This is a genomic window from Marinomonas pollencensis (assembly GCF_003387375.1).
Taxonomy (GTDB): Bacteria; Pseudomonadota; Gammaproteobacteria; order Pseudomonadales; family Marinomonadaceae; genus Marinomonas; species Marinomonas pollencensis.
Genome location: NZ_QUNG01000006.1, coordinates 23,345 through 219,628 on the forward strand (window position 1 = coordinate 23,345; position 196,284 = coordinate 219,628).

Genomic DNA, 196,284 nt, shown 5'->3' on the forward strand with positions numbered 1-196,284 from the left:
AGTGTGGGTGGCGACGCAAGCGAAGGCGACACCGTGACCTTGTCAGTGACCTTGAACGACGGCACGACCGCGAGCTACAGCGGCTTGGTGAGCGACGCGGGCACTTACAGCATCGGCATCCCAAGTGCGGTCTTGTCTGTCTTGAACGACACCACCATCAGCGCAAGTGTCAGTGGTACTGACGCTGCCGGCAACACCTTCACAGCGGTCAGCGACGCGGCGGACGGTGGCTTCACCGTGGACACGTCGGTTAGCGGCTTGACGTCGGACATCACGGATGCGACCAACAGTGGTTCGAACGACGACACGATTACCAACGATGCGACGCCAGACATTAGTGGTGTGACAGAAGCGGGTGCGACCGTGACGATCACGTACATGGATGCGACAAACACAGAGCGCATGGCGACAGGCACGGCGGATGAAGATGGTAATTACACCATCGCGATCACGAATGCGCTGGCCGAAGGTTCAACTAGCTTGAGCATCACAGCGGTCGATGTCGCGGGCAACGAAAGCACGACCACGCAAAACGTGACCGTGGATACATTAATTGATGCTCCTGTTATCACGAACATCACTGATGACTCAGCCAATTCTGATTACTCAACCGTGACTTTACATGGTACTGGAGAGCCTGGTACGTCGATCACTTTACATGTTATCTCTGGATCATCTGTAAATGGTAATAACACTCAAACGGGTGAGTATGTCGAAGTTGAAGGCCTTTCAATTATTGTTGATGAAAATGGTAATTGGACTGCTGATGTGTCGAACTTGACTGATGTTCAGGTCAATGACAATGAGTTCTTTAAAGCAACTCAAACGGATGCAGCTGGAAATGTAAGTGCGGATTCCAATACGGCACATTATTGGCATGGATCGGCTACTTCTATATCTACGGAAGTGGGTGACGACTTTGTATTAACAGGTGCAGGTAATGATCAAGTCACGGTGAGCACCGATGATGCCAATGATGGTCTGACTATTGATGGTGGGGCTGGTGTTGATACGGTTATTTTCCAGAGCTTTGATGCGAGTCAGGCGACGTTTGTTGTGGATGATAATGGAAATCTTCAAATTACTCGTGGTGATACGGGTGACGTGGTTCTGTTGATCGATGTAGAGAATGTAAAAATCGATGGTGATACTTATACGATTTCTGATCTATTTACACCAACCGTCGCTATTACTAACGATACTAATAATGATGGGTTGTTAAATTCTGATGAGGCTAATGGCAGTGTGACAGTCTCTATCGACTTACCAATAGGTGCGAAGGTTGGTGATACGATCAATGTGACTAGCAATAATGGTGAGCCTGATCGAGTAATTACGCTTAACTCAAATAATATTAGCAATGGATCTGTGTCTGTATCTGGCATTGCCGTTACGGAAGGCGAAACATTAGAAGTGAGCGCATCGCTTTCTACTGGAGGTGGTGTAGGGTCAGACAGTGCTCTAGTCGATACCTCAGTGAGTGGCTTAACTGCCGACATCACGGACGCGACTAACAGTGGTTCGAACGATGACACTATTACCAATAACGTGACACCAACAATAGCGGGTCAAACAGAGCCGGGTGCGAGCGTTACGATCACGTACACAGATGTATCAGGTACAGAGCAGACAACCGATGCGGTGACGGCGGATACGGATGGCAATTACAGCATCACGATTCCAGCGGCATTGGACGAAGGTTCGAGCGATCTGACAGTTAAAGCGATTGATGCGGCGGGTAACGAAACGACGACAACTCAAAACGTAACTGTCGATACCTCAGTGAGCGGCTTAACTGCTGATATTACGAATGCGACTAATAGTGGTTCGAACGATGACTCGATTACCAATAACGCGACACCAACAATAGCGGGTCAAACAGAGCCGGGTGCGAGCGTTGCTATCTTGTACACAGATGCGACCGGCACGCAGCAAACAGCAACCGGCACAGCGGATGAGAGTGGAACTTACAGTATTACGCTTGATAATGGGTTGCCTGAGGGCACAAACAGCCTAAACATCAAAGCGATTGATGCGGCAGGTAATGAAACTAAAATTATGCACGATGTGACAATAGACACATCTGTTGGATCTCCAACTATCTCGATCGCAGGTGACGCCAACGAAGACGGTGTTTACAACGCGGAAGAGCTTGGTGCTGATGGCACCGTGACGGCAACGATCAGCGTGCCAGATGATTTCGATGCAGACACAGATACCTTGATTATTAATGGTGAGGCGGTATCTGCAGATGTGATTATTGATGGCCAAGTGACTCTTGAGATTGATCCAAACGAAACAATCACAGCCCAGATCACAGACGTTGCTGGTAATGAATCTGTTATAGCCAGCGAGACGGCGTTAAGTGCAGACACGACAGCGGCAGCGAGAATTAGCCTTGATAAGGTCACCGAAGATAATTTGGTTACTCATGATGAAGCGGCGAGTAAAGTAACACTGTCCGGCCGTGTTGGTGGTGATGCTGCGGTAGGGGATATCGTGACCCTAACCATAGCAACCGCCGCGGGTGTGATGGCTACCTATTCAGCCAATGTCGTAGCAGATGACGAAGATAATCTTGGTTATAGTTATGAAGTAGATGGTGATGTGTTGTATGCCTACCCTGACGCGACTATCACCGCTTCTGTGACAGGAACTGATAGCGCTGGAAACAGTTTCAATGCCTCTACATCAACGACTTATGATCTTGGTATCGGTGCTCTTTCAGATGCTGATTCAGATGCTAATGTGATTAGTGAAGGTGCGGCGAATGGAACCGAAGTTCAAGTAACAGGGCTTGCGGTTGATCCTGATGGTGATGCCGTGAAATACAGTTTGTCTGATGATCATAATGGTGCCTTTGCTATCGACGCAACGACTGGTGTGGTTACTGTCGCAGACAATACTAAGCTTGATTATGGTAGCGATTCCGCGCCGACTATCGACATTACAGCCACATCGGAAGATGGCACAACGGATACTGCTACATTCACCATTAACCTAACGGCTGACACTGTCGTGGCGGCTGACATGGGAATAGGCACAGAAGATACGACTCTGACTGTTTCGGCAGAAGAAGGGGTGTTATCTAATGATTCTGATGCCGATGACAGACTGTTGGTTGCGACATTTACGGTCGACAATGATGACACGATTTATTCTGCTGGAGACTCTGTCACAATTGATGGTGCAGGAACGTTAACCTTAAACGGGGATGGCTCTTATAGTTTTGAACCGATTGCCAACTGGTCAGGAGATGTACCAACAGTAAGTTACGTTACTAATACTGGTGCTGAATCTACTCTTTCTATTTCTATTGAAGGCGTTAATGACGCGGCCGAAATCTCGTTGAATAATGAATCGGTGACCGTGTCTGAAAAAGGTTTAGAAGACTCAACAGCAGGTACAACCAGTGCAACAGGCACCTTTACAGTCAGTGATATAGACGGAGACGATTTGTCTGTATCCTTGGTTGCGCCTACAGAGACGTATACCTCAGGTAACGTCCCGTTAACCTGGGATCTAAACGGTGAAGGTGATTTGATTGGCTCTGCGAATGGTGAAGCAATTGTCACGGTTACGCTTGGTGATGTGAATAGCAGTGGCGAAGGCTCATACACGGTTACATTGAATGGACCTGTAGATCAGTCTAATACGACAGCAGATGATTCACTTTCTATTCAGTTTGGTGTTGCAGTTAATGATGGCACGTCAACCACGACTAGCGCAGTAACCGCGGTTATAGAAGATGATGAACCAAGTGCGGTAACGACTGAAGCAGAGCTGCAACTTACCTCCAGTACTTTTTCTATCTCCAGTATTGAATCAGGATTTTCAGGTGAGTTGTTTGAGCAAAGTGGCTATAAGCTTGGAACTCATTCCAAAACTGATGATGATAATGATGATTTTAACGAGACGCTCTCATGGGGGAATTACGCTCATAAACATAATATCTCTGCTGGAGAAAGCTCAGTTACTGCTAGCGAAGTAGAAGATAATTCTTCAGGTATTGGTTTTGGCGATAGCATTGTCGTTGCCAAAATCACGCATGAAAATGGTTTGACGAATGCTGCATATGCTGATGATTTAGAAAGTGCTACGTTTAATGTCGATGTGAGTTTGATAATTGATGGCAAGGAAGAGGTTGTATCTCTTGCTTCTAAATTTACTGAAGTTGCGACAAGTAATAGTTTGGTAAATTCGGGAGACTCCTTAACCTTAGAAGCTTCAAGTGCAACTGTTGAGGTTAACGGTACAAGTTACACTGTTTATCTAGATGGCTTCTTGGTAAATGGTGAAATAGTTAACACTGTGACAACTGACGAATTAGCAAAAGTTACCTATTCAGTAGCTGCCCATGTTGAACTGACAGACTCAAGTCCAGCGGATGAGTATGTGTTAACAGGTACTCTAAACACAGATGCTGGTGCGGATGGGTTGGATTCTGTCGTTGAAGCAACAACCATCGATGATAACGGTACTTTGGTAGTTAATGAAGATGGCACTTATAGCTTCACTCCTAGTGATGCTCTTGTGAGCGCTTTGGGAGATACCAGTTCACAGGTTGTTGAATACAGCTATAGCGTAGTAGATGGGGATGGTGATTCAGTAACAAATACCTTGTCTATTACGGTGAGCAGCCCTGATGCAGACACCGGAACCACAACAACCGTGTCTGGATTGAGTGGAAGCTTCTATAACTACGATGATTCTGCAGAAGGCAATAGTAATATTACGTCGATTGCACAAGCGGAGAGCATTATTGCGAATCAGTCTGCCAATGCGACCTTTATTGCTACTGACGTTGATTATGCAAGAGCTTATAACAACCTAGGCAGTGGTACTAATTTGGATTCTTGGTTAGGGAGCGATTCGTCCTCTTTAACTTATGTCGATCAACAAAGTACTGAAGATTCTGTTGTGCAATTGACAGGCAGTGTGTCATTAGCTGCTGGCGCATACAGTATTAAGGTATCAGCGGATGATGGTTATCAAATCAAAATCAATGGTGAGGTAGTTGTTTATGTCGATCATATTCAAGCCGTCGCTACAGATATTTCTACCTTTACTGTGACAGAGAGTGGCGAACAGTCTATTGAGATTGTCTACTGGGATCAAGGTGGTGCCTACCAGTTAAGTGTGTCTCTAGCGCCAGTAACAGCAGTAGGTGGTATTGGAGAATATCAAGTATTAGGTAGCGATGCTTACCCAACGACTTCTGTTGTAACCGATGTGTCAGATATTGTCACTGATACGACTGATGATGTAGTGGGAGCGGATGATACGACTGATGATGTAGTGGGAGCGGATGATGGGGCTGATACCGGTACGGATGCTTCCTATCAAGATGACATTGCCGAATATGAATCGCGTGATTACAGCAATACGATCAATGGAACCTCAAATGACGACACTATATCTGGGACGAATCATAATGACCATATTATAGGAGACAATGCTCAGGATAATCTGTCTGGTGGTAATGGCGCAGATTGGTTAGAAGGCGGCGATGGTGATGATAAGTTATATGGGGGTAATAGTGCGGACTTATTAGACGGGGGAAGAGGGCAAGATTACTTAGAAGGAGGCAATAGCAATGACATTCTCTTTGGCGGTGATGGAGATGACTCTCTATTAGGCGGTCATGGTAATGATATTCTTATTGGTGGTCAGGGGAATGATACATTGACCGGTGATAATGGTAATGATTTATTTATTCTCCAAGATCCATCGACTAATGGTATTGATCAAATTACCGACTTTAATGTGAATAACGATGCGCTGGATGTGAGTGATTTGTTGTCTGCAGATGATGTTAATCTAGATGATGCCGATGCCGTTACTGCTTATCTTAATGCCAACATCAAGTTAGATTCTAACGATGATGGTTCTGGAAGCCTTTCGGTTAAAGATGCTAATGGTGCAGATCATCAAGTGGCTACATTTGGTTCAGATTCGACATTAGGAGAAGCTGGAAGTACTGTGACTGTTGTATTTAATGACCAAGAGTACAGCGTTAATGTTGATGGTTAATTATTATTAGCTGAGCGAAAAAAAACCGAATTAGGTATCTAATTCGGTTTTTTTATATCTCGAAGCTAAGAAGAGAAAAGTGACAGTGGCTAGATTTTATTAAGCGCCGAGGCCAATAGGGCAACTGATGCCAGTACCACCTAATCCACAGTAACCATTTGGGTTTTTATGTAGATATTGTTGATGGTATTCTTCGGCAAAATAGTAGGTGCTTAATGGCTCTATTTCAGTGGTGATCATGCCATGACCGGAGGCTAAGAGTTGTTTTTGATAAGACGCCTTAGTCGCTTCAGCTATCGCTAAGTCCTCTGGTTTTTTTAGAAAAATGGCAGAGCGGTATTGGCTGCCAATGTCGTTACCCTGTCTCATTCCTTGAGTCGGATCGTGATTTTCCCAAAATACTTTAAGAATGGCTTCGAGTGTGGTTTGGTTTGTATCGAAACGAACCGCCACCGCCTCTGTATGGCCTGTTTGCCCTGAACACACCTCTTCATAGGTAGGGTTTTCTGTGAAGCCTCCTATGTAGCCTACAGAAGTGACCAATACACCTGGCGTATTCCAAAACTTTCTTTCCGCGCCCCAAAAGCAGCCCATTGCCAAAATGACTTCTGCCTCGTTACTTTCCATCGGGCTTAGAAAAGATGCATGGTTAACGGCATGTATTCCGCTGATAGGCAGAGGAGTGGTTCTACCTGGCAATGCTGACTCTTTAGTTGGCATAGAAGATTTCTTCAGTTGTTCTTCAAGTGCTCTTAACATAATTAGGCTCCTGCTCTATTTTAAGGTAATGGTCAAAGGGGCTGCTTGAGCAACATATAGCTACAGTACAAGGTATCTAGGTTACAAAATACAACGAACGAGTATATGGCAATATTTGGGTTAGCTGTTTACGCTTTATTAAAGTTTTAACGAGATTGATTGCTATGTTTCGTATCATGGTTTTCTGGGACTCTAGAGAAGCAAACCGCCCCTTGGTCGAATTCATTAATGAGCTAGATGAGACCTTGTGCCTATACCAAATAGAGCCTATGTTTTTGCAAATTGATCATCAGCATGCACCGCAGTCCGGTAAAATTAAACCAAGTATGCGAGCGCTGATTGATTTTGTCCATTGCTACAAACCACATCTTCTCATGTGCTTTGGTAGTGAGACAAATATGTTGGCTAGGTTGGTTAAGCCTGCGCTTAAATGTGAGGTGAGTTTTAATCGACTACCCGAACATTTGGAGGATGACTCATCGAAAGTTAGTCAAATAGGCTTTTGGCTAAAGCGCTTTATGGAATACCGAAGTTGGGATCATGAAGAGGAGAGAAATGAGTTCATTTATTTTGGGGCAAGTACAACTAAAATAGTGGCGAACAGAGCGCTCGTCTTTGACGGTGACCCGATGGCCCCTGTTTTTAGCCGTTTGTCAGATGAAAGTCAGTTCGAGATTCTTAAAATAGCCGCCAAGCAAGAAAACTACCCTGCGGAGTTCCAATCTAAAGAGTCTGGCCTATTGCTGATATCTGAAACAATGCCGAATTATGAATTGTTAATCGACATAGCAAATGCCAATGGCTTATTTGTGCTTTGCATTAGTGATTCGGGTAAAGGGGTTAGGAATGGTGAAAATGGTTGGTTGATAGAATCAACAAATGAGCGCCGACTAATTAATTGTTTGATCAACTGGAGAACAATGGGCGACGAAGCAAGAAGGGTTCTTTCATACCATGCTAGGGACTATCAGTCTTATCATTCAGGACTGCATTACTTTTGCCATACACTTGGCCTTATTCCTTCCCACCAATCAATAAAAAACAAAATACAATCAATCTATTGACTCCTGCTTAGGCTTCTCTATAATACGCACCTCGTTGACGCGGGATGGAGCAGTTTGGTAGCTCGTCGGGCTCATAACCCGAAGGTCGTTGGTTCGAATCCAGCTCCCGCAACCATATTAAAGTATGGTCGCTGGCTCACTTTTTCTTTGAGAAAGTGCCTCCACAAGAAGTCAACGAAAGCAAAATTGTTAGTGGATTATTCACTTATTTGTCGCGGGATGGAGCAGTCTGGTAGCTCGTCGGGCTCATAACCCGAAGGTCGTTGGTTCGAATCCGGCTCCCGCAACCAATTAAATTGAAGGTCGTTGGTTCGCTTTTTGTTTAAGAAAGTGGCTCCGGCAATCATTTAAATTGAAAGTCGTTGGTTCGATTTTTGTTTAAGAAAGTGATTCATACAACACATTTAAGATGAGTTGGTCACAAAGCTTTTTAGCAAATCAAGATAAAACCTATTCTATATAAGTAGTTTAGTTTGGCGCGGGATGGAGCAGTCTGGTAGCTCGTCGGGCTCATAACCCGAAGGTCGTTGGTTCGAATCCGGCTCCCGCAACCATTTCAAAAAACGGTCGTAGGTTTCTCTTTAGTAGGAAAGCTGCTCCCGCAACCAAAATATAGTTTTTTGGTCGTAATTTTTATCTTTAATTTCTGCATATAAACTATATAAGTTAATAGTTTAATCTGTCGCGGGATGGAGCAGTCTGGTAGCTCGTCGGGCTCATAACCCGAAGGTCGTTGGTTCGAATCCGGCTCCCGCAACCAATTCGTTGAATCGTAAGAATTGATTAACAGAACATATCAGTTAAATATCACTAAAAAAGTAAACTATATAAATAGTTTAACTTGGCGCGGGATGGAGCAGTCTGGTAGCTCGTCGGGCTCATAACCCGAAGGTCGTTGGTTCGAATCCGGCTCCCGCAACCAATTCGTTGAATCGTAAGAATTGATTAACAGAACATATCAGTTAAATATCACTAAAAAAGTAAACTATATAAATAGTTTAACTTGGCGCGGGATGGAGCAGTCTGGTAGCTCGTCGGGCTCATAACCCGAAGGTCGTTGGTTCGAATCCGGCTCCCGCAACCATTTCAAAAAACGGTCGTAGGTTTCTCTTTAGTAGGAAAGCTGCTCCCGCAACCATTTCAAAAAACGGTCGTAGGTTTCTCTTTAGTAGGAAAGCTGCTCCCGAAACCAATTCAAGTGACAGTCGTTGATTCGCTTTTTATTCAAGAAAGTGGTTCCTGTGATCATTTCAAAAAACGGTCGTAGGTTTCTCTTTAGTAGGAAAGCTGCTCCCGAAACCAATTCAAGTGACAGTCGTTGATTCGCTTTTTATTCAAGAAAGTAGCTCCTGTGATCATTTCAAAAAACTATCCATCATTTAAATTCATACTTGAAATACGTTCTTAGGTTTTTTTGATAAGAAAAGTTATCCCGCGGTCAGTTAAAAAGTCGCTAGTTTTCTCTTGTTCAGCGAAGTTGCGTCTGTAATGAATTAAAAAATATCTTCAATCCTCCCTAACATCACAAGATAAATTTTTGTATATGATTGATTTATTTTAATTTTATTGTTTTCTCGTTCTCCGGTTTCTTGTTGAGGTGGCGCTGTGGAGACCTCTAATGGCAGGTCTATTTACAGGTGTTCAGTATTGTTTGGGTCAGTGGCTGGCTGCTTTGAAGGTAGTGTGGGTATGACTGTGCTGATGATGGGAGGCTGCAGTGTATTACTGAGCGATGTTCATTCATGGGTAATAAGAGAGCAGGTGTCCCCATGACGGTCTCTAGCTCTATTGTCATATAGAATCCGGCTTTTATCATGGGGCTCATTTAATGAAACTTACATATCTGATGATTGTGGTTTGTTCTTTAGGAAGTGTGCAATCCAAGACATAAGTTGTTTATTCTGAATGTTTTCTTCTTTTATCGTGATGCGCGCCTTATCAGCAATTTCTGGTGTTAAGGTAACGCCAGCATACAACTCGACTAAGTCACTCTCATATTCTTTTGAAAACTCTGGGTGACCCTGAAAAGTGAGAATGCGATCTTGATAAATGAAGCCTGCAAATTCACAAAAATCCGATCTCAGAAAAACATTTAGTTTTTTAGGTTTTTCTATCACCTGGTCCTGGTGAAAGGCACAAAATGCGATATCAGTGGCGCCTGGCAGTGTAGGGATATCACTTGTTACCTGGTAGTGGTGCACCCCCACACCCCAGCCAGCGGGTGACTTGATGACAGTGCCGCCTAGTGCGCGAGCAATGATTTGGTGGCCAAAACAAATGCCCACTAAGGTTTGCTTGTTGCTGTCTATTTCTCGAATAAAGTCACATAAACGTAAAATCCAAGGGTCGTCATCATAAGAATTGCATTTAGATCCTGTTATTAGCCAGCCATCACAAGAAGCGGCACTTTGCGGAAACTCATCCAAGCGCACGTCGTATATTTCAAACGCTAATGTTGGTTCGATATATGTAAGCTGTTGTACGAACATATCTGCATAGGATGGATAATTTACTTGAAGCACATCGGGTGTAATGCCCGCCGCAAGAATGCCAATTTTCATGTGATTAAGTCCTTAAAAAAGCGATGAGACAAGCGCCTGTTGACGTTAGTTATGTATGAATTCTAACGGGGTTCATTTTAGATTTCCTCATCCGGTTAGGTGAACCAACCGAATGAGGTGGCTTCTAATTTAGTATAAATAGGCTTCGTATTCTAGATAGGCGAGATGACAGAATCTCTTTTTCTATGTGATTGATTAAGGTGTTAAATTCCTAATTTATCCCGAATGTTGTAATAGGTGGCTCCCAGCGCAGTGTAAGGGACACGTAACATACGCCCACCTGGGAACGGGTACTGAGGCATGCTGGCAAAAACATCAAAGCGCTCTGTTTCACCATCAATAGCGTCAGACAGACTTTCACCCATAAGATGTGAGTTTGTTACCCCATGGCCAGAATAGCCTTGAGCGTAATATAAGTTGTCACCAATTTTGCCGACCTGAGGCATGCGCATCATGGTCAGTAAGAAGTTTCCTGTCCAAGCATAATCCACTTTGACCCCTTTTAAATAAGGGAATGTTTTAAGCATTTTCGGTGCAATGATGGACTCAATTTTACCCGGGTCACGAGCGCCATAAGTGGTACCGCCACCATAAATAAGTCGACCATCCCCAGACAAGCGATAGTAGTCGAGTAAATAGTTACAATCTTCAACACAGCGATCACTTGGCAATAGCTGTTTTTGCATCTCTGCAGACAGCGGCTCAGTGGTAATGACTTGAGTACCACAAGGCATGGCTTTTTTCTCAATATCAGGCAGAAGTCCAAAGAGGTAAGCATTACCAGCGACAACTATGGTATCGGCAATGACTGTGCCTTGTTTTGTGACGACTTTACCTGGTTTGCCTTGCTCAAGGCGAACCACTTCAGAGTCTTCAAAGATTTCTCCGCCTAATGCTTCGAAGGCTTTGGCTTGTCCCAGTACCAAGTTCAATGGTTGGATATGGCCGCCTTTACGGTCCAGTAAACCGCCCACATAGCGCTCACTGCCAATATGATCTTGGATGGAAGAAGAGGTTAAAAGCTCAAGCTCGTCATGGCCATGGGCTTCCCAAAGTGCTTTTTTTGCTTTGAGCTCTTCAAATTGCTTGTTGTTGCACGCCGCAAAGACGTTGCCATGCTTAAGATCACAATCGATATTGTATTTGTCGATGCGATGGCGAATTAATTCCGCGCCAGCAAACGCCATTTTTGCCATCTTCTGGCCGATCACATCGCCATAATTGTCGGTGATGTAGTCAATATCACGGTTAAAGCTATTAACTATCTGACCGCCATTGCGACCCGAGGCGCCAAAACCAATGCGAGTTCCTTCTAGTACAATGACTTGTTTACCTTTTTCAGCGAGGCTTAACGCTGTCGAAATACCGGTAAAACCCGCACCAACAACGCAGACATCACAACGATGTTCGCCAGTGAGTTGCGGACGAATGACCTTATCATTGGCAGACGCAGCATAGTACGAATTTGCATGAGTAGGGGGTGACATAAATAGCCTCTCCTAATTCGCGTCGACAACCGTGTCGTTACGCTAAAAATGTGACACACATAAAAGCAGCTTGCTGCTTTTTTCATTTTATTTACCAGTTTTACTGGGTGTTAATTACCATGCTATTAAATTACCCGAGGACTGGGTGTAAGTACCATATCCCCGAGGTGGTATATGGGGTTGAAGGCATTTCACACATACACTAATGTCTATAAAAGGAATTAATGGTATTAGAAAGGCAGGAAGATAAGTTGAATTGATATGACTGCCATCCTTACTCTTCCTTTCCCCAGTTTAAAAATTGTTCTGGTTGATCAAGAATGCTTTCAACTCGATTATAAAGTAATTTGGAAAACTCCATGGTGATCATTGATGATGGGGCTTCTGCAGGGAATATAAGTCCAATTCGAAGCGCTACATCAGGTTCAAAGCTACGAAATACAACCTTTCCAGGTGTTGCATAGCTGGTGTAACTAATGGCTGAGATAGGATCTACGATAGAAACGCCTAACCCTCGTTCAACAAACTTTAAAGCCGGTGTGAAAAATCGAGTTTGTAACCGGACATTCATTTGATAGCCACCTTGATCGAACAGTTGTATTAGATCCCGAAAAATCATGTGATCTGGATACAGTGTAATCATAGGTTCGGTATGGAGCATTTCTAATGTAATAACTTCATTTTCAGCTAGGGGGTGATCTGCAGGTAACGCACATATACAGGGTAGGTCAAATATTTTGTTACGCTCATTTTTCGCTTGATGAATAGGTATTTCTGCGAATCCTAAATCATATTGATTTGAAGCAACCCAAGTAGCTATCGCATCTGAAGTGCGTGTTTGTAAGGAGACCTGTACCTGAGGGTGTTCCTCAAGAAAGTCAGCTAATATATCGGGCAAGAAGAAGCTTGATGGTCCTGGCATGCACCCAATTCGAAGAAAGCCATACTGTTTGTTTTGAATGTCTTTAACCGTCAAATTAACGTCTTGTATACGAGAGAAGATCGACTCAATTTCTTTATACAAGTAATGAGCTTCAGGTGTAGGGTAGAGTCGCTTTTTGTGTCGTTCAAATAACTGAAAGCCGATATCATCTTCCAGTGAGCTAATCATCATGCTTACTGCCGGCTGCGTTCTATAAAGTTGCTTGGCTGCTTGAGAAATAGAACCACTTAACATTACTGCACGAAAGACTTCCATCTGTTTCAAGTTCATGTCATTGCCTTTTAGTATAAGTTTGAGATAGGTAATGCGCTTTGAAAATGATGGTTTGCACTAAAATATCATTTCAAGAGAGGCTTAGACTCAGCAATAAGATTTCTAAAAATGCATCACATGTTAAATTGTATCAGCAATATTTATATTATGAGTTAAAAAATCTATATTCTTTATGGTTAACAATCGCTTGTTTGTCTTCGCTCTGGTGCCATGAAAGGAGTGTGTTGAAAGATATAGCAGTGCCGAAGGATGTGGCACTGCTATAAAGAGTTACTTGTATTCTACTTTTTAGAATCAGCAGCGGCTGTTTTCATAATGTCATAGGTTGTTTTCATATCAGTAATCCACTCAGGACCGTTACGGAAGTCCATTGTTGCGCCAATGTTTTTATATTGTGCTATGACTTCAGGGTCTTTCATTGCCTTAGCAGTGGCAGCCGTCAATTTATCAATGACTTCTTGAGGTACGCCTTTCGGAGCGAAGATACCAGACCACCCTTCAAAGCTACCTTTTATACCGTAGTCTTCGAATGTTGGTACATTTGGGTATTCTGCCATTTTTTTGTTCATTACAAGAATGCGAGCACGACCAGCTTCAACATGGGGGCCAAAGGCTGGGGGAAAGGCTACCGCTGAATCTATATGTCCGCCAACAAGAGATACCATCGACTCGGCCGAACTTTTCGCATTCACATACCTTGGTTTATAACCAGACTCTTTAGCAATAATTTCAGCCAGAATTGTGCCTGAAGAAGAGGCTCCCCAAGACCCTAGCGTAATCTTATTGTCTTTTGCATTTGCAACGAACTTTTCAAAGGTATTATATGGGCTGTCTTCAGAAACAATGATGCCTAATGGAACGGAAGTCATTTTAACAATAGGTGTAAAACTATCAAAGCTGTATGGAGCCTTACTAAAGTTAGGGGTCACTAGCATGTTACTTAATCCCGCATTTATTAGTGTGTAGCCATCTTTTTTAGCTCGGGCAACATAAGATGTACCAATAATGCCACCACCTCCAGACTTATTAATAACAACTACAGGAACTCCTAAATCTTTCTCTACAGCTTTAGCCCAGATTCGAGTCGTCAAATCTGAATCACCACCAGCTCCCCAAGGTACAATCACATTAATTGGTTTATTGGGGTAAGCTGCCATTGCTGCACTAGAAGCTAATGAAATTGCTAAGCTTGTAGGAATAACAGTTAAAGCTTTATTGAATTTTTTCATATTTTTTTCCTTTTGTTTGTCGTTGTGTTTATAGTTTTGTGATTAGCTCTGGCTATGAATAGCTCTTTTTAATATTTAATATGTTTGTTCTTTTTAAGCCGCTCTTTCTTTAGGAGATTCCTTTGTTTTTTTTCGTATGCGAATGGTAGAAATAACAGCTAATATCGAAAGTATGATAAAAATCCATGAGAATGGTGAGGCAAGTAATTGCCAATAGTTAGTTCCAACAATGGACATTGCTTGATCTAAATTCTGCTCAAAAAATGGTGTTAAAATGAATCCAATGATGAAAACAGCAGGGTTTAAACCTACTAATCTCATTCCATAACCTATAATGGTAAAGACTATTAGGACTATAATATCGTCCATATTTTGGCCAGTGGTATAAGCCCCAGTGAAAGCAAATGCAGTAACACATGGGAATATATAGTATTGACGTAACGAGGCGATTTTAATGAAAAACTTAAAGCCGGCACGAGCAATCACCAATAGAAATAGATCGGTAAGCAGAAAGCCTGCAAAAATCGCATAGATTGTTTGAGTATGCTCGAAGAAAATCATTGGTCCAGGCGTAAGACCATGGATCAAAAAAGCACCCATTAGAAGAGCGGCCACATCATCACCAGGTATGCTTAACGTCAACATTGGAATCATGCTTGAGCCACAGACGGCATTGTTTGCTGACTCAGCAGCGGCAATGCCTTCAACGGACCCTTTACCATATTCTTTAGGTTTTTTAGCGGTGCGTTTTGCTTCACTGTAAGCAAGAAAAGCCGCAGGACTAGACCCTAGCCCAGGTAGTGCTCCGACAAAGGTTCCTATCCCTGAGGACTTTAGGATGGTTTTAAAAACAGCCCTAAACTCTTTAAAACTGAGTCGATTATCCTCAGGATTTGGAGAGCGTGTGATTGTTAATTTGTTTTGCGGGTCTTTACGTCTGCGTATGACATTAAACACTTCAGGCATCACTAAGATACCGATTAACATTGGTGTAAAGGTGAACCCTCCCATTAATTCTGTATAACCAAATGTGAAGCGTGAAGCGCCAGTAATAGAGGACATTCCTACCATGGAAAAAAGCATGCCTAAACAACAAGATAATAGTCCTCGTGGGATAGAATCTCCCGCCATGGTGCCAATAATAGTGAATGCAAAGAGTAGTAAAAACACTTTCTCGATCGGGCCCGCTTGCAGGGAGATCAAAGAGAAGGGAGCAGCAATCAAAATTAGAACAATAGTCGCTAACATTTCGCCCGAAACAGAGGAGAAAAGTGATATGTCCAGTGCTTTTCCTGCCTTACCGGCTTTGGTTAATGCGTGTCCATCTTGTGCGGTTAAGAATGAAGCTGCCGCACCTGGAGTGTTTAGTAATATGGCAGAAATAGAACCACCATAGATGCCCGCTTTATAGACAGCTAGTAGTAAAGTAATACCAACTACAGGGCCTAAATAAAAAGTCATTGGGAGAATCATTGCGATTGCCATAATGGCAGAAATACCAGGTATCGCCCCAAAAATTATTCCAACAATAACACCTGCAATAATGCCTAAGATCGGGCCTACTGCGAAAACTAGGCTAAAGCCACTAATAATATTATCAAACATCGTGATGCTTCCTTTATAGGCTCCAAGTAGGGAGGTAGACTCGTAGAAAAAATTTAGAGCCATAAAATATTATTAAAGAGGTAATGACAGACATACTAATAATAGAAACCCACCTCCGTCCTCCAAGAAGTACTGCGACAGCAATCATGATAAAGGGGGTAGATATCAAGAACCCTAAGAAAAGCATTGATATCCAGTAGGTAATCAATATGCCTATATATATATAAACACCAGATAAACCCTCAGTTTCGATAATTTCATGTTGTTTTATTTCAGATTTTCTGGCTAATTTCATCAATGATTGAATAGCAATCGTTAATGAGAAAATAATAATTAAGCAGGCAGAAAACCTAGGTAAAAACATTGAACTTAAATTACTTTCCGCCCCACCTTCGACTAAATTATTATTTGTTAAAATTATCGCTGAAATAACAATCAAAAAGGTTGATAAGTATATGTCAATTTTTCTTCTGTCCATTTTGTGACCTTAATGCGTCAGGTTTTATGTTTTGCAGAGCTTTTTCTGCTCTATAGTTCTGGCTGGGCAGTTATGCCAATTTACTTATTTTTTTCTTAGTCTCGAGTCTACATAAACGGAACTTAGATACAATTCGGAAAAATATTTGATTATATAAGTTTTTCTTATGTTTTTTTGTAGTATTTCGCTGCCTCTTCCTGATATTTCTATTCTACTGCTAGGTGATAATGAGGTCTTTGGAGCTTCTTTGAGTTGGCTGTGATGTATGAGCACAGACTGGTGGTTTTTAGTCCAACCCAGTGGGTATAGAGGAGGGAAGCGATTTACCCCTAAAGCTTGAGGTTAATCGCAAAACTGAACAGGAGCGGAAAAATTCAAGTCTTCTGCTAGGAGGTCAAAGCAGTAAAAAATACATTCGCGACACCTTGCATGCCCAATGCAGTTATCACAGAAGAAACAGTTTCAAGCAAAAAAATGCTCTCAGAACCCCCTCCTTGCTCTATTTAGGTATAAAACATAAGAAAATCTAATTAACTGTTAAATATTTGCGATTTGTAATGATGATTCTCAGAGCAAATAATAACGAACGCTCTATTTTTTGTATCACCAAGTTTGTATCGATAGCGTTTAATTTTTTAGGGGGCGGTGATATTCATCGCAAAGAAAGTATGCAAGATAAACACATTGGAATATTAGGTGCTGGCATTGTAGGGCTTTCAACTGCGCTTTACCTACAAAAAGCTGGTTATAAAGTGACAATTATTGATAGGCAGGCACCAGGAATGGGAGCGTCTTTTGGTAATGCAGGTTTATTTGCTGATTATGCACGCTTACCTTTTGCTAAGTTTTCCATGATGCGAAAAATCCCTAAAATGCTGACGGATAAAAGCGGCTCACTGTCCATTCAAGGACGCTACCTTCCTCATTTAATGTCTTATGGGTATGAGTTCTCCAAAGCTTGCTTCAACAATAAGTATACTCAAGGCAAAGCCGCCATGAGGTATCTTCAAGAGCTGAGTGTTGAAGCAGATCATGAGCTTTTAGAGCTTGCTGGTGCGCAAAGCCTAGTTCGGTCTGAAGGTTGTTTAGGGCTTTTCTCAACGCCTGAAAGTTTTCTTAAAGCTCAAAAAAGCGATCTAAAAGAACGTCGGGAACAAGGTGTAAATATGCATTTTATAAGTGCGGATGAAGCCCAGGAAATGGAGCCTGACCTTGCGCGATTTCATTCTGGAGGGGTCTTTTATCCAGACACTCGATTTACAGTTAGCCCTATCGCATTAAGTCGCCAGTATGTAAATCATTTTATAAACAATGGTGGTTGTATTCAGCAAGATGAGGTGATCGCTTTGTCGCCTAGAGAAAGTGACGTGTCAGTTCATCTAAATGATAGCAGTGTAAACTTTGATGAGATTGTTATTTGCACTGGACTGGCTTCAAAAACCATTTTGTCACGCTTGGGTGTGAATATTCCGATGGTAAGCGAGCGGGGTTACCATCTGGGCTTAAATGTAGGTCCTAAAAAATTATCTCGCCCTGTTGGTTGGTTGGATAAGGCAATCTTTATGACACCGATGGAAGAGAGTATTCGCTTAGCGGGTATGGCTGAGTTTGCGTTTGAAGATGCTCCAATTGTTGAGTCGCGCTTAGATACGCTTCTTCAATATGCCAATGTGATGATGGGGGAGGAGGTTCAAGTCAATTCGACTTGGGTTGGAAGTAGACCATCGACACCGGATTCATTACCTATTGTTGGCCCATTAAAGCATTATCCAAGAATTAAAGTGGCTTTTGGTCATGGTCACTTAGGTCTTACTTTTGGAGCCATCACTGGAAAGCTTATTACTTCTTGTATCCAGAATTCGGAAAATACAGACAATCTTCAGCCATTTATGGCAGAGCGATTTGATTAGACATCATTGCCACATAATACATTGGCATTGTTAGACTCAGCGAAACCACTTTTTTCAAAGTGGTTTTCTTTTTTTAGCGTTAAAAAAACTAATTTAATCAATAGATTAGAGTGGACTTATACTAATCATAAACTGGACCTATGAAGCATTTTTGCTTCTTCCTACACTGTAAACCCTAAACACAACTGAATGCTCTTAAGGGTTAAAGATGGATGTCGTCTCTTTATCAAATGAAAGTCTAATATGGCTATCGCTGGCGATTGTGTTGGCGTCGTCTATTACCTCGATCACTGGCATGGCGGGTGGCGTGTTGATGTTTTCTGCCATGAGTGTGTTTATGCCAGTGAAGCCACTGATTGCGATACATGGGGTGGTTCAGGTGTTTAACAATGCCGCCCGCAGCTGGTTCTTACGGGCTAATATTCGCTGGAAGATGTGCTCGCTGTTTGGCGTTGGTGCGGTATTGGGCGCCTTAGTGACGACGCTGTTTATTGTTCGGTACGTTGGTGAGTTTTTTCCTCTTCTGCTGCTTGTTTGCTTGATTTTATACACCTTGTTTAAGCCAAAACACATGCCACAAGTGAAGATCCAAGAGAAGAATTTCTTTTGGGTGGGGATAGCCACAGGGGCCATGGGCATTGTGGTTGGAGCCATTGATCCATTATTAGCGGTGTTTTTTATTCGTGACGATTTAACCAAAGAAGAAGTGGTAGCGAATAAGTCGCTGATGCAAATGTTCGCGCATTTAACCAAGATCCCTGCGTTTTTGTTCTTAGGCTTTTCGTTTCTCGATAATGCCTATCTCATTCTAGTGCTAAGCATAGCGGCGGTGGTCGGTGCTAAATTGGGTGTGATGGTGTTGCGTTACATTAATACCAAGTTTTTCTTTGCGCTAATGAAGCTGGCTTTGTTCATCGCAGCAGGCCGTATTATTTATCAATTGATTCAGATGGGAGTGCCACTATGAGCCAAACATATACTTTAGTTAATCCGTATAACAATGAGTTATTGGGTGAATATGAATATTCAACGTGGGCGCAAATCGAAGAAAAACTGGCGCTATTAAAACAAGGTCAAAGAATTCAACGTAAGACGGCGGCTTTTGAGCGTGCCAATACGCTAATGACCTTGGCATCTTTATTAAAAGACCACGCAGAAGAAATGGCGAAGTTAATTACCCTAGAAACGGGTAAAACAATATCTGATTCTCGTGTTGAGATGGTGCGTGCGGTAAATGCAACCATAGCGAGTGCTGAAGAAGCGCGTCAGATCAGTGGCGAAGCTTTGGATTCAGATGCCTATGCAGCAGCAGGTGGTAAGATCGGAGTGGTGTGTTGGCGTCCGCTGGGCACTATTTTTTGCATCACGCCGTTTAACTTCCCAATCAACATAGCGATGCACAAAATTGGTCCTGCTTATGCGGCGGGTAACTCGATTTTATTCAAACCTGGCCCACAAAATACCGCGTCTTCTCAGTTGTTAGTCGACTTATGTTATGAGGCAGGCATTCCACAAGAGGTGCTGCAATTTTGTATGCCACCATTGTCTGACTTAGATCGTCTAAATGCTCATCCTGAGATCAATGCGATCAACTTTACTGGTGGTACGGCGGCAGCCAATGCTATTTCAGCGGCAGCGGGCTACAAAAAATTGTTGCTTGAACTTGGTGGTAATGACCCATTGATTATTATGGATGACGCCGATTTAGAGGCGGCCGCAAAATCCGCAATCAATCACCGTTTTGCCACAGCTGGGCAACGTTGTACGGCGGCGAAGCGACTCTTTATTCATGCTTCTGTTTATGACAAATTCAGAGATATTTTGGTTGAGAAGAGTGCGGCATTAGTGGTTGGAGATCCAATGAAAGACGATACTTTTGTGGGGCCTGTGATCCATCAAGCTGCAGCAAATGAAATACGTAAACGCATCGAAGGTGCGATTAATGATGGAGCGACAGTTGCCTTAGGTAATCAATACGAAGGGGCCTTTGTTTACCCAACGATTCTTGAAAATGTCAGTGCCGACAGCGAAGTGATGATTGAAGAAACTTTTGGTCCAGTCATGCCATTGTACAAATTTGATCAAGTCGAAGAGATTATTCCGATTATTAATAACACGGCTTATGGCTTACAGGCGGGTATTTTCAGTAACAATCTTGCGGTCATTCGTCATCTGTTCGAAGAGTTGGATGTGGGTACGTTAGCGACTAATGATGGTCCGGGGTTCCGCACAGAGCATTTTCCTTTTGGTGGCGTAAAAGAAAGTGGTGTGGGCCGAGAAGGGATTAAATACGCGATCCGTGAAATGAGTTACACCAAAACTCTTGTTATTTAATTAAGTGTCTTTATCTCTGTTTTAAAAGCGGCCTGGTGCCGCTTTTTTTATTTTATCTATATGATTTTTAACAGATTATTTCTTCTTGCTAAAGGAAATAAATCACTCGGCTTCTGGTCTTATCATTGCATTGATTCTGGCTCTAACAGTTTCTCTAAGAGAAGCGTAATTTTACCTTATCGCAAAAAAAGTGGCTTAGTTACTATGTGCTGGCGAAATTTGCACTGATGTGAAACAGGCTAGATTGGTAAATTCAGCAAGAATTGGAGTGGTTGCTATGACGTATGATGTGAATGATTTTGACTCTTTGGACGTGGTAAATAACGATCGTGATCATGTTTGGCATCACCTTGCTCAGCATAAGCCGTTTGAACAAACAGGCCCTATGGTCATCGTTAAGGGCGAAGGCATGAGAGTCTGGGACTCTAAAGGGAACGAATATTTAGATGCTGTATCTGGTGCAGTTTGGACTGTGAATGTTGGCTACGGACGTACAGAAATTGCCGATGCAGTGCGCGACCAATTAGTCGAAATGAACTACTTCGCACAAACTGCGGGCAACGTTCCAGCAGCGAAATTCTCCAAAAAATTGATTGATAAAATGCCTGGCATGAATCGAGTATATTTCTCAAACTCGGGTTCAGAAGCCAATGAAAAAGCCTTTAAAATCGTACGCCAAATTGCCCATAAGAAATACGGCGGCAAAAAAACCAAGATCCTATATCGTGACCGTGATTACCATGGCACAACGATTGCTACCTTGAGTGCATCAGGCCAATACGAGCGTCGTAATCAATACGGCCCATTTGTACCAGACTTCGTTGAAGTGCCTCATTGCTGCGAATATCGAGCTCAAGAGGATGCAGATAAGAGTAATTATGGTGTTTGGGCGGCGAATCAAATTGAGAAAGTCATTTTGGCAGAAGGTGCGGATACTATTGGTGCCTTATGTCTTGAGCCGATTACCGCAGGTGGTGGTGTGATTGAAGCGCCAGCAGGCTACTGGCCTCGTGTTCAAGAGATTTGTAAGCAATACGACATCTTATTACATATTGACGAAGTCGTATGTGGTTTAGGCCGAACTGGAACTTGGTTTGGGTATCAACATTACGGCGTAAAGCCTGACATTGTGACCATGGCCAAAGGTGTAGCATCTGGTTACGCTGCTATCTCTTGTACGGTTACAACAGAGGCGGTGTTCGAAATGTTTAAAGAAGATGAAGACCCACGCATGGGTTACTTCCGTGACATTTCAACTTTTGGTGGTTGTACCGCCGGTCCTGCAGCTGCATTGGTTAATATGGAAATCATTGAAAACGAAAACCTATTGGAAAATGCCTCACATCAAGGTGAATACTTGCGTGGTCGCCTGAATGATTTGAAAGAAAAGTATCCGATTATCGGTGATGTTCGCGGTAAAGGACTATTAGTAGGCATCGAATTGGTTAAAGATCGTGCCACACGAGAGCCGGTGGAAGAAGAAACTGTGATGGCTGTTGCTGGTCATTGTATGGCAAATGGCGTGATCATTGGCCGTACTAATCGTTCTTTCAAAGCGCTCAATAACACCATTTGCTTAGCGCCGGCGTTAATCTCAACCAAAGCAGACATGGACCAATTGGTCGCGGCTTTGGATGACGCTATCGCAGAGGTTACACGTGGAATGTAATGCGTAAATAAGGCCTGGATAAAACGTTATGGTACGTTTCTTTGCAGGTTTTGCGTTAGCGAAAAAGCTCAGCATGTTATGCTGAGCTTTTGGCGTTCTAGCTCATGCTAAATTAAGAGCAAGGTGTATGGTTCGTCTTCGAATCTCTAGCCCATTCATCGTTAGTGAACAATCTCCATTCAGGCTTTATTTAAAGGTGTTTTTCTATGATGCAACTTTTCCACCTTTCGCAAAGCAAAGGCAGCAGTTTACAAAAGCAACTAAGAGAGCAAATAGCGCTTGCTATTATGAAAGGGAATATTCCTTTGGACATTCCCTTGCCTTCCAGTCGAAAGCTGGCAGAACAGTTAAAAATTGGGCGCAATACCGTTGTGTTGGCTTATGAGCATTTATTGGACGATGGTTATATTGTTGCCAGAGAAAGGCGTGGCTATTTTGTTAACCCAGATATTCTAGAGGGCCAAGTTGCCACGAATATACTGCCTATTAATGAAGAATACACACGCCCAGACTGGGAAAACCGCTTTAAAGTGCAACCCAGCAACCAAGTGAATATTGTGAAAGTGGCCGACTGGCAATCTTATGAATATCCTTTTATTTATGGGCAATATGACGAGAAAATATTCCCCAGTGTGAATTGGCGTGAATGTTGTCGAGACGCCGCCAGTGACACCGCATTAAATGATTGGGCGTCGGATAATTTAGACAATGATGACCCAAGGTTAATCGAGCAAATACGTACGCGGCTATTGCCGAGACGAGGGGTGTGGGCATCCCCCGAGCAAATACTGATTAGCGTTGGCTCCCAGCAATCTTTGTTTATGTTAGTGCAATTATTGTTGGACCAGAATTCGGTTCTGGGTCTTGAAGAGCCCGGCTATGTTGATGTACGCAATATTGCTAGTTTACATAAATGTCAGATAAAGCCGCTGGCAATTGACCAAGGCGGCTTGATTGTTGATGAGCAGTTAGCAGGCTGCGACTTGATATACACTACGCCAAGTCATCAATGTCCGACCGCGGTGACCATGCCAATAGAACGACGTTATGAGTTATTAAATCGAGCGAACAGTGATGACTTTCTCATCATTGAAGACGATTATGAAAGTGAGACCAACTTTAATAGTAAACCAAGCCCTGCGTTAAAGAGTTTAGATACCAGTGATAGGGTGATTTACATTGGTAGTTTGTCCAAGACGTTAGCGCCAGGGTTGCGCTTAGGGTATGTGGTGGCATCAGAGCGTTTGATTCAAGAGGCAAGGGCGCTTCGGCGTTTAATGATTCGCCATCCAGCGACCAATAACCAGCGCGCTACGGCGTTCTTTTTAGAGCGTGGTTATTATGATGCCTTGATGATGAACATCTCTCGCAATTACCAAGCTCGCTGGAATGCCATGAATCGGGCACTGGATAAATATTTACCGGGAAGTTACGAAGCCCCCACCTTTGGTGGTTCTTGTTACTGGGTAAAAGGGCCTAAAGAGCTCAATGCAGTGACGCTGCAAAAGTTAGCTCAGCAAGAGAGTATTTTGATCGAACCAGGCAATGTGCACTTCTTTCAGGAAAACAGCCCAGATTATTATTTCCGCTTAGGCTTCTCTTCGATTTCTACAGATCGTATTGAGCCGGGTATTAAGAAACTCGCCGAGATTATTCATAAAGCCTGCCAATAACCCCACTTATGATCGAATAAGCATAAAAAACGCCGATGGAACCTTGACGGCCATCGGCGTTTTTATCACTACATTATTTTATGATTAATCGTTATCCCATGTTAATGGCAATGTCACCCTTGCGTACAATCTTCAAAAATAGCATATAGATGAAACCGCAAGCCATCCAAATAAGGCCAAGGACTTGGGCGTGTACATCCATGTTATATAGAACCGTTGCAATGATCATAAAGCCAATTAACGGGCATACTAGGTGCTTTATAATTGCGGTTGATTTGTTTTTAATGAAAAAGTGATAGATAACCGTCATGTGCAAAATGACAAAGCTGGTTAACGCGCCAAAATTCACTAATGAGGCTAAGGTATCTGGCGCGTCTAAGAAAAAGTAGCCGACAAATAACGACAAGATAGACACCAGGTAAATACTGATGTGTGGTGTCTTAAATTTCGGGTGAACGTTAGCCAAAACGGCAGGCAGTTTTTTGTCACGAGCCATAGAGTAAAGCAAACGTGAGACAGCGGCTTGCGACGCGATAGACACGGCAATCCCCCATGCTAATGCAGTCGCAACAGCGGCTAATGTTGCCAGCCATTGGCCACCGGCTTTTGTTGCGATTTCATAAAAAGCCGTATCCGCTGATTTGAACGTCATACCTTTTGCCAAGTCCGCTGCAATCCATGTTTGCAGAATGAATAAAAAGCCCATGAGAAACAAGGTGATCAACGCGGCTTGCCCTACTTTTTTCTCTGGTTTTTCTTTAACTTCTTCCGCCAAGGTGGAGATTGCGTCGAATCCTAAAAAAGACAATACTGCGATAGACACAGCTTGCAGAACGAGTGATGGCTGGAAGGTCGCTGCATTAAAGAAAGGTTCTGCCGTTAATTCGCCAGCGCCTACGTCGTTGCCATACAAGGCATACAAGCCCGCAGTAATGAAAATGGCCAGAACAATAACTTCAGCTACTAAGAACACTTTGTTTACTTTGGCAGTAAAGCTAATGCCCACTAGGTTCGCTAACAGTGCGCCAACAAGAAACACGACTAGCCAAGCCAGTTTAGGGATAAAAGGGAAAATTTCGGTGAGTGAGATAGCGCTAAAAATGTATAGCAATGGTGGAATAAGAAGATAATCGAGAAGCAGTACCCAGCCCGCTATAAAACCGAAATACTGATTAATACCCCGAGATGCGTAGGAATAAACAGACCCGGCAATCGGGAACTTTTTTGCCAGTGCTTGATAACTTAACGCGGTAAACAGCATAGCTATCATGCCAATTAAATACGCAGTAGGCACCATGCCACCCGACGCGTCCGATACCCAGCCGTAGATTCCGAAGGGGGCTATAGGAATCATGAAGATCATACCGTAGATAATTAAGTCTGTGAGACTTAACGACCGCTGCAACTCTTGTTTATACCCAAATTCATTTATTGACATAACCGGTTCCTTTTTGTGACTTTTAGTTTTTAGTTTTTAGTTTTTAGTTTTTAGTTTTTAGTTTTTAGTTTTTAGTGCCTTTTCAAGCCTTTCGGCCCATTCTTCAACGCCCGTATTAGTGCTGATTAAGTCATTTCTAATTTCTAATAACAGCGCAGGAATAAGATTGTTGTCCCCATGAAACGGAATTGTCATATCTTCTTCAATGTCGATCTCATAGGGTTCATTTACACCGACGTTTAACTTTTGATAGGAGAGATTATTAATTACTTGCTGTGCAAAATTTTGTGCTTGCCCATATAAAACACCAATTGGCCATGGCCTCTGCTGGCCTAGAAAAATGGGTGTAAAAGAATGAATAGAAACTATTTTTAGCGCTTTATGCTTTGTTTTTTGTGTGTTTATTAGATTGGCTGCAGCGTCATGGAACGGCGTATAAAGTGTATCAATGCGTTCTTGGCGTTGTTCTTCAGTTAGGTTTTGATTACCAGCGATTTGGTGGTTTTCGCTGACGGAGGGGATCAGCCCTGGGTTTTCTAAGATGCGATTCAGATCGATTAATAGACGTGAATAATTACTGTATATAAGTGGTGCATCGAGCTTATCTGCCAATGCTTTTGCAACGTCTAAAGCCCCGATATCCCATCCAATATGATCGTTCACCTGATCCTGACTTAGGCCCAGATTGTGAAACGCATCAGGGATGTAATTTGATGCGTGTTCACACATTAATACAACCTCTGAGCTTCCCTCTAAGTTGTAATAAGAAAATGCAGATGAGTACTCTTTATTGTGTAACACTAATAAATATCCTTATAAAGTTTGCATAAAGCTTCATTGTCTAGTTCTTTGCAATATTGCACTTCCGAGCGTTTAAGTTTTGAGTAGGTATTGAGCATTTTTCGAGGCAGTTGAGACATAAACAGTGAATTGTTTTCCAGTTCGCTTAAGGCTTCAGAGAGGCTAGAAGGCAAGCATCGAATATTGAGTTGTTCACACTCTGATTCAGACAAATCTGATGGATTTTTCTCAGTAATTTGGGGTGTTTCTCGCGATGTTTTTATGCCTTCTAAACCAGCTAATAGAATTGTCGCAAGGGCAAGGTGCGGTGAAGCGGTGATATCAAGCGCACGATATTCGATGTTGTATTGTTTGTTGGTCGGGGTATCGGAATATTGAACAGTAGGGCAAATGCGTAACGAAGCCTCACGGTTTAGATCGCCTAAGTTAGAATACGCGGCACTCCAATTATGGGGACATAAGCGCAAATAAGAGACAACTGAAGGCGCGGTGAACGCACACAAAGCTCGCATATTATCTAGAATGCCCGCACACCAAGACCCTGCCATTTCGCTCAAGCCATTTGGTCGTTCAGCATCATACATAAGCGGGTTGCCAGAAAGATCTTTCAAGCTAATGTGAACGTGCACCCCGTTGCCGATAGCACCAGGCTCAGCCTTAGGAGAAAAACTCAAGTTGTAGTCTAAATCTGAAGCCAGTTCTTTGGTTAGTTCTCGTACGTTGACGGCACGATCAGCCGCTTTTACCGCAGACGTCGGCGCACAAGTGACTTCATATTGTTGATCGCCAAATTCAGGTAATACCATTTCTGGCTCAGCACCTGCCATGTCGAGTAGAGGTAATAATTTTGAGCTGAAATCATCTACCTTACGTAAGCTTCGTAATGAAAAAGCAGGGCTAGAAGGTAGCTGGTCTTTTTCTAAAGTAAATTCATGCTCGAATGCGACAACCAGCTCAATACCAAGTTCGTCTCGGTAACGCTGTTCGACTTCTTTTAGCAGAGTGCGCGGGCATGTTGGCCACTTTTCGCCTTTCAAAGAAACAATGTCACAATGCACATAAGACAATTCAGAACGATTACGGAAGAACTCTGACTCGATTGAAACCAAGCTGTCAGCGTCTGGTAATAAGCGCACATCCCCTAAACTGCCCCATGGATTATCATCACTAATGGTATTGAATGGTGTGATCGATGAGTTCGCTGGAACCCAGCCACACCCTTTGCTCATCTGGTCTGCTAGGTCACGTTTCAGAATGGATCGGCCTCGTGAAATTGCCGTCAAATCCGTTGTTAAAAACGTTACCAAGCTCATATCTTTTGTGATTTTATTTTCCATGGTTACGGCCTTATAGTGTTGAGATTTGTTTCACGACTGTTTTTGTATCTGTGATCCAGCAATACCCTTTTATCGCATCAAGACAGTGCTGGTGGCGTTCCGGTGTCACCGTGGCACAGGCATCTTCCACCAGGGTCACTATATAGCCTCGGTCAGCGGCATCACGCACCGCCATATCCACACATTGGTCTGTTACCACACCTGCAATAACAAGGTACTTGACGTTTAAATTGCGCAGTACATAGTCAATTTGTGAGGAGTTAAAAACGCCAGAGGAGGTTTTCGGAAGAACAATCTCATTTTCTATTGGTGCCAGTTCATCAATCACCTGGCCTTCAGGGCAGCCTTTTGGCACATTGATATCTGACAGTTTGTGATCTGGAGATCGGTCACGGCCATCGACGGTCAGGCTTTCTATGATGGTGTGCAGTACATTGGTTTTCTTGCCGCGAAAGGCATTGAGCAAGGCCACTTGATTTGGAATAACCATGCTTTCCAAGCGTGGGTAATAGTAGGGAGCTCCTTTTTCAGTCAGGTCCTCATCTAAGCCCGGGTACACCCAGATTTTCTGCATGTCGACGAACAATAATGCCGTTTCATGGGCTACATAAGGTAAGGATCTAGGGTTACTTGGGTCTATTAAGTTGTTTGAGTTTGCTGTTGTCGTGGACATTATTGTTCCTGCTGATTGTTTGAGAAGTAATGGGTTCCTAGTAATTCACGCATGTCGTCTACTTCCATTAAACGGTCTTTCACTGAATCGCCGAGGGTGTCTGTGAGCGAAGCGACTAAGGCTTCTACTTGAACCATCGCAGGCACAAGTGTGTCGAAAGGGGAAGAAGTATCGACCAAAGAAGAAATGGTTAGATCGACTTTGTTTCTTAAAGGGGAGTCGTAAATATCGGTAAATAAAACAACCTTGGCTTTCTTTCTGTGTGCCATTTCAACCGCCACGGCTGCACTTTGCTGGTAGCGACGGTAATCAAACTGAATAAAAATATCCCCAGGCTTTAAGTCCAACAAGGTGTCGCTTAATTCAAGAGAAGACGTGATGCACTTGGTGTTAGGGCGGAGAATTTGTAGGTGGGCATGTAAATAACCGGCGAGAAAACCGCTGAATCGTCCCCCAAAGCAAATCACTTTTTTGTTTTTTTCACTTAGCCATTCGACCAGCTGCTCTATGTCTTGCTTGATTACTAGAGGCTCAGAGCCAGCGACGGCATCCATAGTACTTTCAGCCGTGTGCTGCCATGGATCATCATCAATACCACCGCTTTTAGAGTGCATTAGTAATGGTGATTTCAGCCTCTCGTCGAGTTGTTTGACGAGTGCACTTTGAAAATCAGAATAACGAGAGAAGCCTATTTTCTTTATGAACCGAAGAACGCTAGGGTCACTAACACCTGCGTCTTTAGCCAGCTGAGCGATGGTTTTTAATCCAGAAGTCGGGAAGTTATTTAATAAAACTCGTACCAGCTTCCGGTCAGCTGGAGTAAGTTCGCTAGGTGGGCTTTCAAGTTGCTCTTTTATATTCATAGTAGGCTCCACAAAACTGTTTTATAAATTACATAGTTATGTTTTTGTTGTGATATGTATGTTTTATTACATAAAATTAATGCTGTAAATAAAAAAATCGACTTTAGGATATCTGTTGTCGCGTTTGGGCATTTTTTAAAGGGTGCTTGATGTTTCCAAAAAACGGACTTTTTGCTGTTAGTTAACTGTGAAGTGAGCAGAGTGAGAGGTTTCTGCCATAAGAGATGATAATTTATACGACCTTTTGGTGATTCTTTAGAATTATGCCTTTTATCATAGGGGTTTTGCCCTACTTATAAGTGCATAGGGCAGTCGTGTTTTATGGGTCTATATATCGCTTTCAATAAGGTCTATCGAAAAAGCTTTTTTTTGAGTTTTAAGAGCAAGCTAAGAAAAGACAAAGGCACAGGTGGCATCCATTTCTTGATGCCTTTTTTATAAGAATCCCGTTGTTCAAACGCTTTTGCCCAGCGTGTCAGATGGCGGTAATGATCCACAGGAAAGCCTAAACCGCCTAACAGAACGTATTGAGGAATCCAAGCAATGTCGGCAAGGGTAAGCTGTTCTCCGACTATCCATTCGTTGTCCGCCAGTTTTTTGTCAAGCTGTGAAAATATCTTATGTATCTGCTCTGCTGCTTGTTTTACCTGTCCCTCAGGGAAGCCTTTTAAGGACTGTTCGTGGAACGCTAATAGTGTTTTATCTGGCTGAATTTGACGATAACGTTCCATATCACCTTCTGCTTTTGTTCCGCCTCCGAGGGTGCCGTAAACAAAAGTCTTGATAGTCGCTACGTGGATTTCTGAACAAAGGTTAACCCAGTACTTTACCTCTTCAGCTAGCGTCTCATTTTTGTTAGGAACAAGTGCAGGTTCAGGAAATTTTTCTTCCAGATACAATAAAATATCGTTGGATTCTGTCACGATTTCACCATCATAAACGATAGCGGGTACTAACCCTTTCGGGTTGATTTTCAAATACCAATCTTCAAGATTTTCTTTTTTTCTTAAGCTGATCTTATGACTCTTCCAAGGAATATTTTTCTCTTCAGCCGTGATTCTTACTCGCATTGAGCAATTAGAGATACCGGCATGAAAAATGTGCAGGCCTTGCATGGCTTTAATTTCTTGGTCGTCAGTATGGATAATCGGCATTCTTGCTGCTCCTAATGAATTGGTCTGACTCTACTATGGGACAGAGTGTTAAATATGATTGACAATATCAACTTTATTTTTATTGATTGATAGTGTCAGCCTTTTTTGTTTGAGCTAGTCTTCAGGCTGAGTTCGTTGCACGGACAAATTCTAGTGTGGCAGGCGCACTCAATGTGCGTCGCTAAAATAGGCAGCGAGATATCTTAGGGTAGGGAGTGGTTAGCGGGCAGATAACGTCGCAATGGGTGTTAACTTACGCTATTAATATAGTGGTGTAAGTTGATAAGAAATCGCTTAAGCTTTCCTTCCCTTTAGCTTAAGCGGTTTTTGCGCTAGATTTAGGTGCTTCTAAATACTTCCTTTAAAACTTTGTGTTGAGTCTCTTATATGTTTTATTGTGATAGCGCTATTTATTCTGTAATGCCGCCATTAAGGCGCTAAAGAAAACCTCTTCTGCTTCGCTGAATTTCGGCGTTCGGTTCCACATTAAGTACAAACTGATACGGGCTAAACCATCGTAAGGAGGCAGCTGCCAAAGAGTGCCGGAAAGCACATCTTGCTGAACGACATTTTCCGGTAGGGCGCCAATGCCCAAGCCAGCTTTAATCATTCTTTTTACTTCTTCTAGATTATCACTGGTCCCTACAATGCGCCCCTCAAGCCTTTCTTGTGCTCTGTAGATAGCGAGAGGAGCCAGCACGCCATCGAGCTGTTCACTCGCAAATGAAACAAAAAATTCGTCTCTTAAGGTTCGGATATTGATGTTTTCTTGCTGGTATAAATGATGGTCTTTGCCACAATATAGGTTGTATTTTTGACTTAACAAAAGTGTGTCGGACAATTCGGCGTGCTTTCTGTATTTTAGGCAAATACCAACACTGGCGTTGTAATTAAGTAAGTTCTGTTTCACATACTCGCTGGAGCCAGATAATATCTCAAAGGTTACTCTGGGGTTGTTTTTATGAAACTCCGCGAGAACATGATCGAATACATCACTGTTAATTCCAGTTACCAGAGCAATCCTCACAATGCCACTCAAGTCATGGGGGGTTGCTCGTACTGTGGTGGTTAGTCTTGCAATACTGCCATAAATGACGATGGCTTCACGGTACACTAACTCACCAGCTTTACTTAATTCGAAAGTGGTTCCGTTACGAATAATTAAACGTTCGTCTAACCTTTCTTCAAGTCGTTTAAGAGCTAGGCTGATGGCAGGTTGGGTGAGATGCAAGCGGTCAGCAGCACGGCTGATACTGCCTTCTTGTACAATCGCAATGAAGGTTCTTAGTAGGTTCCAGTCGAGCCTGTCATGAATGCCAGACATATTGTATCCGCCTATAAAGCTGAAAAATTAACTGAACATAATACAGTTAATATCTTTTGAAAGGTATTGCATGTGATGAAAATTGTGTTGTTTACTGGCGTAGGGCGCTGTGAAGTGGGTTCTGTAAGCTCGAATATACGCGGCGTCTTCTTTTAGTGCAGAAGGCGCCGCGTTACTGGCCAGTGATTTTCTATTTTGGGTTTTGATTCAAACCAAGCCTATTCGTTTAAATCAATCCAAGTTGATTTTAGATCCGTGTATTTTTCGAGAGCGTGAATGGATTTATCACGACCAAAGCCGGATTGCTTGCGTCCTCCAAAAGGAACGGTAATAGCGCCATCAGCATAGCTGTTTACCCAGATCATTCCCGCTTGGAGTTGTCGCGAAACACGATGGGCCCGACCAAGGTTATTGGTCCAAAGGCCGGCGCCTAAGCCATAATTGGAATCATTCGCAAGGGCGATGACATCCGCTTCCGTAGCAAATCGACATAACCCAAGTACCGGGCCAAACAGCTCTTCTTGCATAATCAAATTGCTATTATCGCTGCATTCAAGAATAGTCGGGTTCAAGAACCAACCTTCTTTACATTCTGAGCGAAGGCTTGGGGTTAGCTCCTTGGCACCGCCAGCAATGGCTTCTTCAACACCTGCAATGATTCTGTCAAATTGTAATTGATCGACGATTGCCCCAGCTAAACTCTCAGGGTTAAGTGGGTTGCCGGGTTGATATTTTTTCGCTTCAGCGAGTAATAAGGGTAAAAAGCGGTCATAAATCGAATCCTGCACATAAAGACGCGAAGCGGCGATACAGACCTCTCCTTGGTTAATAAATATCGCTGCAGCAGCTGTGGCCGCAGCACGCTCCAAGTTGTCATAATCATCAAAAATGATCTGTGGGGACTTGCCACCGCATTCTAGCCAGACTCGTTTAAGATTGGATTGTGCGGAATAGGTCATAAAGCGTTTCCCGGTCAATGTTGAGCCGGTAAAGGTCAGGCAGTCCACATCATTATGTAGACCTAAAGTCTGCCCAGCTACTTTCCCTTGTCCTGGAACCACTTGCAAGACGCCATCAGGCAGTCCGGCTTGAGCAGCAAGTGCAGCAAGGCGGATAGCGGACAAACTGGATTGTTCCGCTGGTTTGACGATGACACTGTTACCTGTAGCGAGCGCTGGGGCAATTTTCCAGCTGGTAATCATTAAGGGAAAATTCCAAGGTACCACGGCAGCCACCACGCCTAACGGCTCTCGTGTTACCGTGGCCAAGACGTTTTCAGCGGTAGGTAGCACTTCATCATTAATGGTTTCTATTGCACCGGCATAAAAGCGAAAACAGCGAATGGCTTCAGGGATATCAAAGGCGAGCGCATCTGCCGCCGTTTTGCCCATATCCAAGCTTTCCAGTAAGGCCAGCTCTTCTGCATGTTGCGCCATTAAATCTGCCAATTTTTCGAGTACGACTCGGCGTTGGCTAGGGGATATACGAGCCCATTCACCACGATTAAAAGCATCGCGGGCACCCGAAACGGCACGGTTCACATCATTTTCACTGCAATCAGCAATCTCAGTCAGTGTCTGTTTATTTGCCGGGTTGATACACGGCAAGGTTTGTTGGTCTTGCGCGTCACAATAGCTGCCATTGATCCAAGCTCGTCCTTCAAAGCTGAGTGTCTGTTGTAAGTTAAGCCAATCTTGGTGAGTTAACGTGCTCATAGTGTGCTCCCCGCTTCCGCTAACATGGCGTTCAGTAATACATGTGCACCGGCTTCTAATTCATCAGGTCGCGCGTCTTCTATTTCGTTATGGCTAATGCCCCCAATGCAAGGCACAAAGATCATTGCTGTCGGAATGGTGCGACTTAAATACACCGCATCATGACCTGCGCCACTGATCATTTCTATGTGTGGCAGTTTTAGTGCATTGACCGCATCACGAACACGATTGATACAGTCTTTATTGAAGTGGGTAGGAGGCATTTTTTGAACCACTTTTAGCTCGATTTCAATGCCTTCTTTTTTCTCTGCTTGCAACAAAGCGGTAAATTCGTCGTGCATTTTATCCAGCTCAGCTTTGTCACTGTGGCGCAGATCGACACTGAATTTAACGCGCCCAGGTACCACGTTGCGTGAATTAGGGTGCATATCTAGCTCCCCCACGGTTACACGACCATCAGGTTGTCGAGAGTCCGCGATGGTAAGGATGCGGTTGATCAGTTGAGATGATGTTTTTAAAGCATCCCGACGATAGGACATCGGACTTGGCCCTGCATGACACTCTTGACCGGTGACGATAACGTCGTACCAATAAAGGCCAAGCGCACCAGAGACCACACCTACAGGTAGGTTTTCGGTGTCCAGTACAGGGCCTTGTTCAATATGCGCTTCAAAATAGGCTTTGACGTCGTAGCCGCCAACGGTTTCTGTGCCAGCGTAGCCAATACGTTTCAGCTCGTCGCGAACACTAATACCCGCTTTATCTTGAGCCGATAAAGCCTCTTCTAGCGTTAATGTGTTGGAAAACACCCCGGATCCCATCATAACAGGGACAAAGCGAGAGCCTTCTTCGTTGGTCCAAATAGCGACATCAATTGGGTGATCTGTTTCTATTTTATGTTCGTTAAGAGTACGAATAACTTCCAATCCAGCCAAGACACCATAATTTCCATCAAAGCGACCACCGGTTGGTTGGGTGTCAATATGGCTGCCACACATTACCGGAGCCAAATCCGTTTGGCGGCCTTCACGGCGGGCGAAAATGTTGCCGATTTGATCGATTCGAATGCTCATGCCTTCGTCGCGGAACCAGCTGATTACCAAGTCGCGACCAGCTTTGTCTTCGTCTGTTAACGCCAAACGGCAGTTACCGCCCAATGGTGTCGCGCCAACTTTTGCGAGGTCCATTAAAGATTGCCATAGGCGAGAGCCAGTCACTTTTATAGGGGAATTCGTCATCGTTATTCTCTCTTAATCGTTAAATTTGGGTTAAGCGTTATTTGACTCAGCTTGATCAGCGAGCGCTTGTTCGCGTATTGAGCTAAGTAGCTGACCTGGTGCGATCCCGTTTGAGTCGTATCTTAATTCGATAATAGCGGGCAGCTTTTCGGTCTCTGCAAAAGCCAAAGCATCACGGAAAGTCTGCTCAAATTCCGCGTCATCAGTAACGATTGACCCTTTGCCGCCGTAGGCTTCAATGAGGTTGGAGAATTCAGGGTTGGCAAAAGTAAGCGCAATTTCTCGGCCTGGAAACTCTCTTTCCTGATGGGCGCGAATGGTACCCCACATACCGTTATTGAAGACCAGAATCACCACCCCTAAGTTGTATTGCATGGCGACCGCAAGTTCTTGTAAATTCATTTGAAAACAACCATCTCCGGCATAACAGATAGATGGCTCATTGGGGTATTCAAATTTATAGCTAATGGCGGCAGGCAGACCATAACCCATGGTGCCAACGGTGGACGCTAGGGAGCTACCATGGCCAGAAAATTGTATGTAGCGATGAGGGTAAAGTGCATAGTTACCCGCGCCAACGGTTACACAACCGCGCCCATCGAGTACCTTATTTACAGTGCAAGACACCTTATCAAGGCTTAATTGACCAGGGGAGGTAAGAGGCGTTAGTGAGTCCAAATAGGCTTGGCGTGCTTGCTGACGTAGACCTGCCCAGCTGGCAGCTTTAGTAGGTGTCAGTTCTGCAAGCATAGAGGCAAAACCGCAAACGCTGGCATTAATAGCAAGGTCTGGGCGATAAACGCGACCGAGTTCTTCAGGGTCAGGGTAAACGTGAATAAAGCTCTGCTTTGGTTGTGGTGATTCGATCCACGTATAACCTTCGCTGCTTGCTTCGCCAATGCGGGTTCCAACGGCAATAATCAAGTCGCTGTCTTTCAATTGTTGACGAAGCTCATCGGTCATAGACCAGCCGACATGGCCAACAAATTGCTCATCGTGTTGGTCGTAACATTCTAAACGTCGCCACGCGACACCAACGGGCAAGTCAAATTGTTTAGCAAATTCTGCCACTTGTTTTGTTGCTGTTGTGCTCCAGCCGCTGCCACCGATGAGCAGAAACGGTCGTTTAGCAGCCTCTATACGTGTTTGTAATTCTTGCATTTGTTGCGAGTTTACATAGCTTTGTAGTGCTGCCATTGGGGTGACATTTTCTACCACCGCTTGATCCCATAAAACATTTTCGGGCAAGGCTAGAACGACCGGGCCAGGTCTGCCGCTGGTGGCAACATTCCAAGCACGAGTGACGTATTCAGGAATGCGGTCAATGGAATCAATTTGCGCTACCCATTTAGTCATTTCGCCAAACATACGGCGGTAATCAATTTCTTGGAAGGCTTCGCGTTCGACAAAGTCATTACCAACTTGACCGACAAATAAAATCAACGGAGTAGAGTCTTGATAAGCGGTATGAACACCAACGGAAGCATTTGTTGCGCCTGGGCCGCGTGTCACGAAGCAAATTCCTGGTTCGCCAGTAAGTTTGCCATAGGCTTCAGCCATATATGCAGCGCCACTTTCTTGACGACAGGTAACTGCTTGAATCGTGTCAGTGTGTTCATTAAAGGCATCAATGCAGGGTAGGTAGCTTTCACCAGCCACCATAAAAAGGCGTCGTGCCCCTTGCATTCGTAGTTGTTCAACTAAAATCTGTCCGCCATTGCGCACTTGTGTTTGTTTATCTTGTGTTGCATTAGACATAGCTTTCTCCAGAATTTTTTAATTCGTGTTTGAGCAATTTTGTCCAAACACAGAGATAAAGGTCATCGCGTTAAATACTGCTTAAACGAATAAATTAAAGAGTATAAAAGTAGGTTTTATAATCTTTATATTTACTTGACTGTTCGTCAATTTTGCAAATTTAATAGGGTGTATAATTTGCTTTTATACGAATTTAAAGCGCACGAATCCCTTCTCTCATTAATTGAAAGAGTGAAAATTTTTTAATTTATAACTTTTTCGGTATTTGTTTTTTATCTATTATGCATTTTGATCGAAAGCCAGATTGATATGCAAAAGACAAGTCGTTTTCTTGATTTATTTTATTATTCGGCTCGTCACGTAAATCTGGCCAAGGCCCATCAATGGCAATAATAGAATGCTGGAGACAGGTGGCTAGAAAGGCCACGCGCTGGGGTTTCATTATTTCCATTTTCAAAGGCTCTTCTGATAGCCCCATGGATTTGGATAGATCCCCCGTTCCCAGTAATGCCGCAATAATGTTGGCCGAACAGGAAGCGATAGTTTCGAAATTGTTTACCCCCTCATAACTCTCGATAGTGGGGACGATGGGGGTATCAGCCAAGCCAAACTGCGACATCTGTTCAGTGAGCCGAAGCAATTGCTCAGGCCTTTCTACTTGTGGTAGAAAGACCGCATAAGGCTTGCTATCAGCGAGCCACTCAAGTTGTTCAGTCCCGCCATTTAGCAAAGCATCGATGCGGATTGCACACTCGACGTTATGTTGCTGACAAATGGCGATCGCTTGAGGCAAGCGCTGGCAAGCAAGCGCTTTGTTCTCTTTTGCTGTGAACTCTTCCAAATCAATCACTAAGACGCTTGGAGAAGCTTGAGCAGCCTGTTCAATAGCATCAAGGTCATCTCCTGCAATAAATAACCAAGTATGCATGTTTTTATGGTTTGAAAATGTCATGCATTACTCCATTAAATTCGGTAAGTAGAGAACGATTTCAGGTACGAAAATCAATAATAAAAGCACCATAACCATAGACGCTAACATTAATAATAATGGGCGAAATGCTTCAGATGTTTTAATTCCTGCAATGCGGCAAGAGGCCATTAAATCAATACCAAGAGGTGGTGTGTTTGCTCCAATTGCAAGGTTGATAGTTAGCAATACACCAAAATGTATTAAGTCAATGTTGTAAGTTTGTAATAAAGGTAAAACAATAGGGGTGATGATAATAATGATGGCAATACTTTCCATAAAAGTCCCAAGAACTAATATGACAGCCATCAATAAAAGTAAAACACTGTATTTACTGCTGGTTAGATCTGCTATTAATGCAGCAACCGCTTGAGGAACCGCTTCATAACTTAAACACCAAGCGAATAATCCCGCCGCAGCGATAATCAACAATATGGCAGCACTGGTTTCTGCAGTTTCTTTGAGGGAATCCAACAGAGATTTTAAATTTAAGCAGCGATAAATGACAAAGCCTAAAATCAGTGCGTAAACAATGGCAGAAATAGCGGCTTCGGTTGGCGTGAAAATACCTAAGCGGATACCACCAATGATTAATACTGGAACGATTAGCGCAGGGATAGCATCACGTAATGCGATCAGCTGCTCCATTCGTGAGAAGCGTTTGCCACCAGACCAGCCATTTTTCTTAGACAAATACACAGCAACAATGATTAAGCCTGTTGCCAGTAATATCCCAGGAATAATACCGCCCATAAAGAGCTTGCCGATAGATGCATTCGCCGTAGTACCATAAATGATCATCACGATACTAGGAGGGATTACCGTTCCTAAAGAGCTTGAAGTGCCAACCAAAGCTGCACTAAAGCCAGGGGCGTAGCCTTCTTTTTTCATCGCCGGCAGTAGCATACTTCCGATCGCGACAACGTCCGCCACACCAGAACCAGATAAGGCACCGAAAAGCATGCAGGCCAGTACGGCTACCACGGCTAAGCCCCCTGGTTTATTGCCAACGATTGCCATACATAAGTTGATAATGCGCACAGTGAGCCCGGCTCGGTTCATCAATTGGGCTGCAAAGACAAACAGTGGAATTGCTAATAGTGTGAAGCTGTGCATGCCCGCTACATATTGTTGTGCTGCTACCATCATAGGGGCAGCTTCAAAAAACAGTAAGTAACCTAAAGCGGCAATTAACAAACTAAATAAGATGGGTACATCAATAATTAAACAGACAGCAAAAATTGCTAATAGTGATAAAGCGCCACTACTCATGAGAAGATCTCCAACTTGCACATAAGGTTGCAATGTGAACAAGGCCAATAAAAGTACAGCTGACAGGGACGCTTAGATATAGCAGTCCGACAGGCCATTGCATTGCAGGGGTATGTTGATTCATCGTAAGCAAGGTGAGATCCCAGCCAGATTTTGTTAATAAAACCATCGCAGCGATGATCAACACATCAACCACACGATGAAGGAATTGAGTTATTTTTTGGTCTTTTAGCCATAGGGCTAAAATGCCAGCTGATAGGTGAGAGTTATTTTTACTGCACCAAACAGCCCCCGTCATAGCGACCCAAATTAATAAGAACTGAGGCAGCTCCTCTGCCCAGTGCGGGGTGACACCGGCAAAGAAACGCATAAAGACAATCCAAGCGATCAGTGTGGCCATAATGGCCACACCGACAGAGGAAAGGTAAAGGTTAAGTTTGATTAAAAGGCGCAGCATTTTTTACTCTCCAGATTTTTGTTCTGCTGCGGCATATTGTTTTACTAGGTCGATCATATCTTTGCCTAGAATAGGCTCGTATTTCTTCCAAACAGGAGCAACTGCGGCGGCAAAAGGTGCGGTATTTACGGTATTAATAACCATGCCTTGATCTTCTAGTTTGTTAATCAACTTAGAGTCGTCGTTTTGGGTCATGACTCGTTGTTTGTCACGCCATTTATCGGCTAGTTTTTGCACGGTTACCTGATCTTCATCCGACATGCGCTTCCAAGTGTATTTGGAGAAAGCCAAACAAGCTGGAGACCAAACATGGCCAGTTAATGAAATGTACTTTTGGACTTCATAGAAAGAGGAGGAGTAAATAATAGCCAGTGGGTTTTCTTGAGCATCAAATACGCCTTGTTGAAGAGCAGAATACAGCTCACCAAAGGCAAGAGGGGCAGGGCTGGCGCCTAAGCCGATAAACGCGTCAAGGCGCATTTTATCTGGTGTCACACGGATCTTTAAGCCGTCAAGGTCGGTCGGAGTATTAATCGGTGCTCGGTTATTGGTAATATGACGAAAGCCATTTTCCCACCAAGAAACAATTTTAATATTGTGTTTGAGAGCAAGGTCTTCTAAGCGATCACCAAGTTTGCCGTCGTAGGCAGCATAAGCAGCTTGACGATTAGGCCAAGCATAAGGCAGTTCTGAAATGCCAAATTTCGGTTCCACTGGCTGGAATGACCCACAACCAATAATACCAGCTTGAATGCTGCCAATTTGCAAGCCTTCAACCAGAGTATTTTCATTGCCTAATTGGCCGCTTGGGTAGAGTTTGACAGTAACACGGCTGTCAGTTTGATTTTTAACGTCTTCGGCAAATCCTTTTGCTGCCACATTCCAACTATGGGATTCTGGCAATACGTCCGCCAGTTTGATTTCCAATGCTAAGGTTTGGTTTGCGGCCAGCGCGATGGAGATTGCGCTGAAAGTGAGTAGTGAACTTTTGATAGAGTTTCTCATAATTTACCTTTGTGTATATTTGTTTTGTCAACCATACAATTGCTTAAATTATGTGAATCTACAATTTTTTAAATTTAATGGCGCGCATAAGTTTCATTAATACCATTTCGATCACATGTCGGTGCACTAAATTAGTCTTCTTACTCACTGTGTAAGGCCAGATATGAAGGGGAGTTTGAGGAAAGGGTGTGTTTTGAGTTGTTTTGGTGCTTGCTATTGCTTCATTGTGGTGCGTTTTTTATTGGTGTGATTTAATGTGAAAAGGTGTTTCTAGATATGAAATATAATGGCAGTGAGCTCATCGGATGGGGTTGAATATAAGGGAATAATAAGGTTTCGCTCAATAGTGATGGGCTAAAGGTATAGAAAGCTCTTGGCTAGAGAGCGTTAGGTGGTTTTGTTCTTAAGAGGTCTGGTTCACTCGTAGCCAGAACATGCGTCTGGGTTGTTGGTAAGGCGCATAGGTGGCGTAACAGGCATGGAAGCTTATGTAGTATCAGAAGGACTCGATCTGAGTGTTGAGTGGATAGCCGGTGTCTAATTTTTTAATAGCAGCAGCCTTTAGGATAATGAGAAGCTATAAAGAATCAGAGCAAGTTTCTACTCTGATTCTTTGGTGTATTGCCTAGCGTTGTTAATGTAAAGCGCCTGAGTATTGTGTGTTAAGAAGGCATTTTAGTGGTGCGTAGGTAAGGCAGTACCGCGTTTACTTCGCCAAATTTTTCTTTGGCCTGTTCGTCATTTAAAGACAGAGCCACGATCACATCTTCTCCTACCGTCCAGTTAGCAGGCATGGCAATAGGCGCACCATAACTTGCTTGCAGGGCATCGAGTGCGCGTAGTACTTCGGCAAAGTTACGACCCACTGACATAGGGTAGGTCATGGACAATTGCAGTTTTTTATCTGGGCTAATGATAAATACCACCCGTACGCTGGCGGAGTTTGCTGCGGTACGACCATCGGGTAAGTAGGCATCGGCAGGCAACATATCAAGCGCTTTCGACACGGCTAACGATTCATCGGCAATAATAGGAAAGCTGGCTTTGGCGCCAGAAAAAGACTCAATGTCTTTTTTCCACTCTTTGTGTTCTGCCACACCATCAACAGACAAACCAATTACCTTAGTGCCACGTTTTTCCCATTCAGCAGACAATTGAGATACTGCGCCAAACTCTGTCGTACACACAGGGGTAAAGTCTTTTGGGTGACTAAATAGTATGGCCCAACTGTCGCCAATCCAATCATGAAGCTTAAATGTCCCTTGATCTGTTTCGAGTTCTAAGTTTGGAACGGTATCGTTAATGCGTAATGACATAACTTTTCTCCTTTAAGTCTCGGTTGTTCAGCGACCCATTGTAAGTGGCTGAAGTTTTGCTACAGCGTAATGCGTAATGGTGTATTACGATCAAGTGTGTTGGCTTGACAATTAAACATTAGAATTTTCTAATGTTTAATGCAACCATCATCGAGCTATTGAAGTCATGTAAAAAAGCTATCATGACTCCAATTTTCGATACAGTGAACGCAGACTAATACCTGCAATAGCCGCCACTTTTGCTTTGTCATTTTGATGTTGCGACATGAGGTCTGAAAGATAGTTTTTTTCTGCTGTCTTTAAATCTGGCCAGTCTTGTTGGGCGTTCGATGTCTTGTTTTCTCGGCTGGCTGATGAGGAGAGCAGCGCTGTGCTGCTGGATTGAGACAGCTCACTGTCAATAGTTAAGCATTCTTCAATGGTACGTCGTTCGATAAGGTTGGTGTCGGTTAACACAATAGCGCGGTTAAGTATGTTTCTGAGCTCGCGAATATTACCTGGGAAATTATGCTGTTTTAGGGTTTGTAACGCGGAGTCGGTTAGGTGGTACTCTTTGCGTTCACTAAGGCGAGTTAATAGGGTCGAGATCAACAGGGGCAGGTCGTCTTGGCGTTCCCGTAATGGCGGTATATAAATCGGAAACACGTTAATCCGGTAATAAAGGTCCTGACGAAACTCGCCATTTTCAACCATCGCCAACAAATTTTTATGGGTGGCGCAGACCAGTCTAAAATCTGTATGCTTAACGCTTGATGACCCCACTGGCCGAAACGATCCTGTTTCAATTAAGCGCAACAGTTTTACTTGCATAGAAAGCGGCACATCACCGATCTCATCTAAAAATAGCGTGCCACCATTTGCTTGTTCTACTAAGCCAACTCGGTGGTTGTTAGCGCCGGTAAAAGCGCCTTTCACATGGCCAAATAACTCACTTTCAAACAATGAGTCAGTGAGGCCGGCACATTCTAAAGTCACCAAAGCGTTATTGGCCCGTGTACTGCTTTGATGAATGGCATGGGCGACCAGCTCTTTGCCACTGCCTGATTCTCCAAGTAATAAAACAGAGGCTTCGGAACGGCTGACACGTGTAACTTTTTCAAGCATCTGGTTGAATTTTTTACTGGAGCCAACTAAAGCGCTGGTGATGTTCTCTGCGCTAGCAACGGAAACCGCGCGTAATAATTCTACAAAAAACAGCAGTTCGCCTTGTTGATCATGAATGGGTAGCATTTCGACATCCACATGCTCCTTTCCTCGTGGAGTCTGGTGAATATGCAAAACACGCTCTTTATGACCTGTCTGTTGTACCGCGGACAGAGGGCAATCTTCGCCGGCTTCGTCGCATGGCACGGCATAGCCATGAGAGACCTCAAAGCAGCGCGGCTTGTTGGTTACTTCTACTACACCAAACTCTGTTCGATAGTGTGCGTTAGTGGCCAGGATCTGGTAATCCACAGAGACCAAAATTGCCGGGCAGTCGTAGCCCTCCAGCATGTGAGACAAGGAATAAAAAGGCGAAGCATCAGAAGCAAAAACGTCCATAAGAGAATGTCATATTTGGCAAAGTTAAAGTCAAATATGGCAATAATAGTTAGTTTAGTCAAAGCTAATTAAGTTGGTTTTTAAATTTATTCTTTAAAATCAATTGGTTATTTTGTTTTTTTTGCTTTTGGCATAGTCTCTGCAATGTTTATAACATCAACCGATTTTCGGTTACTTATTTGATGGATATAGGAGAAGAGGCTATGGCTCAATCCGTGATTACACCTAAAATTGCTGCTTTTTTTGATAAACACTCCAATACCTTTTCGTATGTTGTAAAAGACCCGAGTTCAGCAAGCTGCGCCATTATTGATAGTGTTTTAGATTTTGATTATGCCTCAGGCGGCACATCTTACAGTGGGGCGGATGAAATCATAAAGTACGTTGCTGACCATAAATTGAAGGTTGAATGGTTAATTGAGACTCATGTTCATGCCGATCATCTATCTGCAGCGCCTTACTTGCAAGAGAAATTGGGCGGTAAGATAGGCATAGGTCAGCAGATCACCAAGGTGCAAGATACCTTCGCGACAGTGTTTAATGAAGGCGCTGGTTTTAAGCATGATGGCTCGCAATTTGACTACCTCTTTCAAGATGGCGAGCGCTACCAAGTGGGTGCTATGCCTTGTACCGCCATGCATACGCCAGGGCATACTCCGGCCTGCTTTACCCACGTGTTAGGTGATGCTGTTTTCGTAGGAGACACCTTATTCATGCCTGATGCCGGAACCGCGCGAGCCGATTTTCCTGGAGGCGATGCAGCAACCTTGTTTGATTCGATTCAGAAAATTCTCGCCTTACCAGAAGATTATCGTATTTTTATGTGCCACGACTATTGCCCTAATGGTCGCGAATTAGAATACCAAACAACGGTTAAGGCTCAGCGTGAAAGCAATATTCATGTGAGAAAAGACATCAGTAAATCTGTTTTTGTTGAGCTTCGTGAAACACGAGATAAAACCCTCGATATGCCGCGACTTATTTTGCCGTCTCTGCAAGTCAATATGCGTGCAGGGCATATGCCAGAAACAGAAGACAACGGCCTTGCTTACCTGAAAATCCCATTGAATGCCTTCAAATAACCTTGATAGCGATAGGCAGAGTTTCAATAAAGTCTAATAAAAATATCGAGAGATCACTATGATACGCAAACAAATTACGAGTCATTATTCGGTGTCAGAGCAAATTAGCTTAGACGATGTTGATCGCTTAGCTGCATCCGGAGTGACCTTGATTATCGGCAACCGACCAGACAACGAAGAAGCAGGGCAATTGGCTTTTGCCGAGATTGCAGCACAGGCCGAGAAAAATCATATTAAAGCGCTACACATTCCTTTTGCTGGTGGTCAGATGCAGGACAGCGATGTGGTTGCCTTTAAAGCGGCGCTTAGCACAGCAGACAATGTTCACGCCTTTTGCCGTTCAGGCAATCGCTCTTCTTTAATTTGGGAGGCAGCGCATCAATCCATGCAGACTAAGAAGACGCCAAATAAGCAGTTTGATGTGGTGATCGTAGGCGCGGGGACGGCTGGTATCTCTACGGCTGCAAGTTTGTTAAAGCGTAATACCAATGTGCGTATTTGCTTGATTGATCCTGCGGCTGAGCATTTTTACCAACCGGGCTGGACCTTGGTGGGCGGGGGTGTCTTTAAAGCGGAAAATACCCGTAGAAACATGGTCGATGTCATTCCGACAGGTGTTGAATGGATACAGCAAGCGGTGCAAAATTTTCAGCCTAAAGACGATTATGTCACCCTTGAAAATGGAGACGTCATTGCCTACAAGCAGCTGGTGGTAGCGTCTGGACTTAAATTGGATTGGGATGCCATAGAGGGCCTTTCAGACGCATTAGGGCATTACGGCGTCACTTCGAATTATCGTTATGATTTGGCCCCTTACACTTGGGAGATAGCGAAAAACCTAGAGGGAGGTAATGCTATTTTTACCCAACCTCCGATGCCAATTAAATGTGCGGGTGCGCCGCAAAAGGCCATGTACCTATCTTGCGATCATTGGTTAAAGCAAGGCTTGCTCGATGATATCGAGGTGTCTTTCTATAGCGCGGGTGCCGTGTTATTTGGTGTATCAGACTATGTGCCCGCCTTGCAGACTTATATCGAAAAATATCAGGTAAAGACCCACTTCACTCATAATTTGGTGAAGGTAGATGGGCCAAATCAATTGGCTTACTTTGCGACCAAAGATGAAAATGATCAAACAAAGATAGTCGAAAAATCATTCGATATGCTTCATGTTTGTCCCCCACAATGTGCACCTGATTTTATTCGTAACAGTATACTGGTAGATGATGCAGGTTGGGTCGATGTGGACAAAGAGACGCTGCGTCATAAGGCTTTTAGTAATATTTGGGCTCTGGGTGACGTGTCTAACTCCCCCAATGCGAAAACCATGGCAGCGGCGCGAAAACAAGCGCCAGTGGTGGCGCAAAATGTTTATGATGCCCTGGCAGGGCGCCCTATTAGAGCGGTTTACGATGGTTATGGTTCTTGCCCGTTAACGGTGGAACGCGGGAAAATTGTGTTGGCAGAGTTTGGTTATGGCGGTGTGGTTATGCCAACCTTCCCAAGTTGGCTGAACAAGGGAACGAAACCAACACGCTTAGCCTGGATACTAAAAGAAGACTTGCTGCCGCCTTTTTACTGGCATGGCATGTTGAAAGGGTACGAGTGGTTTGTTAAGCCGACAATGCGACACTAATGAGAGCTTAAGCATGATAGTTGAACGCGTATTCCCTGCCGTTACTTGGCTAAAAAGCTATAGCCGGATGCAATTTAGTCAAGATGCGACGGCGGCTTTTATTGTCACTATGTTATTGATCCCTCAGTCTTTAGCTTATGCCATGTTGGCAGGAGTGCCGCCAGAAGTCGGTCTGTATTCGAGTATTTTGCCCTTGGTGCTGTATGCGATATTTGGCACCAGCTCATCATTGTCTGTTGGACCGGTGGCTGTCGCCTCTTTGATGACAGCCACCTCATTGGCTGCGATAGCAGAGCAGGGTACGGCGAGTTACTTAACTGGCGCCATTACCTTGGCTTTATTATCAGGCGCTATGTTGCTAACGATGGGAGTGATGAAGCTTGGCATGATTACCAATTTGTTGTCCCACTCGGTTATCTCAGGCTTTATTTCTGCCTCAGGTATTATTATCGCTTTGAGTCAAGTGAAACACATTCTGGGGGTGCCAGCTCACGGTGATAATGTGGTGACGCAATTGTTAAGTATGATGAGTAATATCGCCCAGTTTAATAGCATGACCTTTGTTGTCGGGGTGTCTGTACTGATGTTTTTGCTGCTGGCTCGACGCTATGCAAAGCGCTGTTTGGTGTGGCTCAAGGTACCTAAAACTTACGCAGCCTCTTTGTCTAAAACTGCGCCTATTCTAGGTGTGTTGGGCAGCTTAAGTTTGGTTTATGTTTATGATTTACAAACCTATGGTGTGGCGATCACCGGAAATATTCCCGCCGGGTTACCGCATTTTGGATTCTCTCTACCATCGCTTGAGTTGGTTAAAAGTTTGGCATTGCCTGCCCTAATGATTTCTATTATCGGTTATGTAGAGTCCATTTCTGTGGGCAAAACCCTAGGTGCAAAGCGACGTGAAAAAGTACAACCTAACCAAGAATTGATTGGTTTGGGGAGCGCTAATATTGCCTCAGGTCTATCGGGTGGTTTCCCTGTTACAGGTGGTTTTTCTCGGTCTGTGGTGAATTTTGATGCTGGTGCGGTCACACAGTTGGCCGGGGTAATGACCGCCATTGGTATTATGATCGCGTCTTTGGTGCTGACCCCAGTGCTCTTCTTTTTACCAAAGGCGACTTTAGCTGCCACTATTATAGTGGCCGTGATTACGTTAATTGATTTCTCCATTTTGAAGAAAACATGGTTGTTCTCTCGCAGTGATTTTTACGCCGTGTTGGCAACCATAGTGATTACCTTGTTATTGGGTGTAGAGGTGGGGGTGGCTTCAGGTGTGGTTTTGTCTATTTTGCTGCATTTATCTCGTACATCTCGGCCGCACGTGGCGGAAGTTGGCTTAATAGAAGGCACAGAACATTTTCGTAATGTGAAGCGTTATGAAGTAAAAACAGCCGCTAACTTATTGTGTTTACGACCAGATGAGAGCTTGTTTTTTGTTAATGCTGCGTTTCTTGAAGATTATATTTTGGATTGCATCAATAAACGGCAAGACATTACGCATGTGGTGATTCAGTGCAGTGCAGTAAACGAGATAGATTTTAGCGCTTTGGAAATGCTGGAGTCATTAAATACGCAATTAAAAACCGCCCATATCCAGCTGTCTTTATCTGAAGTGAAAGGCCCGGTAATGGATTGCCTTGAGTTTAGTGGCTTTCTACAGCATCTTAGCGGTAAGGTTTTTCTGTCTCAATATCAAGCATTTAACTCGCTTTCGAGTGACTGATTTATAGTTTACTGTCTAACAAAAGTCTTTGATGATTGCGCTTAGAAAGAGGGCCGTTTTTCGGGCCTTGTGTGTTAAATGGCGTTATAGGGTGACAGGTCTGCTAGGCAATGGTAAAAAGCCAGCGCGGCAGGTGTGAGGGTGTTTTTGGGTGTTTTGAGAACGAGCGAAAATTCGCTGCTAAACACCCATTGATCTGGTTTTAGAGCGACGAGCTGTTGTTGTAGGTGGTTGTTATCAATTAAATGAGTGGGTAAAAAGCTGAGGTGAGTACCCGCTAAGGTTAGTATTACGCCTGACTCCACATTCCAGCCATCTATTAATTTAACATCGTCGTATTGTTCTGTTCGTAATATCTCTTGCATTATTCTGGCTGAATAGCCACCAATGTTAATACGCTGTCCAGACAGAGAGTAGCCCTTCTTAATGATCTCATCGGCCACATCTTGTCTGGCAAATAAGCGGCTTTTTTCATAAAACAAAGGTTGCACATGGGCATAATGGTTTACGTTGTGTTCTCCGAGCACGACTACCATCATATCTAATTGATTTTTTGATAGTTTATCGCTTAGGAAAGTATGGTCGCCCACTTCCAGTGTAATGTCGACACTGTTACTTAACTGGTAAAAGTTCTCGATTGCCTGTGGTATGGGGTTGTTTTTTAGCGTAACGGTGTTGTCTAAAACACCTACTCTTACATGGCCTGTTAAGGTGGATTGCACGCCTTTTAACTTGAAGGAAAAGTCGCTTAATACCGAGCTTAATTCATTAGCGTAGCGATAGACGGTATGCCCTTCACTGGTAAGCTCGAAACCACTACGACCACGCTTGCACAGCGTGATGCCGAGACTCTTTTCTAGTTCGATTAATTGGTTGCTCAACACAGGCTGACTCAACCCTGTGGTGTGAGTCGCATTACTGATGCCATTCTGCTCTACAATTTCACAAAATAGCTCGAGCCGACGAAGGTCTCTTTTATCTAATTTGCCAGTGCTGTTGATCATTTTATTTTCACATATATAAAATCAAATGTTTGTATTCAATAATATTCATTTATTCAAATGTAGCAAGCTGTTAGTTTTTTATTTGCTTTATTTATGAACAATTCAGGGGCACAGAATGGAAAAGATACGCAATAAAAAGAAAATTGACGATTTTGAATTAGAACCTGTTCCATTTAATGCTAAGCGGTCGTGGTATGTCATTAGCTTAATTTGGCTTGCCATTGGCATTGACGTGTCAGGATTGTTTCTTGGTTCTTTATTAAGTCAGGGCTTGAGTGTCACCAATGCCTTGCTTGCTACTTTCATTGGCTCTTCTATTTTAGCCGTGCTGGCAATGCTTTGTGCCAACATAGGTTTTCAGTCGTCCGTATCGACTTCTTTAATGAGTAGTACCGTGTTTGGCCGCTACGGTGGTAAAGCATTAGGGGCGATTAACGGTATTTCATTGATAGGCTGGTTCGCCTTCCAGACTGACTTTTTTGCTCACATATTGGTCGCTTCATTAAGCAAATACGACATTGTTATTTCAAACCTTAGTGCGTTGATCTTTGGTGCCCTGTTAATGATGGTAACCGCGATTTATGGGGTGCGGGCTTTGGGTAAATTGAGCGCATATTCGGTCCCATTAATGGTGACCTTGATCACAATTGGCCTCTATATGGCGGCTGGTCACACGCAGACAGAACAAGAGGAGATATCAGCGCCACTATCGATGGGCCAAGCCATTTCTTATGTGATGTCGATTTGGATTCTGGCTGCGGTCGCAGCACCGGACATCTCTCGTTATGCCAAAACCCGTAAAGATGCCATTTTAGGGGCAGGATTTGGTTTTTTGTTTGGCAACAGCGCCACTTTAGTGGTGGCCATTTTGTTGTTGCGGATGACAGGTACGAGCAGTTTAGTTGATGTGTTTTTTGGTTTAGGTCTCGGGGTTGCTGCAATTTTTATTATTGTTTTTGCCCAGTGGACGACCAATAGCAGTAATTTAGTGTCTGGCTCGTTGGGCTTATCTGTGGTGTTTCCTAAGGTGCCGCGTCCTATTTTAGTGACCCTAATGACTCTGATTGGTTTAGTGATTGCGCAACTGGGTATGATCGATTTTTTCACTACATTTTTGACCTTGTTAGGCGTAGTGATTGCCCCTTCGGCAGGTGTATATCTTGCTCAATACTACTTTTTAGATCGCAGGGTTATGAGCTTTGAAGGTACACAAACAGCGCCTAAATGGTTGGCAAAAGGGCTTGTTTCATGGGCTTTTGGGTGTCTGATTAGTGCCTGTACGGCCAGTGAATTGTTAGGTCTTTTCTCCTTCACGAGTATCTCTGCGGTTGACGGTATTTTAGCCTCATTCGCCGCTTACATTGTGCTAATCAAGCTGAGCGAAGCAAACACAGTAGCTGAATTAAGAAAGGAAAAGCGTCCATGATTATTACCGATCAAATGATAGATGACATTGCTCTAGGTGCGACCGTGCTAGGTACCGGAGGAGGTGGCGACCCTTATAGCGGCACGTTAATGGCAAAAGTAGCGATTGCGAATGCCGTGAAGCCAGTGGAGTTGATCCCCTTGGAAAGCGTAGAAGACGATTGGGTTGTGGTGCCTTCGTCTATGATAGGCGCGCCAACGGTAGCGATTGAAAAGCTCAACTCTCAAAATCAGATGCTAGTAGCGTTTGAAGTCATGGAAAAAGAAATGGATTGCCAGATAGCGGCGACCTTCCCAATTGAGGTGGGGGGCGGTAATTCGTTAATACCTATTTTAGTGGCGGCAAGTAAAGGTATCCCGGTGATCGATTGCGATGCTATGGGGCGTGCTTTTCCGGAGTCGCAAATGGTCACTTTTTATCTTGATGGCTTGCCTTCTGCGCCCAATACATTGGCGGACGAGAAAGGCAATGTGGTCACCTTACAGCCTATTGACGGTCTTTGGGCAGAGCAATTCGCTCGAGCGATTACAGAAAAAATGGGAGGCTCAGCGGCGATTTGTGATTATCCGATGCGTGGGGTAGAGGTGAAAAGAAGCGCGTTAGGGGCGACGTTAAGCAAATCAATTCAGATAGGCAAAGCGATCCGAGAGGCCAATGCTAATGGTCAGGATGCAACCCAAGCTGTGCTTGATATTGTTGGTGGGGTTCGCATCGTGAGTGGGAAAATTATTGATATTGAGCGTAATACAGGAGGTGGTTTTGTGACTGGTAGCGTGGTGATTGCTCCCTTGAAGGCGACGTCAGAAGCTAGCCAAGAATGTGTCTGTGTGCACTTTCAGAATGAGTTATTACTGGCCCATAAGGGAGAATCAGCAGCGGACATTAATAACGATAATATGCTGGCTTCAACCCCTGATTTGATTTCTATCTTGGACCATGAAACCGGGCACCCTATCACGACGGATCAGCTTTGTTATGGACAACGAGTGGACTTGATAGCGTACCCGTGTGATGAAAAGTGGCGTACGCCAAAAGGTATAGAGGTAGTTGGACCTGGTTACTTTGGTTATCAGGTTAGCTATACGCCAATCGAAAAGCTCGCTATAAAACACGCCGGTGAGGAGTAAAAAATGACAATCAATTACCGACTTGGCATAGATGTAGGTGGCACCAATACGGACGGCGTTCTGTTAGATGACGCACTTAATTGTGTGGCGAAAGTAAAAGTGTCAACGACACTGGATATTTCAACGGGCATCGATAATGCGGTGGCGTCATTATTGAGAAAGGCGCAAATAAGCGGTGCACAGATTAAGCATGCCATGCTGGGCACAACGCAATGCACCAACGCCATCGTGGAGAAAAAAGGTCTTGATAGAGTAGGTATGATCCGCCTAGCTTTGCCCAGTGGTAGTGCGATTCCACCGCTAAGTGGTTGGAGTCAATCTTGGAAAGAGTTATTGGGTGAGCATTTTTATGAAGCCCACGGTGGTTATGAATACGATGGACAGATGATAGCCGAGATAGATGAAAGGGAGATTCGCCAACTCTGTGGCCAAATGAAAGGCCAAGTGGATTCTATTGCCATTTGTGGTGTGTTCTCCCCGGTCAATGGCGAGCAGGAGTTGAAAGTTGCTGAATGGGTGTCTGAAGAAATGCCTGATATGGACATTTCTCTTTCCCATAAAGTAGGCAGTTTGGGCATTTTGGAGCGCGAAAACGCAACCATATTAAATGCCGCTTTGCAGGGCACTGCGAAACGTTTTGTGGATGGCTTTTGTGCTGCGCTGGAAAAATATGCGATCCATGTTAGTCCTTATTTTGGTCAAAATGATGGCACCTTAATGTCAAAAGAGTATGCCCTTAAATACCCTATTCTAACCGTCGCGTGTGGCCCGACGAATTCGATTCGCGGAGCCAGTCATTTAACCAAGTTAAGCGATGCTATTGTAGTCGACGTAGGTGGAACGACGTCAGATGTTGGTGTATTGATGCAAGGTTATCCAAGGGAGTCGAGTCTTGCTGTGTCCCTTGGGGAGGTGAGAACCAATTTTCGGATGCCTGACATACTTGCGATTGCAATCGGTGGGGGTACAAGAGTCGCTTTTTCTGCTGGGGAGCCGGTATTGGGGCCTGACAGTGTAGGGCACCAAATTAGTGAAAAAGCCCTTAGCTTTGGCGGTGACGTGTTAACTTTAACCGATGTGGCCTTGTCTCTTGGGGTTATGACATGGTCGGGGGCGCCGCCGCAAGAAATAGATCTGTCACCTGCGCAAGCACGTTGTGTCTATACAAAAATGCTGCTTACGGTGGAAGAGGCAATAGATAAAATGAAAACGTCAGCCGAACAAGTTCCTGTCATTTTGGTGGGCGGCGGCAGTGCTTTACTGCCAGATCATTTTGAGGGTGCCAGCCAAGTAATCCGCCCAGAGCATTTTGAAGTCGCGAATGCGATCGGAGTAGCTCTAGGTGAAATTTCTGGTCAGTTGGATAAGATTGTGTCAATTGACCCTGCACAGCGCCATACGAGACTGGCCCAACTTGAGCAAGAAGTTCAAGCTATGGCGATTCAGGCGGGCGCTTGTCCTAATAGTGTGTCGGTGATTGAAAGAAGTGAAATTCCATTGAGCTATCTAAAGGGCAATATGGTTCACGTTAAAATGAAAGCCGCTGGAAAAATACATTAGCGATGACCCTGCTACAGCTTCTGAAGGGGCTGTAGCAGGTTGTTTTTACTTCCCGAATCTTGCTTCTCTCGCTCTTCCTTATCGCACCATTTTTCGTCCTCTTGGTCGGGTTTTTGGTGTCTTTTTTTCTGCTTTGTAAGCCTAAATGAGTGCTTTTTATTGTGTAAGAATAACGTTAAAGGAAAAAAGAATTGGAGACCCGAAACGTTTTGGTTTATATTTATCCAAATCGTTTTGGATAGCTCTAAAACGGTGTCAAAATACCAACATAAAATAAATATAAGATGAGCAGAAAAAAAACAACATTGAAATCCATTGCCGAATATTTGAATATTTCGGTGACCACTGTTTCACGAGCTTTGTCTGGCTATGATGATGTGAGCCCTAATACACGTCGTCAGGTAGAAGAGGCTGTTGTGACTCTTGGTTATGTCCCGAATCTGGCTGCTCGGCGGCTGGTAACAGGTAAAAGCGATGCGATTGGTATTTTGTTACCTGTCTCTTATGGCGATATGAGAGACCACTTCTTAAGTCATTTCTTACTGCATTTTGGCCGCTCATTGCATAGCCACAATCCCAACCTAGATTTAATCGTTTCTTACGCGCCAGAAGGCGAAGAAGAGTTATCGACCTACCAGCGTTTTATTGACAGCCAAAGGGTGGATGCCTTCGTTGTTATGCGGACCAGAAAGGACGATGCTCGGGTTAATCTGTTGCTGGAAAACAAGGTCCCGTTCGTCACGCATGGACGTACATTGAGCTCTGAAAAACACAATTGGATTGATACGGACGCGATCACAGGTTTTGAGTTAGCAACTCAGAGTTTGATCAATAAAGGCCATAAAAACATTGTCCTAATGAACCTTCCTGAACGGATGTACACCTCTGATTTGAGGCTAGAAGGTTACCAAAAGGCAATGAGGCAAGCAGGCTTAATGCCTGAAGTGTACGTAACAGAAGTGTCGGATAATATCCCTCATCGCCTCTCCCTGGCACTGCTAAAAAGACAGAACGCACCAACTGGCTTTATTTGTGCCTCCGATGTTATTGCCCATGAAGTCGTTAAAGCCGCCAAAGAGCTAGGCATCGACCCTTGTGCTGACATCAATGTTATCGGCTGTGACGATCTGCCGGTATCCACTTTGGGAGACCCAACCATTTCGACGCTTAAATCCTCTTTCGAAGATCATAGCAATGCCATCATTTCTATTTTGCAGGCGCAGATGAACGGACATCTCACTTTGCCTAGAAATAAACTGATCAACTATGAGCTTATTGAGAGGCAAACTAGCGAAAATATAACTATTAATTAAGCTTCACCATAAGAGGCTAGATTTAATACAAGAATAATAAAGAGGAGAAACATATGTTAAAGAAAATAATATTACCGATATTATTGGGGTCCTCGATTGCTTCGGCAAGTGAGATTATCTTTTATTCAACCCAAGCAAATCCGCTCAAAGAAGCGGACGCTATGCGTAATGATGTACTAATAGATTTTGATGGGACAGTGAAATACCTGCCTCAAGAGGCTGGTCCGTTTTTTTCTCGGATACAGGCAGAGTCTCGTACTAACTCAGTCACCTTAGGTGTGCTTGGCGCATTGCATGGCCAATATCCACAAATCAAAGATTCGTTAGATACTGTCGATGATGTGATAGCAGCATTGCCTAGTGTTAGTGAGAATGCCACCATCACCGCGTTGGGTAAATTAGGTGGCGATCACCAGAAATACATCCCATGGATGCAAGCAACCTATCTCATGGCGGCGAATAAAAAAGCATTACCTTACTTACCTGAAGGTGCCAATATCAATGCATTAACCTATGATCAATTGGCACAATGGGGGCAGAACCTGACAGAGGCTACTGGCAGCCCAAAACTGGGTTTCCCTGCTGGTGAAAAAGGCTTAATGCATCGCTTTATTCAAGGCTACTTATACCCATCCTTTACCCATTCTGTCGTGACGGATTTTCGTAGTGAAGACGCACATAAAATGTGGGCCTATTTCCGAGGTCTTTGGAAAAACGTTAATCCACGTTCAACGGCATACAACCTAATGCAGGATCCGCTATTAACGGGAGAAGTTTGGGTTGCTTTTGATCACAGTGCTCGCCTAAAAGGGGCATTTGATCAAAAACCAAATGATTTTATTGCTTTTCCAGCCCCATCAGCTAAGTACGGTCGTGGCTTTATGCCAGTGATTGCAGGTTTAGCGATTCCTAAAAACACCCCAGATAGAGCCGCATCAGTGAAACTGATCAAATACTTGTCTGAGCCGAATGTTCAAATCAAAACATTAAAGGCAACGGGGTTTTATCCGATGGTTGATGTGGCCTTGCCAAAAGACTTGCCAGCCAATGTACGTATTGCAGGTAAAGCCATTGCTTTACAAGCGAATGCGCCAGACGCTTTGCCTTCGGTATTGCCGGTTGGTTTGGGTAACTTAAGCGGTCAATTTAATAAAGTCTATTCTGATACCTTCCAGCAAATCATTTTGCGCAATGCGGACATAGACAGTGTCTTAAACCGCCAAGCTAAGAGATTGAAAACATTGATTAATAGAGCCAAAGCACCTTGTTGGGCACCCGATAAAGAAAGTGATGGTCCTTGTCCAATTAACTGATTTCTCGCTTTCTGGTCTGCATCGGTAGATGCAGACCAGCTATGAAATTGTTTAAAAGAAATCAGGAAATGTTATGAATAAAAAATATTATCCCTATGTTCTAATCGCTCCAAGCGTATTGTTTTTGCTACTTTTTTTCGTTTATCCATTTCTCGAAGTGTTTGTCCAAGCCTTCACTTCGTCAGATGGTCAAGTAGGATTTAGTAACTTTGAAAATATCTTCACTGACTACAATTTTTTACCCTCGTTAAAAAATACCCTGTTGCTTGCATTGGTTGTTGTTCCAGTACAGCTGTGCATGGCGATCGGCATGTCATTGATGATTTCGAAGATGAAAAAAGGGCGTGACACTGTCCTTTATATTTTGACTATTCCTTTAGGTGTGTCAGATCTTGCCGCGGGTATTATTTGGTTGGCGATTTTGGATCAAAATGGCTTCTTGAATAGTTTCTTGTTCTCGATTGGCATTATTGATCAACCTGAAAGCTGGCTGAATTATCAAAACCCTATCATTATTTTCGCCGCTGTTGTGGTCGCGGAAATTTGGCGTGCAACCGCTATTTTGTTGGTTATCTTAGTCTCCGGTATTGGTTTAATCCCGAAAGAGTACTATGAAGCGGCTGAAATCTTCGGTGCAAATTCCTGGGTTCGTTTATGGAAAGTGACATTGCCTCTGTTGCGTCCAAGTTTACAAACAGCACTTATTCTTCGCACCTTGCTGGCGTTTGAAGTGTTTGCCGTTGTGATGCTGTTGGGTGGTTCCAATATGCCTGTATTAATGGGTGAAACCTTTAATTGGGCCTTTAACTATCAAGATACAGGTGCTGCATCTGCCTATGCGGTGGTTATTTTAGCCCTTTCGATTGTCTTTACGCTGTTTTACCTAAGAGTGTTGCGTGTTCCTAAAGGGGCTAGAATATGAGTGATTTAAGTTACGATGAAATCTTGGAAAAAGAAGTCCGAGAAGCCAATAGAAAGAAGAAAATGTGGCGTTGGCTGTTTCTTAGTAGCGTGGCTTTTCTCGTTTCATGGATTTTGTTTCCAATTTACCTATTAGCCGTTAACTCATTAAGTTCTGCGGATGTTGTCAACGGCTGGCCGAAAAGCTTTTTGCCAGAATTTGATATGGAGAGTCTGTCGTTCTTCATGGAGTATTATGGCGTATTGAATGCGTTGAAAAACTCTTTAATAGCGGCGTTATTCACCATGGTGATTGCGATTGGCTTAGGAACGCCAGCAGGTTATGCCTTAGCGCGCTTTGACTTCCGAGGAAAAGAGACTTTCCGTATGCTGATTTTGCTTACGCGAGCGTTTCCTATGCCTTTGTTGGCTTTGCCATTGGCCGTGATTTTTATCAATGTTGGGCTAGATGATTCCTTGTTCGGCTTGTCATTGGTGCACACTGCGCTGGCTTTGCCGTTCTCTGTGCTGATCACTTCCAGTTTGTTCTTGGGTATTCCTGTTGAGCTTGAAGAAGCAGCTTGGGTGCTGGGTTGTAATCGCTGGCAAGCGTTTATGAAGGTGGTAATGCCATTGGCTTTGCCTGGTCTGACTGCCTCAGCGGTATTTGCCTTTGTGATTTCCTGGAATGAAGTATTTGCGGCAGCAGTTTTGACGGTAAATAACCAGACGCTGACGGCATTCTTAGTACAAAGTCTTTCTACTTCTCCGGTAGAAGTGAAGTTCGCTGGTGGCCTTATTTTGATATTGCCAGCCATCCTATTCTTATTCGTTGTTAGAAAATATCTATTCAGTATGTGGGGGATTGCAAACCGTTAATTCATAAGGTGTTGTCTTCACATTGATATTTATTTTTAGGAACTTGTTATGACCACTATTACCGTAGAAAACATTAAAAAATCGTTTGGCGATGCTGACATTCTAAAATCAGTTTCGCTAGACATTAAAGACCAAGAATTTACTGTCCTACTAGGGCCGTCTGGTTGTGGTAAATCCACCTTGTTGCGCATTATCGCAGGCTTAGAAAGCCAAGACAGCGGCATCATTAAAATTGGTGATCGAGTGGTATCTCACTTGCCACCAAGAGAGCGTAATGTCGCGATGGTGTTTCAAAACTATGCAGTTTTCCCGCACATGACAGTGTTTGAAAACATTGCATTTGGTCTGCGTATGAAAAAAGCGCCAGAAAAGAAGATCAAAGAAAACGTCGAGCGCACCGCGGCATTGATGCATATCGATCACTTGTTAAAACGCTACTCAGGTCAATTATCAGGTGGCCAAAGACAGCGTGTGGCAGTAGCGCGTGCGTTGGCTGTTGAGCCTGACGTTTTATTGATGGATGAGCCACTGTCTAACTTGGATGCCTTGTTGCGTTTACAAATGCGTGCCGAGTTGAAGTCTGTGTTGGAGGCGTCAAAAACCACCACGGTTTATGTTACCCATGACCAAGTGGAAGCCATGAGTTTGGCAGACCGTATTGCGGTGATGAATTCTGGGCGTATTGATCAATATGATGTGCCAGATGAAATTTACAGTAACCCTGCAACAGAATATGTGGGGAGCTTTATCGGTAATCCTCCGATGAACTTTATTTCACCGGATTATCAAGTGGGTACTATTCCAGCGGGAGCGACCCAGTTAGGCATTCGACCAGAAGACTTTAATGTCTCCAAAGAAGCGCGTGACAATTACTGGCCAATTACGGTATTGACCCGTGAAAAATTAGGCTCTCATCAGCAACTTTCTGCTGAACTGAATGGCCAATTGTTCCGTGTGAATATCCCCAATGAAATTGAAATAGAAAGTGGTAATACATTGTATTTAATGCCGAAAGAAGACAAAAAACGTTGGTACACTGAAGGTGGAAAGATCATTTTATGAATAAGCTCGATAATTTAGTTGCGCAAGCAAAGGACATTTTACGTACCAATGATTTGGGTGGTTATACGGTTCCCACTAAAGGCTTGTATCCATTCCAATGGAACTGGGATGCAGGGGTTACCGCATTGGGTTGGTTGTATGTGGACGAACTAAGGGCCTGGACTGAGTTTGAAAAATTATTTGAAGGTCAGTGGGAAAATGGCATGGTGCCGCACATTGTTTTTCATCAGGAATCGGATGACTACTTTCCTGGACCAGATCAATGGAAAGTAGAAGGCAATCCACCGTCGACTTCTATTTCTCAGCCGCCTTTATTGGCGACTATGGTGCGTATTATTTATGAGCAAAGTAAAGACAAAGAGCTTGCTCAAACTAAATTAGATGCGCTCATGCCAAAGCTGATTCGCTATCATGAGTGGTGGTACCGTGAACGTGATCCAGAAAATACAGGGCTGGTATCAAGCTACCATCCTTGGGAATCGGGAATGGACAATAGCCCTGCGTGGGATGACGTGTTGCAGCGTGTTCCTCAAGTGACTCGTCCATACCAACGCCGAGATCTGAATCACGTTGATAGCAAGCAGCGCCCGTTAAAAGAGCAGTACGATCGCTATATTTATCTGGTTGATTTCTTCCGCGAGAATGACTTTGATTATCAGAAAATTTATCAAAATTGCCCATTCCACACGCAAGACATTAGCTTAAATGCGGTATTGCAGCGCGGTACCTTAGATCTAATACATTTGAATAAGGTCGCATCGGTTGCAGTGGATATGTCTTCATTAGAAGCATCAGCGGCGAAAGCAGAAGAAGTTTTTCCTGCATTATGGGACGCTGAGCGCCATTTGTTCTTAAACCGTGACCATGATTTGGCGAAAACCATTCCAGTGAGCACATCAGGCGGTTTCATGCCGCTTTATAGCTACTCAGCAACGCCAGAGCAAGCAGCACTTATGGCCGCTGAGATCAAAGAATGGTTGGTATTGGGGCCAAGTGGTTTGGCTTCAACGTCACCTCTTGAAAGTACCTTTGATGCTAAACGTTACTGGAGAGGACCATCTTGGTTACACATCAACTGGATGATTGCAGATGGTTTGAAACATTACGGCCATGACGACGTTGCCGAGCAATTACGTCAAGTCTCACGTGCGATCATTGAGCAGTCAGGGTACTTTGAGTACTTCGATCCAATTACTGGTGAAGGTTGTGGTGGTAAAGACTTCTCTTGGACTGCTGCAATTGCTTTGCATTGGTTACTGTAAGCGAAACAATGAGCATTAAGTGCAACGGATATAGGCGTTGCGGCCCTAGTATAGGGTAAAAGAATTAGGCCAGATGAACCTTGTTTATCTGGCCTTTTTCTGTTGGCATTGTGATGCCAAACGCGTCGTCTGCTATGTAGTCGGTGGTTTGTAAAACCAAGCGTATTTTTTTGCCGACAGTAGTGGAATAGCACGTGCGAGAATGGCAATAATAACAATGCCAAACAGCAGTCTTAGCCATAATATTGAAAACAAATCCGCCCCTAATAACAGCATTAAAAGAGTGTCCTCAATGAGGCTGTGACACAAACCTAAAAACGCCATGGTCAAAAAGATGTCTGTGTTGGCAATGTGGCCGGCTTTGGCTTCTTTGATTAAAATGCCGCCACCAAAAGATAAGCCGAGAGTTAGGCCAACCACAATGATGTTAGAGGCTTTTGTTCCAATACCCAATAAACGAAGCAAAGGCGACAATAAGAAATGGATGGCTTTTTCGATGCCAAGATAGTTCAAAACACGAATGGTTAATGTCAGCGCAGCAATGATAACAAACGCTGCAATAAAGGTTTGACCTTGCAGTACAAACCAACTAGACCAGCTGGTGTCACTGCTGTTCGGTGACCAAGAGGAAATAACAGGAATTTGTAATAGTGAAAACGCCTGATAATAATGATGTAACAGAAAGCCCAATAACAGGGCTCCGCCAATGCGTAATACTAGGGTAAATCTCAGCTTGACGCCGACGGCTTTGGCGATAGCCGCTTCAATCGGTAAGCCATGGGCAATGAGCATCATCGAGCACAAGACACTGACTTGCGCGGTGTTTAGCTGTTCTAACCCGCCCAGTTGATAAAAAATTGCCATCGCAGTGTATAAGTTGCTGCACATTGCCGTCACCCAGACCAATCCCATTTCGCCTGGCAATCCAACCCATACCATGATCGGGCTGATGGCGTTTCCTAGAAAGCTAATCCACCCCATGAGCTCAATGGCTCTGACCACTAGTAGGATCGGGATCATGATTTTTACCAGCCCCCAAAAAATACGACAGACATCCACGAACCATCTGCCTAGCGAATTGCGTTCCGCTTGCTGAGAGAGTGCCTCTAGACGGTTGAGTATGTGAGAGCGAAAAGAGCGGATCATCTTTATTGTCCTGTGAAAAGTGATGAATAAAAGCCAAGACCTAGATTAGCAAATTAAAAATTAATTAATGCTTCTTATGGGGAGTTTAGGAAACTATAATTTCTTTGTTGTTAATTCTGAGAAATATAATTAATGAAACTGGACTCTATTGACATTCGCATTCTGAAAGAGCTGCAGCGAGATGCTGATCAAACCAATCTAGCATTGGCAGAAACAGTGGGCTTGTCAGCACCGGCTTGCTTAAAGCGGGTGCATAAATTAAAAGCGGAAGGAGTGATTGAGCGCGTGGTGGCGGTGGTTTCAGCGCAAGCCATTGGGCGTCGCTTGAATATGGTGGTGGAAGTTGAAATGAGCAGTGATGACATGCGCTTAGCGAATCAATTTATTAACGCGATAGATCAATCGCCCGAAGTCAAGCAATGCTATAAAGTGACAGGAAGCGTTGACTTTGTACTTATTGTGAATGTGGCGGATGTTTTCGAATACGATGCTTTTTGTCAGCGCGTCATTTACGCGCAAGAGGGCATGAAAAAATTCACCACTTTAATCAGTTTGCGCTGTACCAAATTTGATTTGTCCCAAGGGGGCTTAGCGTCTTTATATTAGCGGGAGCGGACGGAAAAATGAAAAGTGGTAAAGGGTTTGAGGCAAGCAGTTTGTCATGAAAATTTGTTAAGCATGCGTTTATAGGTTAAAAATCAGTTAGTATTACGCGATGAGAGTTAAGTTTGTCCCTGCATTTGTCATCTTGCTCATAAAAATTGTTGTCTGATGCGTCAATAAAGAGCCCAAAGTAAGGCTTAGTCTGCAACTATTCAAGGTTTAGAGTAATCCATTGCACAATGGCTCGGCTGCTTTATAGAAACAACATGTTATATTAAAAATAGGATCAAGTGATTTTGAGTAGTTTGAAATACCATTTTCTGAAATTAAATCGGTTAATTTTGTTTTTGGCTCTAACGGCCACCATACTGACTTTTATTATCAGCTTTTACTCTAACTATGAAGTGCAAAAAGCACAGCTTATTTCTCAGCGCATCAATGTAAATCAAGCGTATGCTCATAAGTTAGCGGATACAACCGAAGTATTTCTAAAACTGTCGCGCCAGCAGCTAGCCTATACGGCTAATGGTCTAGGGACAAAAATGCACGACCAAACCTTTCTTACTCGAGAGGCGAACCGGCTTAAATATCAAACTGACAGTTTCAATTCAGTCGTGATCAGCAATGCGGTTGGGGTAACGCAAGCTGCATCTCCTGAAACCTTAGGATTAGTGGGTAGGCAGCTTACTTCTGTGGGAAGTCGCCAAGCTCTTAATGAAAAAAAGGCGCTTATTAGTAAACCGTATATTTCGACGATTGATAATTTGCTGGTGTTTATTTCTACACCGATTTTTAGTCCGGATCACGACTATCTAGGCTTCTTAGGTGGCACCATTTACCTTAAAAAGCCGAATATTCTACGTGAAATTTTAGGTGAGCATTTTTACCATAACGGTTCTTATATCTACGTGGTAGATAATGATAAGAAAATTCTTTATCACCCAGAGCCAGAAAGAATCGGTACGATAGTGGAAAATAATACCGGCTTGGATGAAATTATTGCTAAAAAAGAAGGTGGCTTGTCCTTGCGTAACAGCAGGGGAATTGACATGTTAGCAGGCTACTCCACCATTCCAAGTACCGGCTGGACTGTTGTTACTCAAAGTCCATTAGCGTCTTCCTTGCTACCTTTAACCGGTATTATGGAAACCGTGATTTTAAAAACCTTGCCAATGACCTTGGGTGTCTTTGTTTTTATATGGCTTTTTGCACGGGCGATTTCACACCCATTAATGCAGCTGGCGGACAAGGCGAAAGTGCTTGATAGCCCGAATGTCAGTGAAGAAATAGAAAGTATTAATTCTTGGTATGTAGAGAGCTCAAGTCTAAAAAAAGCCATTTTAAGTGGCGTGAAATTGTTACATACACAAATTGGACAGCTTAAATTAGATGCCGACACCGACCCTTTAACTGGGGCGAAAAACCGCCGTGCTCTGCAGTACAGGTTAGAAGCATTAGTGGTACAAGGCACCAAGTTCTCTTTGCTATCCGTTGATATCGATTATTTTAAAAAGGTCAATGATACCTTCGGTCACCACGCTGGGGATGAAGTGCTTAAGCAACAAGTCGCGGTGATGAATCGCTTCTCAAGAGCACAAGATATGGTGGCACGAACTGGTGGGGAAGAGTTTGTTTTACTGTTAACAGAAACGTCTCAAGATGATGCGTTTGTGGTAGCTGAACGGCTACGAGAAGCGGTATCGAATGAAACATTTGAAGAAGTGGGCCATATTACTGTATCTATCGGTATAGGAGCATGGCTGAATGATGCAAAACCGCTGAAAAAAGTCTTACTGTCGGTTGATGAGGCACTTTATGCTGCCAAAGCAAATGGCCGAAACTGCTGTGTGATGGGCAAATAAATAGCCTCAATGGATAGCTAAAATGGCGTGATACTTTTAGTACCACGCCATTTTTTTTACGGGATAAATTAGAGACTATTCATTTTAGGTTGGGCTTGTGGTTCCTTAAAAACATTAAGTACACAGATAAAATACAGCACTGAAAGTACCGCAGCAACTAGGTAGACGGAGCGTAAGTCAGCTGCAAATAGTTCCATAAATGAGGTTAAGAATTGGCCTAGGAAAACCGACATAGCCAGATAAGAAAGGTTTTTACCACGTTCTCTTGGGTCACTTTTTTCTATCGTAATATGATTAAACAAAGGGATTGAAAGCCCAAAGCCGATGCCAGCAAAGACGCCCCCTAGCAATAACATAGGCAAAGCTTCACCAAAGTAGAATGCAATATGCGACAGGGCATAAAAGGCAAATGCGAAGCCCAAGGTCCCTTTATCTTTCCAGCGTAAATTTATTTTAGGTAAAAAATGCGCTGTGACCACAGCAACCAATGAGATAAAGGCTAAAAACATACCTACTTGATCTGCACTGTAACCGCTCCCTTCCATGCTTAGTGGCAAAACGATAATAGAGGTAAAAAACAGCACCATAGCAACGCAAGCGGAAATGTAGACCCAACGTAATGGCTCAGAGGTGCTTTTAGTAGTAGGTGTTGGCGCTGATTCTGGCTCGTTGTGAAGAGGCTTGTTATTGGGTACAAGTGTTATCAACATAGCGAGGAATACCCATGCCATTAAGTATAACAGGAAGGGTAAGTTCCATCCTACTGTTGCTAAAAAGCCACCAACAAACAAGAAGATAACGCCGCCAAGCTCAATTGCCATGCCTTGTTTCGCTATCATGGTAAGGCGCGCATGACCCGAATAAAATTGAGAGATAAGCGTGGTGCCTCCGGCCATAATGACAGCCACTGTAGCGCCAAGAATAATACGATTGGCAAATACAGCGGTGGGCCCCGAAAGCCATTGTCCAGAGAGCCCCAAGGCTCCGTATAAAAAGAGGGCAATGAGGGTGCAGTAATAGGCACCGAAACGGTCAATCAGGCGACCTGAAATAGGGGCAAATAAAACCACACCTAATGCCGGTATGGTGACTAACAAACTTGCATTATCGGCGACCCCTAATGCTTGAGAAATATCTGATAAGCCAGGGGCGACAACGGCCCCGACCATAATGGTTAAACAAGAAATACACAGTAGGGTAAAACTACCCAAAGATGAGAGAGGTTTCATTGAGAACTCCAGGTTGATGAAATAGTATACAGTTTCATAGTGATTATGAGCGTTTCATACAGTGGTACAGCAGGCCAATGCCAGTGATGACAGCGCAAAATAGACACACAGAGAACCAGTTAAAGTGGCTGATGATCTTGACGCCAAGGGCAGATCCAATGGTGGCGCCAGAATAATAAAACAGCATATACACAGCGTTGATCCGGCTTTGAGCAGCGGGGTCGATAGAGAAAATACGCACTTGGTTCGCGACCTGCCCACTGAAGACACCCAGATCTATAAGAATGATGCCCAGCGTGAGTCCCCATAAGCGATTGGCAAACAGAGCTGCGACGATAAAACCTAGGATGATGAGTAGCATGGACACGATTAAGATGCGATTGCTGCCAAATTTAGGGACCCATTTTCCGGATACTTTTGCCCCAATGATGCCGGACATAGCAATGATGCCAAATAAGCCGATTTGCTGAGCATCGTAATTAAAGGGAGGCTGGCTAACGTGTAACGCTAACGTTGCCCACATGGCATTAAAGGCGGCAAACCACAAGGCGCCAATTAAAGCGCTTTGGCGCAACACTTTATGTTGTTTAATCAAACCACCCATGCTGGCAATAAGCTTTAAATAGGGAAGTGAATTGGCAGGTTTGTTATTTGGTAAATAGCGGTACAACAGCACGCCAAAGAGGATAGCGATGACCCCTGACATAATGAACACAGCACGCCAGCCAAAATGTTCTCCGATGCTTCCGCTTATGGTTCTTGAAATCAAAATTCCCATGGTGAGTCCTGTCATCACGGTGCCCATGACCTGAGCTTTGTGCTTGGCAGAGCTTAATGACGCGGCAAAAGGGATGAGTTGCTGAGTAATATTGGCGCTGAGACCCATAACAAAGCAGGCAATAATCAGCACATAGGCTGTTTGTGAAAGGGCTGCTGTGAAGGTGGTGATGCTTAATATCACGGATAAAACGGCAATCACATTGCGTCTTGGAAAACGATCGCCAAGAGGGGAGATGAGCAATAGGGCAACAGCGTAGCCAAGCTGTGTTGCAGCAGGAATGGCACCGAGCAAGAGATCGCTTAACGCCAAATCTTGGCCAATAAGCGGTAACACTGGTTGATTATAGTAAAGATTGGCTGCCGTAGCGGCGACAGCCGTGGCAATCAATAAGATCAGTTTTTTACTGATGCCCATTGGCTCGTTGTTAGTATTGGCTTGCATGAGTCACTCAATTGAATATGGGTTGGCGATAGGGGGGATCTTAAGGGGATTTCATATATAATAGAAATGATATGTTATGATAAGACTTATACAGATTTGGTATTAATAATATGGATCTCAAGCCTTTAAAAAGTTTTGTTACTGTGGCGACGTTAAAGAGTTTTTCCGCCGCTGCCCGTGAGCTGAATACGGTGCAGCCCGCGATCAGTCGACATATAGCGGCGTTAGAAGAAGAGCTAGGAATAAGTTTATTTATTCGTAATACACGTGATGTGAGCATCACCGCAGCGGGTTTGCAGTTGTTGCAAGATGCGAATACGCTGTTAAAGCAAGTGGAGCTGAGTAAGCGGCGAGCTCAAAAAGCAGCGCAAGGGGAGTTGGGTGTATTAAGGGTGGGTTATCTTCCTTCCGCCTGTTTGACTTTTATTCCTGATCTGGTGCAAAGGTTTCGCAGCCAATACCCTGAAGTGGATATCAGTTTGTATGAGATGACGGCGTCAGCACAAATTATTGCGTTTTTGCGTGATGAGATAGATGTGGGGATTTCAAGGCCGCTACCGATAGAGAGGCAAGCGCAGTTTAGTAGTCAGTGTTTGTATCGAGATTACCTATCGGTTGTGGTACCAGAGGGGCATCCATTGGCTGAGAGAGAAAGGGTGAAGCTTGATGAGATAACGCAAGAGAGCATTATCCTCTTTCAGCGTGAAGAAGCGGTGGGCTTGTTTGATGGCATTATTAAGCTCTGTCGGCAAAACCAATTTTCGCCACAAATATCGGCTCAACCGAAACATATGCAAACCATGTTAACCATGGTGGCTGCGGGTTTAGGTGTAGCAATTGCCCCCACATGCATTGCTAAACTTTATACCCAAGGGTGCCGCTTTGTTCGTATTGATAATGATGACACTGAGGTGTTAACGCAAATTCATTATGATGCTGCTAAGCACACGCCCACAGCATTAGCCTTTACTGAAATAGCCATGGCAGCCGCGGAGCAGATCCAACAAGGTATGGCCGATATAGGTTGAGGTGCAAAATAGAAGACTATAATTGATAAAAAAGCGCCTCTTTCAACAGCCTGTTACGACCAGACTGGAAAGGGGCGCTTTACTTGCTAAAGAGCGCGAACGGCCTTTTTACAGTGGGTAATGCTGTTCAGGATTCTCAATGGTGATCCAGCGAACATCGGTAAATTCCGCAATGCCTGCTTGGCCACCAAAGCGTCCGTAACCAGAGTCACCGACTCCGCCAAATGGAATTTGTGGTTCATCAGAGACAGTCGCGCCATTAATATGGCAAATACCGCTTTCGATGGCGTTAGCACAAGCTAAAGCACGGTTTATATCTTGGGAAAAGACTGCCGCTGATAAGCCATATTCGGTGTCATTTGCAATGCGAATAGCCTCTTCGTCGCCGTTGACACGTATAATGGATTTTACTGGGCCAAAGCTTTCTTCATTAAAAATACGCATCGTCTCATTCACGCCATCGAGCAGTGTAGGAGAGAACAATGCACCATCGCTTTCTCCACCGCAGACCAGAGTGGCCCCTTTCGCTACGGCGTCGTTAATTAAGGTATGCATTTTTTCGCCAGATTCTGGGTTGACGAGCGCACCCAAGGCAACCTTGTCTCTTGGGTTACCCCAAGTGAGTTGTGCTGCGCGTTTGACTAGTTTTTCAATGAATTCATCGGCAATTTTTTCGTCTACAATCAAGCGCTCAGTAGACATACATATTTGCCCTTGATTCATGAATGAGCCAAAAATAGCGGCGTTTACTGCACCCTCAATGTTGGCGTCAGAAAGAACAACAAGGGGTGCTTTTCCACCTAGTTCAAGTAAGGCGGGTTTTAAATTAGCGCCTGCTAAGCCGCCAATAATGCGGCCAACAGGACTTGAGCCAGTGAAGTTCACATGGCGAACCTCAGGGGCTTCTATGAGAGCTTTAACAACATCTGCAGCGTCTTTAGGGTCATTCGATAAAACATTAATAACCCCTTTTGGAAAACCTGCTTCAAGAAAACAATCAATGATGAGGCGCTGAGTTTGTGGACAAAGCTCAGCACTTTTTAAGATCACTGTGTTGCCACAAGCGATTGGCATAGCGATAGCTCGAGTGCCTAATATAATAGGAGCATTCCATGGTGCTATCGCTAAGCAAACGCCTTTGGCTTTACGCACAGATAAAGACAATATGCCTGGTTTATTAGAGGGGATGACTTCTCCGCCGATCTGCGTGGTTAAGGAGGCAGATTCGCGCAAAACATCAAGCGCTAACTTCACATTAAACCCAGCCCAAACTTCTGTAGCACCGGTTTCTTTCATCATGGCATCAACAAATAAACTGAGTTTAGATTCCATAATGTCCGCGGCTTTATTTAATAAACTTCGGCGCACAGCAGGGCTGCTGACCGACCATTCATTAAACGCTTTGTGTGCTGCTTGAACCGCAAGATTAACATCTTCCTCGGTGGCGGCAGCAGAAACGGATGCTACATCACCAGTGACTGGGTCAAAGCGTGTGTATAGTTTGTTGTTCTGTGCAGGGCAGTCTTGTCCGCCGATACTTAATAAAACAGTCATATTATTGTCCTTATTCACTGATTGTTTTGCTGTTATTTTTGCTTTTACTTATAGGTGTAATTTCTCAACCGTTGTTGCTGCTTCTAAACCGCCATCTGTTGAGATGTTGTTACCATTGACCCATTTTGCTGCATCTGAACAAAGGAACATAATAACTGGCGCAATATCTTCTGGTGTACCAGCACGGCCCACTTTATTGATATCGGAGCTGGCTTTCTCTTCGCCTAGTACTTGGCGGAATTGAGCCAAGATTGGTGTTTCTACCGGTCCAGGAGAAACGGCATTGATACGAATGCCCTTGTCTTTAAATTGTTTCTGTTGAGAGGCTACTTTGTTCCAGACAAGCAGAACTTCTTTAGAGATAGGGTAGCCAAGCTCTTCTGGGATGCTGAACTCTTTGATGACAGTGTCGATATCAGGGAAGCCTGCAATGTTGGCGATGCCGGAAGCTCTTTCTGTGTTTTCTCTCCAGCCGTATCCAGCCATGGAAGCAACGTTAACAATACTACCACCCGCATTCATTTTTAGGGCAACACCTTCAGATAATTCTTTAAGGCCAAAGAAGTTAATCGCTAAGGTGATGTTTGCACCAGCTGTACCAGAAACCCCTGCAACGTTACATAATGCATCGATGTTATTTGGTAGCGCTTCAAGAATGCTAGAAACACCAGCTTGGCTAGATAGATCGCCCTGGATGAAAGTACCGATCGTAGTTTCAGGTTTTACAACGTCAATACCGAAGACTTTGGCGCCCATTTCAGATGCGATTTGTGCGCAACGTTGACCGATTCCACTAGCAACACCAGTAATGACGATTGTTTTTTCTGCTAACATAATTTTCTACCTTAAATGTTTGTAAAGGTTTACTCGTCTTGGTTTTCGAGTACGAGTAGACCGTAATGTGTGTTGGATACTGGGCAATGTGTGAAGCGATAGACCTGTTTGACATCCTCGTCTAGTGCCCCTCGCATAATGAGCCACATAATGGCTTCGATTCCTTCCGATCCAGTTTCACGCAAATATTCAGTGTGACTGGTGTGTTTGATTTTCTCTGGTGCTGCCACTAAATCATCTAGCCATTGCTCGTCGTATTCGGCATTAATCAGTCCCGCTCTTTCACCTTGTAGCTGGTGAGAAAGTCCACCTGTACCGAAGATCGCGACCTTAGTGTCTTTTGGGTAAGACTCTACCGCTTTGCGGATGGCCTTGCCCAAATTGAAGCAGCGATTGCCGGTTGGTTGAGGGTATTGAATAACATTGACGCACAGTGGGATAACTTCGCAAGGCCACTCTTCAGGCTGTCCATACATAATGGAAAGTGGCACAGTCAGACCATGATCAACTGGCATTTCATTAACAATGGTCATGTCGAATTCGTCCATGATTAATGATTCAGTAATGTGCCATGCCAGTTCAGGGCTACCTTTTACTACGGGGACTTTACGTGGCCCATAGCCTTCGTCTGCTGGTTGAAACTCGGGTGCCACACCAATGGCAAAAGTAGAGGTCGCTTCTAATGAAAAGGCCGAAGCATGATCATTAAACACCACGATGCAAACATCGGGTTTTGTTTCCTCTATCCATTTTTTGGCCGGCTCCATGCCTTCAAAAACAGGCTTCCAATACGCTTCTTGCGTTTTGTTATGATCAACGGCTGCACCAATCGCAGGAATATGAGAGGTGCCAACACCAGCAATTACTTTTGCCATTATTTTGTCTCCTTTTTACTGCGATTGCCGTCAATAGAGCGACCGCCACTGATCATCATTTGTTTGAAGTCTTCTTCTGTCATATCGGTGTTAGACATAGCAGCGCCAGCAGCTTGCATTGTCATTCCATCAAAAATAGCAAGCTTGAAGGTATAGTAAATATTTCCACCAAGACGCAGCATTTCTAGCCAATTGCGTTCCAATATGGCTTTTCGTTGCTCATCTGTTAATGGATATTGCGCCAAATAAGCCTCTTCATCATGACGAAATTTGTCACGATTCTCTTGCTTATTTAATGACATGCAAAACATATTTAAGTGATAACCCTTACGGAAATGAGAGCCATCAAACACATAGGTTCCTGGAATATCGTGATAGTCTTTTTCTTGGTGTGTCATCACTTTGCCTCAGTTTAACGTTATGTTTTTTTATTCTTTCCAGTCATGCTGAGTTTTGAGTAACAGAGCGGCTGGGGTGGCGCTAGTATAGGAGCTTGCAGAGTGGGGAACAATCCGGCTAAATAGAACAAAGCGTTCCATTTTTGGAACAGTCAAGGAGGGTTGACTCATGAATGTAATGATGAATTGGAATATTGATGATATTCCCGTGTTTGTTGCTATTGTAGACACAATGGGAATTTCAGCCGCCGCAGAGTACTTACAGCTGCCTAAGTCGACCGTAAGTCGAGCGTTAAGCCGCTTAGAAGATGCCCTTGCTGTGCGCCTCATAGAACGAAACTCAAGGCGCCTACGAATTACCAGTGAAGGCGCGGCGTTTTACCGCCAATGTCTATTGATCATGGAGCAAGTCAACGAAGCCAGTGCGCTCATGGCTGGCCTAACGTCGGTACCCAGCGGTAAGTTGGTGGTGACATTGCCAATGGCATTTAGCCGCGAAATTGTGGTTCAGCATCTGAATAAATTTATTCAGCGTTACCCTAAAGTCACGTTAGACATCGTTATCACCAGTCATCCGGTGGACATTATTCGAGATCAGATCGACGTTGCAGTGATGATAGGGCCGCTAGATGATTCAGAGCTAAGGGCTAAGCAGTTATTAAGTAGCCCGTTGATCTGGGTGACCAGCCCAGAGTATCGAGACCAGCATGAGCTAGGTGAGGGGTCTGAAGCGCTTTGTGAGCACGTTAAAATCTGTGAGAAGCGTTATGGGAAAAACAAACTGGCAGTGAAATACCAAGAAAAGCGAGAGTATATTAACTTAAGTGGCGTGATCCATATTAATGATCCCATCGCAGTACGTGAGGCGGTCGAGCATGGTTCAGGCATTTCGTTAATACCCTTAATATATTGTAAGAAACAGTTAAAAAGTGGTGCTCTGGTGCAAGTCTATCAAGATGTTGAGCTGGAAGCCTCTTCTCCCATTTTGGCGGTGTTTCCAAGTCGTCGTCTAATATCGAATAAGGTAAGAGCATTTATTGATTTCTTAGAGCAAGTGGTCGAGCTCGCCTAAATAAAAGGGTGTTTTACCTAGTTTTTATCAGGACAAAGACATGATTAATCAGTGGGGCATGTTCGAAATGTACAAGTTTAATCCTCTTTATTGAATTATTTATGTCTCTTTATAGGGCCATCATGGATGGCAATAAATATAAAAAAAAGGAGACAAAGATGAAAACATTAAAAACAAAGGTTGCGATTATCGGCTCGGGTCCAGCTGGCTTAATATTAGGGCAATTGTTGCATAATCAGGGCATCGACAATGTGGTGATTGATAATAAAAGCCAAGACTATATTCTCGGGCGCATCCGTGCTGGTGTATTAGAGCAAAGCACAGTTGATATTATTCGAGAGCTTGGCATTAGTGAGCGCATGGAGCGTGAAGGCTTAGTGCATAACGGCTTTACCATGATTTGGGGGGATGATTATCAACGCCAGCGCATCCCCTTTACTGAATTAACCGGTGGCAAGGTCATGATGGTGTATGGCCAAACAGAGTTAACCAAAGATTTGTTGGCAGCACGTAATGCCTGTGACGCCTTATCTTTTTATGACGCAGAAGACGTGACACCGCATGATTTTTACAGCGAATCGCCAAGGGTTAGCTTTACGCACCAAGGCGAAGCATACCAATTAGAATGCGATTATATAGCCGGTTGTGATGGCTTCCATGGGGTATCTCGACAGTCGGTTCCTGAGCAGGAAATGACAGTGTATGAAAATGCGTACCCATTTGGTTGGTTAGGGGTGTTGGCAGATGTTCCACCAGTGAGTGATGAGGTGGTGTATCAGCATCATCAGGATGGTTACGTGTTATGTAGTATGCGTTCATCGACTCGCAGCCGTTATTACCTCCAAGTTTCTTTGGACGAAAAGTTGGAAGACTGGAGTGTGGATCGTTTTTGGACGGAATTGAAACGCCGTTTACCGGATGACTTGGCAGAGAAAGTGGTGACTGGACCCGCCCTAGAAATGAGCATAGCGCCACTGCGCAGCTTTGTCTGTGAGCCGATTCGTTTTGGTAATCTGTTTTTGCTTGGCGACGCGGCACACATAGTTCCGCCGACCGGGGCGAAAGGACTTAATTTAGCCGCCAGTGACGCCAAACAGCTGTCCGATGGTTTGCTGCAGTTTTATAATCAGGGTCATTCTGAGGGGCTCGATCAGTACTCTAGCAAGGCACTGGAGCGCATCTGGAAAGCTGAGCGTTTTTCGTGGTGGATGACTAGTTTGTTTCATAAACTGGATGACAGTGCGTTTCGTCAGAAAATGCAACTTTCAGAAATTCATTATTTGGCCCATTCGAAAGCCGGCCAGACAACCATAGCTGAGAATTTTGTCGGATTGGATTAGCGCGTAACGTTATTCGCTAGTATCCATAAGTATGGGTTGCTGGCGAATAACCCTGTCTTTGAAGGCTTTTGGCGACAGGCCTGTGTGTTTTTTAAAGAAACGTGAAAAATAACTAATGTCATCAAAACCAAGTTGATAAGCCACTTCTGATACCGATTGAAAAGAATACGCCAAGTTAACCTTTGCTTCACTGATAATCCTGTCATGAATGATGTTCAGCGCGGATTTTCCGGTCACAGCTTGACTGATACGATTCAGATGCGTGACGGATATACGCAGTTGCATGGCGTACTCAGAGATGGGCTTCTTGTCGGCGAAAGAGTGACTAACCAGTCGTTGAAATTGTCGGTAATACCACAGGTTACGGTCTTTATCTGAACCTGTGTGGTGTGTTGGAAGAGCATTGTTTGCACGCATCATCTGGCTAAAAATCAAACCCAACAAGCTGCGCATTGCCAAGCCGCGAGCAGGGTGGCGATTTTTGTATTCTGAAGCAAGAAGCCGAAACAAAGCAAGAATGTCTGACCTTGAGCTGTCTTGCTCATCACGCTCAATCACTATCGCCTCATCTAAAGAAGGTAAGCCACTTTCAGCACTTGCCAGTAAGTCGTTGAGATACTCCTGTGACACTGTCACTATGGTGCCTTCAATGTTCTCTTGTACTTCAAAACTGTGTACATCCCCAGCGGGGACAAAACAGCAGCAAGGTGTGTTGAGAGGAATGAAAGTGTGGTTTAAATGCATCCTGCCCGTGCCCGAGAAGAAACACACCAGGTGGCACAGATCATCATGACGATGGGGCTCGATTACCCAGTCGTTCACTTCAGTGGAGCGTCTAACACTGTCAATATGAACGGGATTCAGTGAAAAATCGACATCAAATTGTCCGTAGACTCGGTAATTTGGAATGATTTTTTGCATTGTACGCCTCACCCCATGTGTGGAAATGAACGGTGAATATACCTGACTCACCATGATAAGTGACTAATGAAAGTCTAGCTGAACGAGACTAGCATCAGGCAGATGACAATAACCAGCTTTCAGCTGCTGAAATCGCATGCATTGCCTGAAACGCGATAATACCTTCATAACTTAAATTACGGCCCAAAGCACTGTATTTCTATCCGCCGAATGGGGCGCGACTGAAGGCACCAGAGCGGTTGCGATCTTGCTTAGACAAGACGCGGTCAGTGTTGAGCAATTACAGGCCTTCTTATTATCCCAATTGCGAGACGCAGCCCGTGCTTCGTCTCGTTTATACTCGCAACATAGTAGCAGTAAGAATTAGACGCTGTTGCTTCATTCTGATGTTTGAGCCGTTTGTTGAATGGTGGCAGGCCAGCGTTCTAATAAAATATTAATAAATAAGTCGGCCGCAGGTGACAGGGAAGTAGAGCTGCGTTTCACTAGGCCGATAGAACGGTCTACTTTTTGGTCTTTTAATGGTCGATAGGTGAGTGCAGAAGTGCTGCTCAGTGGCATCGCCAGTCTGGGGACAATTGAGATCCCCAAGCCCATTTCAACTAAGCCTAAAGAGGTAGACAGATGTTGTACTTCATAAAAACTATTTAGTTGCACTTGATCTTTTGCTAGCGATTTATCGAGCAAAATTCGGTTGCCACTGGCTCGCCCCACGCTAATCAGTTTATACGGCTCCATGTCTGTCCATGAGACTTCATCTAAGGCACAAAGCGGGTGGTCTTTTCTTAAGCAAACCACAAAAGGGTCATCCAGTAATTGAGTAAACGTCACTTCAGGGTGTTGGGCGATGGCCATATTAATACCGAAGTCGGCGTCTCCTCGAATGACGGACTCCAAACCATGGTTGGCACTTTCGTCAAGAATCTGGATGCGAATGCCGGGGTATCTTTGGTTAAACACCGTAATGACGCTTGGTAAGAAGTAAAATGCCGCAGTTGGAATGCAGGCGATCGTTACTTTGCCTTTTTGCTGTGAAGCCATGTCTTTAATGCCTAAAACCGACAGCTCAAATTCTTCTACCATGCGCCTTGCTTTTGGTAAGAACTCACGACCGACGGAGGTTAGCCAGGTTTTTCTGGTGGTTCTTTCGAACAACTGAGCGCCTAATATAGCTTCCAGTTTTTGCATTCTACGGCTAAGAGCTGGCTGAGATAAAAAGGTCAACTCGGCAGCATCGTGAAAGTTCCCTGTTTCAGCGATACGGATAAAAATAACCAAGTCTTTAAATTCTATTTGATGCATGAGTGTCTCTATTGATTTGTTCTATGCATCAACTATGCATTATTTTTGCATTTGATGCACTAATCTAACTTGTGACATTGTAGCGCGAGTACCTCAATAACAATAAGGTTTATTCACATGTCACAAACCATACCCTGCATGATTATGCGTGGTGGCACCTCTCGAGGGCCCTATTTGCAAATCTCAGACTTGCCTCAAGACAGAGAGGCTTGCGCAGAAATTTTATTAAAAGTGATGGGTTCTGGACATGAGCTACAATTGGATGGCATTGGTGGCGGCAATAGCCTAACCAGTAAGGTTGCTATGGTTGGCCCTGCAACGCATCCAGAGGCTGATGTTGATTATTTGTTTGCCCAAGTGGGCATTGTAGAACAGAAGGTTGATTTCTCGCCAAACTGCGGCAATATGTTATCTGGCGTAGCGCCATTTGCAATTGAAACTGGCTTATTCCCAGCAAGCCAAGATAAAACCACGGTACGAATCCATAATTTAAATACCGGAAAAATCATTCATGCTACCGTATTGACCCCAAACGGCCGCGTTCAATACGATGGTGATACCATTATCAGTGGTACTAATTCTCCTGCAGCACCAATCGAAGTCACTTTTCTTGATGTGGAAGGGGCAAAAACAGGTAAACTGTTACCTACGGGTCAAGTTACCAATGTTATCGACTCTGTTGAAGTAACTTGCCTTGATGCAGCCACACCTGTGGTGTTAATTAATGCAAAAGATCTTAATAAAGCTGGCAGTGAGTCACCATCTGAGCTAGACAGTGATATTGAGTTCATGACGCGTTTGGAAAAAATTCGTTTACAAGCAGGCCAGCTAATGGGCATGGGAGATGTATCGAATTCAGTGATTCCAAAGCCCATTTTGCTCTCTCCTGCGTTGCATGGTGGAACCATTACAGCGCGTTACTTTGTGCCACATAAGTGCCATAAAGCATTGGCTGTGACGGGCAGTATTGCCATTGTTACCGCATGTTGTACGCCGGGAACAGTTGCAACAAAAATGCTGGAAAGTCAGGATGCTGAGTCTTATTTTGTGCTGGAGCACCCCTCTGGAACGATTGAACTGAGTGTCAAGCGTAAACAAGGTGATCACTCTGCCTTGGAAAGTGTGTCGTTAATTCGAACCGCGAAAAAAATAATGTCAGGTAATATCTATCTTAGTTAATTCTTTTTAATTCGTGTTTAGGCGCGAATTAAAAAATTATAAAAACAAGAAAGGAAAATCACATGAAAAAAATACTCAACTTAGTGTGCGCGTCTGCTTTGTCTATCAGCTGTGTACTTGCGTTGCCAGCTCAAGCAAAAGAAGCGGATGTACCGTCAACTATTAACTGGACAGTCCCTTTTGGTGTCGGTGGTGGTACTGATGTGTGGGCACGCTTTATCGCACCTTATCTAACAAAATACATTCCTACTAACCCAACGGTTGTGATTCGTAATCAGCCAGGTGGTGGTTCGATCACAGGTGCGAACTTGTTCTACAAACGCGCGAAAGATGATGGCAGCACTATGCTAGCGACGTCTGCATCGACTTTGTTCCCATATATGTTGGGCGACAAACGAGTGCGTTATAACTTCGACAAGTGGGTGCCACTAATGGCAAGCCCAACCGGTGGTGTGGTTTACGTACAGCCAGGTTTGGGTGTGAAGTCTGCCGCGGATATCGATAAATTAGATGGCATGACGCTACCGTTTGGTTCACAAGGACCTACTCGTCTTGAATTGCCTGTGTTGATCGCTTTTGAAATGCTTGGTTTGGACGTTAAACCAGTATTCGGTATGAAAAGTCGTGGTGCGGGTCGTTTGGCATTCGAACGTGGTGAAGCGAAAATCGACTTCCAAACAACGTCTGCTTACTTAAACTCTGTGGTTGACTTAGTAAACAATGACAAAGCGATTCCATTGTTTTCTCTAGGTGTGCTGAATAAAGAAGGTAAGATTGTACGTGATCCTGCGTTCCCAGATCTACCTACATTCCAAGAAGTGTACGCTCAGAAATTTGGCAAACAGCCTTCTGGTATGGAATACACGGCTTACTCTAAATTCTTCGCCGCAGGTTTTGCTTTCCAAAAAATGATATTTATTCCATCTGATACACCAACAGATGTAGTAAGTGCATACCGATCTTCCGTTGAAAACATGTTAAAAGATCCTAAATTCATTGAAGATTCCGCTGTTCAAGTGGGACCATATCAAAGCATTGTAGGGATTGATGCAGCACAGCACATTCAAGAGGCTCTTACAGTTTCTCCTGAACTTTATACTTGGATTTCAGGCTGGTTAAAGAAGAAATTTGATTACACCCTGTAAGTAGTTTGTTGTTTTATATTTAGGAGTTATTCATGGCTGTGCTTCTTAGCGCTCTAGACCAAATACTATCTTTGACACACCTTATCTATTTAGTTGGTGGTGTATTGGTCGGTCTTGTTGTTGGTATTATTCCTGGACTTGGCGGTATTGCCGGCATGTCCTTGCTATTACCTTTTTTGTATGGAATGGAGCCTTCAGTTGGCCTTGGCATGCTGATGGGATTGGTTGCTGTTATTCCCACAGGTGACACTTTCACATCCGTGTTGATGGGGATTCCAGGGTCGAGTTCTTCGCAAGCCACAGTTATGGATGGTTTCCCATTGGCGAAAAAAGGCCAGGCAGCACGTGCGCTGTCTGCGGCTTTTTTGTGCTCTATGGTTGGCGGTGTAGTAGGTGCGATTGTACTAAGTGTGTTCATCTTGGTGGCACGACCTGTAGTGCTCGCATTCTCATCTGCTGAATTGTTTATGCTGACTTTATTGGGCTTGAGTGTGGTTGCGGCCCTATCAGGCGGAAATTTATTTAAAGGCTTAGCAGCTTGTGGTTTCGGTCTATTAATTGGTTCGGTTGGATCCGCGCCTGCTACTGGTGAGTTCCGTTTTACCCTAGGTATTGATTACCTGTATGACGGCATTCCATTGGTCGTCGTAGGTTTGGGTATCTTTGCGTTACCTGAAATCATCAGCTTGTTGGTGCAAAACAAAGCCATTGCTTCTACGCCAAATAAATTAGGTCATGGTTTAATGCAGGGCTTTAAAGACGTATTTGCTAACCTGCCTTTGGTTGGTAAGTCTTCTGTGTTTGGTAGCTTGATCGGTGCGATTCCTGGTTTAGGTGGTTCGGTTGTAGACTGGATGACATACAGCTTCGCGATGAATGGCAGCAAGGACACATCTCAGTTTGGTAAAGGGGACATTCGTGGTGTTATTGCGCCTGAGTCAGCGAATAATGCTTGTGCCTCAGGCAGTATGATCCCAACCTTGTTGTTTGGTATTCCAGGTTCTGGGTCTGCCGCGGTCTTTTTGGGTGGTATGTTGTTGTTGGGTCTTCAGCCTGGTGTTTCCATGATCACCACGAATTTAGACCTGACTTACACTATTATTTGGTCTTTGGCCTTGGCGAATATTTTAGGGGCGATCTTTTGTATCTCCTTTACTCGACCAATTTCATTATTAACTTACGTTAAGTTTTCGATTCTTGCTCCTATTATCCTGACCTTGATTCTATTTGCTGCGTACCAAGCGACACGCAGTTTAGGGGATTTCATGGTGTTAGGTGCGATCGCAACAGTTGGCGTAATGATGAAAGGGGCTAACTGGCCGCGTCCTGCTTTCTTGATCGGTTTTGTACTTTCTTCTGGTGCTGAAAACTACTTTTTCCAAAGCATTCAGTTTTACGGTAGCTCTTGGTTTCTGCGTCCTGGTGTTATTGCACTGGCTGCGTTGATTGTATTGGGTTTTGTATTACCTCCAATGTTGAAGAAAAGAAGACTTGCCAAAGCCAGTACCCAACCTAAAACTGGTTTAGAGCCAGAAGAGCCAAGTGTAAAAACAGTGTCGGCGACAGATTGGGTATTGTTAGCGGTATTGGGCGGTGCAGGTTTATACGCTTTGGTTGATGTGTGGAATATGTCGACTCTTACGAAAGCTTTCCCAATTATTTCTATTGCCATTGTTTTGTTCTCTGTGGCAATGCTGATTGTGAAATATATCCGCGAGCAACATCAGCGTGTGGCGTCTAATCTAACGACAGATCTAGTGTACATTGTTGGCTTCTTTATGATTGCCTATGGTTACTACACACTGGGATTTGTTACCACGACCTTTGTGTTTTCGTTCTTGTTCTTGCGTTACTTGGCAAAAGCAACCTATTTGAAATCGTCTACGATCGCGATTTGTTTGGTGATTTTCCTTGTGGTGCTTGGACGAATCATGAACATAGAATACCCAGAAGGCTACTTTGACCCTTACTTCTTTGATGTGGTTAATAGACTCTTCTAAGCAATAAAATATTCGATTAGCGATATGAAAAAGGGTAAACTCAGTTTGCCCTTTTTTGTGTTTTTCTTTTAATGTAAAAAAGCGTCTAGCTTAAGCCATGACTGGGTTATGCAATTTGACTGACAAAGTTCATGTATTGTTCCATGTCCCCAATTACGCCTTCTTCCATTAATGCGCCTGTCACCTTGGCATAAGGTTGTTGGAAGTGGATGTCCCAAACATCGGACTCTTTACGCCAGTGCTCATACACCACCAAAGTTTGGTCGTCATTATCCACTGTGTAAAGGTCAAATAACATACAGCCTTCCTCTTGGCGAGTATGCTTGATGTGCTCTTCAAATTGCGCCACAAAGCGCGCTTGCATACCGGCTTTGATTTTAAAGATAAAGATGATGTTAAAAAGAGGATCTTCTTTATCCGCCGTTTTGAGGGCAATGGGTGCAGGTTGTGTGTCGTTTAAGTCAATGCTGTCTATTGGGGCTGCAAGGGCATCATCGAACAAGGCGAGCATACGCTGAGTATGAGCTTGTGTGGTATGAAATATAAATGCGCTATCATCTAACCAACGTTCGTAAACGAAGAAGATATTTGGGTTTTGATTATCAGTATAAAGGCGCATTGCCAAGCATCCAGGCTCGCTAACAGCGCCGTTTCTGTTTTCTATCAGAGCCGTTTTAAAGGTTTCAGTGTAATCTGGTTTGATAGTGAATTTGATGATTTTGCTAATCGCCATGATCTTTTCTCGCTATCATTGTTCAAAAATATATCTGTCTTGATAATGTGCTTTAAGTACCATAAGGGGGATAACAAGCGCTATGCTCCCTTGAGGCTTCATCAAGATTTCCTCAATATTAGTCGTTTAGAAACCTTCTAAAACCACCTTGCCACGTGCGCTGCCGGTTTCAATCTGAGCGTGAACCTTGCGCAGGTTAGTAGCGTTTATCTGGCCTGCGATATCGGTCAGAGTGGTGCGTATCTTTCCGCTGTCAACCAATGTAGCCACTTGATTTAATAGTTTGCCTTGTTCATCCATGTCCGCAGTGGCGAAAAGTGAACGAGTAAACATAAGCTCAAAGTGAAGAGACACAGCTTTCATCACAAAGGGACGGCTTTCAAATGGCTCAAGCTCATCGGTCATGCTAAAGCGACCTTGTGGTGCGATTAATTCAGCGATATCAGGCAAATGTTTGTGGGTTTGATTGGTAGAGAAGACAAAGCCTGGTGCGCCTAATCCCAATGCTTCAATTTGTGGGGCAAGAGGTTCTCTATGATTGATTACATGGTGAGCACCGAGCTCACGAACCCAGTCTTCTGTTTCGGGGCGTGAAGCGGTCGCAATAATCGTCATATCTGTTCGTGCTCGTAATAGCTGAATGGCGATTGAACCGACACCGCCAGCGCCACCAATAACTAGAATAAGCTTGCTGCCTTGAACGGTTGGTCGATTAACGTCTAAACGGTCAAATAGAGCTTCCCAAGCTGTGAGGGTGGTCAGCGGTAATGCCGCCGCTTCAGGGTGGCTTAAGCTAGTAGGCTTTTTGCCGACAATGCGCTCATCCACAAGATGAAACTCGCTATTGGTACCTGGGCGAGCAACTGAACCAGAATAATAGACTTCATCGCCTACGCAAAATTGGCTTGTTTCAGGGCCCACGGCTTCGACTACTCCTGACGCATCAAAGCCTAATACACCCCAGCTATCGGCAGGAGGTGGTACCATTGCGCGAATTTTAGTGTCCGCTGGGTTAACGGAAACAGCATGAACCTTCACGAGTAGATCTTTTCCTGTGGCAACCGGTTTCTCTAACCTGATGTCTACTAATGATGTCTCTTGTTCAATGCTTGAAGGTGTTTGGTATCCAATGGCTTTCATTTTCTTGCTCCTATTAATTAACGTGCGCGGCTTAAGTTAGCTGTTCAAAGTCGCGCTTTGAGTGTCTTCTGTTTCAATAGGGTCATGTTATTATTTATAGTTTGATAGATCATCGAGCTAAAACTGAATTTATTATCCCAAAAACCGGGATAATAAGATGGCCCATATTGTATTGGGGGAGGGGGTGGATGAATTTAGAGGCAAAAAGTCTGGCTTTATTTATGCGTGTAGCCGCATTGGGGGCCATTGGGCGTGCCGGTATGGAGTTTGATTTGTCGCCGACTAATGCCAGTCTACGGATTCAGGCATTGGAAGCTGAACTGGGCGTTAAATTATTCCATCGCACAACGCGTGCGGTGAGTTTAACTCACGATGGCCAGGTTTTTATCGAGCATGCCAGGCGTATTTTGGACGATATTGAAGAAACGCGGAATGTCTTTAAAGGCGATGCGGAGCAAGTTCAAGGTACCCTAAAGGTGGCCGTCTCTGCGTCATTTGGTCGTCATTATCTAGTGCCTTTTGTACCTGAGTTATTGCGCTTATATCCGAACTTAAAGTTGGATATTGATTTTAGTGACAAGCGAGTTGATATTGTCGAGCAAGGGTTTGATGTGGCATTCCGTATGGGTGAGCTGGAGTCGTCAAGCTTATTAGCGCGACGTATTGATGACTGCCCTATGGTGCTAGTGGCATCGCTTGACTATATCGCTCGAGCGGGACACCCTGAAACCGTTGAGAGCCTTGCTAATCACTCATGCATTCCTTTTGAACGATTAAACACCTGGCGGCTAAAAGATCGCCAAGGTAATTTACATGAAGTATTTGCTTCAGGTCCTGTGACGATTAATTGGGGGGATGCCATTAGCGAATTAGTCGAAGCAGGTGTCGGGATTGGCTTAGCCGCTTTGTGGCATGTGGGACCGGCTTTAAGAGAAGGGCGTGTGGTGCAGGTACTGCCGGAATATAGCTTTTATCCAGAAACAAATATCTGGGCGGTTAGGCCCCCAGGCCGCCTTACTCCAGTACGGGTGAAGGTGTTTTTGGACTTTATGGAACAAAGAATCAAAGCAACGAACCGTGTGCGTTATGGTGATTTACTTTAAGCTAAAAAATAATGAGATATCAAAGATTGGAATAAGCCCTCCTATGAAAAGCCTAATACCACAGATAGAATTCAACGAATCAAGCCTACTTAAAGCGGGTTTTGAAGTATTTGATATTAAAAAGCTTTATCAAAGGGCAGCGAATGGTGAGCTTGCGTATATTGCCCAAGCCCACCGAGTGAATTTTCATAATTTGATCATTTACACGGGAAATCCAGGGAAGCACTTCGTTGATTTCCATGCTTTTCCAGTCGAGAGAAATTCGTTGGTGTTGGTTAATAAGGGGCAAATACACGCCTTTGATCTAACCAATAAGCCCGAGGGGATTATTGTGGTTTTTACCGATCAATATATGAGTGAGGTCAGTGCCGCAATCGATGGACGTTTATTTGCGCCGACCCAATTTATGACCTCTTACCAGCCAAGTCTGGTGATGTCTGACAAGCAGGCAATATCAATAACGCGTATTTTTTCGTTAATTTCGGCTGAGTATCAGCAAGACTTTGCCAATATCCCCTACATGAAAATCTTGTTTGCTGCTGTGTTGGCTAAAGTGAGTGAATTAAAGCCAGAAATTTACCATCAACAAATGAGCGCCCCACAAATCAACAGTTTTGAGCGCTTTATTCGACATTTACATGGTAGCTATACCCAGGTAAGGGATGCCAATGACTACGCAGCTAAAGTAGGGACAAGTTATAAAACGCTAAATAAACTCTGCAAGCTGGCGACCAACTTAACGGCGAAACAGCTAATTGATGCCCATGTTATATTGGAAGCAAAGCGTCGCTTGTCGATCGACAATACTCAGATTCAACAGATCGCCTCTGACCTTGGCTTTGAAGAAGTGACGAACTTTGTGAAATATTTCAAAAAACATACTTTAGTCACCCCGAGTCAATTTAAAAAATCGTTAACTTAGCGAACAGTGTTTCTAAAAGGAGTTTTTAAAAAAGGTTCGATATTTACCATTTTTTCGCTTGTTTTGACCTCTGTTATTTTTCTTGCTTGCTTACAATGTTTGCCTATTCAAACCTGAGGAATAAAACATGAAAGCAACCCTGTTAGCCACATTAATCGTCAGTAGTGCTTTGCTGAGCGCTTGTACAACAACCACTGGATCAAATTTAGATGCCACAAAAGCATTAACGAATAAAGAGAAAGCCGTGGCCGTTTTGAACTCGATTGAAAGCGGCAACCCGAAAGCCATCAGTTACATTAACAGTACGAATTATACCCAGCATAACCTTGCTGTAGGGGACGGCTTAGCAGGCTTCGGTGAAGTGTTGCAGGCCCTGCCAAAAGGCAGTGCAAAAGTAGACGTGGTGCGTGCTTTTGAAGATGGTAATTATGTCTTTACTCAAACGGATTACAACTTCTTCGGACCGAAAGTAGGGTTTGATGTTTTCCGCTTTGATAACGGGAAAATCGTTGAGCATTGGGACAATCTAACCGTTAAGGCAGACAAACCGAATCCGAGTGGTCATAGCCAACTAGATGGTAGCCTAGTCATAACGGATATAGACAAAACAGCGGCGAATAAAGCCCTTGTCAGTGATTTTGTTAACACTGTATTGGTGAAAGGCGAATACCAAAAAATGTCACAGTTTTTTGATGGTGATAGCTATATTCAGCATAACTCAGAGATTGGTGATGGCTTATCCGGTTTAGCTAAAGCGATAGATGAAATGGCAAAACACGGCGTTAACATGACTTTCTCAAAAGTGCATAAAGTGCTGGGTGAAGGGAACTTCGTGTTGACCATTAGTGAAGGTGAATTCGCGGGCAAAGCGACCTCTTATTATGACTTGTTTCGTGTAGAAAATGGCAAAATTGCAGAGCACTGGGATGTGGTGGAAACGATATTGCCGAACAGCGAATGGAAAAACACCAACGGTAAATTTGGTAACCTTTAACCGCTCGTATTAAGCAATACCTTCCTATCAAATAGCACTCTCAATCAGATCACTGACCTGTTCTTGGTCAGTGATCTGATTAGGGTCAGGCTTTCTCTTCTAGGTATTCTTCTAGTGCTTGGATTGCCTGATGTTGTGTTAAAAAGACTTCGCCATTGAGCTCTTTCAGTAATTGTGTGTCTTTTAACTTGTCCATGACCGGCCCTTTCACTTCAGACAAATGCAGCTGCACTCCCGCATCGGCCAAACGTGTGATGATCTTTTCTAAGCTTTGTAATGCACTGGCATCAATCATATTGACAGCGGTGCACATCAAAATAAGATGTTTTACTTCTTTGTTTTCGGACACCACTTGTTGTAAGCGTTCTTCAAGAATACGCGCATTGGCAAAAAACAAGTTTTCATCGATTCTGACCGTTAATACACTCTGATGGGTTTCCACAGTAAAGCGCTGTACGTTACGAAAGTGCTCGGTGCCTGGTACTCGGCCAACAATGGCAATGTGAGGGTGGCTGGTGTGCCAAAGAAAAAACAGCAAGGATAGGCAAACCCCAACAATCAAGCCGGTTTCCATGCCTTCGATCAAGACGGCAAAGAAGGTGGTCAGTAGTAGAACGGCTTCTTTTTTGGAGAAATTCCACAGCTGGCGTAGGTCTTCTATGCTGACCAATTTCAGCATGGAGATAGAAATGATAGAGGCCAGGATAGCCTTAGGTAAGTAGTAAAACAGGGGTGTTAAAAACAACAAGGTCAGTAGAATAAGCAGGGCAGCAATAATCCCTGTCATCGGGCTCCTTGCCCCTGAGTCTGCGTTCAAAACAGTACGAGAAAAGCCGCCAGTGACAGGAAATGCACCACTTAATGCAGAGCCAATATTTGCCAGCCCAAGGCCGACTAATTCTTGGTTTGGGTCTATGTCCTGACGACGTTTGGCCGCATAGGTTTGGGCTACCGACACTGAACCAAAGAAACCAACGACGCTAATCAAAATAGCCCCAGGGATCAGCTCTCTAACCATGGGTAAATTGATCTGATCTAGGTGAAGGGTGGGTAAAGCTTCGGGAACGGCACCAATAATACTCACACCAACTTGATCCAAAGAGAAACTGGCGACAGCAAGAGTGGCTAAGAACACAATGATCACCGGCCCCGATTTTCCCAGTAGCTGTACTGTGCGTTTAGAGCAGCCAACCATGCCAAGAAAGCGTGCAAAATGGCGTTGCATCATCACTAAAGAAAAAATACAAAGGACGCTTAGAATAAGAGTAGGGATGTTTGTCGAGCCTAACTGGCTATAAAGACTGCTGACTAATGGAAATAAGGTACTGCCTTCGGACTGAATGCCTAATAGATATTTTAATTGGCCAATAACCACGATTAATGCGGTGGCGCTAATAAAGCCAGAAATAACCGGGTGACTCAGGAGATTAGTCAAAAAGCCCAATCGGAACAAGCTGAGTATGAGCAGAAAGACGCCAGACATAAAGGCTAATAAAATCGCGACAGTGGCGTAATGCTCAGTACCCGCAACGGCAAACGGTAGGATGGCAGAGGCAGTCATTACAGAGCTCAAAGCAACCGGTCCAACCGCAAGTGTCCGGCTAGTGCCAAACAGTGAGTATAAAATCGAAGGCACGATACTGGCGTACAAGCCTGTGATGGCTGGCATGCCGGCTAGCATGGCATAAGCAAGGCTTTGTGGAATGACCATGATGGTAAAAATTAAACTTGATACAGCGTCATTTTGTAGATCATCCCGAGAGTAGGTTTTAAGCCACTTCATTGCAGGGAAAATTCGTTCAACCGTCATTTTATTCATTGCGTACTCGTAGTTAGTTGATGTGTATGTTTTTTTTGCTCTGGCTGGTTACTGTTGTTGCATCATAAGAGATTTAAAAAATATAGTCAAAAAAGAGATAAGCTTATAATAAAATGGAATATTATAAATAAGCTCTCTCTATGTTTGGTGTGCTTGCTTTAGTTATTCGCTCTTGCTGTGTGTGGTTTTTTCTGTGGGAGGGGGATGGCTCATTCTGCGTGCCTGCAAAAAACGAAGAAATGAACGACTTTTGTAGGAGGTCGTTTTTATAGAATTAGAATAGGGCGTAGATTTTTACTAGGGTTGCTTAGACTGGGTCGGTATCATGTAAATACAGGGAGGTGAAATGACACTCTCATGGTTTGGTAACGTTTACATATTTTTATGTGATTTTTTATTCCGCTCTCGATTTTAAGCGAATAATGCGGTTTAATGTCGTCATTGCAGCTGTGTAAACGTTTACACTTTATAAATTTATAAGAGCGAGAGGTGGTTATGAAGGTATTAGTGACGGGTGGTTTGGGCTATATAGGAAGCCATACATGTGTGCAATTGCTTGCCGCAGGCCATCAGCCAATAGTCATAGATAACCTGTCCAATAGTAAATTAGAAGTGCTCAACCGCATTGAAGCTATTGCCGGTGCACGCCCTGTGTACCACCAAGGGGATGTGCGTGATGAGGCCTTTTTAGCTGGCGTGTTTGCAGAGCATGAGATTAAAGCTGTGATTCACTTTGCCGGCTTAAAAGCGGTGGGGGAATCGGTCGCAAAGCCTCTTGAGTATTACGACAATAACGTAAATGGTTCCTTAGTGTTAGCGCGAGCTATGCGCAGCGCCGGCGTAAAAAATATCATTTTCAGCTCTTCTGCTACGGTATATGGCGATCCGCAAGAAGTGCCAATTACCGAAGATTCACCCACTGGAGCGACCACCAATCCTTATGGTCGCAGCAAGTACATTGTTGAAGAATGTTTCCGTGATTTGTTTGCCGCGGAAGACGACTGGAGTATTACATTACTGCGTTACTTCAACCCTGTAGGCGCTCACTCATCGGGCACCATGGGTGAAGATCCACAAGGCATTCCTAATAATCTAATGCCATTTATTGCTCAAGTTGCTGTTGGTCGCCGTGAGAAATTGGCGGTATTTGGCGATGATTACCCAACCCCAGACGGCACAGGTGTGCGTGACTATGTTCATGTGGTTGACCTTGCTGATGGGCATTTAGCGGCCTTGAACGCATTAACTGATAAAGTCGGTTTGCATATCTATAACCTGGGCACAGGCAAAGGCAGCAGTGTGTTGGATATGGTGCATGCATTTTCCGCTGCGTGCGGACATGACGTGGCTTATGAAGTACAGCCGCGCCGCCCTGGTGATATAGCTGAGTGTTGGGCAAGCACTGCGAAAGCTGAGCAGGATCTAGGTTGGAAGGCGCAGCGAGATGTGTCGCAAATGACGGTCGACACTTGGCGTTGGCAGTCACAAAACCCGCAAGGCTATCAAGAATAATCTGCTTGATGAAATGCGATTAAATGACACTCTAGCTTGTTATTTGATCGCCTAAGCAGAGTGGATTAAGTGTCAGAATTAAGAGAGTAGCAAAAGATGTCAGAAATAACCTTTAACCCTGTTGATCATCCCCATCGTCGTTATAACCCATTAACGGGGCAATGGATTCTCGTCTCTCCTCATCGTGCTAAGCGCCCCTGGAGTGGACAAGACGAAAAGCCTACAGCGGACAATAAGGCGTCTTATGATGCAGGGTGCTTTCTGTGTCCTGGTAACACTCGAGTGTCTGGGGATGTGAACCCTGACTACACTGGCACCTATGTTTTTCAAAACGATTTCGCGGCGTTAATGCCTGACTCTCCAGACGCTCCTATGTCTGATAATCCATTGTTTAAAACCCAAGGGGTGCGTGGTTTAAGTCGAGTGATCTGTTTCTCGCCTGATCACAGTAAGACCTTGCCAGAGCTGCCAGTGCCTCAGATTAGAAATCTGGTCGATACATGGGATGAACAGATCGAAGCCCTAGGCAAAGAATACTTATGGGTGCAGGTGTTTGAAAACAAAGGCGAAGCAATGGGTTGTTCGCAGCCACATCCCCACGGGCAAGTCTGGGCGAATAGCTTTTTACCCAATGAAATTGAGCGTAAAGACAAGAATCTACGAGATTATTATCAAGAGCACGGCTCAAACCTATTGGTTGATTACGTTCAAGCCGAGCTAAACGATGGCGCTCGTACTGTTGTAGAAACTAAACACTGGATCGCGGTTGTGCCGTATTGGGCGGCGTGGCCTTTTGAGACCATGCTGTTGCCTAAAGTGCATGTGCGTCGTATGAATGAGTTAAGTGATGAGCAACGGGATGATCTTGCTTTAGCGGTACAGAAACTCACGAGCCGTTATGACAACTTATTTCAATGCTCTTTTCCTTATTCCATGGGTTGGCATTATGCACCCTTCTTTGAAGTGGATGAGTCGATCGCAGACAAGAGCACTGATCATTGGCAACTGCATGCGCTGTTTTACCCACCTTTGTTGCGCTCTGCGACGGTGAAGAAGTTTATGGTGGGGTATGAAATGTTGGCAGAAAGCCAGCGAGATCTAACCGCAGAACAGGCGGCAGAACGACTCCGAGCATTAAGTGACGTGCATTATAAGCTCGAAAAATAAGCGTAATGCGATGAGTGTGCGATAGACATTGTTAGTCTATGGTAAAAACAATAAATTCGTTATCAAATGCGTTTTAGACAGTAAAAAATACTTAAAACGCAAAAAAGACAGCAGGAAAAGAAAATGATTGACCCAATAGAGCAGCCAATTAACCTGGTTTCAAATACATTTAAATCTGTTTTTGGGCAAGCAGCGGAGCACCTGGTGCAAGCGCCAGGTCGCGTTAATTTGATCGGCGAGCACACGGATTATAATGACGGTTTTGTACTGCCTTGTGCGATCGACTATCAAGCCGCGGTGGCTGCCAGCGCTCGAAAAGACACGCTAGTTCGTGTTGTAGCCGTTGATTATGATAATCAAATGAATGAGTTTGACATTGCTAAGCCCCTTGAATTTGACCACGATGTTATGTGGGTTAATTACGTTCGTGGTGTGATCGATTGCTTGCAGAAACGCGGCTTTACTTTCAATGGGGCAGACATAGTTGTCAGTGGCAATGTGCCACAAGGTGCGGGTTTAAGCTCGTCTGCTGCGTTAGAAGTTGTAATAGGCCAAACTTTCAAGGCGCTCTACGATCTGGATATTTCACAGCAAGATATCGCGCTAAACGGCCAACAAGCCGAGAACCAATTTGTTGGTTGTAATTGCGGTATTATGGATCAGCTGATCTCAGCAAAAGGCAAGCGTAACCATTCGCTATTAATTGATTGTCGTTCCTTAGACACGGAAGAAGTGTCGATGCCCGAAGATATGGCCATTGTGATCATCAACTCGAACAAAAAGCGAGGTTTGGTTGACAGTGAATACAACACCCGACGTCAGCAATGTGAAGCGGCCGCAGACTTTTTTGGTGTGCAAGCCCTTCGTGATGTCAGCATCGAGATGTTTGATGAGCGCCAATCAGGTCTTGATGAGGTGACCGCGAAACGTGCGCGTCATGTGATCACAGAAAATGCCCGTACTCTAGAAGCAGCGCAAGCGCTAAGAGATCATGATATGACGCGTTTGGCGGTGTTGATGGAGCAGTCACATCAGTCTATGCGCGATGACTTTGAAATTACCTGTCCTGAAGTGGATGCCATTGTCGACATAGTGAAAAATGTGATCGGCACACAAGGTGGTGTTCGTATGACCGGTGGTGGTTTTGGTGGTTGTGTTGTGGCATTGGTTCCCCCAGCGCTGGTGGAAGACGTTAAGCAAGCTGTAGAAAGCCAATATCAAGCACAAAGTGGACTAAAAGAAACCATTTATATTTGTAATGCCACTGAGGGTGCTGGCCCAGTGGATCTTGTGTAATGTCCTTGTATCCAGATGGTGTGAACGCCTTGCATCTAGGGATGCAAGGTCTCGCCCATGATGGCGCACCAGCCAAGCTGATTACCCTGAAAAATGCTTCTGGTATGACCGCCACTTTTATGGACCTTGGTGCGACTTGGCTCAGCTGTATCTTGCCGCTGGCTGAAGGGCCGCGGGAAGTGCTGCTGGGAGTGGATACCCTAGATTCCTTTTATCAGCAAACTGGCTATTTGGGAGTCACTGTGGGGCGCTTTGCGAACCGCATTAAGAATGCCCAGTTTTCTTTGCAAAACAAGCTCTATAGTATTACTAAGAACCAAGGGGAGCATTGTTTGCACGGCGGTGTAGAGGGCTTTAATGCTCGCCGTTGGCTGGTCAAAGAGTCCTCTGCTCAGCATGTGGTTTTTGCCCTCTGTTCGCCGCATGGCGATCAAGGTTTTCCGGGGCAACTGGATGTGACTGTGTGCTATGAATTAACGGACACCAATGCTGTGGTGATTTCATATCATGGAGTTTGCGACCAAGATTGTCCTGTGAGTTTGACTAATCATGCTTATTTTAACTTGCAAGGTGACGCTGACCTGATGGATTGTCGTGACCATGAATTGTGGCTAGATGCGGATGCGTATTTACCAATAGATGCCTCAGGTTTACCTATCTCAGGGTGCGTGCCAGTGGTCGATACTGGCTTTGATTTTCGCCAGAAAAAGTCACTCCGAAAGGATTTTCTACAGGATCAGCAGCAACAAGACGTTGGTGGTTATGATCATGCTTACTTACTTAACCCCTCAAGGGGCGAAGATGATGTCGTCAGTCGCATCAGCTTGCCAGATCAGAGCGTCATCATGGCGGTGAAGACCAGCATGCCAGCGGCACAACTTTATACAGGAAATTTCTTACAGGATTGCCCTAAACGAGGTGGTGGACGTTATTCGAATTACGCAGGCGTTGCTTTTGAAACACAATATCTGCCCGATTCACCCAATCACCCAGAATGGACTTCTAGTGATAGCCTGCTAAAAGCCTATCAAGAATACCACCACCACACGGTTTATGAATTTGTGTGGGACAACTAAAGCTTCAACAGCTAGTTGCGAATGACGACGGATTGGTCGATAAACTAGAGTTAAGGTGTGTTATGGCTTTATCCAGAGTCTCTGTCTATTTATCTTAGGTTATTTGATTGTTTTCACTGAACCGCTGTAGAAGGGAGGCACACGGGTATCGTCCTCCAGTGTTTTGCTGAAAAGAAGTGCTTTTAATCAGGATAGTATGCAGTGAAATCACCCTTTTGCTTGTTTTGATGGCTGTCTAAAGTATTGCTTTTAGTATTACACCGTGGTGATTGACTGCATAAAGGTTTTTATAGCGGCTACACCAATTTTTTCAGCTCACTGAGGCTTATATGAGACTCATGGCAGCTTAGATCGAGAGCAAACTATCCCCAGCGCATATTATGGCGATTCTCGAAGAGTAGCCTAAATTATTGTATTCTTTGTTTAAAGTGCCAAAAAATAGCCCATGCCCCTGTGGCAGTGGAGAAAAATGTAAGCCTTGTTGTAGCATCCATTGATAAATAATAATCGAGAGGAGATAAAGTATGTGGCGTAAAGCAGGTAAGGCTCCAGACTATCGATTTACCTTAGCGAATGAGCGAACTTTTCTTGCTTGGATTCGTACCGCGTTGGCGTTTTTGGCGGCTGCGGTGGGAGTGGATCAATTGGCGCCAAACATTGCTCCTATGCTGTACCGAGAAATTCTTGTCTTGGTGTTAAGTGTTTTCTCTGCTCTGCTGGCGTTTTATGCCTATCGTCGTTGGCGTAGTAATGAAAAGGCGATGCGACATGAGGCAGAATTAACTTATCCTAGAACGCTGGCAGTGATCAGCTTTGTGATGATTGCTGTGATTGTCTTTGTGGTGTATTTGATGCTGCGTTATAAGGCTTAATCATGGAAAAGCGTGCCTTTGATGCAGGCTTGCAAGCCGAAAGAACCGCATTGTCCTGGTCTAGAACCTTGCTTGTATTGTTGCTTAATGTGCTGCTGGTGATTCGAGTGGGTTACACGAGCCAAAACCCAATAGTGTTATACGCTGGCGTGATGTTAGCCGTATTGACGATGATTTTTTATGGGCTATCGGTTTCTCGCGTTGCTGTTTTTTTCCTCGATAGAGAACTGACGACACAAAACTCCATAAGAGCAAAGCAATGGCTTAGTGCGGCTTTGTGTGTGGCGGCATTGTTGGTTGCCTTATCCAGCGCTATGTCGTTGTTGTCTGTGTGGTAGTGAAGAGAGGATTCTGCTTCGCCTTCAGGGGCTTAATCTTGCTTAGAAGATGCCATAGGTTGGGTTAAGAAAGCTAAGAACTCATTCCGCCGTCGTGGCCATGGCGTAAAGGTGTTAATTATCTTTTAATGACAGAAAGCCGCTTCACTAACGTTGGCACAAACATCATGGTATCGGTAACGGGCTTTTCTTTATTGGCGAGCTTTAATGCCAAAGTCGCGGCGTTTTCTGCCATTTTCTGGATTGGGTAGCGAACGGTTGTCAGTTTAGGGTGCAGGTACTTGGCAATCAGGCCATTATCAAAGCCAATAATAGACATGCGGCTCGGCACTTCAATGTTGCTCTCTTCAAGTGCTGCTAAAGCCCCTGCTGCCATGTAATCGTTGTAAGTCGCAATGGCTGTGAGTGGTAGCCCCTTGGCTAGAAGCTTGGTCATTGCCTGCTCACCGCCTTCTTCATCTGGCGTTCCATACTCAATGTGGCTTTCGAAATGCGCTAAGCCATGATCCTTTAATGCCTGTAAATAGCCCGCTTTACGTTGTTCAGTGTCTTCAATGTCATGGTTAGAACAAATGTAACCTATGTGTTGATGGCCGTGTTTGATCAGGAAATCGGTTGCTAGATAGGAACCTTTTTGGTTGTCTAAGGCAATGCAGCGATCGGCAATCTCGGGAATAAATCGATTGATTAATACCAGTCCTGGTATTTCATTGGCAAAAGTAATTAACTCTTCAGCGGTTAGGCTTTTGCTGTGAATCACCAACGCCTCACAGCCTTGGCTAATTAATAATTCGATGATATCGCGTTCTTTTTTAGCTGAGTGGTAGCCGTTGCCAATTAATAGGTGTTTGCCTTGTTCCGTCGCGATGGTGTCAATGGCTTTTACCATGATGCCAAAAAATGGGTCGGATACATCGCCTACCAGAACCCCCATGGTTTGTGTTGATTGGCTGACTAAGGCGCGGGCGGCCGCGTTAGGGCGATAGCCGAGCTTTTTCATCGCCGCATTAACGGCTTGTATCGCATTCTTACTGGCTTTGGGAGAGTGGTTGATAACACGAGATACTGTGGCAACAGAAACCTGGGCTTCTTTTGCAACATCTTTCACGGTAGCCATAGTGTTTGCCTTAACGTCTTTGTCTTAGTCAGTGTTTTCTGGTGGGTACTTTACCATAGGTGGGTTCAAGGTTTGTTGATACTTTTTGCTACGACCTAATATTAAAGAGGGCAAAAAAAATAAAGAGGTGGGAGTGTGCTTAAGTGTGGGCGAGCCAGTTGTTTTATAGGCTGAACACCAAGATGGTGCACAGCCTATAAAGGAGCGCTCTATGAGTTTTTCAAAGACGCTAGGTGCGCTTTTTTTTGTTTGCGAGTGCGAAGGATGATGCCCGTTAGCATGATCACACCACAGACACCGTAAACTTGCATGTAAGATGGGTCATCGGAGATAAAGCCAATGTCGGAAAACATAATGTACGCACCAAGTACCATGTAAAGCACAATGGCGGAGGCTTCAAAGCGAAACTTCCATGGCGTGATATCAATGGATTCATTGATTGGCATTTGATAATCACTTGTTCTTGGAAAGAAGTAACCAATAACGAACATTAAGGCAGTGCACGCAACAAATAAAATGGCCAATTGGTGCAGGAAGTGCAGCTCTACTTTAAAGATAAGTTGCATCGAAGCGTACGATGTGACGAACACGGCCAATGCAATCTTGGCGGCAATCGCAGGGACGCGTTTCGAAATATAACCAACGAATACAATGGTAAAAATTGGCACGCTGAAGAAGCCTGCTACCATTTGCAAATATTGGAACAAGCCTTCTGGAGCAAACATAATAAAAGGTGCGATGCAGATCGAAATCATAGCAATCACAACGCCGAACAGGCGTCCTTTACCGATCAGTTCTGAATCGGTTTTGCCTTTGCCAAACAAAGGTTTGTAGACGTTTAAGGCGAACAAGGTGGTGGAGCTGTTTAGTACGCCGTTAAAGGTACTTAAAATAGCGCCAAACATCACTGCAACAAAGAAGCCTACCAGCGGTTTTGGTAGCACTTCGTTAACAAGTCGAGTGTACATGGAGTCTGGATTGCCCGCATTGGCGCCAAACAAATGGTATGCAATGACCCCTGGAATAATCAGGAATAAGGGTGAAATAACCTTAATAAGGCCTGCCCCGATCACGCCTTTCTGCGCTTCTTTCAGGTTTTTTGCACCCAATACTCGTTGTACGATCGACTGATCGGTTCCCCAATAATACAGATTGACCAACAGCAAACCGGTAAACAGAGTAGAGAAAGGCAGAGGGTCTTTTTCAGAGCCAACAGATTGCAGTTTTTCCGGAGCTGCAGTCAGTAGAGTATCTAAGCCCGCGCTGAAGCTACCATGACCTAGGGCGATCAAGCCAAACACTGGGATCATCAAGCCACCAATGATCAAGCCAATGCCATTAATGGTATCGGCAATAACCACGGCTTTTAGGCCGCCATAAATGGCGTAGAAAAAGCCGAGTAAGCCAATTGTTGCAGAGATTAGTGCAATGGATTGAAATTCGGTAATGCCAAGTAGACCCTTGATGTCAAATATCTCGGATAAGACAACGGCGCCGGCGTAAAGGGTGGTGGGTAATATGTTGATGACGTATTGGCAAAGAAACAATAAGGTGACGAATTTCTTCACCGACATATCGTAACGACTTTCTAAAAAGTCAGGAATGGTGGTGATGCCTTGCTTTAAATAACGTGGCACAAGCAGTAGGGCAATGATCACCAAGGTGACGCCAGACGCAACTTCCCAGCCCATTACGCTCATATTATTGGTGTACGCTTGGGCGCTCATACCAACAAAGCTGGTGGCACTTAAGTTGGTTAAAATCAATGAGCTGGCAATGAGGCCACCCGTTAGGCTGCGACCGCCAAGAAAAAAGCCATCTTTGGAGTCATGTTGATCACGTTTTACTTTTCGATACGTAAATATGACAACAAAGCCGGTGAACAGCAAAAACGATAAAAATACCGTGAGGGACATAGTCTTTTCCTTTCTTTTTATGCACGCTAAGCAGGCGCCTTTCACCGTGTGTGAAAGGCGCATCCGCTGATTACTGCGTGTTTTTATAGGTAAGGTCTAATTTATTGACCGTTGTTTTTATATTTTTTTTAGGTGAACAATCAGCGCAGACTCTGGGTCTAAAATTGGCAGAGTAATACCAACTTCTCTCAGGTTATCTCCGTTAAGTTCTAGGGTTTTATCCAGCCATTTCGGCGCTTGTTTCATTAGCTGGAAGCTGGTTTTTGGCATTTCAACAATGGTTAGTTGGTAGCGTGCATTGGCATCAAGATGGCTAATGCGCAATGGCGAAGGCAGCGCATATTCCGGCATGGCCAATTGGCACACGGTAATTAACACTTCTTCTTGGTTTTCTTCGTTGCGGCCCGCGACACCATAGATGTATTGATCTTGGTTGGCGGAATCGATCCGGAAGGTGCGACCAGAATGCAGTAGGTGACGGTGCTGTTTGTGCAGTTTAATGTAATGGGCAAATGCTTGCTTTTCTTCTGCGGTTTCTTTTACCGGGTCAAGTTCGACCCCCATGTGGCCACCTAGTGCAGTGACACCGCGCATGTTAATGCTATGGCGACGATTGGTAGAATGGCATTCACCAGGTCCAATGTGTGCGCCCATGACTTCTGGCGGGAAGAAATAACTCATGCCGCGCTGAATGGTTTGTCGTTCTAGAGCGTCGTTGCAGTCGGATGCCCAAAAACGGTGTGTGCGTTTTAATATTTCAAAATCGATGCGACCACCGCCAGAAGAGCAAGATTCAATTTCAACGGTTGGATGGGCGTGGGTTAGGGCATCAAGCAGACGGTATAAGGCTTGTGTTTGACCTCGCACAGCGGCTTTGCCTTGGTGACCAGGTTGAACCAGTTCGCGATTCATGTCCCATTTTAGGTAGCAAATATTGTAGCGCGTTAGTAGGTCATCGAGTCTGTCAAACAGGTATTGGAAGCACTCAGGGTTTTGTAAATCGAGTACATACTGCCAACGACCAGAAGGTTGTTGATAGCCAGATAAACCCAAGACCCAATCAGGGTGAGCGCGGAACAAATTAGAATCTTGGCTGACCATTTCTGGCTCAACCCATAGGCCAAATTCCATTCCTAGTTGGTTGACGTGATCAATCACTGGTTCTAAGCCATTTGGGTATTTTTTCTCGTCGAGATACCAATCTCCCAAGGCAGCACGCTCGTGGTCGCGACCGATGAACCAGCCATCATCAATGATAAAGCGTTCAACTCCCATATCAGCTGCTTCGCTGGCCATCTTCATAATGTAATCAGGGTTGTGATCGAAGTAGATGCCTTCCCATGTGTTTAGATGAACCGGTCTCGGCTTTTGTGTCGGGAAACGCAGAATGCTTTGGCGAACAAAAGAGTGAAAACGATCGGAAATGCCGTTTAGCCCTTGGTTGCTGTATACACCGTAAAGCCAAGGTGTTTGGTAAGTTGCATCCTCAGCCAGTTGCACTTCGCCGGCTAATAGTAGCTCTCCAGCTTGAACAAAACGGCGACCATCACTTTTTACGTCCGCGCGCAGTTGATGATTGCCACTCCAGCCTAAGTGGAAACCCCAGACATTACCCTGTTGCTCGCTAAACCCTTTGCTGCCAACAAATAGCCCTGGAAAATTCTCATGGGAAGTACGACCACGACGGTTTTCTTGCATGAAACCGCCATGTACAAGGGGTTGACGCTGGCTTTGGAATTCTTGGCACCAGCGACCATGGAATGTCATCAGTTCATTGGCATGATGAGGTAAGGTCAAAGTGGAAGACAGCTTACTTAAGGTGTAAGGCTGAGTGCCTAGGTTACGTACTGTCATGCGTTTTTGCAGAACGTCCGTGTCATTGTCTAGCAGTACTTCGATGGTTAGTTCAAGCTTGGCAATGTCGTCTTGTAGAGTGAACACAGCTTGGTGGTCGTTAGCTTCGACTTGGGTGGTATGAAAAACCGGAGCCCAATCGTTTCCGTTGCGATGTCCTTCGATACCAGGAGCATTGAAATGGCCACTGCCTAATTCTGGGCATAGGGATAAAGGAATATCGACGTCTAGGCGAGCCTGAGAAATAGGTCGTTCGGTGGAAAGCAATAGATCAGCGTCAATTTGAGCAATGCGTGCACCCCAGTGAACGATCTCAGGGACACGATCCACTTTAATGATGCAGCTATGGTTGAGGCTGGTTAAATGAATAAATTGATTCATGTTACGGCTCGCTATGTTTGCGTAAATATTTATATTTATAGGTGTCTTGCTGGAAGTGAAACGGAGAGTATCAAAACGATAAAAAATGATCAATTGTTATAGATAATAGAATTATTACGCTAAAAAAATAAACTTTTTTGATGTTTTTTGATGTCGTTACAAATGTTTTCGGTAACATTTGTGTTTTAATGTGGGCATCAGTAACGCAAAAAATGCCGTGATTATGTGGCTTAACAAGGGGAGTGTTTGGATGTCTGTGACCTTTAAAGACGTGGCAAAATTGGCTGGTGTATCGACGCAAACGGTCTCTCGGGTGACTAATGGGGCCGATAACGTATCGCCCGAAACTCGTGAGCGAGTCAATCAAGCGATCAGTGCCTTGGGCTACATTCCTAATAAAGGGGCACAAATGTTGAGCCGTGGTAAGTCCAAAACCTTGGGCATTGTGTCGCTCGATATTGCCCTTCATGGGGTGGCCTTAATTGTTAATGGTGTGCGTCAGCAAGCCCATGAAAAAGGCTATGGGGCTGCATTATCGATTGTCGAAAGCAATGAATTTGACAGGATCAAGGCGGCCATCAGGGAGCTTGCGTCGCAGCAGGTGGATTACATTGTGATCAATGTGCCACTGACGCAAGAAATGGCAGAGCAACTGGTTGAGCAGTTTACTGCACTGAAATTTATGTTCATCGATGTGCCAGAGTCGAGCAAGGTGAACTATGTGTGTGCCGAGCACACTCAAGGTGCCAAAATGGCCGTGCAGCATCTAATTGATTGTCAGCGAGATGAATATATATTGATTACCGGGCCAAATGCTTCAACGGGTTCTTCCTTAAGACTTGAGAGCTGGCGCTATGAGCTGGCTCAGCATGGGAAAAAGATTGCGGCGAGTTACGAAGGGGACTGGGAGGCTAAAAGTGGTTATCTAGCGATTCGCGACGCATTAGCGAGAAAACTCGCCTTCGATGCTGTACTGGTTGCCAACGATCAAATGGCTTTAGGAGTGCTCTGTGCGTTAAGTGAATTGGGGGTATCTGTTCCGGATCGCGTGTCGGTGGTCGGTTTTGACAATATCAGTGACAGTGCTTTTTTTACGCCGCCTTTGACCACGGTGGAACAAGACTTTTTGGCGTTGGGTCAGCAAGCGGTTAAGCGCTTGTTAAACAGCACAGAGCAGACGCCTCATTCGTATTGCCAATTGATTTTACCGACTCGGTTAATTGCCCGTTCTAGTACCTCGGTAAAAACCAAGCAGGGAGAGAATGCTCAACAAATATTGAATCATTTGGACAAAGCCAGAGCGCTTTTGCAATCCTCTGTACAGAGCCGTTAACGTTATTGCGCTCAATGCCCCACGCTTAGGGTACAGGTTAGATGATTGAATTTGTTAAAGCAGGTGTAAGAAACGCATAGGGTGCTGCGTCTAACGCTTATTATTTATCGGCTTTTTTAAAGCACAATGACAAGATATTAAGGTGTTGAGGCGTTTACCATGACAAAAATACTGGTTCTACTGCTTGCCTTGTTTGCAGGGCAAAATGCATTGGCAAATACGATGGTGTTTGACCACAGCCGCTGGCATGATTTGCTACAAAGGCATGTTGTTTTGCTCAAAGAAGGGCAAGCAAGCGAGGTGGATTATCAAGGCTTTGCAGATGACAAAGCGCAGCTAGATAGTTATTTAACAAGCTTGTCTGGCGTAACGCAGAAACAGTTTGATGCGTGGCCAAAAAACGATCAGTTAGCTTGGCTGATTAATGCTTACAACGCTTGGACGGTTGAGTTGATTTTGACCAAGTGGCCGGATTTAACATCCATCAAAGATCTTGGCAGTTTGTTTCGTTCGCCTTGGAGCAAAAAGTTTATTCCATTGTTAGGTGAAAAACGCTCTCTTGATAATATTGAGCACACTCTGATTCGAGGCTCAGATCGTTATCAGGATCCGCGCATTCATTTTGCGGTTAACTGCGCAAGTATTGGTTGTCCCGCTCTCGCGAACCAAGCCTATCAAGGAGATAATCTTGATAAATTACTCGCTCAGCAGACACAGCTTTTCTTAGCGGATCGCAGTCGTAACCGTTTGCAGGGTGATAGTTTGGCGTTGTCTTCCATTTTTAAATGGTATCGAGAAGACTTTGAAAAAGGTTGGCATGGCTATCACTCGTTAGAAGCTTTTTTGCTTGACCATACCGCCGACTTGGCATTGACGCCAATGGCAGTAGAACAGTTGAAAATAGAATCATTAGACATAGAATTTTTAGATTATGATTGGCACTTAAACAGCAAGTCTTAATACAGCTGGCGAGAATTAACATGATGACCTCGTGCGTTTTTTTGAGAACCATCATGTTGGCTAATAGGCGTTGTTTAAGGCTTTTATCTTAAGGTGTTTATTCAGTAAGGGTATATTTTGAAAATAGTTGAACTTCGTGAATATAAAATTAGGCCAGGAAAAGCGGACCAGTGGATAACCTGGATGCGTGATGAACTATTGCCTTATCAGCGCTCTCAAGGCATGAGGATCCTCAGTACCAACCTCTATCAAGATGAGAATGGCGATGAGTTCTTTGTTTGGACCCGTGAATTTGATAATGAGCAACAGCGCCAAGCCGCCTATGCCGACACCTACAATGACTGGTGGGTGAATGAAATTCGGCCACAAGTTGCCCAATTGATAGAGTTAGATTCTATTAAGGTAAGGCAGCTCAAACCACTCTGGTTATAAGTTTTATATCAGGCCATTAAGCATAGAAAACACCTTGCTTTAGTGGCCTGATCGCATCATAAAATGATTATGGAGTGAGAGTGGGCTTTAGGAAATCTTCCCGTGCAGGAGAAAACATGTCTAACAAAATGCTGTTGTCTTCTAACGCTATTGCCCCATGCACAAAATGTTTTTGCGCTATGTAAGCATCGCCTTTTTTTAGAATTTGCTTTACTCCATTTACTTCGGCTTCAAAGCTGCCTTCTACAACATAACCAATTTGATCGTGTATTTCATGAGCGTGGGGATGACCAATAGCTCCCTTATCAAAGCAAAGGTGAACCGCCATTAAATTGTCTGTGTGACCGACAATTTTGCGCTTTATGCCACTGCCTAAATTTTCCCATTCGTGTTCTTGTGATTGAAAAAAAGTGCTCATGTAAAAAACCTCATGTTATTTTTGTAATGGTTATTTGTATTATAATAGCATCAAATGGCAGAAATCAAAAAAGAACGCTGTTGCGATGAGTGGTTTATTTCCCAGGTGTATCGTGAGGAAGGGAGGGAAGAGAGTCATAAGAGCAACACGAGGTTTCGTTTGCGTGCCGCTCTTACTTAACAGGGGGTTACACAGCTTCTGGTAATCGGTGCTTAGAAGATTGTAAGTGGTCTCGTGATGCGTTACGTGCGCCGTCACTGTCTCCTGCGATAATGGCTTCAAAAATCAGTCTGTGCTCGGTTAAACAAACGCCACCATGTGCCGAGGAATGCTTAATGAAGGTGGCAAACATAGTGGTCAAAATATTGCCAAATGGTAAGTAAAAATCATTGTTAGTGGCGTTAAAAATAAGTCGGTGGAAGCTTAAATCAACCTTGGTCCATGTGTCATGATCAAAGTGTTGAGCGGTTTTTTCCATCTGCTGGAAAATGCTGGTAAGTTCTGCTTTTTGCTCTGGTGTTGCATGAAGGGCCGCTAGGGCGCAGGCTTCTGGCTCTACGGCTCTTCTCAGTCCTAAGAATTGAGTGCAGAACTCGGCAGGATCACTTAAGCCGTCCATCCATTCAATAAGTTGCGGATCAAGGAAATTCCAGCGATCTCGAGACACAACCTTAGTACCAATTTTAGGTCTGGACTCGAGTAAGCCTTTGGAGGTAAGCAGTTTTATTGCTTCTCGCAGCGCCGTTCGGCTCACGCCAAATTGCTCGCATAATGTCATTTCGTTGGGTGCGATTGACCCTTGTGGCATCTCGCCAGATAAAATACGGCGAGCAATGGAGCGCGCCACCTGAATGTGTAAGCTTCTTGAAGAGGTCGAGATAGAGGCAAAGTTATTGGTCATGGTGTCCTTAGTGTCAAACGTCACGAGCCAGTGTTAATTAATGGCTTTAAAATTTAATCTAAGGTTAGCATGATTTTGCGTTGCGAACTATTTATTGTCCAATAATACTACAAAAGCGATGCTCGCACTTCTTCTGTGGACTCTTTAAGTACAACGAAAGGCGCTTTGCTTATTGGCTGTCTAGTAGAGTGACTTTACGCTTCTTCTTTTGCTGCTTTTTTGGTGAAGAAGATAAACGGTGTTAGTACGATAAACAGCAGCGTTAACATAGCGAATAGATCAATGGTAGACATCATTAGTCCTTGTGACGTCACAGTCTGGTTATAGTTCATCAAGGTGGCTGTGGTTGGAGTTTGCAGTTGCTGCGCTACAAGGGGATTGTAAGCTGATATCTGTTCACTGAGAACAGCGTGGTGCACGCTTGAGTTTCTTGCCCATATCCATGCAGTCAGTGAGGACGCGAAGCTCGCTCCTAGGGTTCTTATGAACGTAGACAGTGATGCTCCGTCAGCGATGTGAGGCCCATTAAGGTCTGACATCAAAATGGTGGTCATTGGCATAAAGAATAGCGCGATGCCAATACCCATGAACAGTTGGATAAGTGCAATGGTGGCAAAATCGATGTCCAAATTAAACAGGGTGCGTAAGTAACAGCTGATTCCTATGACGACGAACGAGCCGCCGGCCAACCAGCGCATGTCCATACGATGGCCAAATTTACCCAGTAGTGGTGACATAACCAAGGGCAATATTCCCATTGGTGCAGCCGCTAAACCTGCCCACAATGCGGTGTAGCCCAATTGTGTTTGCAACCACTGAGGTAATATCAAGTTGATGCTGAAAAAGCCGGCATAGCCGAGCGTTAATAAGATGGTGCCAATACAAAAGTTACGGTTAGTAAACAAGCGTAGGTTAATCGCAGGGTGTTCGTCAGTCAGCTCCCAGATGATCATAAAAATCAACATAATGGCGGCAAACACAGAGCCTAGAATAATCCACTGATTAGAGAACCAATCCAAATCATTGCCCTTATCTAGGACAAGTTGTAGTGCCCCGACGCCCAGTACCATGGCCGTTAAGCCGATGATGTCTAGCTTAGGTTTGGTTTTTTGCTGCGGTCGATTTTTTAATTGGGCTAAGATGACGCTAACTGAGAAGAGCCCCACAGGGATGTTGATAAAGAAAATCCATGGCCAGCTGTAGTTATAGGTAAGCCAACCACCCAAAATTGGCCCTACGATAGGTCCCACCACGGCCACCATACCGATTAATGCCAATGCCATGCCGCGTTTGGCGCGAGGGAAAATAGACATTAAAAGCACTTGGCTCATTGGAAAAAGCGGCGCAGCAGACAAGCCTTGCAAGGCTCGAAAGACCACTAATTCTGCCATGTTTTGCGATATGCCACATAAGAAGGAAGTGGTGATAAAGCTTAACAGTGCTGCAGTATAAAGTGGCACTTCACCAAAGCGTCGGCTTAGCCATGAGGTAATAGGCAAACCGATGGCATTGCATACAGTAAAGGAGGTAATCACCCAAGTGCCTTGATTGAAACTGACGCCCATACTGCCTGAAATGGTCGGTAAAGAGACGTTGGCTATGGTGGTATCCAGTACTTGCATGAAAACCCCCAACGCAATGGCAAACACACACAGAGCCATATTGGCGGGACGAAACCCTTCTTGTTGACTCATAAATAGCCCTTACTACTTAGTGGCGGCGACAGGGTGTTGTTGTGCATCATTCTGTTTGATGATTTGCGTGATCAGCTGTGTTACGCCCTGCATGGTTTGGTGATAGACATCGGTTTTAAAACGAGGTTGTGATGGACTATCGATGGCCAATAATTTCCCAGAAGGGTGGTCAGTATCGACATCTACAGTCATAGATAAACCAATGCGCAGCGGGTGTGAAATCAGTTCATTTTGATCCAGAGTGATACGTACTGGCAGGCGCTGAACGATTTTTATCCAGTTGCCAGTTGCATTCTGTGCCGGTAAGACGGAAAACGCGCTACCAGTGCCAATCCCCAAGCTTTCGATGGTGCCATGGTAAACCACCTTGTCACCGTATAAATCACTTACTAAGGAAACCGGTTGGCCAAGGCGCATATTACTCAGTTGGGTCTCTTTGAAATTTGCGTCTACCCAGACATCGTGCAATGGCACCACTGCCATTAATGTTGCGCTAGGTGAAATGCGTTGTCCTAATTGTACTTGCCGACGAGCGACATAACCTGAGACAGGCGCAACTATTTGGCTGCGTTGTTTTGCTAGGTACGCTTGTTTTAAGTTAGCAATCGCGGATTTTACCAGAGGGTGTGTTGCTACCTTGGTGCCAAATATCATGGCTTGTTGCGCTTTTAGTTGTTGTTCAGAAACCGCCAGTTGTTTTTGCGCTGAGTCGACCATGTCTTTAGCGTGGCTTAAGTCTTCTTGTGACAAGCCGCCAGCCTTCACCATGTCTTTACGGCGGGCGTAGTCTTGTTGTGCTTTGTGTAGGGTTATTTCTTGTGAAGCAACGACTGCTTCTGCTTGCGTTACATTATTAAACATCGCTCTTACTTGGCGTACGGCCTGCGCCAATTTGGCTTTTGCATCTTCATAGGCAATGTCGGCATCGGCTTCATCAAAGCGCACTAGAACTTGGCCTTTTTCTACATAATCTCCGTCATCCACGGAGATTTGTGTCACTGTACCCACGGTCTCTGAGGTAATGGAAACCATGTTGCCGTTGACATACGCATCGTCTGTGCTCTGTTTGCCAACGATATAGGCTTCGTAATACCAACTGACGGCAATGGCGGCAATTACCAAAATAATAAAAAAAATGGTTAAGCTTTTTTTTCGCTTGCTGCTGGTTGGCTGAGCGGTGTTTGAGTCAGTATTTTGCATGATTGTATTTACCATTAATGTTTAGAGGCTAAGGCCGTATGCTCGTCCCCAAAACCACCACCTAACGCCTCAATAAGAGCCGCTTGTTGCTCTTGCAGCTGATTTTTTAAGAGCGTTAGGGCTGATTCGGCTTGCAGTAGTTGGTTTTCGATTTGCAGTACTTCTAGCTGACTTCCCATGCCTGATTGGTAGCGTTTTTCTGTGATTTTATAGCTTTGGGAGGCCAGGTTGGTGCTTCTTTGAGCGTCTTCTATTTGTTTATTAACAGACTTTATGGTCAGAACATTGTCTGTGATATCGCCAAATGCGTTACTAATGGTTTGGTTATATTGTGCAACGGCGGAATCATAATCGGCCGATTTATCGATTAAATTGGCTTTTAAGTCTTGGGTAAATAAGGGCAGTGAGACAGCAGGGCCAACACTCCATGAGCGACTCGCTTCGCCAAACATAGAATCACCTAATACACTTTTGAAGCCTGCGCTCGCATTGAGGTTGAGATTGGGATAAAAGCGGGTCTTGGCGACTTTGATGTTTTTGCTCGCGGCCTCTACACGCCATTTAGCGGCGACAATATCGGGTCGATGGGCAATTAAATTAGCGGGTAATGCATTAGGTAATTGCAATGCTTCTGCGAGATGCGCATGGGGGCGCTTAATGGAGTGAGCAAGATCAGGGCCGTTGCCTATCAAGGTCGCGATGGTGTTTTTCAATAACTGAATGCTAAGTGCACGCTGTTTTAGTGCTTGTTTGGCAGAAGCCTCATTGCTTTGGGCAGTATAAAGCCGGTCATCTGAGGTAAGGCCACTGTCTAATAGTTTTTGCGTGATCGCGACAATACGCTGGGTGCGATTAAAATTATCACGAGCGAGGTCTTCTAATGCATAAGCGTTGGCGAGTTGTATATAACGTCTAATGATCGCCGAAGAAAGCTTTATTTTGGCCGCTTGATGGTCTACTTCTGCGGCTTTTTGACGGTTGATGCTGGCAATCCAAGCGGCTTTGTTACCCCCCCAAAGGTCGAATGAGTAGCTCATATCTAAGCCAAGTCCGTAAACAGTGCCATAGCGGCTACCTTGATATGTGTAGTCTTCTGAACGTGATAAACGAGAGCGAGTCGCGCTCGCGTTTGCTGACAACTTAGGGTCAAATTTGCTGTCGGCGGACATGACTAAGGCCGAGGCTTTCTCCAGCGTCGCATTAGCCATTTGTATGTCAGGACTGTTTTTTAAGGCCTGCTCAATCAGCTGATTGAGTTGGTTGTCTCCAAGTGCTAACCACCAAGAATGTGCTGGCCAATCGGCTGCAGAGAAGGTGTCATTTTTGAGGCTTGAGGCATGATCAATCAGTGTTTGATCAGCCAATGTGTTGTGCGTTTTTATATTAGCAGGTACAGAACAGCCATATAAAATGCAGAGCGACAGATAGGTGAGGATTTTTGCCGATTTTAACATCTTCTATCCTCTTCATTCAGTTGGCATTCAGAGAGGTAAAAGGCGTCGACGATTTTTGCTAAGTAATCTTGTAAGTTGTCTCGCTCGTGATGGGTTAAACACTCTGTTAAGCGATCAATAGCCTGGTTCGCAAGAGGTAAGGCTCTTAAGGTGGTCGCATGACCTTTGTCGGTTAGCTCTATTAAGGATGAGCGCCTATCTTCTGGGTCGGCAGTGCGTTGAATTAGCTGTTTTTTTTCTAAGCGATCTAGCATACGAGTAATGGCGCTGCTGTCGACGTTAAGTATCCTGCTTATGTCGGAAGAGCGTTGGTTGCGCTGAAAAAAGACGGTGAATAACACCTTTGCTTGGCTCGATGTTATGTCTTCCACTGCAAGGTATTGATCGAGAAAACGATCTTTAATCTGAGCGCTTTTACCAAGTAAAAAGCCAAGATTGGTTAATAGCGTTTCATCGATTACTTGATGTGTAGGGGGCATAACAAACCTTAATAATAAAAACAGTTAATTGCTTGACTATGCAATGAGTGCATAGTCAAGCAAATATTGATGATTTCATAAAAGCTGTCAATGGATTAGAGCGGGCACAGCAAATCTTGTCCAAGATATGGCAAATATTTACGTCTCCTGTACATTTAATGAACAGCAATAAGTGCCTACTTTGGATGACTTTACAGACAGTGACATTTTCTTCTGTATGACACTAGATAACCGTCAAGAGGCTAAATTCACTTGCGTGGAAAGTATTTAAAAGCTTGTTGTAAAAGGATAAAAGGGCTTTTTATGAGGATTTCTATAAAAGATACAAAAGGCGACAAACTGTAACAAAATAGTGCCAGGTGGGCTGTCTTAAAGTGAATGGATGTGGCGTATTATAGCCCAAGACTTACAAGTCACTCCATTGCTTATAGGAATCAAGATGACCTTACGAATTTTATTAGTTGATGACAGCAAAGTCAGCCGATTAGCATTATCTAAAGCATTAAGAAAAATAGATGAGACGCTCGACATCAGTGAAGCCGCCAGTGCGGATGCCGCTGAACAATACCTTGAAACCACCACCGTTGATTGCGTGCTGATTGATTATAATATGCCCGATCGCAACGGGCTTGAGCTGGCGGAAGCTTTATTTTTGTCGCACCCCGCCATTAAAAAAACGCTAGTGACGGCCAATATTCAAGATACGCTGCGCGAGCGAGCTCTTTCGATGGGGGTTGGCTTTATTGCGAAGCCAGCTAAACCTGAAGAGCTTGCTGCTGTACTAGGAGCCTGATATGGAGGCTTTTTTAACCGACGATGAATTTGATTTGATGGTTGAGTTGGTCAATATCGGAGTGGGCAAATCGGCCTCTGCGCTGTCGCAATTGGCCGGCGAAGAAGTGTTATTGTCTGTGCCTGCCTTAGAGTTTTTGACCTTAGCTGATGCGACTAGTGTATTTGAGGAGCGTTTGCCCGCCTTGTTAACAGGAGTAAGTCAGGAATTTTCTGGTTTCTTCTCCGGTAAAGCCGCTTTACTTTTTCCCGAATCCCGCAGTTTGGATTTAGTGAATGTGATGCTAGGCGGGGATGACTTTGATGGAGAAATAGACGCGGAATTGGAAGAAGAGGCATTATCTGAACTGGGAAATATTCTGCTTAATAATTGTTTATCCACCTTGTCTAATATATTGAACAAATCATTAGCGACCCAGTTACCACACACTTTCCATGCGAAGCCAGCAGGTTTGATTAGCCAGCTGCTGTCGGAAGAAAAAGATGAAACTATTATCATGTTGTTAAAAGTTGATTTTAGTTTAAAAAGTCGAAATTTATCTGGTCACTTGGTATTTGTGATTGATTTTTCTGAAAATGGAACATTCAAAAAAACCTTGCAGGATTACCTTAAAAGTTTAGAGGCAGCCTAGCAATGAGTCAGTTAATACCAGTTGACGTTTTATGGTCATTATTTGGCTGTTTAGAGGGTGGTGTCATTATTCTCGATTCCCAAGGGAAAGTGGTCCATCTAAATGATTGGGTATTGCAGTACAGTGTGCAAAAAACGCAGGATTATGCAGGAAAAGCTCTAGAAGAGGTATTAGATGGAGCTATTTCTGAACAGCTTATCAGTGCAATAGACAGTGCTGTGAACAACTCACTAAGCCGCATTTTATCGCATAAAATCCACAGAAAAATATTGCCTTTCTACCGTGATAAAAATCACTCTGATGCTCAAGAGTTAAATGTTTCTGTGCTAATTTCTCCTTTAAAGGACATGGCAGGCATCTTAATTCGTATTGTTGATTACACAGCCTTAGTTAACCGAGAAAAACAGAATCGTATTAATGAAGCCTTATTAACCATAGAGCGAAATTACTTTAAACGAGCCTCTGATATAAGCCTAAGCCTAGATCGATTTGTGACGGATTTGATTGCGGATATGTCATCTAATGTATCTTTTTTGTCGCTTCGATTTTCATTATTAATCAATCGGCGTTTGCTACGCTTTCCAGACAGCAATGTGACGGATAGCCAAAAAACAGCAGAAAAAATTGTCCAACATCAAGCATTTGTTGGCGAGAGCTTGTGCAGTGATATCAATGCACTGAATGTGATGGGGGAAAGGTCAATAGGGGTGTTAGAGTTTTCATTTGATCATGTGAAAGGCGTGGTTGAGTTGGTTAAACAGTCCGATCATATCTTAGATGTCAGTTTCGAGAAAACAGCAGATAAAATAAAAGGCTTATTGCTTAGCCTGATTGAATGGAAAATCAGCTATGAAAAGTTAAATTATATGGCGACTCATGATGAGTTAACAGGCTTATATAATCGCTCTTATTTAGGGGATAAATTCAATACCTTAACGCAAGAGGTAGACAGTAGCGCTGAGGGCGAGAGGGTACTTACTTTATTTTTTATTGATCTGAATAAATTTAAAGAAATTAATGACCAATTTGGTCATCGCTATGGCGATAAGGTATTAGGCAAAGTTGCACAAAGGATCAAAGGGTATTTATCCGCTGAGGATATTGCGTTTCGTATTGGGGGGGATGAGTTTTTAATAATAAAGAAAGGTGAGTTGCCTGAAAATTATAAGCAAAACCTGAAATTAAGAATCGCCACTCCTTTTCTGTGTGGCAGCAGCGCAATGTCTGTGTCTGCTTCTGTTGGAGAAGCATGCTACCCAAACGATGGGCAGAGCTTAGATGAGCTTATTCATCTGGCAGATGAAAAAATGTACAAAGAAAAGTGACGTAATAGAGACGGGTTAAACCTAGGGAAGGTACGAATAAGTCACCTGTTCTCAGTCTTATCAGCAAAAGTGCCAAGCAAGGCGTCGCTTTGAAGCCATCTAGGCACCTTTCAAAACGCGACAACGAAGAGTGATACTTTTTCTGGAAGACCCGTAGAGCGAGGACCAAAAGCCTTATCTATAAATTGAGAAACTGATCAATAGAGCGACTATTAAGTTGCGCTTCTCGCCTTAAATCTCAGACTTTTATCCACCCTCTGAGGCGGGAGGAGTTATTCGTAGCTTCTCTAACTTTCACTGCTTATTCATCATTAAGCCCCACTTTAATCACATAAAGTGGGGCTTAATTAATGCTGGCGAGTGCTATTCGATTTAGGTGAAAAACAAGTATTTCACAATGAAAAACACGGCCAAGACATAAACACTAATGCCAACTTGCTTACCTTGCCCTGATAACAATTTAATCACCGCATAGCTGATGAATGACAAAGCAATACCGTGAGCAATAGAATAGGTTAACGGCATAGTGAAAGCGGCAATTAATACCGGCGCAGATTCGGAAATATCTTCCCACTCAACTTTAGCAAGACTGCTTGCCATTAAAACAGCAACATAAAGTAACGCGCCTGCCGTTGCATAAGATGGTATGGAAGCGGCGAGAGGGGAGAAAAACAGGCTCAGCAAGAAAAGTAAGCCAACCACCACCGCGGTGAGACCAGTACGACCGCCAGCTGCTACCCCAGAGGCACTTTCGATGTAGCTGGTAGTAGAAGATGTACCGAAAGAAGCGCCGATGACTGTCGCGGTCGAATCCGCTAGTAATGCTTTTTTAAGACGTGGTAATTTACCTTCTTTGTCCAATAGACCACCGCGCTGACCTACCCCTAAAAGCGTGCCAGATGTATCAAATAGGTCAACAAACAAGAAGGCAAAAATAACGCTAATCATGCCAATGTTTAAGGCGCCTTGAACGTCCATTTGCATAAATGTTGGCGCAATAGACGGTGGCGTAGAAACCACACCAGCAAATTCACTGTTGCCAAAAATAATCGACAATACCGTGACGCAAAGGATACCAATCATCACCGCACCTGTGACTCTTAAATAAGATAAGGCAGAGATAATAAAGAACCCCAAAAAGCCGTAGATAGCCGCAGGTTTAGACAAATCGCCCAAGGTGACTAGGGTGGCTGGATTTTTAACGATGATGCCTGCATTTTGCAATGCAACCATAGCAAGGAAGAGGCCAATACCTGCCGCGATACCAAGCTTTAAAGAAGAAGGGATGGCATTAATGACCCATTCGCGAATTCTAAATACGCTGATCAAAATAAATACACAGCCAGAAAGGAAGACGGCGCCTAATGCCTGCTCCCATGAATAGCCCATGCCTAGGACTACCCCGTAGGTAAAAAACGCATTAAGTCCCATACCTGGCGCTAAAGCGATTGGGTAATTGGCATAAAGCCCCATGATAAGACAGCCGACAGCGGCCGCAATACAGGTTGCTACGAAAACCGCACCTTGATCCATGCCTGCCTGAGCAAGAATCGATGGGTTGACGAAAATAATATACGCCATGGTTAGAAAGGTAGTGATACCGCCAATGACTTCATTGCGTATCGTCGTATTATGAGCTTTAAGTTGAAAAAAACGTTCGAGCATTGGGTGACCTTTTTTAGTTTAAATGGCTTAATTTCATGCTAAATAAGTCACTAAATGTTGCTTATTTAGTAAGAGAGCAAGCCAATGAGGGGACAAAGTTTGAGCAAATGGTCAGACTTTTTAAAAAAGGCCGCTAGTATAAAAAATATGATCTAAATATGGCAGCATTATTGAAGGAAAAAGACGCTTTTTATTAGATTTCGCCGTTTTTTGGGGTTCAAGGCCCAGCTTATTCATTTACTTGATAATCAGAGGGCTGCTAGCGGCTGGCTGAAAACGCCTTGTTAGGATCGGGCACCGCCATAGAGTGTGGACATCCATGATGCCCAGTAGCGAACTAAACACATAGCCCTGTGAAAAATGGCCTGTTTTGCCTCCTGCCTCAGGCATGTTTGGTCAATTTGCTTGCTGTGTGCAAAACCTTCAGACAGCCATAATATAAGTGGTACTGTGGTTTGAAAAGAATATTTAAGATAGAGAATAGGAACAAAGGAATAGGAAAAATAATCGCTAGATTCATATCGCCGATTTTGCTTAAAACAGAATCCAACTCGCGATAGAAGGGTAAATTGACGACAGCAGTGTAATAAAGCGCAAGGATAAAAGATAAGGACACGTACGATAACTGGAATTTTGTGGACACCTTTTGGGTGGAGGGGCGGGTATGAATTTTTATTCCTATTGCCGAAAACAAAGGGCTCAATATAGGTAAAGGAAAATGAAAAAAAATAAAAAGAAAAAGGCGCTAGGGTGATTTAAACAAGGCAATGTTACGCAGTAGCGAACGCCAGGTAAGGCGGTTCGCTGTTGGTTGTGTTCTTGAGAAATCTGACAAAAGGTGGGGAATGCGCTTAACTTTGAAAAATGAGTGCTTTCAGGCCGCTTTCTGGGTCAATGTCTGGAAACTCCGCAGGGTTTTCTAAACGTGATTTAAACCTCAAGCTAGGGGCTTCTGCTAGCATACCATCCATTAAAAATTGGCTGCTTAAAGTCGGGTCATTTACGCAAGCAAGTACCTGACCATCGGTTGCAAGCAGCTCGGGCAGGCGGCGTAAAATTTTCTGGTAATCTTTGGTGATGGCAAAGCTGCCTTTCTGAAAAGTGGGCGGGTCAATAACAATCAAATCGTAAGCACCGTATTTTTTGATTTTCCCCCACGACTTAAAAATATCATGGCCGAAAAAGGATACCTTGCTCAGGTCATGTTCATTCAATCTATGATTTTCTCGGCCTCGATTAAGAACCGATTTCGCCATATCCAAGTTGACAACATACTCGGCATTGCCGGCAAGTGCCGCAACGGAAAAGCCACAAGTATAGGAAAATAAGTTGAGTACGCGTTTATTCTGGCTGTTTTCTTGTACCCACTTTCTTCCTAAACGCATGTCTAAAAATAAGCCACTGTTTTGGTTGCGCTCAAGATCAAGCTTATAGGTTAAGCCATTTTCAATGATCAGTTGTTGCGTTTGATGTTTTCCCCATAAGCACTCAATCTGGCTACTTTGTTGGTAGCGGTATTGTAGGAGCAGTGAGGTGCACTCACTTGATTGCCATTGCTCTGTATCAGGCCAGTGTTTTAGGGTTTCTTTTAGTGCTAGCAAAAATTCGTCGGTAGGCTGTTTAAAAAGAGAGACCAGCACTTGTCCTTGTAGCCAATCGACTGTGATGTGTTCTAGCCCTTCAAAGCATCGGCCGCGGCCATGAAATAGGCGGCGAGTTTCTGTTGTTATCTTACTCAATGAGGTTAGGGTGTGATGGCTTAAAAGAGGTAATGAGGCGCTTTGCATAATATTGTTTAGTCGTGATTGAAACGTGGGCGTATTCTATTGTGAAAGGGTATCAGGAGTCAGTAAAAACCTTGAGGGCCTCGACAAAAGAGCGTTTGTCGAGGCCTGAAAGCCAATTACAGAGTGGCTTTTTTCCAACGTAAGGCGTCTATGATTAACAAACAGACTAAGCTTACCCCCATCGCAGGCAGCGCAATACCCAGCGCAATGGCGACTAGCAAGACAGTGCATTTGGTGGGAGTAGACAGCTTTTGCCATGCCTCAAGCAGAGGTTTTGACGTAGCACCGGGCGCCGGGCGACGGCGCCACCACATTAGGTAGCCCCAAATCACCATAGTGCACAAGCCCAGCCCAAAAAAGACCAAGAGAATTTGGTTAACCACGCCAAATAACACGCCCATGTGAAAGTCGACGCCCCAGCGTATTAGTTTGGCGACAATAGGGAAGCTGGCAAAATCTGCGCGGCTTACAACTTTCATGTCCGTCGGATCAATGGCAACAGAGTCAACTTGGGTCGGCCAAGAGCGATCAATTTCACGTACAAACCACGCGGTATTGGCTTTTCTAGGCGGTTTTATTTCTATTTTATGAGCATCAATACCCGCATTACGAGCCGTTGCGAGTACTTGATCGAATAGTTCATCGGTGTTTTTACTCGCATCTATGTTGGCAAGCTGAGTATTGGGTGATGGGGTATACCAGCCCAATGATTGGCGAACCGTAGAAATATTTCCGCCAGCCCATTTTGACCAGGTTAATCCAGTTGCAGAAAAAAAGAATAAGCCAAGGAAGAGGATTAACCCCAACTGACTGTGGTTCTTTCTGGTTTTTAAATAAGGCGTGCGAGTCGCCACGTCAGCGGCATTTTTTTTACCACCCTTGTACCACAAAAACAAACCGCCAAAAGCCACGATCCATAGCCAAGAGGCGGCCAACTCGCTGTAGTTGCGGCCGAATTCGCCCAGTAAAAGTTGTCTATGTAAGAAATCCAGAGTCATGCGAAACGGCAAAATGCCACTGGTGCCATAGACCGCCATGTCGCCTTTGACGGCGAGTGTTGCTGGGTCAATAAAGACCGCGCGAGCGCCTGAGGCCGTGGTGGTATCGAGAAACATCACGCGCGTAGTGTCTCCGTGTTCAGGAGCAGGCCTGACGGCAAACAGGGTTAAGTCTTTATTAAGGGACTCTCTGGCCGCTGCAATTTGTGCCGAAAGAGGACGTGAAGGCCCTGTGCTGTCAGTGATTAGCGCCTCTTTATAGAGCGCGTTCTCAATTTGCGGGGTTAAAATATACAGTGTACCAGTCAGGGCGGCGACCAGAATAAATGGACCAATAAACAATCCGATATAAAAATGTAGACGGGTTATTAGCATGAGCAGGGCGTTCGATTGAGACGCCTTGTTTAACCTATTATCAGTAGACATAACAAAGTAAAGTCCATCCGTCTGTAATCGTTCGCATGACGCCCTTCTTAGGGCGAATACAAAGCGAGCAATACAGCTTGGTTGTAATGAGTTGACCGCTTTTAACCTAGCAAAATGTTTTACCAGCGAGTGGCGAGTGTGGCTAGATTAAGTAGAAGCTGTCGTTTTTTTGTACTTGGTCAGAGGCGAAGCTGGATGTGGTGGAGCTCTTGGCTGTCGGTCGCTGTAAATGGTGGCCAGTGTGATGCCTACAATCGGGGTGTTAATGACATGATAAGAAGGTGGTGGAATAACTGGCAACTCAAAGCTAAATGCGTTGAGCCAGTTCAAATGGAACAAGAGCGTACAGTAACCACAAGCGGCTTCTAAACCAAAATGGTCAGCAGTAAGCAGATGACTATTGTTGTTGGCGTGGTGGGGAGCGGTGTTTGTTGTCTCTTGCTCAGAAAAGCGTTCAGGAGATATTGTGCTCTGCTGGTCAACTGCCAGTTTGTCTAACTTGCTGGGAGCATGGGTGTTGTGTTCCATGCCAGAATGCATCATAGACGCATGATCCATGGAGGCATGGTTTAGCTGAGAAAGTAGTGGTGCGGTATATATCAGCGCCATAGCAAATAAGCTAATAAAGGCGCTGAGGCGCATTCTCTGTTGAACAGAGCTATTAAGCGTTAGAAAAGTGTTCAACGTCGTTAACAAGTCATTTAATGGGACTTTGAATATCGTGTTGGTGCTCTTGAGCGGAAGACACAATGCATTCGCCAGCTAGATTAGATGCCACGCCGACACAGAAACCATCATTCTGCATCCCGGTTAGCCACTTGTCAGCCCAGTCTCGAGCTGCTATTTCCATTGCTTGGAAGTCTGGGTAGTCTTTTGTTCCCCATTCAGTAGCAAGCTCAGCGGTTGGCCAAATAGGCAAAACTTTATCACTACCTAAATCAATGATTAAACAGCCTTCGGCATCGGCTAATGCAAAAATACTCTTGCCTCTTTTTAGGTGTTTAATGACTTCCTCATAACGGCTGTTACTTGGTAAACGGAAAAAAACGTCGGAAGAAAAGTCGATTGTTGTCATTAATATTTGGCTCAGATAAAAAAGAAACCATAATAGCATGTTATGGTTTCTTTTTAGTAGTGTTTGCAGCGCGTAAAGGGTGGATGCGAATAGCTTATCTTAGCCCCGAAAGGCATGATTTAAACGCTTGTAAATAGTCCTTTTAATGTGTCTAAGTGGCGTGTTTTTTGTTCGACACTCATCCAGCTGCCTTCAATGCCGTTTACTGCTAATTGGTACAATTCGTCTTTATTTATTCCAGATTCTCGAATCAGCGCACGGTAGTTGTCATTCATGTAGCCACCAAAATAGGCGGGATCATCCGAATTGACGGTGGCATTTAAACCGAGTTTCAGCATGTGTTTAATAGGGTGGTCGGTTAGCTCTTCAACCACGCAAAGCTTTAGATTTGATAGGGGGCAAACCGTTAAAGTGAGCTGTTGTTCTTTTATTTTAGCCACGAGGTTCATGTCCTCTAAAGCCCGATTACCATGGTCGATACGATCTACCTTGATCAAATCAATGGCTTGCCAAACATAGTCTGGTGGTCCTTCTTCACCTGCATGGGCGGTGACTTTAAGGCCTAGATCTTGGCAGGCCTTGAAGACATTCTTAAACTTTTCTGGTGGGTGACCCAGTTCCGAGCTGTCTAAACCAACGCCGTCTATCCAGTGTAAAAATGGCTTGGCGAGCTCGAGGGTTTCAATGGCACTTTCTTCACTTAAATGGCGTAAAAATGACATGATCAGTTTGGAGCTCATGCCCCATTGTTTGTCTGCATCTTGCAGTGCTCGGTAGATACCTGTGATTTGCGTTTCAAAAGAAACATCGCGTGATAAATGACCTTGAGGATCAAAGAAAATCTCCACATGCACGACGTTTTCTTGGTGTACTTTGCGCAGATATGCCATGGTCAGATCATAAAAATCCGCTTCTTTTAGCAATACGGACATACCTTGATAATACAGGTCTAAAAAATCTTGTAGATTAGTAAACTGATAAGCGGCTTTGAGTTCTTCTACTGAAGCGTATTTTAACGTGACATTATTGCGCGTTGCTAATTCAAACATTTGCTCAGGCTCGAAAGTGCCTTCGATGTGTAGATGGAGCTCTGTTTTTGGCATTTTTTCAGCCAGTGTCATCAGTGTGGTTACACTCATGGCTTACCTCTTTCTATTTAATGGGTGCCGCTTGCGGTACTGCTACTTCTATTGTTGCTCGTGTTTTTAACACTTGTGCTAAAACTGAGATGGCTATTTCGCCCGGTTGTTTTGAATGTATTTCTACTTCTCCCATGGGGCAATGCATGGTGGCGATTTGAGCTTCGCTAAAGCCTCTGTGTTGTAATCTATGACGAAACCGAGCGCTTTTGGTTTTCGAGCCGATAACGCCAATAAAAGCGGCGTCATTCCGTTTAATCGCGGCTTCGGTGAGCTCTAAATCCAGCTGGTGGTTATGGGTCAGGATCAGATAATAACTGTTTGCTGGTAATGTTGCGATTTCATCAACAGGGTAATCGCTTACTGCTATTTGCACGTTATTTGGAATAGAGTCTGGAAACTCTTGTTTACGGCTGTCTATCCAAGTGACCTGAGCAGGAATGTTTGCTAAGCAATGAACAATGGCACGACCTACATGACCTGCGCCAAAAATAGCAATATGCAACGCTGGTTGCATGACGCTTTCGAATAATAACGTCACAAAACCACCACAGCATTGGCCCAGTGTTGCGCCCAGAGGGTAATCTTGAGTGATGGTTGCGTTGTTTCTATCGGCCAGCATTTCTCTGGCTTTGGCTGTGGCTTGCCATTCAAGGTGACCCCCTCCCACAGTGCCATATAAGGCGTGCTGACTAACCAGCATACGCGCACCGACTTCACGAGGGGTGGAGCCTTTAATCGCCAGTACGGAAACCATGACAAAATCGATACCAGATTTCTCAAGACGAGCCGCTTCTTGTACCCATTTAGTACTCATAGAATCCCCCTTGCTATTAGCTGCCACGATATGTGCTGTAACCGTAAGGCGAAACCAGCACAGGTACATGGTAATGACTTGATTCATCACTGATACCGAAACGTATGACCACCTCATCTAAGAATAAGGGTTCCTCAAGAGGGAGGCCGCTGGCACGAAAATAGTCGCCAATGGCAAACTCAAGCTGGTAACAGCCTTGCTTAAAATTGTCATCTTGTAAAAGAGCCTGATCGCAACGCCCATCTTGATTTGTGAGAGTGTGAACAAGTGGCGTTTTTTTACCGTTTTCCAATCGATACAAGGTAACGGATACCTGGCTAGCTGGTGTACCGTGTGTGGTATCGAGAACGTGTGTTGTTAGATATCCCATTGGTTTTCCTTACTGGATGACTGCGTTGAAGTAAACGTATGGTGGGAGCAGGCGTTGTATTGATGCCAATATAGAATAAAAAAGGCAACCAAGAGTATGGTTGCCTTTGCCTATTAATTAGGCACTTTATCTGTGATGCCGTCAACATACCAGTTGACTTTGGCGAGCTCTTCATCCGTTAGCGTATGGCCAGCTGGAACCACGACTTTACCAGTATTATCTGTGATCGGGCCTTTAAATGGTTGGATCGTACCAGACTTAACGCCTTGGTAGGTTTGATCGATTTTTGCGCGCACATCCGCAGGTAAGTTCGGGTTAATGGAAGACAGCTGAAGCATGTCATCATGGAAGCCACCCCAGAAATCTTGCGACTTCCAGGTACCGTCCATCACTTGCTGTACGGTTTTGATGTAGTAAGGCGCCCAGTTATCACGTACTGAGAAAACATGGGCTTTGTCAGCAAATTTGCTCATGTCAGAAGCTTGACCAATGGCACGTACACCACGTTTTTGAGCTGCAATAAGCGGAGCAGGGCTGTCGGTATGCTGTACTAACACATCCACACCTTGGTCCATTAGTGCGTTTGCCGCATCCGTTTCTTTGCCTGGATCATACCAGGTGTTCGCCCAAACAATTTTCAATTTCACGTCTGGATTGACACTTTTTGCCCCCATGTAGGTGGCATCAATGTCACGAATGACTTCAGGAATAGGAAAAGCGCCAATGTAACCAATGGTGTTGGTTTTGGTTAATAAACCTGCGGTAACACCAGAAATGTAACGGCCTTCATAAGTACGAAGCGTATAGGTCCCTAGGTTTTTTGCTCGTTTGTATCCTGTTGCGTGCTCGAACACGACATTAGGAAAGCGCTTCGCCACTTTGATGGTTGGGTTCATAAAACCAAAAGAGGTGGTGAAAATAACCTTATTGCCTGCTTTTGCTAACTGGGTGATAACACGTTGCGCATCTGCACCTTCAGAAACATTTTCCACAAAAGTGGTTTTGACTTTGTCGCCAAAAAACTTTTGCATTTCTTCGCGGCCACGATCGTGCTCGTAGCTCCAGCCTAAATCGCCGACTGGCCCAACATAGACAAAGCCAACTTTAAAAGGCTCTTCGGCGTGGGCTAAAGACACCCCAGCCATCAGCCCAAGGCCGATTAACAAACTCTTTAGTTTCATTTTGCGCTCCTTTTGTGCCCTAGGGCATCTTTTTATGATTTCTATTTATAAAACAACAGTATTTATGAAATAAGTAATGAGTCTCGCCGCTTTATTATGATTAGGCCATATCTCTAGGGTCGAATGGCTTACCTAATGAGCGGGGGGCTAACAACTTTTCTTTAAACTGATCGGCACTGATCACTACCATGACAATCACGGTTGCCACATAAGGCATCATGGCAAGCAAATTAGAGGAAATGTCGACGCCTAGCCCTTGCAGTACTAAATGCATAATACTTGCGAAGCCGAATAAATACGCCCCCAGCATGATGCGACCAACCCGCCAAGAAGCAAATACGACAAGTGCTAAAGCGATCCAGCCACGACCTGCAGTCATGTTTTCTGCCCACATTGGGGTATAAACAAGCGACATATAAGAGCCTGCAAGCCCGGTCATGGCGCCGCCAAACAAAATGGCTAAATAACGTACTTTAAGCACTTTGATGCCAATGGCATTGGCAGCATGAGGGTTTTCCCCCACGGCTTTAAGTATCAGCCCGATACGCGTTCTATTTGCAACAAAGGCAATCGTAATCGGCAGTCCAAAAGAAAGGTAGACTAAGATGTCATGTTTAAACAAGATGTCGCCAAGGTACGGAATCGTTGCTAGCAGTGGAATGGCAATAGGTTGGAAGCCTTGTACGGTATTGCCCACAAATTCAGAGCCGATAAAAGCACTAAGTCCTGTACCAAAAATGGTTAATGCTAGCCCAGTCGCTACTTGGTTAGCGCCAAGCTGCAACACCAAAACCGCAAAAATGAGGCTCATAAAGCTGCCCATTAACATGGCAGCAAGGACTCCAAAGCCAGCGTTTCCAGTCGAAAAAGCAGCAATAAACCCGACGACTGCCCCCATCAACATCATGCCTTCTTGACCAAGGTTGAGTATGCCTGATTTTTCACAAATCACTTCACCTAAAGCAATCAGTAATAACGGGGTGCCAGTTTTAATGGCGGCAAATAAGATTTGAACGATTAAATCTGCGTCCACAACGGGCTCCTAGTGAGTGATTGGTTTATTAAAAATAAGTCGGTTTCGGATGAAAAAGTCACAGGCTAATAGAAAAAACAGCAAAACCCCTTGAAACATGCCAACAACGGCGATGGGGATCCCCATTTCTATTTGCGCTAAGTCTCCTCCCATATAGAGGACAGCTAAAAACACCGCTGCCACAATAGCGCCCAGAGGGTGAAGGCGGCCTAAATAAGCGACAATAATGGCGGAATAACCGTAGCCAGGTGAGATATTGGGCACCAGCTGGCCAATGGGGCCAGTGACTTCGGAAACGCCTGCTAGCCCAGCCAGAGCGCCTGAGAAAAGCATCACAAACCAGCTGAGTTTCTTGCTGTTAAAGCCGGCGTATTTTGCAGCCGGTTCATCCGCCCCGAATACACGAATCTGAAACCCTAAGTGTGTTTTGGCAAGAATAAACCAGCCAATAAAAGCCGCAATGATCGCCAATAAAATACCAAGGTGAATGCGACTGCCCTCTACCAAGGTGGGTAATATAGTGGCATCTGAAAATAACGCAGATTCTGGAAATCCGTAGCCATCAGGGTCTCTTAAAGGGCCATTCACCGCCCAAATTAAAAGATAAAGACCAATATAGTTGAACATAATAGTGGTCAATATGAGGTTGGAATTAAAGCGCAGCTTAAGGTAAGTAGGGACAGCAGACCAGAGCATGCCTGATACGATACCCGCCACTAAAGTGCAGGGCAGAACCAACACAGATTCTGAATCGATAAAGGTTAGTGCCACCACCGAACCGCCAAGAGCCCCCGCGAGTAATTGGCCTTCCGCGCCAATGTTCCACATATTGGCCCGATAGCAAAGGGATAAGCCAACGGCACAGAGTAATAGTGGCCCCATTTTCACCAGCATTTCGCCCACATTGTAGATATCAGACAGTGGCGCAATGAGCAGCACATGCAAAGCCTGGAATGGGTTTTTGTCGAGTGCAGAAAACAGTATGCAACCAAATATTAAGGTGCAAAGGATTGCGATCAGAGGAGAGGCTAGCTTCATGAGCGAGCTGGGTTCGGTCCGGGCTTGTATACGGATCATGCCGTGGTCTCCTCAGAGTGATGAGAGGGGGAATGAATAAAAGTGCCGGCCATCCATTGGCCAATTTCATCAATGGAAGTGTCTAGTGTTTTTACTACCGGCGAGAGGTGTCCATCACAGACTGCCGCCATGCGATCGGCTAACAAAAAAAGCTCATCAATGTCTTCAGATACCAATAAAATGGCAGCTCCTTGGTCACGAAGCCGCAGTAACGCTTGATGGATGGCCAGGGCCGCGCCTACGTCGACTCCCCATGTTGGGTGCGCGCAGACTAAAACCTTAGGATTTTGACCAATTTCACGGCCCATAATGAACTTCTGTAAATTGCCGCCACTCAAGCTTTTTGCTTCGGAAAATTCACCGTGGCACTTCACCTTGTATTGAGCGATGAGCTTCTTAGCGTAGTCTGTTAGGGGTTTCCATTGCACAATGCCAGATTTTATAAAGCCTTGGCTATGGGTTAATAGGGTGTTTTCTGTAAGGCTCATATCAGGGACTGCCCCTCGACCTAAGCGCTCTTCAGGTACATAAGCCATACCCAGCTTACGACGCTGTGCGGCGCTTAATTGGCCAATGCTTTGCTTTTCTAGCGCTAAGGCGGCTCCTGTATTACGCTCATCTTCACCGCTAATAATGGCCATTAATTCGTCTTGTCCATTACCTGCTACCCCGGCGATACCGAGGATTTCTCCGGCTTTAAGCTCAAAGCTAATGTCTTTTAAGCTGGTACCAAAAGGGTGTTTAGTGGCAAGGTTTAAGGATGTCATGCTGAATACTGTGTGGAGGCCTTCTTTTTTTGAATAGCCAGCATCTTGTTCCGCTAACTCGCCAACCATCATTTTGGCGATGCTGGCAGGTGTTTCTTTTGCCGGCTCACAAGTATCAATCACTTTACCCGCTCGAAGAATGGTAGCCTGCTGACAGACCTCGGTTACTTCGTGGAGTTTATGGCTGATAAATAGAATACTGCAACCTTCTTGCGCTAGGGTGCGCAATACTTGGAACAGACCAGAGACTTCCTGTGGGGTTAATACAGAAGTGGGTTCGTCGAGGATTAATAGTTTTACCGATTGCACTAAGCAACGCATTATTTCAACGCGCTGTCTTTCACCAATAGAAAGTGAATGTACATAGCTATCAGGGTCGACATTGAGACCGTATTTTTCAGACAGGGCTGTGATTGAACTGGCTAGATTTCCGATCTTGGTCAATTGTAGTGGGGTCAAGCATAATTCGATATTTTGACTGACGGTTAATGTCTCAAATAGTGAAAAATGTTGAAACACCATACCAATGCCGAGCTCTCGCGCCTTAGAGGGAGATTTAATCGAAACGGCTTTACCATCCCAGATAATGTCGCCGCTGTCAGGAGAGACGACGCCATAGATGGTTTTGACTAGGGTGCTTTTGCCTGCGCCATTTTCACCCAATAGAGCATGAATTTCGCCTGGCATGAGCGTCAAGCTGACGTTGTCATTTGCTAGGCAGCCGGGGTACTGTTTAGTGATGTTTGCTAACTCGATACGAGGTATCGAATGCCGCTTTTTCAATGTTTCCGCCACCGTAGGTTCTCTGCTGTTATGCTCATAAAGAGCAGATTTTAGTCAATGATCTTTCATCATACTAACGGCTTATTAGTTTGAATGAGTTGATCTCATAACAATTATTAAGTTACGCATTTTTTTGGTGCGCGCATTAATAATTATGCTCTGTTTTGTTGCTAAAATGACACTCTAAAACTTTGACCGATCGGTTAATAACTGGTTGCTCTGTTTTTGAATGAAATATATATTTCATATAAACAACTATCGTGCCAAATTTTTTAAATTGTTGTATGTTTTTATAAGAGGCGCGAAGGATACGAGATTTTGAGTTATTTGTCTTTATGGTCAAGTTTCTTTTAATTGGATAACAAATAACGGTGGCATTGAATATAGGAGATAACGATGTCTTATGATCGAGATTTATTAGGTTATGGCGGGCACCCTGTTCACCCTAGGTGGCCAAATAACGCGCGTGTCGCATTGCAGTTTGTCTTGAACTACGAAGAAGGGGGAGAGAACTGCATCTTGCATGGTGACAAAGCTTCAGAAGCATTCCTATCTGAAATGGTGGGGGCAGATGCCAGAGAAGGGGTGCGCCATATGAGTATGGAGTCGATCTATGAATATGGGAGTCGGGCTGGTGTATGGCGAATATTGTCTTTATTTAAAGAGCACAATATACCGCTGACTGTGTTTGCTGTCGGAATGGCATTGGAGCGCCATCCATCGATGGCAAAAGCGTTTGTAGACGCGGGCCACGAAATTTGTAGTCATGGTTACCGTTGGATAGATTACCAGTATGTTGAGGAAGCAGAAGAGCGGGCAGACATGCAAAAAGCGATTGATGTGATTCGTCAATTGACGGGGCAGCGGCCGCTGGGTTGGTATACTGGTCGCACCAGCCCAAATACACGTCGTCTAGTGGCGGAAGAAGGCGGTTTTTTGTACAACGCGGATGATTATAGCGACGACTTGCCTTTTTGGCGGCTAGAAAATGGCGAGCCACAATTAATGATTCCTTATACATTGGATACCAATGATATGCGTTTTGCTGCCTTGCAGGGCTTCAACACTGGAGAGCATTTCTTTCAGTATTTAAAAGATGCATTTGATACCCTTTATGCGGAAGGGGAAACAAGCCCGAAAATGCTCTCAATTGGATTGCATTGTCGTTTAATCGGGCGTCCTGCGCGCATTGCGGGACTACGGCGTTTCTTAGAGTATGTGCATCAGTTTGATGATGTATGGTGCGCACGTCGAATTGATATCGCTCATCATTGGCGAGAGCATTTTCCCTATCAGGCTGAATTAAAGGAGTAGCTAAATGGGCAGCGACATGGGGTGGTTACTAAACAAACCAAGTGAGATGTCTAAACAAGATTTTATCGCTCATTTTAAAGATATCTATGAGCATTCTGAGTGGGTAGCACAGGCGGCTTGGCTAGTTGTCCACGCCCAGCAAGAGAAGTTTGACCGCCGTGAAGCGCTTCAGTCACTGCTAAAATCCTTAGTGGATGACAGTGATCATGAGAGGAAGTTGACCTTGTTGCGTTTGCATCCTGATCTTGCTGGCAAGGCGGCGTTGTCAGGGCAATTAACTCATGCATCAACGTCAGAGCAAGCTGGAGCCGGTTTGGATCAATGCACAGCGCAAGAGTTAGCGCGTTTTGCTGAGTACAACAATGCCTACAAATCGAAATATGGTTTTCCGTTTATTATGGCGGTAAAGGGAGCCACAAAGTTTGATATTTTAGCGGGATTCGAATCTCGTCTGAATAATAGCGTCGAGCAAGAGTTTCAAATGGCGCTATCACAAGTGCATAAAATTGCAGGTTTTCGCTTAGCGGACAAATAAAACCTTTATTGGTGCTAGGAAAATACTTTGATTTAGTAGGAAAAATGGCGTGATTTAGGTAGAATTTGTTGAATAAAATCACAAGCTCGGTTCTTCATGATCGTATCTCTTGATGTGAAGCCTTCAATTATATTAGGGATAAAGTGCTGCCTTCAAAACAAAATTGGCTAGATAAACTGCTTAACTTTGGTATTTCAGAAGACTCAGCAAGTAATCTGAACTACAAGCAAGTGGTAAACCTGGCTTTGGCATTGCTCTGTGTGACCGATATTGGCATGATGCTGGTTTTCGCTGTGCAGCATGCTTTTCAGGTTGTCGCTTTCTATGCTGCTTTCTTAGCGCTTTCTCTTTTTGGTTTTTACCTGCATTCGCGCCATTATTTCTCGTTAGTTAAATTGATTGTGCCATTGAGTACTATGGTACAAATTGTAGTCACGAGTTTGTTCTTTTTTGGTGTGGACAGTGACTTTCAGTGGCTCTTTATCACTGTCGCAGCTTATGCATTTACTGCCTTTCGTCCTGATGAAAAAGTGCTGCGCTACAGTGTTATTCTATTGTCTATCTCCTTGTTCTCAGTGTGTGAAGTCTTTCCCGTAACTGGAGTGCACTTGTCACCAAGCCAACCTGGTGTCGTGGTGGTGCTGACTTTTCTATGGACCTTGTTTACCTTGTCTGTGGTCATTAGTGTGGTGATTGCGCGCTTGAGAAAGGTGAATGATTATTTACGAATATTGGCTGAGCGGGATGAGCTGACCGGGTTAGCGAACCGTCGTAAGGTGTTGACGGATGCAGTAAAAATGTACACCGAAGCGCTGTTTTATCATCAGCCGTGTGTGTTCGCCATATTAGACCTTGATCACTTTAAACGTATTAATGATACTTTTGGTCATGATGCGGGGGATTTAGTATTGAGCCAAATTTCCTCTGTAATGCGTTCTTGTTTAAATGAAGAAGACGCCATTGGTCGTTATGGTGGTGAAGAATTCGTTGTTATCATGCGTAATACCACGTTAAAAGAAGCCCTAGAGAAGATGGATCAGCTGCGTGAAACGGTCGAGAATACCTATATAACGACTGAAAAAGGCATTGTCATTCCGGTAACGGTGAGCATAGGTCTGGCAGCGATCTCACGCCATACAAAACGTTATGAAGATGTCTTATCTTTGGCCGACACTGCGCTTTATCAGGCAAAAAAGGCGGGTCGTAACAGGGTGGTTTCACAACCATCAATCGTTTAATTTCTTGAACCCCATTGACAAATGAGTTGTCCACTAAGTTTGGGGATAACTCTGTTGGCTTTTTGGGTTCTGTCTTGTTTGAGGTTGTTTTTTGTTAAACATAATATTCCGCTGTGATGATTTCTGGCTAATAAATAAGCCGGCAGGTATGAGTTTTCATGGGGAATCAGAGACGTTAGGGGTAATGCAGACGTTAAAAAGTGAGTATCCTGATCACGAGTTTTACCCTGTCCATCGTTTGGATAAAATAACATCAGGCTTGTTGCTGGTGGCATTGCATTATGATGCGGCCGTCACATTTGGCAAAATGTTTGAGCAGCATCAAATCGAAAAGCGCTATTTGGCAATCTCGAATCGCAAGCCGAAAAAGAAACAGGGCACGGTTCGCGGTGGCATGATGCCGAGTCGTCGCGGTCAATGGAAATTGACTCAAGGAACCGAAAACCTAGCGGTTACTCAGTTCTTTTCGGCTGCTTTCGAGGGCCGACGAGTGTTTTTGTTAAGGCCTTTGACAGGCAAAACGCATCAAATTCGTGTTGCCCTGAAAAGTGTTGGTTCACCGATTTTAGGTGATGGGCGTTATGGTGGCGACCCCAGCGAGCGTGGTTATTTACATGCTTACTATTTGCGCTTTATGTGGCAGGGAGTGGAGCAAGAGTTTCGTTGTTCTCCAACTGAAGGAGAGCATTTCAGTTCAGCGTTTTGTGAGTTTATAGAATCAAACTTCCAAGAAGCGTCATTAAAATGGCCTGCGAGCCAGTCAATATAACCCAGGCTGTTGAGGCTTTTGGGGTGGGAAAGTAAATGAAAAATATTTTGGCTTATTGCCGACCAGGTTTTGAGAAAGATTGTGCGGCTGAGCTGGCGCAAGTTTCGTCCGAAAAAGGGTTTTATGGCTACGCTAAAGTCGTTTCTGATGCGGGCTATGTGGTTTATTGTTTCGAGCAAACAGAGACCATAGAAGAGCTGATTAAGCAGCTTCAATTTAATCGTTTGATTTTTGCGCGTCAAATCATTGCGATCAATGAATTGGTGGAGTTTGAGTCCGGTTCAAGAGTGGAGTCTCTGCTAGAAGCGGCTCGACAGTTGCCTCTGGCTGAAGAAGTTTGGATTGAAACCGCGGATACCAATGATGCGAAAGCCTTGTCTGGTCTGATTAAGAAGTTGGATAAGCCGCTTAAGACGGGCTGGAAAAAATCTGGAGTGCTGCGTAATAAGGCAGTTGGTGTGCGTCACCATGTGTTTTTGTTAGATGGTGAGGCGGCGTATTTAGGGGTTTCTTATGCAGAATGCCGTAGTGAGTTTCCGCTAGGGATCCGTCGTTTGCGCTTTCCAGCGGCAGGGCCAAGTCGTTCGACCTTAAAGTTAGAAGAGGCTTTCTTGCAATTTGTGCCAGAGCATAAGCGAGATACAGACCTACTGGAAGGGATGACAGCTGTTGATTTGGGAGCCGCGCCTGGTGGCTGGACTTATCAATTTGTGAAGCGCGGTATTAATGTGATCGCGGTGGATAACGGGCCGATGCAGAAAGAATTGATGTCCACCGGCTTGGTAGATCATGAGAAAGCCGATGGCTTTAAATTTGAGCCGCCATACACGGTTGATTGGTTGGTGTGCGATATGGTTGAAAGGCCTATTATGGTGGCCGAGTTGATGGCGAAATGGCTGGCCAATCGTTGGACTCGCCGAGCGATTTTCAACCTCAAGCTGCCGATGAAAAAACGCTATCAAGAAGTAGTATTGTGCCTAGAACTGATTGAGGCAAAGTTGCAAAAAGCGGGTGTAGGCTATCAGTTCCAAGCTAAGCACTTATACCATGATCGAGAAGAAATCACCGTGTGTATTATTGCTCAATAAGCTGAGTTAACGAATCTAACCGCTGTTTAAAGCATAAAAAACCCATAAGCCTGATAGGTTTATGGGTTTTTTGTGGGGCTAGGAAATGCTTTATAGGGGAGCTTTCACTGGAAAAGCTTGGTAGCCCATGGCGCGTTCCATAAGAGCATCACGGTGGTAGATGTCGTCACGGAATTCCGGCATGCCATTCGCGTTGGGGACCACGGTGAAATACACAATGTAAACGGGAATGTAGGTCGGTAGTGTAATGACCTTGGTTTGTTTGCTCTTTATTGCGCTAGCGAGCACCTTAGCCTGCGGGCTGTTATTGGTGATATTTTTGGCAAACGCTTCTGCGTTTTCTAAACGAATACAGCCAGAGCTAAAAGCGCGCTGATCTCTTCTGAATAAATACTTGGCTGGCGTGTCGTGTAAGTAGATGTCGTTCTTGTTTGGGAACATAAATTTGAATTCCCCTAGAGCATTGTCTTCGTCAGGAATTTGCTCGAAGCGAAAAGACAGATTTTCAGGAGCGATGCTTTTCCAGTTAATGCGAGTAGGGTCGAGTTCTTTGGCGCCAATGCTCCAGCTTGAGAAGACGCGAAATCCGTGCTTGCCTAAATAATTTGGGTCGGCTTGAAGCTTAGGCAGTAGGCTTTCTCTGGCTATGCGGTGAGGAATGCGCCAGCTAGGGTTGGCGACCATGTAGGTCATGGTGCCTTTGAAAACAGGCGTCATTCTGTCTTCTTTTCCTACCACTGTCTTCATGGTTGTGCGATTACCATTGAGGTAGGTGTCGACAGAATAATTGGTCAAATCCACCCAGATACGGTTGGCTTCTAGTTTGTTTGGCAACCAGCGCCAGCGCTCTAGATTATAAGCAATCTCTTTGGCGCGTTGCTTTAAAGGTACATTAAGCATTTGGATGGTTTTTGAGCCAGCGGCGCCATCTGCGCTTAAGTGGTGACGATGTTGAAAGCCTTGTAGTGCTACTTTAAGCTTTTTATCAAACCTATCTTCGTCTACTTTACGGGTAGAGAAGCGAATGTCACCTAGCTGTACTAATCGTGCGCGTAATTGAGAAACGCGTGGTCCTTCATCACCAATGGAAAGAGGGGCGCCTGGCTGGACGTATATGTCTTTCTCTTTTTTGGCGAGCTGTTGGTAATAAACCAGCCACTTTTGCAGTACTTGGTATTCTGGACTGCGCGGGGCAAGGAGTGGCAATGAATCGACCATTGCGCTTGCGTTGCTTAATGACAGTAGGTCTTTCCAGTCACGACTAGGGGCATCGAGTTGCCAGTTAGGGTCGATCAGTTGTGGCTCATAACGACCATTACTAATGTCATGGGCATAGCTGGACAGCGCGATGGTGGTGATCACATCCATTTCAGCCAGTTGCTGTTTGCTAGGGGCTTTAAGTGCTAGATAGTGTTTAATGATGCCAACATGGTAATGAACCGGGTTTAAACCGTGGCTATTGGCCTGTTCTAAAATGCTAACTAATTTATAGATGGACGGCTCGATGTGCTTGTCTTTAATCCAAATTGGCTGATAGCCGCGTTCTGCATAAGTGGCGAGTACTGTGTTGTTGGGTAGCGCTTGGCCTGCCACTGGGGTAAAGGCGTTGAGCATCATGCTAACTTGGTCTTTGACGCTGCTTTTTATTTGTGACTCGCTCGGTGGTTCAACAGTCAAACGATTGCTGGTGTCCGTTGTGGAGCAGGCGCTTAATAGGAGGGCGAGAAAGAGGGCCGAACTGCGTTTCAGTATGAGTGTCATTGGTTGCTCCTAGCGATAACCTGTTGATCCGTTGGTGTCGTTGATTCTTCAATTGAGTGGATGATTTGCATGGCTTCTTCTCTGGAGTTGCCACAAATCATTTCTTCTGCAGTAAAGTCGCTGCATACTTTTGGCCGCGCAGGGTCAGTGAAAATGGCGCAGCGATAGTCTGACATCAGGTGAATGCAAGCTTGCCCCGCCGCTTTCCCATTGGGCATGCCGGGAATGGCTGAGGAAATAGAAGGTGCTGTACAACAGGCACCGCAGTGAGAACGACATTGCATATCAGCGAGATACCCTGTTAAATGGCAGAATAATCAAGTAAGTTTATGTAAATAGATAGAATATTCAAAAACTTATGTATTTATAGACTATTTTAAAGTATCCCGTGCGCAGGGCAATAGAAAAGCGCTAAATAAGTTTATAAATTGACCTGAGATACCCCTATTTGAGTAAGTGTTATTATCATTATGAACAAAGTGTTAGTGGTTGAAGACAGCCCTGTAGTGTTGAAGGTTCTGAAACACTTGCTATCGCAAAGTGACTTTTTTGTGCCGGTGTTGTGCGCGAGCTATGAAGAAGCAAAGCAAGTGCTTAATGAGCAAGATAAAGCCTCGTTTTTTGCGGCGATAGTGGACCTTAATTTACCCGATGCTGAGGATGGCGAGATTGTTGATTTCGTGTTGTCCTTTTCTATTCCTTGCGTGGTGCTGACCGCAACCTACAATGACGCCTTGCGTTTAGAGTTATTGAATAAAGGTGTCTTGGATTACATCACAAAAGACAGCCGCTATTCGTTTGAGCATGTGGTCGGCGTGGTCGAGCGCCTTAAAAAGAATCAGTCAGTGACGGCTTTGGTGGCGGAAGACTCGTCCACTAGTCGCTTGTTTATTAAGGCGTTACTTGAGCAATATCAATTTAATGTTATTACGGTTGAAAATGGCCAAGAAGCCTTATCTATGCTGGAGTCGGAGCCAAACATTCGCTTGTTAATTACCGACCATAATATGCCGCTTATTAATGGCTATGACTTGGTTAGTATGTTGCGCCAGAGCGCGCGTTTTCAAGATTTGGTCATCATTGGCTTGTCCGCAGAAGGGGATAATGCTTTGTCGGCGCGCTTTATTAAAATGGGGGCCAACGATTTTATTAAAAAACCCTTTTATCACGAAGAGTTTCATTGTCGAGTGATTCAAAACTTAGAGTCGCAAGAAATGTTAGAAACGATTCGTAATATGGACGCTTTGGATGCGCTTACTCAGCTGAAAAATCGACGCTACTTATTTGATGAGGGGCAAGCGTATTTCGATAAGCAGGCGTCTTCGTCGACAGGCGTTGGTTTGGCAATGATGGACCTAGATGCCTTTCGGCAAGTCAACGATATCTATGGCTTTATGGTTGGTGACGCGCTGTTAAAAGAAATCGGAGGGTTAATCTTGTCTTGCTTTCCCGAGGCATTAAGTGCGCGCTTTAGTGGCGAAGAGTTTTGTATTGTAGCTCCTGGTGGTGTTCAGTTTGATGACCAGCTAAAGGGGTTTATAGCAAGCTTGAAAGAGACTGTTTTTACCGAGGCAAAGATCCCTATGACATGCAGTATTGGCGTTGTTCAAACGCATGATGCGGGATTAGAAGAGGCGATCAAGGTGGCCGATGCGCGTTTATATGAAGCGAAAAGTCGTGGCCGCGATCAGATTGTTACAGGCTAGTATGATCACAGGTTGCTGTGCTGGCGGATTAGAATTGAGGGCGTGTTGATCGCCCTCTACGATGTGTGATTAGTTTAGTATTTGTGTCAGTAGCTGGCGAATCACTTTCGGTTCAAATGGCTTGCCACAAATAGCATCTACTCCTTCTTGGGTAATGTTTGCCAGTTTGCTGTCGCCCGCGTTTGAACTCACCATTAAAATAGGAATATGGGCAAGTTCGGAAGAGTGGCGTACTGCTCGGGCGAGCTCTCTGCCATCCATTTCTGGCATATTATAATCGGTAATAATCAAATCAAAATCGCCCGTGTAGAGCATGTCGATCGCTTCCTGGCCATTCTCAGCAAGCTGGATTTGCTCAATTCCCATGGAGTTGAGTGTGCGGCTGACATATTTCTGGGACATAAGACTGTCGTCGACGACAAGCACTTCTAAGCGTCTTGGGTCAAACAAATCCAGGTTGATCTCGTCTTCGATAATAAAGTCCAGCGCGGAATAAATCGCGCGCGTGAGGTCTTTGTTGTTAAAAGGTTTAGGCAGAATAGCTAACACACCAGCTTGCCTTAAGTGTCCAAGGTTGTTTTCGTTGCTTTCACTGGATACCAGCATAAAACATTGATCTTCCGTTTTTTCGTTGTTGCGAATCGCGTCAATGAGTTCATTGGCTGTGCCGTCCGGAAGGTACATGGCTGAAATGATAAGATCGGGTGGGAAGCTGTCTAATAGGGCTAATGTTTCTGCGATGTTGTTGGCAAATTCAATGTGTTTAATCCCGGACTCTTCTAAGGCTTTAGCGATGACTTTTTTTTGCATGTCCGATGGTTCGACGAGTAAAAGAGATAAATCCTGAATTTCTAGATAGGGTTCCACTGACCTGTCACCTTATTTCCTGTAAAAGCTCATCCTACCACATCAAATGCGTTAGAATGTGGCTTTGATTAATATTTGAGTTGGAGAAAGTCGTGGCGACAGCGAGCGCGTGTCATATTCTGGTTAAAACGAAAGCCGAAGCAGAATCTCTCAAGGGAAAACTTGATAAAGGGGCGGATTTTTATAAGCTTGCTAAGCAGTTTTCTACCTGCCCATCTGGAAAAAAAGGGGGCGACCTTGGTGAATTTCGCAAAGGCGATATGGTACCTGCGTTTGATCGGGCGGTGTTCAGTGGTCCTTTGTTAAAAGTGCAGGGTCCGATCAAAACTCAGTTTGGTTTCCACTTAATTAAAGTGTTATACCGTTCTTAATTACATCGAATACGAAGGAGAATAACGATGGATAATCCAGTACCGTTAGCCAATAACTATTTTGTTGCGCCACAGATCGTGGTGGAAGATCTATTGCAGCTAAAAGCGTTGGGTTTTGAGCGCGTTATTAATAATCGCCCAGACAAAGAAACAGATGAGCAGCCTTTATCGGCAACATTGGAGCAAGCCGCGACAGAGTTGGGGCTTGAGTATGTTTATAATCCAGTGGATTTAAAAGTCTTAAGTGAAGTCGAAGTAAATGGGCAGATTGCAGCGTTAGCTGAGGATAAAAAAACCTTAGCATTTTGCCGCACTGGCACGCGCTCTTCTGTATTGTGGGTGTTGCTAAACAATGCTCAAGGAGAAAGCTACGACAAGCTTAAAGCAGGGGTTGTTGCCAAAGGTTTTGACTTGTCCCGTTGTGAAGCGGCGATGCAGCCACTCATTAAGTAATGGACAGGTGAGTGAAAACAAAAAAAACCGCGTCACTTCAAAAGTGACGCGGTTTTTTTATGCTGTGTTGGATTAGGCGACTGCCGCGTCCGACATTTGAATGTTTTTCTGGTTGACGGTAGCAAGCAAGGCTTGTATTGATGCGGACACAATGTCGTTATCAATCGCCACGCCGTTAAAGCGGTCGCCGTTGATGTTTGCTTGAACGTAAGCAATCGCTTGTGAGTCACTGCCGACAGTAAGAGCGTGCTCTTGATACTGGATAATGTCCACACGCATATTAAAGTGCTTGCCAAGTGCTTCACTGAATGCAGATAGCGCACCGTTACCAGATCCGCTAATTTTCACACTGCCGCTGTCGCTGATTAATTCGGCGTGTACTGTGTCTTCCTCTTCTTTAGCAAGATCGTAGCGACCAAGCTGGTAAGGGCTAGTGCCGGTGACAAAGCTGCTTTCGAACAAGGCTTTCATGGATTCTGCGTTAACCACGCCGCCGTCGTGTTCAGCAAACTTCTGTACAATAGGGCTGAACTCTACTTGCAACCAGCGCGGCAAGGCCAAACCATACTCTTGTTCTAGGGTGTACGCGATACCGCCTTTGCCTGATTGACTGTTTACGCGAATGACTTCTTGGTAGCTGCGGCCGACATCTCGAGGGTCGATTGGCAAATACGCCACATCCCAAGGTTTGTCGTCCGTTTGGTTTGCCAAGCATTTCTTGATGGCATCTTGGTGAGAGCCAGAGAAAGCAGTAAACACCAATTCGCCTGCGTATGGGTGGCGCGGGTGAACTTGAAGTAAGGTGCAGGCTTGAACCACACTTATGATGCGGTCCATGTCGCCTAATGCTAACTCTGGATCAATTCCTTGGCTGTAAATGTTCATTGCCATGGTGACAATGTCCATATTACCGGTACGCTCGCCATTTCCTAGCAAGGTCCCTTCGATTCTGTCTGCGCCAGCCATTACGCCAAGTTCTGCTGCTGCTACACCACAGCCGCGGTCATTGTGAGTGTGTAGGCTGACAATCATGCTGTCGCGTTTTTTTACATTACGACAGAAGTATTCAATTTGGTCAGCGTAACGATTTGGGGTAGAAACCTCGACGGTAGCTGGCAAATTGATAATGATTTTGTTGTCAGGAGTGGGTTGCCATACTTCAGCAACAGCATCGACAACCTCGATAGCGTAATCAATCTCGGTGCCAGTAAAGCTCTCTGGAGAGTACTGAAAAAACCATTCAGTTTCTGGGTGTTTGGCAGCGTGATCTTTAACGCATTGAGCGCCATCTACCGCAATTTGCTTAACGCCTTCCATGTCCATGCGGAATACTTGTTCGCGCTGAGTGGTGGAAGTGGAGTTGTATACATGCACAATGGCTTTTTTAGCGCCTTTCAAGGACTCATAAGTGCGCTCAATCAACTCTGGACGAGCTTGCGTTAGCACTTGAATGTAGACGTCATCTGGCACTTGATCTTCTTCAATCAACCAACGGACAAAATCAAAGTCCAACTGTGATGCTGCAGGGAAGCCCACTTCAATTTCTTTAAAGCCAACATCAACAAGTAGGGCAAAAAATTGCTTCTTTTGTTCCACTGTCATGGGTTCAACCAAGGCTTGGTTGCCATCACGCAGGTCAACACTAGACCAAATAGGTGCTTTGGTGATTTCTTGGTCAGGCCAAGTGCGGTTTTCTATCGCCACAGGTTTAAACGGCGTGTATTTAGTGTGATCAAAAGACGTCATGATGTAAGTCCTTGTTGGTTGAGGGTCGGTAAACCCCAGTGTGTAATGCGCTGCTTTATTTGGCGCTTTTCTATGTTTCTATAGTAACGAATAACTTAGGGTAAAAGATTGCGTTTTTTGATAAAAAACACATATTGTTTGGCATTAAATTGCTAGTATGTAGAAAAAATAGGCAGAAAAGGTGTGTTTATGAAGTTTGATCGGATTGATTTGAGTATATTGAAGGAGATTCAGCAAGATTCTAGCCTTACTAACCAGGAGTTGGCCGATCGGGTGGGGTTGTCTCCTTCACCCTGTTTGAGAAGGGTTAAGGCGTTAGAAGAAAGCGGCATCATAGACAGAAAGGTGACCTTGCTTAAGCGCTCTAGTTTGGGTTTGAAATTGACGGCTTTTTTGCAAATCAGTATGGATCGTCATACTCCAGATCGATTTAATGTATTCGAAGAAGCGATAGATGGCTTCCCTGAAGTCAGAAACTGCAATCTGGTGACTGGGCAAAACTGTGACTATTTATTGGAGGTCGTAGTGGAAGATATGGAAAAATATCATGACTTTTTGTTGGGGCAGCTTACGCGTATTCCCGGAGTGACAGGGGTTCAATCCAGCTTCCAGTTGCGCAGTGTCAAAGACAGTACATCTCTGCCATTGGATCATTTGATCTAGTTTTCCTTAGTGTAGTGCTTGAAAAATACCTATAATGCACACATATAAAGCATTATTTTTGAAAGAGAGACAGTGGCAATGGGTCAGTTAACGGTGAAGCGTCGTGTAGTCATCCCAGTAAGAGCGGGCGACGTAATGGCTGATTTTATTTCTTTTAATGGAGATGAATCAGGCAAAGAACATATCGGTATCTTCTTTGAAGGCAAAGGCGGTACTAAGCAGCATGAGGTGCCTTTGGTACGCTTGCACTCCGAATGTTTGACGGGGGATGTGTTTGGCTCTGGACGTTGTGATTGTGGTGAACAGCTAGATGAAGCCATTGATCGCATTAATGAAGAAGGTGGTTATATTCTTTATTTGCGTCAAGAAGGTCGCGGTATTGGTTTGTATGCCAAGCTTGAGGCCTATGCGCTTCAAGACCAAGGGTATGATACTTATCAAGCAAATGAGATGTTGCACTTGCCTGAAGATGGCCGTGATTTTGGTGTGGCCGCTGAAATGTTGAAATCTCTAGGGGTGTCGAAAATTCGTTTGTTGACGAACAACCCAGATAAAGCTCAGCAATTGCAAGAGCATGGTATTGAAGTAACGGCGCTCGTTCCAACAAAGGTGCATGTGAATCAGCATAATCGTTCTTATCTGCATACCAAAGCGGCGCGCAAACAACATACGCTGGTGTTTGACGACGAATAAGTATTTATTCGTGGTTAGGGTGTAAAAAAGGGCTTGTTGAAAGCCCTTTTTTTGTCTTGTGTCCTGTCCTAAATTGCCTCGGCATAAAGAGAGGTTCTTTATATTGGCCTCAAATGATGCTCAGCTCGATAGCCAGATACGAGTTATTTTTTTACTTTGGCCTTAGTAGGCGCTTTTTTCTTTTTCACTCGACTTCTAGGTGAGCGAGCTTTGGTTTTGGGTTCTAAGCCTTCGATGCGACCAAATTTGATGTTGGCTTGCATGAAACGCTGAATTTTCTCAATCATCGGAAGGTCGTTGATGTCGATCAGTGAGATGCAATCACCTGGCGCGCCTTCGCGTGAAGCTCGGCCTGCTCGGTGAACATAAGAGTCTGCTTTTCGAGGAAGGCGTAAGTTTATTACGGTATTTATTTCAGGCAAATCGATGCCGCGAGAGGCCACGTCAGTTGCAACCAAAATTTGCAAGCGGCCACGAACCATTTGTTTTAAATGTTCGCTACGGTCACCTTGTTTCATTTCACCATGCAGGCCGTCACACATTAATCCCATTTTGCGGATGCGTTGTACCCACACATCAACGTGTTCACGGTTGGAGACAAAGACAATAGCTTGTTGGACATGTTCTCTTGTTAATAGGTGCTCTAGAATGGCTTCTTTGTGCACTTCATCGTCTACTCGGTAAGCGATTTGGCGAATTTGGTTGGGCACAGAACGTGAGGACTCACCAAGACGAAGCTGCTGAGTTTCATCGTTTAATAGTGCGCTAGCAAAACGCCCCATTTTTTCGCCTTCTAGCGTGGCAGAAAACATCAAGGTTTGGTGCTCGCTTGGGATTTGTTTGGCTAAATGGTGAATGGCGCTGGCGAACCCCATATCCAGCATGCGATCTGCTTCGTCGATGACAAAATAAGAAACATCACTCAAGTCGAGCCATTGTTTTTCGTCTAGTTCAACAAGGCGTCCTGGTGTGGCAACCAGTATGTCGCAATTTTCGCTGAGTTGTTGTTGCTGCATACCGTAAGGAATGCCGCCAATAATAAGTTGCGACTCAATTCTAGTGTGTGCCGTGAGCTGAATAACCACATTGTAAATTTGGCGAGCCAGTTCACGGCTAGGAGCGAGAATCATCACTTTGGGAGCCGTTGTGGATTGCTCGTCACGGTCAAGGATGTGTTGAATCGCTGGGGCACAAAAGGCAATGGTTTTCCCGGTGCCGGTAGGGGCTGTTGCCAGTAAGTCCGATCCGTCTAAAGCAATGGGAATAGCTTGTTCTTGTATCGGAGTAGGAGTGTCAAACCCCATATCCATGATGGCTTGCTCTATCGTGAAATCAAGATCTAGTTCAGCAAATGACATGTAAACTCTCTGTTGCGAGGAAAAAGGAGCAGCAAGTAAATCTTTTCGTTCTCATTATGGATAATTAACTCGCATAATGGGCTGCATACTTTAAATAATACCTTGTTTTATAGGGTTTCGAAATCGAAACCTTATTTCATATTGAGTTAAGTTAGACCCGTTAACCGCTTTGCTCTAAAATGATGAAATTATTGGAAGAAGATAAGCATGCATTTGTCAGATGAGCTGGTAACCACCCAAACCATTAAATGGGTGAACAATTTTATAGTGGGGTTGAACGTGTGCCCTTTTGCGAAACGTGAAATGGAGCGCGATAGCGTTCGGTTTGTTGTTGTGCGTTCAAAAAAGGCACAAGTGGCACTTGAGGAGCTGATGTCAGAAGTGCGTTGGCTCGACGAGCACCCAGAGACAGAAACAACCATTTTGATCTTTCCGACCTTATTTGGCGATTTTTATCGTTATTTGGATTTTGTCGATTTAGCGGAAAACATCATGATAGAGCAAGAATGTGAGGGGGTATATCAGTTAGCCACCTTTCACCCAGATTATTGCTTTTCTGGTACTGAGCCAGAGGACGTGTCTAATTACACCAATCGTTCTCCTTATCCTATGTTGCATTTGTTGCGTGAGGCGAGTGTGGAAAAAGCCATTGAGTTTTATGGTGATACAGACGTAATTCCTGAGCGCAACATTGATATGATGGAAGAGATGGGGCACGAAAAGTTAGAAGAAATATTAACCACAAGTATGCAGCTGCCAGACGCTTAGTTTGGTGTGTTGAGTGAGTGGACGCAGTGCAAAAAACTTAATGCCGGAGAATTCATGGCTACACAAATTGGACGCTTAAATACATTAAGGGTCGTTAAAGAAAAAGAGTTTGGCGTTTATTTGGATGCCGCCGAGTTGGGTGAGATTTTACTACCTAGGCGTTATCTGCCAAAAGGTCTTCAGATTGGGGATGATGTTGAGGTGTTTGTTTACCTCGATTCGGATGACAAATTGATTTCGACAACTGAGTTTCCGAAAGCGCAAGTTGGAGAGTTTGCCGCGTTAACCGCGGTGGCAGTCAACCAAGTCGGTGCCTTTTTTGATTGGGGCTTGCCAAAAGATTTATTGGTGCCTTTTAGTCAGCAAAAAAACCGCGTAGAAGAAGGGGAGACTCATCTTCTGTTTATCTATTTAGATAATATTACCAATCGTATCGTGGCAACGACCCGAGTGGATGCTTTGCTTAATCGCGAAGAAGCGCCATATCGAGTTGGCGACAAGGTCAATATTATCATTGGTGATAAGACAAACATTGGTTTTAAGTGTGTTATTGACCACCGTTTCTGGGGTGTGTTGTTTTTCGAAGATGCCTTTAGACAGTTGCGTAAAGGTGAGAAAACCACGGGCTTTATTAAGCGTATTCGAGAAGATGGTAAAATTGATTTAAGTCTTCAAGAGGTCGGCTATAAGAAAGTGCGCAATATACTGGATGACATTCTGGATTACTTGGACGCTCAGGGTGGTGAATCCCCATTGACCGACAAAGCGTCTCCAGAAGCCATCTATGCTGTATTCAAGGTGAGTAAAGCGACTTATAAGAAAGCGTTAGGTGCCTTGTACAAAGATAAAAAGATTCTATTGAGCAAAGAGAAAATCACAAAAGTCTAACCTGTTGGGTTTTGTATTGATGGCTCTTTGACGATGGAGTGAGTGATTAAAAAGCTACTAAACGGTGTTTAGTAGCTTTTTTTTGATTTCTTCGCGCTGTTCTGGTTTGGCAACAGCCTGATGTAAAGCCGCTTGGATCGGCAGCGAGTTCTTGCTTTGAGAAACTAGGTAACCAGAAATAAATTCATTTTCGGTCTGTCTTTTTAGGCGTAAGTCTTCATGCATAGAGGAGCGATTTAGGCGGGTCAGCTGTGCGACGGTGGAAATACGGTTGATTAGGTTGTCGCTGTTAAGGTGTTGGCTGTGTTCGAGCAGTGAAAAGTCAGATTGGGTAAAGAAATGCGCAAGTTCACGGGTGGCATTTTTAAAGAGGTGTTCATAATCTGGGCTTAAAATGTCGCCGTTCTGAATGCCGTAAATGGCAGTGATTGGGTTGATAATGGCATTAATAGCTAATTTCTCGACCAATCTTTGGTGTATGTTTGCGACTTCAAATGAAGGTAGTGGGAAAGGCTTGGCGTTTTTGGTGGGGCACCATCGGCCGAAATAAGTGTCGCCGAGGCCTGTGTGCTTGACCTTGTTTGGCGCTATTTTTAAAGCGCCTTCGCTGGTGGTGCCGGCCCATAATGTTTGGTTTTTTTGCAGCTTTTGTTGGAGTCGCTCTTGAAACCCTAAGCCGTTGCATAGACAGGCAATGTCTGCGTCTTTTGTTAGATGGGCCTGAACAGATTGGTAAGCATCCAGTAGGTCGTACGCTTTGGTACAAAATAGCACCTTGTCATAGGATTTATTAAGCTGCGATGCTTGGAAACTTTTGATTTTATGCTCGGAAAAGGTGGGGCTGTTTTCTTCGCTGGCAAGGGATTCATCTAAGCTAAGCAGATTGCCAGGGCTCTGGTTGCGGTAAACCAAATGGACATTGAAATTGAGTTTTTTTAATTTGCAGGTCCATAGTAGGCCTATGGCACCGGCTCCGACAACGAGCCAAGAAGTGGTTTTCATAGTAGGAGTTCCATTAGGTATTTTATTTCAATAACTGCTATTATCGCGCCCAAATTCATCATTGAACATACATAGGAGCATAAAATGCCATCATTTGACGTTGTTTCCGAACTGGATTGGCACGAAGTTACCAATGCCGTAGATCAAGCAAACAGAGAAATTACTACACGGTATGATTTCAAAGGCGTAAAAGCAAGTTTTGAAGTGAAAGACAAGTCTAGCATTGTGATGCACTGTGAGGCAGAAGTTCAATTGCGTCAACTTTCTGATATTTTAAATCAAAAGCTGGTTGCTCGAGGCATCGATCTAAAAAGTCTTGAAAAAGGCGAGATGGTAAAGGGCAATATGAAAGTCTCTCAGGATGTAAAAATGAAGGAAGGTCTTGAGACCGACGAGGCAAAACGCATTGTTAAAATGATCAAAGAAAGCAAGATCAAGGTTCAAGCTCAAATCCAAGGGGAGCAATTGCGCGTGACAGGTAAGAAACGTGATGACCTGCAGCAGGTTATGGCGCTACTGCGTGGTGCTGATTTAAATCAGCCAGTGCAATTCACTAACTTTAGAGATTAATTGCTGGCGTTTAATAGCGCTGCAATAGCACTTTGATTCGCTACAATGCCAAACTTCTGTTTGGCATTTTTGTTTCTAAGTTATGAATCTTTGTTTTTAAGTTGAAGTTTGGTGCCAACAATTAGCCAGCCTTCTTGTTCTAATTTTTCTTTTTGGCGCAAATAACCGTCCGTGTTTTCTGCAAAGCTAATCCTTCGTTGCGCGTTGACAACCCTGTGCCAAGGCAAGCTTGTGTCTTTGGGGAGTTTTTTCATTATTGCCCCTACTTGTCTAGCGTGATTTGGAAACCCTGCTTGTGCGGCTAGCTCACCATAAGCAATGCACTCTCCGAAAGGAATGCTGTTTAAAATCAAAAAGACTTGCGATTTAAAGTTGTCCATTGCTTGATTAGTCACCAGGTTGCCCTCAGATACTTAATTGAACTTAATATAAAGAAGGTAGATATGAGATTTGCGCTGTTACTTTTTATTTTAATCCCAGTCATTGAGTTAACACTCTTGATAAAGGTTGGGGGCAGCATTGGCGCCTTACCAACTATTGGGTTGGTTTTCTTAACCGCTATTTTAGGGGTGACCTTGATCCGCAAGCAAGGTTTAGAAACCTCGATGAAGGCACAAGAAAAAATGCGTCGTGGTGAGTTGCCTGCTTCTGAAGTTGCAGAAGGTATTATGTTGTTATTTGCAGGCTTGTGCCTTTTGATTCCTGGTTTTGTGACGGATGCAATCGGGGCGCTATTGCTGATCCCGCCAGTGCGTAAATTAGTGGCGGCTGGGCTGGTGGTTAACTTTATTGCCTCTATGGTGAAAAGAGGTGGCCAGTGGGGAGGTCAAGGCGGTCAATATGGTCAGCAAAAAGGCGATGTGTTTGATGGTGAGTTTTCGAGAGAATCAAAAGATGATCATGATTTAATTGATAAAAAATAATTGCCCTCAAGGGTTGAAAAGCTTTTTGTTAGCCGTATATAAGAACTCGATATAGTTACTTGCCTTAGTGGGTGAGTGTAGTCCTGCCAGGGGAAACCTGGTTTTCGTTTTTTAATTGGAGAGATTGATCAATGAATATTCGTCCTTTGCACGATCGTGTCGTTGTTCGACGTAAAGAAGAAGAAACAACAACTGCATCTGGTATTGTTTTACCAGGATCTGCTACAGAAAAGCCTACTCAAGGCGAGGTTTTGGCTGTTGGCACTGGCCGTATTCAATCAAATGGTGATGTGCAAGCTTTAGCCGTAAAAGTAGGTGACACTGTGTTGTTTGGCCAGTACTCCGGTCAAACGGTTAAAATCGCAGGTGAAGAACTGCTTATTATGAAAGAAGACGAAATTTACGGCGTTATTGAAGCCTAATTTGTCCCACAGTTCTATTACTATTCATAACACTTACAATTGTTAAGGTATACGAAAATGGCAGCTAAAGAAGTTAAATTTGGAGACAGCGCTCGTCAGCAAATGCTGAAAGGCGTTAACGTTCTTGCAGACGCAGTAAAAGTAACATTGGGTCCTAAGGGTCGTAATGTTGTTATTGAAAAATCTTTCGGTGCGCCTCTTGTTACTAAAGACGGTGTAACAGTTGCAAAAGAAATCGAATTAGACAATAAATTCGAAAATATGGGCGCTCAAATGGTGAAAGAAGTTGCTTCTCAAGCCAATGATGTCGCTGGTGACGGAACAACAACAGCAACAGTACTTGCTCAATCTTTCATTACAGAAGGTTTGCGTGCTGTCGCTGCGGGTCGTAACCCAATGGACTTAAAGCGTGGTATTGATGCTGCAGCGGATGCTGTTGTTAAAGAAATCGCAGCACTTTCTACGCCATGTAAAGACACTCGTGCGGTAGAGCAAGTAGGTACTATTTCTGCAAACTCTGACTCTTCTGTCGGTAAAATCATTGCTGAAGCAATGGAGCGCGTTGGTAAAGAAGGCGTGATCACAGTTGAAGAAGGTTCTGGTTTTGAAGATGAGCTAGCGGTAGTAGAAGGTATGCAGTTTGATCGCGGCTACCTATCTCCTTACTTCATCAACAACCAAGAAACCATGAGTGCGGAACTAGAAAACCCATTCATCCTTTTGGTTGATAAGAAAATCTCTAACATCCGTGATTTGCTACCAATTTTGGAAGGTGTTGCTAAAGCATCACGTCCATTGTTGATCATTGCAGAAGATGTTGAAGGCGAAGCGTTGGCAACATTGGTTGTTAACACTATGCGCGGTATTGTTAAAGTTGCTGCGGCGAAAGCGCCTGGTTTCGGTGATCGTCGTAAAGCCATGCTTGAAGACATTGCGATTCTGACTGGCTCAACGGTTATTTCAGAAGAGATCGGCATCAAGCTTGAAGAAGCGACAATCGATCAGCTTGGTACTGCTAAGCGTGTAACATTGACAAAAGAAAGCACCACAATTGTTGATGGTGCTGGTGTTGCTGAAAACATCACTGGTCGTGTTGCTCAAATCCGTTCTGAAATCGCTAACTCTTCTTCTGAATACGATAAAGAGAAGCTTCAAGAGCGTGTTGCTAAATTGGCTGGCGGTGTTGCTGTTATCAAGATTGGTGCAGCGACTGAACTAGCAATGAAAGAGAAAAAAGCGCGCGTTGATGACGCACTTCACGCTACTCGTGCAGCGGTTGAAGAAGGTGTTGTTGCTGGTGGTGGTGTTGCCCTAGTGCGCGCACTAACTAAGGTTGTTAGCCTTGAAGGTGAAAACGAAGACCAAAACGTTGGTATTGCACTTGCTTTGCGTGCGATGGAAGCGCCTATGCGTCAAATCGTTACTAACGCTGGCGCAGAAGCGTCTGTGGTTGTTGACAAAGTGAAGCAAGGCGAAGGTAACTACGGTTACAACGCAGCGAGTGGCGAATACGGCGACATGCTAGACATGGGTATTCTTGACCCAGCAAAAGTAACGCGTTCTGCGCTACAAGCAGCGGCGTCTGTTGCCGGTCTTATGATCACAACAGAAGCCATGATTGCTGATTTGCCAAAAGAAGATGCTCCAGCTATGCCTGATATGGGCGGCATGGGCGGTATGGGTGGCATGGGCGGCATGATGTAAGCGTCCTCACTTCATCGAGTAAAGCCTCGTAGACCTAGTGTCTACGGGGCTTTTTTTTGTTCTGAGTTTCTGTGGTATCTAATGGAAGCTATGGGTTCGTTTGGTAATCGCCATGATTTGGCTATCGGTGTCACGTGACTTTTTCATGCAGAGGCTCCTGCGTTTAGATGGCGAGACAGTTCTACTTTTGGCTGCTATTAATTTTCGGCGGGGATTAGCGTTGCAACAAGTTAGGCACTAGAAAACTGTGTAACGAGGTGGATATTTTGCTATAAATTGGGTTGTCAGAATGTCACAGAGTAATTGCTTGAAGAAGATGGTTTATGGTTGCTGATAAAGCTCAAGAGCTTGACAAATTTGATCTGCAGGGGCGCAGGGCGAACAAGATAAGTTCGCCATTAAGTCAGCTCAAAATGAGCAGTGTGTTTTATACTTATTCGTCGATGAGGCAGCCTTGGGGGGTTAAGATTCCTGCCATTCCTTCAAGTACCATGTTTCATTTGGTTCTGGAGGGGGAAGCTGTTGTTGCTGTAGATGATGTTTTGATTCCACTTGGGCCGGGGGATTTTATACTGCTGCCCCGTGGTGCTGGGCATAATATTGTGGACGTTAATCATACGCCAGCCAGGGATCTTTTCGAGAATAGCCTTGAAAAAGTCACGGAGCATTATGACTGCCTCACCATCAATAAGCATGGGCATGGTAAAGTGACAACGACGCTTTGTGGGACGGTGTTGTTTGATAATGAGCTCACCGCGTCCATTATTAGTTCGATGCCAGATTATATTCTCATTACAGAGCGATCGAAAACCTATCAGACAATCCAAACAATGGTTCAAGCTATACAGCTAGAAACAAGAAATGACGGTTATGGGGCAGGGCTTATTGTGTCTAAGCTGGCTGATGTGTTGATTTTGCAGTGCATTCGAGCCTGGGTTGATGAGGTGTCGGATAACAGTCAGCATTGGCTTATGGCGCACACAGATAAACGCTTGTCTCGTGTGATAAAGAAAATACACAGTGACCCTGCGGCTCACATGGACATTGAGTCGCTGGCTGAATTGTCAAATATGTCGCGCACAAGTTTTATTGAGTATTTCAAAAAGAAGCTGGGTAAGACACCTAAAAAATACATCACAGATTGGCGACTGTCTTTGGCGCGTGAAAAATTGTCTCATGGTGACAGTCATGTGTTGCATGTTGCGCTAAGTGTGGGCTATCAATCAGAAGCCGCGTTCAGTCGTGCTTACAAAAATAAATATGGCGAGCCACCATCCCGCACTAAAAATACATGGTCCATATAATGTGGTGAGGGTTTTCTTTAAGCATAAGATGGTGTTGCTAGTGAGCAACACCCCGCCAGTGTAACGCTTTGACTAACAGAGCCGCCATCTTGTTGTGAGTCACATTAGGCAAAGGGCAGGTGAGACAGCCTGATATTGCGTCAGGCTGTCTATTGTTAGTTTGCAAATGACTTAACCCCAGCGTTTTTCTTCAATGGCGCTTGCCACATAGTCGGCGAATTTTCTCGGCTTGCGGCCTAATGCTTCTTCTACACCCTGGCTTAGATTGGCGTTGCGCCCATCAAACACTACGCTAAACAATTCGTTGAGTAGCCATTGGTAGCTTTTTGGTACCTTATGGTTTTCTAAAATAGTCAGGTAGTCCTTAATTTTCACCGAGGTAAACTTGATTTCTCTGCCAAGTTGCTTGGATATTTCATCGACGCAATCTTGAAAGGTTAGCAATTCAGGGCCTGTGACTTCATACAGGTGATTGCGATTGTCTTCTTTAATGAGTGTGGCAACTACCACTTCGGCAATGTCGTTTGTGTCGATAAATGGCTCGGGAGTCTGTTCCGTAGGGAGAATCAGTTCACCATTTAATATGCCTTCAGCCATAAAGCTTTCGCTGAAATTTTGAGCAAACCAAGAGGCGCGAACTATATTCCACTCTAGTCCGCTGTGTATTAATATTTGTTCCGCTTTTTCGGCACCTTCCTCGCCACGACCAGAAAGCAAAACAACATGTTCAATCCCTTCGGCTTTCGCCACTTCGACAAACCTTTGTATGTCATCTGCGGCGTTGGGGACGGCCAGGTCGGGTTGGTATGTCACATAGGCAGATTTTGCTCCTCTTAATGCCGCCGGCCAAGTGTTGGGGTCTTCCCAGTCAAATCTGATTGGAGTGCTGCGCGATACGGGTCGAGTCTCCACTCCAAGGTCGAGCAATAGCTTGTTCACCCGCGCTCCTGTTTTGGCATTTTTGCCAATGATGACGATGGGGGTTGATTGATTCATAAAACGTCTCCTGTTGTGGTAATAGCTTGCTGTTGAAAGGCAAATCTATGATCCCCTTAGAGACGCTTTAAATGAATGATAAGAAGTTCGCTATTGTTTGCAGAAAGTCCATATAGTCAGTTTAGAAGAGAGTGGCGCTAGACCAGTGCTCTCTTGTGGTGAGGCTGAGGCTGTGTTTAATAAGTGCTTGATGAGTTGTTAGAGTGCGGTTTAATGATTGTCTCTGCGGGCAAACGGTCGAGGATAAAATCCATCAATGCTCTGGTGTGTTGAGGGATGCCAAGTCTAGATGGCATTAGCATGCTCAGGTTGGCAGACTGAGAAATCCAATCGGGTAAGATGCGAACAAGTTGTCCGGTTTGTAATGCATTTGAACACACATATTCAGGCAGAGTTGTCACGCCCAATCCTTTCATAGCGGACTGTTTTAAGGTGCCCATGTCCTCGGTAAACATGGCAATATTCGTCTGCTGCTGAATGCGTAACCCCTCACTATTTAGTAGCGAAACGGTTTCTTTGGCATTGGCGCGTCCAAGTTTTAAAAAGCGACACTGTGCGAGGTCCTGTGGTTTTTCTATTTGGCTGACTTTTTTTAGATAGTCAGGCGAACAAAAAAATGGCCAATCAATTTGAGTAATAGGGCGTCTGATCAAAGACGAATTTGGAAGTTCTTTGCCGTGGCCTCTTAATGCGAAATCAATGCCTTCGCTGATCAAGTCGTCGGTATTATTAGAGATGCGCTGCTCAATAATAACGTTGGGATGAAGCTCTGCAAAATCAGAAATAATATTAATTAGCGAGAATTGAGCCATGCCAGTAGAGCAGCTGAAAGTGACTTTGCCTGATAGGGTGGTGGCATAATCTGAAATCGATGCTTCCGCTAATTCCATTGTGTCAATGAGTTTGCGGGCATGTTGGAAAAAGCGTTTCCCTTCTTCTGTTACGGTTATCGATCGTGATGTTCTTTGCAGTAAACGTATGCCGAGGCGCTCTTCTAGTTGTGATACGTGTCGGCTTAAGCGTGATTTTGGCATGTTTAGTGAGCGTGCGGCTGCGGTGTAGCCTTTTTTCTCAACCACATGTACGAAATAGTAATAATCGTTCAAGTCAACTTTCATTTGCTTTGTTCTATTTTTGGAACATAAGGTTCAGATTATAAATATTCTAGGCTGAAAATCGAGCTGATATAGTCAATTAACTTAGAAAATGGAACGAAAAGGGTGGTGTGCTATGAAGGGTAAACAATTTGCTGACTGCATTGGCCCAATGGCGGGTGTGGCAGGTAACGCTTTAAGTTTTGGTCGTGGTTTTACCGGTCTAGGCTTTCGGCATACGCAATATTCAGGTGCGATGGACCCGATTATTATGGTGGATCACTATACTATGACATCGCCCACTTTTGGGGAGCATCCGCACGCTGGCTTGTCGGCCATTTCTGTGATTTTTGAAGATGCTCAGGGGTGTTTTCATAACCGAGATTCGCTGGGCAATGATATTGATCTTCAGCCTGGCGACCTATATTGGCTAAACGCTGGTGGCGGGGTTGTTCATGATGAGGTGCCGCGCGACGGTGCTAAGATCCACGGGCTTCAGATTTTTGTGAATTTACCATCTCATTTGCGCTGTGGTGCTCCTAGTGCATTGCACGTAAAAAAGGCAAGTATGCCGATCTTAAAAGGCCATGGTTATCGTGTTCGGTTGGTTTTAGGGGATAGTAATTTAGAGTGTGGAGTTGCGTCTCCTATTTGGCCGTTCACGATACTCGATGGTTTTGTTAATGATGGTTCTGATTTTGCTCATCAAATAGCGAAGCATTCTAATCTATGGCTATACAGCGTTGCGGGGGGAATAGAGTATCAGCTTAATGGTGAGTGGGTTCGGTTGAAGCAAAGTGAATCGATAGCATTAACGAAGCTAGGTGAAACGCATATCAAGGTGAGAGGGGTGGGAGCAGCGGATAGCCACTTTGTTATTTTGTCCGGTGAAGTGATCAATGAACCTTTTGTGCAGCGTGGGCCATTTGTGATGAGCACAGAGCAACAGCTCGATGAGGTGATTAAGCGTTATCAGAGAGGAGAATTTGGTGGTCTTGATGCTGGTGCATCCTCTTTGTGCTAGTGCATTGTTTATTGTGAATTTGTGTGTGTTATCAGTTAGATTAGTACAGACTAAGGGTTAGAGGTAATGATTAAAAGTGCGGGCCATTCACTAACAGGTGGATAATAATTATCTATACAGATGATGGGGTTATCGGCTTTTGTGCTTTATTTTTTCGATAATGAGAACTATTATCTTCCGCCTGATTTTGTCGTGTCTCTTTAAGGAATAGTTTAGTGTCGCATTTATCGAATGGCGTCTTGTTAGATTTAATTGAAAATCAGCGGTTTGGGGTAGAGTATCAGCCAATAGTGAATGTGAAAACGGATGAAGTCGTGGCCTATGAGGCCTTGTCTCGTTTTTATGATGCGCTTGGTAACCCGATACGACCTGACCTTGTTTATTCCTCGTTACACGATAACCCTCTCTCCTTGTATCAGGTTGAATATGCGCAAAAATGTTTACAGCTTCAGCATATGCCCAATGCGGATCAGGTGTTTGTGAATTTGGACCAAGATGCGTTTTATGCCTGTGGCGGTGAGGTCTCTGAAAACCCTATTTTAAAAGCCATTCAGCGGCTTGGAAAAGGGCGGGTAGTGGTTGAGTTAATTGAAAACTCTGAAATCAGTGATGCCTTGATGAGCTTATCCATGATCGAAACCTTTAGTAATTTAGGGATTGAGACAGCATTGGATGATCTGTGCAACCCTAAATCTATGTTATCCGTGGCAGTGATGCAGTTAGTGGAATGGATTAAGCTTGATAAGCACGTTCTTAAAATGCAAGATGAGGTGAGCTATATGATATTTGTCTCGAAGATTATTGATTTTGCTCATGCCACGGGGAAACGTGTTATTTTAGAAGGGGTGGAAACCGAGCGTGATTTGGTCTTTGCTAAATGCATCGGTGTTGATTTTGTCCAAGGCTTCTTTTATCGAGAAGGCTTTATTCGCTTTTAAAGGTGAAAGTTGTAGAGTATTTAGACGATTGTTGGATTCTTATATTATAAGACAAACCATTGATTCTAAAGCTATTGATAAATGTCTAGCCGTGTAAGATACTTAGAATAGTATTTATAGCCATTTTTGAACAAGAAGGGAATATTATGCTCAGAAAAACCCTCATTAGTCTGGCCGTTTCGGGGGCATTTTATGTTTCGAGCGGTTACGCATTGGAGCTGGGTGAATTAACTTCTCAATCAAATTTGGATGAGCCCTTTCGAGGGCAGATCGCATTATCTGACTATGGTGTATTGACCCCTGAGGATATTTTGGTTCGCTTGGGGAGTGAAGGTGAGTTTCGTCAGGCCGGGTTAACCCCAGCGCCGGATTTATCTTTGCTGAAGTTTAATGTGCAGCGGGCAGGTAATGGTAATGACCTTGTTATTGGTGTTACTTCAACGCAGCCGATTAAAGACAAGGAATTGCACTTTGTATTAGCCGCTCGTTGGCCTAGTGGGCAGGTGGTTCGTGAATACCAAACGCCACTTAACCAATCTGCCTTGGTGGATAAGTCCCAACAAGAGCTGGTTCGTAGCACCAGACTGCCTACCTCGCAAGCTTCATCAAACCGTGTTTTTCGTGATGCAGCCGCAGCGGCTGAGAGCATGACCTCCAGAGGAAATATTTTTACCTCTAGAGGCAATACCTTGTGGTCCATAGCGGACAAAAATACCCTTTCTAATCGTTTGAATATTTATCAAACAATGATGGCGATTCAAGCGCTGAATAAAAACGCCTTTTATTCCAACAATATTAATTTGTTAAAAGAAGGTGTGGTGCTTCGGTTACCAACAGAGCAACAAATTGCCCTGTTTAACAAATCTCTTTCACAAGCTGAGTTCAGTCGTCAGCATAATGCTTGGATGGCGCTGAAAGGGGCTGCGGCGAAAAACGCCAGTGTCGAACGAGCGCAAATGAACACTCAAGCGGAAGGTAAAGGGGCATCTCAGTCACCGGTTTCCAGTTCTGATAAACTAACCTTGTCGTCTGGGCAAAGCTTGTTGCCGGAGCAAAGTGCCAGTTCCAATGCCGGTAATGGCAAAAATGCTAGCGAATTAAATACGCAATTGTCAGCCGCACAAGAGATGCTTGACAAAGAAAAGCGTGAGAAAGAAGACCTTTCAAGTCAGCTGGGTGATTTGAATAAGCAGCTTGAAACCCTGCAAAAGTTGATCACGTTAAAAGACAAACAGATGGCAGAGTTAGAAAAACAATTCGCCAGCGCACAACAATCATTGCAAGAGCAGAAGAACACAGTCGACCAGTTGTTAGAGGCGGATCAAGCGCGCAGAGCAAAAGAGCAAGCCGAGCAGGATTCACTTAAAAACAAAATCTTTGGTAACCCGATCGTTGTCTCCATCGGAGCGGTTGTGTTGTTATTGCTGGGTTTCTTAGGGGGTATGCTGATGCGCCGCCTAGGCAAAAAGAAACAAGAAGCAGACACTGGAAACGATGAGTTTGATCTAGCGGCACCCGCTGCCGTAGCGGCAACAGCAGCCGTCGCTGCTGCTCCAGCAGAAGCGCAAGAAGACAGCATTGAAGAAGACCCTTTCCAGTTTGATTTAGAGGACGCTGACAGCGAAGAGAGTATGTTAAACGACTCTGTTGAGCAGCAAGAGATGGATGATGAGATTTTCGATTTCGCTGAGGATTTATCCATCCCTGAAGAAGCGCTTCCCGAAGACGACGAGGAAGATGAGTTAGAGGACCCGTTTGCTTCGCTGGATGAGCAAATGGACGAATTGGCTGAAGAAGAGGATCTAGAAGATCTAGAAGATGGCTTTGGTGATTTAGAACCGGAGCTAGAGCCGATTCCAGAGGATGAAATCCCAACCGTCGAAACAGAGCTTGAGGACTTCGAGACTGAGTCCCTAGAGGATGCTTCAGCGCCAGAAGAGGATACTGAGTTCAGTGAAGAAGAGTCTTTTGTTTCTAGTTTGCTAAACGACGAAGAGTCAGCCGGGAATGATGAGTCGGCGCTGTTTGATAAAACACCAGATGAATCATTAGCTTCCAGTATCGAAGAAACGCTAGCAGAAGCTCAGGATGAATTAGAAACCATTGATGTGCCATCATTTGGTGAAGCAGAAGCCGCTGCAGGTGCTGAGGTTGATGACGAAGAAGAAGCGTTTGACTTCTTTGATGCCAGTGGTGATGAAGTTGCAACAAAACTGGATTTAGCACGTGCTTACATGGATATGGGCGACGACGAGGGCGCGCGTGTTATACTTGACGATGTAGTATCCACGGGTAATGAAAAACAAATTGCCGAAGCGAAAAGTATGATGGAGCGGATGTTCCCAAGTGACTAAAAAAGTTGTCCTGATAATAGAATACGATGGTTCAGCCTATAAAGGCTGGCAAGCACAAAAATACGATGTTCCCAGTGTCCAAGAAAATTTAGAAAAAGCGCTCAGTGTTATTGCGAATCATAAAGTAAGTGTGGTTTGTGCCGGGCGAACTGACTCAGGCGTTCATGCCAGTGCCCAGGTTGTGCATTTTGAAACCGAGGTAGAGCGCAGTGAACGGTCTTGGACGTTAGGGGTAAATACCCACCTACCCAGTGATATCTCTGTGGTGGCTGCGCGTTACGTTGATGAAGCGTTTCACGCCCGCTTTAGTGCATTAAGTCGTCGATATCGCTATGTGATTTATCAGTCTGCCTTACGTCCCGCCTTATTAGGAAAGGGGCTGACTTGGACCTATAAAACATTGGATGTCGAGGCCATGAAAGAGGCCGCTCGTTGTTTTCTGGGGACGCATGACTTTTCCTCTTTTAGAGCGGTTGGTTGTCAGGCCCATACGCCCATTCGCACTATTTTAAACTTCTCTGTGCAGCAGTTAGGGCAATACATAGTATTGGATGTTCGTGCGAATGCATTTTTGCATCATATGATTCGTAACTTTGCGGGTGTGTTGATGACAATTGGAGCGGGTGAACAGCCTGTTTCTTGGGCAAAGCAAGTATTGGCTGCTAAAGACCGCACTAAAGGGGGCATTACGGCACCGCCAACGGGGTTATACTTTGTTGATGCAGAATACCCTGAGCACTTTAATCTTCCTCAGCGCCCGCTTGGGCCGCATTTTTTGCCTTATGTAGAAGAGCCTGATTATGCCTTGTCGCGTTAAAATCTGTGGGATCACCAATTTAGAAGATGCATTGGCCGCTTGTCATGATGGTGCTGATGCGTTGGGTTTTGTCTTCTATGAAAAAAGCCCGCGTTATATAGACCCTGTGAAAGCGAACGCAATTGTTTCTCAATTGCCGCCGTTCGTTGTGCCTGTGGCCTTGTTTGTTGATGCCTCGGCGGAAGACATAGAGGCTGTGGTTGCTGATAATGCGCGTTGGCTGATTCAATTTCATGGAAATGAGTCAGAACAGGAGTGTTTATCCTATAATCGTTCTTATATAAAAGCCTTAAGAGTTAAGGAAGGGGACGATTTACAAGAGGCGGCTCAGGCTTATCAGTCGGCCAGCGCTATTTTGCTGGATGCCTATAAAGCCGGTGTACCAGGTGGTACTGGTGAAGTATTTAATTGGTCTTTAATTCCTGAAGAGATGCCGCTGCCCGTTATCTTAGCGGGTGGTTTGACGCCTGATAATGTTGCCCGTGCGGTTGAGCAAGTTGCTCCTTATGCGGTTGATGTTAGCGGAGGTGTTGAGGCGTCGAAAGGAATAAAGAATAAACTAAAAGTAAAACAATTTATTAGTGGAGCAAAGCGTGAGCAATAAAGATATAGATCAAACCTTGCCAGATGAGCATGGTCGTTTTGGTCAGTACGGTGGAGTCTTCGTTTCCGAAACGTTAATGTCTGCGCTTGATGATTTGACAAAAATGTATGAAGACTTGTCTCAGGATGCGGATTTTCAGGCTGCCTTTGACAAAGATTTAGCCCATTACGTCGGTCGCCCTTCGCCTTTGTATTTTGCTGAGCGTTTAACAGAAAAAATGGGTGGCGCGAAAATCTATCTTAAACGTGAAGATTTAAACCACACCGGTGCTCACAAGATTAATAATACGATCGGCCAGGCACTTTTGGCTAAGCACATGGGCAAACCGAATATTATCGCAGAAACCGGTGCGGGTCAGCATGGTGTCGCTTCTGCGACAGTCGCGGCGCGTCTTGGTTTAAACTGTAAAGTGTTTATGGGGGCGGAAGATATTCGTCGTCAAAAACTGAATGTCTATCGTATGAAGTTGCTAGGCGCGGAAGTGATCCCCGTTGAATCTGGTACCAAAACCCTTAAAGACGCGCTGAATGAAGCGATGCGTTACTGGGTAAGTAACGTTGATGATACCTTCTACATCATTGGTACGGCGGCTGGGCCTCATCCGTACCCTAAACTCGTGCGAGATTTCCAGGCAGTTATTGGTCGTGAAACCAAGCAGCAATGTATGGCGCAAGAAGGGCGCTTGCCGGATGCGGTCGTCGCTTGTGTTGGTGGTGGTTCTAACGCGATTGGTATGTTCTATCCCTTTATTGGTGATGATGGTGTTGACATGTATGGTGTTGAGGCTGGCGGTGATGGCGTTGAAACAGGCCGTCATGCGGCGCCGCTGTCAGCGGGTCGCCCTGGTGTGTTGCACGGTAACCGTACCTATGTCATGGCGGATGACGACGGTCAAATCCTAGGCACACATTCTATTTCTGCTGGTCTGGACTACCCAGGTGTTGGTCCAGAGCACGCTTGGTTAAAAGACATTGGTCGTGCTAATTATGTGGCGATTAATGACGATGAGGCGATGGAAGGATTCCATGATCTAACCCGCCTTGAAGGTATTATGCCGGCTCTTGAGTCAAGTCATGCGGTGGCTTATGGCATGAAATTGGCCGCCACTATGGAAAAAGATAAAATTGTGGTCATCAATCTATCTGGTCGAGGCGACAAAGATATTATGACAGTAGCAGAATTGGATGGGATTGAAGTATGAGCCGAATTAAGCAGTGTTTCGCACAACTTGCTGAGTCAGGAAAAAAAGCGTTAATTCCTTATATTACCGCGGGTGACCCGACTCCGGAACACACGGTGACCATAATGAATGGTTTGGTAGAAGCTGGGGCAGACGTTATTGAAATAGGCATGCCGTTTTCCGACCCTATGGCGGATGGTCCAGTGATACAATTGGCTTGTGAGCGTAGCTTGGCTGCTGGCACGAGTGTGCGTAAAGTGTTGTCTATTATTGCTGAGTTTCGCAAGCACAATACCCATACTCCGATCGTATTAATGGGCTATTTGAACCCAATTGAGTTCTTTGGTTATCAAGCTTTTGCAAATTCTGCGAAAGAAGCGGGTGTAGACGGCATTTTATTAGTCGATCTGACTCCTGAAGAGGCGACAGATGTAGTAGAATGCTTCCGCCAAAACGACATTGACCTAATTTACTTGTTGTCACCAACAACAACACCAGCACGAGCGAAGAAGATTTGTGACTTGGCTTCTGGCTATGTGTACTACGTGTCTGTGAAAGGGGTGACTGGTGCCGCTGAGCTGGATGTTGATAGCGTTAAGCAGCATGTGGATTCATTGCGTGAAATTACCGACCTACCGATTGGGGTTGGCTTTGGTATTCGTGATGCTAAAACCGCCGCTGCGGTCAGTCACTGTGCTGATGGTGTCATTGTTGGTAGTGTTTTGGTTAACGCCATTGCTGAAAATAAAGATCAGCCAAAAGAATATATCGCTGACGCTTTGCAAGCCATCTTAGCGCCAATGCGTAATGAGATGGACGCCTAAGCGGCAGTCGTAAACAGAGATATGGAGAAATAAATGAGTAGCTGGTTAGACAAATTTGTACCTTCGATTGTGCGTAGCGAATCGAAGCGAGGATCAGGTTCTGTTCCTGAGGGTTTATGGAAAAAATGCCCTAAGTGTGACAACGTTCTTTATCGCCCTGAGTTAGAGAAAAACTTGGATGTATGTCCAAAATGTCATCACCATTTACGTGTAAACGCTCGTCGTCGTCTGGATATCTTCTTAGACAAAGAAGGCCGTTTTGAAATCGGTGCTCATTTGGAGCCTGAAGACAAACTGAAATTTAAAGATTCTAAGCGTTATAAAGACCGTATTACGGCTGCGCAAAAAGCCACTGGCGAGAAAGACGCCTTGGTGGCAATGGAAGGTGCACTGAATGGCATGCCAGTCGTGGCAGTGGCGTTTGAGTTCAGTTTCCTAGGCGGCTCTATGGGCGCGATTGTCGGTGAGCGCTTTATTCAGGCGGTTAATGTGTGTCTTGAAAAACGTATTCCATTGGTGTGTTTCTCTGCCAGTGGCGGCGCACGCATGCAAGAAGCTTTAATTTCTTTGATGCAAATGGCGAAAACCAGTGCGGGTCTTGAGCGTATGAAGCAAGAAGGTATCCCATACATTTCTGTCATGACAGACCCTGTATTTGGTGGTGTTTCTGCTTCGCTTGCTATGCTAGGTGATTTGAACGTAGCAGAGCCAAATGCGTTGATCGGTTTTGCTGGTCCTCGGGTTATTGAGCAAACTGTACGCGAAAAATTGCCAGCAGGCTTCCAGCGCAGTGAGTTTTTGTTGGACAAAGGTGCGCTTGACATGATTATCAAACGTGATGAAATGCGTGACCGTTTGTTTAATATCTTGTCATTACTGACAAACAGAGCGGCATAAATCAATGACGTCAAGGTCGTTAGATAATTGGCTTTCGTATATCGAAAGCCAACATCCTTCTGAGATCGAGTTAGGTCTAGAGCGCGGTAGTTCAGTACTAGAAAAACTGGCTATTTCGCGCCCCAAAGGCAAGGTGATCACCGTTGCTGGAACGAATGGCAAGGGTTCTACCTGCGCCATGCTGACCCAGTACCTTACCTCTCAAGGTCATACGGTGGGCACTTACACATCCCCTCACTTTTTAGCTTTCAATGAGCGCATCGCGCTGAACAATGTTGCGTGTCAGGATGCGCTGATTTGTCAGGCTTTTGAAGCCATTGAAGCGGCTCGAGCTGGAACCCCCTTAACCTATTTTGAATTCAGTACTTTGGCCGCATTGTGGATTTTTTCCCAATCGGAGCTGGATTATTGGGTGTTAGAGGTCGGCTTAGGTGGGCGTTTGGATTCGGTGAATATGGTGGATGCTGATGTGGCTGTGATCACCTCAATTTCATTGGACCACACGGATTGGTTGGGTGACTCAATAGAGGTCATCGCCCGAGAGAAAACTGGCATTGCTCGTCACGGTAAGTTGCTGGTTAGTGGGGTGGTGAATCCACCCAACAGCCTGGCAGAAACGGCCATTATGATAGGCGCTGACTTACGCCAAAAGGGTGAGCAGTTTTCTTATCAAATGGCAGAAAACGAATGGTCGTGGAGCGGTAATAACACGGCTTTCGAGCATCTGCCAATACCAAATTTACCCATTGAGAACGCGGCAACTGTCGTTGCTGTGTTGAGCTTTATGGGGCTTGATCCTGATGTTGTGGCGTTGCGACACCTGTTTGCCAACGCGCAATTAACTGGCCGCTTCCAGAAAGTGAGCGATGCGCCAGTAACTTATATCGACGTGGCACATAACCCAGAAGCAGCAGGTGAATTGGCTAACCGAGTGGCGGCATTTAGCAAGCAACCTGTGGCTGTGTGTGGCATGTTAAAAGACAAGGATATCAACAGTGTTTTGGCAACCTTAGTGGATAAATTCTCAGCTTGGCATTTAGCGGATTTAGCCGGCCCACGCGGAGCCAAAGCGCTTGATCTGGCCAGATCACTTGAGCAAAAAAATGCCACGGATTTATCGCAATACGACACTGTTTCAGCGGCCATCGAAGTGGCTGCAAATCAGGCGTTAGAAGAGGGCAGGAGCCTTGTTGTGTTCGGCTCTTTTGTGACTGTAACGGACTATTTAGCTTATGCTAAAGGAAAACAAGCCTGATGTTAGATAAAAAGATGACGCATAGGTTGATTGGTGCCAGCATTTTGATTGTTGCTGCAGCGATTATCTTGCCGCAAATTTTAGATGGCGAACGACCACCTGAGTTAGATGTTCAGGTGGTGGTCAGTAAACCCCCCGTGTTTCCTGAGGTAAAAATAGCCCCTGCTCAGTCGTTGGATAAATTGCCAGATGCAACGGAAGATTCGTCAGTCGAACCTTCTGCTGAAGAGATACAGTTAACGGGTAAGTCCGCTCAGGATATTAGTTTGGTGGCGGAAGCCGACAAAGAACCGCCAGCACCAGTTGTGCAGGCTAAGCCAAAAGTTGTGGTTAAGCAAAAAGAGGCAAAACCCCCAGTGGTATCAGCTCGCTGGACGGTTCAAATTGCCACCTTTGCACAAGAAGCTAACGCGAAGCGCTTAGTGTCTAAACTAAAAAAAGCCAATTATCCAGCTTATAGCATCACGACGAATGCTCTTTTTAAAGTGTATGTTGGTCCCGAGTTGGACCGCACTACTTCAGAGAAAGTACAAGCTGACATTCATAAGAAATTCTCACTAAAAGGAATTGTGGTGAAGTTTTCTGAGAATTAACACAAGTTTTGTTTGCTGGTATTTGGATTATCTTAACCTTCTGTTAAACTTCGCGCGCTTTCAATAGGGTTGTTATGGACGCAATAAACTCAATTTCTACATTAGATTGGCTGATCATCGCCGTCGTTATAATTTCTACCCTACTGAGCTTAAAAAGGGGATTTGTTAAAGAGGTCTTGTCGCTAGTGACTTGGGTTGTTGCCTTTGTGGTGGCCGTCAAGTTCTCCGACAATATGCAAGCGCTATTGATCGATCAGGTACAGAGTGATCAGATCCGCTATATTGTGTCGTTTGCTTCTTTATTTGTGGCGAGTTTAATAATTTGTGCTTTGGCCAGTTATTTAATTGGCTCGTTAATACAGGTTACAGGCCTTTCTAGCACTGACAGGGTGCTGGGAATGGTATTTGGTTTTGCACGTGGGAGTTTGATTGTCGTGGCTTTTGTTTCATTGCTGAGTTTAAGCCCAGCAATAGAAAAAACAGAGCTTTGGAAGTCATCGCAATTGATCCCTCAATTAGTGCTTTTGAAAGACTGGACGCGTGATATGTTAGGCAAGAGTTCGGATCTTGTTGATCCGACTCTCATTGACCGCGCTCTTGGAAATTAGTTGTCTAATAGGCAGCGAGTGAAGAACCTTTATTGTGTGTTATAAGCACAATTTCCCCAACACGAGGATCTAGAACATGTGTGGTATCGTTGGTGTCGTAGGCACATCCATGGTCAACCAAGCCATCTTTGATGCGTTAACCTTGCTTCAACATCGCGGGCAAGATGCTGCAGGGATGGTAACCAGCCATAATGGACGTCTGTGTTTACGCAAAGACAATGGTCCGGTTAGTGAAGTGTTTCGTACGCGTCACATGAAAAAATTGCATGGTAATATAGGCATTGGGCATGCCCGTTACCCAACAGCAGGCACCTCCAGCTCTGCTGAAGCACAACCTTTTTACGTTAACTCTCCTTATGGTATTTCGCTGGCTCATAATGGCAATTTGACCAACACAGAAAAGCTTAAGCAAGAAGTGTTTGAATCCGATTTGCGCCATGTGAACACCACTTCTGACTCTGAAGTATTGGTCAATGTATTGGCCCACGAGCTGCATTTAGAAGGCAAGCTTGTACCAACACCAGAAGACATTTTTAATGCACTAGAGCGTGTTTATAAGCGTATCGAGGGTGGTTATGCTGTCGTCGCTTTGATTACTGGATATGGCATTCTTGCGTTTCGTGATCCTGATGGAATTCGCCCATTGATTTACGGTTCTAAGCAAACGGAAGGTGGTGTTGAATACATGGTGGCGTCTGAGAGCGTGGCTTTGGATGCGGCAGGTTTTACCATTGAAAGAGACATTCAGCCTGGTGAGGCGATTTTCTTTGACGTCAATCACAAGGTTCATGTGCGTCAATGTACACCGAAAAAAGTAGCTCGCCCTTGTTTGTTTGAGTACGTTTACTTTGCTCGTCCTGATACGGTAATTGACAGTATTTCTGTTTATAAAGCCCGGATGAATATGGGAGATCGTTTGGCGGCAAAAATCCAACGTGAATGGAAAGATCATGACATAGACGTGGTTATTCCGATCCCAGACACCAGCCGTACAGCTGCGTTGCAGATTGCTCAAGCTTTGAATATTCCATTCCGTGAAGGCTTGGTGAAAAACCGCTACATTGGCCGTACCTTTATTATGCCAGGGCAAGCGGTGCGTAAAAAATCCGTACGCCAAAAGCTAAACCCAGTGCCATTTGAGTTTAAGGACAAAACCGTTCTGCTAGTTGATGACTCCATTGTTCGTGGTACCACGAGTAAAGAAATCATCGAAATGGCGCGTGATGCGGGTGCGAAGAAGGTATACATTGCTTCGGCGGCGCCAGAAGTGCGTTATCCGAATGTGTATGGTATTGATATGCCAGCGGTAACAGAATTGATCGCCCACAACCGTAACGTGGATGAGATCTGTGAGTTGATTGGTGCTGATAAGTTGATTTTCCAAGACTTAGAGGATTTGATTGCCGCTTGTGTCGATGAAAAGCACTCAGAAGTTCGTGAGTTTGATACTTCTGTGTTTGATGGAAAATACATCACCGGTGATATCACAGAAGCCTACCTCACACGTCTTGAGACTGCGCGAAATGATACCCAAAAAGACTCTGTTGAAAATGCTGCTAGTAGTGACATGATGCACCCTATGTAACAATAGAGTGTGACAGCAAGTTACCAAACAAAGCCAGACCAAGTGTCTGGCTTTGTTGTTTTTGGTTAGGGCTATTTTGAAGAAGCACGAATGTCGCAATACAAAGACGCAACAAATACCATTCGTGCAGGTGTTCGTCAGGCACCAGAGCAAGAAAACCGCGAAGTCATTATTGAGGCTAGTCGTGTTTGACGGCTAGCTCTCTATCGAGGCGAGTTTTTCAGCTTCGTCAGCGGCTTCTTGTTTGCGTTCTGCACGACGGTAGCCGAGTACCAGAAGGCAGGGTGTTAAAATAAGCGTCAAAGGTGTCGCGAAAGCGAGCCCGCCTGCAATGGCGGTGGAGAGCTGTGTCCACCATTGTGCCGAAGGCGCACCAATGCTGATAGACTGATGAATCAAGTCCACATTAAGCTGAAATACCATAGGTACTAGCCCTAGAATGGTGGTAATGGTGGTCAGCATAACCGGTCGTAGGCGTTGTACGCCGGTGCGAATGGCGGCTTCACGTACTTTCATACCTTGTGCTCTAAGGGTGTTAAAGGTATCAATCAGCACGATATTGTTATTCACCACTATGCCCGCCAGGGCAATAACGCCGACCCCGCTCATCACCACACCAAAGGGTTGCCCTTTTAGCATCAATCCAATAAACACGCCTATGGTTGAAAAGATAACGGCACTAAGAATCAGGATGCATTGAAAAAAGTTATTGAATTGGGTAACGAGAATAATTGCCATGATAAAAAAGGCGACGAAAAACGCTTTCATTAGAAAGTCAGTGGACTTTTCTTGATTCTCTGTATTGCCTCTAAACTGATAGGAAATCGACTTATCTAATTCTGAGTCGAGTCGCGCTTTGATGTCATTGATCACGTTATTGACTACCACGCCATCTTGCACATTAGCGTCAATGGTGATGGTTTTTTTGCCGTCAGTACGGTTAATGACACCTTGTTTGGGCGCGGCGTAACGCTGAATGAAGTTACTCGCCGGAATAGGTCCTTGGGAGGACGGGATTTGTAGTTGATCAAGTTGTTCAAGGCTGCGTTGATTCACAGGGTAACGCAGCACTATGTCAATTTTATCGTCAGCGCCTTCGGGTAAGAAGTCGCTGAGAATTAACCCGTTGCTCACCAGTTTGACCACATTGCCTAGCGTGTTCATATCGACACCATAACGACTGGCCTTGGCGCGATCTACTTCAATCCGCCACTCAATACCCGGCTGTGAGCGATCGTCTTCCACGGAAATAATCGTGCTCTGGTCTTTGAGCTGTTGAGAGATAATATTCGCTGCTTCGTTTAAGGGGCGACTGAAGTCTGAACTCAATTCAAGTTGAATGTCTGCACCGGATTGCGGGCCATCCTGCTGCACTTCTGTGGTCACTAATATGCCTGGGATTTGAGCGGTCTTTTGACGTATTTTGTTCAGTATTTCGTTGGCCGGTGGGCGCAGTGACCAATCGATAAACTCCATGGATATTTTACCAATACTGTCCGCCGCGTCGTTATTTCCTGGACTGTCAAAGGTGGTTGCAATCAGTGTTTTTAAGTTTGGGTTGCCAATCAGTAGGTTTTCGACTTGGCGCACCAAGGCGTCTTTTTCACTGAGCGATAAATTGCCTCGGGCATGAATTTCAAGATTGGCAACGTCTGGTTCAATATTGGGAAAAAACTCAACGCCTTTCCCGTACAAGCTGTAAATCACTTGCACACTGATCAGTGCAGTGACTACAAATAAAAGCACCCAGACAGGAATCTCCACAAGGCGGGTTAATACTCGACTATACCAGCCAGCAAAGCCTTTTAGCTTGCTTAAATCGCCATTTTCAGCCACTCGTAATGCCAGTAAAGTGGTGTTGCTATAGCTGCCTTTTTTACCAATTAATGAGCCTATGGTGGGCAGTACAATTAATGCCATCACCAGGGATGCGGTGAGTGTCGCAATCACTGTGATGGGCAAATAGCGCATAAACTCGCCGACAATGTCAGGCCAAAACAGCAAGGGCATAAAGACCGCAAGTGTGGTGCCTGTAGAGGCAATAATAGGCCAAGCCATACGCTTAGCCGCTTCACTGTACGCTTCTTTTTTTGGTGCGCCTTCTGCCAGTTTTCGGTCGGCGTATTCGGTGACCACAATAGCGCCATCGACCAGCATGCCGACGCTTAGTATGAGCGCAAATAGCACGACCATATTAATGGTATAGCCCTGAATATTGAGCAATAAAATACCGGTGAGAAAGGCACCGGGAATCGCCAAGCCGACTAAAATAGAGCTGCGAATGCCTAACGCCCACACAATGACTATCATGACTAATAATGTGGCGGTTAACACATTATTAAATAGATCGTTTAAGGACGTTTTGATGTTGTTTGATTCATCTTGAGAAAGGCTGTATTCGATGCCATCTGGCCATTGCTTGCTGTTTTTTTCGACTAAGGCTTTGACCGCATCTAGGGTATCAATGATGTTGGCTCCGACTCTTTTTGAGACGGCGAGCGATAGGCTGTTTTTGCCATCGACTCTGGCGTAGCTGGTCGGGTCTTCAAAGGTAAGCTCGCCACTGGCAATATCGCCCAGTTTGACCACATTATCTCCGTCTACCTTGATCGGTAAATTTAGAATATCTTCTTTGGTTTTGAGCAATCCAGGCACTTTTAACGGAAAACGACCGGCGCCAGTGTCGAGATTTCCGGCGGCGACAAGTTGATTGTTGCCGGACACAAAGTTAGCCACATCTGATAAATTCAAACGATAGGAATTAAGTTGTTCAGGGCGAATGATGATCTGTGCTTGTTGCTCTCTGTCGCCGCTGATTTCAGCTTCTAGTACACCGCTCGTGGCTTCAATTTGGTCTTGTAAGTCATTGGCTATACGGCTTAAAGTGGTGAAGCCAACGTTGCCGGATAAGTTAATCCGTAGCACGGGAAACGTCGATAAGTTGATTTCAGAGACCGTCGGTTCGTCAGCGTCATCAGGCAGTTCGCTTTTTGCGCGGTTCACTTTTTCTTGGGTATCAATGATGGCCTGATCAATATTAGTGCCTTGATTAAACTCCAAAATCACAGACGCGTGATTTTCTGATGCGGTAGAGCGGATCTTTTTTAAATCATCCAGTCCTTTTAATTCTTTTTCTAACGGTTGTACCAGCAAGCTGTCTGCATCTTCAGGAGAAATGCCATCGAGTGTGACCGACACATAAGCCATTGGGATGGTGATATCAGGGGTGCTTTCTTTGGCGATTTCCACGTAAGAAACGCCGCCAGAAATCAGAATTAAGGTGAACAATAATAAAATCGTACGAGAGCGGGCCAGTGCGGCGTCTATTAATGTTTGCATAGCAATGGCTCCCTAATGATGAATGTCGACGATGTCACCATCGTTAACAAACCCTTGGCCGACGGTAATCAGGTTGACCTCGCTGGGTAGGCCTGATACCCAGACTTTATCTCGTTCTGATTTTACGATGTTGACTGGATAGGAGACGACCTTGCTCTGTGAGTCGACGGTTTTAACCGCGGTGTTACCATCGTCGTCTAAGGTAAGCAGTGCAGGGGAAAGTGCTTGTGCTTTTTGTTGGCTGAGGGCGAAGGTCACATCGGCAGTAAGACCTGCAGCAATACTATGGTTAGGATTGTCGATGAGCAGTTCAACGTTAATCGAGCGACTTTCGGTATTGGCTTGGCGGCTGATATAAGACACCTTGCCCGTGGTTTCGAGTCCAGTGGCGAGATGCACCTTGCCTTGGGTGCCTAAATGGATATGGTGAATTTTGTTCTGTGGGATGGTGACTTGAATACGCAGTGGGTTGAGTGAAACCAAAGTGCCAATGGCAGAATCATCACTGAGCATTTGCCCCTTTTCTATGTCTAAGGTATTTAGCACTCCAGAGAAGGGAGCCGTCACAGTGGCATTTTCTAAGTCGATGGCGAGTGACTTGGCGCTTGTTAATGCGCTGGCCAGATTAGTTTCTGCTTCGGCTAAACGAACGTGTGAAGTTAAATTAATGTCTTTAAGTTTGTTAAGCCCATTGAGTTCTATATTGCGTTGTTTAATCAGGGCGCTTGTTTCTCTGATTTGGGTTTTGAGAACGCGGGTATCAATTTGTAGGATCGGCGCTCCTTGTTCTAAGAAATCCCCCTTTGTTGAGTAAAGTTTGACTACTTCACCAGGGTAGCTGTTGGTTAACGTGAGGATTTTGTCGGCTAGGGTTTGGCCGGATAACGCCAGATAAAGGTTAATGGATTGCGCTTGAATGTTTGTTACTTGGACGCTGTGTTTTTGGTTGCTAAGAGAGGTGTGCTCGGCATTATTGCTGTTGCTTTCGTTAGTGTTTGTAGGGCTGTCATGTTGAGACGCGGTAATGCCATGTCCTCCTGCATAGATCCATAACACCGCAGCAACGGTGATTATTATGGCTACTAGTGGGCCTATTTTACTTTTAAGCTCCATTAACCGCTCCCTGATGTGTTTTATCTGCTTGTTATTATTTTAAGTTTTGCGTCAATTATATGCACAAAAAATTCGCATTAAAATGATCTTTACCCACTTATATAAGCATATTTTTGCTGTCTGTGTTGTGTCGTTAAGCTGTGCTTGGCTGTTTTCTCTTTTTATTGGTGGCTAATTGTCAATTTTTGGATTGCTGTATCTTGGTTTCGCTAAACCTTCGTTAGGAAGGGTGATATTATACGCCCACTAAATTTACTCTCTTTTTTATTTGGATAGATATGAGTCTATTGTCTTTAGAACAGGTCAGTGTTGCATTCGGGCATAATCCGCTGCTGTCAAAAATCAGTTTCGCTGCCGAAGCTGGCGAACGTGTTGCCATTATCGGCCGTAATGGGGCGGGTAAATCCACCTTTTTAAAAGTAGTGTCAGGAGAACAGATTCCCGACGAAGGTGTGGTGCGTATTGAAGGGGGAATGCGTGTTGCGCAATTGCCTCAAGAACTGCCAGATGCCAATCAGAAAACCGTCAGAGAAGTGGTCAGCGAAGGGGCAGGTGAAGCCCATAAACTGATGAAGCGCTATTTTGCTTTATTGGAAGATTTCGAAAACGATCACTCTGATGAGTTAGGCAACATTCAAAGTGAATTGGACAAGATTCAAGGTTGGGATCTTGAACAACGAGTGAATCACATGATTCAACGTTTAAAGCTGCCCGCTGATAAGCTGATGTCTGAGTTGTCAGGTGGTTGGCGTCGACGTGTTATTTTGGCGCAAGCTTTGGTGTCTAACCCAGATGTATTGTTGCTGGATGAGCCGACTAACCATTTGGATGTGCCCACCATTGAATGGATGGAGCAACAGCTCCAGCAGTTCCGTGGTTTGATCCTGTTTATTACCCATGACCGTCGTTTTCTCGAAAAACTTGCCAATCGCATTGTTGAGTTAGATCGTGGCAATTTGATTTCCTTCAGCGGCAATATCAATGAATTTCTTGTCTTTAAAGAAAAACTGCTCGAAGAGGAAGAGCGTGCCAACGCGCTATTTGATAAACGCCTAGCGGAAGAAGAAGTGTGGATACGCCAAGGCATTAAAGCACGCCGTACGCGTAACGAAGGCCGTGTTCGAGCCCTGAAAGCATTGCGGGTTGAGCGCTCAGAGCGTATCAGTCGTCAAGGTAATGCAAAAATGGCCATTGAAACCAAAGAGCGCTCCGGCAAGTTAGTCGCGGAATTTACTCAGGTGGCTCATGCTTTTGCAGATAAAGTCATTCTGCAACCCATGGATTTGATTGTGAATCGTGGCGACCGTATTGGTCTGATCGGGCCAAATGGTTGTGGTAAAAGTACCTTCTTGAAAATTCTCTTGGGTGATCTAGAGCCTAACTCAGGAACGGTACGTCAGGGCACCAAATTAAATGTGGCTTATTTTGATCAGCTACGAGAACAGCTAGACCCAGAACAGACGGTGGCTGAGAACGTAGGCGAAGGCAAAGAAACCATTGAGATTAATGGTCAGAATAAACATGTAATTGGCTATTTGGGGGACTTTTTGTTCCCACCTGAGCGTGCTCGAACCCCAGTCAAAGCCTTATCGGGTGGTGAACGTAACCGAGTACTGCTTGCCAAACTGTTTACCAAACCTGCCAACCTATTGGTTATGGATGAGCCAACCAACGACTTAGACGTGGAAACACTGGAGTTATTGGAAGAGTTGCTGATGAATTATGAAGGCACTTTGCTTCTAGTCAGCCATGACCGTGCTTTCTTGGACAATGTGGTTACCAGTGTGGTGGCATTTGAAGGCGAAGGCAAGGTACGTGAATACGTCGGTGGCTATCAGGATTGGATCCGCCAAGGTGGACAGTTCCCAGTAGAGTCTACGTCGCAAACGACAGAGACAAAACCTGCGACGAAAAGTACCCCGAAAAAAGAGCCAGAAGCAAAAGTAGCCGCCAAGCCAAAATCTAAGCTGAGCTATAAAATGCAGCGTGAATTTGATCAGATGCCAGAAACCATTGCCAAACTGGAAGAAGAAATCGCGGCATTGCATCAAATCACCAGTGTGCCTGACTTCTATACAGGTGATGCAGAAAAAGTACAGCAAATGTTGGCGCAAGTGGCCGATAAAGAACAGGAACTTGAGACAACCATGGAGCGTTGGCTTGAGTTAGAAGAAATGCAGAATGGGTAAGTTATGAGCCAAAAAATTACATCTATCTCTTTTATACCGCGCTTTTTTGGCGCGTTTGGGCAGTTTTTTAAATACATGGGCAGTGGTGAATATGCGGCTCGCTGTGCAGCTGTCGGCAAAGGTGAAGCCTTCGCTTTTGAAGCTCAGCCAACCGTTGTCACCAAAGAAGTTGAAGTGATTCGTGAAGTAGAAGTCGCGGCGCCCGTATTGGATAGCGTTAATGAAGATGGTGCTCACCAATTATTGCAATTGTTGCAGCGAGAAGCGCGTTTTATTGACTTCATTCAAGAAAGTATCGATGGCTACGATGATGCAGATGTGGGCGCGGCTGCGCGTCAGATCCATGCGGGCTGTGCCAAAGTGATCAAGCAGCACTTCACCATTGAGGTGGTAAACAGTGCGCCGGAAAACAGTCGTTTAGAGATTCCAGCGGACTATGATGCAAAACAAATTAAGTTAGAAGGGCGTGTTGAAGGCGCTGGTCCTTATACTGGTACCTTAATTCACCCTGGCTGGAAAGTAACCAACACTCAACTGCCTAAAGTTAACTCCACCGATAATTTAACCATTTTAGCGCCTGCAGAAGTCGAGGTTTAACCATGAGCGAATATTTTATTGGTATCGATTTGGGTACCACGCATTCGGCTGTCTTTTATTCACAGGCGAATACAGAAACTGGTGCGGCTGATATCAAGCAATTGCCGATTCCGCAGTTTACTGCAGCAGGCCAAGTGACAGAATGCCCATTGTTGCCTTCTTTTGTGTACTTTCCTCATGCGACTGAATTTTTAGAGAGTGATTTGCAATTGCCTTGGGGAAAAACAGAGGCGATTGTGGGTCAGCTAGCACGCGAACTGGGAGCCAAATCCTCTGGTCGTTTGGTACAAAGTGCGAAAAGTTGGTTGTGTCATTCACGTGTCGCAGCAGACGAAGCCGTGTTGCCTGTTGATGCGCTGGAAGAAGTAACCAAAGTGTCACCTGCTTATGTGACAGAAACACTGTTGTCCCATTTGGTGAGCGCTTGGAAAAATGTCTTCCCGAATGCCGCCATTCAAGACCAAGAAGTGGTGATTACCGTACCTGCGTCGTTTGACCCAGCCGCGCGTACTATTACCGAACAAGCAGCAGAGCGAGTTGGCTTGCGCGCGCGTTTAATTGAAGAGCCCTTGGCTGCCTTTTATGCGTGGCTTGCGGATCAGGCGTCTTGGACCGATGACCTTGAAGTGAATGAACACATTCTTGTTGTCGATGTGGGCGGAGGTACAACCGACTTATCGCTTATTCAAGCCGTTGAGCAAGACGGTGTATTGGGCCTAGAGCGTGTTGCGGTTGGGCGCCATATTCTATTGGGTGGCGATAACATGGACATGGCATTGACCTACCATCTTGCCGGCCAACTAGCACAAAGTGGTACTCAATTAGAAGCGTGGCAGATTTCAGGTCTTACTCAAGCTTGTCGTGAAGCGAAAGAGCGCTTGCTCGCTAATGCAGAATTATCAGATGTTAGTGTGGTGGTGCCGAGTCGCGGCCGTAGTTTGTTTAATAACAGCATCAAAGCGACTTTAACCCAAGAAGGTGTGCAGCAGCTGTTATTGCAAGGTTTCTTCCCAGCAGTGGCTTTTGGTGAGCAAGCTCAAAAAGCTCCTCGAACGGGTATCAGTACGATTAACTTGGATTATGAAACAGACCCTGCCATTACGCGCCATATTAGCGAATTTTTAGCACAGCATGATGCCAAACCGAGCAAGATTCTGCTTAACGGTGGCGTATTTAATGCCAGCCTTATTCGTTCGACCATTGAAACTCGTTTGCGTGACATGTTGGGCGAGACCGAGATGACCATGCTGACGCCATCGCATCTTGATCATGCGGTAGCAAAAGGGGCAACTTACTATGCAGTGGTGCAAGCGGAAGGCGGGGTTAAAGTAAAAAGCGGACTGGCTGCTAACTATTACATTGGTGTGGCCAGCCCAATGCCAGCAATTCCAGGCATGGCACCACCAGTAGACGCAATTTGTGTGGCGCCATTTGGTTTAGAAGAGGGCTCGGACGAACTGATGTTGCCGAATGAGTTTTCTTTGGTTGTGGGGGAATCGGTGACATTCCGTTTCTTCCAATCCCAAGACAGCCAAGTCGCCCCAGTGGGTAATGTGGTTTCTTCTTTTGGTTTGGCGCAATTGACTGAATTGAACCCGATTAGTGTGCGATTAGACGCAGGTCATTACCAAGAAGGCGAGATGGTGCGTGTTTACTTAACGGCCCGTGTGACTGAATTAGGTTTGTTGTTGCTGCAAGCGCACGACACTAACTCAGACCTGCATTGGACCATCGAGTTTCAAGTCAGGGAGGTGTAATGCCAGCCTCAACTTTTCGCGTAGGAATCGATTTGGGGACCACGAATACAGTGGTCTCCTATTTATCAAGTGAACAAAGCGAACCGACCCTATTGCCCATTCCGCAAGTGATGGCGGATGGCTCTGTGCAAGAATTCGATTATTTGCCAAGTGCTATTTATTTGCTGGCAAAAGATGAAAAGTTGGACCCGGTATTACCTTGGCGTAATGGTGAAAAGCAATGCATCGTAGGTGTTGGCGCGCTTAGCTTAGGTCAACGCCGTGCTGGTCAATTAGTGCAAAGTGCTAAAAGCTGGCTGAGTCATAGTCGCGTCGATCGGCGTGCCGCTATCCTTCCTTGGGCCAGTGAGTTTGCGAAAAAACTAAGCCCACTAGAAGCCAGTGAAGTGCTGCTGATGCACATTAAGCAGAGCTGGAATCACCGTTTTCCACAGGCTCCGCTTGAACAGCAAACCATTGCTTTAACCTTGCCCGCTTCATTTGATGAAGAAGCGCGAGCGTTAACTTTAGAAGCGGCTAAAAATGCCGGTCTAATGGATCTGTACCTACTCGAAGAGCCGCAAGCGGCGTGTTATCACTATATTAGCGACGACGCTAAATTAGCGGCCTTAGCTGACAAGAAAATGCTGTTGGTGGTTGATATTGGTGGAGGAACCAGCGATTTTAGCTTGGTGTCTATTCATGCTAATGCAGAGTCCCAAAAAAGCATTTCTTTAAAGCGTATGGCGGTTGGTGAGCACCTCTTATTAGGGGGCGATAATCTTGATCAGGCGCTGGCATTTCAGCTTGACCCGAAACAAATATCGACACTCTCCGCAACCCGCTTAGCGGCACTGGTACAGCAAACACGACAAGCAAAAGATACCTTGCTAAGTGAGAATGCGCCGGAGAACGTTAGCATTACCATCTTAGGGGGAGGGAGCTGTTTGATTGGCGGCTCGCAGAAAATAAGCGTGTCGCGGGACGCTCTATTAGAGCAAGTACGCAGTGGTTTTTTTCCCATTGTTGATCTGCAAGATAAAGTGCAGAAAAGCGATTATGCAATGCATACGCTAGGTCTACCGTACGAGTCCGACCCGGCTTTTAGTCGTCATTTAGCAGCCTTTCTAGCCAGCCATCAAGAGGTTATTCAGCAGGCTACTGGCACTAATATGCCCGATGCTGTGTTGTTTAATGGGGGGTTGTTCAACAGCTCTGTGCTAAAGGCTCAGCTAATGGCGCAATTAAATGCTTGGTCTGATACCCCGATATTAGCCTGTGTGGCAGAAGAACCTAATGATGCGGTGGCAAAAGGTGCCGCATTATATTTGAGTGCATTGGCTGGTGAAAGCACGCGTATTGAGAGTGGTGTGGCCCATGGTCTTTATCTAAAAGTGGGAGAAGATCAGTTTGTTGGCATCTTGCCAAAAGGCACGCTAAAAGGGCATACCCTAACACTAGAAGAAGATTTCTTTGTCACTTTAGGGCAGCAAGTGCAATTTCCTTTGTATCGTTCAGACGATCATCTTGAGTGTGTGTTAGGGCAAGTTCGTTCACAACAAGGGCTGCATTATATTTCGACCTTATCGACCGAACTGGATGCTTCAACAGACACTTCTGAGAGTGTGGTGAATTTGGCGGTTCAAATGACGGAAGTGGGCGTTCTGCAGGTTTCACTAAAAGCAAAGAATCAACGAGATCAGTGGCGTTTAGACTTCTCTACGCAGGCTTCTGCAGCCTTATCTTCTGCAAGCGGTCCTGCGGAATCTGATCAAGCCGGTCTGTTGCACGCCAATATGGGCCAAGCTGAAGAACATTTAACTAAGTGTTTTTCCAGTGCGGGGCAAAAACAAGCGCCTGATTTGGTCAAGTCGCTAAAGCAAGATCTCGATGCTTTATTAGGCAGTCGTGATGATTGGAACCTTGCTAGTTCTCGTCGCTTGGTTGATAAATTATTGAGTTTAAAATCTGGGCGTATGAAAAGCGCGCAGCATGAGCGTCAGTGGTTGCAATTGATAGGCTATTGTCTGCGTCCAGGCTTTGGCGCCGAGGAAGATTCAGCGCGGGTGCAACAGGTCATTAATATCACCAAAGCGGGGACCCAGCATGATGCGGCGGCAGTGTGGGGGCAATATTGGACCTTATATCGTCGTATTGCAGGGGGCTTATCGGTTGAGCAACAAACGCTGCTTTTTAAACAGTTCAGTCAATTCTATTCTCCGTCTGGGCAGCGTTCCCGAGAGAAAATGAAAGCGTTAGCAACCCGTTCAAGTGATGATTTAATTCGTCTAGTGGGGGCATTAGAAAAACTGGATCTAGCCGATAAGAGCACAACCATTGATTGGCTGTTAAAGCGTTTGTCAAAATCCTCTGAGCCAGATACCGCATGGTGGACATTAGGGCGCATTGCGTCGCGTCACCTTTTATGCGGTGAGCAAAGTCTGCGTATCTCGGAAGACGCTTTGCAGACATTGCTGGATGCAGCGCTGAAAGAAGACTGGAAAAAGCGTAAGCAAGCAGGACTTGCCGCTGTGTTGATGAGTCAGGTGAGTCTAGGTGAGTCCGACATGCTGAAGGACTACCGTAAGAAAGTTGCTAAAAAACTGCTAAAAGATAAATGCCCTAATCAGTGGTTAGAGCGTCTTAATAGCCAGATTGAAATTAACAATGATGAATTAAATGCATTGGTCGGTGAAAGCTTACCCATTGGATTGCGCTTATAAAGCTATGAGCTGATTGCAGTGTTAATGACGGACTTTATCTGTTATTGAAAGGCCTAGTGTTAACCCACTAGGCCTTTTTTATTGTGGCAAACTGGGTTAATCAAATGAAAAGCCAAATAGGTTAATGTCGGTTTTATAGGGCACTTCAACTGGGCTTGCTAACAATTCGTTGATACGCGCGAGGTAAGTTGTCATCTTATGGGCATGAAGATTTTTTTCACTCGGGATAGAAGTAGTGAATTTGGTGGCTCTGAGGGCGCTTTTTACACCACTGGTTTCAGCATACTGTTTATCTCCCATTAAGATTACTTCTGTTCCCATGTGCCAAAAAATATCTAAATTCTTAATCTGCAATGGGCTAATGGGGGGCACTAGGGGAACAATGTCATGTAGTGTGACAACACGAATTAATGGTAAATCATCGAACTTTTTCGCGCCGGTTACATTGGTCACCTTGGGCTGTCCAAAGGTGATGACCTGAGTCACCGCATAACCGTCTGTTTGTAAATACATGCCCAAAATAACCGCGATGGCGCCACCTAAACTGTGCCCAGTGATATGAATAGGTTGATTCTTGTTTAAGTAGGGTTTCATGTTGGCGTAAATCGCTCTGGCTGCTGAAGCAAAACCTTGATGCAATTTGATGTCTAATACCGGGTCGGCTTGTAAGGAGACGGTTAAATCTATCATGGCATTTTGTAAGTTAGCGGTTCCACGTACCGCGATGGTTTGTACGTCCTTAGTCGTGCTCAAAAAGTAGCTCACTTGAGAATCGCTAATTAAGGATTGATGCACCAGTCGCTGGCCTTGTATCTGTAAGCGCGATTCCAGAGTGTCGGCTTCTAAATAGGTATCATCGGATAATTGGGCTTGGCTTTTGATGACAGAGAAATCTTGTGTAGCAAAAGCGGGTTGGAAGGGTGCGATTAAAAGAATGAGAGCGAATAGAGCAAAAGCATGAAACATTGTGAGGCTGCTAACTTACTGGTTGAAGAGCGCTGAGGTTACTAAAAAACCTCTTCTAGTAACAGAGTTTTGTCCTTTGTATAGCACCTTTTACGCTGTATTTAAGTTGGTGTTGAAACTTTTTTTTAACGAGTTATTTATTTGTTTGGTGCTTTTATGGGTTATGTGGAATAACCATATTCCATTATGGTATTACTGCTTTCTTGCAGTCAACGACGACTTCTTTACAATCCACTTCCTTTTTTTAAATGTCTGTTTTTGTTACAGCATTTTTCATATTTAAATTTGGAATGATTAATGAATGTTAAAGAGCATCTAAGTGGCTTTGTGCTACTTTGCGTAGTACTCACCTTAGGTGGCATTGCGTTAGATTCAATGCTGTTCTTCCGCTTAGTGATAGGCTTGGGCTTAGGCTATGCATTAACGCGTTCTGCGCTGGGTTTTGCAGGCAGTGTGAATCGTGCTTATCGGGCTGGTTCTACAAAATTAATGCGAGCATTAATGTTGATGTTTGCTGCGACCGCTGTTGCTTCTGTGGCATTTTTGTATAACCAAGATCCCCACGGTATGAACCTATGGGTTAACCCTATTAACGCAGGCTTAATTGTCGGCGGTTTGATGTTTGGTTTTGGTATGTCGTTTGCGGGCTGTTGTGCTTCAGGAGTATTAACTTATTTCTCAAGTAGCTTAACGCGTCCTGCATTGGTGTTGTTGAGTTTTGGAATGGGTGTGTTCCTTGGTTTCCCATTACAAGCGCAAGAAAGCTGGATCCGCGATAGCTGGATTTCATCGGCTACCTATGAAGGTAAAGGGGTTTATTTGCCAGATTTGTTTGCAGGCACCCCTATGGATGGCTATCTTGGGGCTATTTTACTGACGGTTTTATTTGCCGCTATCGTCAGTTGGTTGGCCCATCGTTATGAGCGCCGTCGTCGTCTGCAAGATACTTTTATTGGCGTAGCGTCTGAAAAAGAGCAGCAAGAAAACAAACCACACGATTTGGCTGCCCATGCCTTCTTTAGTCGAGAGACTTACGAAGTGCTGTTTGTTCGCCGTTGGTCGATGACCACGGGAGTCGCCGTGATCGTTGTGTTATTTACCTTGATGATGGGAGTAACAGGTGCTGGTTGGGGGGCTTCAACACCGTTTGGCCTTTGGTTTGGTCGCTTACTGATTGCTGTGGGCATGGATCCAATGAGTATCTCAGAATTTACACATCGCCCTGTGCAAGCGTTTACTATGCCTTTCTTTAGTCATCCAATAAATGTGCAGAACATTGGTATTATGCTAGGGTCAGTCGTATCATTACTCTTAGCAGGTCGCTTTTTTAGTGGTATGTCTCGATTGAAACTAAGTGGCCGTGAAGCGGCTATGCTAATTATCGCAGGCTTGGCCATGGGGTTAGGAACACGATTTGCCAATGGCTGTAATGTGGGAGCCTTGTATACGCCAATCGCTAACTTCTCATTATCTGGCTGGATCTTTTTAGTGGTGATGGTAGCTGGTGGTGTGTTCGGAAACCAGATAGGTAAGCGATTGAAAAGCGCCTAGGCATTTTAGTTACTATTAATAGTAATCTATAAGAACCACCTTTTTTGCACTGGAGAGGTGGTTTTTTGTTTCTGGCCGACTGATTGTCGCAGCGGTTAGGTCAGAGAGTGGTGTAACGAGATTTGGTAATACTTCTTAGCAAACAGTTACATAAAGTCTATATTTATAGACTAGTGCCTTCTTGTATTATCAGACTAACAGGTAGTTTTTTGATAATAGATGTGAAAGCTTTGGCGATTGCATCATCTTAACCACAGAGGTGCCGCGTTTGTTTCATGATGTTGTAAGTTAAACGAACTCGTCTACAAGGAATTTGAGATGCATAACGTAACGGGCTACAGCAAGTTGAAAGTAGCATTAATACCGCTTACCGTCAGTGTGGTCGGTTTAATTGCTTTGTTTTTGATTTTTCCTCCCTCATTGTTTTTTACCCCGAGCTTAATGTCATTCACTATTGCCGCTGTTTTGGGTTGCAGCGCAATTACTTCACTCATGCTGCATCGCATGTTCATGAAAAATTTCCAGGTGATATCCGATCTCTTTCACTCAATAGATGATGCTATCATCGTTAAAGATTACCAAGGGGACTTTACATTTTGTAATAAAAGGGTCGCTTATTTATATAAAAGTAGCCCTGAAAAAATGGTAGGTAAAAGCGATTACTATTTTACAAAGAACAAAGAGCAAGCGGACTTTTTCTTAACCAGTGCCCAAGAAATCATGAACCGCTTTCAGAAAGAAGTGGTGTATGAATCATCGATGGATACGAACACTTCAGAAACGCGTCATTTTAGCTCAATAAAGATTCCCTATAGAGACACTCAGAATGCGCTGAAAATTGCTATTTTTGCCCGAGACATTACTGAGGTTACTTGCCTTAAAGAAGAGGCAGACAAAAACCAAAAACGCCTTGAGCATGTTTTGGATGTGTCTGAAGAAGGTTTATGGGAATGGAATATTCAAACCAACCAGGTGCTCCACAATAAACGCTGGGAAAATATTATCGGTATTGAATCCAGCCAAGAAACTTTTGTAGAGTTTGAAGCCTGTATTTTTCCAGAAGATAAGGCCAAGGTAGGTCAAGCGCTGGATTCGCTATTGACCAGAAGCCAGCCTTATAACATAGAATTTCGTATGACTCGCCCAGATGGGGAAGTCATTTGGGTATGGGACCGGGGTAGGGTGGCTGAGTTTGATGAAAATGGCGACCCTGTTTTGCTGGTGGGAATTATTCTTGATATTACAAAAGAAAAACAAAACCAGCAGAAAGTTGAGCGGTTAGCGTATCACGACAACCTTACCAATTTGGTGAATCGAACCCAATTGGAAGTCGAATTAGAAGAAACCATAGCGGCGAGCATTCAACATAATCAATACAGTGCGATTCTGTTTTTAGACTTGGACCGCTTTAAACTCTTAAACGATAGCTATGGTCACCACATGGGAGATAAATTGCTTAATCTGGTGGCCACTCGGCTGGTTGAGCATAGCACTGAAGAAATGGTTGTATCACGCTTTGGTGGCGATGAGTTCGTCATTATTTACCCTTTGGTTGATGATAATGAAGACAAAGCGACCTTCGAAGCTCAGCGTTACGCGAACGAGTTAATAGAAGCCATTTCAAAAACCTTTTTTATTGAAAATGAAATTCATGATGTTTCCATCGAGTATGATATTTCCATCAGTATTGGGGGGCTTGTGTTCAATGGTCAGGATATCTCTACTGGCTGCTTGTTGCAGTTGGCAGATTTGGCTTTGTATCGTGCTAAAGCGTCCTCTGTACCTCAGGCCTTTATTTTTGGCATAGATATGAGAGACGAACTCACACATTCTAGCCAATTATTGAAAGACATTAGGCAGTCTATTTTGGATTTGGACTTCTTAATTTACCTACAGCCAAAGTTAAACAGAGATGAGACCTTGATTGGTGCCGAAGCCTTGGTGCGATGGCAGCACCCGACGCGAGGCTTGCTTGCTCCTGCAGAGTTTATTGACCAGGCCGAGGAAAGTAATTTTATTGTTAAGATTGGCAAGCAGGTGTTGTTGCAAGCCTGTGAACAGCTGTCAATTTGGCAATCGTCAGACAGCACAAAACACCTAACCATTGCGGTGAATTTAAGTGCGAAACAGATCTGGCAGAGTCAGTTTGTTGATGACTTTATGCTCACTTTGAGCTCTTTTGATATCGATAAGAGCAAGCTCATAGTGGAAGTGACTGAGACGGTTTTATTGCAAGATGTGAACGATGCTACTGAAAAAATGAACCGTCTTAAAGCGTACGGCATTACCATTTCACTAGACGACTTTGGTACTGGGTATTCTTCGCTTAATTACTTGCATCGTTTGCCGATCGACGAAATCAAAATAGATCGCTCTTTTATTAATGATTTCGCAGATGATGAGCAAGTGAAGTTAATGGTTACATCAATTGTAAATCTAGCGAATAACTTTGGTCTAAATGTTGTGGCGGAAGGTGTTGAGAATATTGAGCAGTTCGCTCAGCTTAAGGAAATCAATGTCGATGCGTACCAAGGCTTTTTCTTTAGTAAGCCTATTTCGTTAACGGATTTTAAACGTTACTTACTCACCTAGTTATCTGTATCTTGCCAGGTTCAGGGTAGGGGGATTCACCACCTACCCTGAATCGCATTAGGCTTTAAACTTATCTGTAATGCGTTTTATGGCGTTCGCCTGTTCCTCGAGTTTGGTCATTTGCTCCGCCGTTTTATTCGCATCGGTACCAATGTTTTCCGCTAGAATAGCGATCCCTGATACATTTTGAGAAATGCTATTGGCCACTTGAGATTGCTCATTGGCGGATGTTGCTACCTGCACATTCATCAAGGTTAGCCCTTTTATTGACTCAGTACTTGAATCAATAATGCGATTTATTTTTTGCATGGACTCCACTACCTTGTCCCGTTGTTCGGCAGAGCCACTCATTTCATCAATGGTTTTTACTGAGCTGCTTTGTAGCTTCTCTAAGATCTCTTTTATCTCCACCGTGCTTTGCTGAGTGCGTTGTGCAAGGCCACGCACTTCATCGGCGACTACGGCAAAGCCTCTGCCTTGCTCACCCGCTCTGGCTGCCTCAATGGCGGCGTTTAGCGCCAGCAGGTTAGTTTGTTCAGAGATTCCTTCAATGACGGCGAGGGCATGATTGATTTCTTCTACATTTTCACCAACCACGGCAACGGATTGCTCAACGTTATTGAGTACGTGGCTTAGTTCATTAAATTGTTCGCTAGAGAACTGAACTTGTCTAACCACTTCTTGAATTTCCGTTTCAACATTTTCGGCTGATTGTTTGGTGTTTTCTGCAATATCAGCAATTTGAATAGAGTTAGACGCCATTTCTTCAACCGCGGTTGCCACCATGTTGGTTTCGTCGATTTGTTTGGCGGAGACGGCTTCGCGTTTTTGACGTTGCTGGTTTGCTACGCTGGAAATGGAATGCAATTCGTCACTGGCGGATTTTAGCGCGGTAATATCTGTCGCCATGGCACTTAAGAAGCGGTTAAAATCGCTCGCAATGTCGTTCAAAATATCAATAGAGCTGTGGGGTAAGGATTTGGTTAAATCCCCTTGTCCTGATGCAAGCCCTTTGACCGCTGTGCCAAGTGTAAAGAGTGGTTTTAAAATACTGCGTGAAGAAAGTAACACACAGAAGACAAGCGCGATAAACACCAAACTTAGAATCAGTAGGGAGTTAAATAAGCTGCCTTCTTTAATTTGGCCGATTGAGTTGTGAATCTCAGCGGTTATTTTATCAATACTGTCGATATAAAAACCGGTACCGACAACAATATCCCATTTTGAAATATACACCGCATAGCCGAACTTTTTAGACGCTTGTTTTTCGCCTGGTTTAGGGAAGTAAAAAACACTAAAGCCATCGCCTTTTACCGCCGCGTTGACTATGTCCTGGATAAAGTAATTGTCTTGCTTGTCTTTCGCATTCCAAAAGTTGCCACCTAAAGCCGCCCCAGCACCATGCATAACTCGCACACCCTGAGTGTCGTAGGCATATAAATAACCCTGTCCATTATCGAATTTGACTTTATTGAGGGTATTTAAGGCGTCTTGTAAACCTGTTTTTCCAGGCTTATTAATATCGTCTTGAATGATGCTAAGCGAGGTGTTTAAAACACTCACTAAACGTTCTTTTTCAATCGTTAATGTTGAGTTTTCCGTCAAACTTGAAACATCGGTGGTGATGGAATGCAGTGCATTCGTTTGAATAGCGGCACTGACAATAGCGATGATAAAAAAAGGCAGAAAGGCGAGGATGTATATACGAAATTTCAAAGAGTTTAAAAACATGTTTTTATAATGTTCCTTAATGGGATACTCCGCTGAAACTATAGTCGAAAGCAAGGTAAACAGGAACAGGAAAAGCGTAATATGAGCCCCATCATTGCAGTTTTTAATGTGAGTTTTGATACACCGCAATGGAACTCGAATAAACAGGCATAGGAAATGCTGAATAAGGGGGGAGGTTGAGTTAACAAGGCGTGCTCAGGAGCTGATATAGAAGTGCAGGGCAGACTAGGGCACTGTCTTTTACGGTGGCGGAGAAATCCCAGGGATGGAATAAAGCCGGGTCGCTTTTATGGCCTTATTCCATGTCAGCATGACGCTCATCAATTCGGCAAAGCAAGAGGTTGTTTAGCAACAGCTATGCCATTCAAATCACAATAAATATAGTCACCAGCTGCTATTTTGATGCCGGCAAAACGCAATGTTTTACCCACCTCTCCCAGACCTCGCTTTTGCGTTGGCATGGGGTGTGCGTTTAATGCTTGAATGCCTAAATTGACTCGAGCTTGAGCGGCTACGTCGCGAATTGCCCCGTAAATGACGATTCCTTCCCAGCCGTTAGAAGCGGCTTTTTCTGCCAACATATCGCCAAGCAAAGCGCGTCTTACGCTGCCACCACCATCAACGACTAAGACTTTTCCTTTGCCTGGTGTTGCGACCAGTTCACGCACTCTACTATTGTCTTCAAAGCAAGAGATGGTCACGACTTCGCCGTAGAAATGGTGTTTTTTTCCATAGGATTTGAAAATTGGATCAGCGATCTCCAGATGTTCAGGGTAGAGATCGCATAAATCAGGCAGGATGTCTTTCACAAAAGCTCCATTTAGAATCAGAAAATCAGGCTTATAAATTACAATACGATTTTCTGACTCTAAATAGGAAAGCTTATCAACACCAGTTTCTTGTGCTTATAGTCACCATTTTACAGCGCTATGAACCTTGGTGTTGTTACTCGTCATCGGGTTGTGCAATATCCGCCACTTCAATAAGGCCATATTCCACAGCAATTTGAAGTAACTGAATGATGATTTCATCCGGTGGTAGCAAATGTAACGGCGTAGTTTGCCCTTGTTCCGCCAGCGCATCGGTAAGTGACACATCACGTTCTTCAAACCAAGAATGAATGCTGAGTACTTCAAAGCTGGGATCCAACCCTTTAGTTTCGTAAGTGGCTTCGACTAAAGCGCTCAGCTCATCGGGGTCCAGCCCATAGATAACATCCGTGTCGAACTCATTGGTCCACTCTGCCAGAATATCGCTGGCTTCAAAGCCGAACTCGTAAAGTTGGTTTTCATCAAGATCCAATGCATTTGGCTCGATGTTGTGGTTTTCTAGCCATTCATCATCTGGAATGACTAACACCTCTTTTACTTGTGCCTCAGGCGTTGACCAAGTGAATAAAAGAGGAAAGGCGGGCTCGTCAGATGAATTGGCGACAGCCGTCATGAATATAGGTAAACTTGCCATAATAGAACCAATGTTTGATTTTTAAGGAATAAAGAATGACCAGCCGAATCAAGATCAGTAGTGCGTTTGATGGCGGTAACATCTCCGTTATTGAAGCCTCGGAGCCGGACAATATTAGAGTAAAAATCCCCCATGATACAAACTCTAAATTTCTCCAATGGTTTTATTTTCGATTACAAGGCGGTATGGGTGAAAGTTGTGTGATTCAGTTTGAGAATGCCAACGACGCTGCTTACCCAGATGGTTGGGTGGATTACCAAGCCGTTGCCTCTTACGACCGAGAGTATTGGTTTCGTGTACCTACCGAATACGTAGACGGCAAGCTGGTTATTCATCATCAGCCGGAGCAAGACAGTGTGTACTATGCGTATTTTGCGCCATACAGTTTCGAACGTCATTTAGACATGATTGCTTGGGCTGCCAGCAATGAAGACTGCATAACACACCACTTGGGTGAAACCGCAGAAGGCCGTGATATTACTATGCTGGAAATCAGCAAAACCCAAGGTTTGGCGAAAAACATTTGGATTACGGCACGTCAGCATCCAGGTGAAACCATGGCAGAATGGTTTATAGAAGGTTTATTAGAGCGCTTATTTGATGAGTCTCACCCGGTGTCACGCGCGCTATTAGAAAAATGCCGCTTTTACGTTGTGCCCAACATGAACCCAGATGGCGCTGTACATGGTAATTTGCGGGTTAATTCAAAGGGCGTGAACCTAAACCGTGAGTGGAAAAAACCAACCAAAGAATTCAGTCCAGAAGTGCTCGCTGTGCAAACTAAGATGGCCGAAACGGGTGTCGATATGTTTTTGGATATTCATGGTGACGAAGCACTACCAGTAAACTTTGTAGATGGCTGCCAAGGTATACCTGCGTTTGATGAGCGCATGGAGGCCATGGAAAACGTGTTTAAAGACATGTTTTTAGCCGTGAGCCCTGATTTTCAGACGGAAATTGGCTATGAGCCAGACCAATTTGGTGAAGCGAATTTGACGGTAGCAACCAAATGGGTAGGCCAGACCTACCAATGTTTGGCGTTGACCTTAGAAATGCCTTTTAAAGACAATCAGAACCTGCCTGATGAAATCGTTGGTTGGTCTCCAGAACGGGCCAAAATTTTAGGTGCAGATGTACTTTACCCTGTGTATCACGTGCTGAACAGCAAGCACATGACAGTAGACGGTGAGTAATGGATTCGTTAGCAATCCTGAAAATCGCCATGCGCGAGTTTGCTAAAGAGCGCGATTGGGATCAATTCCATTCGCCGAAAAACTTGTCGATGGCGCTAGCAGGTGAGACCGCCGAATTGCTTGATTGTTTCCGTTGGCTGACAGAAGAGGCTTCTTACCAATTAGACTCGTCTCAAACGCAAGCGGTCACCGACGAGTTGGCAGATGTGTTGCTCTTTACCGTGCGCTTGGCCGATAAGCTGAATATTGATCTTATGGCCGCCGCAGAGCAAAAAATAGCGAAAAATGCACGCCATTATCCGGCGGATAAAGTAAAGGGCAGTGCTAAAAAATACAATCAGTATTGACCCTTTATCAGCGCAGATAAGGTGATTTTTTGCTGGCAGTATGTGGTGAACTGAATTAGCATCAGCGGCGAAAATATAAAGCCCCAAAGGGGGATGGCACCGTAGTCGGTAATGTATTAGGTGCCAGAAGGATACAAGCTTACCGAATTAATAACATGACAGTTTAGGATCTAAAAAATGCCAAAGGCGAGTGAAATTAAAAAGAATATGGCCGTCGAACACGATGGTAAAACTTTTATCGTACGTGACATTGAACGCTCTGTGCCACAAGGCCGTGCGGGTGGTAGTTTATACCGCATGCGCATGTACGATGTGGTAACCGGACGCAAAGTAGATGAGACCTTTAAAGATTCTGAAATGATGAGTCTTGCAGACCTAGTGCGTCGTCCCGTTATGTTTTCTTATGCTGACGGTGAAGAATACGTTTTCATGGACAATGAAGACTACACACCTTACAGCTTAAACAAAGAATCCATTGAAGAGGAGCTGTTGTTCCTAAACGAAGCAACGACAGGCATTCAAGTTGTGTTGGTTGATGATGCGCCAGTCGCATTAGAGCTGCCAACTAACGTAGAGCTGGAAGTGATCGAAACTGACCCGTCTATTAAAGGCGCATCAGCGACTTCTCGTAACAAACCTGCGAAGTTAGCAACAGGGGCTATTATTCAAGTGCCTGAACATATTTCTACCGGTGACAAGATCAAGGTGAACGTCGAAGAGCGTAAGTTCGCAGGCCGCGCCGACAAGTAACTTGTTTTCGTTATTGGCAAGTTCCTCTAAAAAACGCAGCTTAGTGCTGCGTTTTTTTATGGCTTTTCATGTACAATCCGGCCATCTTATTTTTCATCTGAGCCTCGCTATTCGAGCGGATGATTATTTCACACTTTTACGCAGTAAGTGACTCAACAACATGGCTATCAAAGCAACCGTTTATAAAGCTTCTTTACAAGTGTCCGATATGGACCGCAATCATTACCAAAGTTACGATCTTACCCTTGCGCTACACCCGTCAGAAACCGAAGAGCGCATGATGGTTCGCCTTGCCGCATTTGGCTTATTGGCCGATGAAAAAGAAGGTGACGAACAGCTGAGTTTTACCAAGGGCATCAGCACCGAAGATGAACCTGATTTATGGCAAAAGAATTTTTCTGATGAAGTGTTGGTTTGGGTTGAGCTAGGCCAGCCAGATGAGAAACGCCTGCGCAAGGCATGCGGCCGAGGTCAGCAAGTTATTGTTGTTAACTACAACGATAAATCCGATATTTGGTGGGAACAGAACAAAGGCAAAACAAGCCGTTTTAATAACCTTAGAGTGTTAAAGTTTGCCGAAGCGGAAGTACAAAAACTGTCCGCCCTATGTGCTCGCTCGATGCAACTTAATATGACCATTCAAGATGGTGAAATGTGGGTGTCCAGTGAATTGGGCGAATGCAGCTTAACCCCCATCTGGCGTGGTGAGCAGTAAGCTCAGCTTACAAGCTGAATCGTCTGAAACTTAGACTGGTTTTACACCCAGCTGGCAAGGTGAGAAGTAAGCTAACCTTGCCAGCTAAATAGGCCGAAACTCAAACTAGTTTTTGTGTAGGTTTTTCTGAAATAGCGCCACGGCTTTGGCGTAAAACTCTAACGCCAGTGCTGGGTCGTAACGCTCACCTTCATCGCGCATAAAAGCGTGCTGACCGTTTACTTCATACCAGGTAAAATTGCGCTCTGTATCCAAGAGGTGTTGATAAATTTTACTACGACCCTCAGCCGGCACATGTGGGTCTTGTTTCCCCCAGACCATCACCAGCTCACCTTGAATCTGCTCGGTTAAGGTAAACGAATCATTGCCTTCGTTGCATGGAATCGTATTCGAGTGAATGTCTGTGGCATACAGGCAGAAGCTGGCTTGAATGCGCGGATTTAACGCAGCACGATAGGCCAGATGACCTCCCAAACAAACGCCCATAGAGCCAAATTGGCCGTTGCAATAAGCCTGTTGCGCAAAATAGTCCAGCATCGCGACCGTATCGCTATCGTGCGCTTCTAGTGGCTTAGTAAACTTATCTGCATTGCCTTTGTCTTTGCCTGCGTCGTCGTAGCCTAATACGGTGCCGATGGGGTTTAGCTCATGAAATACTTCAGGAACGACCACAACAAAACCATGACCTGCCATGATAGCCGCTGAACGTGCTATTGGTGCGGTCTGTTGAAAAATCTCAGAATAGAAGAAAATACAAGGAAAGCGGCCTTCGGCTTGCGGGCGATAAACGGTGCAACGCATGGTGCCTGTTGGCGTGTTAAGATCTTGATCGTGTTTTTGAATAATCATGATATTCCTAATGTCAGGGTCTGATGAAAAGAAAAGAGCATAAAAAAAGTGACAATGCCGTAATAACAGACATGATATTCGACCCAACTAGGATGAGCCAGTATCAAACATGAAATTGGCACGGGTAGGGCTCGATGAGAAGAGGATTTTGTGCGAATTTTATTGATTAGTGCTTACGAAGCAAGCAGCCATAAGGCTTGGGCGAACTCATTAATGAGCCAGTTGGCAGAACATGACTGGAGTTATATGGCATTACCTGCGCGGCATTTTGCGTGGCGTATTCGCGGTAATGCAATGAGTTTTGCGTTTGATCCTAAGTTTAAGACTTTATTAGAAAAGCCGTATGATTTGATCATTGCCACTTCAATGACGGACTGCGTGGGTTTGAAGGCGTTTTGTCCGGATTTACAAAATATCCCTTGGTTCGTGTATTTTCATGAAAACCAATTTGCTTACCCTGCCAGCGCTCAGCAACAAGGTCTAGTCGAAATGCAAATGGTGACCTTATACAGCGCATTGGCGGCAGATCAGTGCATTTTTAACAGTCAATTTAACAAAGACTCTTTTTTCTCTGGGGCACGGGCTTTGTTAACAAAGCTGCCGGATTATGTATCGCCGGATTGGCTCAATGTAACCGAAGAGAAAGCCAAAGTGCTTGCCGTGCCTATTAGTCAATTGCGAGCAGAGCCGTCGCGCCAAAAAAGGCAAGCAGGAGGCCCCGTTCGTTTAGTGTGGTCCGCAAGATGGGAGTACGACAAAGGGCCAGATCGTTTATTAGCGATTCTTCAGGAGCTAAAGCGTCGTCATGTGCCGTTTGAAATAGCGATTTTAGGTGAACAGTTTCGGACAATACCCAAAGAGTTTGAGCAAATTAAGCAAGACTTTTCAGAGTATATTCATCAATTTGGTTACGCACAAAACCGCCAAGACTACCTCAACTGTTTGGCCACCGCCGACATGGTGCTGTCCACCGCATTGCATGAATTTCAGGGCTTAGCCGTGCTCGAAGCCGTGTCCCTTGGTTGCGTTCCCGTACTGCCAAACAGACAAGTCTACCCAGAACTCTTTGGCGACCAATACCTCTATCACAGTCACAATGCCAATATACAACTCGAAGCCAAAAGCGCGGTAGACCTGATCATTAAAATAAACTTAGAAAACACGCCCGCGCCCTCAACAAAACAATTTCAAACAAAGTGTTTATTGCCAGAGTACCGCCGCCTGATTAGCGCCATGTCATAGCACTGTAAAGACAATCAGTGTATTTTATTAAGCTCAGAGTGAGTGCCCTGTGGCGCTTAACTCACTTCTGAGAGGTTTTATTATCAGCCGTATATGGAATGGATTCTATGGATGTAGCGCAGCGTTACTGGATGCTCGAACTAATTGCTTTTTGGGAAGGCCAAATAAACACCAAACCACTGATGAATGCATTAGGATTAACGCGTCAAAGTGTGAGCCACCTGCTTAAGCAATATCAAGAGAAATTCCCAAATGCACTGGTATACGATACGACCCTCAAATCCTATTGCATTACAGAAGACTTTGTTCCCCACTATATAGATCAAACGCTTGATGAATACTTCTCATGGCTGAATTTTGGCAATATCCCTACTTTTCCTGAAAAGCCTGTTCAACGCCCACAGTATCGTATCGCACCGTTGCCGCGTTTTGTCTCGCCGCTTGTTATGCGCCCCTTACTCAAAGCAGTAAAGGAAAAAACCGCCGTAGATTGTGAATATCTGTCCGTTTCTAGTAGTGACCCACAAGGTCGATTGCTGTACCCCCATTGCTTTGTGAAAACAGCGAACCGTTGGCATGTTAGAGCCTATTGCGCATTGCGCCAGTGTTATCTCGATTTTGTTTTAAGTCGATTTCAGAAAATAGACTACGACGGTGGTGTGAGTGAGTTTACACAAGAACAAGATGATGGCTGGAATACAAAGGTCACTTTAATCCTCGCACCAGACTCGCGTCTCAATGATAAGCAAAAACGCGTGCTAGAAAATGATTACGGCATGAAAGATGGCCAGCTCCATATCGTGACTCGTGGCTGTCTCGTTAAATACACACTCGACGATCTGCAGATAAAAACCAAAATGCTTGAAGCCAACCCACAAGCACAGCAACTCGTGTGTGTTAATTACGCCGACATAAAAAACTGGATGTACGACTAATAAAGCGACTTTTAACTTGATTTAGAGCATAACCTGTCAAATTTCTTTACCTGTAAAAAATGACAGTATTGTCGGATAAGAAGAACCAAGGCAGAGTGAGCGAACTCGCTAAAACGGATGTAAGGAATAGTCATGGAACAGTTCTCACCATCGGATATGAAAACCATATTGCACTCCAAACGCGCCAATATGTATTACCTAGAATACTGCCGACTTTTGGTGAAAGATGGTCGAGTTGAATATGTGACAGATGAGGGGAAGCAGTCGCTTTATTGGAATATTCCAATTGCGAATTCAACCTGCTTGTTACTAGGTAATGGAACGTCAATCACTCAAGCTGCTGTGCGTGAATTAGCAAAATCGGGCGTATTGATTGGTTTTTGTGGAGGAGGTGGTGCGCCGTTATTTTCCACTAATGAAGTCGATTTCGAGGTGTCATTTTTTAGTCCGCAAAGTGAATATCGTCCCGTAGAGTATCTTCAAGCTTGGGTGTCGTTTTGGTTTGATGAAGAAAAACGTTTAGCCGCAGCCAAGCAAATTCAAGTCCTTCGAATTGAATATACGAGGCAGCAGTGGGTTAATAATTCAGCGCTAAAAGACGCGAATATTGCCATTAGTGTGGCTGACCTGAATAAAGCCTTGGACAGTTTTACCCAAGCAGTAGAAAAAGTATCCCATACCCAAGAGCTTATGCTCGCCGAAGCAAGGCTAACCAAAACCCTCTATAAGATTATTTGTGCCGTCACAGGTTATAACGACTTTAAACGCGTGAAGCAGGGGGCTGGTGTCGATCTTGCCAATCGCTTTTTAGATCATGGTAACTATCTTGCCTATGGGTTAGGTGCCACAGCCACTTGGGTGTTAGGTTTGCCTCATGGGTTGTCTGTTCTCCACGGGAAAACTCGTCGTGGTGGTTTAGTGTTTGATGCAGCGGATTTGATAAAAGACGGCATCATCCTGCCACAAGCCTTTATTAGCGCCATGAATGGCGATAGCGAACAAGAATTTCGCCAGGCTTGTATCACTAACATTCGTCGCTGTGAATCCCTCGATTATATAATCGACAGTCTCAAGCAAATCAGTGAAACGCTTGGGGAAAAGAAATGAACATCCTTCTCGTCTCCCAATGCTCTAAAAAAGCCTTAAAAGAAACCCGTCGCGTCATTGATCAGTTTGCGGAGCGAACTGGGGATCGAACATGGCAAACCGCCATAACGGAACAAGGCTTAGCCACCTTACGTAAACTACTTAAAAAGACAGCGCGCCGAAATACGTCAGTAGCGTGTCATTGGATTCGTGGGCGTAACAGAACAGAATTGAAATGGCTGGTGGGTAATCCGCGTCGTTTTAACGAATGGGGTAGTGTGCCGACGAACGTAACGGGTCGAGATATCTTGCGTTCAGGCGATGAAAATACGTGGCAAACCGCAGAAGATATTCGCGTGTTGGCTGGGATTGCAGCACTGTTTCATGATTTTGGTAAAGCCAATAAAGCTTTTCAAGAGAAATTAAAACCTTTTTCAGGTAAAAAGAAAAAAACTTACGAACCTTATCGCCATGAATGGGTATCTGTACGATTGTTTGAAGCCTTTGTGATACATGCGATTGAAGGTGTGGAGAAAAGTAAGCAAGACGCGGCATGGTTAACCTTGTTAAGTAACTTGCCTGACGACATTGAAAGCAAGGTGATGGCGAATCTTAAAAAAGATGGAATCGATACAAAAATCTATTCGCCATTATGTTTGCTTCCACCTGTTGCTAAAGCAGTGGCATGGCTTATTCTGTCTCATCATAAATTGCCAGAGCCTTTTGACGAAGATGTAGAACTGGTGAAATATCCAGAAGGTATCATTGATGGTGGTTATATCTGTGCCGAATGGAACTCCTCGCAATGCCGTACTCAAGATTGGAAAACTAATGAAATAGCAGCAGTTTGGTTTTTTGAAAAGGGCACACCATTTTGCAGTAAAGTCTGGCGTGAGCGTGTTGGTCGTATCGCAACGCAAGGCGCTAAACGTGCGCAGCTACATACGCAAGACTGGCTGAATCAGCCATTTTCCTTGCACCTTGCTCGACTTAGCTTGATGTTGGGCGATCACTATTATTCTTCACAAAAGTCCATTGGTCCCAAGAGTTCATGGCATGACGATAAAGGCTACAAAAAAGTCTACGCCAACACATGGCGCGAGCGAGGCAGCCGAGACAATGGGAAGTACAATCAAACCTTAGATGAGCATTTAATTGGTGTGTACCGTCATAGCCATCAAATCGTACGGTCTTTGTCATCGTTAAAAGAATCCTTACCTGTTATCACCCGACACCCCGAATTGAAGAAGCGTACGCTAGACAGCCGTTTCGCTTGGCAGAATAAAGCTTACGAATTAGCGGTCAGTGTTAGAGGTAAAGCCAAACAGCATGGCTTTTTTGGGGTGAATGTCGCTTCCACTGGCAAAGGCAAAACCTTTGCCAACGCGCGTATTATGTATGGCCTTGCTGATGACAGGAAAGGCTGCCGATTTAGTGTCGCACTTGGGCTGCGTACCTTAACTCTACAAACCGGTGATGCCTTTAAAGACTTATTGCGACTCGACGACGAAGATTTAGCGGTTCTCATTGGTTCCAAAGCCGTGAAAGATTTACATGAACAAGCGAAAACCAAGCGAGTGCTAGAAGAAGAAAGCAAACAGGAAGTCTTGTTAGGGTCAGAATCTGCCAATGATTTCAGTGACCAAGACAGCTACGTCAGCTACGAAGGCATGTTAGGTGATGGGCCATTATCGCGTTGGTTAGAAAACTCCCCAAAAAATAACAAATTGGTGAATGCGCCTGTCTTGGTGAGCACCGTCGATCACCTAATGCCATCGACCGAAGGCAGTCGAGGCGGCAAACAAATAGCGCCCATGCTGCGCTTGCTAACGTCGGATTTAGTGCTGGATGAGCCGGATGACTTCGGCTTAGAAGATTTACCCGCCTTGTGTCGATTGGTGAATTGGGCAGGCATGTTAGGATCGAATGTGCTGCTGTCATCAGCGACATTGCCGCCCGATTTGATCAATGCGTTATTCGCCGCGTATCTTGCTGGCCGCAAACATTACGAAGCCGCTGTCAGTGTGAATCCAAGCCAAACGCCTAATGTGGTCTGTGCTTGGTTTGATGAATTTCGCAGTGATTCCATTCAAGCCAGTGAGCAGACTGTTTTTTCTGAGCACCATCAAAAACTCATGGCAACGCGCGCCGAAAAGCTCCTAGAGCAATCTATCAAGCGTCGTGTGGCGCTGGTTGATTGTGACGGTAAGGTTGACTGTGACAATGAAATGGATAGCAAGACCCACGATTCAACGGTGATTCAAGCTGTATCGAATCGCATCCATCAAAGTATTTTAGCGCTTCATTATGCTCATCATCATTCGCACCCTAGTTTGCCCGCGAAAGCCAGTTTTGGCCTGGTGCGAATGGCCAACATCAATCCTTTGGTAGCAGTGGCGAAAGCCTTGATGAACACACCAAGCCCAGATGGAATTCAGATTCATTATTGTGTTTACCACAGTCAATTTCTCTTATTGCAGCGTTCCGCTATCGAGAACATGCTGGATACGGTATTAAATCGAAAAGATCCAAACGCCATTTGGACTCAGCCTGGCGTAAGTGCTGCGCTGAAAGCTCAGCCAAATGATCAGCATATTTTTGTTGTGCTTGGTAGTCCAGTAACTGAAGTAGGCAGGGATCATTCGTACGATTGGGCAGTCGTAGAACCTTCGTCGATTCGTTCCTTAATCCAGCTAGCAGGGCGAGTGTTACGACATTCAGATGCGACCGTGGATACCGCGAATATTCATTTGCTTAACCAAAATGTTCGAGCCATGAAAAACGAAAAGGCCGCCTATATAAAGCCGGGGTTTGAAAGCTCTGTGTTTCTGCTAGACAGTCATAAGCTAAATGATTTGTTAGAGCCAAGTGAATACCAAACCATCAATGCCTTACCTCGAATTCAAAAGCGAGATTTGTTAGCACCAACCAAGCGCTTTGTGGATTTAGAGCATGCGGCGCTGCATTCTCAACTGTGGGGAAAAGATAAAGAGAACGGTGAAGCCTTTGCCAGCTTATGGTGGGACAAGCCCTGTCATTGGACGAATCATCTACAACGCAAGTTGCCATTTCGTCGTCATACGCCAGATGAGTCCTATTGCTTCTATCTGGAAGAAGAATACGACGAACCCACTATGCATCGCTGGCACGACAACGGCGAATTAAAAGCCGATGACAAACAAAGCTTTCAGCGCGACCAGGCGCTGACTTTTGCCAAAGGCGTGAATAACTGGGCGAAACAGTTTGACTATCAAAGCGCATTGCTTGCTTTGGCAGATGAGCTCAATAAAGAACTTAGCGAGGCATCGATTCAATTTGGCTCAATTCGGCTACGAAAAAGTGGCGAGAACGATGTGTGGCAACAGAGTGATGTATTGGGATTCTACAAACCTTCTAATTAGAAGGTTTGTAGAGCCGCTTATTCAGCGGTGGATGAAAATGTCTATACGCACTGGTATAGCTATATTTTCTGAGCTACCGATTAGGTAGTGTGTGGATTCTATAGTAAACTGATTTTTAATTCAAATTATAGTTATATGGCTATTTAGTTTAAAATGCCTATAGTTATATGGTTCCAATTTTTTTCTTTCTGCCTTATACTGATTGCTTATTAGGTAATTAGAAGGTGGTTTTATATGTTTGATTTTGAGAGTGAAGAAGTCAGTAAAGAAGAAAGCGACGGTAAAACGGGCAATAAGAAAGTCGAGCGAAAGAAAAGAAAGGTCTTTCGTTTTGGTGTTCAGGAAGATGTAGCTGGAATGGTTATTTGCCCCGCGCTTGTTGTGCTTGGTGGAACGTCATTCCATTGGTTTGATCAGTTTAGTAGCGTGTTTATCTAGATAATTTCTATAATTTAGAGCAGGAGGCGAGGTGGCAGATTTATCCGAAAAGATCCGCGATTACATCGACAGTCGCAAACAGGATCGGTTAGACAAGTTTGATAAAGATACGCAAAAAGGCGTGCAAGCGGCATCGGCAGAAAATGTCGCCGCTTACGAAATGGAACGGGCGGCCTTGAGAGTGAGTGAAGAGGATCGCTTTAAGCCAGTAAATTGGCTCAGCGATGCAGCAAAGCGTGCGAAGCAATTGCAGCTTGTTACTCATGCACTTAAATTCACGCATTCTGATGCCAAAGGAACAAGTCTGTTTGCTCAGAGAAAGTCCTCATCAGGGTTGCCATTTATTTCCACATCAGCTTTAGAAAGTCCAAAAATTGATGTGGTAGGCAATGCGGCCGCGTTAGATGTTGGCAAGTTGCTCTTGCTTGAGCAGAACGATGGCAAATTGCTGGTGAATTTTATCCAGCTAGGCGATATGTCAGCTTTTGAGTCGTTTGCCGAATCCAAAGAGCAATTAGCGGACTGGCTAGCTGGCTTTAAGTTGGCCGTGACCGCCAAAAACCCAAGCTCCCACAAGTTGGGTAAGCAGCTCTATTGGCCGATTGACGACGATTATCATCTACTCCTACCACTTTATGCCACATCGCTTTCTCAAGAGCTTTTTGAGCGTGTGCAGCATGCGCGCTTCTCAGAAGAGCAGAAAGAGGCGCGGGCTGCGCGTCGAAGCGAAAAAGAGTCTGAATTTGACACGATCGAGTTTCCACATATCGCCGTGCAAGCTTTTGGCGGGACGAAACCACAAAACATCAGCCAGCTTAACTCTGGTCGTGGAGGGCGTTCTTTTTTGTTAAGTAGCGCGCCACCAACATGGCAAAGCCAAGAAAAACCACCGTTAAAAGTGAAGTCCATTTTTCGTGGGCCGTTTTCTCGCAAGGTGTATGGTCATGTTATTGGCTTGAAAAAATTCTTAGTCGCCAATTTGAATAAGCGCAGTGTTTGGGAAATACGAGCTGAAAGAGCGCGCCGTATTGATGGCATTGTCGATCAGCTGGTCGCTTATGGGGCTGGCGTTCGAACCTTTCCTGCGGGCTGGTCTTCCCATCCAGACTGTCATTTGCCGCTGCATCAAAAACTATGGCTAGACCCAAATCGACGAGCGTTTGATAAAGAATTTGAAGACGAATTTGATAAGAAAGAATGGCAAGGTTTGGTCGCTGCGGATTTTTCTCGTTTCTTAAATGCCGAACTAGAGAAAAACGCCGATATCGCCACCGGTGATGTTGAGTTTGTGCAGTGGAAAGTACTCACCGCTCAGGAGCTTAGGCTAGTGCAAGACGATGTAAAGGGAGCCTTTTAATGGATAAATTACTCGTAATTAGACATCTTAATGTCGAAGGGGCCAATGCCATTGCTGGGTTAACGTGGGGTTTTCCTGCCATGACTAGCTTTTTAGGTCTAACCCATGCTTTACAACGAAAAGTCCAAGTCCGTGTTTCTGATAAATTAACACTGACAGGCTGTGCGGTGATTTGCCATTCTAGCCAAGTGCAGTCTCATAGTAACAACATGAGTCGAGAAAACTATTTTGCGCTGACACGTAATCCTCTTACGAAAGACGGCAGTACTGCGCCTTTTAATGAAGAAGGCAAAATGCGCATGGATGTGACGCTCCTGATTGCACTATCTGGCTCGACGCCACCATCGGTTGAGGACGGACTTACAGAATGCATCGAAAACGCTTTAGCGGCATCAAGAGTGGCTGGTGGCACAGTGCAGAGCATAGGCAGTGTTGAACTCATTAAAGATATTGGCGCAATAAGTCGGGAGCCAGCCACACGAAAATCTTTCTTACGTAAGCTGCTTCCAGGGTTTGCTTTGGTCAGCCGTGACGATGTCCTGAAAGACCACATAGAAAAAACGCAAAAAGCACCGTTAGATGCCTTTTTAGATTTTAGTGCTCGAAAAATGTCTTCTAAACCAAATGGCGATAAAGCCGAATGGACCGTGGATAGACTGGATTACACCGGATGGCTCAAGCCTATTGTGGTCGGCTATCAGGGAATATCCGATTTGTACGAAGCGGGCCAAGTGGGGAACGTGCGAGATCGTTCTTGTCCTGTGCAATTTGTTGAATCGATTTACTCTCTGGGTCAATGGATCAGCCCACACCGAATAGACGATTTGAAGCACCTTTTTTGGCATCAAGAATACCAAGCAGACGACGCACTTTACCTTTGTAAAAACGATTATCAACCAGAAACACCGATTTTGCTAAACAACGTAACAAACCAAATCATTGAGGAGAAATAGCATGGCAGCAGTAAAAACCGCATCCGTATTGGCGTTCGAACGTAAACTGGCAAATTCAGATGGTTTGTTGTTCGCAGGAAGTTGGTCTAAGCCAGACGGTGAATGGAAGCCTGTTCAAGTCAAAGAGAAAGCTGTTCGAGGTACTATTTCTAACCGACAGAAAAAAGGTGCTAGTTCAACTAAACTAGACCAAGATATTACAAATGCTAATCCTCAACTTGTTGATGCTTCAGCTTTGCCATTTGACTGTGACTCTTTGAAATTAGCTTTTTCATTACGAGTGCTAGGTAATTTGCCAACGCCTTCTGCGTGTAACAGCCCAGACTATCAAGAGGTATTGAGTAGCACGATTCAGTCTTACATTACAGAACAGTCTTTTTCCGTGTTGGCGCATCGTTATGCTTCTAATATTGCTAATGGCCGCTTTCTATGGCGTAACCGTGTTGGTGCGGAAGACATCTCTATTCGTGTGACGCAAAAAAATAAAGAAGGTAACTCGACGTGGGTTTTCAACGGATACGACCTAGCGCTTCGAGACTTTGATTATCAAAGTGATGATTTAAAAGCCTTTGCTGACCAAATTCAAAAAGGTCTGACCAGCGATACCTTTACCTATTTCCAAATTGAAGCCTTTGTAAAACTGGGCGAAGGGCAAGAAGTCTTCCCATCTCAAGAGCTGGTGTTAGATGGCAACTCCCGTAAGAGTAAAGTCTTGTATGACGTAGATGGCACCGCCGCTTTACACTCGCAAAAAATCGGCAATGCCATCCGCACGGTAGATACTTGGTATCAAGGCTCTGAAGAGATTGGCCCTATTTCTGCCGAGCCGTTTGGCTCAGTTACCAGCCGTGGTAAAGCCTACCGTAGCAATAAAGATGACTTTTATACCTTGTTTGATAAATGGATGGAAAAAGGCCAAGCGCCAGAAACAGAGCAACAACATTACGTTATTGCGAACCTAATTCGTGGTGGTGTGTTTGGCGGAAAGTCTGACGCGTAAAGGAGAGGTTATGGACCATTACCTGGACATTACTATTTTGGATGACCCAGAGTTTACTCAGCCTGTTTTGATGAATGCGTTATTTAGCAAACTGCATCGAGCATTGGTGGAAGTCTCTCAGAATGACATCGGCGTGAGTTTTCCAAGCGCCACTAAAAAAAGCTTGGGAGACAAGCTTCGTTTGCATGGATCTAAACCTCGTTTAGAAGAGCTTGAAGCCTTGCCTTGGCGACGTGGTTTAGGCGATTTCACTGTCGTTACTAAAATAGCGCAAGTACCAAGTACTAATGAGTTTTGCCTTGTTAAGCGAGTTCATGTGAAAAGCAATGCCGACCGATTGCGTCGCCGAGCAATGAAACGCCATGGTATTTCCTATGAAGAATCAGTGAAACGAATTCCGCAAGAAGTTGAAAAGCAATTGGAGCTGCCTTTTGTCAGAATCAAAAGCAAATCAACAGGAGATCAACAGTTTCCATTGTTTATTCAGCAAACCATAACGACATCAAAAGGCGAAGTGGCGAACTTTTCCAAATACGGATTAAGCGCAACCAGTGCCTTGCCTTGGTTTTAACCCTTTTTTTTTGCGCTAATGCCAAGCCCTTATAAATAGGGGCTTGGCATTTTTCATTTAGAAAAAGGTGTTTTCACTAGAAAATCACAAAGCTCTTTAACAATCAGATAGTTAATGCTAGTTTCCTCTACTTCACCGCCGAACAGGCGGCTTAGAAAAAAACCGGTCAAGAAACTAAGAAGCGTAATCACTTCACCGCCGAACAGGCGGCTTAGAAAAGCACTTGGCTAAGCTCTGGACCTGCCAATCTCTTCACCGCCGAACAGGCGGCTTAGAAACACATGATCCAGGAGGATGCCGAACGCTTTACCTTCACCGCCGAACAGGCGGCTTAGAAAAGGTGTGCTTTGTCACGTGTTTCTTACGATAGCTTCACCGCCGAACAGGCGGCTTAGAAAATGTCAGTCCTCGTCTATGATGTCGATAAACACTTCACCGCCGAACAGGCGGCTTAGAAAATGTATGTCAACCGTGTTGACTTCGTTACAGGCTTCACCGCCGAACAGGCGGCTTAGAAAACGTCCTCTACAGAGTCATATCTCATGTTAGACTTCACCGCCGAACAGGCGGCTTAGAAACTACTATGCTAATGATTTGTGGGAAGCGTCCTCTTCACCGCCGAACAGGCGGCTTAGAAAAATCAGATGACACTCCCGGAACACTGCCTGCTCTTCACCGCCGAACAGGCGGCTTAGAAAACGAATAGCTTGTCGATTGGCTTTGACTGCTGCTTCACCGCCGAACAGGCGGCTTAGAAAACTGTGTCAACTAATGGAGCAGCTATTGCTACCTTCACCGCCGAACAGGCGGCTTAGAAAAGAAACAGGCGATCCAGATCTGGACGAGATCACTTCACCGCCGAACAGGCGGCTTAGAAAAGTCCCAAGCGGAATCAATAGATCCAAAATAGCTTCACCGCCGAACAGGCGGCTTAGAAAGTGGGGTAACGTGAGTTCCATCAACTCTGTGTCTTCACCGCCGAACAGGCGGCTTAGAAAGCTCGCGCTTGGCCTTTGAGCCCTCGCCCGAACTTCACCGCCGAACAGGCGGCTTAGAAATACTGTCCCACGGCTTAGCGCCTATTTGTCTGCTTCACCGCCGAACAGGCGGCTTAGAAAGATAAGCGGCTGACTGGCCCAATGCCATTCCCCTTCACCGCCGAACAGGCGGCTTAGAAATGGTGTAATCCAACTGGAAAATGACGACTACACTTCACCGCCGAACAGGCGGCTTAGAAAGTTCCTGATGAGACGCCAGAAAAAATCAAGGACTTCACCGCCGAACAGGCGGCTTAGAAAATTGTCGTATTTAAATCTCGCTGGATTATCGACTTCACCGCCGAACAGGCGGCTTAGAAAATACTGGTGTCCAGTAGAGGGAAAGATAGGATCTTCACCGCCGAACAGGCGGCTTAGAAATTGGGCGACTGGGCGTGTTGGCCATGCTGCAACTTCACCGCCGAACAGGCGGCTTAGAAAAAACTCAGATAACACCGTTTCTCTATCTACTGCTTCACCGCCGAACAGGCGGCTTAGAAACGAATCATCAACCATCGAAACAGGCGAGCCGACTTCACCGCCGAACAGGCGGCTTAGAAACGTCCACGCTTATGCCCCCCGTACTCCCGCCGCTTCACCGCCGAACAGGCGGCTTAGAAAGAGCAGGCTGTTATTCAGGTGTTAAATGCAAACTTCACCGCCGAACAGGCGGCTTAGAAAAATATATGCATCAAGTTCACCACTGACATAAGCTTCACCGCCGAACAGGCGGCTTAGAAAAATACCTATTTCTTTTGTCGACTTGGTGTTTGCTTCACCGCCGAACAGGCGGCTTAGAAAAGCCGAACGAAAAGGGCGCTTTCGTGTTGAAACTTCACCGCCGAACAGGCGGCTTAGAAATGAGCACGAATTCCGAGCAGTGGCGGCGGCAGCTTCACCGCCGAACAGGCGGCTTAGAAATTCGATGTATTAACTATATCGCACCACTTAATCTTCACCGCCGAACAGGCGGCTTAGAAATGTAGAAGGTGGTAAATCAGGCAACCCTTCGGCTTCACCGCCGAACAGGCGGCTTAGAAATGATCCCGTCGGAAATCGGTAAACTCGCTACGCTTCACCGCCGAACAGGCGGCTTAGAAATTAACGCCAGCAAGTGGAAAGGTAACTTACCTCTTCACCGCCGAACAGGCGGCTTAGAAATGAGCCGACATCGACCCATCAGAAAGACAAAACTTCACCGCCGAACAGGCGGCTTAGAAAGCCATTGCCCGTGGCGTGGAGGGTTGAAACAACTTCACCGCCGAACAGGCGGCTTAGAAATCATCAGGTAGCAACGCATCATGATCAAGCATCTTCACCGCCGAACAGGCGGCTTAGAAACATTTCGGGTGTCACTCCGACAAGAAGTTTTACTTCACCGCCGAACAGGCGGCTTAGAAAGTCAGGGTCAAGGAGTCAAAATGATACAAGCGCTTCACCGCCGAACAGGCGGCTTAGAAAGCCATTGCCCGTGGCGTGGAGGGTTGAAACAACTTCACCGCCGAACAGGCGGCTTAGAAATCATCAGGTAGCAACGCATCATGATCAAGCATCTTCACCGCCGAACAGGCGGCTTAGAAACATTTCGGGTGTCACTCCGACAAGAAGTTTTACTTCACCGCCGAACAGGCGGCTTAGAAAGAC

The 196,284-nt window shown here is 44.7% G+C and carries 163 protein-coding genes, 6 tRNA genes and 1 CRISPR repeat array; of the genes, 96 read left to right on the forward strand and 73 right to left on the reverse strand.

Going from position 1 to position 196,284, the window contains the following annotated elements; all coding sequences use genetic code 11:
* Positions 1-3: 3 nt before the first annotated feature.
* Positions 4-6,033, forward strand: a complete 6,030-nt coding sequence (locus DFP81_RS18230; RefSeq protein WP_281272032.1) for an Ig-like domain-containing protein — start codon at positions 4-6, stop codon at positions 6,031-6,033.
* Positions 6,034-6,132: 99 nt separating this feature from the next.
* Here the strand turns inward: DFP81_RS18230 and msrA are convergent, their stop codons facing one another.
* Entirely contained in the window at positions 6,133-6,792 is a 660-nt protein-coding gene (msrA, locus tag DFP81_RS10040) for a peptide-methionine (S)-S-oxide reductase MsrA (RefSeq protein WP_115897657.1), read from the reverse strand.
* 164 nt (positions 6,793-6,956) lie between these two features.
* Here msrA and DFP81_RS10045 point away from each other — a divergent pair, with 164 nt between their 5' ends.
* The 7 genes from DFP81_RS10045 (at position 6,957) to DFP81_RS10075 (ending at position 8,940) form a co-directional block, all read left to right on the forward strand.
* Positions 6,957-7,856 (forward strand): hypothetical protein, encoded by a 900-nt coding sequence (locus DFP81_RS10045; protein WP_115897658.1) that lies wholly within the window; start codon positions 6,957-6,959, stop codon positions 7,854-7,856.
* A gap of 38 nt (positions 7,857-7,894) precedes the next feature.
* Positions 7,895-7,971: transfer RNA gene (locus tag DFP81_RS10050), tRNA-Met, on the forward strand.
* A 98-nt stretch (positions 7,972-8,069) separates the two neighbouring features.
* A tRNA-Met gene (locus DFP81_RS10055) sits at positions 8,070-8,146 on the forward strand.
* Between the two features lie 187 nt (positions 8,147-8,333).
* Positions 8,334-8,410: transfer RNA gene (locus tag DFP81_RS10060), tRNA-Met, on the forward strand.
* A gap of 129 nt (positions 8,411-8,539) precedes the next feature.
* Positions 8,540-8,616, forward strand: a tRNA-Met gene (locus DFP81_RS10065).
* Positions 8,617-8,701: 85 nt separating this feature from the next.
* Positions 8,702-8,778, forward strand: a tRNA-Met gene (locus tag DFP81_RS10070).
* 85 nt (positions 8,779-8,863) lie between these two features.
* A tRNA-Met gene (locus DFP81_RS10075) sits at positions 8,864-8,940 on the forward strand.
* Between the two features lie 751 nt (positions 8,941-9,691).
* Here DFP81_RS10075 and DFP81_RS10080 read toward each other — a convergent pair.
* The 6 genes from DFP81_RS10080 to DFP81_RS10105 all read right to left on the reverse strand — a co-directional run bounded on the left by DFP81_RS10080 (position 9,692) and on the right by DFP81_RS10105 (position 16,432).
* Positions 9,692-10,417 (reverse strand): glutamine amidotransferase-related protein, encoded by a 726-nt coding sequence (locus DFP81_RS10080; RefSeq protein WP_115897659.1) that lies wholly within the window; start codon positions 10,415-10,417, stop codon positions 9,692-9,694.
* Between the two features lie 203 nt (positions 10,418-10,620).
* Positions 10,621-11,904: an NAD(P)/FAD-dependent oxidoreductase gene (locus DFP81_RS10085; protein ID WP_115897660.1), complete on the reverse strand. Its 1,284-nt coding sequence runs from the start codon at positions 11,902-11,904 to the stop codon at positions 10,621-10,623.
* Between the two features lie 274 nt (positions 11,905-12,178).
* Entirely contained in the window at positions 12,179-13,117 is a 939-nt protein-coding gene (locus DFP81_RS10090; RefSeq protein ID WP_115897661.1) for a LysR family transcriptional regulator, read from the reverse strand.
* Between the two features lie 284 nt (positions 13,118-13,401).
* Positions 13,402-14,349 carry a tripartite tricarboxylate transporter substrate binding protein gene (locus tag DFP81_RS10095; protein ID WP_115897662.1) on the reverse strand — a complete coding sequence of 316 codons (948 nt, stop codon included), beginning with the start codon at positions 14,347-14,349 and terminating at the stop codon, positions 13,402-13,404.
* A 93-nt stretch (positions 14,350-14,442) separates the two neighbouring features.
* Positions 14,443-15,954 carry a tripartite tricarboxylate transporter permease gene (locus tag DFP81_RS10100; protein ID WP_115897663.1) on the reverse strand — a complete coding sequence of 504 codons (1,512 nt, stop codon included), beginning with the start codon at positions 15,952-15,954 and terminating at the stop codon, positions 14,443-14,445.
* Between the two features lie 13 nt (positions 15,955-15,967).
* The gene (locus tag DFP81_RS10105; protein WP_115897664.1) at positions 15,968-16,432 is read right to left on the reverse strand and encodes a tripartite tricarboxylate transporter TctB family protein; all 465 of its coding nucleotides are present in this window, start codon (positions 16,430-16,432) and stop codon (positions 15,968-15,970) included.
* A 557-nt stretch (positions 16,433-16,989) separates the two neighbouring features.
* Between DFP81_RS10105 and DFP81_RS10110 the strand changes: the two genes are divergently transcribed.
* From DFP81_RS10110 to pdxR, 5 genes are all read left to right on the forward strand, one after another.
* On the forward strand, positions 16,990-18,342 hold the full coding sequence (locus tag DFP81_RS10110) for an NAD(P)/FAD-dependent oxidoreductase (protein ID WP_245959138.1): 1,353 nt from the start codon (positions 16,990-16,992) through the stop codon (positions 18,340-18,342).
* A 208-nt stretch (positions 18,343-18,550) separates the two neighbouring features.
* Positions 18,551-19,309, forward strand: coding sequence for a sulfite exporter TauE/SafE family protein (locus DFP81_RS10115; RefSeq protein WP_115897665.1), 759 nt, complete (start codon positions 18,551-18,553; stop codon positions 19,307-19,309).
* Complete coding sequence (gene safD / locus DFP81_RS10120; RefSeq protein ID WP_115897666.1) at positions 19,306-20,676, forward strand: sulfoacetaldehyde dehydrogenase SafD; 1,371 nt, start codon at positions 19,306-19,308, stop codon at positions 20,674-20,676. Before DFP81_RS10115 ends, safD begins: the two co-directional genes overlap by 4 nt.
* A gap of 277 nt (positions 20,677-20,953) precedes the next feature.
* Positions 20,954-22,345, forward strand: a complete 1,392-nt coding sequence (locus DFP81_RS10125; protein WP_115897667.1) for an aminotransferase family protein — start codon at positions 20,954-20,956, stop codon at positions 22,343-22,345.
* A gap of 206 nt (positions 22,346-22,551) precedes the next feature.
* The gene (gene pdxR, locus DFP81_RS10130) at positions 22,552-24,018 is read left to right on the forward strand and encodes a MocR-like pyridoxine biosynthesis transcription factor PdxR (RefSeq protein ID WP_115897668.1); all 1,467 of its coding nucleotides are present in this window, start codon (positions 22,552-22,554) and stop codon (positions 24,016-24,018) included.
* 91 nt (positions 24,019-24,109) lie between these two features.
* On the opposite strand, the gene DFP81_RS10135 is transcribed toward pdxR, so the two are convergent.
* From DFP81_RS10135 to DFP81_RS10210, 16 genes are all read right to left on the reverse strand, one after another.
* Positions 24,110-25,456, reverse strand: a complete 1,347-nt coding sequence (locus DFP81_RS10135) for an APC family permease (RefSeq protein WP_115897669.1) — start codon at positions 25,454-25,456, stop codon at positions 24,110-24,112.
* Positions 25,457-25,513: 57 nt separating this feature from the next.
* On the reverse strand, positions 25,514-26,257 hold the full coding sequence (locus DFP81_RS10140; protein ID WP_115897670.1) for an N-formylglutamate amidohydrolase: 744 nt from the start codon (positions 26,255-26,257) through the stop codon (positions 25,514-25,516).
* Positions 26,257-27,594, reverse strand: coding sequence for a type I glutamate--ammonia ligase (locus DFP81_RS10145; RefSeq protein WP_115897671.1), 1,338 nt, complete (start codon positions 27,592-27,594; stop codon positions 26,257-26,259). The genes DFP81_RS10140 and DFP81_RS10145 overlap by 1 nt, the downstream gene beginning before the upstream one ends.
* A 10-nt stretch (positions 27,595-27,604) precedes the next feature.
* On the reverse strand, positions 27,605-28,267 hold the full coding sequence (locus DFP81_RS10150) for a cysteine hydrolase family protein (RefSeq protein ID WP_115897672.1): 663 nt from the start codon (positions 28,265-28,267) through the stop codon (positions 27,605-27,607).
* Positions 28,267-29,130: a MurR/RpiR family transcriptional regulator gene (locus DFP81_RS10155; protein ID WP_115897673.1), complete on the reverse strand. Its 864-nt coding sequence runs from the start codon at positions 29,128-29,130 to the stop codon at positions 28,267-28,269. Before DFP81_RS10155 ends, DFP81_RS10150 begins: the two co-directional genes overlap by 1 nt.
* A 350-nt stretch (positions 29,131-29,480) precedes the next feature.
* Entirely contained in the window at positions 29,481-30,284 is an 804-nt protein-coding gene (locus DFP81_RS10160; RefSeq protein WP_115897674.1) for a glutathione S-transferase family protein, read from the reverse strand.
* A gap of 406 nt (positions 30,285-30,690) precedes the next feature.
* On the reverse strand, positions 30,691-31,608 hold the full coding sequence (locus tag DFP81_RS10165) for a LysR family transcriptional regulator (protein ID WP_115897675.1): 918 nt from the start codon (positions 31,606-31,608) through the stop codon (positions 30,691-30,693).
* A gap of 218 nt (positions 31,609-31,826) precedes the next feature.
* Positions 31,827-33,323 (reverse strand): aldehyde dehydrogenase, encoded by a 1,497-nt coding sequence (locus DFP81_RS10170; RefSeq protein WP_115897676.1) that lies wholly within the window; start codon positions 33,321-33,323, stop codon positions 31,827-31,829.
* Complete coding sequence (locus DFP81_RS10175; RefSeq protein WP_115897677.1) at positions 33,320-34,561, reverse strand: Zn-dependent hydrolase; 1,242 nt, start codon at positions 34,559-34,561, stop codon at positions 33,320-33,322. The genes DFP81_RS10170 and DFP81_RS10175 overlap by 4 nt, the downstream gene beginning before the upstream one ends.
* A 30-nt stretch (positions 34,562-34,591) precedes the next feature.
* Positions 34,592-36,319, reverse strand: a complete 1,728-nt coding sequence (locus DFP81_RS10180; RefSeq protein ID WP_115897678.1) for a thiamine pyrophosphate-binding protein — start codon at positions 36,317-36,319, stop codon at positions 34,592-34,594.
* Between the two features lie 247 nt (positions 36,320-36,566).
* Positions 36,567-37,271: an aldolase/citrate lyase family protein gene (locus DFP81_RS10185; protein ID WP_115897679.1), complete on the reverse strand. Its 705-nt coding sequence runs from the start codon at positions 37,269-37,271 to the stop codon at positions 36,567-36,569.
* Positions 37,272-37,274: 3 nt separating this feature from the next.
* Entirely contained in the window at positions 37,275-38,558 is a 1,284-nt protein-coding gene (locus DFP81_RS10190) for a TRAP transporter large permease (RefSeq protein ID WP_115897680.1), read from the reverse strand.
* On the reverse strand, positions 38,551-39,015 hold the full coding sequence (locus DFP81_RS10195; protein ID WP_115897681.1) for a TRAP transporter small permease: 465 nt from the start codon (positions 39,013-39,015) through the stop codon (positions 38,551-38,553). The genes DFP81_RS10190 and DFP81_RS10195 overlap by 8 nt, the downstream gene beginning before the upstream one ends.
* 3 nt (positions 39,016-39,018) lie before the next feature.
* Positions 39,019-40,020 (reverse strand): TRAP transporter substrate-binding protein, encoded by a 1,002-nt coding sequence (locus DFP81_RS10200; protein WP_115897682.1) that lies wholly within the window; start codon positions 40,018-40,020, stop codon positions 39,019-39,021.
* 662 nt (positions 40,021-40,682) lie between these two features.
* Complete coding sequence (locus DFP81_RS10205) at positions 40,683-41,336, reverse strand: peroxiredoxin (RefSeq protein WP_115897683.1); 654 nt, start codon at positions 41,334-41,336, stop codon at positions 40,683-40,685.
* 180 nt (positions 41,337-41,516) lie between these two features.
* The gene (locus DFP81_RS10210) at positions 41,517-42,878 is read right to left on the reverse strand and encodes a sigma-54 interaction domain-containing protein (RefSeq protein ID WP_245959139.1); all 1,362 of its coding nucleotides are present in this window, start codon (positions 42,876-42,878) and stop codon (positions 41,517-41,519) included.
* Positions 42,879-43,081: 203 nt separating this feature from the next.
* Between DFP81_RS10210 and DFP81_RS10215 the strand changes: the two genes are divergently transcribed.
* Genes DFP81_RS10215 through DFP81_RS10225 form a run of 3 tightly spaced genes read left to right on the forward strand, consistent with a single transcriptional unit; the run spans position 43,082 to position 47,319 of the window.
* Positions 43,082-43,960, forward strand: coding sequence for an MBL fold metallo-hydrolase (locus DFP81_RS10215; RefSeq protein ID WP_115897684.1), 879 nt, complete (start codon positions 43,082-43,084; stop codon positions 43,958-43,960).
* Between the two features lie 58 nt (positions 43,961-44,018).
* Positions 44,019-45,596 carry a bifunctional protein tyrosine phosphatase family protein/NAD(P)/FAD-dependent oxidoreductase gene (locus DFP81_RS10220; protein WP_115897685.1) on the forward strand — a complete coding sequence of 526 codons (1,578 nt, stop codon included), beginning with the start codon at positions 44,019-44,021 and terminating at the stop codon, positions 45,594-45,596.
* Positions 45,597-45,609: 13 nt separating this feature from the next.
* Entirely contained in the window at positions 45,610-47,319 is a 1,710-nt protein-coding gene (locus DFP81_RS10225; RefSeq protein WP_115897686.1) for a SulP family inorganic anion transporter, read from the forward strand.
* 74 nt (positions 47,320-47,393) lie between these two features.
* Here the strand turns inward: DFP81_RS10225 and DFP81_RS10230 are convergent, their stop codons facing one another.
* Entirely contained in the window at positions 47,394-48,323 is a 930-nt protein-coding gene (locus DFP81_RS10230) for a LysR family transcriptional regulator (protein WP_115897687.1), read from the reverse strand.
* Positions 48,324-48,438: 115 nt separating this feature from the next.
* Between DFP81_RS10230 and DFP81_RS10235 the strand changes: the two genes are divergently transcribed.
* The 9 genes from DFP81_RS10235 to DFP81_RS10275 all read left to right on the forward strand — a co-directional run bounded on the left by DFP81_RS10235 (position 48,439) and on the right by DFP81_RS10275 (position 59,165).
* Positions 48,439-49,749: a cytosine permease gene (locus DFP81_RS10235; RefSeq protein ID WP_115897688.1), complete on the forward strand. Its 1,311-nt coding sequence runs from the start codon at positions 48,439-48,441 to the stop codon at positions 49,747-49,749.
* Positions 49,746-50,876, forward strand: a complete 1,131-nt coding sequence (locus DFP81_RS10240) for an S-methyl thiohydantoin desulfurase family protein (RefSeq protein ID WP_115897689.1) — start codon at positions 49,746-49,748, stop codon at positions 50,874-50,876. Before DFP81_RS10235 ends, DFP81_RS10240 begins: the two co-directional genes overlap by 4 nt.
* A gap of 3 nt (positions 50,877-50,879) precedes the next feature.
* Positions 50,880-52,436 (forward strand): hydantoinase/oxoprolinase N-terminal domain-containing protein, encoded by a 1,557-nt coding sequence (locus DFP81_RS10245; protein WP_115897690.1) that lies wholly within the window; start codon positions 50,880-50,882, stop codon positions 52,434-52,436.
* Between the two features lie 284 nt (positions 52,437-52,720).
* Positions 52,721-53,749 (forward strand): LacI family DNA-binding transcriptional regulator, encoded by a 1,029-nt coding sequence (locus DFP81_RS10250; protein ID WP_115897691.1) that lies wholly within the window; start codon positions 52,721-52,723, stop codon positions 53,747-53,749.
* A gap of 53 nt (positions 53,750-53,802) precedes the next feature.
* Positions 53,803-55,062, forward strand: coding sequence for an ABC transporter substrate-binding protein (locus tag DFP81_RS10255; protein WP_115897692.1), 1,260 nt, complete (start codon positions 53,803-53,805; stop codon positions 55,060-55,062).
* 73 nt (positions 55,063-55,135) lie between these two features.
* Complete coding sequence (locus DFP81_RS10260; RefSeq protein ID WP_115897693.1) at positions 55,136-55,984, forward strand: carbohydrate ABC transporter permease; 849 nt, start codon at positions 55,136-55,138, stop codon at positions 55,982-55,984.
* Entirely contained in the window at positions 55,981-56,841 is an 861-nt protein-coding gene (locus DFP81_RS10265) for a carbohydrate ABC transporter permease (protein WP_220342917.1), read from the forward strand. Before DFP81_RS10260 ends, DFP81_RS10265 begins: the two co-directional genes overlap by 4 nt.
* 48 nt (positions 56,842-56,889) lie before the next feature.
* Positions 56,890-57,903, forward strand: coding sequence for an ABC transporter ATP-binding protein (locus tag DFP81_RS10270; RefSeq protein WP_115897694.1), 1,014 nt, complete (start codon positions 56,890-56,892; stop codon positions 57,901-57,903).
* Positions 57,900-59,165: an amylo-alpha-1,6-glucosidase gene (locus DFP81_RS10275; protein ID WP_115897695.1), complete on the forward strand. Its 1,266-nt coding sequence runs from the start codon at positions 57,900-57,902 to the stop codon at positions 59,163-59,165. Before DFP81_RS10270 ends, DFP81_RS10275 begins: the two co-directional genes overlap by 4 nt.
* 132 nt (positions 59,166-59,297) lie before the next feature.
* On the opposite strand, the gene DFP81_RS10280 is transcribed toward DFP81_RS10275, so the two are convergent.
* The gene (locus DFP81_RS10280; protein ID WP_245959140.1) at positions 59,298-60,311 is read right to left on the reverse strand and encodes a hypothetical protein; all 1,014 of its coding nucleotides are present in this window, start codon (positions 60,309-60,311) and stop codon (positions 59,298-59,300) included.
* A gap of 132 nt (positions 60,312-60,443) precedes the next feature.
* Between DFP81_RS10280 and DFP81_RS10285 the strand changes: the two genes are divergently transcribed.
* On the forward strand, positions 60,444-60,917 hold the full coding sequence (locus tag DFP81_RS10285; RefSeq protein ID WP_115897696.1) for an Lrp/AsnC family transcriptional regulator: 474 nt from the start codon (positions 60,444-60,446) through the stop codon (positions 60,915-60,917).
* A gap of 293 nt (positions 60,918-61,210) precedes the next feature.
* Positions 61,211-62,776, forward strand: a complete 1,566-nt coding sequence (locus DFP81_RS10290) for a sensor domain-containing diguanylate cyclase (protein ID WP_147299444.1) — start codon at positions 61,211-61,213, stop codon at positions 62,774-62,776.
* A gap of 68 nt (positions 62,777-62,844) precedes the next feature.
* On the opposite strand, the gene DFP81_RS10295 is transcribed toward DFP81_RS10290, so the two are convergent.
* Entirely contained in the window at positions 62,845-64,005 is a 1,161-nt protein-coding gene (locus DFP81_RS10295) for an MFS transporter (protein ID WP_115897698.1), read from the reverse strand.
* A gap of 43 nt (positions 64,006-64,048) precedes the next feature.
* The gene (locus DFP81_RS10300; RefSeq protein ID WP_220342919.1) at positions 64,049-65,227 is read right to left on the reverse strand and encodes an MFS transporter; all 1,179 of its coding nucleotides are present in this window, start codon (positions 65,225-65,227) and stop codon (positions 64,049-64,051) included.
* Between the two features lie 110 nt (positions 65,228-65,337).
* Here DFP81_RS10300 and DFP81_RS10305 point away from each other — a divergent pair, with 110 nt between their 5' ends.
* Positions 65,338-66,255 (forward strand): LysR family transcriptional regulator, encoded by a 918-nt coding sequence (locus DFP81_RS10305; protein WP_115897699.1) that lies wholly within the window; start codon positions 65,338-65,340, stop codon positions 66,253-66,255.
* 108 nt (positions 66,256-66,363) lie between these two features.
* Here the strand turns inward: DFP81_RS10305 and DFP81_RS10310 are convergent, their stop codons facing one another.
* The 4 genes from DFP81_RS10310 to ligA are packed head-to-tail and all read right to left on the reverse strand — an operon-like array spanning position 66,364 to position 69,916.
* On the reverse strand, positions 66,364-67,809 hold the full coding sequence (locus DFP81_RS10310) for an aldehyde dehydrogenase (protein WP_115897700.1): 1,446 nt from the start codon (positions 67,807-67,809) through the stop codon (positions 66,364-66,366).
* A gap of 48 nt (positions 67,810-67,857) precedes the next feature.
* Complete coding sequence (locus DFP81_RS10315) at positions 67,858-68,643, reverse strand: coniferyl-alcohol dehydrogenase (protein ID WP_115897701.1); 786 nt, start codon at positions 68,641-68,643, stop codon at positions 67,858-67,860.
* A gap of 29 nt (positions 68,644-68,672) precedes the next feature.
* Positions 68,673-69,518 (reverse strand): class III extradiol dioxygenase subunit beta, encoded by an 846-nt coding sequence (locus DFP81_RS10320; RefSeq protein ID WP_115897702.1) that lies wholly within the window; start codon positions 69,516-69,518, stop codon positions 68,673-68,675.
* Positions 69,518-69,916, reverse strand: a complete 399-nt coding sequence (gene ligA / locus DFP81_RS10325) for a protocatechuate 4,5-dioxygenase subunit alpha (RefSeq protein ID WP_115897703.1) — start codon at positions 69,914-69,916, stop codon at positions 69,518-69,520. Before ligA ends, DFP81_RS10320 begins: the two co-directional genes overlap by 1 nt.
* Positions 69,917-70,085: 169 nt before the next feature.
* On the opposite strand from ligA, the gene DFP81_RS10330 reads away from it, so the two are divergent.
* Positions 70,086-70,988 carry a LysR family transcriptional regulator gene (locus DFP81_RS10330; RefSeq protein WP_115897704.1) on the forward strand — a complete coding sequence of 301 codons (903 nt, stop codon included), beginning with the start codon at positions 70,086-70,088 and terminating at the stop codon, positions 70,986-70,988.
* 158 nt (positions 70,989-71,146) lie between these two features.
* Positions 71,147-72,328 carry a 4-hydroxybenzoate 3-monooxygenase gene (pobA, locus tag DFP81_RS10335; RefSeq protein ID WP_115897705.1) on the forward strand — a complete coding sequence of 394 codons (1,182 nt, stop codon included), beginning with the start codon at positions 71,147-71,149 and terminating at the stop codon, positions 72,326-72,328.
* A 9-nt stretch (positions 72,329-72,337) separates the two neighbouring features.
* Here pobA and DFP81_RS10340 read toward each other — a convergent pair whose 3' ends face one another.
* Both DFP81_RS10340 and DFP81_RS10345 read right to left on the reverse strand, forming a co-directional pair.
* Positions 72,338-73,249, reverse strand: coding sequence for a helix-turn-helix domain-containing protein (locus tag DFP81_RS10340; protein WP_181903076.1), 912 nt, complete (start codon positions 73,247-73,249; stop codon positions 72,338-72,340).
* 378 nt (positions 73,250-73,627) lie between these two features.
* Complete coding sequence (locus tag DFP81_RS10345; RefSeq protein WP_115897707.1) at positions 73,628-74,551, reverse strand: LysR family transcriptional regulator; 924 nt, start codon at positions 74,549-74,551, stop codon at positions 73,628-73,630.
* Between the two features lie 117 nt (positions 74,552-74,668).
* Between DFP81_RS10345 and DFP81_RS10350 the strand changes: the two genes are divergently transcribed.
* The 3 genes from DFP81_RS10350 to DFP81_RS10360 all read left to right on the forward strand — a co-directional run bounded on the left by DFP81_RS10350 (position 74,669) and on the right by DFP81_RS10360 (position 78,875).
* Positions 74,669-75,730, forward strand: coding sequence for a 4-oxalomesaconate tautomerase (locus DFP81_RS10350; RefSeq protein ID WP_115897708.1), 1,062 nt, complete (start codon positions 74,669-74,671; stop codon positions 75,728-75,730).
* Positions 75,731-75,792: 62 nt separating this feature from the next.
* The gene (locus DFP81_RS10355) at positions 75,793-76,875 is read left to right on the forward strand and encodes a Bug family tripartite tricarboxylate transporter substrate binding protein (protein WP_115897709.1); all 1,083 of its coding nucleotides are present in this window, start codon (positions 75,793-75,795) and stop codon (positions 76,873-76,875) included.
* A gap of 32 nt (positions 76,876-76,907) precedes the next feature.
* Positions 76,908-78,875 (forward strand): tripartite tricarboxylate transporter permease, encoded by a 1,968-nt coding sequence (locus tag DFP81_RS10360; protein WP_115897710.1) that lies wholly within the window; start codon positions 76,908-76,910, stop codon positions 78,873-78,875.
* 106 nt (positions 78,876-78,981) lie between these two features.
* On the opposite strand, the gene DFP81_RS10365 is transcribed toward DFP81_RS10360, so the two are convergent.
* Both DFP81_RS10365 and DFP81_RS10370 read right to left on the reverse strand, forming a co-directional pair.
* Positions 78,982-79,608, reverse strand: coding sequence for a putative quinol monooxygenase (locus tag DFP81_RS10365; protein WP_115897711.1), 627 nt, complete (start codon positions 79,606-79,608; stop codon positions 78,982-78,984).
* 126 nt (positions 79,609-79,734) lie between these two features.
* Entirely contained in the window at positions 79,735-80,748 is a 1,014-nt protein-coding gene (locus DFP81_RS10370; protein ID WP_115897712.1) for a zinc-binding alcohol dehydrogenase family protein, read from the reverse strand.
* 188 nt (positions 80,749-80,936) lie between these two features.
* Between DFP81_RS10370 and DFP81_RS10375 the strand changes: the two genes are divergently transcribed.
* The 3 genes from DFP81_RS10375 (at position 80,937) to DFP81_RS10385 (ending at position 83,767) form a co-directional block, all read left to right on the forward strand.
* Positions 80,937-81,851, forward strand: coding sequence for a LysR family transcriptional regulator (locus DFP81_RS10375; RefSeq protein WP_115897713.1), 915 nt, complete (start codon positions 80,937-80,939; stop codon positions 81,849-81,851).
* Positions 81,852-81,894: 43 nt separating this feature from the next.
* Entirely contained in the window at positions 81,895-82,773 is an 879-nt protein-coding gene (locus DFP81_RS10380; protein ID WP_181903077.1) for a helix-turn-helix domain-containing protein, read from the forward strand.
* A gap of 127 nt (positions 82,774-82,900) precedes the next feature.
* The gene (locus DFP81_RS10385) at positions 82,901-83,767 is read left to right on the forward strand and encodes a nuclear transport factor 2 family protein (RefSeq protein ID WP_115897715.1); all 867 of its coding nucleotides are present in this window, start codon (positions 82,901-82,903) and stop codon (positions 83,765-83,767) included.
* An 85-nt stretch (positions 83,768-83,852) separates the two neighbouring features.
* Here the strand turns inward: DFP81_RS10385 and DFP81_RS10390 are convergent, their stop codons facing one another.
* Positions 83,853-85,586, reverse strand: a complete 1,734-nt coding sequence (locus tag DFP81_RS10390; RefSeq protein WP_115897716.1) for a SulP family inorganic anion transporter — start codon at positions 85,584-85,586, stop codon at positions 83,853-83,855.
* Positions 85,587-86,081: 495 nt separating this feature from the next.
* Between DFP81_RS10390 and galE the strand changes: the two genes are divergently transcribed.
* The 6 genes from galE (at position 86,082) to DFP81_RS10420 (ending at position 91,847) form a co-directional block, all read left to right on the forward strand.
* Positions 86,082-87,098, forward strand: a complete 1,017-nt coding sequence (galE, locus tag DFP81_RS10395; RefSeq protein ID WP_115897717.1) for a UDP-glucose 4-epimerase GalE — start codon at positions 86,082-86,084, stop codon at positions 87,096-87,098.
* 96 nt (positions 87,099-87,194) lie between these two features.
* Positions 87,195-88,265, forward strand: coding sequence for a UDP-glucose--hexose-1-phosphate uridylyltransferase (locus tag DFP81_RS10400; RefSeq protein WP_115897718.1), 1,071 nt, complete (start codon positions 87,195-87,197; stop codon positions 88,263-88,265).
* Positions 88,266-88,388: 123 nt separating this feature from the next.
* Positions 88,389-89,561: a galactokinase gene (gene galK, locus DFP81_RS10405; protein WP_115897719.1), complete on the forward strand. Its 1,173-nt coding sequence runs from the start codon at positions 88,389-88,391 to the stop codon at positions 89,559-89,561.
* On the forward strand, positions 89,561-90,637 hold the full coding sequence (galM, locus tag DFP81_RS10410) for a galactose-1-epimerase (protein ID WP_220342921.1): 1,077 nt from the start codon (positions 89,561-89,563) through the stop codon (positions 90,635-90,637). The genes galK and galM overlap by 1 nt, the downstream gene beginning before the upstream one ends.
* Before the next feature lie 524 nt (positions 90,638-91,161).
* Positions 91,162-91,509, forward strand: coding sequence for a YidH family protein (locus DFP81_RS10415; protein WP_115897720.1), 348 nt, complete (start codon positions 91,162-91,164; stop codon positions 91,507-91,509).
* Between the two features lie 2 nt (positions 91,510-91,511).
* Positions 91,512-91,847, forward strand: coding sequence for a DUF202 domain-containing protein (locus DFP81_RS10420; RefSeq protein ID WP_115897721.1), 336 nt, complete (start codon positions 91,512-91,514; stop codon positions 91,845-91,847).
* Between the two features lie 118 nt (positions 91,848-91,965).
* Here DFP81_RS10420 and DFP81_RS10425 read toward each other — a convergent pair whose 3' ends face one another.
* The 3 genes from DFP81_RS10425 to DFP81_RS10435 all read right to left on the reverse strand — a co-directional run bounded on the left by DFP81_RS10425 (position 91,966) and on the right by DFP81_RS10435 (position 97,115).
* Complete coding sequence (locus DFP81_RS10425; protein WP_115897722.1) at positions 91,966-92,964, reverse strand: substrate-binding domain-containing protein; 999 nt, start codon at positions 92,962-92,964, stop codon at positions 91,966-91,968.
* 209 nt (positions 92,965-93,173) lie between these two features.
* On the reverse strand, positions 93,174-94,880 hold the full coding sequence (locus DFP81_RS10430; protein ID WP_115897723.1) for a solute:sodium symporter family transporter: 1,707 nt from the start codon (positions 94,878-94,880) through the stop codon (positions 93,174-93,176).
* Between the two features lie 117 nt (positions 94,881-94,997).
* A complete protein-coding gene (locus DFP81_RS10435) occupies positions 94,998-97,115 on the reverse strand; it encodes an alpha-galactosidase (protein WP_115897724.1) in 2,118 nt (705 codons plus the stop codon).
* A 250-nt stretch (positions 97,116-97,365) separates the two neighbouring features.
* On the opposite strand from DFP81_RS10435, the gene DFP81_RS10440 reads away from it, so the two are divergent.
* From DFP81_RS10440 to DFP81_RS10450, 3 genes are all read left to right on the forward strand, one after another.
* Positions 97,366-98,448 carry a LacI family DNA-binding transcriptional regulator gene (locus DFP81_RS10440; RefSeq protein WP_115897725.1) on the forward strand — a complete coding sequence of 361 codons (1,083 nt, stop codon included), beginning with the start codon at positions 97,366-97,368 and terminating at the stop codon, positions 98,446-98,448.
* 159 nt (positions 98,449-98,607) lie between these two features.
* Complete coding sequence (locus tag DFP81_RS10445) at positions 98,608-99,408, forward strand: DUF547 domain-containing protein (RefSeq protein WP_115897726.1); 801 nt, start codon at positions 98,608-98,610, stop codon at positions 99,406-99,408.
* Positions 99,409-99,591: 183 nt separating this feature from the next.
* Entirely contained in the window at positions 99,592-99,840 is a 249-nt protein-coding gene (locus DFP81_RS10450; protein WP_220342922.1) for a hypothetical protein, read from the forward strand.
* 67 nt (positions 99,841-99,907) lie between these two features.
* Here the strand turns inward: DFP81_RS10450 and DFP81_RS10455 are convergent, their stop codons facing one another.
* From DFP81_RS10455 to DFP81_RS10480, 6 genes are all read right to left on the reverse strand, one after another.
* A complete protein-coding gene (locus DFP81_RS10455; RefSeq protein WP_115897728.1) occupies positions 99,908-100,258 on the reverse strand; it encodes a cupin domain-containing protein in 351 nt (116 codons plus the stop codon).
* Between the two features lie 187 nt (positions 100,259-100,445).
* A complete protein-coding gene (locus tag DFP81_RS10460; RefSeq protein ID WP_115897729.1) occupies positions 100,446-101,159 on the reverse strand; it encodes a FadR/GntR family transcriptional regulator in 714 nt (237 codons plus the stop codon).
* A gap of 194 nt (positions 101,160-101,353) precedes the next feature.
* A complete protein-coding gene (locus DFP81_RS10465) occupies positions 101,354-102,853 on the reverse strand; it encodes a DHA2 family efflux MFS transporter permease subunit (RefSeq protein ID WP_115897730.1) in 1,500 nt (499 codons plus the stop codon).
* A 12-nt stretch (positions 102,854-102,865) separates the two neighbouring features.
* Positions 102,866-104,053 carry an HlyD/EmrA/EmrK family protein gene (locus DFP81_RS10470; protein WP_115897830.1) on the reverse strand — a complete coding sequence of 396 codons (1,188 nt, stop codon included), beginning with the start codon at positions 104,051-104,053 and terminating at the stop codon, positions 102,866-102,868.
* Between the two features lie 14 nt (positions 104,054-104,067).
* Complete coding sequence (locus tag DFP81_RS10475) at positions 104,068-105,507, reverse strand: efflux transporter outer membrane subunit (protein ID WP_115897731.1); 1,440 nt, start codon at positions 105,505-105,507, stop codon at positions 104,068-104,070.
* Complete coding sequence (locus tag DFP81_RS10480; protein WP_115897732.1) at positions 105,501-105,986, reverse strand: MarR family winged helix-turn-helix transcriptional regulator; 486 nt, start codon at positions 105,984-105,986, stop codon at positions 105,501-105,503. The genes DFP81_RS10475 and DFP81_RS10480 overlap by 7 nt, the downstream gene beginning before the upstream one ends.
* A gap of 439 nt (positions 105,987-106,425) precedes the next feature.
* Here DFP81_RS10480 and DFP81_RS10485 point away from each other — a divergent pair, with 439 nt between their 5' ends.
* The 3 genes from DFP81_RS10485 to DFP81_RS10495 are packed head-to-tail and all read left to right on the forward strand — an operon-like array spanning position 106,426 to position 108,735.
* Positions 106,426-106,779 carry a response regulator gene (locus DFP81_RS10485; RefSeq protein WP_115897831.1) on the forward strand — a complete coding sequence of 118 codons (354 nt, stop codon included), beginning with the start codon at positions 106,426-106,428 and terminating at the stop codon, positions 106,777-106,779.
* 1 nt (position 106,780) lies between these two features.
* A complete protein-coding gene (locus DFP81_RS10490; protein ID WP_115897733.1) occupies positions 106,781-107,410 on the forward strand; it encodes a hypothetical protein in 630 nt (209 codons plus the stop codon).
* A gap of 2 nt (positions 107,411-107,412) precedes the next feature.
* Positions 107,413-108,735, forward strand: coding sequence for a sensor domain-containing diguanylate cyclase (locus tag DFP81_RS10495; protein ID WP_115897734.1), 1,323 nt, complete (start codon positions 107,413-107,415; stop codon positions 108,733-108,735).
* Positions 108,736-109,107: 372 nt separating this feature from the next.
* Here the strand turns inward: DFP81_RS10495 and DFP81_RS10500 are convergent, their stop codons facing one another.
* The 12 genes from DFP81_RS10500 to DFP81_RS10555 all read right to left on the reverse strand — a co-directional run bounded on the left by DFP81_RS10500 (position 109,108) and on the right by DFP81_RS10555 (position 121,853).
* Positions 109,108-110,400, reverse strand: a complete 1,293-nt coding sequence (locus DFP81_RS10500) for an NCS2 family permease (protein WP_115897735.1) — start codon at positions 110,398-110,400, stop codon at positions 109,108-109,110.
* Between the two features lie 851 nt (positions 110,401-111,251).
* On the reverse strand, positions 111,252-112,187 hold the full coding sequence (locus DFP81_RS10505; RefSeq protein WP_115897736.1) for a class I SAM-dependent methyltransferase: 936 nt from the start codon (positions 112,185-112,187) through the stop codon (positions 111,252-111,254).
* A gap of 116 nt (positions 112,188-112,303) precedes the next feature.
* Positions 112,304-113,611 carry a PepSY-associated TM helix domain-containing protein gene (locus DFP81_RS10510; RefSeq protein WP_115897737.1) on the reverse strand — a complete coding sequence of 436 codons (1,308 nt, stop codon included), beginning with the start codon at positions 113,609-113,611 and terminating at the stop codon, positions 112,304-112,306.
* 147 nt (positions 113,612-113,758) lie between these two features.
* Complete coding sequence (locus tag DFP81_RS10515; RefSeq protein ID WP_147299445.1) at positions 113,759-114,295, reverse strand: DUF2946 domain-containing protein; 537 nt, start codon at positions 114,293-114,295, stop codon at positions 113,759-113,761.
* 13 nt (positions 114,296-114,308) lie between these two features.
* On the reverse strand, positions 114,309-114,686 hold the full coding sequence (locus DFP81_RS10520) for a DUF2750 domain-containing protein (RefSeq protein WP_115897832.1): 378 nt from the start codon (positions 114,684-114,686) through the stop codon (positions 114,309-114,311).
* Positions 114,687-114,805: 119 nt separating this feature from the next.
* On the reverse strand, positions 114,806-115,825 hold the full coding sequence (locus DFP81_RS10525; RefSeq protein WP_115897739.1) for an adenosine deaminase: 1,020 nt from the start codon (positions 115,823-115,825) through the stop codon (positions 114,806-114,808).
* A gap of 13 nt (positions 115,826-115,838) precedes the next feature.
* Positions 115,839-116,642, reverse strand: a complete 804-nt coding sequence (gene xdhC / locus DFP81_RS10530; RefSeq protein ID WP_115897740.1) for a xanthine dehydrogenase accessory protein XdhC — start codon at positions 116,640-116,642, stop codon at positions 115,839-115,841.
* 16 nt (positions 116,643-116,658) lie between these two features.
* Entirely contained in the window at positions 116,659-117,012 is a 354-nt protein-coding gene (uraH, locus tag DFP81_RS10535; protein WP_115897741.1) for a hydroxyisourate hydrolase, read from the reverse strand.
* Between the two features lie 113 nt (positions 117,013-117,125).
* The gene (locus DFP81_RS10540; protein WP_115897742.1) at positions 117,126-118,193 is read right to left on the reverse strand and encodes a BMP family ABC transporter substrate-binding protein; all 1,068 of its coding nucleotides are present in this window, start codon (positions 118,191-118,193) and stop codon (positions 117,126-117,128) included.
* A 100-nt stretch (positions 118,194-118,293) separates the two neighbouring features.
* Positions 118,294-119,226, reverse strand: coding sequence for an ABC transporter permease (locus tag DFP81_RS10545; protein WP_115897743.1), 933 nt, complete (start codon positions 119,224-119,226; stop codon positions 118,294-118,296).
* Positions 119,227-119,235: 9 nt separating this feature from the next.
* The gene (locus DFP81_RS10550) at positions 119,236-120,303 is read right to left on the reverse strand and encodes an ABC transporter permease (protein WP_115897744.1); all 1,068 of its coding nucleotides are present in this window, start codon (positions 120,301-120,303) and stop codon (positions 119,236-119,238) included.
* Positions 120,300-121,853, reverse strand: coding sequence for an ABC transporter ATP-binding protein (locus tag DFP81_RS10555; protein WP_115897833.1), 1,554 nt, complete (start codon positions 121,851-121,853; stop codon positions 120,300-120,302). Before DFP81_RS10555 ends, DFP81_RS10550 begins: the two co-directional genes overlap by 4 nt.
* Positions 121,854-122,249: 396 nt before the next feature.
* On the opposite strand from DFP81_RS10555, the gene puuE reads away from it, so the two are divergent.
* The 5 genes from puuE (at position 122,250) to rlmM (ending at position 126,797) form a co-directional block, all read left to right on the forward strand.
* Complete coding sequence (gene puuE / locus DFP81_RS10560) at positions 122,250-123,167, forward strand: allantoinase PuuE (protein WP_220342924.1); 918 nt, start codon at positions 122,250-122,252, stop codon at positions 123,165-123,167.
* 4 nt (positions 123,168-123,171) lie between these two features.
* On the forward strand, positions 123,172-123,702 hold the full coding sequence (uraD, locus tag DFP81_RS10565; protein WP_245959141.1) for a 2-oxo-4-hydroxy-4-carboxy-5-ureidoimidazoline decarboxylase: 531 nt from the start codon (positions 123,172-123,174) through the stop codon (positions 123,700-123,702).
* 143 nt (positions 123,703-123,845) lie between these two features.
* Positions 123,846-124,940, forward strand: a complete 1,095-nt coding sequence (locus DFP81_RS10570; RefSeq protein WP_115897746.1) for a GGDEF domain-containing protein — start codon at positions 123,846-123,848, stop codon at positions 124,938-124,940.
* A 91-nt stretch (positions 124,941-125,031) separates the two neighbouring features.
* A complete protein-coding gene (locus tag DFP81_RS10575; RefSeq protein ID WP_115897747.1) occupies positions 125,032-125,709 on the forward strand; it encodes a TIGR01621 family pseudouridine synthase in 678 nt (225 codons plus the stop codon).
* Positions 125,710-125,744: 35 nt separating this feature from the next.
* Entirely contained in the window at positions 125,745-126,797 is a 1,053-nt protein-coding gene (rlmM, locus tag DFP81_RS10580; protein ID WP_115897748.1) for a 23S rRNA (cytidine(2498)-2'-O)-methyltransferase RlmM, read from the forward strand.
* 90 nt (positions 126,798-126,887) lie between these two features.
* On the opposite strand, the gene DFP81_RS10585 is transcribed toward rlmM, so the two are convergent.
* Both DFP81_RS10585 and DFP81_RS10590 read right to left on the reverse strand, forming a co-directional pair.
* Positions 126,888-128,558: a L,D-transpeptidase family protein gene (locus DFP81_RS10585; protein ID WP_115897749.1), complete on the reverse strand. Its 1,671-nt coding sequence runs from the start codon at positions 128,556-128,558 to the stop codon at positions 126,888-126,890.
* A complete protein-coding gene (locus DFP81_RS10590) occupies positions 128,555-128,842 on the reverse strand; it encodes a YkgJ family cysteine cluster protein (RefSeq protein WP_115897750.1) in 288 nt (95 codons plus the stop codon). The genes DFP81_RS10585 and DFP81_RS10590 overlap by 4 nt, the downstream gene beginning before the upstream one ends.
* A gap of 186 nt (positions 128,843-129,028) precedes the next feature.
* Between DFP81_RS10590 and DFP81_RS10595 the strand changes: the two genes are divergently transcribed.
* Positions 129,029-130,264: a response regulator gene (locus tag DFP81_RS10595; protein ID WP_115897751.1), complete on the forward strand. Its 1,236-nt coding sequence runs from the start codon at positions 129,029-129,031 to the stop codon at positions 130,262-130,264.
* Between the two features lie 69 nt (positions 130,265-130,333).
* On the opposite strand, the gene DFP81_RS10600 is transcribed toward DFP81_RS10595, so the two are convergent.
* Complete coding sequence (locus DFP81_RS10600) at positions 130,334-131,131, reverse strand: response regulator transcription factor (protein WP_115897752.1); 798 nt, start codon at positions 131,129-131,131, stop codon at positions 130,334-130,336.
* Positions 131,132-131,223: 92 nt separating this feature from the next.
* On the opposite strand from DFP81_RS10600, the gene ppiC reads away from it, so the two are divergent.
* Both ppiC and DFP81_RS10610 read left to right on the forward strand, forming a co-directional pair.
* Positions 131,224-131,502: a peptidylprolyl isomerase PpiC gene (ppiC, locus tag DFP81_RS10605; protein ID WP_115897753.1), complete on the forward strand. Its 279-nt coding sequence runs from the start codon at positions 131,224-131,226 to the stop codon at positions 131,500-131,502.
* A gap of 27 nt (positions 131,503-131,529) precedes the next feature.
* The gene (locus DFP81_RS10610; RefSeq protein WP_115897754.1) at positions 131,530-131,955 is read left to right on the forward strand and encodes a protein tyrosine phosphatase family protein; all 426 of its coding nucleotides are present in this window, start codon (positions 131,530-131,532) and stop codon (positions 131,953-131,955) included.
* Positions 131,956-132,027: 72 nt separating this feature from the next.
* Here the strand turns inward: DFP81_RS10610 and leuA are convergent, their stop codons facing one another.
* Positions 132,028-133,701, reverse strand: coding sequence for a 2-isopropylmalate synthase (gene leuA, locus DFP81_RS10615; protein ID WP_115897755.1), 1,674 nt, complete (start codon positions 133,699-133,701; stop codon positions 132,028-132,030).
* 189 nt (positions 133,702-133,890) lie between these two features.
* On the opposite strand from leuA, the gene DFP81_RS10620 reads away from it, so the two are divergent.
* Positions 133,891-134,364 carry an Lrp/AsnC family transcriptional regulator gene (locus DFP81_RS10620; protein WP_115897756.1) on the forward strand — a complete coding sequence of 158 codons (474 nt, stop codon included), beginning with the start codon at positions 133,891-133,893 and terminating at the stop codon, positions 134,362-134,364.
* A gap of 78 nt (positions 134,365-134,442) precedes the next feature.
* Positions 134,443-135,057, forward strand: a complete 615-nt coding sequence (gene ribA / locus DFP81_RS10625; RefSeq protein WP_115897757.1) for a GTP cyclohydrolase II — start codon at positions 134,443-134,445, stop codon at positions 135,055-135,057.
* Between the two features lie 143 nt (positions 135,058-135,200).
* On the opposite strand, the gene DFP81_RS10630 is transcribed toward ribA, so the two are convergent.
* The gene (locus DFP81_RS10630) at positions 135,201-136,415 is read right to left on the reverse strand and encodes a DEAD/DEAH box helicase (RefSeq protein WP_115897758.1); all 1,215 of its coding nucleotides are present in this window, start codon (positions 136,413-136,415) and stop codon (positions 135,201-135,203) included.
* Between the two features lie 207 nt (positions 136,416-136,622).
* On the opposite strand from DFP81_RS10630, the gene DFP81_RS10635 reads away from it, so the two are divergent.
* On the forward strand, positions 136,623-137,183 hold the full coding sequence (locus DFP81_RS10635; RefSeq protein WP_115897759.1) for a DUF1415 domain-containing protein: 561 nt from the start codon (positions 136,623-136,625) through the stop codon (positions 137,181-137,183).
* Positions 137,184-137,237: 54 nt separating this feature from the next.
* Complete coding sequence (locus tag DFP81_RS10640; RefSeq protein WP_115897760.1) at positions 137,238-138,071, forward strand: CvfB family protein; 834 nt, start codon at positions 137,238-137,240, stop codon at positions 138,069-138,071.
* Positions 138,072-138,128: 57 nt separating this feature from the next.
* Here the strand turns inward: DFP81_RS10640 and DFP81_RS10645 are convergent, their stop codons facing one another.
* Positions 138,129-139,073, reverse strand: coding sequence for a ketopantoate reductase family protein (locus tag DFP81_RS10645; RefSeq protein WP_115897761.1), 945 nt, complete (start codon positions 139,071-139,073; stop codon positions 138,129-138,131).
* An 84-nt stretch (positions 139,074-139,157) separates the two neighbouring features.
* Between DFP81_RS10645 and DFP81_RS10650 the strand changes: the two genes are divergently transcribed.
* Positions 139,158-139,643, forward strand: a complete 486-nt coding sequence (locus DFP81_RS10650) for a YajQ family cyclic di-GMP-binding protein (RefSeq protein WP_115897762.1) — start codon at positions 139,158-139,160, stop codon at positions 139,641-139,643.
* A gap of 80 nt (positions 139,644-139,723) precedes the next feature.
* Here the strand turns inward: DFP81_RS10650 and DFP81_RS10655 are convergent, their stop codons facing one another.
* Complete coding sequence (locus tag DFP81_RS10655; protein WP_115897763.1) at positions 139,724-140,038, reverse strand: MGMT family protein; 315 nt, start codon at positions 140,036-140,038, stop codon at positions 139,724-139,726.
* A 48-nt stretch (positions 140,039-140,086) separates the two neighbouring features.
* Here DFP81_RS10655 and DFP81_RS10660 point away from each other — a divergent pair, with 48 nt between their 5' ends.
* From DFP81_RS10660 to DFP81_RS10675, 4 genes are all read left to right on the forward strand, one after another.
* Positions 140,087-140,566, forward strand: a complete 480-nt coding sequence (locus DFP81_RS10660) for an FxsA family protein (protein ID WP_115897764.1) — start codon at positions 140,087-140,089, stop codon at positions 140,564-140,566.
* Positions 140,567-140,697: 131 nt separating this feature from the next.
* A complete protein-coding gene (locus tag DFP81_RS10665) occupies positions 140,698-140,988 on the forward strand; it encodes a co-chaperone GroES (protein ID WP_115897765.1) in 291 nt (96 codons plus the stop codon).
* A gap of 57 nt (positions 140,989-141,045) precedes the next feature.
* A complete protein-coding gene (gene groL / locus DFP81_RS10670) occupies positions 141,046-142,692 on the forward strand; it encodes a chaperonin GroEL (RefSeq protein ID WP_115897766.1) in 1,647 nt (548 codons plus the stop codon).
* 323 nt (positions 142,693-143,015) lie between these two features.
* Positions 143,016-143,996, forward strand: coding sequence for an AraC family transcriptional regulator (locus DFP81_RS10675; RefSeq protein ID WP_115897767.1), 981 nt, complete (start codon positions 143,016-143,018; stop codon positions 143,994-143,996).
* Positions 143,997-144,167: 171 nt separating this feature from the next.
* Here the strand turns inward: DFP81_RS10675 and DFP81_RS10680 are convergent, their stop codons facing one another.
* The gene (locus tag DFP81_RS10680) at positions 144,168-144,992 is read right to left on the reverse strand and encodes an NmrA family NAD(P)-binding protein (RefSeq protein WP_115897768.1); all 825 of its coding nucleotides are present in this window, start codon (positions 144,990-144,992) and stop codon (positions 144,168-144,170) included.
* Positions 144,993-145,168: 176 nt separating this feature from the next.
* A complete protein-coding gene (locus DFP81_RS10685; protein WP_115897769.1) occupies positions 145,169-146,110 on the reverse strand; it encodes a LysR substrate-binding domain-containing protein in 942 nt (313 codons plus the stop codon).
* A gap of 112 nt (positions 146,111-146,222) precedes the next feature.
* On the opposite strand from DFP81_RS10685, the gene DFP81_RS10690 reads away from it, so the two are divergent.
* The 12 genes from DFP81_RS10690 (at position 146,223) to purF (ending at position 158,765) form a co-directional block, all read left to right on the forward strand.
* Complete coding sequence (locus DFP81_RS10690) at positions 146,223-147,110, forward strand: pirin family protein (RefSeq protein ID WP_115897770.1); 888 nt, start codon at positions 146,223-146,225, stop codon at positions 147,108-147,110.
* A 215-nt stretch (positions 147,111-147,325) separates the two neighbouring features.
* Positions 147,326-148,048, forward strand: coding sequence for an EAL domain-containing protein (locus tag DFP81_RS10695; RefSeq protein ID WP_115897771.1), 723 nt, complete (start codon positions 147,326-147,328; stop codon positions 148,046-148,048).
* Positions 148,049-148,194: 146 nt separating this feature from the next.
* Positions 148,195-150,402, forward strand: a complete 2,208-nt coding sequence (locus tag DFP81_RS10700; protein WP_115897772.1) for a FimV/HubP family polar landmark protein — start codon at positions 148,195-148,197, stop codon at positions 150,400-150,402.
* Entirely contained in the window at positions 150,395-151,219 is an 825-nt protein-coding gene (gene truA, locus DFP81_RS10705) for a tRNA pseudouridine(38-40) synthase TruA (protein ID WP_115897773.1), read from the forward strand. The genes DFP81_RS10700 and truA overlap by 8 nt, the downstream gene beginning before the upstream one ends.
* Positions 151,203-151,823 (forward strand): phosphoribosylanthranilate isomerase, encoded by a 621-nt coding sequence (locus tag DFP81_RS10710; RefSeq protein WP_181903078.1) that lies wholly within the window; start codon positions 151,203-151,205, stop codon positions 151,821-151,823. Before truA ends, DFP81_RS10710 begins: the two co-directional genes overlap by 17 nt.
* Positions 151,813-153,024 carry a tryptophan synthase subunit beta gene (trpB, locus tag DFP81_RS10715; RefSeq protein ID WP_115897775.1) on the forward strand — a complete coding sequence of 404 codons (1,212 nt, stop codon included), beginning with the start codon at positions 151,813-151,815 and terminating at the stop codon, positions 153,022-153,024. Before DFP81_RS10710 ends, trpB begins: the two co-directional genes overlap by 11 nt.
* Complete coding sequence (gene trpA / locus DFP81_RS10720; protein ID WP_115897776.1) at positions 153,021-153,827, forward strand: tryptophan synthase subunit alpha; 807 nt, start codon at positions 153,021-153,023, stop codon at positions 153,825-153,827. The genes trpB and trpA overlap by 4 nt, the downstream gene beginning before the upstream one ends.
* Positions 153,828-153,860: 33 nt before the next feature.
* On the forward strand, positions 153,861-154,724 hold the full coding sequence (gene accD, locus DFP81_RS10725; protein WP_115897777.1) for an acetyl-CoA carboxylase, carboxyltransferase subunit beta: 864 nt from the start codon (positions 153,861-153,863) through the stop codon (positions 154,722-154,724).
* Between the two features lie 4 nt (positions 154,725-154,728).
* Positions 154,729-155,979 (forward strand): bifunctional tetrahydrofolate synthase/dihydrofolate synthase, encoded by a 1,251-nt coding sequence (gene folC / locus DFP81_RS10730; RefSeq protein WP_115897778.1) that lies wholly within the window; start codon positions 154,729-154,731, stop codon positions 155,977-155,979.
* Positions 155,979-156,572, forward strand: a complete 594-nt coding sequence (locus tag DFP81_RS10735) for an SPOR domain-containing protein (protein WP_115897779.1) — start codon at positions 155,979-155,981, stop codon at positions 156,570-156,572. Before folC ends, DFP81_RS10735 begins: the two co-directional genes overlap by 1 nt.
* Before the next feature lie 74 nt (positions 156,573-156,646).
* On the forward strand, positions 156,647-157,180 hold the full coding sequence (locus DFP81_RS10740; RefSeq protein WP_115897780.1) for a CvpA family protein: 534 nt from the start codon (positions 156,647-156,649) through the stop codon (positions 157,178-157,180).
* Between the two features lie 76 nt (positions 157,181-157,256).
* The gene (gene purF / locus DFP81_RS10745; protein ID WP_115897781.1) at positions 157,257-158,765 is read left to right on the forward strand and encodes an amidophosphoribosyltransferase; all 1,509 of its coding nucleotides are present in this window, start codon (positions 157,257-157,259) and stop codon (positions 158,763-158,765) included.
* Between the two features lie 195 nt (positions 158,766-158,960).
* Here the strand turns inward: purF and DFP81_RS10750 are convergent, their stop codons facing one another.
* Positions 158,961-162,104: an efflux RND transporter permease subunit gene (locus DFP81_RS10750; protein ID WP_115897782.1), complete on the reverse strand. Its 3,144-nt coding sequence runs from the start codon at positions 162,102-162,104 to the stop codon at positions 158,961-158,963.
* 12 nt (positions 162,105-162,116) lie between these two features.
* Positions 162,117-163,217 (reverse strand): efflux RND transporter periplasmic adaptor subunit, encoded by a 1,101-nt coding sequence (locus tag DFP81_RS10755; RefSeq protein ID WP_115897783.1) that lies wholly within the window; start codon positions 163,215-163,217, stop codon positions 162,117-162,119.
* Positions 163,218-163,495: 278 nt separating this feature from the next.
* Between DFP81_RS10755 and DFP81_RS10760 the strand changes: the two genes are divergently transcribed.
* The 4 genes from DFP81_RS10760 to DFP81_RS10775 are packed head-to-tail and all read left to right on the forward strand — an operon-like array spanning position 163,496 to position 170,462.
* A complete protein-coding gene (locus DFP81_RS10760; protein ID WP_115897784.1) occupies positions 163,496-165,406 on the forward strand; it encodes an ATP-binding cassette domain-containing protein in 1,911 nt (636 codons plus the stop codon).
* Between the two features lie 3 nt (positions 165,407-165,409).
* On the forward strand, positions 165,410-166,003 hold the full coding sequence (locus DFP81_RS10765; RefSeq protein WP_115897785.1) for a DUF2760 domain-containing protein: 594 nt from the start codon (positions 165,410-165,412) through the stop codon (positions 166,001-166,003).
* A 2-nt stretch (positions 166,004-166,005) separates the two neighbouring features.
* Positions 166,006-167,760 (forward strand): Hsp70 family protein, encoded by a 1,755-nt coding sequence (locus DFP81_RS10770; RefSeq protein ID WP_115897786.1) that lies wholly within the window; start codon positions 166,006-166,008, stop codon positions 167,758-167,760.
* The gene (locus tag DFP81_RS10775) at positions 167,760-170,462 is read left to right on the forward strand and encodes a hsp70 family protein (protein WP_115897787.1); all 2,703 of its coding nucleotides are present in this window, start codon (positions 167,760-167,762) and stop codon (positions 170,460-170,462) included. Before DFP81_RS10770 ends, DFP81_RS10775 begins: the two co-directional genes overlap by 1 nt.
* Positions 170,463-170,558: 96 nt before the next feature.
* On the opposite strand, the gene DFP81_RS10780 is transcribed toward DFP81_RS10775, so the two are convergent.
* Positions 170,559-171,428, reverse strand: coding sequence for a lipase family protein (locus DFP81_RS10780; RefSeq protein ID WP_115897788.1), 870 nt, complete (start codon positions 171,426-171,428; stop codon positions 170,559-170,561).
* A gap of 297 nt (positions 171,429-171,725) precedes the next feature.
* Between DFP81_RS10780 and DFP81_RS10785 the strand changes: the two genes are divergently transcribed.
* The gene (locus tag DFP81_RS10785) at positions 171,726-172,979 is read left to right on the forward strand and encodes a YeeE/YedE family protein (protein ID WP_115897789.1); all 1,254 of its coding nucleotides are present in this window, start codon (positions 171,726-171,728) and stop codon (positions 172,977-172,979) included.
* Positions 172,980-173,297: 318 nt separating this feature from the next.
* A complete protein-coding gene (locus tag DFP81_RS10790) occupies positions 173,298-175,571 on the forward strand; it encodes an EAL domain-containing protein (protein ID WP_115897790.1) in 2,274 nt (757 codons plus the stop codon).
* 57 nt (positions 175,572-175,628) lie between these two features.
* Here DFP81_RS10790 and DFP81_RS10795 read toward each other — a convergent pair whose 3' ends face one another.
* The 3 genes from DFP81_RS10795 to DFP81_RS10805 all read right to left on the reverse strand — a co-directional run bounded on the left by DFP81_RS10795 (position 175,629) and on the right by DFP81_RS10805 (position 178,766).
* Positions 175,629-177,302, reverse strand: a complete 1,674-nt coding sequence (locus tag DFP81_RS10795) for a methyl-accepting chemotaxis protein (protein WP_115897791.1) — start codon at positions 177,300-177,302, stop codon at positions 175,629-175,631.
* 320 nt (positions 177,303-177,622) lie between these two features.
* Positions 177,623-178,111, reverse strand: coding sequence for a putative 4-hydroxy-4-methyl-2-oxoglutarate aldolase (locus DFP81_RS10800; RefSeq protein WP_115897792.1), 489 nt, complete (start codon positions 178,109-178,111; stop codon positions 177,623-177,625).
* A gap of 136 nt (positions 178,112-178,247) precedes the next feature.
* Positions 178,248-178,766: a hypothetical protein gene (locus tag DFP81_RS10805; protein ID WP_115897793.1), complete on the reverse strand. Its 519-nt coding sequence runs from the start codon at positions 178,764-178,766 to the stop codon at positions 178,248-178,250.
* A 35-nt stretch (positions 178,767-178,801) separates the two neighbouring features.
* On the opposite strand from DFP81_RS10805, the gene DFP81_RS10810 reads away from it, so the two are divergent.
* The 4 genes from DFP81_RS10810 (at position 178,802) to DFP81_RS10825 (ending at position 181,771) form a co-directional block, all read left to right on the forward strand.
* Entirely contained in the window at positions 178,802-179,959 is a 1,158-nt protein-coding gene (locus DFP81_RS10810; RefSeq protein ID WP_181903080.1) for a M14 family metallopeptidase, read from the forward strand.
* A complete protein-coding gene (locus DFP81_RS10815; RefSeq protein ID WP_115897794.1) occupies positions 179,959-180,306 on the forward strand; it encodes a nucleotide pyrophosphohydrolase in 348 nt (115 codons plus the stop codon). The genes DFP81_RS10810 and DFP81_RS10815 overlap by 1 nt, the downstream gene beginning before the upstream one ends.
* Positions 180,307-180,483: 177 nt before the next feature.
* Positions 180,484-181,056 carry an elongation factor P-like protein EfpL gene (efpL, locus tag DFP81_RS10820; RefSeq protein ID WP_115897795.1) on the forward strand — a complete coding sequence of 191 codons (573 nt, stop codon included), beginning with the start codon at positions 180,484-180,486 and terminating at the stop codon, positions 181,054-181,056.
* Positions 181,057-181,216: 160 nt separating this feature from the next.
* Positions 181,217-181,771, forward strand: coding sequence for a YaeQ family protein (locus DFP81_RS10825; RefSeq protein WP_115897796.1), 555 nt, complete (start codon positions 181,217-181,219; stop codon positions 181,769-181,771).
* A 105-nt stretch (positions 181,772-181,876) separates the two neighbouring features.
* Here DFP81_RS10825 and DFP81_RS10830 read toward each other — a convergent pair whose 3' ends face one another.
* Positions 181,877-182,620 carry a dienelactone hydrolase family protein gene (locus tag DFP81_RS10830; protein WP_115897797.1) on the reverse strand — a complete coding sequence of 248 codons (744 nt, stop codon included), beginning with the start codon at positions 182,618-182,620 and terminating at the stop codon, positions 181,877-181,879.
* 150 nt (positions 182,621-182,770) lie between these two features.
* On the opposite strand from DFP81_RS10830, the gene DFP81_RS10835 reads away from it, so the two are divergent.
* The 9 genes from DFP81_RS10835 (at position 182,771) to cas6f (ending at position 193,603) form a co-directional block, all read left to right on the forward strand.
* Positions 182,771-183,862, forward strand: coding sequence for a tRNA-queuosine alpha-mannosyltransferase domain-containing protein (locus tag DFP81_RS10835; protein ID WP_115897798.1), 1,092 nt, complete (start codon positions 182,771-182,773; stop codon positions 183,860-183,862).
* Between the two features lie 107 nt (positions 183,863-183,969).
* The gene (locus DFP81_RS10840) at positions 183,970-184,797 is read left to right on the forward strand and encodes a BrxR family helix-turn-helix transcriptional regulator (protein WP_115897799.1); all 828 of its coding nucleotides are present in this window, start codon (positions 183,970-183,972) and stop codon (positions 184,795-184,797) included.
* Between the two features lie 132 nt (positions 184,798-184,929).
* Positions 184,930-185,904, forward strand: coding sequence for a type I-F CRISPR-associated endonuclease Cas1f (gene cas1f, locus DFP81_RS10845; protein WP_115897800.1), 975 nt, complete (start codon positions 184,930-184,932; stop codon positions 185,902-185,904).
* A complete protein-coding gene (gene cas3f / locus DFP81_RS10850; RefSeq protein ID WP_115897801.1) occupies positions 185,901-189,284 on the forward strand; it encodes a type I-F CRISPR-associated helicase Cas3f in 3,384 nt (1,127 codons plus the stop codon). The genes cas1f and cas3f overlap by 4 nt, the downstream gene beginning before the upstream one ends.
* A gap of 234 nt (positions 189,285-189,518) precedes the next feature.
* Positions 189,519-189,722 carry a hypothetical protein gene (locus DFP81_RS10855; protein WP_115897802.1) on the forward strand — a complete coding sequence of 68 codons (204 nt, stop codon included), beginning with the start codon at positions 189,519-189,521 and terminating at the stop codon, positions 189,720-189,722.
* A gap of 31 nt (positions 189,723-189,753) precedes the next feature.
* A complete protein-coding gene (gene csy1, locus DFP81_RS10860) occupies positions 189,754-191,079 on the forward strand; it encodes a type I-F CRISPR-associated protein Csy1 (protein WP_115897803.1) in 1,326 nt (441 codons plus the stop codon).
* A complete protein-coding gene (gene csy2 / locus DFP81_RS10865) occupies positions 191,079-192,032 on the forward strand; it encodes a type I-F CRISPR-associated protein Csy2 (RefSeq protein ID WP_115897804.1) in 954 nt (317 codons plus the stop codon). The genes csy1 and csy2 overlap by 1 nt, the downstream gene beginning before the upstream one ends.
* 1 nt (position 192,033) lies before the next feature.
* The gene (gene csy3, locus DFP81_RS10870; protein WP_115897805.1) at positions 192,034-193,032 is read left to right on the forward strand and encodes a type I-F CRISPR-associated protein Csy3; all 999 of its coding nucleotides are present in this window, start codon (positions 192,034-192,036) and stop codon (positions 193,030-193,032) included.
* Positions 193,033-193,042: 10 nt separating this feature from the next.
* Positions 193,043-193,603 (forward strand): type I-F CRISPR-associated endoribonuclease Cas6/Csy4, encoded by a 561-nt coding sequence (cas6f, locus tag DFP81_RS10875; protein ID WP_115897806.1) that lies wholly within the window; start codon positions 193,043-193,045, stop codon positions 193,601-193,603.
* Between the two features lie 130 nt (positions 193,604-193,733).
* A CRISPR array of direct repeats spans positions 193,734-196,281; the repeat unit is 28 nt; unit sequence CTTCACCGCCGAACAGGCGGCTTAGAAA.
* Positions 196,282-196,284 lie beyond the last annotated feature (3 nt).

What these genes read in the sequence shown, in the direction of transcription:
- DFP81_RS10650 (WP_115897762.1), top strand. Translation starts at nt 139,158, where the DNA reads ATGCCATCATTTGACGTTGTTTCCGAACTGGATTGGCACGAAGTTACC.
- DFP81_RS10275 (WP_115897695.1), top strand. Translation starts at nt 57,900, where the DNA reads ATGAATAAGCTCGATAATTTAGTTGCGCAAGCAAAGGACATTTTACGT.
- DFP81_RS10080 (WP_115897659.1), bottom strand. Translation starts at nt 10,417, where the DNA reads ATGAAAATTGGCATTCTTGCGGCGGGCATTACACCCGATGTGCTTCAA.
- DFP81_RS10100 (WP_115897663.1), bottom strand. Translation starts at nt 15,954, where the DNA reads ATGTTTGATAATATTATTAGTGGCTTTAGCCTAGTTTTCGCAGTAGGC.
- DFP81_RS10525 (WP_115897739.1), bottom strand. Translation starts at nt 115,825, where the DNA reads ATGAGTGTAACCACACTGATGACACTGGCTGAAAAAATGCCAAAAACA.
- DFP81_RS10095 (WP_115897662.1), bottom strand. Translation starts at nt 14,349, where the DNA reads ATGAAAAAATTCAATAAAGCTTTAACTGTTATTCCTACAAGCTTAGCA.
- DFP81_RS10765 (WP_115897785.1), top strand. Translation starts at nt 165,410, where the DNA reads ATGAGCCAAAAAATTACATCTATCTCTTTTATACCGCGCTTTTTTGGC.
- DFP81_RS10375 (WP_115897713.1), top strand. Translation starts at nt 80,937, where the DNA reads ATGAATTTAGAGGCAAAAAGTCTGGCTTTATTTATGCGTGTAGCCGCA.
- galK (WP_115897719.1), top strand. Translation starts at nt 88,389, where the DNA reads ATGATTGACCCAATAGAGCAGCCAATTAACCTGGTTTCAAATACATTT.
- DFP81_RS10770 (WP_115897786.1), top strand. Translation starts at nt 166,006, where the DNA reads ATGAGCGAATATTTTATTGGTATCGATTTGGGTACCACGCATTCGGCT.
- purF (WP_115897781.1), top strand. Translation starts at nt 157,257, where the DNA reads ATGTGTGGTATCGTTGGTGTCGTAGGCACATCCATGGTCAACCAAGCC.
- DFP81_RS10195 (WP_115897681.1), bottom strand. Translation starts at nt 39,015, where the DNA reads ATGCTGCGCCTTTTAATCAAACTTAACCTTTACCTTTCCTCTGTCGGT.
- uraH (WP_115897741.1), bottom strand. Translation starts at nt 117,012, where the DNA reads ATGGGATATCTAACAACACACGTTCTCGATACCACACACGGTACACCA.
- DFP81_RS10385 (WP_115897715.1), top strand. Translation starts at nt 82,901, where the DNA reads ATGAAAGCAACCCTGTTAGCCACATTAATCGTCAGTAGTGCTTTGCTG.
- DFP81_RS10645 (WP_115897761.1), bottom strand. Translation starts at nt 139,073, where the DNA reads ATGAAAACCACTTCTTGGCTCGTTGTCGGAGCCGGTGCCATAGGCCTA.
- DFP81_RS10340 (WP_181903076.1), bottom strand. Translation starts at nt 73,249, where the DNA reads ATGCAAAAAATCATTCCAAATTACCGAGTCTACGGACAATTTGATGTC.
- DFP81_RS10285 (WP_115897696.1), top strand. Translation starts at nt 60,444, where the DNA reads ATGAAACTGGACTCTATTGACATTCGCATTCTGAAAGAGCTGCAGCGA.
- trpA (WP_115897776.1), top strand. Translation starts at nt 153,021, where the DNA reads ATGAGCCGAATTAAGCAGTGTTTCGCACAACTTGCTGAGTCAGGAAAA.
- DFP81_RS10200 (WP_115897682.1), bottom strand. Translation starts at nt 40,020, where the DNA reads ATGAGAAACTCTATCAAAAGTTCACTACTCACTTTCAGCGCAATCTCC.
- DFP81_RS10735 (WP_115897779.1), top strand. Translation starts at nt 155,979, where the DNA reads ATGTTAGATAAAAAGATGACGCATAGGTTGATTGGTGCCAGCATTTTG.
- DFP81_RS10795 (WP_115897791.1), bottom strand. Translation starts at nt 177,302, where the DNA reads ATGTTTTTAAACTCTTTGAAATTTCGTATATACATCCTCGCCTTTCTG.
- DFP81_RS10280 (WP_245959140.1), bottom strand. Translation starts at nt 60,311, where the DNA reads ATGATCCGCTCTTTTCGCTCTCACATACTCAACCGTCTAGAGGCACTC.
- DFP81_RS10790 (WP_115897790.1), top strand. Translation starts at nt 173,298, where the DNA reads ATGCATAACGTAACGGGCTACAGCAAGTTGAAAGTAGCATTAATACCG.
- DFP81_RS10235 (WP_115897688.1), top strand. Translation starts at nt 48,439, where the DNA reads ATGGAAAAGATACGCAATAAAAAGAAAATTGACGATTTTGAATTAGAA.
- DFP81_RS10855 (WP_115897802.1), top strand. Translation starts at nt 189,519, where the DNA reads ATGTTTGATTTTGAGAGTGAAGAAGTCAGTAAAGAAGAAAGCGACGGT.
- DFP81_RS10265 (WP_220342917.1), top strand. Translation starts at nt 55,981, where the DNA reads ATGAGTGATTTAAGTTACGATGAAATCTTGGAAAAAGAAGTCCGAGAA.
- galE (WP_115897717.1), top strand. Translation starts at nt 86,082, where the DNA reads ATGAAGGTATTAGTGACGGGTGGTTTGGGCTATATAGGAAGCCATACA.
- DFP81_RS10685 (WP_115897769.1), bottom strand. Translation starts at nt 146,110, where the DNA reads ATGAAAGTTGACTTGAACGATTATTACTATTTCGTACATGTGGTTGAG.
- DFP81_RS10755 (WP_115897783.1), bottom strand. Translation starts at nt 163,217, where the DNA reads ATGGAGCTTAAAAGTAAAATAGGCCCACTAGTAGCCATAATAATCACC.
- DFP81_RS10085 (WP_115897660.1), bottom strand. Translation starts at nt 11,904, where the DNA reads ATGTCACCCCCTACTCATGCAAATTCGTACTATGCTGCGTCTGCCAAT.
- DFP81_RS10150 (WP_115897672.1), bottom strand. Translation starts at nt 28,267, where the DNA reads ATGTCCACGACAACAGCAAACTCAAACAACTTAATAGACCCAAGTAAC.
- DFP81_RS10210 (WP_245959139.1), bottom strand. Translation starts at nt 42,878, where the DNA reads ATGGACGTTTTTGCTTCTGATGCTTCGCCTTTTTATTCCTTGTCTCAC.
- DFP81_RS10430 (WP_115897723.1), bottom strand. Translation starts at nt 94,880, where the DNA reads ATGTCCCTCACGGTATTTTTATCGTTTTTGCTGTTCACCGGCTTTGTT.
- DFP81_RS10455 (WP_115897728.1), bottom strand. Translation starts at nt 100,258, where the DNA reads ATGAGCACTTTTTTTCAATCACAAGAACACGAATGGGAAAATTTAGGC.
- DFP81_RS10585 (WP_115897749.1), bottom strand. Translation starts at nt 128,558, where the DNA reads ATGACACTCATACTGAAACGCAGTTCGGCCCTCTTTCTCGCCCTCCTA.
- DFP81_RS10105 (WP_115897664.1), bottom strand. Translation starts at nt 16,432, where the DNA reads ATGGACAGAAGAAAAATTGACATATACTTATCAACCTTTTTGATTGTT.
- DFP81_RS10175 (WP_115897677.1), bottom strand. Translation starts at nt 34,561, where the DNA reads ATGACGAATTCCCCTATAAAAGTGACTGGCTCTCGCCTATGGCAATCT.
- csy2 (WP_115897804.1), top strand. Translation starts at nt 191,079, where the DNA reads ATGGATAAATTACTCGTAATTAGACATCTTAATGTCGAAGGGGCCAAT.
- folC (WP_115897778.1), top strand. Translation starts at nt 154,729, where the DNA reads ATGACGTCAAGGTCGTTAGATAATTGGCTTTCGTATATCGAAAGCCAA.
- DFP81_RS10510 (WP_115897737.1), bottom strand. Translation starts at nt 113,611, where the DNA reads ATGTCTACTGATAATAGGTTAAACAAGGCGTCTCAATCGAACGCCCTG.
- DFP81_RS10520 (WP_115897832.1), bottom strand. Translation starts at nt 114,686, where the DNA reads ATGACAACAATCGACTTTTCTTCCGACGTTTTTTTCCGTTTACCAAGT.
- DFP81_RS10090 (WP_115897661.1), bottom strand. Translation starts at nt 13,117, where the DNA reads ATGAACTTGAAACAGATGGAAGTCTTTCGTGCAGTAATGTTAAGTGGT.
- DFP81_RS10240 (WP_115897689.1), top strand. Translation starts at nt 49,746, where the DNA reads ATGATTATTACCGATCAAATGATAGATGACATTGCTCTAGGTGCGACC.
- DFP81_RS10465 (WP_115897730.1), bottom strand. Translation starts at nt 102,853, where the DNA reads ATGAGTCAACAAGAAGGGTTTCGTCCCGCCAATATGGCTCTGTGTGTG.
- DFP81_RS10110 (WP_245959138.1), top strand. Translation starts at nt 16,990, where the DNA reads ATGATGATTCTCAGAGCAAATAATAACGAACGCTCTATTTTTTGTATC.
- DFP81_RS10750 (WP_115897782.1), bottom strand. Translation starts at nt 162,104, where the DNA reads ATGCAAACATTAATAGACGCCGCACTGGCCCGCTCTCGTACGATTTTA.
- DFP81_RS10160 (WP_115897674.1), bottom strand. Translation starts at nt 30,284, where the DNA reads ATGCCGATTATCCATACTGACGACCAAGAAATTAAAGCCATGCAAGGC.
- DFP81_RS10370 (WP_115897712.1), bottom strand. Translation starts at nt 80,748, where the DNA reads ATGAAAGCCATTGGATACCAAACACCTTCAAGCATTGAACAAGAGACA.
- DFP81_RS10435 (WP_115897724.1), bottom strand. Translation starts at nt 97,115, where the DNA reads ATGAATCAATTTATTCATTTAACCAGCCTCAACCATAGCTGCATCATT.
- DFP81_RS10485 (WP_115897831.1), top strand. Translation starts at nt 106,426, where the DNA reads ATGACCTTACGAATTTTATTAGTTGATGACAGCAAAGTCAGCCGATTA.
- DFP81_RS10840 (WP_115897799.1), top strand. Translation starts at nt 183,970, where the DNA reads ATGGATGTAGCGCAGCGTTACTGGATGCTCGAACTAATTGCTTTTTGG.
- DFP81_RS10490 (WP_115897733.1), top strand. Translation starts at nt 106,781, where the DNA reads ATGGAGGCTTTTTTAACCGACGATGAATTTGATTTGATGGTTGAGTTG.
- DFP81_RS10220 (WP_115897685.1), top strand. Translation starts at nt 44,019, where the DNA reads ATGATACGCAAACAAATTACGAGTCATTATTCGGTGTCAGAGCAAATT.
- DFP81_RS10230 (WP_115897687.1), bottom strand. Translation starts at nt 48,323, where the DNA reads ATGATCAACAGCACTGGCAAATTAGATAAAAGAGACCTTCGTCGGCTC.
- DFP81_RS10170 (WP_115897676.1), bottom strand. Translation starts at nt 33,323, where the DNA reads ATGAGCACGTTAACTCACCAAGATTGGCTTAACTTACAACAGACACTC.
- DFP81_RS10400 (WP_115897718.1), top strand. Translation starts at nt 87,195, where the DNA reads ATGTCAGAAATAACCTTTAACCCTGTTGATCATCCCCATCGTCGTTAT.
- DFP81_RS10785 (WP_115897789.1), top strand. Translation starts at nt 171,726, where the DNA reads ATGAATGTTAAAGAGCATCTAAGTGGCTTTGTGCTACTTTGCGTAGTA.
- DFP81_RS10380 (WP_181903077.1), top strand. Translation starts at nt 81,895, where the DNA reads ATGAAAAGCCTAATACCACAGATAGAATTCAACGAATCAAGCCTACTT.
- uraD (WP_245959141.1), top strand. Translation starts at nt 123,172, where the DNA reads ATGGGCAGCGACATGGGGTGGTTACTAAACAAACCAAGTGAGATGTCT.
- msrA (WP_115897657.1), bottom strand. Translation starts at nt 6,792, where the DNA reads ATGTTAAGAGCACTTGAAGAACAACTGAAGAAATCTTCTATGCCAACT.
- DFP81_RS10295 (WP_115897698.1), bottom strand. Translation starts at nt 64,005, where the DNA reads ATGAAACCTCTCTCATCTTTGGGTAGTTTTACCCTACTGTGTATTTCT.
- DFP81_RS10415 (WP_115897720.1), top strand. Translation starts at nt 91,162, where the DNA reads ATGTGGCGTAAAGCAGGTAAGGCTCCAGACTATCGATTTACCTTAGCG.
- DFP81_RS10635 (WP_115897759.1), top strand. Translation starts at nt 136,623, where the DNA reads ATGCATTTGTCAGATGAGCTGGTAACCACCCAAACCATTAAATGGGTG.
- DFP81_RS10460 (WP_115897729.1), bottom strand. Translation starts at nt 101,159, where the DNA reads ATGACCAATAACTTTGCCTCTATCTCGACCTCTTCAAGAAGCTTACAC.
- DFP81_RS10320 (WP_115897702.1), bottom strand. Translation starts at nt 69,518, where the DNA reads ATGGCAAAAGTAATTGCTGGTGTTGGCACCTCTCATATTCCTGCGATT.
- DFP81_RS10810 (WP_181903080.1), top strand. Translation starts at nt 178,802, where the DNA reads ATGACCAGCCGAATCAAGATCAGTAGTGCGTTTGATGGCGGTAACATC.
- csy3 (WP_115897805.1), top strand. Translation starts at nt 192,034, where the DNA reads ATGGCAGCAGTAAAAACCGCATCCGTATTGGCGTTCGAACGTAAACTG.
- cas3f (WP_115897801.1), top strand. Translation starts at nt 185,901, where the DNA reads ATGAACATCCTTCTCGTCTCCCAATGCTCTAAAAAAGCCTTAAAAGAA.
- leuA (WP_115897755.1), bottom strand. Translation starts at nt 133,701, where the DNA reads ATGACGTCTTTTGATCACACTAAATACACGCCGTTTAAACCTGTGGCG.
- DFP81_RS10145 (WP_115897671.1), bottom strand. Translation starts at nt 27,594, where the DNA reads ATGGAAAATAAAATCACAAAAGATATGAGCTTGGTAACGTTTTTAACA.
- DFP81_RS10665 (WP_115897765.1), top strand. Translation starts at nt 140,698, where the DNA reads ATGAATATTCGTCCTTTGCACGATCGTGTCGTTGTTCGACGTAAAGAA.
- DFP81_RS10270 (WP_115897694.1), top strand. Translation starts at nt 56,890, where the DNA reads ATGACCACTATTACCGTAGAAAACATTAAAAAATCGTTTGGCGATGCT.
- DFP81_RS10260 (WP_115897693.1), top strand. Translation starts at nt 55,136, where the DNA reads ATGAATAAAAAATATTATCCCTATGTTCTAATCGCTCCAAGCGTATTG.
- DFP81_RS10440 (WP_115897725.1), top strand. Translation starts at nt 97,366, where the DNA reads ATGTCTGTGACCTTTAAAGACGTGGCAAAATTGGCTGGTGTATCGACG.
- DFP81_RS10045 (WP_115897658.1), top strand. Translation starts at nt 6,957, where the DNA reads ATGTTTCGTATCATGGTTTTCTGGGACTCTAGAGAAGCAAACCGCCCC.
- rlmM (WP_115897748.1), top strand. Translation starts at nt 125,745, where the DNA reads ATGAAAAATATTTTGGCTTATTGCCGACCAGGTTTTGAGAAAGATTGT.
- DFP81_RS10780 (WP_115897788.1), bottom strand. Translation starts at nt 171,428, where the DNA reads ATGTTTCATGCTTTTGCTCTATTCGCTCTCATTCTTTTAATCGCACCC.
- DFP81_RS10590 (WP_115897750.1), bottom strand. Translation starts at nt 128,842, where the DNA reads ATGCAATGTCGTTCTCACTGCGGTGCCTGTTGTACAGCACCTTCTATT.
- ligA (WP_115897703.1), bottom strand. Translation starts at nt 69,916, where the DNA reads ATGACACACCAAGAAAAAGACTATCACGATATTCCAGGAACCTATGTG.
- DFP81_RS10360 (WP_115897710.1), top strand. Translation starts at nt 76,908, where the DNA reads ATGGCTGTGCTTCTTAGCGCTCTAGACCAAATACTATCTTTGACACAC.
- DFP81_RS10540 (WP_115897742.1), bottom strand. Translation starts at nt 118,193, where the DNA reads ATGAAACTAAAGAGTTTGTTAATCGGCCTTGGGCTGATGGCTGGGGTG.
- galM (WP_220342921.1), top strand. Translation starts at nt 89,561, where the DNA reads ATGTCCTTGTATCCAGATGGTGTGAACGCCTTGCATCTAGGGATGCAA.
- DFP81_RS10165 (WP_115897675.1), bottom strand. Translation starts at nt 31,608, where the DNA reads ATGTCTGGCATTCATGACAGGCTCGACTGGAACCTACTAAGAACCTTC.
- puuE (WP_220342924.1), top strand. Translation starts at nt 122,250, where the DNA reads ATGTCTTATGATCGAGATTTATTAGGTTATGGCGGGCACCCTGTTCAC.
- DFP81_RS10390 (WP_115897716.1), bottom strand. Translation starts at nt 85,586, where the DNA reads ATGAATAAAATGACGGTTGAACGAATTTTCCCTGCAATGAAGTGGCTT.
- DFP81_RS10115 (WP_115897665.1), top strand. Translation starts at nt 18,551, where the DNA reads ATGGATGTCGTCTCTTTATCAAATGAAAGTCTAATATGGCTATCGCTG.
- cas1f (WP_115897800.1), top strand. Translation starts at nt 184,930, where the DNA reads ATGGAACAGTTCTCACCATCGGATATGAAAACCATATTGCACTCCAAA.
- DFP81_RS10815 (WP_115897794.1), top strand. Translation starts at nt 179,959, where the DNA reads ATGGATTCGTTAGCAATCCTGAAAATCGCCATGCGCGAGTTTGCTAAA.
- DFP81_RS10495 (WP_115897734.1), top strand. Translation starts at nt 107,413, where the DNA reads ATGAGTCAGTTAATACCAGTTGACGTTTTATGGTCATTATTTGGCTGT.
- pdxR (WP_115897668.1), top strand. Translation starts at nt 22,552, where the DNA reads ATGATGCAACTTTTCCACCTTTCGCAAAGCAAAGGCAGCAGTTTACAA.
- DFP81_RS10630 (WP_115897758.1), bottom strand. Translation starts at nt 136,415, where the DNA reads ATGTCATTTGCTGAACTAGATCTTGATTTCACGATAGAGCAAGCCATC.
- DFP81_RS10710 (WP_181903078.1), top strand. Translation starts at nt 151,203, where the DNA reads ATGCCTTGTCGCGTTAAAATCTGTGGGATCACCAATTTAGAAGATGCA.
- DFP81_RS10500 (WP_115897735.1), bottom strand. Translation starts at nt 110,400, where the DNA reads ATGCTCGAACGTTTTTTTCAACTTAAAGCTCATAATACGACGATACGC.
- DFP81_RS10760 (WP_115897784.1), top strand. Translation starts at nt 163,496, where the DNA reads ATGAGTCTATTGTCTTTAGAACAGGTCAGTGTTGCATTCGGGCATAAT.
- safD (WP_115897666.1), top strand. Translation starts at nt 19,306, where the DNA reads ATGAGCCAAACATATACTTTAGTTAATCCGTATAACAATGAGTTATTG.
- DFP81_RS10480 (WP_115897732.1), bottom strand. Translation starts at nt 105,986, where the DNA reads ATGCCCCCTACACATCAAGTAATCGATGAAACGCTATTAACCAATCTT.
- accD (WP_115897777.1), top strand. Translation starts at nt 153,861, where the DNA reads ATGAGTAGCTGGTTAGACAAATTTGTACCTTCGATTGTGCGTAGCGAA.
- xdhC (WP_115897740.1), bottom strand. Translation starts at nt 116,642, where the DNA reads ATGAGTACTAAATGGGTACAAGAAGCGGCTCGTCTTGAGAAATCTGGT.
- DFP81_RS10805 (WP_115897793.1), bottom strand. Translation starts at nt 178,766, where the DNA reads ATGGCAAGTTTACCTATATTCATGACGGCTGTCGCCAATTCATCTGAC.
- DFP81_RS10310 (WP_115897700.1), bottom strand. Translation starts at nt 67,809, where the DNA reads ATGACTGTTTTATTAAGTATCGGCGGACAAGACTGCCCTGCACAGAAC.
- DFP81_RS10185 (WP_115897679.1), bottom strand. Translation starts at nt 37,271, where the DNA reads ATGACATTTTCAAACCATAAAAACATGCATACTTGGTTATTTATTGCA.
- groL (WP_115897766.1), top strand. Translation starts at nt 141,046, where the DNA reads ATGGCAGCTAAAGAAGTTAAATTTGGAGACAGCGCTCGTCAGCAAATG.
- DFP81_RS10180 (WP_115897678.1), bottom strand. Translation starts at nt 36,319, where the DNA reads ATGTCTAATGCAACACAAGATAAACAAACACAAGTGCGCAATGGCGGA.
- DFP81_RS10315 (WP_115897701.1), bottom strand. Translation starts at nt 68,643, where the DNA reads ATGTTAGCAGAAAAAACAATCGTCATTACTGGTGTTGCTAGTGGAATC.
- DFP81_RS10215 (WP_115897684.1), top strand. Translation starts at nt 43,082, where the DNA reads ATGGCTCAATCCGTGATTACACCTAAAATTGCTGCTTTTTTTGATAAA.
- DFP81_RS10135 (WP_115897669.1), bottom strand. Translation starts at nt 25,456, where the DNA reads ATGTCAATAAATGAATTTGGGTATAAACAAGAGTTGCAGCGGTCGTTA.
- DFP81_RS10225 (WP_115897686.1), top strand. Translation starts at nt 45,610, where the DNA reads ATGATAGTTGAACGCGTATTCCCTGCCGTTACTTGGCTAAAAAGCTAT.
- DFP81_RS10620 (WP_115897756.1), top strand. Translation starts at nt 133,891, where the DNA reads ATGAAGTTTGATCGGATTGATTTGAGTATATTGAAGGAGATTCAGCAA.
- DFP81_RS10595 (WP_115897751.1), top strand. Translation starts at nt 129,029, where the DNA reads ATGAACAAAGTGTTAGTGGTTGAAGACAGCCCTGTAGTGTTGAAGGTT.
- DFP81_RS10330 (WP_115897704.1), top strand. Translation starts at nt 70,086, where the DNA reads ATGAATGTAATGATGAATTGGAATATTGATGATATTCCCGTGTTTGTT.
- DFP81_RS10740 (WP_115897780.1), top strand. Translation starts at nt 156,647, where the DNA reads ATGGACGCAATAAACTCAATTTCTACATTAGATTGGCTGATCATCGCC.
- DFP81_RS10190 (WP_115897680.1), bottom strand. Translation starts at nt 38,558, where the DNA reads ATGAGTAGTGGCGCTTTATCACTATTAGCAATTTTTGCTGTCTGTTTA.
- DFP81_RS10610 (WP_115897754.1), top strand. Translation starts at nt 131,530, where the DNA reads ATGGATAATCCAGTACCGTTAGCCAATAACTATTTTGTTGCGCCACAG.
- DFP81_RS10125 (WP_115897667.1), top strand. Translation starts at nt 20,954, where the DNA reads ATGACGTATGATGTGAATGATTTTGACTCTTTGGACGTGGTAAATAAC.
- DFP81_RS10345 (WP_115897707.1), bottom strand. Translation starts at nt 74,551, where the DNA reads ATGCATCAAATAGAATTTAAAGACTTGGTTATTTTTATCCGTATCGCT.
- DFP81_RS10250 (WP_115897691.1), top strand. Translation starts at nt 52,721, where the DNA reads ATGAGCAGAAAAAAAACAACATTGAAATCCATTGCCGAATATTTGAAT.
- ribA (WP_115897757.1), top strand. Translation starts at nt 134,443, where the DNA reads ATGGGTCAGTTAACGGTGAAGCGTCGTGTAGTCATCCCAGTAAGAGCG.
- DFP81_RS10825 (WP_115897796.1), top strand. Translation starts at nt 181,217, where the DNA reads ATGGCTATCAAAGCAACCGTTTATAAAGCTTCTTTACAAGTGTCCGAT.
- DFP81_RS10470 (WP_115897830.1), bottom strand. Translation starts at nt 104,053, where the DNA reads ATGCAAAATACTGACTCAAACACCGCTCAGCCAACCAGCAGCAAGCGA.
- DFP81_RS10505 (WP_115897736.1), bottom strand. Translation starts at nt 112,187, where the DNA reads ATGCAAAGCGCCTCATTACCTCTTTTAAGCCATCACACCCTAACCTCA.
- DFP81_RS10830 (WP_115897797.1), bottom strand. Translation starts at nt 182,620, where the DNA reads ATGATTATTCAAAAACACGATCAAGATCTTAACACGCCAACAGGCACC.
- DFP81_RS10305 (WP_115897699.1), top strand. Translation starts at nt 65,338, where the DNA reads ATGGATCTCAAGCCTTTAAAAAGTTTTGTTACTGTGGCGACGTTAAAG.
- DFP81_RS10700 (WP_115897772.1), top strand. Translation starts at nt 148,195, where the DNA reads ATGCTCAGAAAAACCCTCATTAGTCTGGCCGTTTCGGGGGCATTTTAT.
- DFP81_RS10680 (WP_115897768.1), bottom strand. Translation starts at nt 144,992, where the DNA reads ATGAATCAATCAACCCCCATCGTCATCATTGGCAAAAATGCCAAAACA.
- efpL (WP_115897795.1), top strand. Translation starts at nt 180,484, where the DNA reads ATGCCAAAGGCGAGTGAAATTAAAAAGAATATGGCCGTCGAACACGAT.
- DFP81_RS10640 (WP_115897760.1), top strand. Translation starts at nt 137,238, where the DNA reads ATGGCTACACAAATTGGACGCTTAAATACATTAAGGGTCGTTAAAGAA.
- DFP81_RS10245 (WP_115897690.1), top strand. Translation starts at nt 50,880, where the DNA reads ATGACAATCAATTACCGACTTGGCATAGATGTAGGTGGCACCAATACG.
- DFP81_RS10365 (WP_115897711.1), bottom strand. Translation starts at nt 79,608, where the DNA reads ATGGCGATTAGCAAAATCATCAAATTCACTATCAAACCAGATTACACT.
- DFP81_RS10420 (WP_115897721.1), top strand. Translation starts at nt 91,512, where the DNA reads ATGGAAAAGCGTGCCTTTGATGCAGGCTTGCAAGCCGAAAGAACCGCA.
- DFP81_RS10155 (WP_115897673.1), bottom strand. Translation starts at nt 29,130, where the DNA reads ATGAATATAAAAGAGCAACTTGAAAGCCCACCTAGCGAACTTACTCCA.
- DFP81_RS10205 (WP_115897683.1), bottom strand. Translation starts at nt 41,336, where the DNA reads ATGTCATTACGCATTAACGATACCGTTCCAAACTTAGAACTCGAAACA.
- DFP81_RS10775 (WP_115897787.1), top strand. Translation starts at nt 167,760, where the DNA reads ATGCCAGCCTCAACTTTTCGCGTAGGAATCGATTTGGGGACCACGAAT.
- DFP81_RS10445 (WP_115897726.1), top strand. Translation starts at nt 98,608, where the DNA reads ATGACAAAAATACTGGTTCTACTGCTTGCCTTGTTTGCAGGGCAAAAT.
- DFP81_RS10425 (WP_115897722.1), bottom strand. Translation starts at nt 92,964, where the DNA reads ATGGCTACCGTGAAAGATGTTGCAAAAGAAGCCCAGGTTTCTGTTGCC.
- DFP81_RS10690 (WP_115897770.1), top strand. Translation starts at nt 146,223, where the DNA reads ATGAAGGGTAAACAATTTGCTGACTGCATTGGCCCAATGGCGGGTGTG.
- pobA (WP_115897705.1), top strand. Translation starts at nt 71,147, where the DNA reads ATGAAAACATTAAAAACAAAGGTTGCGATTATCGGCTCGGGTCCAGCT.
- DFP81_RS10675 (WP_115897767.1), top strand. Translation starts at nt 143,016, where the DNA reads ATGGTTGCTGATAAAGCTCAAGAGCTTGACAAATTTGATCTGCAGGGG.
- DFP81_RS10475 (WP_115897731.1), bottom strand. Translation starts at nt 105,507, where the DNA reads ATGTTAAAATCGGCAAAAATCCTCACCTATCTGTCGCTCTGCATTTTA.
- DFP81_RS10550 (WP_115897744.1), bottom strand. Translation starts at nt 120,303, where the DNA reads ATGATCCGTATACAAGCCCGGACCGAACCCAGCTCGCTCATGAAGCTA.
- DFP81_RS10350 (WP_115897708.1), top strand. Translation starts at nt 74,669, where the DNA reads ATGTCACAAACCATACCCTGCATGATTATGCGTGGTGGCACCTCTCGA.
- DFP81_RS10355 (WP_115897709.1), top strand. Translation starts at nt 75,793, where the DNA reads ATGAAAAAAATACTCAACTTAGTGTGCGCGTCTGCTTTGTCTATCAGC.
- DFP81_RS10300 (WP_220342919.1), bottom strand. Translation starts at nt 65,227, where the DNA reads ATGCAAGCCAATACTAACAACGAGCCAATGGGCATCAGTAAAAAACTG.
- DFP81_RS10255 (WP_115897692.1), top strand. Translation starts at nt 53,803, where the DNA reads ATGTTAAAGAAAATAATATTACCGATATTATTGGGGTCCTCGATTGCT.
- DFP81_RS10450 (WP_220342922.1), top strand. Translation starts at nt 99,592, where the DNA reads ATGCGTGATGAACTATTGCCTTATCAGCGCTCTCAAGGCATGAGGATC.
- cas6f (WP_115897806.1), top strand. Translation starts at nt 193,043, where the DNA reads ATGGACCATTACCTGGACATTACTATTTTGGATGACCCAGAGTTTACT.
- DFP81_RS10660 (WP_115897764.1), top strand. Translation starts at nt 140,087, where the DNA reads ATGAGATTTGCGCTGTTACTTTTTATTTTAATCCCAGTCATTGAGTTA.